Below are 226774 nucleotides of genomic sequence, written 5' to 3' on the forward strand. Positions count from 1 at the left end.
CAGGGCCACCCCGGCCTGGCCGGCATGCTGGCCGTGGACGCCGGCTCCACCCAGTCGATCGGGCAGGTGGTCAAGAAGTACGCGCTGCGCTCGAAAGGGCTCAAGGTGGCCGGCGGCTTCGACCTGGTGCCCGAGACCCTGGCGGCGGTCAAGGCCGGCGACCTCGACTACACCATCGACCAGCAGCCCTACCTGCAGGGCTTCCTGCCGGTGCTCTACCTCTACCTGTACAAACTGTCCGGCGGCCTGCTCTTCCCCTCCGAGACCAACACTGGCCTGCTGTTCGTGACCAAGGACAACGTGGATCCGTACCAGACGACCAAGACCCGCTTCGAGGGCTCCGACACCGCGCAGAAGCTGGTGAACCGCTCCGGCCCCATCGCCCATGCGTAGCCTTCGGGAGGGGTTCCTCCGGCACCGTGAGGCCGGGGTGCTGGTGGTCGCGGTGGCGCTCGGGATCTACTTCATGTCCGTGACCGAGGTGTTCCTGACCGGCGACAACCTGGTCAACATCACCCAGGCCGCCGCGCCGGCCGCCATCGTGGCGTGCGGGACGGTGCTGCTGCTGGTCAGCGGGGAGATCGACCTGTCGGTCGGGGTGGTGGCGGCGCTGGCGCCGTTCATGATGCACTACGCGATCGACTTCTGGGGGTTTCCGGCGATTCCGGCGATCCTGCTGGCGCTGGCGACCGGGACCGCGATCGGGTTCGGGAACGGGTTCGTGACCGTGGTGCTGCGGGTGCCGTCGTTCGTGACGACGCTGGGGACGTTCTACGTCGTGACGGGGATCGTGCTGACGACCTCGCACGCGTACCCGGCCGAGATTCCACAGGCTGTGGACGGCGCGATCGGATCGTGGCTGGGGGCCGCGCCGTGGGCGCATCTTTGGTGGGCGCTGGGGATCGTGGCCGTGCTGCACGTGGTGCTGACGCGTACGCGGTGGGGGTTGCACACGATCGCCGCCGGGGGCAACCCGCTGGGGGCGTCGGAGGCGGGCGTACGTACCGGCAGGATCAAAATTGGAAATTTCATGATTGGTGGGACGCTCGGGGCGTTCGCCGGGCTGATCGAGGCGTTCCGGATCCACACCATCGACCCCAACATCGGCGGCGGCACCGGGCTCATGTTCACCGCCGTGTCCGCGGCGGTGATCGGCGGCACGGCGCTGGCAGGCGGCTCCGGCACGATCGTCGGCGGCGCGCTCGGCGCGCTCGTGCTGGCCCTGCTGCAGAACGGCATGAACCTCATCGGCATCTCCGCCAACCCCTACTTCCTCATCCTCGGTGGCGCGATCCTGCTCTCCATGATCGCGAACGTCACCCTCACCCGGCTGCGAAGGGCGGGACGGACATGAGCGAGGTGCTGCGCACGGAGTCGCTGGCCAAGCGGTTCGGCGCGGTGACCGCGCTGCGGGACGTCAGCCTGACCCTGCGGCGCGGCGAGGTGCTCGGGCTCATCGGCGACAACGGCGCGGGCAAGTCCACGCTGGTCAAGCTGCTGTGCGGGTTCCACCAGCCGGACGCGGGGCGCATCCTGCTGGACGGCGAGGAGGTGACGCTCAGGTCCGTACGGCAGGCCCGCGCCCTCGGCATCGACATCGTCTACCAGGACCTGGCGCTGATCAACGAGCTCAGCGTCTACCACAACATGTTCCTGGGCCGCGAGCACGTCGGGTTCGCCCGGCTGCTCAGCAACCGGCGCATGCGCAAACTGGCCACCGAACATCTCGACGCCATGGGCGTACGCATCCCGTCGGTGGACGTCGAGGTGGCCAAGCTGTCCGGCGGGCAGCGGCAGGCCATCGCCGTGGCCCGCTCGGTCTACTCGCGCTCGCGGATCCTGCTGCTCGACGAGCCGCTGGCCGCGATGGGCGCCAAGGAGGGCGCGCTGATCCTCGACCTGGTCAGCGACCTGAAGACGCGCGGCGAGATGTCCATCGTGATCATCGCCCACAACTACGCCCAGATCCTGGAGGTGTGCGACCGGGTGAACCTGCTGCAACACGGCACGATCACCTACGACAAGCCCACAGCGGACACCTCGCTGCGGGAGCTGACCGATCTGGTGGTGGAGGAGTATCGCAGGGCCCGGATCAGAGGCGATTCTCAGTGACACGGTAATCGGCGTGCGTTCGGAGGGACTACTGGGTGTGGACGATCCCGAAGAACGATTCACCGACCTGTACGACCGGCACTACCGCAGCGTCCTCGGCTACGCCCTGCTGCGGGCCGAGCGTGACGCGGCCGAGGACGTTTCGAGCGAGACCTTCCTCGTGGCGTGGCGGCGGCTGGACGACCTGCCGGAGCCGCCGCTGCCCTGGCTGCTCGGAGTGGCGCGGAACCTGCTGGCCAAACAGCGCGACTCGCGCCACCGGCGGCAGGCCCTGGTCGATCGGATAGCCGCGCTGACCACCTCTCGCGGGCGCGACCGGCCGCACGGTGCGCGGCCGGGACGTGGCGGTCACCTTCGGCTCCGCGCGGGACGAGGCCGCCTGGCGCGCCGCCGGCTCCCCCGAGCTGACGACCGACCGGCCCACCGAATCCACGGAGCCCGGCCCCGAGCGGATCCTGTCGATCGACAACCCGAGCCTGACCCTCCAGAACATCTCCGAACTGCCCACCGGCAAGGACGCGCTCAAGCGCCGCCTGGAGGAGTTGTGGCGGCGCAGCCCCAACTCGGCCGGCGCGGACCGGGCCGGCTACCTGTGGCAGACCGCCGTGGACCTGATGACCGCGCCGATCAGGCCGGACACCCGCGCCGCCCTCTACCGGGTCCTGGCCGACCAGCCGGGCATCGAGGCGGAGGGCGAGGCCACGGACGCGCTGGGGCGCACGGGGGTCGCCCTGTCCTCCTCGGCCGAGGGGGCCGTCTTCCGGCTGATCATCGATCCGGAGACGGCCGAGTTGCTGGAGTACGACGTGATGGACAAGGGCGTGACCCAGTTGCGGGTGGCGCTGGCGGACATGGGCTTCACCGACGGACTCCGCGAACGGCCCTGATCTCCTCAGCCGAGCCGCACGGTGACCGTCACCGAGCCGCCCTCCTGACCGGCCAGTCCCTCGAAGAGCAGCGCCCCGCTCCCGGTCAGGAGGGCGTCCCCGGCCGGCAGCCCGGTCACCGGCCTCGCCAAGGTCACGACCAGTTCGTCCAGGTCGCACCGGGGGTCCGCGACGGTAACCTCGGCCGTCCCGCCGGGCCTCTCACGCACCAGCACCGCGCACGGAGCGGACGCCGTCAGCCCGCCCACGCTCCCCGCGTTCCAGAAGCAGGCCGCCGTGATGCCCAGCGAGGGCACCCGGACGGCCTGCAGCCGCGCGCTGTTGGCCGCCACCCGCACGACCCGCGACCCGGCGGCCCGGGTCTCCTCCAGACCCGCGCCCGGCAGCAGCAGGTAGGCGTAGGAGGCGGCGCGCGGATCGAGGCCGTGCTCCAGCCAGAGCGTCACATAGTCGCGGCGCACCCCGCCGCCGTCCCTGCTCTCCCGCAGCGTGCGCAGGACCTGGCCATCGGGCACGACGTAACCGCCGTGGCCGTCGAGGTGCGCCCATCCCTTCCCCACGGTGAGCCGGGCGTCGGTCCTGCGGTTGTCCACGATCGTCTCGACGGCCGAGCCGTCCCGCGCGGTGATCCCCGCGCCCAGGCACACGACCAGGTCATCGAGGAAGAACCACGACTTGAACGCCTCCAGAGAGCTCTCAAGCCCGCTCAGATGCTGCCCGACGGCCGCGTACGTGCCGTCCGTCGCCCCGCCCACCCAGCGCCACGGCGTGCGGGTGTCCCCCCACCCGGCCCCCGCCCCGTCGGGCAGCCGCCGGGTGGAGACGGTCGTGCCGGGCAGCCGGTAGGGGTCCACGGTCGGCCAGAACGAGTCGGAGTACTGGTCGCCGTGCCCCTCGGCCCACCAGTACAACATCCCCGAGCCGGTGTGCCAGCCACGCAGGTTCTCGCCGTTGCCGTGCTCGTAGTGACCGATCCGGTGCGAGGCCATGCTGAGCGCCGCGCACCAGCCGGGACGCCGGTGCACCGCCCTGGCGCTCATCGGCAGCAGCCGGTGCCCGACCGGCTCGGGCGCCGCGGGCACGGCGGCGTCGTTCATGACCGCGGTCAGGCGGGCGTGGAAGGCGGGCTCGGCGTGTTCGAGCATGGGCCGGTACGTGCCGCGCTCCGCCCAGCCCTTGACCATGGCCTGCCAGCGCGCCCGCTGATCGGCGGAGGCGCTCTCCCCGAGCAGCAGCACCGCGGCGGCGATCTCCCGCCCGCGCTCGTGGTCGCCGAACGGCCGCCGGCCGGCGCTTCTGCCGCGTACGAGGTCCATGCAGGCGCCGTCGCGCACGAAGGGGGCGTAGGAGCGCTCGACCGTCTCGAACACGTTCCTGTCGGCGATCTCCCAGGGCGAGCCGCGCAACACCGCGTACAGGGTGGCCAGGCCCGACAACAACGTCACCCCGTAGGCGCCCTGGTAGGGCACGTACGAGTGCTGGATGAACGATCCGTCCCGGTAGAACCCGTCACCGTCGGAGACGGTCGCGAACACCGGGGACAGGGCGGAGACGGCCAGCGCCGCCCTGCGGTGGTCGTCGTCGAGCATGGCCCGCAACAACATCACCACGCACAGGTCCACCCGGTTCGCGGCGGTGCTGTTGCCGGAGTAGCGGTGCAGGCGGCTCTCCGGCGAGTAGTGGCCGACCGCCTCGGCCAGCGCCGCGTTACGTGTCCCGACCAGCACGGACGCGTCCAGCAGCGCCCTCGGCACGCCGATCTCCCAGTGCCACCAGTTGCCCGGGGCGGCGCCGCCGGCCGCGTACACGTGCCGCCGGTAGTGCTCCACCCCGTCGGCGACCGCCGCCGCGAGGCCCGCGTCGCCGAGACCGAGCGCGTACGCCTGCGCCATGGTCCGCAACCGCCGCGGCGTGGCCACGAACGACGGGAACGCCTGGTCGGGCCAGAGCGAGGAGCCTTCGGGCGCCATCGTCCCGCGATAACGGGCGGCGGCCCTGCCCAGCGCCCCGTACGGCCCCGCCCCCGAACCTACGGTCACCTCCCGCCAGCGGCGGCGCAGTCGCACGAACATGTCATCGGGCGTGTACGCGACCCGCGCCGACGCCAGCGCCCCCGCCGTCCCCGCCGCGGCCACACCGCCGAGCCGGAGGAATAATCGCCTGGATGGCCATGCCACCCCCAGATCATCGCCGCAGACCGGTGAACCAGTCGAGCACCTCGGGCAGGGACCGCAGCGCCGAGGTCGTGTGATCGACGTCGCCCACGTCCGTCAGCGACGCCTTCACCCCGCCGGCCCGCAGGTCACGCAGGCAGTAGCGGGAGTTCGCGAACGCCACGTCCTTGTCACCGCGAGCCGCGTACAACCGCACGGGCACCCCCGCCCGCCAGCCCGCGCAGGTGCCGTCGTTGGCCTCCAGCGCCCGCAGGACCGCCCCCGACGGCTCGGCGATGCGCTTGAAGTATGAGTCGGTGACGAGGTCGCGCGGGGTGGCGGGCAGCCCGGCCGCGATCTGCTCGAAGTTGTGGTGCCCGTCGAACAACTTCTCCACTCCGGGGTCGCGGAACACCTCGGACGGCGAGTCGTAGAAGTGGTGCAGCCGGTTCATCGAGACGGTCCAGTAGGCCAGGTACATGCTCGCGCTGAACGGATCGAGCCGCCCCGCGAGCAGCGCGGGCAGTTCGGCCTTGCGCACGTGGTACGGCCCCGCGATCGGCGCGACCCCGCGCAGGCGGTAACCATCCTGGCCGCGCAGTTCCTTGCCCAGCGCCATGGCCGCGTGCCCGCCCTGGGAGAACCCGGTGACCAGCACGTCTCCGCTCAGCGTCCGCCCCTGCCGCCCGGCCAGCTCCCCGGCCGCCCGCAGCAGGTCGGCGGAGGCGGACGCCTCGGTCGCCGCGTCCATGTATGGATGGAAGCCGGGCCCGGTGCCCAGCCCCAGATAGTCGGGCGCGACCCCGGCGAACCCGGCGGCGGCGAACATCAGCGGCGCCGCCCGCCCGTCACCGTCCGCGACCGACCCGGCGTCGGCCTTGGTGGGCAGGGTGCCGTGCGCGTAGCTGACCGTCCACAGGCCCTTCCTGGACCTGGCGGGCAGTGCGACGACGCCGCTGGCCGTGGTGGGCCTCCCGTCGGCGGCGACGGTGCGGTAGGTGACCGCGTACAGGTCGGCGCCCTGCGGCCGGTCGGGCACGGGGAACTTGAACCTGGTGAGGTAGTCGGAGACCTGTCCTGCCGACATGCGCGCCAGCAGTTCGGCCCCGACGAGAGAGCCCCTGTCATCGATCGTCACGGTCCGCGCTGCGGCCGGAGCGGTGGCAGTGGCCGCCAGTGCCGCCGGGGCGGTCGCGGTAGCCAGGACGAGCCCGGCACAGGCCAGGGCGAGGAACCGGGTCTTCATGGGCGTTCTCATGTCACGAAACGCTACGAACCCGGGCGATCCCCTCCCAGCCTGCGCGCCTCCGAACCGGCGGTAGGGCCCGCATTACCGTCATAGGGGTAGTAACTCCCCTGCCCGTTCGATGATCCTGATGGTAGGCACGGTCACTCAGAGAAGGCGGCGGATGTCCCCATAAGCCCGGTAGAACCCGCCGCGCCCGGCCGCGCGCACCCCGTCCACCAGGTAGCGGGCGCCCGCCTCGCGGATCTCCTTGGGGAACTGCACGTTCCACGTCTCGTAGCCGGGGCTGACCACGCGCACGCGCAGCCGCTCGCCCTCGCTGACGCACTCCACCACGACGCCGTCGCCCGTCTCGCTCGTCGTCTCCAGCACGATCGAGGGCTCGACCACCTCCAGCGAGGCCGCCGCCTTGACGTCCACCGGCTGCGGCACGCTGCCGGAGCGGGCCGCGGCGATGGCCGCCTCGCTGGCGTCGATGCAGGCCAGGGTGCCGTCGGTGGTGACGATGTAGAGCCGGTCGTCCAGGAACTGCATGGAGAAGGCCGACCCGCAGCCGGTGCCGAGCTTCCACAACCGTTCGCCGGAGGCGTCGAAGCAGTAGACGGAGGAGTGGCTGTCGCCGGCGAAGACGTGCCGGCCGCCCGGGGAGGTGGCGCAGGAGTAGACCGCGCCGTCGCACCGGTAGACGGCCTCGACGCGACCGTCGCCCTTGGCCAGGCGGTGCACGGTCTGGCGGCCGGTGCCCGCGTAGACCGAGTGCTCCTCCTGCCAGCCGAACAACACGGCGTCGGCGGCCTTGGTCTCCCAGACGGGCGCGCCGCCCGCGATGTCGTAGCGGGCCACGCCGCCCGAGTGGCCGAAGTAGACCGAGTCCTGGTCGCACCGGACCATCCAGGCGGAGTCGCCGGCCGCGCTGCGCGCCCACTGGAACTCATCCTCGTAGTCGATCGCGGTGACCCGCCCGGCCCGGTCGGAGACGCCGAGCACGCCGTCGTGGATGTCGAGCCAGTAGATGTCCACGTCGGGCGCGATCTCGTACGCGGCCCTCGGGACCTTGCCGCTCAGGTCGTACACGCGGCCGTCGTCACACCCGGCGTAGATCCAGAAGTCGTCGGCCACGATGCACTTCACGCCGTCCGGCAGCCGGAAACGGCCTGTCACGGTGCCGGAGTGGCTGACGGTGTAGACGTCGCCGCGCTGGTTGCCGACCCAGCAGCGCTCGCCGTCCACGAAGATGCCGAACGCCGATGCCCCGCTGTCGAAGCGCCACAACACCGGCGCCTGCTGGGCGGTGGAGCGGGTACTGGTGATGGCCCTGCGGGTGATGGCCCGGCGCTGGCGCACGCCGCGCACGGCGGGGGCGTAACCCTTGCGTGCCTTCTCGGCGATCTTCTTGGCCGCCGCGGCCCGGGCCTTCGCCTCCGTGGGGAAGGAGGTGACCTTGCTCTGACCGCTCTCGCCGATGCGTCCGTAGGTGATGGCGACCTGGGTGCCCGTCACGGTCACCTCGTAGAACTTGTGCGCTCCGCCGCCGTCCTCAGACAGCTCCAGATAGGTCATGTCCGCGCTTCTCCAGAATTGGCCGGGCTTGATCAATTGCTGGGGAGCGTAGAGGACAGCGGCGACAAAACATCAGACCCCTGCTCTGATCGGCACCACGTTGCCCGCCGTGCCCTGGCGCGGGAGGGCGAACCAGGTGGCCTTGCCGACCAGGTCGGGGGCGGTGACGTAACGCTGGGGGTGGCAACCGTAGAAGCCGTCGGAAAGCCTGGCGACGATGCGCAGCCCGCGTCCGTGCTCGGCGCTCAGGTCGGGCGGGGCGGGCGCGGGCAGCACCGGGCTGCTGTCCACGACGACGCACATGATCTCCTTGGCGTCCACCTGGAGCACGAGTTCGTACGGGCCGTCGCCGTACATGAAGGCATTGGTGATCAATTCGCTCACCATGAGAACGGCGTCGTCAACGAGATCGGCGGAAAGGGATAGTTTCGACAATTCTGTGCGAATGAGAACACGGGCCTGACTCACCGTCCGTGCGTCCTCGCTCAGCGGCCACGCGTACTGCTGCCGGCTCCGGTGAGTCGATCGCAGCCTGGTCATGCCGTCTCTTTCCTGTGCTGAAGGGCAGCGGATGCGCATTTCACTTAACAAGAGGACCTGCCTATGGTTTGACGTACACGTCTGTCGAAACGTGTACGTACGAGGAAGCCTTTTGGGTCGAAATTTCCGGGAAAAATCATCATGATTTTTGACCGGCGAGGCGCGCGCGGGCACTCCACCGGAACCGACGTGCGCGGACCGGCGTGATGGACGAGTCCGGTGATCAGCCGGCGGACAGGAGGGACCAGAGGGCGGCGGGGGTCAGTGGCACCGCGGTGACCTTGTCCGCGATCTCCGGCACGGCGGCGGCGACCGCGTTGGCGATGGCGGCGGGCGGGCCGATCGTGCCGGACTCGCCGACGCCCTTCATGCCGCCGGGTGTCAGTGGCGAGGGCGTCCGCAACATCACGACCTCGATGTCCGGCACCTCCCGCGTGGTCGGCAGCAGGTAGTCGATGACCGGCTGGCCTTCGTCGGTGTAGACGATCTCCTCGGTCAGCGCCTCGCCGATACCCTGCGCCACGCCGCCCATGATCTGGCCCTCCACCACGGCGGGATTGACCAGCACGCCGGCGTCGTTGACCACCCAGTAGCCCTCCAGCTCGACCGCCCCCGTCTCCGGGTCCACGGCCACGGCCGCCGCGTGCGCCCCGTACGCGTACGTGTAGCCGGTCGGGTCGTAGCTGGCGCGCTCCTCCAGGCCGGGCGCGAACCCCTCGGGCAGGTCCCAGCCGCGCCACGCCGAGGTGGCCAGGTCCCGCAGCGTCAGCGCCGAGTGCGGGTCGCCCTTCACGCGAACCGCGCCCCCGGCCAGCTCCAGGTCCTCCACCGCCACCTCCAGCCGGTGCGCGGCCAGGGCCAGCAGCTTGTCGCGCAGCCCGGCGGCGGCCCGCACGAGCGCCCCGCCGCCCAGAGCCATCGAACGGCTCGCGATCGACCCGATCGACGAGTACGGCGTGGCCGCCGTGTCCCCCAGCACCACCCGCACCCGCTCGATGGGCACCCCCACCCGGTCGGCCGCGAGCTGGGCCAGCGCCGTCTCGATGCCCTGCCCGATCGCGACCACGCCCGCGTACACCACCACGGACGCGTCCTGCTCCATCCGCAGCACCACCGTCTCGTAGCCGCCCGCCACCGCCCCCATGGCCTTGAGGTCCATCGAGGGGCCCATGCCGGTGTTCTCGACGTGGCAGGAGTAACCCACGCCGCGCCTGCGCCCGTCGTCCTTCGCGATCGGCCGTACGAGGTCGCGCAGCGTGCGCAGGGCGAGCGGGTAGTCGCCGGAGTCGTAGGTCTGGCCCACCGCCGTGGTGTACGGCAGCTCCTCCGGCCGCAACATGTTGGCCAGCCGCAGCTCGATGCGGTCGATCCCGAGCCTGCGCGCCGCCTCGTCGATCAGCCGCTCCCTGGTCAGCGTGGCCTCGGGCTGGCCGAAGCCACGGTAGGAGCCGGTCGGAGTGGTCGTGGTGGCGACGCCGCGCACGCGTACGGCGAACCGGTCGAACCGGTACGGCCCCGGCAGCAGCGTGGCCGTCACCGCGTACGTCGAGGCGCCGGTGTTCGACGGATGGGCGCCCATGTCGCCGATCACGTCCACGTGCATCGCCACGAACCGCCCGGCGCCGTCCAGCGCCAGCCGCGCCCGGTGCACGGCCTGCCGCGCGGGCATGGTGGCCACCAGCCGGTCGCCCGGCGACTCCGACCAGCTCACCGGGCGGCCCTTGCGCATCGCGGCCAGGCAGACGAGCGTCTCGTCGGGGTAGACATGCTCCTTGCCGCCGAACCCGCCGCCGGTGTCGCGGCTGATGACGCGTACCCGGTCGTGGGACAGCCCGAGCGCGTCCGCCAGGTGCTCGCGCACGTGGTGCGGCGCCTGCGAGGAGATGTGCACGGTCAGCTCGTCGTCGGCGTAGACGGCGGCCACGCCGCGCGGCTCCAGCGGGTACGGCGAGACCCGGCCCATCACGAACGTCATCTCCACCACGTGCTCGGCCCCGTCGATGGCGGCCGCGCAGTCGTCGTCCCCCATCGCGAAGTCGGTGAGCACGTTGGTGCCCAGCTCCGGGTAGAGCAGCGGGGCGCCGTCCGCCATCGACCGCTCGGCCCCCACCGTGGCGGGCAGCTCCTCCAGGTCCAGTTCGAGGAGGTCGGCGGCGTCCCTGGCGGCCTGCGGGGTGCGGGCGACGACGACGGCGAGCGGCTGGCCCGCGTACCTGACGGTGTCGTCCAGCACCGGGTAGTCGGTGAGCCGCTGGCCGGGCAGCACGTTCACGCAGGGCAGGCGGAGGCCGGGCGCGTCCGCCGGGGTGATGACGTCGACCACGCCCTCGACGGCCCAGGCCGCCTTGGCCTCGCAGCCGCGCAGCCGGCCGTGGGCCATGGGGCTGCGCAGCACGTACGCGTGCAGGGTGCCCGGCAGGCGCACACCGTCCACGTACCTGCTCTTTCCGGTCAGCAGCCTGGCGTCTTCCCTGCGCGGCGTCCGTGCGCCGACATACGCGTCTCCCATGCCCCGATTCTGAGCGCCGTCCGACCGGCGGTCTATAACATCCGGCGAGAAAGAGCACGTCAGCCGGGGGACCGATGCAAACATTCCTGCCATATCCGGACTTCGCCGCATCGGCGGCGGTCCTCGACCCGCTGCGCCTGGGCAAGCAGCGCGTCGAGGCCCTCCAGGTCCTGCGCGCCCTCACCGTCCCCGGCTACGGCTGGCGGCACCATCCCGCCGTGAAGATGTGGACGGGCTACGAGGAGGCGCTCGTCCGGTACGGCCTGGAGATCTGCCTGCACTGGTGCTCGATGGGCAGGGCCGACACGTGCGCGAACACGATGACGACCGAACTGACCCAGCACCGGGGCACCCTGGTCGTACGCCCGCAACCCGACCTGGCGGCGGCCGGCGAGCTGCCGCCCTGGCTCGGCGACGAGGAGCTGCACCGCAGCCACCGCTCGGCGCTCCTGCGCAAGGCCCCCGACTTCTACCGTCCGGTCTTCGGCGACGACGACCCGGACGACCTGGACTACGTCTGGCCCCGCTCCGACCGGCTACCGGCCTGATCAGACCGTGGTCAGACCACCTCGAAGGCGGCCATCATCGCCATGTCCTCGTGTTCGAGGTTGTGGCAGTGCAGGACGTAGCGGCCCCGGTAGTCGGTGAAGCGGGTGACGATCTCGACGGTCTGCGCGTCACGCAGCTCGACCGTGTCCTTCCACTCCGGCGGCCCCTGCGGGCGCTCCCCGTTGACCGACAACACCTGGAACTGGTCAAGGTGCACGTGTACGGGATGCGCGACGTCGCTGGTCAGCCGCCAGACCTCGATGTCGCCCAGCCTGGGCCTGGCCTCCATCCGCCCGGCGTCGAACGGCCGGCCGTTGATCAGCCAGCCGACGCCCCCGTGCATGTTGCCGCTGCTGAACTCGAAGTCCCGCGTCACCGTCGCCCTGGCCGGGTCGAGCGCCTCCACGGTGGACAGCCGCCCCGGCACGGCCGAGTCGTCGGCCGCGTCACGCTCCACCGCGAACCGCATCACCCTGGCCTGCGCGCCCTCCCCCGCCAGGTTCCGCAGCTCGACGTGCTGCCCCACCCGGTGGGCCGCGAAGTCCACCACCACCTCGGCCCGCTCGCCGGGCGCCAGCCTGATCCGCCTGACCGTGCGCGGCGCGACCAACAGCCCTCCGTCACTGGCGATCTGGATCATCGGCCCGCCGGTGGCCAGCTCGTACGCCCGCGCGTTCGAGGCGTTGCACAACCGCAGCCGGTACCGCGCCCTGGCCACCCGCAACTCCGGCCACGGCGCCCCGTTGACCAGGATCACGTCCCCGAGCACGCCTCCCATGTACGCCTCGCGCACCCCCGGCCGGCCCTCCAGCGCCGGGTACATCATCGTGCCGTCGGCCGCGAAGGACCGGTCGCAGATCAGCAGCGGCAGGTCGCGTTCCCCTGCGGGCAGCGGCAGCGCCGCCTCCTCCGCGTCGCCGACCAGGAACATTCCCGCCAGCCCCCGCCAGACCTGCGGTCCGGTGTAGTCCATGCGGTGGTCGTGGTACCAGAGCGTGGCGGCCCGCTGCTCCAGCGGGAACACGTACTCGCGCGAGGCGCCCGGGGCCACCAAGTCGGTCGGGTAACCGTCGGACTCGGGCGGCGTGTGCCCGCCGTGCAAATGCAGGACGGTCGGCTCGCCGAGCTGGTTGATCAGCTTGACGGCCGTGCGCCGGCCGCTGCGCGCCCTGATGGTCGGGCCGGGGAACGTGCCGCCGTACCCCCAGATGGGCGTGCGCAGGCCCGGCAGCAGCTCGGCGTGCGCCGCCCGCTCGGTCAGCTCGTAGTAGTCCACGCCGCCCGCGCTGCGGACGGGCTTGGCGACCTCCGGCACCGGCAGCGGCACCGCGTACGGCGTGGGCAGCGCCGCCGCGCTGGTCAGGAGCTGGGGTTGCGGCGTGCCCGTGAGCAACGAGCAGCCCTGCGCCCCGGCGACGCCCACGACCCCGATCCCCGCCAGCCGCAGCACATCGCGCCTGGTCGGGGCGGAACCCGCATCGTGCCTGGACAGGGTCATGCCTGTTCCGGACGGGCCATGACCCGCACGAGTTGGAGCACGCCGCCGCCGAACAGCAGCACGCCGAGCGGCAGGTGCACGGTCTTCACGTGCGCCACGCCGAGCGCGAACGCCACGAGCGTGAACAGCAGCAGGAAGACGGCCGGCGCGACGAACCGGGCGGAACCGCCGCCCGGCCGCCACACCAGGATCGCGACGACGAGATGGGCCAGCCCGATGATGGCCAGCGCCATCCCCGAGGTCGCGTGCAGCTCCCGGCCGCCGGGCGAGGACAGCAACATCCCCGCCGTCACGGCCTGGAACAGCAGCGCGGCCACGTGCAGGACCACCACGGCCCGCAGCGTCTGCATGGGCCACCCGACCCGCAAGGGCCGGGTGGCGAGGGTCTGTTGCGCACTCATGTGGATCTCCCGAGGCTCGGCGAAAACGCTTCCGCCATGCTCGTCGCGCAAGCGCGGCCGGTCGTCGTGCACGGGAAGACTCCTGCCGCTACGACCGCGACAGTAGGAGCGCCCCCGGTACCACTCCCGGAGTAGTACGGAGATCCGCCCTGCCGCCGAAGACCCCGTGCCGGAGCAGGCCCTAATGTGCAGACATGAGCTCATCGCACGGATGGCGTCCCCTCGCCATGGACGCCGGCCTGGCCGCCGTGGTGGCCGCCATGCTGGCGGTCACCGTGGCCGTCACCCCGGCGGCGGGACCTCTGGACCTGGTCGCGGCCGTGATCGGCGGGCTCGCGCTGGTCGCCTGGCGCCGTGCGCCCCTGGTGGCGCTGGTGATCAGCACGCTCTGCATGCTCGTGTACGCCGTGCACGCCCAGCCGGGCCCGCCCGCCGCCTTCGCCGTGCTGGTGTCGGTGTACGGCACCACCAGGGCCGGTCACCGGCTGCCCGCCTTCCTGGCCGGGCTGGTGTTCCTGGGCGCGAGCCTGGCGACGAACCTGTCCACCGCCGCCGCGCAGGACGACCAGGAGGTCGTCCAGCAGACGGTTCTGCTGCTGGGCTGGTTCCTGGCCGCCGGGGTGGCGGGCACGGTGGCCAAGCACCACCGGGCCTACCTCGACCAGGCCGAACAGCGCGCCGCCGAGGCCGAGCGGACCCGCGAGGAGGCCGCCCGCCGCCGCGCGGGAGAGGAGCGGCTGCGCATCGCCAGGGAGCTGCACGACTCGCTCACCCACAGCATCTCGGTCATCAAGGTGCAGGCCGGGGTGGCCGTGCACCTGGCGCGCAAGCGCGGCGACGAGGTGCCCGCCTCGCTGCTGGCCATCCAGGAGGCCAGTGGGGACGCCATGCGGGAGCTGCGCGCCACACTGGAGGTGCTGCGCGAGGAAGGGGCGGACGCTGGAGACACATCGGCCAGCGGCCTCGATCGGCTGGACGACCTGGTGGACCGGGCCCGCTCGACCGGCCTGCCCGCCACGGTGACCGTCTCGGGGCGGCGCAGGGAGTTGCCCGCCGAGGTGGACCGGGCCGCGTACCGGATCGTTCAGGAGGCGCTCACCAACGTCTCCAGGCACGCGGGCGGGGCCGCCGCCAGCGTGCGCATCGACTACGGCGGCGAGGAGCTGGTCGTGCAGGTGGACGACGACGGCACGGCCGCCCGGGACACGCCGCCCGTGCCCGGGGTGGGCCTGCTCGGCATGCGCGAGCGCGTCACGGCCCTGGGTGGCCGGCTGCGCGCCGAACCCCGCCCCGAGGGCGGCTTCACCGTACGTGCGGAGCTTCCGCTGGAGGGTGCGTCGTGATCAGGGTGTTGCTCGTGGACGACCAGGCGCTCATCCGCGGCGGCTTCCGCGCCCTGCTGGAGGCCGAGGACGACATCGAGGTGGTGGCCGAGGCCGTCAACGGCGAGCAGGCCGTCGAGCTCGCCCTCGAACACCTGCCGGACGTGGCGCTCGTGGACGTGCAGATGCCCGTGATGGACGGCATCGAGGCGACCCGCCGCATCGCCGCCGACGAGCGGCTGAGCGGCGTGCACGTGGTGATCCTCACCAACTACGGCCTCGACGAGTACGTCTTCAACGCCCTGCGCGCCGGGGCGGGCGGCTTCCTGGTCAAGGACACCGAGCCCGCCGACCTGCTGCAGGGCGTCAGGGTCGCGGCCCGCGGCGACGCCCTGCTGTCACCCTCGATCACCCGCCGCCTGATCGGCGAGTACGTCGCCCGCCGCCCCGAGCCGGAGCCGGAGGGGCTGGACGTGCTGACCAACCGCGAGCGCGAGGTGACCGCCCTGGTGGCCCGCGGCCTGTCCAACGACGAGATCGCCGCGCACATGGTGATCAGCCCGACCACCGCCAAGACCCACGTCAGCAGGGCGATGACCAAGCTGCACGCCCGCGACCGCGCGCAACTCGTGGTCTTCGCCTACGAGTCCGGCCTCGTCACTCCACGCGCGAGCCACTGACCCGCCCGGCCCCGTCACTCCGCGCGCGGAGTGCTGACCCCGTCCGGCCTGTTCGCTCCGCGCGCGGGCCGCTGATCCTGTAGCGGGGACGCGAGGTCGTGCCCGAATGAGTACACTCAGGCACGATCAACGGCCGAGATCTGTACGGCAAGGCTCTTGGCCAAGGGCGGCGGCCCTCGGCCCCGTCCCTGTTGGAGTCACGTGAGCAGCGGGCTTGTCGATGTGCCGCCTTCCGATCCCGGAACGCCACCACGGCGGGGACGCCGCTGGCTGCGCTGGGTGATCGCGGTCTCGGTGACCGTCGTCCTCCTGGTCGCCGGCCTGGCCGTGGGTGTCTACGCGCGCCTGACCGGCAACGTCAAACACCAGGACGTCACCGCCGACGACCTCGGCGCCACCCGCCCGCCCAAGGTCGCCGGCACCGCCATGAACATCCTGGTCGTCGGCTCCGACCAGCGCGACGGCAAGAACGCCAGGTACGGCAGGGTCGCGGGCGAGCGCACCGACACGATCATGCTGGCCCACGTGTCGTCCAAGCGCGACAACGCGATGGTGGTCAGCTTCCCGCGCGACTCGGTCGTCCAGTTGCCCGCCTGCCGCGCCACCGCCGGCCTGCCGGGCCAGCAGGCCCACCTTGGCATGATCAACGAGTCGTTCAACTCCGGCGGCATCGGCTGCACCTGGAAGACGATCGAGTCGCTCACCGGCATCCACATCGACCACTTCGTGAAGGTGGACTTCACCGGCTTCAAGGGCATCGTGGACGCCGTCGGCGGCGTCGAGGTGTGCCTGCCGGAGCCGGTCAACGACAAGAAGGCGCTGCTGCACCTGCCCGCGGGCCGCCAGACGCTGGCCGGCGAGCAGGCGCTCGGCTACGTGCGCGCCCGCTACTCGCTCGGCGACGGCTCCGACATCGGGCGCATCCAGCGGCAGCAGATGTTCATCGCCTCGATGGTCAAGAAGGCGATGAGCGGCGAGACGCTCACCGACCCCGCCAAGCTCCTGTCGCTGCTGGACGCGGCCACCAAGGCCATCACCACCGACCGCGGCCTGACCACCGGCATCATGCGGGACCTCGCGTCGAGCCTGCAGGGCCTCGACATCGGCAAGCTGCGCTTCATCACCACCCCGTGGCATTACTCGCTCACCCAGCCCGGCCGGGTGGAGTGGGTGGAGCCGCAGGCCAAGCGGCTGTTCCAGATCGTGGCCCGCGATCAGAGCGTGGACGGCGTCAAGGGCGGCCAGGCCAAGGTGGGCCGCTCCAAGATCCAGATCGAGCTGCGCAACGGCACCTGGCGCAGCGGCCTGGCCACCGAGGTGGCGGCCTTCCTCGAACAGCGCGGCTACCACATCGCCAAGGTCGGCGACACGGCACGCAAGCCGCAGGCGAAGACCACGGTCTTCTACGGCCCGAACGGCGAGACCCGGGTGCCCACGCTCACCGGCGACCTCCAGAACGCCGCCACGCGGGCCGTGGCGGGCGCGCGTACCAGCCGGCTGATCCTGGTGCTCGGGGACGACTGGAAGGGCCTCAAGCCGTTGCGTACGGACGACACGGAGGCGATCAAGGGCTTCGACGCCACCCACGACTCCTGCGCGACGTGATCACAGGGCTTCCTCTGCGCAACGTGATCACAGGGCTTCCGACAGTCCGCCCCCGTCGATGGCGGTGAAGCCGGCGTCCTCGATGAGCGGCACCACGACCTTCTTGGCCTCGTCGTCGTCGCCCCAGTAGGGCATGTCGGCCCGGGTGCCGCCGCGCTGGCCCGCGATGCCCAGCTCCAGCAGCTCGTTGGGGTACTTGGTGTTGAACGTGCGCACCAGGCGTACCCCGTCGCCGAGCACGTGCTGCTGGTACTGGGGGCTGGTCAGCCCGCCGGGCACGGCCACCACCACGGCCGCGCCGTCGCGCTCGCCGATCGGGTTGCTCGGATCCACCACGATCTTGCCCGCCAGCATGCCACCCAGCTCGGCCACGACCGTGGGGAAGACCTCCCACCCGACCGCCAGGATGACGACCTCGCCGAATCTGATGGCCTCGATCGGCTCACCGCCCCTGGCCTGGCCGTCGGCGGCTTTCGCGGCGGCCGCCGCGCGGGCGGGGTCGGCGTCGCTGAAGAACACGTCGTGGCCCGCCGCCGCGAGCAGCCGGCCGAGCGGCGAGCCCAGCCTTCCGGAACCCACGATACCTACGCGCATATCCGGGGATTCTGCCCAGCGCCGCCGATGACATTCCCTTCCCGGGCAGATCCCCGCAGATTTCGACCGGACTCTTTGCCCGCGAATGGACCGGTTCGCCCGCGGATGGACCAGATCGTCAAACCAGAAAGGTGCCCAGGGTGGCGAGGGTGTCCACGACCTGGCGGGCGTCCGGGGTCGCGTCCGGGTCGAGCAGCCACTGCAACATCAGCCCGTCGGTGATCGCCACGAGCACCGACACCAGCACGGCGGGGTCCAGGGGCAGTTCGACCCCGAGCCCTTCCGCCGCCCGCCGCAACATGTCGGTCCCGGCCGTCCGCGCGCGGGCGTACTGCTCGGCCATCTTCTCGCGCAACACGGGCTCGCGCACCGCCGCGGGATAGCCCTCGATACAGAGCACGATCAGCGGCCGAAGCTCCTCGAACACGTCGATCAGCTCGGTCATCGCCCGTTCGAGCATCTGTCTCGGACTGCCCATCTCGGTGCCGAACAGCGACCGCTCCACCCGCTCGGTCCACTGCTCGAAGACGACCGCGATGGCCTCGTTGAGCAGCGCGTCCTTGCCACCGAAGTGATAGCCGATGGAGGCCAGGTTGGTGCCCGACGCGGCCACCAGGTCTCGCGCGGTCGTGTGGGCGTAGCCCTTCTCCTGCAGAAGGCTCACCGCCGCCGTCAGCAGCCGTTCGCGGTATCCGCCCACCTCTGTGCGTGTCACGGAATCTATGCTACAGATGTATACGGGCGTGTATGACAATGTTTATGACGTACGTACCTATAGAAAGGAGATCCGATGCTTCCTCCGGGGTCGAAACTTCCGCCGATCGTGCAGACAGCGTGGTTCATGGCGGACGCTCCGGGCGTGTTCGAGCGTTTCCACCGCGAATACGGCCCGATCTTCACCGTCCGCTACGCCGGCTTCCCGCCGGAGGTCTACGTGACCACCGCGGAACTGGCCGAGCAGGTGTACAGAACCGACCACAACGGCCACGGCCACGCCGGCGCGGCGCGGCGGGACTTCATGGAGCACCTCGTGGGCGCGCACTCCGTGCTCACGCTGGACGGCGAGCCGTGGGAGCGGCACCGCAAGAAGCTGAACCCGCCGCTGCGCGCCAAACAGGTCGCGGGCTACCGGGACGACATCGCCGCCATCGCGGCCGAGAAGATCGAGAGCTGGCCCCTGGACAGGCCGTTCGCGCTGCGTGACCGCATGCAGGAGATCACGCTGGAGATCATCATCCGGCTGATTTTCGGCATCGGGGACGCCGGGCGTGTCCGCCGGCTGCACGAGCTGCTGCCCGCGCTGATCGAGACCGGCGGGGCCATGCAGGTGGCGATGTTGCCCGAGCGGCTGCACGGGATCGCGGCGCGCGTGCCGTTCTCGCCTTACGGGCGCTTCCTGCGGCTGCGCGCCGAGGTGGACGCCATGTTGTTCGAGGAGATCCGCCGCCGCCGCGCCGCACCGGGCGGCACCGACGTGCTCGGCCGGCTCCTGGAGGCCGGGCTGGGCGACCAGGAGGTCCGCGACGAGCTGATCACCATGCTCATCGCCGGGCACGAGACGACCGCGACCGGCCTGGCCTGGGCGTTCGAGCGGCTGCTCCGCATGCCCGAGATCCTGCGCCGGCTGCCGGACGACGAGCCCTACCTGGACGCGGTGGTCAAGGAGGTGCTACGGGTACGGCCGGTCGTCTACGAGGCGCCGAGACTGCTCAGCGCCCCGCTGCGGCTGGGCGAGTACGAGATCCCGGCCGGATGGTACGCAGGACCGTACATCCCGCTGGTGCACCGTGATCCCGCCGCCTTCCCCACGCCCGGACAGTTCCGTCCTGAACGCTTCCTGGAAGGGCATCCGAGCAGGGGCTGGATGCCGTTCGGCGGCGGGCGGCGCTTCTGCGTAGGAGCGCAACTGGCGCTCCTGGAGATGCGCGTGATCCTTCGCGAGGTGCTGCACCGCCTGGAGCTCACGGCGCCCGATCAGGCACCGGAGGCCAGGCGGCTGAAGAACGTCACCCTGGCACCCGCGAAGCAGACCCGCGTCATTGCCCGCGCTCGGACTCCTGCTCGGGCGACGTAGGCGGGTACATCTCCTCGCGTCGCTCGTCTGCGCCCAACTCCTCGCGGAGCCGGTCGTAGTCGATGTTGTGATTGGTGTACTTCAGCTGGCGAGCGACCTTCGTCTGCTTCGCCTTGGCTCTTCCTCGGCCCATGGCTACTCCCTAGTCCCCGCTGTCATGCTATCCAACAACGTTACGACTTGAAGAATTATGCAACTGCGCTGGATTAGTCTGGGTCATATGCACGTGGAGGTCCACCAGGCCAAGGCCGACTTCTTCCGTACGCTCGGCCACCCCGCTCGCATCCGAGTGTTGGAGCTACTCCAGGAAGGGCCACTGCCCGTCAGGGAGCTTCTCGCCCAGATCGACATCGAGGCTTCCAGCCTCTCACAGCAGCTCGCCGTCCTGCGCAGGGCGGGGATCGTCAGCGCGATCCGCGAGGGCAGCACCGTGGTCTACACCCTGGCCACACCCGAACTGGCCGATCTGCTGGGCGCCGCCCGGCGCATTCTCAGCGACATGCTGGCCGACCAGGGCGAGCTGCTCGCCGAGCTGCGGGCAGAGGTGACATAAGTCTCCCGATCGGCACCACCTGACGGGCCGGGCGGCAGATGCGTTGGTTAGGCTCTCGGCCATGGTCTCCGAGCTGTTCGATCCCAAGGCGTGGCAGCAGGTGGAGGGATTCGACTTCACCGACATCACCTACCACCGTGCGGTGGACCAGGGCACCGTACGCGTGGCCTTCAACCGCCCCGAAGTCCGCAACGCCTTCCGTCCGCAGACGGTGGACGAGCTCTACCGCGCGCTCGACCACGCCCGTCAAACCACCGACGTCGGCTGCGTGCTGCTGACCGGCAACGGCCCCTCGCCGAAGGACGGCGGCTGGGCCTTCTGCTCCGGCGGAGACCAGCGCATCAGGGGCAAGGACGGCTACCAGTACGCCGACGGCACCCCCTCCACCGGCCGCCTGCACATCCTGGAGGTGCAGCGCCTGATCCGCTTCATGCCCAAGGTCGTGATCTGCGTGGTCCCCGGCTGGTCGGCGGGCGGCGGGCACAGCCTGCACGTGGTGGCCGATCTCACCCTGGCCAGTGCGGAGCACGCCCGCTTCAAGCAGACCGACGCCGACGTGGCCAGCTTCGACGGCGGGTTCGGCTCGGCGTACCTGGCCAAGCAGGTGGGGCAGAAGTTCGCCCGGGAGATCTTCTTCCTCGGCGAGACCTACAGCGCGGCCGACGCCCACCGCATGGGCATGGTCAACGCCGTGGTCCCGCACGAGGAGCTGGAGGCGACGGCGCTGGAGTGGGCGCGCAAGGTCAACGGCAAGTCGCCGACCGCGCAGCGGATGCTCAAGTTCGCCTTCAACGCCATCGACGACGGGCTGGTCGGGCAGCAGGTGTTCGCGGGTGAGGCGACGCGGCTGGCGTACATGACGGACGAGGCCGCCGAGGGGCGTGACTCCTTCCTGCAGAAGCGCGAGCCGGACTGGTCGCCCTTCCCCTGGCACTACTGACCTGAGAGCGAGCCCTCATCTGACCTGAGAGCGAGCCCTCAGCTGACGTGAGCAGGCCCCCATCTGACCTGAGAGCGGGCCCTCAGTCGACCTGAGGGCGGGCCCTCAGCGGCACGCCTGGCCGATCGGGCCAGCGACCGTGCGGTGGCGCAGGTAGCGGTCGATGTCGTGCGGCTCGTCGTGGTTCTCCACCTCGATCTGGCTCAGCGGGGTACCCCAGGCCCGGTCGAGTGGGTGGCCGAGCGCGACGATGTCGTTCACGTCGTACGTGGTCAGCCACCGCACGCCCGGATGCCGGGTGCCCCTGGCCAGCAGGTTGCGCTGGATCGTGGGCATGCCCAGCGGCGAGCCCGCCGTCACCCAGAGCGCCACCCGCCTGCGGATGGCCTCGTCCACGAGCAGGTCCCTGGCGACCACGGTGCCCAGGCTGTGCGAGACCACCACGAGGGCGCCGGTGGCGGGCACGAAGCGGCGGACCTCGTCCAGCACCGGCTGCCTGCCCCGGCTGAGGTACACGGCGACGTCCTGCAGGAAGATCTTGATGATCTCCTTGTCCACGCTGGTGTTCCTGGAGACCCACGTGAGCATGCGCCTGGCCAGCGTCCACGACAGCAGGTCCGACAGGCCCAGCATCTCCTGCGGCACGCCGGTGTTGGTGGCCATGTCCGCGAGCAGCCGGCGTTCGAGCTCCCCGACGTCTTCCGGCAGGAACGGGTGGAACGGCATCTCCTCCTCGCCGTCCACCGGCAGGCTCGCCAGGAGGTCGGCCTCCTTGGCGGCCTGGGCGGTGATCCTGGCCAGCACGTTGCCGTAGTAGGGCAGCACCGCCGGCATGGCCAGCGTCGCGGTGCCCAGCCCCGCCGCCAGCGCGACGCGCCAGCGTTCCAGCAGCACCTTGGGATCCTGGCCTTCCTGGCCCCGCCCGTGGATGAACACGATCGTCGTCATGGCCATCCCCTCCACTCCATCGGGGCTGTCAGCGTAGGCACGGCCTCTCCGCCGCCGCCCCAGGGTCCGTATAAGGGGAAGCCCTAGACCTGCGGCCCTTGGCAGACTGGGGGCCATGAGGATCAAGGTTCCCGAGGCTCTGGCCGCATCGCACCTGGAGTACGCCGACGACGCGGGGGCCGCCTGGACCGACGCGCTGCCCGCGCTGGCGGAGCGTTATCTCGACGAGTGGGATTTGCGCCCCGACGGCGAGCCGCGCCACGGGATCGTCGCCCTCGTGCTGCCCGTCGTGCGCGCCGACGGCACCAGGGCCGCGCTCAAGCTCCAGCCGGTGACAGAGGAGACCGCCGATGAGGCGCTCGGCCTGCGCACGTGGGCGGGCGACGGCTCGGTGCTGCTGCTCGAAGCCGACCCCGCGACCGGCACGATGTTGCTCGAACGACTCGACGGCGGCCGGTCGTTGTCCGCCGTGCCCGACGTCATCGAGGCCCTGGAGATCCTGACCGGCCTGCTGCGCCGCCTGACCGCGCACCCCGCGCCCGAGGGCATGCGCCACCTGGGCGACATCGCGCGGGGCATGCTGGACGGCGTGGACGCGGCCCTGGCGGGCCTGCCGCGCGAACGGGACCGCCACTGGCTGCGTCACTGCGCCTCGGCGGTCGCCGAACTGGCGGACGAGCCCGGTGACCGGCTGCTGCACTGGGACCTGCACTACGACAACGTGCTGGCCGCCGGCCGGGAGCCGTGGCTGGCCATCGACCCCAAGCCGCTGGCGGGCGACCCGGGGTTCGACCTGATGCCCGCGTTGTGGAACCGGTGGGAGGAGGCGGTCGCGACCGGCGACGTGCCGCGCGCGGTGCTGCTGCGCTTCGACTGCATGGTGGACGGCCTGGGCCTGGACCGGCGGCGGGCGGCCGGCTGGACGCTCGGCCGGGTGCTGCAGAACTTCCTGTGGGCGACGGAGGACGGCGAGGAGGAGCTGAGCGAGATCCTCCTCGCCATCGCCGAAGCCCTCCGGGCCCGCTGGTGACGCCCGCCGACCGTGCGGCGAACGCCGTCGCCCGCAGGCGAAGGCGTGTGGTTGTGGTCAGATGGTGAGGACGATCTTGCCCTGGCCGTGGCCGGTCTCCATCTCGCGGTGCGCGTCCGCGGCCTCCTCCAGCCGGTACGCCCTGCGCACCTTCCAGGCGAAGGCGCCCTCCGCGTACAGGTTGGCGTAACGCGCGAGCCGCTCCGCCGAGCGCTGCCCCTGGACCAGACGGACGCCGAGCTCTTCCGCCCTGTCGTGCTCGACCAGCGTGAAGATCCGCCCCCGGTCGCGTACCAGCTCGATCGCGACCTCCAGCGCGTGCCCGCCCGCCCCGTCCAGGGAGGCGTCGATCCCGTCAGGGGCCAGCGCGCGCACCCGGTCGGCCAGCCCTTCGCCGTACACGACCGGAATGGCCCCGAGGCCGCGCAGGTAGTCGTGGTTGGCCTCGCGGGCGGTGCCGATCACGGTGGCCCCGCGCCTCCTGGCGATCTGCACGGCCGCCGTGCCCGTCGAACCGGCCGCGCCGTGCACGAGCAGCGTCTCGCCCTCCTTCAACCCCATCCCGTCAATGGCCAGCTCGGACGTCTGCACGCCCGCGGTCAGCCCGCCGGCCACCTCCCACGGCACGCCCGCGGGCTTGACCGCCACGTTCCCGGCCGGCACCACGACGTACTCGGCGTAGGCGAACAGCGCCGTGAAGCCGAGCACCTCCGCCCCCAGGGCCACCCCGGTCACGCCCTCGCCCACCTGGTCCACCACGCCCGCGAACTCGTTGCCGGGGACGCGCGGGTAGCCCACGTCCTGGAAGTAGGCCGGCAACCACCCCGCCCGCACGGCCGTGTCGAAAGGCTGCACGCCGGCCGCCCGGACGCGTACCCGCACCTGGCCGGGGCCCGCCTGGGGCGCGCGCAGTTCCATCACTTTCAGCACTTCGGGGCCGCCGGGCTCGGCGAAGGCCGCCGCTCTCATCAGTTCGGTCATGGGACGAGCCTGCTCCCTCAACCACACTTGAGGTCAAGCACCAGACCGTTTCGGGAACTTTCTTCTTTACCTGTGCTTTATATGGATATAGTCCGGAAGGACATCACAGGGGGAACTGGTATCACCGAGGCGGGATGACTGCGTTCTTAGACGTTGCACTGAGCTTTCCGACGGTCATTTTCACTTTCCTGCTCGTGGTGGTGGTCGCCTATTGGCTGACCGTCATCACCGGGCTGTTCGAGCTGGAGGACGACGCCGCCTGGCTGGGTCTCGGGGGAGTCCCCGCCGGGGTCGCGCTGTCGCTGCTCATCGCACTGACCTGGCTGCTCTGCCTGATCGGCAGCGTGGTGGCGAGTGACGGCCCACTGATCGCCGTCCCCTTCGTCGCACTGGGTCTGGCCTGGGCGGTCACGCGCGCGCTGCTGAAGCCGCTGCGCAGGCTGTTCCCCCAAGGGGACACCCGCTCGCGCGGCGACTTCGTCAACCAGATGTGCGTGATCCGCACGGGCACGGCCACGCCCGACTTCGGTCAGGCCGAGGTCACCTCCGCCGACGGCTCGTCCGCGATCGTGCAGGTACGCACGACCGGCCAGGACCGCCTTGCCCGCGGCGACCGCGCCCTCATCTTCGACTACGACAAAGACGGCGAATTCTTCTGGGTCATGCCGTACGAAAGTGAGCTTTGATGGACGTCATTTCGACTGGATTCGTAGTATTCATCGCCGTCATCGTGGTCATCGTGATCGGCCTTCTCATCCTCGTCGGCCGCCTTTTCCGCAAGGTCGAACAGGGCAAGGCGCTCATCGTCTCGAAGGTCAACAAGGTCGATGTGACGTTCACCGGCGCCGTGGTCCTGCCCGTCGTCCACAAGGCCGAGATCATGGACATCTCGGTCAAGACCATCGAGATCGAGCGGACCGGCCGCGAGGGGCTGATCTGCCGGGACAACATCAGGGCCGACATCAAGATCACGTTCTTCGTCCGCGTGAACAAGACCGCCGAGGACGTCATCAAGGTCGCCCAGGCCATCGGCACCGCCCGCGCCAGCGACGAGATCACGTTGCAGGAGCTGTTCAACGCCAAGTTCTCCGAGGCGCTCAAGACGGCGGGCAAGCACCTGGACTTCGTCGACCTCTACACCAAGCGGGACGAGTTCCGCGACGAGATCGTCCGGATCATCGGCACCGACCTCAACGGCTACAGCCTTGAGGACGCCGCCATCGATTACCTGGAGCAGACCTCGCTGGTCCAGCTGGACAAGAGCAACATCCTCGACGCGCAGGGCATCCGCAAGATCACCGAGCTGACGGCCCTGGAGCACGTGCGGACGAACGAGTTCCGGCGCAACGAGGAGAAGGAGATCACCCGCCAGAACGTGGACGCCCGCGAGGCCATACTCGAACTGGAGCGCCGTCAGGCCGACGCCGAGCTCAAGCAGCGCCGCGAGATCGAGACCGTCAAGGCCCGCGAGGAGGCGGAGATCGCCCGCGTGCAGGCCGAGGAGCGGCTGCGCGCCCATGCCGCGAACCTCAAGGCCGACGAGCAACTCGGCGTGCAGAACGAGAACCGGGCCCGCGAGATCGCCGTCGCCGAGAAGAACCGCGAGCGCGTGATCGCCATCGAGAGCGAGCGCATCGAGAAGGACCGCATGCTGGAGGTCATCTCCCGCGAACGGGAGACCGAGCTGTCGCGCATCGCCAAGGACAAGGAGGTCGAGACCGAGAAGCGGTCGATCGCCGAGGTCATCCGCGAGCGCATCGCGGTCGACAAGACCGTGGCCGAGCAGGAGGAGTCCATCAAGCGGCTGCGCGTGGTCGAGGAGGCCGAGCGCACCCGCCAGCAGGTGATCATCGCCGCCGAGGCCGAGGCCCAGGAGAACCTGGTCAAGGACATCAAGGCCGCCGAGGCCGCGGAGGCCGCCTCCAAGTTCAGGGCCCGCGAGGAGCTCGTGCTGGCCGAGGCCAAGCAGCAGGCCGCCGAACTGGAGGCCAGGGCCAAGATCCGGCTGGCCGAGGGCGTGCAGGCCGAGTCCGCCGCGAGCGGGCTGGCGCAGGTGCAGGTCAAGGAGCGCGACGCAGAGGCCATCGAGAAGGTGGGCCGCGCCGAGGCGCTGGTGCTGAAGGACAAGCTGGCCGCCGAGGCCGACGGCGCCAGGGCCATGGCGCTGGTCGAGGGCGACCGGCTCAAGGCCAAGGCCGAGGGCGAGCAGGCCATGGCGCTTGCCGCGGCCGCCGCGGTGGGCGAGAAGCTCAAGGCCGAGGCCGAGGGTCTGACGGAGAAGGCGGCCGCGATGGCGGCGCTGGACGAGGCCAGCAGGGCGCACGAGGAGTACCGCCTGCGACTGGAGGCCGACAAGGAGATCAGGCTCAAGCACATCGACGTCACCAGGCACGTGGCCGAGTCGCAGGCGAGCGTGCTGGCCGCCGGCCTGGCCAAGGCCAACATCGACATCGTCGGCGGCGACACGATGTTCTTCGACAAGGTGGTCGGCTCGATCACCGCGGGCAAGGCGGTGGACGGCTTCGTGGGGCACTCGGAGATCGCCGGGGCGATCGTGTCGCCGTACGTCAACGGTGAGGCCAGCCTGGCGGCCGACCTGGCGAACGTGGTCGGCGGCGTCAGCACCGAGGACCTCAAGAACGTGACCGTGGCCGCCCTGCTCATGCGGCTCATCCAGGACGGCGGCCCGCAGTCGTCGGCGCTCGGCGAACTGCTGGACACGGCCCGCCGGCTCGGCGTGGCCGACTCCCCGGTGGCGGCGCTGGCCGGGGCCAAGTGACCGCGGTCGAAACCGGGCTGGAGGCGGGGACCTACGAGGTTCTCAGGAACCGCCTCCAGGCCCAGTCCAAGGCGCTCGCGGCGGCGGCCGAGTCGCTCAACGGCGAGCGGCTGAAGGTCTTCGGCGGGGCGGAGTTGCGCCTGCTGGGCACCGAGCGGATCCGTACCGAGAACAACTGCGTGCCCAGGGACATCGTCTCCCTGGGTGACGTGATGCTCTTCGGCTACAACGTCTTCATCGGGCTCAAGCCGGAGACGACGGTCGCGGACGTGTTCGCGGTGCACCGCTTCTCCAGGGACGGCGACGCCTTCAGGTTCGACGCCGACCGGCTGGCGGCGCTGGACGACCCGGCGTTCGGCAAGGACTTCGCCGAGTTGTACCGCTACTACAAGGAGACGAGTCTCCACCAGTTGCGGCGGGTCGAAGGCAAGCTGCTGGCCGTCTTCCGTACGGGTCCGGCGGACACGCGGGTGCTGCGCTGGACGGTGAGCAACGGCGGAGTCCCGAAATATGTGGACAACAGGGGGGAGCGGGACCACACGTTCCCCCCGTCCCACGACTTCGAGTGGACGCCCACCACCCGCGACGACCACGTGCTCGGCCGCCATCCACACATCTCCATCGGCGGCGAGGTGTTCGTCGAGACCGTCGGCGGCGACCTGACCATCAAGGTCGAGGACAACACCGAGAGCGGGGCCGGCATCTACGCCGAGCCCGTCGAGCAGCCGCTGCAGAGCCTGGCCGACGCCGACGTCGAGTACGCGCGGGTGGGGCCGCTCATCCTGATGCGGATCAGGCCGTACAAGGAGACGGACTGGCGGCACCTGGTGTTCAACACGCGCACCAAGGCCGTCGTGCGGCTCGACGGGATCGGGCAGGCGTGCCAGCGCCTGCCCGAGGACCAGGGGCTCATCTTCCCGGGCGGCTACTACCTGGCCACCGGGGTCAGCAAGACGTTCGACACGGACGTGACGGACCTGGAGTTCGAGCGCATGGTCCGCTCGCCCAACGGTGAGGACGTGTTGTACGTCTTCCATGCCAGGGGCGACGGGCGCTCGCTGCTGCTGCCGTACAACGTGATCAGGAAGGAGGTGGCCAACCCCATCGTCTGTCACGGGTACTCGTTGTTCGACGACGGCACGATGGTGGTCTTCCGCGCCACCTCCGAGGAGCCGACGCGGGTGCATCCGATGCAGGTGTGGCAGACGCCGTACGTGTCGGACACCTACGCCGCCGCCCAGCCCGCCGGCACGGGACCGCTGGAGCGCATCGGCAACGCCGAACTCGTCCGCGGCATCTCCGACGCCCTGTCCGTCGCGCGCATGGTCGAGGAGATGGCGCCGTCGGCCGGCACCTTCGAGGGCCTGATCGCCGCCTGCACGCGCACGTTCGACTCCTACCACTGGCTCGGCGAGCACGGCCTGCGCGGGCCGCTGGCCGACGTGCGCGCCACCGCCGAGCAGGTGCTCGACGAGTACGAGAACGTCGAGCAGCTCACCCGGCAGGCGTCACAGACGCTCGCCACGGCCACCGAGGAGACCACCGAGCTCCTGCGCCGCTCCGGGGCCGAGGACCCGGCCACCGCGGACGCCTGGGTCACCCTGCTGGCCACGCTGCGCCGCGCCCAGGGCCACCTGGTGACGCTGCGCGAGGTCCGCCACATCGACCTGGCCGCCCTGGACGCGCTGTCGGAGTCCGTGCTCGAAGAGCTGGGCTCGGCCGGCCGGCGGGCGGTCACCTTCCTGTCCGGCCAGGACGCCTTCACCGCCTACCACGCCGCCGTCGAGGCGCTGGCCGCCGACGCCGCCGCCATCGGCACGGTGGCCGAGGCCGCGCCCGTCGCCGACCGGCTGGCGGAGCAGGCCGAGGGCCTGGAGGTGGTCACGGAGGTCGTCGGGTCGCTGGACATCGGCGACGCGACCGTGCGCACCTCGATCCTGGGCCGCATCGCCGAGGTGCTCGGCGGCGTGAACCGGGCCAGGGCGCTGCTGGACGGGCGCAGGCGCGAACTGCTCGGCACCGAGGGCCGGGCCGCGTTCGCCGCCGAGTTCGCCCTGCTCGGACAGGCCGTCACGGGCGCGCTGGCGATGGCCGACAACCCCGCCAAGTGCGACGAGCAACTCGGGCGGCTGATGCTCCAGGTCGAGAACCTGGAGTCGCGCTTCGGCGAGTCCGAGGACTTCGCCGCGCAACTCTCGGCCAAGCGGGACGAGGTCTACGAGGCGTTCTCGGCCCGTAAGCAGACCCAGCTCGACGACCTGGCCCGGCGCGCCGACCGCGTCTTCGCCTCGGCGGAGCGCATCCTGGGCAGCATCACCAGGCGGCTGGCCGCGCTGCCGTCGCTGGATGAGGTCAACACCTACTTCGCCACCGACCCGATGGTGGCCAAGGTGCGCTCGGCGGCCGGGGAGCTGCGGGGGCTCGGGGACGCCGTACGGGCCGAGGAGCTGGACGGGCGGATCAAGGCGGCCCAGCAGGAGGCCGGCCGGGCGCTGCGGGACCGCCTGGACCTGTTCTCCGACGGGGGCGAGACCCTACGCCTGGGCAGCCACCGCTTCGCCGTCAACACCCAGCCGATCGACCTGACGCTGGTGCCGCACGACGGGGCCATGAACTTCGCGATCACCGGCACCGACTACCGCTCGCCCGTCCCCGACTCCTTCGCCGACACCCGGCCCTTCTGGGACCAGGTGCTGGTGTCGGAGTCCGCGCAGGTCTACCGGGCCGAGTACCTGGCCGCCTCGCTCCTGGACTCGGCCACGCCCGGGGCTCCGCTCGCCGACCTGGTACGGCAGGCCGCCGAATCCCGCTACGACGAGGGCTACGAGCGCGGCGTGCACGACCACGACGCCACCACCATCCTGGACACGCTGCTGCGGCTGCGCGAAGGCGCGGGGCTGCTGCGCTATCCGGCCGAGGTACGGGCCGCCGCGCAGCTCTTCTGGACGTTCGGGACCGACGAGGTTTCACGTAAAACATTCGCCACCCGGGCCGTGTCGCTGGTGCGCGCCAGGACCGTCTTCGGCGCGGGACCCGCGCTGGGGGCGCTGGCCGCCGAGCTGGAAGCCCTGATCACCAGGTTCTCGGCCGAGCTGGGCATGGGCGTCCCCGTCGCCGGTCTCGCGGGTGAATACCTGGTCGAGGAGCTGGGCACCACGCCCACCGGTTTCGTCACCGGCAAGGCCGCCCGCGAAGTCCTCGACGGTTTCCGGCACGCCCTGGGCCCGGCCAAGACCCGCGAGTTCGAGGAAGACCTCAAGGCGCTCCCGCTCGCCGAACGGCTCCAGCTCGCCCACGCCTGGCTGAGCGCCTACCACCAGGGCACCGAGGTGGCCGAGTCCATCGCCGTACAGCTCTGCGACCTGCCCAGGCACGACTCCGGCGCCGCCACCGTGGAGACCGTGGACGGCCTGCTCGGCGCCCATCCGCGGATCAAGGACCGCAAGCTGGAGCTGCGCCTGGAGGAGGTACTGACCAGGACCCGCCGCTTCGCCCGGGAGCAGGTCCCCGCCTACCGCGGCTACCAGCGCCGCAGGAGCGAACTGGTCGAGGCCGAGCGCCGCCGCCTGCGCCTGGAGGAGTACAAGCCCAAGGTCATGAGCGCCTTCGTACGCAACCGCCTGCTGGATGAGGTGTACCTGCCGCTGATCGGCGACAACCTGGCCAAGCAGCTCGGCGCGGCGGGCGCGGGCAAACGCACCGACCAGATGGGCCTGCTGCTGCTCATCTCGCCGCCCGGCTACGGCAAGACCACCCTGATGGAGTACGTGGCCAGCCGCCTCGGCCTGGTCTTCGTCAAGGTCAACGGCCCCGCCCTGGGCCACGGGGTCACCTCGCTGGACCCGGCGGACGCGCCCGACGCGACGGCCAGGCAGGAGGTGGAGAAGATCTCGTTCGCGCTGGAGACGGGCAACAACACCCTGCTCTACCTGGACGACATCCAGCACACCTCGCCGGAGCTGCTGCAGAAGTTCATCTCGTTGTGCGACGCCCAGCGCCGCATCGAGGGCGTCTGGAACGGGCGCACCAGGACCTACGACCTGCGCGGCAAGCGGTTCGCGGTGTGCATGGCGGGCAACCCGTACACCGAGTCGGGCAAACGTTTCCGCATCCCCGACATGCTGGCCAACCGGGCCGACGTGTGGAACCTCGGTGATGTGTTGTCGGGCAGGGAGGAGTTGTTCGCGCTGAGCTACATCGACAACGCGCTGACCTCCAACCCGGTGCTCGCGCCGCTGTCCGGGCGGGACCGGTCGGACGTGGAGCTGCTCATCCGGCTGGCCAGGGGCGACACGACGGTTCGGCCGGACCAGCTCAGGCATCCCTACACCAAGCCGGAGCTGGATCCGATCCTCAGCGTGCTGGCCAAGCTGGTCCGCGTGCAGGAGGTGGTGCTGGCCAACAACCGGGCCTACATCGCCTCGGCCGGGCAGTCGGAGGCGGCGCGTACCGAGCCTCCGTACCGGCTGCAGGGCTCCTACCGCAACATGAACAAGCTGGCCGAGCGCATCGTGCCCGCCATGAACGACGCCGAGTTGGAGGCGGTGATCGACGACCACTACCTGGGCGAGGCGCAGACCCTGACCTCCGACGCCGAGGCCAACCTGCTCAAGCTGGCCGAGTTGCGCGGCCGGCTGACCCCTGTCCAGGCGCAGCGCTGGGCGGAGGTGAAAGCCGCCTACCTCAAGGCCAAGGCCCTGGGCGGGGCGGAGGACGACCCGGTGGTGCGCACGGTCGGCGCGATCGGCCTGCTCGCCGACCGGGTGGGCGAGGTCGGCACCGCGATCAGGGAATCCGGCCGTCCATAGACCTCATTACTACCCGGCCAGCGCCGTGGTGGCCTCTCGTTGCAGGGCCGCGGAGCGGTTGAGCCAGTCGAGTATCAGCTCCAGCTCGTCGTCGGTGTAGCGCTCGTACAGTTGCGCCAGCGCCGCCACGAACGGCTCGAACAGCTCCGCGAACCCGGCCAGCTGCTCGTAGTTGATCTCGACGATGACCCGCCGCCGGTCCTTGGTGTCGCGTACGCGCCGTACGAGCCGCTTGGCCTCCAGCCGGTCGATCAGGCCGCTGACCGTGGCGGGCGCCAGGCCGGCGTGCTGGCCGAGCTCCCCCGCCGTCAGCGGCCCGTGCCGTTGCAGCAGGTCGAGCGTCTTCTCCTCGGTCATGCCCAGGCCCAGCCGCTCGCCCATCGCGCTGTGGTACATCACGGCGGCGTTGCTGTGCGCCCGTCCCGCGACTGTGAGGTCCTCCAGCAATTTCTTTCGCTTTTCCGAAATATCTCTGGACATCGTCACCCGCCTCTGCCTAATATTTCGTTCGACCGAACGAAAGGTTATCACCATGAAGGCTCTGATCATAGGTTGCGGCATCGGCGGCCCCGCCACCGCGATGGCACTGCGTGAAGTCGGCATCGAAGCGGAGATCTTCGAGGCGTACGGGCAGGGCGCGGAGGACGTGGGCTCGTTCCTCAACGTGGCCTCCAACGGCCTGTCCGCCCTGGGCGTGCTCGGCGCGCACCGCCAGGTTCTGGCCGCGGGCATCCCGACGCCGCGCATGGTCATGTGGAGCGGCTCGGGCAAGCGGCTCGGCGAGGTGGCCAACGGCCTGCGGCTCGACGACGGCACCGTGAGCCACACCATCCTGCGCTCCGACCTCTACAGGATCGTGCGCGACGAGGCCGAGCAGCACGGCATCAGCGTCTCCTTCGGCAAGCGCATGGTCTCCTACGAGGACGACGGCACGCAGGTCACGGCCACGTTCGAGGACGGCACGACGGCCGTCGGCGACCTGCTCATCGCCTGCGACGGCGTGCACTCGCGCACCCGCTCGCTGCTCGACGCGCAGGCTCCGAAGCCTCGCTACAGCGGTCTGTACAGCTTCGGCGGCATCGTCAAGGACGCCGGGGTCCCGGGCGAGCCCGGCGTGTACAACATGGTCTTCGGCAAGCGCGCGTTCTTCGGCTACACGGTGACCGAGTCGGGCGACACCTGGTGGTTCGCGAACCTGCCCAGGGAGCTCGGGGACGTGCCGGAGGACTGGAAGCCCGTGCTGGTGCGGGCGTTCGAGAACGACGCGAACTTCTCCGCCGACCTGATCCGGCGCAGCTCCGTCGATCTGGCCCTGCCGATCCACGACCTGCCCCCGGTGCCCGTGTGGCACCGCGGCCGGGTGCTGCTGACCGGCGACGCCGCGCACGCCACCTCACCCAGCTCCGGCCAGGGCGCCTCGCTGGCCATCGAGGACGCGGTCGTGCTGGCCAGGTGCCTGCGCGACAGCGACGGGCACGAGGAGGCGTTCCGGAAGTTCGAGGCCGAGCGGCGGCCCAGGGCGGAGCGGGTCGTGGCCTACTCCAGGACCATCAGCAACAGCAAGGCCGCGGGCCCGGTCGCCCGGGTGTTCCGCGACCTGATGATGCCGATCTTCCTGAAGAAGAGCGCGAGCCAGGAGTCACTCGCCTGGATGTACCGCTACCAGGCCGGCCTGTGACACGGCTTCGGTCACCTGGACGGCTCGTGTCACCGTCTCCGCGCCGGCGGGCAGCAGCGGAAGGCGCACGTCCGGAGTCGGGATGAGGCCCCGGGCGTGCAGCACCCCCTTGGTCACCGTCGGGTTGGGCTCGGCGAACAACGCCGCAGACAGCCGGGCCAACCGGCTCCCCAACCCTCTCGCCCGCTCGACGTCCCCCGCGTGCCAAGCCGCCACCAGGTCGGCGAAGCTCCTGGTCGCCAGGTGCGCGGAGGCGAGGATGCCGCCGGCGGCCCCCAGCGCGAGCAGCGGGGAGATGACGACATCGTCCCCGCCCAGCACCTCGAACCCCTCGGGCAGATCCCCGAGCAGGTCCACCGCGTCCTGGTCGATCCCGCCGGCGGAGTACTTGACCCCGGCGATCATGGGATGGGCGCCGAGCCTGCGCAACGTGGCGGCGCCGACGGCCTGCCCGGTCCGATAGGGAATGTGGTAGATGACCAGCGGCACCGGCGTCTGCTCCGCCAGCGCCTCGAAGTGCGCGACGACCCCGCGCTCACCCGGCCGCAGGAAGTACGGGACCGTCACCAGCGCCGCCCCGACGCCGGACGGCAGGTCCCGCAGCGCCTGGGCCGTGGACCGGGTGTCGTTGCCCGTCAGCCCCACCGTCAGCAGCGCCTGCCGCTCGGCGCAGACCCGCGCGCACACCTCGATCACCCGCGCCCGCTCGGCGGGATCGAGCGCGGCCACCTCACCGGTGGTGCCCAGCGCCACCAGCCCGGCGGCGCCCTCGTCGAGCGCCCGGCGCCCGAGCTTCTCAAGCGCGTCCTCGTCCACTCTGCCCGCGGTGTCGAACGGCGTGATCAGCGGTACGTGAAGTCCTCTCAACATGCTTTGAGCGTGACCTGTCGCCATACGTAAGGTCCAGCGACGATTCCTACGCCCGACATTAAGCTGACCTTATGCTCGACCCACGCAAGCTCCACCTCCTGCGCGAACTCGCCAGACGCGGCACCATCGCCGCCGTCGCGCAGGCGGTGACGTTCACCCCGTCGGCCGTCTCCCAGCAACTCAGCGCGCTGGAACGGGAGGCGGGCGTGCAACTGCTGAAGCGCACGGGCCGCACGGTGACGCTGACACCCGCCGGGCAACTCCTGGTCGAGCACGCGCAGGCCGTACTGGAGCAACTCGAACGCGCCTCCGCGGCCCTCGCCGCGACGCGGGGCGGCCCCTCGGGACCGCTGCGGATCGGCGCGTTCCCCACCGCCGCCCGCGTGCTCCTCCCACCCGCCCTCGCCGACCTGACCGGCGCCCACCCCGGCCTTGAGCCCATGATCTCCGAGATCGACCCGGCGGACGTCTCGGCCGCGCTGCGGGCGGGTGAACTCGACGTGGCGCTCGTCCACGAGTACGACTTCGTCCCACCCGTCACCGACGCCTCCATCGAGACCGAGCCCCTGTTCACCGAGCCGATGTACCTGACCGGCCGCCCCTCGGTCGAAGCCGCCCGCGCCGACGCCTGGATCACCAACAAACCGGGCACTCTCTGCCACGCCATGGCGATCAGAGCCTGCCAAGCGGCCGGCTTCGAGCCGTTGGTACGCCACCACATCGACGACTTCGACACCGTCCTGGCCTTCGCCGCCGCCGGCCTGGGCGTCGCCCTCGTACCCCGCCTCGCGGTGGCCGCCCCACCCCCCGGCGTCCGCCTCACCCGCCTCCCCCTGAGCCGCCGCACCCTGGCCGCCTTCAGAAAGGGCAACGGCGAACACCCCGCGATCGAAGCAGCCGTAACAGCCTTCCGCACCGCCGTCCCCCACCTGCCGCTCTAAAGTAAGATCGGATCTAAGTAAGATACAGTCTTACTTAGATTCAGCCTTACTTGGAGGCCGTCCCATGGTGCTGGAGTTCTCCGGTCGGGCACCCGATCTTCGGCTCCTCGACGAGCAACTCGCCCTGGTCCAGCAGCAGAAGCTGACGACCAGAGGCCGAGCGCTGATCATGACCGGCCGGCGGCGAGTCGGGAAGTCCCGCCTGGTGCAGGAGTTCTGTGACCGCTCAGGGCTGCCGTACGTCATCTTCCAGGCGTCCCGCGGCCGTGCTCCCGCCGCGGAGCGCCACGATCTCATCCGGGCCGCCGCCTGCGCCGCTCTTCCCCATGCCGAACTGGTCCGGGGCGCCCATCCGCAGGACTGGAACGAGACCCTGAGGGCGCTGGCCACGGCGGTCGGTGACAGCCCGTGCATCGTGGTGCTCGACGAGGTGCCCTGGCTGGTGGAGCAGGACCAGGAGTTCGAAGGCGCTCTTCAGACGGTCTGGGACAGGTTCCTGTCGGCCAGGCCGGTCCTGCTCATCCTGGTCGGCAGCGACCTCACGATGATGGAGGCGCTCCAGGAGTACGGCAGGCCGTTCTTCGGACGGGCGGCGCGCATGACCATCAGGCCGCTGCACCTGGCCGACGTGGCCGGGATGGCCCGGCTCCCGGCCGCGGAGGCGATCGACGCGCTGCTCATCACCGGCGGCTTTCCCGAGATCGTCCGCTCCTGGGAGCCGGGCATGTCACGCGGTGACTTCCTCGGCCGGAGCCTCGACTCCCCGCTGTCGCCCCTCCTCGCCGCCGGTGAGCTCACGCTGCTCGGCGAGTTCCCCGCCGGAGGCCACGCCAGAAGAGCGCTGGAGGCCATCGGCACGGGCGAGCGCACCTTCGCCAACATCGCCGCCAGGACCGGAGGCGACGCACCGCTGCCGTCAGGAACCCTCGCCCCCGTCCTATCCGCCCTGACCACGAAGCAGGTCATCACCGCCGACCTCCCGCTGTCCACGAAACCGGACACCAAGAACAAGCGCTACCGCGTCGCCGACCACTACCTGCGTTTCTGGCTGGCGTTCCTGCAGCGTGCGATCGCCGACAGCGAGCGGGGCCGCCCCGACCTCGCCCTGCAGCGCATCGAGAAGTCCTGGACGACCTGGCGCGGGCGCGCGGTCGAGCCCGTCATCCGCCAGGCCCTGGCCAGAGCGCTGCCGGACGAGAACTGGCCCGACACCGAGGAGATCGGCGGCTGGTGGAACCGCCAGAACAATCCGGAGATCGATCTGATCGGCGCGGACAGAGGGCCGGTGGCCGGGCAGATCCAGTTCGTGGGGTCGATCAAGTGGCTGGATAACCGGCCGTTCGATCGTCATGACTACGACGAACTCGTCCGCGGCTCCGCCTTCGTTCCCGGGGCCGGCACCGGCACGCCCAGGATCGCCGTGTCGAGAGCGGGCGCGGAGCCCGGCCTGCCGCTGGACGGGCTATGGGGCCCGGAGGATCTCATCGGTTGAACACGGCGTCCAGTACGGCCTGGGAGCTGGCCAGGGAGACGTCGTACTCGCCGGCCGTCACCACCACGACCAGTTCCTCCTCCGGCACCACGACCAGCCGCTGCCCGCCGTTGCCGACGCCCTCGTACGTCCCCGGGTTCAGGTACCACTGGTAGCCGTACCCGGACCCGCTCCCGGTCACGGCCCTGTGCCGCAACATCTCCGTGAGCCACGGACCGGGCACCACGTCCCGGCCGCCGTCCAGCACGGTCTGGCCGAGCAGGGCCAGGTCGATCGGGCGCAGGCGCAGGCCGGAGGCGGCTCTGGTCGCGCCGTCGTCGCCCCTGGACCAGGCGTGGGCGGAGATGCCGAGCGGCTCGAAGAGCCTGGCGGCGGCGTACTCGTCCAGCGGCCGGCCGGCGCCCCGGGTGATGATCTCTCCGATCAGCGCGGTGGCGCCGCCGCAGTACTGCCAGCGCAGGCCCGCCTCCTCCACGATGGGCCGCTCCAGGACGTAGCGGTGCCGGTCGGGCGCCAGTTCCATGGCGATCTCGCCGTTGGCCGGATCGGTGTAGGGAAGGTCTTCCTTCCACTCGATCCCGAGCGTCATGGTCAGGGCGTGCTCAATGGTCAGGCTCGCCCGGCGCGGATCGGCGGCCAGGTCCTCGTGCTCGGGGAACTGGCGCAGCAGCGGCTCGCCCGGCTCCGGCACCAGACCTTCGCGCAGCGCGATGCCGTACACGAGCCCGACCACGCTCTTGGACACGGACCTGAGGTCGTGCAGCGTGTCCCGGTCGAACTCCACGTGCCCCAGAGGCTCGTTCAGCGCGTAGTCGTGGCCGGCGGCGTAGCGCTCGATCTCGACCTGCCCGCCGCGCAGCACCACCAGCCCGTGCGCGTAGGGCGCCTTGCCCGAGGCGAGCACCTCGTCGACCCGCTGCGCCATTCCCACGATGTTCCTCCCTGAAGTCGGCACATCCTGGCATAAATCTTCAGGAAAATGCCACGCCCAGTTCCGCCAGCGCCCGTTCCCAGGGGGAGTCGCCGGCGTCGAGCACCACCCGTACGCCGTCGGCCCGCAACTCCTCGACGCTGCGGCGGAACGCCGTACGGGCGGACAGGGCCTCGTTGACGAACGGCAGCACCACCACCGGGATGCCCAGCCCCGGAGCCTCGGCCAGCACCCCGAGCGCGTAGGTGTCGGCGATGCCCAGGGCGAACTTGTTGATCGTGTTGTACGTGGCCGGCGCCACGATGACGGCGTCGGCCCTGGGCGGCTTCGGCTCCGACGGCTTGCGGTAGCGGCTGCGCACGGGCCGCCCGGTCTGCCGTTCCAGCTCGGCCACGTCGATGAAGTCCAGCGCGGACGGCGTGGCCACGATCTGCACGATCCACCCCTCGTCCTGGGCCAGGGCGACCAGGCGGCCGACGTCGGCCGCCGCTCCCGCTGCGCAGACGACGAGGTAGAGGACCTCATCCGATGATCGGTTCACGGCATCCAGCATCCCGGAGTGGTGGGCTGAGAGGCTCCTCAGGGTCTCTCAGGCGTGCCACAGCGACCGGGAAGCAGTCTGGGAGGCATGGATCAACTTCTGCGCAGCCCCGCGATCACGGCCGGGTTGACCAAGGTCGAGGCCAGGATCCGCCGGCTGAGCGGTTCATCGGCGCTGCCCGCCATCAACGCGGGCGCCGGGCGCATCGTCTCGGCGGGCGGCAAGCGCCTGCGTCCCGCCATGACGCTGGCCGCCTCGCTCGCGCTCGGCAAGGCTCTCGACCGCCGCGTGATCACCGCCGCCGCGTGCGTCGAGCTCATCCACGCCGGCTCGCTCGTGCACGACGACCTCATGGACCGCGCCACGGAACGCCGTGGCGCGCGGACGCTCAACGCCGAGCTGGGCGACGGCAAGGCGCTGGTCATCGGGGACTTCATGCTGGCCAGGGCCGGGCTGGCGGCGATCGTGAACGTGTCAAGGCCGGTCGCGGAGGTGCTGGCGGCGGTCGTGGTGGAGCTGGCGGAGGGGCAGTACCTGGAGACGGCCGACCTGTTCAACACCGCCCGCACCAGGCAGAACGCGTTGAGGTCCATCACCGGTAAGACCGCCGCCCTGTTCAGGGCCGGGTGCCTGGTGGCGGCGGTGTGCGCGCACGCCTCGGCCGAGGACAGGGCGCGGATGGCGGCGTACGGGGAGAAGTTCGGCCTCATCTTCCAGGTGCTCGACGACCTGCTGGACCTGACCGCCACCAGCGAGCAGCTCGGCAAGCCCGCCGGGAACGACCTGCGGCAGGGCGTCTACAGCCTGCCGCTGCTCATGTCGGGGGCCGACCTGGACGGGCTGCTGGGCCGCGACATGAGCGACGAGCAGGTGGCGGAGGCGCTGCGCAGGTTGCGGGCGAGCCGGATGACCGAGGAGACGATCGCGTACTGCCGCGGGCTGGCCGCCGACGCGCTGGCCGCCCTGCCGGTGATCCATGACCATGAGATGGCGGGCCTGCTGTACGGCCTCCCCGCGGCTTATATAGATCAAGTGGAGCGTATGACACACCTGACCCCAGTAAGTTGAGATTTGTTGGAACAATTGGTATTAATCATCGCCACTTCCGGGAAAAAGTGCTCATACTGGAATTACCCCCTACCAGGAGCACGCACATGCGAAAGATCCCCCATCGCATGGCCCAAAAGGATGACCTGACACCAAGTCAGTTCCTCCAGTTCGCCGCCGTGGACTTCTCCGGCATCTACGCGGTCCACCTCGCCGCGAAGGAGGAACGGCTGAAGATGACCAGGCTCGCGATGAGCCTGTTGTCCGGCCCGTTCCTCGCGGCCATCGCCCTGGCCAGCGCGAAAGTGGTGGACCCGCAGAGCCTGACGCGGTGGCAGGACGTGCCGTGGTACCTGTTCGCCGTGGTCACCGCGTTCGGCGTGCTCAGCTCCCTGCCGTTCCTGCGGCTCATCGAAGCCGTCAACGCGCACGCCAGAACGGCGCGCGCGATCAACAACTTCCGCCTGCTGTACGCCACGAAGCTCAGGGACGACCTCGGCTGGAGCCCGAACCTGCCGACCGACCCGCGCTTCCCCGAGACGTACGCGCCCCTCGCCTGGCCCGGCGTCAACGTCACCGTGCTCGCCATGGCCAACTCGACCTACCTGGCCGTCGGCGTCACGGGGCTCAGCGGACAGGAGCCGAACCTGCTCCTGCTCGTGGCCGCCATCCTGCTCGTCGCCTTGGTCCACTACGCCGTTTACTACATCCGCTGCAATGTCACCCGACGGCGGCACCCTCGCAGCTCTCCTGGATATTCGCAATTGGAGGGATAAATGCCCTGCCCAGAACTTTGGGCGTCGTGTGGGGAGGCGTGGATTAAATTGATGCGTCATGTCTGGTCGGCGGGCGCGCTCGCCGACGACGATCGTGGGCCGGTCATCGAGGGACCGTCCCTGCTGTTCGAGATCGAGCGCGTCAGCGACGACGATCCGATCATCGCGCGGTACGGCGACGCCGACCGGCTCACGTTGTACCGCAGGAAGTTCAGCGAGGTCGCGGTGGTGCCGCCGTTCAAGTACAGCTACGGGGCCAGGATCGGCGGGCAGCTCACCTGGGCGGCCGACCTGCTGCGGGCCAAGCCGTACAGCAAGAGCGCGTGGATCTCGCTGACCGCGCCCGGCGAGGCGTACGACTCGGTGCCGTGCCTGATCGGGATGGCGTTCCGGATCAGGGAGGGCTCGCTGGTCATGACCGTCGCCTTCCGCTCCCAGAACGCCTTCACCAGCTACCTCAACTATCTGCCGCTCGCCGACGTGCACGCGGCGATGGCCTCGAAGCTGAGCGTCGAACGCGGCCCGATGCGGGTGTTCGTGGACGTGCCGCACCTCTACCTGTCCGACAGCCCCCGGGTCTTACCCGTCATGTGGCGCCCGCTCTCATGAACGCGCCGGTCAGGTGGCGCCCGCTCTCATGAACGCGCCGGTCAGGTGGCGTCCGCTCTCGTAGCGCGCCGGTCAGGTGGCGTCCGCCTTGCTGAGCGGCGGTGCGATGGCCTCCAGGCCCTTGCGCTCGGCCTTGACCCCGAGGAACAACTCGACCAGGCCGCCGGCGATCATCACCACCGCGCCGACGCAGAACGCCAGCGCCGTGTCCCCCGGCACCCCGGTCTCCACCAGCGTGGCGAACACCAGCGGCCCCGCGATGCCGCCCGCCGCCGTGCCCACCGCGAAGAAGAACGCGATGGCCATCGCCCTGGTCTCCATGGGGAAGATCTCGCTCACGGTCAGGTACGCCGAACTGGCCCCCGCCGAGGCCACGAACAACACGGCGCACCAGCACGCGGTCAGCGTGACCGCGGTCAGCATGCCCTGGCTGAACAGCCACGCCGTGCCGAGCAGCAACAACCCGGAGCCGATGTAGGTGGCCGAGATCATCGGCACCCTGCCCACCGTGTCGAAGAGGTGGCCGAGCAGCAGCGGGCCGAGGAAGTTGCCGATCGCGATGACCGCGAAGTAGTAGCCCGTGTGCGTGTCGATCTGGAAGAACGTGGACAGGATCTGCGCGTACCCGAACGTGATCGCGTTGTACAGGAACGCCTGCCCGATGAACAACGACAGCCCCAGCACCGTCCGCTTCGGATAGAGGGCCACCATCGTGTGCGCGATCCTGATGAAACCGATCGACTTACGCTGGTGGATGGTCATCGACTGCTCGGGCTCCGGCAGTTCGTCCCTGCCGATCCGGTGCTCGACGTCATCGACGATGCGCTCGGCCTCGTCCCCTCTGCCGTGGATGAACAACCAGCGCGGGCTCTCCGGCACGTTGCGGCGTACGAGGAGGATGGCCAGGCCCAGCACCACGCCCAGCCCGAACGCCACCCGCCAGCCGATGTTGACCGGCAGGTTGTTCAGCAGCGGCACGGTCAGCAGCGCCCCGCCGGCGGCGCCGAGCCAGTAGCTGCCGTTGATGATGATGTCGATGCGTCCGCGGTGCCGGCTCGGGATCAACTCGTCGATGGCGGAGTTGATGGCCGCGTACTCGCCGCCGATGCCGAAGCCCGTCAGGAACCTGAACAGGAAGAACCACCAGACGCTGAAGGAGAACGCGGTCAGCAGGGTCGCCGCCAGGTACACGACCAGCGTGATGATGAACAACTTCTTCCTGCCGAACCTGTCGGTCAGCCAGCCGAAGAACAGCGCCCCCGAGCAGGCTCCCGCCACGTAGAGCGCGGCGGCCATGCCCGCGACCTGCGCCTGGGTGATGTCCAGGCCGCTGCCCGGCTTGGCGAGCTGCGCGGACAGGTTTCCGACGATGGTGACTTCGAGTCCGTCGAGGATCCAGACGGTGCCGAGCCCGATGACGATCATCCAGTGCCACCGTGACCACGGCAGCCGGTCCAGCCGCGCGGGCACCTTGGTGGTGACGGTGCCTGTTTCCACCTCGCTCATAAACTCAACGCGATACCCAGGCAAACGCTTTCTACGCGGCCGGTTTCCTGGCCTCCACGATGCCGGTGGCGGACCAGGGGCCGCCGTACCAGAACCGCCAGCCCGCGTCGCGCCGCCGCACGTCCACCACGCCCAGCTCGCGCAGCGTCTCCTCGTAGTCCTGGGTGTGCCGGAAGTCGGCGATCAGCAACAACCCGCCGGGCCGCAACACCCGGTGCGCCTCGCGGACGGCCCGCGCCCGCCCGTCGGCTCCGGGGATGTCGTGCACGGCCTGACTCGACACCACCACGTCGAACGCGTCGTCGCCGAACGGCAGGTCGCGCAGGTCGCCCGTGACCAGCTCCACCCGGTCGGCGACGCCTTCCGCCTCGGCGTTCGCCCTGGTCACCTGCTCGTGGTTGCCCGACCGGCCCTTGGCGCGCCACAGGTCCACGCCGGTCGCCCCGCCGCTCTCCAGCCGCTGGGCGGCGAGCAGCAGCACCGCTCCCCGGCCGCAGCCCAGGTCGAGCAGCCGCTCGTCGCCGCGCAGCCGTTCCAGTTGCCCGGCCCAGACGGCGAACTTGCCGCGCCGGGTCGTGTAGAGGTGGCTGATCGCGCTGGCCAGCGTGTAGAGCCCGCCGAGCAGGAAGGCGATGCCCGCGGCGAGGATGTCCAGCGATAACGACAGGCCCGCCAGGCCGAGCAGCACGATCGCGCCGAACAGCAGTCCGGCCACTGCCCACGGCGCGTCGAACCCATAACTACCGTGTCGCTTGCTCACGTTCACGTTGTATCTCAAGCTGGTCTTGGTAGGCATTTGACCGAACCATTCCCTTCGTACCGCCGCTGACGCACAACGCATCACTAAGGTGGCTTGGATGAGCACGCGTTGGGGGTTCGACCAGGCATGACGGGAGAAGATCGGCGATTCGGCCTGGGCGCGAGCATCGCACTGACACTGGCATCGACGGTGTTGTGGGGGGTCGCGCACCTCGCCACGGAACGCCGCAAGACCGGCCTGGCGCTCATGGCGGCCTATGTGCTGACACTGGCCGGCGTGCTGACCGTCTTCACCGCGTTCAGCGCCAACCTCCTGTCGCTGGCCGTCCAGCCCCGCTGGCTCACCTGGCTCACGGTCGCGCTGGTGGTGATCGCGCTGGCCTGGACCGGCGTGATCCTCTGGTCCTTCCTCCTGGTACGCCCCGCCCGCTCCGACAGCGTCGGCCGCTTCCTGACCGCCACCCTGGCCGTCGCCCTGTGCGCGCTCGTGCTCGCGCCGACGGCCTACGCCACCCGGCTGGCGTACGTGTCGCGCGACGTCGTGAACAGCCTGTTCGCCACCGGCGACACCCCCAACGCGCCCGTACTGGCCCAGGACCCGTGGAACGGCGCCCAGCGGGTGAACTTCCTGCTGCTCGGCGGCGACTCGGCGCCCAGCAGGCCGGGCGTACGGACCGACAGCATGACCGTGGCCAGCGTGGACGTCGAAACGGGAGAGAGCGTCCTGTTCGGCCTGCCCCGCAACCTCCAGAACGTCCCGCTCCCGGAGGGCCCCGCCAGGGCGCGCTTCCCCTCGGGCTTCAGCGGCGCGGGCCCCGGCACCCCCGGCCTGCTCAACGAGGTCTTCCAGTACGCCGAGGACAACCCGGACGTGGTGCCGGGCGTGGAAAAGGGCAAGCGCGGCCCCACCCTGCTCAAGCAGACCATCGGCGACCTGCTCGGCCTGCGCGTGGACCACTACGCCATGGTGGACATGAAGGGCTTCGCGGAGATCGTGGACGCCATGGGCGGCGTACAGGTCACCATCAAGGAGCCCATCGTGTACGGCAGGCGCCGCGAGGGCCTGCTGCCCGCCGGCACCCGCAGACTGTCCGGCGAGGAGGCCCTCTGGTACGGCCGCTCCCGCACCGACAGCGACGACTACGTGCGTATGGGCCGCCAGAAGTGCCTGCTCAACGCGGTCGCCAGGCAGGCGGACCCGATGACCGTGCTCAACAGCTTCGAAAGCCTCGCCGCGGCCACGAAGCGGGCCATCTCCACCGACCTGCCCCAGCATCTCCTGCCCGCGGTCGTGGACCTGTCGCAGAAGGTGAAGGACGCCAGGATCCGCAGCCTGAACTTCGTACCGCCGCTGATCTCGACCGCCGACCCCGACTGGTACGAGATCCGCCGCAAGGTCGAGGACACCCTGAACGAGCGCCCAGCCCCCAGGACCGCCCCCGCCCGCACCACGCCCTCCCCCACGCCGGAAGCCGACACGCCGACCAGCCTCGACACCGCCTGCGGCTGACCACCTCCGACCACCTCGCCCCACCACTTCTCGCTTTGGCGCGCCCTCATTCGGGCCCCTGTGGCATGATGGTGATCGTCCCGTTCGGAAACGATTTTCATACCCACCTGGAGCACACCGTGAGAGTGGCGTTCGTCGGAAAGGGCGGCAGCGGCAAGACGACGATGTCGGCCCTGTTCGCGAGGCACCTGGCGAGCCACGGCGGTCCCGTGGTCGCCATCGACGCCGACATCAACCAGCACCTGGCCCTCGTGCTCGGCCTGGACCGGCAGCCCGAACCCCTGGGCGCCCACCTCACCGAGATCAAGGACCGGCTGCGCGGCACGAACCCGCGCATCGCCTCCGCCGAGGCCATGCTCAAGACCACCCCGCCCGGCCGCGGCTCCACGCTGCTGAGCTTCCAGGACCTGGCCACCGACCCCTACGGCCTGACCACCCCCGAGGGCCTGCGCCTGCTGGCCACCGGCCCGTTCAGCGAGGACGACCTCGGCGTGGCCTGCTACCACTCCAAGGTGGGCGCGGTGGAACTGCTGCTCAACCACCTCGTCGACCTGCCCGGCGAGTACGTCGTGACGGACATGACGGCCGGCGCCGACTCCTTCGCCTCCGGCCTGTTCACCCGCTTCGACCTGACGTTCCTGGTCGCCGAGCCGACCAGGCAGGGCGTCAGCGTCTACCGGCAGTACCGCGACTACGCCGCCAAGTACGACGTCACCCTCGCCGTGATCGGCAACAAGGTGCACGGCCAGGGTGACGTGGACTTCCTGCGCGAGCACGTGGGCGACGACCTGCTGACCTGGATGGAGCACTCGGCAGCCGTGCGCGCGATGGAACAGGGCCGCCACTTCACGCTGGACGACCTGGAGCCGGCCAACGCCGACGCGCTGTCCCTGCTCCGCAAGACCCTCGACGAGCAGGACAAGGACTGGGCCATGTTCGGCCGCCAGACGGTGGAGTTCCACCTGCGCAACGCCGAGGCGTGGGGCAACGACAGGACCGGCTCCGACCTCGCCGAGCAGGTGGACCCGGACTTCGTCTATGGCCCATGACCCACACGACTGTCCCCACGGGGCTGCTGGAGCGTTTCCGATTAGAGACCTAGCGTGAGATCAATCCCCCTTCGAGAGGAGACAGCATGTCGCTGACCGTTCCGAACGATCTGCTCGACCAGGCCAGAGCCGGTGAGGTGGACGACGCGGCGTTCATCGCCTGCGTCCGCGACTCACTCCCCTACGCGTGGTCGCTGATCAGCGAGCTGGTCAAGCAGCGTGAGCACAGCGGAGCCGAGTTCGCCGACAACCAGGTGCCGCCGCCGTCCGAGGAGGCCCGCGGCCAGCTCCTGCGCTGCCTGGCGAGCGACTCGATGCGTGGCGCTCTGGAGCGTCACTACGGAGTGCGCCTGGCCTTCCAGAACTGCCACCGGGTGGCCGTCTTCGACCCGGCGGCGACGCGGGCCCTGTCCGACTTCGTCACCCCGCGCGCGCAGATCCTCAACCAGAAACCGGAGCTCGTGGACTGCTGAGCCCCCTCCGGCGAGCCGGCAACGATGCCCGGCTCGCCGGGTTCATCCCCGTAGCAGCGGCAACACCTCGGCGCCGAACCTCCTGATGTTCTCCAGCGTGCGCCCGTGCTCCCCCAGCCCCTCCATGAGCAGGATGAAGCGCTCGACACCGGTGACCTCCGCGGTACGCCGCAACGTCTCGGCGCAGTGCTCCGCCGATCCCACCGGATGGATCCCGGTCAGCAGGTCCACGTACGCGCCGGCGTCCCTGGACGGCCTCGTCCGCCCGTCCACCGGCACGTAACCGGCCAGCCCCGGCCCCAGCCAGGCCAGCATCGCGGCCTTGAGCTCACGCACCGCCTCGGCCGTGGAATCGGCCACACACGCCACCCCCGCCGCGACGTGCCCGACAGTCGAGTCCCCGTACCGCTTGATCATGGCGGCCTTGTCCTCGTCCCCGATGTGCATGCCCAGCAACATCGGCAGCCCGCGCCGGGCGGCCACCTCCACGGTCCCGGCGGAGGTGCACGCGACGACCGGCCGCATCGAGGCCGACGGCACCATCGGCACCTCCCTGAACCGGAAGAACTCCCCGTCGGCGGCCACGGAAGGCCCCGACAGGGCATCCAGCAGCAGGTCGAGCGATTCGGCGAACCCCCGCTCGTACCGTTCGAGCCCCGTCCCGAACACCTCCAGGTCCACCCACGGCCCGCCCCTGCCGACCCCCAGCGTGAACCGCCCGCCGGACAGGTGGTGCAACATGGCGGCCTGCTCGGCCAGCGCCACGGGATGCTGGCTGGACAACACGCTCACGGCCGTGCCGAGCCCGATGCGAGAGGTCCTGCCGATCGCGACCGCCGCCAGCGTCGCCGGGGACGGGCAGACGCCGTAGGTCATGAAGTGGTGCTCGGCGACCCACGCGTCGTCGAACCCGGCCTCCTCGGCCGCGACGATCCACTCGACCGCGTCGGCGAGCACCCGCCCGGACTCCTGCCCGGGAAACAGCCCCGCGACCACAAAGATCCCGATCCGCATGCCCCGAATGATGGCCGATCGCGACGTCAGGCGAACAGGCTGGCCTGCCCCTCCATGGCCAGAGGGTCCCGGTGCCGCTTGAGATGCCGCCATTGGGGCAGGTCGTCAAGGTATGACCAGGAGAGCCGATGGTGGGAGGTGGGCCCGAGCCGGGCCAGCGCCTCCTGGTGCCCGGGTGAGGGGTAGCCCGCGTTCTCGGCGAAGCCGTACTCCTCGCAGCCGATCGTGCCCATGTAGGCGTCGCGCCGCACCTTGGCCAGCACGGAGGCGGCGGCCACCGAGATGCTCGCCGAGTCTCCCTTGACCTCCAGGCGCACCGGCCAGGGCGCGCCGATGTAGTCGTGCTTGCCGTCCAGGATCACCGCGTCAGGACGGACCGGCAGCGACTCCAGCGCCCGGCGGGCGGCCCTGCGCAGCGCCTCGGTCATGCCGAGCGTGTCGATCTCGTGGTGCGTGGCCTCGCCGAAGCCGACGCCCGCCGCCCAGACGGCCAGCTCGGCGGCCAGCGGCCCGCGCTTGGCCTCGGAGACCTGCTTGGAGTCCGTCAGCCCGGCGGGCGGCTCCGACAGGTCGGTGACGACCGCGCACACCGTCACGGGCCCCGCCCAGGCGCCCCTGCCGACCTCGTCCACGCCGGCGACCGTGCGCGTGCTGGGCTGCGCGAGCAGGAGCTGCTCGATCTCGTACGTCGGCGCCATGAGCGAAGACGCTATCGCCTCTGGCGGGTGCACGGGGTTCACTCCCTGTCCTTGGGCCGCTCCGCCGGGCGTACCGGATCCAGGTCCCCGGCGATGTAACGCGCCGCCACGTGGATGGCCCGCAGCGTCACCGACACCGACGGCCGGTGCACGCTGGAGCCGCGCGCCACCGCGTGCACCTCCCGCCCCACCGGGTTGCCGGGGAACTGCCGCACGGCCAGCCCGCGCACCCCGGCGGCCAGCGCCAGCGCGGGTACGGCGGCGATGCCGAGGCCCTTGGCGACCAGCGACAGGATGGTCCCCAGCCCCTCGAACTCCCACGGCGTCGGCCGGGTGCCGCCCACGTCCACCAGCAGCCGGTCCACCGCCAGCCGCGACGGCTCGCCGTCGGGCGTGGCCATCCACGGCTCGTCGCGCAGTTCGCGCAGGTCCAGCGGCACCTCGGGGTCGGCCAGCCGGTGCTTGCGCGGCACGACCAGCACGAGGGGGTCCCGCAGCAGCGGGAAGACCCGCAGGCTGTCGCTGTCGCGCGCCTGGCCGTACCAGTCGTCCACGAGCGCGATGTCCACCTCCCCCGACTGCACCTCGCGCATGCCCCGCCCCGATCTGCTCTGCCCCAGCCGGAGCGTGAGCTGGGTGTGGCGGCGCAACGATCGGGCGAGCGCCGGCGCGAATGCTACGGCCGCCGTGGGGAAGGCGGTGACGACGACCCGCCCTGACGGCGTCCCTTCGTGCGCGGACAGGTCGGATTCCGCCTCCTCCACCATCGAAAGGATCCGCTCCGCGTGCATGACCAGCCGTCGGCCGGCGTCGGTGAGTTCGGCGCTGCGCGCCGTCCTGTCGATCAGGGCCGTTCCGGTCTCACGTTCGAGCGCGACCAGCTGTTGCGACACGGCCGAAGGACTGTAGCCGAGCGCTTCGGCGGTCGCCGCGATGCTGCCCTTTCTGGCGAACTCGCAGATCAGGACCAATCGCCGCAATTCGAGCATCAGACTTCCTTATGCCTACCCACACTAAGCCTCGCTTGTGCTGATGCCTTCATCCAACCACGCTGGGAACGTGACAACCATGACCGTTACTTTGTCCGCCACTCTGGCGGCTAACGAGGACATCGAACGAAGACGACGCGCCGGGGAACGCGTGCTGCACCTGGCCTTCGGAGAGGCAGGGCTGCCCGTCCACCCGGCGCTGCGCGACAGGCTGGCCGCCGCCTCGGAACGCAACGGCTACGGGCCGGTCGCGGGGGCGTCAGAACTTCGGGCCGCGGCGGCGGGCTATTGGACTCGACGGGGGCTCACCACCGACCCCGAACTGGTCGTCTGCGGACCGGGCAGCAAATCCCTGCTGTACGGCCTGCTGCTGGCGATCGGCGGGGACGTCGTCTTGCCCATGCCCAGCTGGGTCAGCTACGCCGCGCAGGCCGATCTGGTCGGCTCACGTCCGATCCTGGTGCCCGCACCACCAGGGCAGGGCGGAGTGCCGGACCCGGATCTGGTGGCCGCCGCGGTACGCCGCGCAAGGGCGGAGGGCAGGACGGTCAGCTCGGTGCTGGTCACCCTGCCGGACAACCCGACGGGACGGCTGGCTCCACCGGCCACCGTCGCCCACCTGGTCGCGGTCGCCCGTGAGCTCGATTTGACGATCATTTCCGACGAGATCTACCGCGACCTCGTACACGACCCGGCCCTGCCCTACACCTCGCCCGCCGATCTGGCGCCGGAGCGCACGATCATCACCACCGGGCTGAGCAAGAGCCTGGCCCTGGGCGGCTGGCGGATCGGCGTGGCCAGGCTGCCGGAGAACGGTCATGCGTTGCGCAGGCAACTGCTCGCGGTGGCCAGCGAGATCTGGTCGGCGCCCGCGGCGCCCGTCCAGGAGGCCGCCGCCTACGCCTTCGGCGACCATCCCGAGCTGATCGAGCGCATCGACCGCAGCCGCCGGCTGCACGGCCTGGTCGCCCATGAGGTACGCGAACGGTTCATCGAGATCGGCGCCGACGTGCCCATGCCGCAGGGCGGCTTCTACCTCTATCCCGACCTGAGCCACCTCAGACTCGGCGGCTCCGCCGAGATCACCAAGATCCTGCTGGAGAACCACGGCATCGGGGTGCTGCCGGGCCACGCCTTCGGCGACGACCCGTCGGCCGCCCGCGTGCGCGTGGCCGTCAGCCTGCTCTACGGCGACTCGCCCGAGGAGCGCCTGACCGCTCTGAACAGCTCGGACCCGCTCCGGCTCCCGTGGATCGCGGACAATCTCGACTACCTCTCGCTGGGGCTGGGCGCGCTGTCGCCGCTGCGCCGCGAAACGGTGGCGGAACGGCGACCGGCGCTCGTCCCCGCGCCCTGTCACGGATAGGGTCGCGGATAGGGTCACGGCCAGGCTCGCGGCCAGGGTCACGGTTAGGCGAATCTTTCCCCAAGAGCGGGTGCACCACCCCCTAAAAGAGCACTCTGACCTGCGAAAACGTACCGTCTGCAAAAGCGGTGGAAAGTTGGTTGGCACAGCCTGGTTACGTGCACGTGGCGTAGCCCCCATCATGTGCTCATGCCCGCTCTTGTCACCCTGTCCGGGCGCCTCGTGCGCCTGGAACCTCTCAGCCTCGCGGCGGTCGATGATCTGACCGCCGCGGCGAGTGAAGACCGCTCCACCTACACCTTCACTCGCGTCCCGAATGGCCGGGACGAGGTGGTCTCCTACGTGGAGGCCGCCCTGGCTGAGCAGGCGGAGGGCCGCACGATGCCCTTCGCCATCCGGTGGCTGAACACCGACCGCGTGGTCGGTGCCACCCGTCTCATGCACCTGGAGTACTGGCAGGGGCCGATGCCCTGGCCGCCGGGTACCCGAGGTGCGGTGGGCGACATCCCGTCCGTGGCCGACATCGGTTACACCTGGCTGGGCGCCGGCGCCCAGGGCACGGGTGCCAACCGGGAGAGCAAGTACCTGCTGCTCTCGCACGCCTTCGAGACCTGGGACGTCCACCGCATCTCCCTCAAGGCAGACGTACGCAACACCAGATCCCGGGCCGCCATCGAGGCACTCGGCGCACACTTCGACGGGGTGCGGCGAGCGGACAGCCGAGGCGCCGACGACACGGTCCGAGATACCGCGCTCTACTCGATCCTGAACTCCGAATGGCCGGCCGTACGCGAACGGCTGGTCAGGCGGCTCGGACTGGTCGAGGCAGCCTAGGAACCACACCCGCCGACGGCCCCGCCCTTTTCCACTGGGCGGGGCCTGTATTTTTCCCGCCTGCATTCGCTCTATATGACACACGCCCCCGCGGATGCGTGTCACACCAGCGGCCTTCAGCATCCAGGGACGTGCTCAACACCGGATCAAAGGCGGATCAACGCTGAGATGAACGATCAGTCTGCCTCTAGGGCACGAACATCAACCGATCTATCATTTGGTAACAAATCGTTCCATTGGCTTGGAGACATACGGCATGGCTGGTCAGAGCGTTGAGAGCGGGCTGCGGTTCGCGGTGCTCGGTCCTGTCCGCGCGTGGCGTGATGGCCAGGAACTCGACCTGGGCACCCCGCTGCAGCGTTCCATTCTGGGCATGTTGCTGCTGCGCGAGGGCCACGCGGTCACACCCGCCGAGATGATCGACGCCGTCTGGGGCGAGGACGCGCCGCCGCGGGCCCTGGGCGCGCTGCGCACGTACGTCTCCAGGCTGCGCACGGTGCTCGAACCGGGCAGGCCCGCCCGATCGCGCCCCGAACTGCTCACCTCCATCGGCAAGGGCTACGCGCTGCGGCTGCCGCAGGACGCGCTCGACCTGACCCGCTTCGAACGCGGCATCACGCAGGCCGAGACCGCGCGCAAGGCCGGCCGGCTGGCCGAGGCCGCCAGGGCGCTGCGGGCCGCGCTGAACCTCTTCGAGGGCGAGCCGCTGGCCGGCACCGTCGGCCCCTACTCCGAGCACCAGCGCGACCGGCTGGTCGAGCGGCGCATCAGCGTCATCGAGACGCTCATGGACGTGGACCTGGAGCTGGGCAACCACGCCAAGATCGTGTCCGAGCTGATCGCGCTGACCGCCGACCACCCGCTGCGCGAGAGGTTGCGCGCCCAGCTCATGCTGGCCCTGTACCGCTGCGGCCGGCAGGGCGACGCGCTCAACGTCTTCACCGAGACGCGCGAGGCGCTCATCGACGAGCTGGGCATCGAGCCCGGCCCCGAGCTGTCCGCCCTGCACCAGCGCATCCTGGCCGCCGACCCCACGCTCGCCGCCGCCGAGGTGCCCCACGAGGAGGAGCCCCCCGCGGCGGAGGAGCCACAGCCGGCGCTCGAACTGCCGCGCCCCGCCCAGCTGCCCGCCGCCGTCAGCGACTTCACCGGCCGCAAGGAGATCGCCGGACGGCTGCGCACGCTGCTGTCGGCCAAGTCCCAGACCGAGGGCGTGCCCCTGGTGGCCATCTCCGGCATCGGCGGCGTCGGCAAGACCACGCTGGCCGTGCACGTGGCGCACCTGGTGGACGACGTCTTCCCCGACGGCCAGCTCTACGCCGACCTGCGCGGCTACACCGACGAGGCGACGGCACCCGAGTCGGCGCTCGGCGGCTTCCTGCGCGCGCTCGGCATCCCGCCCGACGTCATCCCGGAAGGGACGGCGGAGCGCTCGGCCCTCTACCGCTCCATCCTGGCCGAACGCCGCATCCTCGTGCTGCTCGACAACGCCCGCGACGCCGAGCAGGTCAGCCCGCTGCTGCCGGGCACGCCCGGTTGCGCGGCCATCGTCACCAGCCGGGGCAAGCTGGCCGACCTGCCCTCGGCCAAGCTCGTGGACCTGGACGTGCTGGAGCCGGGCGAGGCGCTGCGGCTGTTCGCCGCGGTCGCCGGGGCCGAGCGCGTCGCGGCCGAGCACGGCGCGGCCATGGACGTGGTGGCGGCGTGCGGGTTCCTGCCGCTGGCCGTGCGGATCGTGGCCGCCAGGCTGGCCGCGCGGCCCTCCTGGACGGTCGCCTCGCTGGTGCCCAGGCTGGCCGACGAGCAGCGCCGCCTCGACGAGCTGCGGGTGGGCAACCTGGCCGTCGAGGCCACCTTCGCGCTCGGGTACGGGCAGCTCACCCCCGCCCAGGCGCACGCGTTCCGGCTGCTCTCGCTGCCCAACGGCCCCGACATCTCCGCGGGCGCGGCGGCGGCCGTGCTGGCCAAGAACGCGTTCGAGGCGGAGGAGGTGCTGGAGTCGCTGGTCGACGCCAGCCTGCTGGAGGCGCCCGCGCCCGGCCGCTACCGCTTCCACGACCTGCTCAAGTTGTTCGCCAGGCGCGAGCTGGAAAAGAGCGAGGAGCCCGCGGCCCGTACGATGGCGCTGCGCCGGCTGCTCGGCTTCTACCTGGCCTCTGCCGGGTCCGCGCACACGCTGGCCTACGAGGGCAGCATGATTCCGGTCAGCCTCGTCACGATCGGCACCGGACAGACCCTCACCAGCGCGGACGAGGCCGTGGCCTGGCTCATCGCCGAGGGCGACTCACTGTTCGCGGCCATCAACCAGGCCGCCGCGGCGGCGCGTACCGGCGAGCAGCTCCTGCCCGCCGCAGACCTGCTGGTGGCGATGGAGCCGCTGCTGGAGTCGGGCACGCACACGCGCGAGTTCGGCCAGGGCACCAGGGCCGTGCTGGCCGGCGCGCGGAACATTGGCGACGAGGCGTGCGAGCTGCGCGCCCGCTACGTGCTGGGCCGGGTGTTGTTCGCCGGCAACCGGCTCAAGGAGGCCGAGGAGCACTTCAGGCGCGTGCACGAGTTGTCGCACGCCCGCGGCGAGAAGATCGTCACCGGCGAGGTGCTGAACGCCCTGGCCGTCGTCGTCGGCCGCCAGCGCCGCCACACCGAGGCGCTGGAGCTGTTCGAGGCGGCGATGCGCTTCTACCGCGAGAACGGCGTGCCGGCCGGCGAGGCGCTGGTCCTCAGCTACTCCGCCCGCGACCATCTGGGGCTGGGTCACCCCGAGGACGCGATCGCGGCGGCCGAGAAGGGCCTGGCCATCTTCACCGAGATCGGCAGCGGCGCCGGCACCGCCCGTGCCCGCTACCACCTCGGCGTCGTGCTCTCCCGGGTCGGCCGGCTCAACGAGGCCGTCCACCACCACGCCGAGTGCCTGGCCTTCTTCCGCGCCGGCAAGCAGCGCGTCTGGGAGCAGCGGGTGTGCTCGCGGCTGGCCGAGACGTTCATCGCCGCCGAGCGCCATTCCGACGCCGTACGGCACGCCGAGCAGGCACTGACGGTCTCCCGCGAGATCGGCCACCCATACGGCGAGGCGCTCTCGCTCACCGTGCTCGGCAGGGCGCTGCGCGGTCTCGGCGACACGACGAGGAGCCTGCACTGTCTACGGCAGGCCTTCGAGATCTTTTCCAGGCTCGGGGCTCCCGAGGCCGGCGATCTGAAGGTCCTGCTCGACGCCGTCACCGTCGCTGAATCCGTCGCTGAATCCGTTACCGATTCCGTTGCCGAATCCTTCGGCGGGCCCGTCGTCGAGTCCTGAGTACAGCTCGTCGTCCAGCCGTGTCATCCACACATGGTTGATCAAGACTGTCCTTAGGCTGTCACGAATATGTTGTAGCCCGACCGGCCGCCCTTGCCACCACGCGTCGCTAGGGGGCCCGGTTATCCGGATGCTCCGCGTAGCGGCTAGCCGCCTCACATAGGCGACCGGCCGGACCTGACACGGCCCTCGAACCCCCCAGGTCCGTGTCTTGCCCCTGAGCCTTCACCACGGGTGTCAACGTCCAATCAACGGCGAATCAAAGCAGGAAGTAACCCTCGGCGATGAGGGGCCTGACCGCGTCGGCGTTGGGGATCTCACCGTCGCCGACCAGCTCGGCGATCACGTTGAGCAGCGGCCCGAGCGCCAGCTCGCCGTCGCACACGCCGGCCAGCGCGGCCTCCACCGTGCCGACCTCCCTGCTGCGCCGCAGCCCCTGCGTCTGGCGCAGGACGATGCGGATCGGGTCCTCCGCGCCCGGCAGGCCGACGCGCTCGTCGAGCAGCCCTTCCGCGGTACGCAGCAGCGCGCCGTCCAGCCCGCCGGCCCGGTGCGCGGCGGCGATGGAGTCGATGACGTCATCGACGTAGTCACCGACCGGGAGCGCGACCTGGTGCGCCAGATGCTCGACGCGGACGACGGGATCGAAGGCGCCGGAGTTGCGCATCGTGATCCAGCCGAACCCGATGCCCTCGACCCCGCGCTCGTCGAACCACTCCAGCCAGCGGTCGTAGTGCTCGGCGTAGCCCTTGGTGCCGTGCTCGGCCGCGTCCCTGAGCCACAGCTCGACGTACTCGGCCGGATCCTGCACGTCACGCTGGACCACCCAGCCGTCGCAGCCGGTCCCGCGCAACCAGCCGCCCACGCGGTCGTGCCAGTCCTCGCCCTCGACGTGCAGCCAGTTGGCCAGGAAATGGGCCTGGCCGCCGGGGCTGAGGTGATGGGGCGCCTGCAGCACGAGGTCGCGGCAGAAGTCGTCACCCTCCCCGCCCGACTCGCGATAGGTCAGCTTCCCTTCGCGCGCCGGGGCGATGACGAACGGCGGATTGCTCACGATCAGGTCGAACAACTCGTCCCCGACCGGCTCGAACAACGATCCCGCCCGCGCGTCCACGCCCTCGACCCCGGACAACTCCCAGCTCAGCCGCGCCAGCTCCAGGGCACGCGGGTTGAGGTCGGTGGCCACGACCCGCTCGGCCCGCCCGGCCAGGTGCAGCACCTGCACCCCACACCCGGTGCCCAGGTCGAGCGCGCGCTCCACCGGGCGGCGGGTGACGAGCTGGGCCAGGTTGGCCGAGGCGCCGCCCGCGCCCACCACGTGGTCGGGGCGCAGCGCGGGGTCTCCCGGGCGTACCTTCCTGTCGGAGACCAGGTAGCCGCCGGTCTCCCAGGGCTGCAGGTGCACGGTGGCGGCGACCTGATCCCCGTCGGCCGTGACCAGCCCCGACTCCAGCACCTCCGGGGCCACGCTCTTGGCCGGGACGGGAACGCCGAGCCACCACAGCCGGATCAGCGTGCCCAGCGGATCGCCGTCCGCGGTCGCGCGCAGGGCCGGTATCAGCTCCTCGCGGGCCAGCGCCGAGGCCGCCATGCTGCCCAGGCGCTCGCGTACGCCGTCGATCGTGTAGCCGGTTTCGAGGAGATGATGGCGCAGTCGTTCCACAAGACCATCCTTTCACCGCCTGGCCCTCCGCATGATCCGATACCGACAGTGCCCATACTGTTACGTAGTTACCCAAGCGTTCTGCAAGCGGCGGACAACCGGCACGCGATATCTCTGGGACTGCCGACACATCGTCCCGAGGAGCGGGCCCATGCTGATCCCCTGCTTGGCTTGTGAGTCCCGGTTCCGGCCCGACGAGTACTTCAGCGCCTGCTCCGACTACCACCGCGGCATGGATCTGGTCTCCTGGACCTGCCCGCGCTGCGGCAACCGCGACGACCTGCGGGTGCTGCCGGGTGAGCTGGGGTTCGGCTATCCGCATGGGGGCAGGTTCGACGTGCACCACAGGGTACGGGTGCCCGGGCTGCGCAGGCACCGTGGCGATCTGCGGCTGGACATCTCGCTCGACCGGGCGAGCTGGCGCGTGCCAACCCGGATCCGCCAGCCCGCCCTCCACTGAGCGGGCAGGTAGGCGCTCGTCTAGGCCGGTACGTGCGCGTGGGCAGGCCGCTCGCCGCGCAACAGCCGGGCGATGTCGTCCACCAGCTTCTCCGCCAGTTCCTCCCGGCTCTCTCCGGTGGCCTCGCCCAGCCGGGGGGTCAGCACCACGTTCGGCAGCCGGGTCAGCGGATGGGCCCGGTCGAGCCACTCCCCCTCGAAGTGATCGAGCCCGGCGCCGCCCACCTGACCCCAGCGCAGCGCCTCGACCAGCGCCTTGAGGTCGTGCAGCGCACCGCGTGAAGTGTTGAGGTAGATCGATCCCGGCCGCATCGCGCCGAACTCGGTGTAGCCGAAGAATCCCCGCGTCTCTTCGGTCAGCGGCACGTGCAGGGAGACCGCGTCGGCCTCGGCCAGCAGCGCGGGCAGCGAGTGGGTGGCCTCGGCCACGAACGGGTCGCAGACGATCACCCGCATGCCCAGCCCCTCGCAGCGCCAGCGCAGTGCCCTGCCGACGCGGCCGAGCCCCACGATGCCGAACGTCCTGCCGGTAAGACGCCGGCCGCGGTGGCGCTGCGCCGGCGGGACCCCGTCGCGGTAGACGGGCCCCCTGCGCACCTCGCGGTCGGCGCTGACGATGTTCCTGCTGACGGCGAACAGCAGCGCGAGCGTCAGTTCGGCGACCGCCTCCGGGTCCCGGTCGGCGGCGTGCAGGATGGTCACCCCGCGCTCGGCGGCCAGCGCCAGGTCCACGCTGCCGGGCGGGCCCATGCTGGCCACGACGTCCAGGTGCAGCCCCAGCACCGAGGTGCGCACCTGGTCGCCGTCGGTGATCAGCACGGTCGCGCCGGTCTCGATGACCAGGTCGGCCAGTTGCTCGTCGGTGAAGCCGAGGGTCGGTCGTGCGGAAGCCTCGGTCAGGTCGGCGATCTCGCGCAGGCGAGCGAGTGCGCTCTCCGGCAGTGTGGGCAGTATCAGCGCCCGAGGTCGTCTCACATTTGGACAATAACACCACAGACGGTGCTCAGATCATTGCTCCCCGCAGGGGAACCGCACGTCGACGGCCTTATTCGGGACGTCGCACAGAGTTGTTCGAGCCGCCGGCGCAGGCTCTCCGGCCGGGGCATCCGGGTCGCCGGCGCAGGCTCTCCGGCGGGGTTATTCGGGTCGCCGGCGCAGGCTCTCCGGCGGGGTTATTCGGGTCGCTGGCGGAGGCTCTGCCAGGCGGCCTCTCCCAGTCCCCTGATCTCCTCCTCCGTGGGCGTGTGGGCCCCCGCGAACCACAGCCGGCACATCTCCTGCGCCGGGCCCAGCCACAACACGTAACACATGGTCGCGTGGACGGGCTGGAGCATGCCGTTCTTCATGTGCGGCTTCCACCAGTCGGTGACCTGCCGGAAGAAGGCGCGCCGCGCCTCGGCCACCTCGGCGCCGCCCGGCTCGTGCTTGCGCGGCGGGCGCTCGCTGATCAGCAGCCGCGCCCGCTCGGGGTGTTCGCCCGCCCAGCGCATGTGGAAGCCGACGATGGCCTCGATGCCGTCGCGGGCCTCCTGGTGGCTGCCCAGCTCGGCGAGGAAGGCGCTCTGGTAGGCGTCGAGGATCTCGCCGTACAGCACGCCGAAGACGTGCTCTTTGCTGGCGAAGTGGTGGTAGAAGCTGCCGACGCTGACGCCGCTTTCCTCACGGAGGCTGGCCAGGGTGGTGGCGGAGACGCCGTCCTGACTGAATCGGCGCAGGGCACCCTCGATGATGCGGGTCCGGCCGTCGCGTCCGTTCTTGACACTCTTCACAATGTCAATGGTGTGGCAACAGAACCTTGTTCCGCAAATAGGCCAGCCTGGTTGATTTTAGCGGTCACCTCGACCGAGCCGGAAGCGACCTTCATCCTGGCCTCCGGCCAGAGCCGCCGGACGAGCCGCAACACGCGCCGGTTCTCGCCCAGGACGTCCATGCCCACGGTCCTGGCACCGCGCAGACAAGCCCGCAGCAGCAGCGCGTTGACCAGCTCGGGACCCAGCCCACGCCCCTGCCACTCGTCGGTCACGACCACGGCGATCTCCACGTCGGTGTGCTCGCCCTGGAAGCTCATGGCGTGGCCGACGATCTCGCCGCACTCCGTGGTGGCCACCAGCGCGTCGCGGCGCTCGTCCACGCACAGCAGCGCGCGGACGAGGGAGGAGGCAGGGCTGGACATGCCGGTGAAGAACCGCAGCGTCTGCGTGTGCAGCGACAGGCCGACCAGGAAACGCCTGATGCGCTCGGCGTCGTCCTGCCGGGCCTGGCGGATCTGAGTTCCCTCCATAGACTCAGCGTGCTCCGCGAACCTGAGTCTGTCAACTGAACTCAGGTATAATGCAAAAATGAACGTTCCCTTCCGGGTGAACAACTGCTCCATCGAGCGCACCCTGGACATCGTTGGGGAGAAGTGGACCTTCCTGGTGCTGCGTGAGGCGTTCAGCGGCGTGCGGCGGTTCGCCGACATGCAGGCGCACACCGGAGCCCCCCGCCAGGTGCTCAGCGCGCGACTGGCCCGGCTGGTCGACGAGGGCCTGCTGCGCAAGGAGCCCTACCGCGAGCCGGGGCAGCGGCAGCGCGACGAATACCGGCTCACGGAGAAGGGCCGCGACCTCTATCCCCTGCTGGTCGCGCTGATGCACTGGGGCGACAGGTACCTGTCTGGCGACGAGGGACCGCCGGTGCTGCTCACCCACCGCGACTGCGGCGCCCTCATCGAGCAGCACTTCCGCTGCGCCGACGGTCACGAGGTGGGCGGGCCGCGCGAGGTCACCGCCGTGCCCGGCGAAGGATCCGACCTGCGCAGCGCCTGACCTCATGGGCGGCTCCGGGGGCAGCTTCGGGGGCGGCTTCGGAGGCACCGCGCCCGGCGGAGGGACCGGCCTGCGCAGCGCCTAACCTTGGAGGCGTGTACCGGTTCCTGTTCACGCCCAGATGGATCGCGCTCCACGTGGTGGTGCTGCTGGTCATCCCTGCCTTCGTCTTTCTCGGGCAGTGGCAGTTCGGGCGGTTCGAGGAGCGCTCGGCCAACAGCGAGCGGGTGACCGCCAACATCGAGGCCGCGCCCGTGCCGCTGGACCGGCTGGCGGCGGTGGACCGGCCGGCCAAGGAGGAGGACCGGTTCAGGAGGGTCACGGTCGCCGGCACGTACGACCCGGCCCACGCCCTCGTCGTACGCCGCCGCCCCCAGGAGGGCCGCAACGGCTATTACGTCCTGACCCCTCTGGTCACCGCGGGCGGCACGGCCGTGCTCGTGAACCGGGGCTGGGTGCCCGCCGGCGCGACCGCCGACACTCCACCCGAGGTGCCGGCCCCGCCCACCGGCCAGGTAACTGTAACGGGGCGGCTACGGCCCAGCGAGACCGAGGAGTCCAGCGGGCTCAGGAACGTCTCCGGCCTGCCGCCCGGCCAGGTGCTGCTGATCAACGCCGACGCGATCGGCGACGGCCTGCCGTACCGGCTCGTGGGCGGCTATGTCGAGCTGACCGAGCAGCAGCCCGCGCCTGCTACGGCGCCCGCGCCGGTGCCCGAGCCGGACGTCGGGGCAGGGGGCGGGCTCAACCTGGCCTACGGCGTGCAGTGGTGGCTGTTCATCGGGATCGCGGTCGTCGGGTGGGGCCTGCTGATCCGGCGCGAGGTGGCCGAGCGGAAGGCGCAGGAGACGCACGAGACGGCTGCGGCTGCCGAGGCGGAGACCGCCAACAATTAGGGTATTGAGGTGTGATCCGCCACATAGAGTTCACCAACCTCTGCAACTTCCGTGACGTAGGTGGATATGCCGCCAAAGACGGGCGCACCGTCAGGTGGCAGCGGCTCTACCGGGCCGACTCCCTGGGCTGGCTGGCCGGAGACGATCTGACGACCTTCCGGGCGCTGCGGGTGCGCAGTGTCATCGATCTGCGGCACCCGTACGAGGTGGACAAGGCAGGAAGGGTCCCCGAGAGCGAGGGGCAGCACTACCAGAACCTGCCGATCGAGGGGCGTCGCTGGAACACCGACGTACGGAAGGAAGGGCTCGACGTCGCGCGCTACCTCGCCGACCGCTACCTGGAGATGACCGAGGACCGCATCGAGAACCTCAGGGCCGCCCTGGAGACGATCGCGGGGGCGGGCAACGCGCCCGTGGTCGTGCACTGCGCCGCGGGCAAGGACCGTACCGGCGTGCTCACCGCGCTCGTCCTGTCGCTGGCGGGAGTGAGCGATGACGACATCGTGGCGGACTACGCGCTGACCGGGCTGGCCACCGAGCGCTTCGTCGCGGACTGGACCAGGAGGCACCCGGGCGCGGCCCTGTGGCCGGGGTTCGGGCTGGCGCCCGCGCAGGCCATGCGGTTCCTGCTGGACGACCTGTGCGCCCGGCACGGCTCCGTGGAGGGATATGTCACTCAGGAGATCGGACTCTCTGCCGACGCGATCGCCGAACTGCGCGAGCATCTGCTGACTGGATCGATCGCGGAGGGGTAGTGGGCCTGCGGGCCCGTCCCTGCGCGAGACGGGCCTGTCATTCCCGGGATCGCCAGCCATCCCCCTCCCGGCGGTCCCGGGCCAATGACCGAATCTCCGGCCGTGCTCCCGGCGACGATGACCGTATCCCCGGGCCGTCCTTCCGGTGATAACGACCGCATCCCCGGGCCGTCCTTGCGGCGATAAGGACCGGATCGTCGGCCGTCCCCCACCCGGCGATCATCTTTCGGAGACCCAACGGATACGTCGCAGCTTGTTCGACGTTATCCCCTCGTCGTACGGTTACGTGCGTGACTACGCCGCTGCTCCCCGACCCTGACCCGAGGCGGCGCGACTACGTGATCATCTCCGCTGACGATCACCTGATCGAGCCGCCCGATCTCTTCGAAGACCGGTTGCCTGAGAAATACGCCGAGGTCGCGCCCAAGGTCGTGGAGACGGATTCCGGTCACCAGGTCTGGCGCTACGGCGGCGCGACCTACCCGTGCGCCGGCATCGACGTGGGCGCCGGGCTGCCCAGAGAGCAGTGGACGCTCGACCCGGTCAGGTTCGAGCACATGCGCCCCGGCTGCCACGACATCGAGGCCCGCATCCAGGACATGGACGTGGCCGGCATCTGGGCCGCGCTCTGCTTCCCCGGCATGCTGGCCAGCCAGTCGGGCATGCCGTTCGCCAGGACCCGCGACCAGGAGCTGGGCCTGGCCCTGGTCAGGGCGTGGAACGACTGGCACATCGACGTCTGGGCGGGCACCTACCCCGAGCGGATCATCGGCCTGCAACTCCCGTGGTTGCCCGACCCCGACGTGGCGGCCAAGGAGATCCGCGCCAACGCCGCCAGGGGCTTCAAGGCGGTCGTCTTCCCCGAGTTCCCCACGCGGCTGCGGCTGCCCTCGATCCACTCCGGCCACTGGGACCCGTTCTTCGCCGCCTGCGAGGAGACCGGCACCGTGGTCTGCCTGCACACCGGCGACTCCTCCTGGTCGCCCGTGCCCTCGCCCGACACGCCCATCGAGGCGATCACCACGCTGATGCCGACCAGCGCCATGTTCGCGTGCGCCGACTGGCTCTGGTCCGGGGTGCCGCTGCGCTTCCCCAACCTGCGCCTGCTCATCGTGGAGGGCGGCGTGGGCTGGTTGCCGATGCTGGCCGAGCGCGCCGACTACGCCCTGGACCACCCCGTCGCCGGCGAGGCGCAGTGGGAGGGCGGGCTCAAGCCCAGCGAGGTGCTGCGCCGCAACTTCTTCTTCGGCACGCTCGACGACCACGCCCTGTCAGGGGTACGGCTGGCCGTCGGCCTCGACCACGTGTTGCAGGAGAGCGGCTATCCGCACTCCGACTCGACCTGGCCGGACACGCAGAAGTCGGTGGCCCGCAACCTCGGCACCCTGCCGCCCGCCGACATCGCCAGGGTCGCCTATGGCAACGCGGCCCGCCTGTTCGGGCATCCGCTGCCGTCGCGGGCCTGGTTGCGCATGGAGGAGATCTAGCCCGTCACGACCGCCTACCCTCCGATCTGGCCTTCCTCGGCCTCGGCCAGGCGGCCTTCGATCACGGTGCGCTCGTGCTGCACGTAACGTCCGCTCTCACCGAGCAGCGAGCCCATCAGCCACAGGAAGACGCCGAAGTCGTCGGCGACCCCGATCACCATGAGGAACTCGGGCACCAGGTCGATCGGCGACACGAGGTAGACCACGCCGAGGCCGAGCATGGCGAGTTTGCTCTTGCCCATGCCCTCGTACTGCCCGCGCATCACCGCGCCCACCATGCGGGGGATCGCCCTGACCCTGGTCATTAACTTGGGCGACCCGGGCTTGGTCACCTCCTGGTAGGTGCGCCAAGCCGCCGCCGCCCGTGCTGCCTTCGCCATCATGTACTTCCCCCTACCCCCGGGTTTTCACGACATAACGCGTCACCGGGGGTAGGAGTTCCCGTCGATCAGGGCATGGCCGTGTGCTCGAACGGCGAGGCCGCCTCGACCTGCGCCGCCACCCGCACCAGCAGATCCTCCCGACCGGCCGCGGCGACGAGCTGCACGCCCACCGGCAACCCGGCGGCGTTCCTGTGCAGCGGCAGCGACACCGCGGGCTGCCCGGTCGCGTTGATCGGCGAGGTGTAGGCCACGACGTGCGCGGTCCTGCCGAAGGCGATGCTGAGATCGTCGGGCGGGATCCAGCCCAGCGGGAACGGGGCGACGCCCAGCGACGGCATCAGCAGCAGGTCATGCCCCTCGCTCCACCAGGCGGCCATCCGGCGGCGGAAGCCGTCCACCCACTGCGTGGCCAGGATGTGGTCGGCCGCGCTGTGTTCGCGCGCGGAGTTCACCATGGCGGCGTTGCGCGGCTCCAGCTCCTCCATCTCCACGGGCTTGCCGCGCAGCGCGCCCAGGCTCGCCACCTGGGCGGCGAGGTTGTTGGCCACGATGGCGCCGAAGTGGCGGGGGAAGTCGCCGTCGCCCAGCGCGGGCGGCCCGCCGGGGGCCACGTCGTGGCCGAGCGACTCCAGCAGCGCGGCGGCCCCGGTGACGGCCTCGACCAGTTCGGGCACCGGCGGCACGTCGTCCCTGGGATGCGTGGTCAGGAACCCGATCCGCAACCTTCCCGGGTCCCGGCCCACCTCGTCGGCGAGCCTGCCCGGCAACCGGGGCGCCTCGTACGGGTCGCCGGGGCAGGGGGCGGAGACGAGGTCGAGCGCCGCCGCCGAGTCGCGTACGGTCCTGCTGACGAACCCGGGGCAGGAGAACCCGCTCCACCCCTCGCCCTGGGCGGGACCCAGGCTCACCCGCCCCCGCGCCGGCTTGAGCCCCACCAGGCCGCACAGGGACGCGGGGACCCGGATCGAGCCGCCGCCGTCGCTGGCGGTGGCCAGGGCGACCATCCCCGCCGCGACCGCCGCCGCGGAGCCGCCGCTGGAACCGCCCGCCGAGTACGCCGGGTCGTAGGGGTTGCGGGTCGGCCCGAACGCCACCGGCTCCGTGGTGATCGTGCTGCCGAACTCGGGTGTGTTCGTCCGTCCGAGCAGGACGAAGCCGGCCTCGCGCAGCCGTACGACGCCGTATCCGTCCACACCCTGGGCCTCGTCGCGCACGTTCGAGCCCGCGCTGTACGGCTCCCCCGCCTCCCGCCAGCCCAGGTCCTTGAGCAGGATCGGCACCCCGCGGAAGGGCGCTTCGGCGGGGATCGTGTCGATCTCGGCCAGTGCGCGCTCGAAGCGGCGGTGGACGACCGCGTTCAGCTCGCCGTCGGCGGCCTCGATGCGCGCGATCGCCGCCTCGGCCAGCTCCCGCGCCGAGACCTGCCCTTCCCTGACCGCCCGCGCCTGCCCGACCGCGTCGAGTCTCAGCAGTTCGTGCATGGTCACCCCTTCGGAGCCAGATCGCGTACCGCCTGGTCGATGGGCACGTCCCCGCCCGGGATGGGCGCGAGGACCGGGGTGTCGAGGCCGTTGGCCACGTACTCCTCGATCCTGGCCCGGCAGGTGGCGGCGTCGCCGTGCACGATCAGGGCGTCCACCACCTCGTCGGGGATGGCCTTGAGCGCGGCCTGCCGGTCGCCGGCCGCCCACGCCTCGTGCATCGGGCGCAACACCTCGCCGCGGCCCAGCCAGTCGTGGAAGGCCGCGTACACCGGGACGGTGAGATAGGCGGCCAGCATCCATCTGGCCTTCTCGCGTACGCGCTCGACGTCCTCGTCCACGCAGACGAACAGGCGGGCGATCAGCTCGGTGCCCTGGCCGATCTCGGCGCGGACCCGGCGTACGTCATCGGGCGAGAGCCAGTTCGTGATGGCGCCGTCGGCCTCCTCGGCGGCCAGGCGGAGCATCCTGGGGCGCAGCGCGGCCAGCACGATCTTCGGCGGCGTCTTCGGGGCCCGTTCCAGCTTGAAGCCCTTGATCTCGAACGTCTCGTACGCGTGCGTGACCTTCTCCCCCGCCAGCGCCTGCTTCAGGAACCGCAGCGTGTCGCGCGTCCTGGCGTAGGGCTTGCCGAACGTGCCCGCGTTCCACCGCTCGACGATCGCCGGCGAGGAGGCGCCGATGCCCAGCACGAACCGGCCCGGCATCAGGTCCGCCAGCGTGGCCGCCGACATGGCCAGCAGGCCGGGGCCGCGCGTCGAGACGGGCACGATGGCGCTGCCCAGCCGCACGTCCGGCGCCCACTGCCCGGCCATCGCCAGCGGCACGAACCCGTCAACCCCGTTGACCTCCGCCGACCACACGTCGGTGTAGCCGAGCCCCGGCAGCTCCGCGATGAGGTCCTGCGACTTGGACAGCGAGCGGTCGTAGAAGGGGATCGTCATGCCCCAGTTCTGCGTCATACACGGCCTCCCTGGCGTCTAAGGGAGAACATACCGAACGGTATGCTACGCGCGCAGCTCGTGCACCGCCGCGATGAAATCTTTGGTGATGCCCCGCAACCCCGGCAGATGCGACAGGCCGACCAGCCGATCCACCAGCGGCACCGTGACCTCGATCAGCCGGTACGTACGCGCGCACCCCGGCGACGTGTCATGCACCCAGAACAGCACCATGCCCATGGACAACAACCACAGCAGCTCGGGCAGCTCCTCACGCAACTCGGCGTTCATCCGGTCGCGCGCCCCCTCCACGACCTCCCGATAAAGGCCGATCGACGCCTCGCGGGCGGGTGAGGACTGCTCGCTGAAAGGGCTCAGCGGATTGGTGGGCTCGGCCGCGTGCTTGAAGAACTTGACGGCGAACTCGTGGTAGGGCTCGGAAACGCGGACCCATTCGCGCAGAACCCCGCTCAACCTGCCCGCGAACGATTCCTCAGTGGCCAGGAACCGTCTGCACGCCTCTTCGTGCTCGGCCTGGGCGCGATCGTAATACGCCTGGATCAACGCCTCTTTGCTGTCGAAGTAGTAGTAGGCGTTGCCCACGGAAACACCCGCCTCGGCGGCGATGGCCCGCATGGTGGTCGCGTCGAAGCCGCGCTCCCTGAATAGTCGCAAGGCCGTCTCGACGATGACCTCTCGGGTGCTCTCCGATCCTCGGTTCCGGGCTTCGGACACGTTCGTCACTCTACGTCGTGAAGCGCGGTTAGGTCATGGAGCCGCACGGTGATCACCGCCACAAGGCAAAGTTGCACTCGCGGCATGAGTTATCTCCTGTGAAAGGTGGGATTGTCGATTCAGGCGGAAGGGCTATTTCCGCGAAAAGGCATCGACATGTGGATACGTGGAACAGTGCGGCTCATCGTAGTCGCGCTCCTCGGCATTGAGATCACCATACTCGCGCTGGCCTCGGCCGCTTCCGCCGCAACCCACCCCGAAGGGTCACCGGCACAGAGCGGCCTGTACGAGGCCGAGCCGGGCAGCTGGGGCGGCGCCCTGGCCCGCTCGGCCGTGGCTGCGGTAATCGCGGACGCCTACGAGGCGGGACCGCCGAACCTGGCGGCTTCCTGGGCCCATGAGCGGCTCATGCGGGCCCACGAGCGGCTGGAGGAGATGCGGGACTGGCCGGCCGCCGAGCTCCGGTGGCCGCTGGCCGCCGTGCAGCGGGCGCGCGCGGTCCGCGAACGTACCCCCCACGTACGGGAGAACGAACAGGCCGCTTCCCGGCCCACCGAGATCGCCAGGGCCGCCGTCGAGCAGGCCGCCGAGGCCCGAGCGGACCGGGCTCAGCAGTCCAGGTCGCGGGAAACGGCCACAGCAGCGCAGGAGGGCCCCGTACGTCTCGGGGTGATCCGGATGCCGCAGGCGCGTCCACACGTCGCTCACAGGCGCGCTCAGGTCGATCTGACGCGCGCCCTGCCCAGAGCCGCCGTACGCATGTCCCACGCCACCGCCAACGGCTGGCTGAAGAGCGCGGGGCTGCGCACGCAGTCCACCGGCAACTGCGTCAGCAAACACATGCACCACTGCACGTCACTGGACAAGGTGCGGACCGGCACGGTCGCCAAGGCCATCGAGCTCAAGCGCAAGAGCGGCTGCCCGATCATGGTGACCGGCGGCACCGAGCGGGGCCACGCGCCGGGCCAGTTCAGCCACGGCAACGGCTACAAGCTGGACATCTCCCACAACGCGTGCATCGACCGGCACATCGCCAAGCACTCCGACAAGGCCGGGGTACGCAGCGACGGGGCCAGGATCTACAAGTCAAGCTCCGGAACGACGTTCTTCGACGAGAGCGACCACTGGGACATCCTGTTCCGGTGACAGAGCCACGGCGCGCGCCCATGAAAAAGGTGTGACGCCGCGCTAGAACACACGACGCCACACCCAGGTCGGTACTAGAACTCGGCAGCGACCAGCTCGGCGATCTCCGCCGCGTTGAGCGCCGCACCCTTGCGCAGGTTGTCACCGCACACGAACAGGTCGAGCGTGTTCGGGAAGTCGATCGCCTGGCGGACGCGGCCCACGTACGTCGGGTCGTTGCCCACCACGTCCAGGGGCGTCGGCCAGATCCCGTTGTCCGGGTCGTCCATCAGGACCACCGTCGGTGCCGCCTCCAGGACGCGGTGCGCGTCGGCGACCGTGACCTCGCGCTCGAAGCGCGCGTGCACGGCCAGCGAGTGCGTCGTGACCACCGGCACGCGGACACAGGTCGCGGAGACCTTCAGTTCCGGGATGCCGAGGATCTTGCGGGACTCGTTGCGGAGCTTGAGCTCCTCCGAGGCCCAGCCGTCGGCCTTCTTGGAGCCCGCCCATGGCACCACGTTGAACGCGATGGGCGCGGGGAACGGCGACTCCTCCGGCAGCTTGTCGGCCAGCACCTTGCGTACGTCACCGGCGGCCTGCCCGACCGCGCGGTCACCGGCCAGCGCCTCGACCTCGTCGTACAGCCGCGCGGAACCGGCCACGCCGGCCCCGGACACCGCCTGGTAGGACGCGACGACCAGTTCGGTGAGCGTGTACTCGGCGTGCAGCGCCCCCATGGCCGCCATCATCGACAACGTCGTGCAGTTGGGGGTCGAGATGATGCCGCGCGGGCGCTGACGCGCGTCGAGCGGGTTGACCTCGGGCACCACCAGCGGCACGTCGGGCTCCATGCGGAACGTGCCCGACTTGTCGATGACGATCGCGCCACGCCCGGCCGCGATCGGCACCCACTCGGCCGACACCTCGTCGGGCACGTCGAAGATGGCCACGTCGATGCCGTCGAACACCTCGGGCGCCAGGGCCTGGACGACGACGTCCTCGCCGCGTACCCGCAACACCTTGCCCGCGGAGCGCGCGGAGGCGACCAGGCGGATCTCGCCCCAGACGTCCGCACGCGACGACACGATGTCGCGCATGACGGTGCCCACGGCCCCGGTCGCGCCGATCAGAGCCAGACTCGGCTTCCTGCTCATCGTCCAGAACCTCCATACACCACGGCTTCGACCTGGTCGGCGTCGAGATTGAACGCGCGGTGCGCGGCGGTCACGGCCGCGTCCACGCCGTCCTGCTCGACGACCACTGAGATGCGGATCTCCGAGGTGGAGATCATCTCGATGTTGATCCCCGCGTCGGCGAGCGCCGCGAAGAACGTCGCGGTGACGCCGGGGTGCGAGCGCATGCCCGCGCCGACCAGCGACACCTTCCCGATCTGGTCGTCGAACAGCAGCGACTCGAAACCGATCGTGGGCTGGATCTTCTTCAGCGTCGTCAGCGCCGTCTGGCTGTCGGCCGTGGGCAGCGTGAAGGAGATGTCCGTACGACCCGTCGCGGCGGCCGAGACGTTCTGCACGATCATGTCGATGTTGATCTCGGCGTCGGCCAGCGTTTTGAAGATCGAGGCAGCCTCGCCGACCTTGTCGGGGACCCCGACAACAGTGATCTTGGCCTCGCTCCGGTCGTGTGCGACGCCGGAGATGATCGGCTGCTCCATCTCGGTTCCTTCGGTGTAAGGGTCGGAGACGACCCACGTGCCTTCCTTGGTACTGAAAGAGCTGCGTACGTGGATCGGCAGGTTGAACCGCCGAGCGTATTCGACGCAGCGCAGATGCAGGATCTTCGAGCCGCAGGCGGCCATCTCCATCATCTCGTCATAGGAGATCCTGGGGATCTTGCGCGCCGTGGACACGATGCGCGGGTCGGCGGTGAAGATGCCGTCCACGTCGGTGTAGATCTCGCACACGTCGGCTTCGAGCGCCGCGGCCAGCGCCACGGCGGTGGTGTCGGAGCCGCCGCGGCCGAGCGTGGTGATGTCCTTGGTGTCCTGCGAGACGCCCTGGAACCCGGCCACGATCGCGATGTGGCCCTGGTCGATCGCCTCCTGGATGCGGCTGGGCGTCACGTCGATGATGCGCGCCTTGCCGTGCGTGGAGTTGGTGATCACACCTGCCTGCGAGCCGGTGAACGAGCGGGCCTCGTGGCCCAGGTTGGCGATCGCCATCGCCAGCAGGGCCATCGAGATGCGCTCGCCCGAGGTCAGCAGCATGTCGAGCTCGCGGCCCGGAGGCAGCGGCGACACCTGCTCGGCCAGGTCGAGCAGTTCGTCGGTCGTGTCGCCCATCGCGGAGACGATCACGACCACGCTGTTGCCGGCTTTTTTCGTCGCGACGATCCGCTGCGCGACCCGCTTGATGCAGGACGCGTCGGCGACGGACGAACCACCGTACTTTTGCACAACGAGCGCCACGAGAGTCTCCCGGTCTGGACTGTGAGCTGCCAGTCTACTGGCGGCCTCTCATGGGCTGGTTGCTATGTACCACTATGTGAACACTCACACAGCGGTCGTCTCCTCCGCCACATCGAGGCGCGAGTGCGCCGCCAGGGCCTGGAGCGCCCGCATCGCGGCACCCGCGTGGTTGCCCCAGGTGTTGAAGTAGGAGTACTGCCACCACCACAGCGCCTCGTGCGGACGCCCCGCGTGATAGTGGCGCAGCCCGTGGATGAGGTCGGCCGCGACCGCGGTCAGGTCGTCCGACAGCCGGTACGGGGTGACGCTGGTGTCCTTGTACGGATCGAACACCTCGGCGTAGTCGTCCACCGCCTCCAGCCGCTCGGCCAGCGCCGTGCGAACCCCGTCGATGTCGGGATCCTCACTCATCGGCGGCTCGTAGTTGCCCGCGAGGATGACGTCGCGGTTGGCGCCCAGCTTGGCGCCCGCCAGGCTCATCTGGGCGACCTCCACCAGCAGGATCGACCAGATGGCGTCGCCGCCCTCGCCGCCCGCCATCCTGGTCAGGCCGTCCACGTAGTTCTGCGCGTGCCCGGAGATCTCTTCCGCCAGGGCGCTCCACTGGTCAGACATCCAGCAGCCTCCGTCCTTCGAACGCGCGGCCCAAGGTGACCTCATCGGCGTACTCGAGGTCACCGCCCACAGGCAGACCGCTGGCCAGTCGTGTCACTTTCATGCCCATCGGCTTGACCAGACGGGCGAGGTAGGTAGCCGTCGCCTCACCCTCAAGATTGGGGTCGGTGGCAAGGATGAGCTCGGTGACGCGGCCGTCGGCCAGCCGCGTCATGAGTTCGCGGATGCGCAGGTCGTCGGGGCCGATGCCGTCGATCGGGCTGATCGCGCCGCCCAGCACGTGGTAGGTGCCGCGGAACTCGCGCGTCTTCTCGATCGCCACGACGTCCTTCGACTCCTCGACCACGCAGATGACATGCGTGTCGCGGCGGGTGTCGCGGCAGATGCGGCACTCCTCCTCGGCCGCCACGTTGCCGCAGACCCGGCAGAAGCGGACCTTCTCCTTGACCTCGAGCAGCGCGTGCGCCAGCCGTTTGACGTCGGCTGGATCGGCCGCCAGGAGGTGGAACGCGATCCGCTGCGCGCTCTTGGGACCGACGCCGGGCAACATGCCCAGCTCGTCGATCAGGTTCTGGACGACCCCTTCGTACATGCCTAGAACCCTGGCAACTGTCCGAGGCCGCCGCCACCCAGCCCCTGGGCCAGCGGGCCGAGCTTCTCCTGCTGCAGGTCGGCCGCCGCGCGCACGGCGTCTCGCACGGCCGCGATCACCAGGTCGGCGATCGTGTCCGCGGTGTCCTGCGCGTCTCCCGAGTCGATCACGCTCGGGTTGATCTTGAGTTCGAGCAGCTCGCCGGAGCCGTTGACGACGGCCGTGACCAGGCCGCCGCCCGCCGAGCCCTCGATCTGCGCGTCGTTGAGCTCCTGCTGGGCGCTCACAAGCTGCTGCTGCATGAGCTGTGCCTGCTCCAGCAGCTGCTGCAGGTTGACATCCCCTGGGTTCACCGTCGTGCGCTCCTCGTGGCTCCGCGTTCTTGACTGCCACGAGCCTACGGTGTTTGGGGGGCGTCATGTACTGCGGTGTCCCCCAGTTTCGCACCGAACCCCATACCTTCGCCGACGCTCTGCCCCTTCGACCCACTCTCGTGTGCATCCTGGGGCGGCCGTTTCCCACGGTCCTCATTTTTGCGATCTTGGCGGCGTTCGGCGTATTTGGCCGGGTCTCGGCCCCCCTCCAGCGTCCGAGACCCGGCCACCACGCCGGCGGAGCGGCCGCACCACGCCGACGCGCTGTCAAGGAAGCTAGCCCCGGCAACGTTGCACACACGTTGCGTTCATTCAATCACCCTCTGCAATCCCCCCGAACGGCTTGCGCGGAACGGGCATTCGACGGATGCTCTAATTGACTACTTGGAGTGACCAATGAGTTACCCCCAATCCGACGCATACTCCCGCCTTCTACGCGGGGCACAGGCGGCTGCGGCGACCGCCCGCGCCTGGTCAGGGCCGCCCCGCGACCCCTCGCGGGGCCCGCGGGATGCCGGAATCGAGCCGGAAGGCAGGAGTGCCCCCCTTATCTCGGACCCGTCCTCCATCAGGGACATCCGCAAGACCCACCCGCTCCGGCCGCTTCTGCCCCTGCTCGCGGGGACACTCTCCGGTTTGGCCGAAGAGACCGGGCACGCCATGGTCGTCACGGACCGTGATGGCCGGGTGTTGTGGCGCGAAGGTAATGGGATTGGGGCTCCGCTGCACATCTGGTCGTCCAGCGCCGCCCCGATCACCGACTCCGACTCCGGCCGGGTCATCGGCTGCGTGGACGTCATCGGCTGCGTCGGCGTCAGCGGCCGCGCCGATGTCAGCGGCCGCGCCGACGCCAGCGGCCGCGCCGACGCCAGCGGCACCTGCGCCGACTTCGGCGGCACCGCCCGCACCCCGCACCCCGCCACGGTGGCCCTGGCCGCCGCCGCGGCCAAGCTCGCCGAGACCCAGCTCGCGCTGCGCACGCACGAGCGCGACGAACGCCTGCGCCGCCGGTACGAGGCCCTGCGCGGCCACCCCGGCGTCCTGCTGTCCGCCACCGGCCGCGTCATCTCCGGCGACCCGGGAGGCGGCCTGGGCGAGCGCGTCCACCTCGGAGAACGGCCCGCGCACCACCCCGGCCGCCACGTGATCCTCAGGGACGGCACCGCCGCCGTGCTCGAACCCTTCTCCGACGGCTACCTGCTACGCCCCGCCGCGTCCGCCGGCCCACCGGTGCTGACCCTGTCGGTCCTCGGCGAAGGCACACCCTCGGCCACGTACGACGACCGCGCCCGTCCCCTGTCACTCCGGCACGCCGAGATCCTCACCCTCCTGGCCCTGCACCCCCACGGTCTGACGGCCGAGCAGCTCTCCTTCCACCTGTACGGCGACCTCGGCAACCCGGTCACGATCCGGGCCGAGATCCACCGGCTGCGGGGCCAGCTCGGCAAGGCCATCGCGGCCAAGCCGTACCGGCTGACCTGCACTGTGGAGGCCGACTTCCTGACGCTGCGCCACCTGCTGTCCGAGAGCGAGCCGCAGACGTCGGCGCGGGCCTATCCCGGGCCGCTGCTGCCGCGCTCGGAGTCGCCGGAGATCCGGCGGGAACGGGACGAACTGGAGGCTCAGGTACGTGCGTGCGTGTTGCGGCACGGGGAGCCTGACGGGTTGTGGGCGTACGCGCAGACGTGCAACGGCCGCGACGACTTCGAGGTCCTGGAACGCCTCGCCGCCCTCCCCTCAACCGACCTGCGCTCCGCCGCCGCCCGCACCCGCCTCCTGACCTGACTCGCGGGCACCGCCCGCACCCGCCTCCCGACCTGACTCCCGGGCGCCGCCCGCACCTGACCCGACACCCCTCCGCCGCCCGCACCCGTCTCCTGACCTAACGCCCCGGCACCGCCTGAACTCACCTCCCGACCTGACGCGAATACGTCGGTCAGCAGGCAGGGCGGCGGCCCGGGGCGTCGGCGGCTTTCACGCGTCAGGCGTGATCGATCTCGCCGATCACCTGGGCACCGAGCTCCCGCTGCAACAGGGCCATCCCCGAGAGGGCGTCCACATCGGCGTCCGCGTCGTTGAGCGGGTCCACGTCGTCGTTCTCTGGCCCCCTGCCACGTCCCGGGATCGCGGCGGGCCACCCGGCGGCCGCCCCGCCACGGGCGGGCTGGGCACGCGGTCCCGCCGGCGCGCCACCCGCGGAGGCACCGTTCGCCGGCGCGCCGCCCGGCTGCTGGGCGGCCATGCTGACGGTACGCGTGGGATCAGGACTGGGCGGGGCACCAGGACCGGGATCGTCAGGTGCGCTCGGCCAGGACTCGTCCGTGGCCAGAGGTCCCGGTGCTTCTCCCGGGGAATCGGCCGAAGGCTGGCCCGAGTCCTTCTCCTGCGAGGCCCCGTGCGAGGCCGTACGCCCCTGGGATCCATAGCCGCCCTGGCCCCCCGGATTCCCCTGGGCCGCCACCTGAGGCCCAGAAACGCCATGCCCCCCGGTCTGCTGAGGACCGCCCTGCTGAGGACCGGCCGGCCCGTGACCGCCACCGGGAGCAGCGCCGTGGGACGGAGAGCGGGTCGGACCACGGGAGGCGGACGGCATCGGTGAGCCGCCGACAACCGCCTCGACCCGCCAGGTCCCCCCGAGCACCTCGCCGAGCACGCCGGCCACCACAACGTCCTTGCCGCCACCCATGAAGTTCTTCATCGCGCCGACCTGGCTGAACCCGAGGGTGACCAGGTTGCCCTCAACGCCCACCACCTGAGCGTTGGTGCTCACGTTGGCCCAGACCACGATGCTGCGCTGCTTGAGCGCGGCCAGCACGGCGGCCCACTGCGCCTGTACGGCCCCCGTCCCACCGGCCACCGTTCCGCCGGCCACCGGGGCGCTCGGAGCGACGGCCTGCGGCGCCTGCTGCCCACCGGCCGCCGCACCCGGCGACGGGGCCGACGCCGCCGGGGCGGATGCCGCAGCGGTGCCAGGACGCGTGGCCTCCGGCCAGTCGTCCCCACCGCTGCCACCCGAAGAAGCCGCATGAGACGGTGCCCCAGCCGAGCCCGATCCCCCGGCAGACACGTCACCAGCGACGACGACCGACGGCACACCATGATCGTCAGCAACCGTACCCGTACCCGTACCGGCAGGAGGAGCCACAGAAGGGGCCGCAGGAGGAGGCACGCTCGGGACGGAGGCGGAAGCATGGGCAGCACGGGCGGCAGGGGCAGTACGGGAGGAGGCGGCGGCCATCTGCGCCACGGCGCCACCACGCTCAAGACGCTCAAGACGAGCCAGCAGCGCTTCCTCACCCTGCGCCGCCCCAGGCAGCAACACCCGGGCACACATCAGCTCAAGCAGCAGCCGCGGCGAGGTGGCGCCACGCATCTCGGTGAGCCCCGCGTTGAAGACCTCGGCGGCGCGGGTCAGCTCGGCGGGCCCCATCGAGGCGGCCTGCTGCACCAGACGCTCCAGCTCGTCGGCGGGCCGGTCGAGCAGCCCACTGGAGGCCGCCTCGGGCACGTTGGCCAGGATCACCAGGTCGCGGAAGCGTTCGAGCAGGTCGGAGGCGAACCGGCGCGGATCGTGGCCGCCCTCGATCACCCGGTTGACCGCGTGGAAGACCTGCCCGCCGTCCCGGGCCGCGAAGGAGTTGACCACCTCGTCGAGCAGGTCGCCGTCGGTGTAGCCGAGCAGCGAGACGGCCTTGGCGTAGGTGATGCCGTCCTCCTCGGCTCCGGCGAGGAGCTGGTCGAGGATGGACAGCGAGTCACGGGCCGAGCCGGCGCCGGCGCGTACGACCAGGGGCAGCGCGTTCGGCTCGAAGGGCACGGTCTCGGAGGTGAGGATCTCCTCCAGCAGCCCCTTGAGCGTCGCGGGCGGCATCAGCCTGAACGGATAGTGGTGCGTACGCGACTTGATGGTGCCGATGACCTTTTCCGGCTCCGTCGTCGCGAAGATGAACTTCAGGTGCGGCGGGGGCTCCTCGACGAGCTTGAGCAGCGCGTTGAAACCCTCGCGGGTCACCATGTGCGCCTCGTCGATGATGTAGATCTTGTACCGTGCGGAGACGGGCGCGAAGAAGGCGCGCTCACGCAGGTCGCGCGCGTCGTCCACACCACCGTGGGAAGCCGCGTCGATCTCGATGACGTCGAGGTGCCCGGGACCGGTCGGCGCCAGCGCGACACACGACTCGCACTCGCCACAGGGGTCGGGCGTGGGGCCTTGCTCGCAGTTGAGAGAACGCGCCAGGATGCGGGCGCTGGAGGTCTTGCCACACCCGCGGGGGCCGCTGAACAGGTAGGCGTGATTGATACGTCCCGTACGCAGCGCCTGCCGCAGCGGATCCGTAACGTGTTCCTGACCCTTGACCTCGGCGAAGGTCCCGGGCCGGTACTTGCGGTAAAGCGCAAGACTCATACGACCATCCCGCCTGCGAGGGGGCTCTCAACGAAGAGACCCCCCGCACACCCGCCAGAGCCCGCTTATCCTTGCTGCCTTCCGGCCCTGGGGAGGTTCACAGGATGACGCCGCGCGAGGGGTCCCGTAACAGTCTAGCCCGCTGCCGCAGTGCTCGCTCCACCCTGACGAGCCCCTTCGTGTCCGACTCGCAACCTCGGCAAAACATGGTCTGCGCAACCTCAGAAGTCCGGTAAGCTCGACGACGGAGGATTCGCCTAGTGGCCGAGGGCGCACGCTTGGAAAGCGTGTAAAGGGCAACCTTTCGGGGGTTCAAATCCCCCATCCTCCGCCAGCTCAGAAGGGGTGCGCCGTAATCACGGCACACCCCTTCCGGCTTTCCAGTCGCAGTTTCCGTCTCAGTCGGCCTCGTCCGATGGCTCGCCACCCTCCTCCCCCGGCGCTCAACGGTCGGGCAGTGACCCAGGCCGCTTCGCCACAAAGATGCACGAGGTCGGGCTGGATCCCGACCATGACATCGATGGATCGAGGATCGACCACCCGATGGAGAGTTCGTTCGCCTTGGCGAGCGGCATCACCGGTCTCTCCTTCGCTACGGACCTGCGGAGCCTGCGGTTCCTCGGCGCGGAACCCCTTGGAGGGTTGAGCGGCAGTTCGACGCAGAACCGGAACGGCGCTTCGCAAACTCTTTACAGCGTGCTACGCGCGCAGGGTCTGCTGTAACACTGGGCGGTTTCGTCAAGCTTCTGAGCCAGATTCCTGCTCGAACTCGGCCTTGCGTCGAGCGAGGTAGGCAGGCCAGTCGGTGCGCGCGGCGATGACGTCGTCGATGGAAAGCTTGATCACTCCGCAGAAGCCGACGGAGCAGGCGCGCGGCATGGAGGCGTCGATCAGGGAAATCCCCTCGATCTGGTCGCCGTCGTTGAAGGTGCAGAGTACGGGGTGGAAAGAGCAGTCTTCGTAGATATCGCCGGGGCTGATACTTCCGGGCCGGTCTCTGGTCACAGAGAAAGTGTGGCGGGTCGTTGCTACAACCCTTGTCTTCAGCGGCCCCACCAGGCCCGGTGATCCCAGCCCATGCGGCCGGTGAACCGATGGCGGGCTGGCGACGTCCTTAGCGGTGTGGGACGCCTCCGTTGGATCGTGGTGGCCGCGACGGCGGTCATGCTTGTCGTGGTGGTCGGGCCTGTCCGGGAGACGGCTGGTGAGCCGGTGTCGCCGGTGCCGGCCTCGTGTCCGGAGCGGTGGGACAGTGGCGAGATCGGTGGGTGGGTGCCGGAGGCCGCCGGTCTCGACGGGGTCGAGAAGTCGCTCGTGCCCGGTACGCCGGTCAGCGCGTTGATCTGCGCCTACCCGGGACAGAACTGGCACCCGGGCGGGAAGGCGCTCGCCGGGTCGCGGACCTTGACCGACCAGGCCAGGTCGATGGCCTATGACCTGAACTACCTGCCGATCACCACCGATCGCGTCGAAAGAGCGTGCACGGCGGTGGGCGGGGCGATGACGAACTACCTCATCCGGTTCGCCTACCCCGATGGCCGGGCGCTGTGGGTGGGTAGCGCCGAGGAGGTCAATTCGTGCGTCACGACCACCAACGGCACGGTCGTCAGCAAGTCCTACGTCGGGCCCGGCATCACCTCCGCCTACCGCACCGGGAGCTGGAAGCTCCGCTCGCCGAAGAATCCTTGCGATCCGGCGACCGGACGGCGGGGGCAGAATGAGCGGATGGTGCCCGATGGGGTGATCAAGGTGCTGGTCTGCAGGAACGAGCCAGGCGGGAACTCCACGCCGCGCCCGTCCCATGGGCCGGAGCATGGGGAGCGGCAGGCTCGTGAGCTGGCGGCGATGCTGATCTCGCTGGATGCGGAACCGGGCGGGAACACCTGCAAGGAGGTCGGTGGTCGTGGGCCCAGGGAGACCTTTCACCTGAACTTCGGGTATGCGGAGGGGCCGCCGGCCTGGGTGCGGATCGATCCCCATTGCCGGCCTTCGGTGAACAACGGGGTGCTGGCGGGGGATCTGGACAATGCGCTTGTTGATCGGATAGACCGCCTGGTGCCTTGACCGGATAGTAGACGATGACCTTGCCGGGGATCGTGCGTTCGCTCACCGCAGCGAGGTCGTCCATTCCGCTGACTGCTGCAGCAGGCGGCCCAGGCGGCGGCTCAGCGACGGCAGCAGGCGGCGTTCCGCGGCGGTCAGGTCGCGCACGGTGCGGTAGTGGACCGACACCATGCCCAGCAGCGCGCCATGGTCGTCGAGCAGGGGCGAGGAGTGCACCGTGCGCGACCCGGCCTCCAGCAGCGCCCGGCCCGCCGGCGTACCGGCGAGGGATGGATCGCGTTCGACGTTGCGCACCACGACCGGTGCTCTGGCGGCCATGGCCCGGCCGCACACCGAGGTCTCCTCCTTGACGACGGCGAAGAAGTCCAGGAAGGGGGCGTAGAACCCGTAATGGGCGGCGATCCTCAACCCGCCCGCGCCGTCGATCAACTGGAAGTTGCCCATGTCGGCGCCGGTGAGCTCCAGTGCCGCCAGCAGGCCCAGCGTCAGGACGTCACCGTCGTCCGCGTGGTCGAGGCACGGCAGCATGAAGCGCCCCACGGCCCCGGGAGCATGATCGTCGGCCCGCAGGTGTTCCAGGAGCTCGCGGGCGGCGGCTTCCCGGCCCGCCAGACGTTGCCAGCTCGCCGCGGCGTTCAACTGCCGTTCCCTGGAGCGCCGGAGCGCCTGCCTGGATCTGTCGAGCAGAAGCGCGGTCTGCTTCTGGAGATCGCCATCACCGATGTCCATGTCTTCGAGTGTCGGCCTGTCCGCGCGCTCAGGCCATCCCCTGGCTCCCGTCTGGCTCCCGTCGCACAAATTTCTGCCCGTAAGGTCCTCTCCGTACAGGATCGGGGGACCGCGAGCCACCGATTTCACGAATTCACATGGCATGGCCGTTTCCAGACATGACCATGTGGGGCGGTCCTAGGCTCGGCGCGTCAATCGTCCCTGAAGCTCCTGAAGCTCCTGAAGCCCCTGAAGCTCCTGAAGAGGGAGGCTCGCATGTACGAGCCTTACGGCATCCAGACGATGCCGCAGTCCGTGTCCGTCGCCAGGCTCTGCATGTGGATCCAGACGGCCCTGGGACTGTTCGGCCTGTTGCTGCTGTTCGTGCTGCTGGCGAACGCGCCGGCGGGCGCCGTGGGCGTGGCCGTGCTGGTCGCGCTCGCGGTTCCGCTGCTGGCGATCGTGATGATCGGCTTCCTGGCCTCGCAGGTCCGCTCGCGCCGGAGCTGGGTACGGATCACCGGGCTCATCGTCGAGTTCCTGATCGTCCTGCTGGGCGTGTGGGAGCTCATGAGCGGCGGCACCTTCGGAACCGTGCTCGGCATGTTGCTGGCCGCCGTCGTGTTCGCGCAGTTGTGCAGGTCGTCGTCGGCGATGTGGTTCGACCGTTGAGCCGGGCGGGCCCCTGCGCGGCCCGCCCCGCGCTCAGGCGCTGACCAGGGCCTTGGAACGGTCGGTCGCCATGCTGACGGCGAAGAAGCCGAGCACCGTACCGGTGACGTAGCGCTGGACGCGCAGCCAGATCGGCTTGCGGGCCAGGAAGTCGGCCAGGCCGGCCGCCGTGAGCACGAACACCGCGTTGACCAGGGTGCCGACGAGGATCTGCGTCGAACCGAGCGCGAGACTCTGCAGCAGCACGTGACCCATCGCCGGGTCGATGAACTGCGGGAGCAGCGACAGGTACAGGATCGCGATCTTGGGGTTCAGCAGGCAGGTCAGCAGGCCCATCGTGAACAACTTGCGCGGGCGCTCCACCGCGAGGTCACGCGGCTGGAACGCCGAGATCCCACCCGGCTTGACCGTGTTCCAGGCCATCCAGAGCAGGTACGCGGCGCCGGCCAGCTTGAGTGCCGTGTACGCGGCCGGCACGTACGCGAAGACGGCCGTCAGCCCGAGGCACGTCGCGGTCAGATAAACGGTGAAGCCCAGGAAGACGCCGGAGAGCGAGATCAGCCCCGACCGGCGGCCCTGGGTGATCGAGCGCGACACCAGGTAGATCATGTTCGGGCCGGGCGTCAACACCATGCCCAGCGAAACGAGTGCAATTCCAATCAAACCAGCCGTCATAGGCGGAGATTAGCGGACTAATCCCCAAATATCACTCCGCTTTCCGTCGCTGTGCGTATTCACTCCGCTACGGGGGAGAACTGCTTCGGGAGGAGCGATGCAGTTCGACGAGGACAAGCCACTGGATCCGTCGCAGGTGGAGGACGTACGCGCCTCGGGCCCGCGGCCGGGCCGGGGCGGCGGTGGCGGGTTCGGCGGGCTGCCGGGCGGGGGCTGCATGTTGCCCATCGGTGGCCGCGGCGGCGGCTGCCTGCTGCTGGTCCTGGCGGTGGCGGGGATGTTCCTGTTCGGGGTCGTCCCTTCACCCTTCTCCGGCGACGAGGGCGGGCAGCAGGGCGGTGGACAACAACCGCAGGCCCCTCCCTCGCCGGACACGAGCGGCAACCTGGCCGAACGCTGCAAGACCGGCGCCGACGCCGACCAGTCCGAGGACTGCCGCATCGTCGGTACGGTCAACAGCATCCAGTCCTACTGGCGGCAGGCGTTCCAGGAGCGCGGGCGCAAGGCGTACACACCGGCCAAGACCGTGCTGTTCTCCCAGGCGGTCAACACCGGGTGCGGCGCGGCCGACTCCGCCGTGGGACCGTTCTACTGCCCGCCCGACCGCAAGGTCTACCTGGACCTGACGTTCTTCGACACGCTCCAGCGCGATTTCGGGGCCGATGGCGGGCCGTTCGCACAGGCTTATGTGGTCGCCCACGAGTACGGCCACCACGTGCAGAACCTCCTCGGCACCATGAACAGGGTCGGCCGCGGCAACCGTCCGGGCGCCGACAGCCCGTCCGTACGCCTCGAACTCCAGGCCGACTGCTACGCCGGGGTCTGGGCGCACAACGCGGTCAAGACCGGCTTCTACGACCAGCCGTTCTCGCAGACCGACATCGACCAGGCGCTCAGCGCGGCCGCGGCGGTCGGGGACGACAGCATCCAGCGACGCACGCAGGGCCGCGTCACGCCCGACGCCTTCACGCACGGCACCTCGCGGCAGCGGGAGAAGTGGTTCAGCACCGGGTACGACAGCGGCGATCCCGAGCGGTGCGACACGTTCTCCGGCGGGATATAGCAAGCGCGGTTTCCGGGGGAGGGTTTGGAAACCGGCCGGTTGACTTGATCCATAGCGCGAGGAATCGGATTCTCTCCTAAAATCGGTGGGGTGATCTTCAAGCTAGTCGGCGACGGACGCCCTTATCCCGACCACAATCTGACGAGCCGAGAGTGGGCGCAGATTCCTCCAAGGCAGGTCCGGCTCGACTCGTTGATCACCACGAAGGCCATGCTGGACCTGCACTCGCTGCTCGCCGCCGACTCCACCTTCTACGGGGATCTTTTCCCGCACGTGGTGCAGTGGGAGGGCGAGCTCTATCTGGAGGACGGGCTGCACCGCGCGCTGCGCGCGGCACTACACCAACGATCGATCCTGCACGCCAGGGTCCTGGAACTGCCCAACTGAGAAAGGAAAAAGGGAGTCGCGAATCGCGGCTCCCTTTTCTCGTGCCAGGTTGTCGCGGCCGGAGCTTTCCAACATCGTTTCCCGGAATGCTCCGACGACGACGGTTACGGTTATCAAACGCGCAGGCTTCTCCGCGGCTCGGGCTGGTGCGTGAACGACTGAAGGGGCCTCCGAACCGGTCGGAGGCCCCCTCAGGGTGGCGGTGGTGGTGGGATTTGAACCCACGGATGAGTTGCCCCATCACACGCTTTCGAGGCGTGCGCCCTCGGCCACTAGGCGACACCACCGCGGACGAGCTTACCGGATTCTGCGAGTGGCGAAGAACCGCTTTAGTACGGCACCGCACTCCGCGCCCAGCACACCCATGATGACCTCGGGTCGATGGTTGAGGCGGCGGTCGCGTACGACGTCCCAGAGCGAGCCCACGGCCCCGCCCTTCTCGTCCGTGGCGCCGTACACGATGCGATCCACCCTGGCCAGCACGGCGGCTCCCGCGCACATCGTGCAGGGCTCCAGCGTCACCACGAGCGTGCAGCCGCTCAGGCGCCACTCCCCGCAGGCGGCGGCCGCCTCGCGCAGTGCGAGGATCTCGGCGTGGGCGGTGGGGTCGGCGGCGGACTCGCGGTCGTTGCCGGCCGCGGACAACACCTCGCCCTCCGGGCCGAGCACCACTGCCCCCACGGGGATCTCGCCCCTGTCGCCGGCCGCGACGGCCTCCTCCAGAGCCACCCGCATGGCCCCTTCGTGAGTCACCGCCGGGCCACCGTTTCGTAAGTCACAGCCGGGTCAGCGCAGCCGGTCGAGTTCGTCGGCGAACGACAGGCGCTCGGCGATCACCGAGAGGATGTCGGCGGGCAGCATGCCCTCCTCCATGCTCAGCTCGATCAGCTCGTCCGAGCTCACGCCCAGGTCGTTGAGCAGCTCGAAATCGCCGGCCGGGCGCACGCCGAGACCGTTGTTCTCCTTGTCGGGCGCCACGCCGGCGAACTCGGCGAACAACTCGCCCAGATTGTCGGAAGCAACCGCGTGCACATCGGAGAGGAACACGCGCGGCTCGTCCTCGCCCCGGTATCGGGCGATGGCGAACCATTCGTCCTCGACCTCGACGCACAGCAGGGCCAGCTCATCACCGGACAGGCCCAGTGTCTCCATGACCGTGTCACCAAGGTCGTCGACGATCTCGGCGTGTCCGAGATCGACTTCGGCGCCGCTCCAGCCGTCGGAAGTCCTGACAAAGGCCGCAGAAAAGGTGTTGGACGCCATGTCCGCGCTCCAGGGGGGTCAGCCGAAGACCGATTCGATGGCACGCTCGAACGGCTCGGAGAAGCCGAGTCGTGCGGCGACGCTGGACAGTACGTCTTCGGGCAGCAGATCTATGTCGCCGGAGAGGATGCCCAGCTCCATCTCGTCCAACCCGAGATCAGCGAAGATCGACAGATCTCCGGCGGGGAGCACGGTCTCCTCGTCCTGGAGGATCTCGTCGAGCTCCTCCTCGTCCGGCACGGGCACGTCGAGATATTGCAGGACCTGACGCGCCAGCGGAAAGTCCCACGAGGCGGCGATGTCCGACAGGAAGACGTCGACCCGGTCCGCCAGGACCCGCAGCGCCACGAAGAACTCATCGCCGACGGCGACCAGCCCGATCGTGCCGCTCTCGCTCGGCTGCTGCTTCAGGGCATGGATGAGCCCGTGCAGGTCCTTCGTCAGGGTCACCGGCAGTAGCTCGGCGTCCCAGCGGTCGTCCTCGCGATACACCACGATGGCGAAGTCAAGAGCGTCCTCGTCTGTCATCGCCATCCCCACCCGACTTCTGACACGACAGATATCACCAGCACCCAATCGTTCCAGAAGCGACCACTAGCTGTGTGCCCCTCCGACCAAATTGTGATCAAAACCAAAGATCTGAGGGGCGGGGGTCGGCTGTCACGTTCCATGATCGCGAGTGATCGCTGGGGTCCGTCCCGATATCCAGCCCCATGTCCGCCCCGGAGCCCACGTCCGTCCAGGCGGGCGCGCGTCTGTCTTGGAGTCCCAGCCCGTACGGGAGTCCGTCCCGCAGTCCAGCCTGTACGGAAGTCCGTCCCGCAGTCCAGCCTGTACGGAAGTCCGTCCCGAAGCCGGTGTCCGTGCGGGAGTCGGTGTCCGTGCGGAAGGCCGTCCCGGGGTCCGTGTCCGTACGGGAGTTCGTTCTGAGGTTCGCCAAGGGTGAACGTCCCAGGTGAGGGGTGTTCAGCGGTATGTGCGGGCAGTCCCGGATCGGGAGTCCTCAGCAGCATGTGTCAGGAGATAGCGTGGTGTCCCATGGAGACCCTCGTCGTCGATCATCCGCTCGTGGCGCACAAGCTCACCACGCTGCGCGATGTCCGCACCGACTCGCCGACCTTCCGCCGGCTCGCCGACGAGCTGGTGACGCTGCTCGCGTACGAGGCCACCCGCGACGTGCGCGTCACCGGGGTCACCGTGGAGACGCCGGTGTCCACGGCCACCGGTGTCCGGCTCGCCAAGCCGTACCCGCTGGTCGTGCCCATTCTGCGGGCCGGGCTGGGCATGCTCGACGGCATGACCAGGCTGCTGCCCACGGCCGAGGTCGGATTCCTCGGCATGATCCGCAACGAGTCGACGCTGCAGGCGGAGACCTACGCCACGCGGCTGCCCGACGACCTGTCGGGGCGGCAGTGTTATGTGGTGGACCCGATGCTGGCCACCGGCGGCACGCTGGCCGCGGCCGTGCAGTTCCTGTTCGACAGGGGCGCGGTGGACGTCACGGCCCTGTGCCTGCTGGCCGCGCCCGAGGGCCTGGCCCACATGGACAAGGTGTTCGCCAACTCCGGCAAGCCGATCCGCGTGGTCACGGCTGCGCTGGACGAGCGGCTCAACGAGCACGGCTACATCGTGCCGGGCCTCGGCGACGCAGGCGACCGCCTCTACGGCGTCGTCTGACCGCGCCATCTCAAGTCGTCCGCACCGCGCCATCTCAAGTCGTCCGAACCGCGCCGTCTCAGTCGTCCGAACCGCGCCGTCTCAGTCGTCTGAACACGTCTTCTGAAAGCGCGTGGACGCCTCATCCGGCTTAACGGTGCCGCATGTGCGCCCCGTCTCGCCCTGCGGCGCCATCCGAGCGCCTCGTGGAAGCCCGCGCCCACGAGCGCCGCCTCAGTGGCCCCTCTCTCTGTGGCGCGCCAGAGTGCTCCGTCCGAAATTCGTTTCCCGGTGCCAGTCTGAAAAGCCCATTTCTCGTCACACCCAGTCACTGCTTAGTTACATACTGTGGTTGAGTGGGTACGAAGAGATAGGAAGGCAACTTCCGCATGCGCGTGGGGGAGCACGATGAGCGATCACACCGAGGCGGACCCGGCTCCGTACGCGGACGTCGAGACGGTGCTGTGCGACGAGTTCGCCGGCGTCCACTCCGCGACCACCGTAACGCGCTGCGTCGAAGCGGCGCACTACGGCGCGCTGGAGGTCACCGGCTACGCCCATCCGAGCCTGGTCGAACGCATCGCGCGCAAGCATCTTCACGTGCTGGCCCTGGTGGCCAGCGAGCGTGGGTAAGCAAGATCCGAACTATCCTGCCAAGTTACCTTTACCCCGGCAGCCAGGTGGGTAATGTATACGGCGGGTGGAGTGGGTAAGTGGCACGGAGGCGACGGTGCAGGTCAAAAAGGTCCTCACATACGGTGGTATCGCATTTGTTGCGTACTACCTGTTCGCGCGACCAGCTGACGCCGCGGACGCGGTGAGAGGGGCGTTCGACACAGTGTTCAACGCGGCCGACTCGCTGGCTCAGTTTGTGAACAACCTCTCATGAGACTTGTGACCCACGGGGACTCCGCTCCATCGTCGGTCAACCGCTACCTCCTCCCCCACGAGCAACAGGTCATCATGGTGCGGCGGCATCCCGCCATTCTGCTGCGCCCGGTCGCCGAGGTTCTCGGCGGCTTGATCATCGCCGGACTTCTCAGCAGGTTCTTCGGCGGCGGTGAGGCGGGCGGCACGGCGCTGGTAGTCGTGTGGTGGTTGTGGCTCCTGCTTCTGATCCGTTTTGTATGGAAAGTCGCGGAGTGGTCGGTCGATTACTTTGTGGTGACTTCAAAGCGGATGTTGCTGACCACGGGTCTCATCACCCGCAAGGTCGCGATGATGCCATTGGGCAAGGTCACCGACATGAGTTTCCAAAGATCTCTGCTTGGGCGCATGCTCGGTTACGGTGAGTTCATCCTCGAGTCAGCCGGTCAGGATCAGGCTCTGTCAACAGTCGAGTACATTCCGTATCCGGAAACCCTGTACCTCGAGGTCTGTCAGATGCTTTTCCCCGGCAAGGACGACAGCGACGATTAATCTCGGCGTGGTTAATATTTCACGCGGGGATACCAGATTCGGCTACTTCATGCAATCATTGCGTGTTGTTGACCCTTCCCCGCCTTGAGAGATGAGATGCCGAGTCAGGGAACCATCGGTGACCGCGTCCGAGGACTGCGGCTGAACAGGCGGATGTCCCAGGCCCAACTGGCCGGACCCGACCTGTCTGACAGTTATGTCTCGCTCATTGAGTCGGGTAAGCGCACGCCGACTCCTGTGGTGGCGCGGCTTCTGGCCGAACGCCTGGGATGCACGACCGAGTTCCTCCTTCACGGGATCGAGCCTCGGCAGCGCATCGACACCGAGCTAGGGCTGCGTCACGCCGAGCTCGAACTGCAGCACGGTGACCCGTCCATCGCGGCCGACCGCTTCACGGAGATCGTGAAGGCGGCCGACGAGGAGAACGCCATGCTGACCGCGCAGGCGCGGTTCGGCAGGGCACGCGCGCTTGAGGCCCAGGGCAGGCTGGGTCAGGCGGTGGAGGCGTTCGAACGCCTGCGCAGGGAGGCCGCGGCTCACCCCGAGCGGCTGGCCGACCTTCCGCTCACCATCGCGCTGAGCCGCTGCTACCAGCGGGCGGGCGACCGGCTGCGGGCCCGTGACCTGGCCGCCTCCGCGCTGGGGCAGGCGCAGCGGCTGTCCATCACGCAGGGCGAGCTCGCCACCGATCTGGCCGCCGCGCTGATCGAGGCGCGTGGCGAGCGGGAGAGCGATTCCCCCGGGCTGGCTTACGTCAGGCGTGTGCTGGACACGAATGGCGTGCCTGAAGTTGTGGACCGTTCCGGAGAGATCCAGGCCCTGTGGCACGCGAGTGCGGCGGCCGCCGCGGGCGAGGACTCGGCGCTGGCCGTGCGCCTGGCCGACGACGCGATCATGGCGGGCCGCCCGGCCCGGCTCGCGTTGCAGCTTGCCAGGACCGCCATGCACTGGTCCAGGATGAGCACGGCCCCGCTCGAAGAGGCCGAGCGGCTCGTCTCCGGCGCGGTCAAGGCGTTCTCGGCGTTCTCCGGCACGCTGCGGGAGCACGGCGAGAGCCTGATCGTGCACGCGCGGGTCAAGCTGCGCGCCGGCGACCGCGCAGGCGCGGGTGAGCTGGCCGTGACGGCGCTGGGGCTCTCGCACGACCGTTCCGGCACGACCGCGGCCGAGGGGCACCTCGTGCTGGCCACGGTCGCGCTCGACCGGGCGGACGACGCCTCCGCGCACCTGCGCAACGCGCACGAACTGCTGGACACGCTCGACCGTCCGGTGTTCGGCACCGACCGCCAGGCCGCCCGCTGCTGGCGTGAGTTGGGCGACCTGTACGGAAGGGTCGGGTCCAAAGCACAACAGACCGCCGCATATCGTAAGGCCCTCGAAGCTGCCGGAGTTCGCTCCGCCATGGCGGGGGTGACGATTGACGCCACAGTTACTCGCTGAACCTCCGGGAGCTCCAGATTTGGCCTTTTGAGTCTGGAATAATTAGGGTCTACCAGTCATTGACTCATGGGATGACTGGTTTCCCCGGAGGAGGCGGACTGTGAGTCTGCGTACGGCGCAGCGGGCTTCGCTCGTCGACCAGGTGATCGATCAGCTCAAGGAGCAGATCACATCAGGGTCGTGGCCGATGAACGGCAAGATCCCGACCGAGACCGTGCTCGCCGAGCAACTCGGGGTGGGTCGCAACACCGTTCGAGAGGCCGTACGCGCGCTCACGCACGCCGGGCTGCTGGAGTGCCGTCAGGGGGACGGCACTTACGTCCGGGCCACCAGCGAGCTGTCCGGCGCGATGTTGCGACGGCTGCGCCAGGCCGAGCAGCTCGAAATCCTTGAAGTACGCCGTGCGCTGGAGGTCGAGTCGGCCCGCCTGGCCGCCACCCGGCGTACCGACGAGGACATCAGGCACATCGAGGCGGCGCTGGCCGAGCGGGAGCGGGCCTGGGAGCTGGACGACCCCGACTTCTTCGTCGAGGCCGACCTGGCCTTCCACATGGCGGTCGCGCACGCCACGCACAACCTGGTGCTCATCGACCTGTACGAGGACTTCTCCGCGGCACTGCGGGCCAGCATCACCGCCGCGGGAACCTCGCTCAACAAGAGCTACATCCCGCACGACGCGATCGCCCGGGCCATCGCGGCCGGCGACGCGGCGGCGGCCGAGCGGGCGGGACACGCCTGCATGGAGCACATCCTCATCGCGCTCACCGACTCCTGAGCCCCGGGCAAGCGTGCGCAGCAGCGGCCGCGAGCGGGAGGATCCGGATCTCGGCGTCCTGTCCGGCAGGACGTTGTTCAGCCTCCAGCGGGAGCTGTTCACCAGGCTCGCCGAGCAGGGGCATCCCGCCCTGCGTCCGCGGCACGGCGCGGTGCTGGCCTACCTGGACGAAAACGGCAGCAGGGCCACCGACCTGGCCACGCGGTCGGGGCGGCACAAGCAGGTCATCGGCACGCTGATCGATGAGCTGGTCGAGCTCGGGTACGTGCGGCGGCAGCCCGATCCGGCCGACCGCCGGGCCAAGCTGATCGTGCCCACCGAGAAGGGGCGCGATCAGATGGCCAAGTCGGACGCCATACTCGCCGACCTGGAGGCGGGGCACGCGCAGGTCGTGGGCGAGCAGGCGTACGCGGAGTTCAAGAGGGTCTTCCGGCTGGTCGCCGAGCACCAGGTGGCGCGCGGCGACAACACCAGATAAAGCGCACGCCGCCGCCAGTCCGGCGCGGCGACAACCCCAGGTGAACGCCCAGGCGTCAGGTCTGGCGCAGCGACATCACCAGGTAGCGGAACACCGGATTGGCGTCGCCCGGCACGTCCTGGATGAGGGCGGGCCTGGTGGGCGACTCCATGTTGATGCGGGCCGTCTCGCTCTCGATGCCCGTCAGCCCGTCGAGCAGGAACTGCGACTGGAAGGCGATCTGGATGTCCTCGCCGCGCAACTCGCACGGGACCACCTCGGTGCCCCGCCCGATGTCGCCCCCGCCGGCCTGGATCAGCACCTGCCCCTGGCTGAAGGAGAGCCGGATCGCGGTGTTGCGCTCGGCCACCAGGGCCACCCGCTTGATGGCGTTCACGAACGGCGCCACCCCCACGTCGGCCCTGATCGACCAGTCCGAGGTCAGCCGGGCCCGGTAGTCGATGAACTGCTCGTCGAGCAGCCGCACGGTCGTGCTGCGCCCCACGCTCTCGAACCCGGCCACCCCGTCGCCCATCGCGACCGAGACCTCGCCCCCACGCAGCGACTTGGCCACCTCGACCAGCACCCGCGCCGGAACCATCGCGGAGACGGCGACGTCGGGGCTGACCGGGCGCCAGGTGAAGTCGCGGGCGGCGATGCGGTAGCGGTCGGTCGCCGCCATGGCCACCGCCTCGCCCTCGATGTCGACCCTGATGCCGGTGAGCATCGGCAGCGTCTCGTCGCGGCTGGCGGCCGGCGCCGCCTGGGCGACGGCCGAGGCGAACACGCCACCGCCGACGGCGCCGATGATCGGTGGCATCGCGGGCATGGTCGGGAAGTCCTCGACCGGCATTGTGATCAGCCCGAACTCGGCGCTCCCGCAGGTCAGCACCGCTTCCTGTCCCTCGGTGACGATCTCGACGTCATCGGCGGGCAGGCTCCTGCTGATCTCGGCCAGCACCCGGCCGGGAATCAGCACCCGGCCCTCCTCCGCCACCTCGGCGTCGATCGCGGCCCGCGCGGAGACGTCGTAGTCGAACGCGGACAGCGTGACCTCTTCACCCGCCTCCAGCAGCAGCCCGGACAAGACGGGCACCACGGGGCGGCTGGGCAGGATTCGGGCAGCCCATGCCACCGCGTCTGCCAGAACATCGCGGTTAACCCGGATTTTCACCTGATACCACCTCTTCGTCGCACCGTGCCTCTATGAAAAATAGCCGGTGCCACCGACAACTCACCCCCGTTCGCGAGGTCAGCGGTTGTTGAGGTAGGCGAGCACGGCCAGGACGCGGCGATTGTCGTCGTCGGAAGGGGCCAAGCCGAGTTTGCTGAAGATGGAGGCCGTGTGCTTGGCCACCGCGCTCTCGCTCAGGAAGAGGCGCTGTGAGATCGCGTTGTTGGAACGGCCCTCCGCCATGGCCTCCAGCACCTCCCGCTCGCGCGGCGTCAGCCGGGCCAGCGGCTCGTCGCGGGCGTTCTTGGCCAGCAGCTTGGCGATGACCTCCGGGTCCATGGCGGTGCCGCCGGCGGCCACCCTGCGTACGGCGTCCACGAACTGCTCGGCGTTGAGCACCCGGTCCTTGAGCAGGTAGCCGATCCCGCCCGAGCCGTCGGCCAGCAGTTCGCGGGCGTAGAGCTGCTCGACGTGCTGGGACAGGACGAGGATGGGCAGCCCGGACAGCTTCTTCCTGGCCGCGAGCGCGGCCTGAAGGCCCTCGTCGGTGAAGGTGGGCGGCAGCCGCACGTCCACGATCGAGACGTCGGGACGCAGCTCCAGCAGCCCCTTGAGCAGCTCGGGGCCGCTCTCCACGGCCGCGACCACCGTGAAGCCGTGCGCCTGGAGCAGGTGGACCAGGCCGTCTCTGAGCAGGTAGAGGTCTTCGGCGATCAGTACGCGGCTCATGGGCACCAGTATCTCGTCGGGGCGACCTTGTCCACGAAGGGCCCCGGGTCATGGTTGGCCCGGATCTGGTGGGCCATGACGTACATGGCGACCCCCAGTGCGATCATGGCCCCGATCACCGGCCACTGCCAGGCCTGCGGCAGGTGCAGGGCCAGGAACCAGGCCCTCTCCTCCACCCCGAAGACCTTGAAGATCGCGGGCACGACTCCCTGCGGGAACGTGGGGCACCAGGCCGTGGCCCACAGGAGCGCGATCGTGATCGTCTTCCAGCGGGGCAGCTTGCCCGCCGGGTCGTGGGGCAGCGCGCTGGGCAGGTCCATGGTGATGGTCGTCGGGCCGCCCGGCGGGCTGTGCACCACGAGCACCCCGTCGAAGGCGGCCAGCCGCCGCTCGATGCCCGTCAGGCCGCTGCCCTTGGCCGGGTCGGCGCCGCCGAGGCCGTCGTCGGTGACCGTGATGCGCAGGTTGGGGCCGTGGTGGCTGATGTCCACCGTCGCGGTGCCCGCGTCGCTGTGCCGGGCGGCGTTGGACAGCAGTTCGCTGACCGCGAAGTACACCGCCGCCTCCACCGGCGACTCGGCCCGCTCCCGCAGGTCCACGGTGACCGTGACCTGCAGCGGGCTGTCCATGGCCAGCGCTCGTACGGCGTCGGTGAGCCCGCGCTCGGCCAGCACGGGCGGATGGATGCCCCGGATGACCCTGCGCAGCTCCGTGAGCGTCTCGGCGGAGGCGTCCCTGGCCTTGGTCAGCAGCGCCCTGGCCGCCTTGGGGTCGGTCTCGACGAGCTGATCGACCGCGCCGAGCGTCATGCCGATCGCCACGAGCCTGGCCTGCGTGCCGTCGTGCAGGTCGCGCTCGATCCTGCGCATCTCGGCCGCCTGGGAGTCTGCGGCCAGGTTGCGGGTCCGCCGCAGGTGGCTGACCTGGCCGGCCAGGCGGCTGGCGGCGGTCGAGCCGAGCAGCAGGTCGCTCCAGTGGGCGTACACGCGCAGGGTCCGCCCGGGCACCACGACGAACCCCGGCAGCAGCGCCACCTTCACCGCCGGGTCGAGCAGCAGCCAGAGGTCGTCACGCCAGGTCGCGGGGTCCCCGACCATCCACCTCCACCGGTTGTTCCAGGCCGGTACGCGGGGCGTCTTGTACAGCGTGCGCTCCGAGCGGTACATCCCGTTGGCCTCCGGCACCGGAGGCGGGGGCGCGGGCAGGTACGGCCGCTCGACCTCGATCCCCGTCCACTCCCCCATCAGCCGCCGGTTCAGCTCGGCGAGCCTCCTGACCATCCGCACCTTCGGCGGGAACAGGAAGATCAGGCCCAGCACGAAGGACAGGGCGAGCATGGCCGCCGACGCGACGATCACGGGGATCTGCGCGAGGAGCAGCGCCAGCAGCAGCGCGACCTGTCCATACCTTTGCAGCATGTCCCCAGTTTGCGCCACGGGGACGGCGCCGGTCACTGCACCTAAGTACACCCTTGCCCGGCATCCAGCCCGATTTCGCGACAGATCAGGAATCTTTAGCGTCGTTGGCATGAAAATGATCGAGGTCAGGAATCTGCGCAAGCAGTACCCGAACCACCTGGCGGTCGAGGACGTCTCGTTCGAGGTGGCCGAGGGGGAGATCTTCGGCATCCTCGGCCCGAACGGCGCCGGCAAGACCACCACCGTGGAGTGCGTGGCCGGGCTGCGCAAGCACGACGGCGGCACCGTACGGGTGGCCGGGCTGGATCCGCGGGCACAGCGGGATGAGCTGCGCGAGGTGCTCGGCATGCAGCTGCAGAGCGCGGAGCTGCCGGAGAAGATCAAGGTCTGGGAGGCCATGGACCTGTACGCCTCCTTCTACCCCGACCCCGCGAACTGGCAGGAGCTGCTGGAGCGCGTCGGCCTGGCCGGCAAGCACGACACCCTGTTCAAGAACTTGTCCGGCGGCCAGCGCCAGCGGCTGTCCGTGGCGCTGGCCCTGGTGGGCCGGCCGCGCGTGGCGGTGCTGGACGAGCTGACCACCGGCCTGGACCCGCAGGCCCGCAGGGACACCTGGGCGCTGGTCGAGCAGGTACGCGACTCCGGCGTGACGATCGTGCTGGTCACCCACTTCATGGAGGAGGCCGAGCGGCTCTGCGACCGGCTCGCGCTCATCGACGCGGGCAAGGTGGTCGCCACCGACACGCCCGCCGGGCTGATCGCCCAGGTGGGCGGGGACCAGCGGCTGCGGTTCCGGCCGACCGCGCCCGTGGCCGACGACGTGCTGCTGGCCCTGCCCGAAGTGCGGGAGGTCAGCAGGAACGGCGACCAGATCGTGGTGACCGGCACGGGCAACCTGGCCCCCGCCGTCACCCTCGCCCTGGCCGATCGCCAGATCGTGCCCACTGACCTGCGCATCGAGCAGGCCACCCTCGACGACGCGTTCCTCGCGCTCACCGGAAGGAAGTTGTCATGAAGTTGCTGCTGTTGGAGACCAAGCTGCACCTGCGTGACTGGCCCAGCATGTTGTTCACCATCGGGCTGCCGGTGGGGCTGCTGGTCGTGCTGGGGTTCAGCATTCCCGGGTTCACCGAGCAGCAGGAATCCGGTGAGCGGATCGTGGACACGCACATGCCGAGCAGCATGGCGCTGCTCGCGCTGCTGACGCTGTCGTGCAGCGTGTTGCCCGCGGTGATGGCCACGTACCGGCAGCAAGGGGTGTTGCGGCGGATGTCGACCACTCCCGTGCATCCCTCGCGGCTGCTGGGCGTGCAACTCCTGATCAACCTGGCGGTCGGGGCCGTGTCCACGGCGCTGCTGATCGTGGTCGCCTGGCTGGCGTTCGGCAGCGCGCCGCCGCGGCAGTGGGCGGGGTTCGTCCTGGTCTTCCTGCTCGGCAGCGCCGCGCTGATGGCGCTCGGGCTGGTGATCGCCGCCCTGGCGCCGAACGCCAAGTCCGCGCCCGGGATCGGGTCCGCGGTGATGTTCCCGCTGATGTTCCTGGGTGGGATCTGGGTGCCGCGCGAGATCATGCCGGACGCGCTGCGGACGGTCAGCGACTATTCCGTGGCGGGGCCGTTCGCCCAGGCGCTCAAGGACACATGGGCGGGGCACCCGCCGCAGCTCATGCACCTGGTGGTGGTGGCCGCCGGGCTGGTCATCTTCGGTGGGCTGGCCGTGCGGCTGTTCCGCTGGGAATGAGGGGCGGACTACCGCGCGGCCCAGACCGGGGGCGCGCCGGTGACGTTGGTCAGCAGGGAGTAGAGGGACGTCGTGGCGGTGATGAACATGCGGTTGCGCTTGAGCCCGCCGAACACCAGGTTCGCCGTGGACTCGGGCAGTTTGAGCCGGCCGATGAGGGTGCCGTCGGGGTCGTAGCAGAGCACTCCCTTGCCGGCCGCCGTCCAGATCCGGCCGGTGTCATCGAGCCGCAGGCCGTCGTAGTGGTCCTGGTCACGGCCCTCGGCGAAGGTCTTGCCGCCGCCCAGCGTGCCGTCGTCGCCCACCTCGAAGACCCGCAGCAGGCCGGCCTGCGTGTCGGCGACGTAGAGCAGCCGCTCGTCCAGCGAGAAGGCCAGGCCGTTGGGCCGGACGAAGTCGTCGGCCACGATCCGCACCTCGCCCGTCACCGGGTCGGCCCGGTAGACGTGACAACCGTCGATCTCCTGCTCGGCGGCGTAGCCCTCGTAGTCGCTGAGCAGCCCGTACGGCGGATCGGTGAACCAGATGGAGCCGTCGGAGCGTACGACCACGTCGTTGGGACTGTTGAACCGCTTGCCCTGCCACCGGTCGGCGATCACCGTGATCGAGCCGTCGTGCTCGGTCCTGGTCACCCGGCGGTTGCCGTGCTCGCAGGAGATCAGCCGGCCCTCGCGGTCGAGCGTGTTGCCGTTGGTGTAGCCGGACGGCTGCCGGAACGGGCCCACCGCGCCGGTCATCTCGTCCCAGCGCAACATCCGCTCGTTGGGGATGTCGCTCCAGACCAGGAACCTGCCGGCCGGGAAGTACACGGGGCCCTCCGCCCAGCGCGTACCGGTGTGCAGGATCTCGACCCGTTTGTCTCCGCCGATCCCGGCGAACCGCTCGTCCAGCACCTCGAACTCAGTGGGGATCGTGTCCGTCATACCGACCACCATAGAACGATCAGGCCCCTCCGTACGGATCCTCAAGTAAGCTCCAGGTATGACCACGGTCGCCTGGAACTCCAAAGAACTGACGGTCGGCCAGCTCGCCGAGCGAAGCGGCGTCGCCGTCTCCGCCCTGCACTTCTACGAGGCCAAGGGCCTGATCACCAGCCGGCGCACGGCCGGCAACCAGCGCCGCTACCCGCGTGACAGCCTGCGCAGGGTGGCCTTCATCAGGCTGGCGCAGCGCATCGGCATCCCGCTGAAGATCATCAAGGACGCCCTGGCCGAGCTGCCGAACGAACGCACCCCGACGCGGGACGACTGGGCCAAGCTGTCGGCGGCCTGGCAGAGCGAGCTGGACGACCGGATCGAGCAGCTCCAGCGGCTGCGCGACGACCTGACAGAATGCATCGGCTGCGGCTGCCTGTCGCTGGACCGGTGCCCCGTGGCCAACCCGCACGACCGGCTGGGCGAGGAGGGGCCGGGCGCGCGGCGCATCGACACCCGGATCTGCCCGCCTCAGAAGGGTTGCGTCAGTTGTGCGCAGCCGGAGGGTTCTTCGCCGGCGGCACGATGAGGGTGGGCCGGTGGGCGTGGTGCAACACGTGGTTGGAGACGCTGCCGAGCAGCACCGACCTCACCCCCGCCAGGCCGCGCGAACCCGTGACGATCAGCGAGGCGTCGATCTCGTCGGCCACGTCCACGATCGTCCGCCAGATCGACTCATTGTCGGCCACCGCCCGGTAGGTCACGTCCGCCAGCCCCGCGGCCACCGCCAGCTCCGCCCCCTCGCGGGCGTGCTGCTCGGCCTGGGCCTGCGCCTCGTCCTCGGTGTTCGGGTCGATCGCACCGGCGGCCAGCGGGTACTTCTTGAGCTGGACGAGCAGCGGCTCCCACACCGTCACGACGACCGTGGGCTCGGCGGTGAGGTGCTTGGCGGCGAACTCGATGGCGGCGCGCGAGTCGGCCGAGCCGTCATAGGCGATGAGGATGGTCATGGCGTTCTTCCCTTCGCTTCTGTCACTCGTTAGAGCACCGAATCGATCAGATGCCATCCCCGGGGCCGGTGTCTGGTTTGTCACATGTGCTGCAAAGATCAGGGATGCTCCGAACGGCAAAAGCAGTACTCGCAAGGCTGCCAGAACCGCTGTACACGCTCGCCCTCAAGCACCGTGAGCTGCTGAAGTTCGCGGTGGTGGGCGGAACAACGTTCCTGGTGGACAACGTGGTGTTCTACGGGCTGAAGCTGACCTTCCTGGAACCGAAACCGGTGACCGCGAAGATCATCGCGGTGCTGGTGGCCACGATCGTGTCCTACGTGTTGAACCGCGAATGGTCGTTCCGTGCCAGGGGCGGCCGCGAGCGCCGCCACGAGGCGGCACTGTTCTTCCTGGTCAGTGGCATCGGCCTGGTGCTCAGCTCCGCACCACTATGGATCTCCAGGTACGTGTTCGGCCTGGAGACCCCGGACGTGAGCCTGGTGACCCAGGAGATCGCCGACTTCGTGAGCGCGCAGATCATCGGCACGCTCGTCGCCATGGTCTTCCGCTTCTGGGCGTTCAGGAAGTGGGTGTTCCCCGACGAGAAAGCCCAGCCCGGCAGCCTGCGACCGGCTCCCGAGCCCGCTTCCCGTCGATGACCCGCTCAGTGCTGGGCCATGTCCACGAACCGGCTGTAGTGGCCCTGGAACGCCACCGTCACGGTCGCGGTGGGGCCGTTACGGTGCTTGGCCACGATCAGGTCGGCCTCGCCGGCTCTGGGTGACTCGGGCTCGTACGCGTCCTCCCGGTGCAGAAGGATGACCATGTCCGCGTCCTGCTCGATCGAGTTGTGCAGGCTGATGCCGTTCGCGATGAAATTGTGCGTTCCCAGCACGGTCGCGTCGTAGACTGCCTGCTCTCCCATTGATTCGATGGCGACGATCTCATCCCAGAAGACGTCATTCGTCGCGAGCAACTCCAGATCGGAGTCGTCGAGGACAGCCGCCACCCTGCCCAGCCGCTCTCGGCTGGGCGCATGCTTCCAGAGAGTGGTGCCGCAGTACTGCGTCTCCATGGCAGCGGCGTATGCGCGCTGGCTCATGCTCCGTTCGGCCAGCACCGCCTTGACGCGCGACCACACCTCCTTCGGCACGGTGTCGATGTTGGTGTTTCCGGTGAGGTCACGCAGCCGTCCGGCGCATTCCTCCGCGGACGTCTCGCGGTTGCCGTGCACACCGATCTCATCGAGGAAGCGCAACTGGTTCTCCGCGCCATAGATGTGCAACTGATAGCAGACGCGATGGGTGCCCTTACGGTTCTCGGTGACCTTGGTCATGATGTTGAACCTCAACAGCAGCCGAGCCACGTCGTCCACCAGGCGCCGACTCGTGGATGAGTAGTAGACCCGTGCCTGGTTGCCTGAACGATCCCACCAGACACATCCATCCGTCGCCCATAGGTGCCGCAGGAACAGCGCTGCCTGTCCTTTCGGCAGCGAAGACAGCCCGGCCGGCAGGAATTTCTCATGACTCCTCAGCCCGAACAGGCCAAGCCCATCAAGCCAAGCCGCGATCGGATTCCGCCTTCCGTGAGTGAGACGGTAGGGAGCGGGCAGCCGCAGGGAAGTGCATCTGGCGGCTTCGTGCTCGTCACGGACCGCCGTGACGCCGAACCGGCGGGCGGCGGCCCGCGTGACCGCGGTGAGATTCGCCTCATCGGTGCTGCTGTAGCGGATGGGCTGTCGGCGCACGAAGGATCCGTCGCCGATCAGATGCGCCAGCAGAACCAGCTCATCTTCGTCCCATTCGGCGAGATCGAGCGGCGCGGGCACATGCCTGGGCACGGCGACCCTGCTGCCCACATGCAGATCCTCCAGCGCCTGCCAGCCATCGTAGGTGAGGAACGGGTGATTGGCCGTCGCCTCGACTTCGCGTCCCGAACGCAGCCGTACGCGGTGAACCTGCCGCACGCCGCTCGGAAAAACGTGTGTCATCGTACGCGGGACCAGTTTGAGCCGGTCGTCCAGCGACCACACGGGGATGTCGCGCGCCCCGGACTCCAGCAACTCTCCCAGGGTGACCTCCGCCCCCGTGTCGGCTCGCATGATGCGGGTGGCAGCCGTCAAACATCCGGATTCGCGAAGGTCGCTGACCGCGGGGCGCTTGTCCGTACGTTGCTCGGGGCCACGGTTGAGCTGTGAGATCGCGATGACCGGCACCTCGAGCTCCTTGGCCAGCAGCTTGATGGCACGGGAGATCTCCGAGACCTCGTTCTGGCGGCTCTCGGTCTTCTTCGGCGAGCTCATCAGCTGGAGGTAGTCGATGACCACGAACCTGAGGTCGTTGCGTTGTTTGAGCCGCCGGCACTTGGCCCTGATCTCCATCATCGACATGTTGGGCGAGTCGTCGATGAACAGCGGTGCCTCGGCCACCTCGCTCATCCGGCGGGCCAGGCGGGTCCAGTCGTCGTCGGTCATCGAGCCCGAGCGCATGTGGTGCAGCGCCACCCTGGCCTCGGCGGAGAGCAGTCGCATGGTGATCTCGTTGCGCGACATTTCCAGGGAGAAGATGACGGTGGTCATCTGGTGCCTGATCGCCGCAGAGCGGGCGAAGTCCAGCCCCAGTGTGCTGTTGTGGGTGGGGACGCAAGATCTGCCGGCGAGATACATGTGGTCGTCGTTGTCGACCTCGACACAGCGAACCGGGCGTGACTCGATTGGCCGGACATCGACGATGTAGCGGACGCGGGTAGCCGGATGAGCCGTGCCGGACTGCCCGGACGTCTTGCGCGAGAGCCGGAAGACCGGGTCCGGAGTGGTGAAGTCGATCATGTAACAGATGGACGAATCCAGGGTGCGACCTTCGACCTGTTCGGTGCGCATGGTGGCCTTGTAGCCCAGGCTCAGGATGAGTTCCAGGGCGTCATGCGCGAGCCGCCGATTGGTGACGGCGAGCTGGATCTGTCCCCCGGTGTGGATGTATCCGTCGGTGTCGAGCAAACCCGCCAGCAGGTCGCGCCGCTGACTCTCCGATGCCCGCAGGTAAGGCGCCGGGATGTGCTTATCGTCCAGGACGCCCAAGCCACGCAGGATGGCCTGCAACGTGCCGTGATCGCGATGACCGGCCCGACAGCGCCGCGGTCCGCTTGAAGGCATCCCACCATATGTGGGCACAGGCTCCGCCCCGGGAAGGGCGAGATGGTAGGTGATGCCGGAACCCACCCTGGTGACGCGGAGCCCTTCGGACCTCAGGTTGTCGATGATCTCCGGATCGACCGTGGTGAACCGGGCTGTCGCACTGTGGCCATCGCCGAGCCAGACACCGAGCGCATAGGGAGACAACGGCAACTGTTTCTCGGCGAGTTGGAAGGGCGCGGCCACGGGCACCGCATGGTTCGGCCGCCCATCGGTTGCGCAACGCAGCGAGTCCGCGATCTGCTCGGTGGTGAACACGTCCTGGTGAACAGCCGTGGTGGCCGCATTGTCCGGCGTGACGGCACGCGCGTAGAGGGCTCCAAGGAGGGCCGCCGCCGGATATGCCGGCACATGTCGCGCCTGTCTGGCGGTGCGGGTCGTCGTACGCCACTGATGTTGAGCGTCGGCGACCAGCACCGTGCCGTCACTGAATTCCACCTCGTAGCACGGCCTTCCGCGCATCACCTCGGTCGCGGCGACCACCCTGGTCGGCTTGCCATCCGACCCGATGAGCTGATCACCGGCCTGCACCGCGCCCATCGTCGTCCAACCGGTGGGCGTGGGCAGTGGCGTGTCGAGGGCCAGCGCCTTGCCGATCGCGGGACGGGCGGCGACGACGATCATCTGGCCCGGGTGCAGGCCGTTGGTGAGCTGGTCGAGGTCCACGAAGCCGGTCGGCACGCCGACCATCTGGCCGCTGCGGCTGCCGATCGCCTCCAGTTCGTCGAGGGCGCCGGGCATGATGTCGGCCAGGGGCGCGTAGTCCTCGGACGTACGGCGCTCGGTGACCTGGTAGATCTCCGCCTGGGCGCGGTCCACGAGCTCGTCGACCTCTTCGTTCTGGCCGCCGTAGCCGAACGAGACGATGCGGGTGCCGGCCTCGATGAGGCGGCGCAGGATGGCCTGCTCGCGGACGATCTTGGCGTAGTAGCCCGCGTTGGCTGCGGTGGGCACGACGGCGGTGAGGGTGTGCAGATAGGCCGCGCCGCCCACCCTGGCCATCTCGCCGCGCTTCTGCAGTTCGTCGAAGACGGTGACCGCGTCGGCGGGCTCGCCCCGGCCGTAGAGGTCGGTGATGACGTCGTAGACCATCTGGTGCGCCGGGCGGTAGAAGTCGTCGGAGCGCAGGATCTCCACGACGTCGGCGATGGCGTCCTTGGACAGGATCATGCCGCCGAGGACCGACTGCTCCGCCTCGATGTTGTTGGGGGGCGTGCGTTCGAAACCTGGGCCTCCGCCGGCCTCTTCGTCAATGCTCACCGCGCCCCCTCGAACTCTTGCAAGCGGTCGCACCACCCCCACTTGTAGTCGACCGGTCTGACAGTTTCTCGGAGTCTCCGGCAGTCGGCAACGTGGCCTGTGGACAACCCTGTGGTCAAGCTGTGCACGATCGCGCCAAGGGTGTGAACGACCTGTGGACGGGGCTGGGGATAACTCTTGCGGATATCCACCGAAGGGCCTCCGACCAGGGCGAATAGTATCCACCGACTGTGGAGGAAAGAAAGTTGGCGCGACACGCCGTGTAAGTTCCATAATGGACGAATGCCCATTACCACCAGGGATAGGGAGATTCTGCGGCTCGCCGTGCCCGCTTTCGGGGCGCTGGTGGCCGAGCCGCTCTTCCTGCTCGCCGACTACGCCATCGTGGGGCACGCCCTCGGCACCACGGCGGTGGGCTCCCTGGGGCTGGCCGGCACGGTGCTGACGACCCTGATGAGCCTGTGCGTCTTCCTCGCCTACGGAACCACCGCCTCCGTCGCGCGCCAGTCAGGGGCGGGCGAACACGCGCGGGCCATGCGCAGCGGCGTGGACGGCATCTGGCTGGCGCTGGCACTCGGCGTCGCCCTGATCGTGGCGTGCTGGCCGCTGGCGCCGGCGATCGTGGACTGGTTCGGCGCGACGGGCACGCAGGCCGATCAGGCCGTCACGTACCTGCGCATCAGCCTGATCGGCGCGCCCGGCATGCTGGTCGTGCTGGCGGGGACCGGCGTGTTGCGCGGGCTGCAGGACACGGTGACGCCGCTGGTGGTGGCCGTGGGGTCGTTCGCGCTGAACGCCGGCCTGAACGCCTGGTTCGTGATGGGGCTGGGCTGGGGCATCGCCGGGTCGGCGTGGGGGACGGTGCTGGCCCAGACCGCGGGGGGCGCGGTCTACCTCGTGGTGGTGGCGCGGGGGGCGCGGCGGCTGGGGACGTCGCTGGCTCCGGAACTGGCCGGGATCAGGCAGGCCGGCACGGCGGGGTTCGCGTTGTTCGTACGTACGGCCTGCCTGCGGATCGTGTTGCTGGCCGCCACCGTCATCGCCACCAGGATGGGCGAGGCGGAACTGGCCGCGTACGCGCTGGCCACCCAGGTGTGGACGCTGCTCGCCTTCGCGCTGGACGCCATCGCCATCGCGGGACAGGCCATCACCGGGCGCGCGCTCGGCGCCGGGGACATCGCCGCCACCAAGGACGCCACCAGGCGGATGGTGCAGTGGGGCGTCTGGTCGGGGATCGTGCTGGGGTTGCTCGTCGTGGCGGCCCGGCCGGTGCTGCCCGGGCTGTTCGACGCCGATCCGCGGGTCGCCGGGCTGCTGCTGGACCTGTTGTGGCCCGTCGCGTTGTTCCAGCCCATCTGCGGGGTGGTGTTCGTGCTGGACGGCGTGCTGATCGGGGCAGGGGATCAGCGGTATCTGGCCTGGGCCGGGGTGTGGACGACGCTGGCGTACCTGCCCGCCGCCCTGCTCGCGTCGGGGTACGGCGTGGTCGCGCTCTGGTGCGCGCTGGGGGTGTGGATGGCGGCGCGCCTGATCACCCTGGCACGCCGGGCGGCAGGCACCGCCTGGCTGATCACCGGCACATAGTAACCGTCCTGTGCTTGCTGTTGTCCAAGGGGTGAGACATGGTGGGCGGGTTCCCTGAGCGGGGGGTTCCTTGTCCACGAGTACGCGAAGTCAGATCCTGCGGAAACTGCCGCCTACCGAGGCGACCGGCCTGCGTACGGGCGCGCGGCACAGCCTGGCCGAGCTCTACCGTCCTGCCGACCTGGTCGTGCTCGGACTCGGCGTGATGATCGGCGCGGGCATCTTCAGCATCGCCGGCGAGCAGGCGGCCACCACGGCCGGCTCGGGAGTGATTCTCTCCTTCATGATCGCGGGCATCGCGTGCCTGCTCGCCTGCCTGTGCTACGCCGAGCTGTCCTCCACGATGCCGACCTCCGGCAGCGCCTACACCTTCACCTACGTCATCTTCGGCGAGGTCTGGGCGTGGATCATCGGCTGGGCGCTGATCCTGGAGCTGCAGTTCGCCGCCGCGGTGGTGGCCAGGGCCTGGGGTGCGATCGCGGTCGGGGCGATCGCCAACTTCGGCGTCACCCTGCCTGCCGCGGACCTCGTGCAGGACCTGCTGGTGCTGGTGATCCTGGTGCTGCTCACGGGCATCGTGGCGATGGGCGGGCGGATCGGGCTGCGGGCGTTGTGGATCATGGTGGCGGCCAAGCTGCTGGCCATCGGGGCGGTCATCGTCGTCGGCGTGACGCACATCGACGCGGCCAACTTCGGTGACTTCGTCGTGCCGCCGAAGACGCTGGACACCGCACCCGCCACCGTACTGGAGATCTTCCTCGGGGAGAGCCAGGCGTTCGGCTGGTTCGGGATCTTCGCGGCGGCCTCGGCCATCGCGTTCGCCTACATCGGGTTCGACATCGTGGCGACCTCCGCCGAGGAGACCGTGAACGCGCCCAAGGCCGTGCCGAAGGGCATGATCCGCAGCCTGGTGGTCGCCACCGTCATCTACCTCTCGGTGGCGCTGGTCATGGTGGGCATGGTGTCGTACACGCGGATCTCCGTCTCGGCGCCGCTGGCCAGCGCGTTCCGTGCGGTGGGCGTGGACTGGATGGTGCACGTGATCGACGCGGGCGCGGTGCTCGGGCTGACCACGGTGATCCTGGTGCTGATCGTGGGGCAGACGCGGGTGTTGTTCTCCATGGCCCGCGACGGGCTCATTCCCCGCGGCCTGGCCAAGGTCAGCCGCCGCTACCACACGCCGACGCGGGTGACGCTGGTGATCGGGCTGGTGGCGATCGTGCTGGCCGAGTTCGTGCCGGTGCTGACGATGCAGCAGCTCGTGGTGATCGGGACGCTGTTCGCCTTCGCGTTCGTGGCGGCGGGGGTGATCGTGATGCGGCGGCGCATGCCGTACCTGGAGCGCGGCTTCCGCGTGCCGCTCTCACCGCTGCTGCCAGCGCTGTCGCTGCTGGCCACGCTCTGGCTGATGGTGAACCTGCGCGTGCTGACCTGGGCGTGGTTCGCCCTGTGGATGGCCTTCGGCCTGGTCGTCTACCTCCTGTACGGCCGCCGCCACAGCCTCCTGGCCCGCCCTGTCACCCCGCCCCCCAGACATCCCCACGGACGGCACCGACGCTGAATCCGTTCAGAACCGCCCGGACTCCAGCACGCTGCTCAGGAACTCCCGGGTTCGCGGGTGCTCCGGCGCGGAGAAGATCTGCTCGGGCGGTCCCTGCTCCAGGAGCACGCCGCCGTCGAGGAAGCACACCGTGTCCGAGATGTCCCGGCAGAAGCCCATCTCGTGTGTCGTCAGGATCATCGTCATGCCCGACTCCTTGAGCTCCCTGATGATCCCCAGCACCTCCACCACCAGCTCGGGGTCGAGCGCCGAGGTGACCTCGTCGAGCAACATCAGGGCCGGTTGCGTGGCCAGCGCCCTGATGATGGCCACCCGCTGCTGCTGGCCGCCGGAGAGCTGGTCGGGGTAGGCCCGCGCCTTCTCCGCCAGCCCGAACTTGCCCAGCAGCCCGCGCGCCTGCTCCTCGGCCTCCCCCTTGGCCACTTTGTGCACCTGGCGGGGCGCCAGCGTGATGTTGTCCAGCACGGTCATGTGCGGGAACAGGTTGAACTGCTGGAACACGATGCCGAGCCGCCTGCGCACCTGGTCCACGTTCACCCGGGGGTCGGTGATCTCCTCGCCGTCGAGGTAGATGGCGCCGTCGTCCACGGTCTCCAGCAGGTTGACGCAGCGCAGCAGCGTGGACTTGCCCGACCCCGACGCTCCGATCAGGCTCACCACCTCATGCGGCCGCACCTCCAGATCGACACCGCGCAGCACACTGTGCCCGTGGAAGTTCTTCCACACCCCCTCGACGGTCAGCACACTCATGCTCCACGCCTCCTGCGCGTACGTGCGGCCAGATGGTCGGTGAGCCTGGCCATGGGAATCGTGAGCAGGATGAACAGCAGCGCGGAGGCCAGGTAAGGGGTGTAGTTGAAGGTGTCGTACGCGTGGATCTGCGCCTGCCTGAGCGCCTCCAGCGGCCCGATCGTGGCCACCAGTGCCGTGTCCTTCTGCAACGAGACGAAGTCGTTCAGCAGCGGCGGCACGACCCGGCGGGTGGCCTGCGGCAGCACCACGAACCGCATGGTCTTGAGGTGGCTGAGCCCGAGCGAGCGCGCCGCCGCCACCTGGCTCGGATGCACCGACTCGATGCCTGCCCTGAACACCTCCGCCACGTACGCGCCGTAGGACAGCGTCAGCGCGATGATGCCCAGCGTCGCCAGGTCGGTCGGGATGCCCTGCAACCGCAGCGCCGGCAGCCCGAACCCGACCACGTAGATCACCAGGATCGTCGGCACACCGCGGAAGACGTCGGTGTACACCGTGGCCAGGGCCCTGATCGGGAAGAACGCCGGCGTCCTGATCCCCCTGGCCAGCGCCACCAGCAGCCCGACGGCGAGGATCAGCACCTCCGCGATCAGGAAGATCTTGATGTTGAGCAGGAACCCGCTCAGCACGTCCGGCAGCGCCGCGACGAACTGCTCACCGTCGAGAAACTTCTCCCGTACCCGCTCCCAGCCCGGCGAGTTCGTGACCCCCCAGACGACCAGCACACCGAAGACGATCGTGGAGGCCGTGGCGATGGAGGCCGAGCGGCGGGCGCGCGACCTGCGCACCCGCTCCCGCTGGACCTGCCGCTCCGACTTGACCCACTCGCTCGTCACAGCTCGTCCAGCCCGGTCCACTGGTGCAGCCTGGTCCACTCGCCCAGCTTGACCCGATCGGTCAGCTTGGTCAGCTTGGTCCGATCGGTCAGCTCGGTCCGATCGGTCAGCTCGGTCAGCTTGGTCAGCTTGGTCAGCTTGGTCCGCTCGGTCATCGCAGTTCGGGTGCGCCCGCCGCCGAGCCGAGCCACTGCTGCTCGATCTTGGTCAGCTCGCCCTTGCTCTTGAGCGCCTCGACGGCCTTGTCCACACAGGGCTTGATCGTGCTGCCCTTCTCCATGACCAGCCCGAACTCCTCGGGCGCGCCGCCCGTCGAGCTGAACTGGCCCACGATCGTGGAGTTCTCCACCTGCGCGGCCGTCACGTAGAACGCCGTCGGCAGGTCCACGACCACCGCTTCCACCTGCTTGTTCTTCAACGCGTTCACGACGTCGAGCTGGTCGTTGTAGACGTTGGGGTCGTCGGCGGGCTTGATGACCTCCTTGACCGCGCTCAGCGAGGTCGTCCCGACCTGTACGCCGATCTTCGCGTCCTTCAGCTCGGCCAGGCTCTTGGCCTTGGCGTACTTCCCGCCCTCGGCGGCGACGACGGCCTGCTTGACGGTGTAGTACCCCTTGCTGAAGTCGACCGCCTCGGCCCGCTTGTCCGTGATCGAGACCTGGTTGATGTCGAAGTCGAACTGCTTGTCCCCCGGCGCGAACGCGGAGTCGAACTTGACGGTGCTCCACTGCACCTCAGTGCGGTCGAAGCCCAGCTCCCCCGCCACGGCGAAGGCCACCGCACCCTCGAACCCCTGCCCATTACTCGGGTCGTCGTCCTTGAACCAGGGCTCGAAGGCGGGCTTGTCGGTGCCGATGGTCAGCTTGCCCTGGCTGACGAGCTGGAGCTGATCCTTGGTGCAGGCCGTCGTGGGTGCGGCGACCGTGTCATCCACAGGCGCACAGCCGACCACGGCCACAGCCAACGCGAACAGCATCAAAGGGCGAGCGGCCATGGCCTTGCCTCCAGGGGGAACGCGCAAAGAACGAACGTATTCTACGCCGCCCGTGTCGGGAATCCCGTGGCCAGGGTGCCCCCAACCACGGCAATCGGCCCACTTTGGGCTCGCGTAACGGCGCTCAGCCGGTGAAGGGTTCAGCGGCCGTTTCCTGGAGGGCCATCAGCCGAAGTGCGGCGGGTGGCGAGCCGCCGCCGGCCGTAAAGGAAAGCAAAGAAGTCCAAGTACGGCGGGTGGCGAGCCGCCGCCGGCCGTAAAGGAAAGCAAAGACGTCCAAGTACGGCGGGTGGCGAGCCACCGCCGGCCGTAAAGGAAAGCGAAGAAGTCCGAGTGCGGCGGGTGGCGAGCCGCCGGCCGTAAATACAAGGGCGCCGCAAAGGGCCGTGAGCACAGAAGCCCTGAACACGTAGCCATCAGCACAGGCTGTGGAAACGCGAAGACCCCCGCGTGGAGCGGGGGCCTTCGAGGAGCAACTAGCCCGCCACGACTTCCACGTCGATGGAGGCGGATACCTCCGGGTGGAGCTTGACGGTCACCTTGTGGCTGCCGACGCTCTTGATCGGGTTGACGATCTCGATGCGGCGGCGGTCCAGCAGCGGCCCGCCGGCGGCCTTGACCGCGTCGGCGATGTCGCCCGTGGTGATCGAGCCGAACAGGCGGCCCGAGTCGCCCGCGCGGGTGGTCAGGCGCACGCGCAGCGCGCCGAGCTGACCGGCGACCTCCTTGGCGGTGCCCAGGTCGCGGATCTCGCGGGCGTCGCGAGCCTTGCGGATCGTCTCGATCTGCTTCTCGGCGCCCCGGGTCCAGCGCATGGCGTAGCCGCGCGGGATGAGGTAGTTACGGCCGTAGCCGTCCTTGACCTCGACGACGTCGCCAGGGGTGCCGAGGCCGGAGACCTCGTTGGTGAGGATGAGCTTCATATCGACAGTCCTCCTTAGCGCGCGGTGCTCGTGTAAGGCAGCAGAGCCACCTCACGGGCGTTCTTGATCGCGGTCGCCACGTCGCGCTGGTGCTGGGTGCAGTTGCCCGTCACCCGGCGCGCACGGATCTTGCCACGGTCGGAGATGAACTTCCGCAGCAGGGCCGTGTCCTTGTAGTCGACGTAGGAGATCTTGTCGTGGCAGAACAGGCAAACCTTCTTCTTGGGCTTGCGCAGTGCCGGCTTTGCCATCGTGGTGCTCCTTTCAGAGCCCCGCCTTCAGGGCGGGAATGGACTCGGGCTTTCAGTACTGGATTTAGAAAGGCGGTTCGTCGCTGAAGTCGTTGCCCCCACCGCCGCCGAAGCCGCCGCCGCCCTGCTGGCCGCCGCCGCCGCCTCCGCCGAAGCCGCCGCCACCGCCGCCGCCCTGGTAGCCGCCGCCCTGAGGCGGGGCGGGCGACGCGGAGGCCCACGGGTCATCGGCCGGGCCGCCGCCGAAGCCGCCACCGCCGCCACCCTGACGGGAGGTGCGGTTGACCTTGGCGGTGGCGTTGCGCAGAGACGGGCCGACCTCGTCGACCTCGACCTCGTAGACCGTGCGCTTCTCGCCTTCCTTGGTCTCGTAAGACCGCTGCTTGAGCCGCCCCTGAACGATGACCCGCATGCCGCGCTGGAGGCTCTCGGCGGCGTTCTCCGCCGCCTGCCGCCAGACGTTGCAGGTCAGAAAGAGGCTCTCGCCATCCTTCCACTCGTTGGTCTGTCGATCCATGAACCGCGGAGTGGACGCGATGCGGAATCGAGCCACCGCTTGCCCCGTCGGGGTGAAGCGCAGCTCCGGGTCGTCGACCAGGTTGCCGACGATGGTGATTACGGTGTCGCCTGCTGCCATGGCTAGCGCTCGCCTTCCTGCACGCCTTCGCTTGGGTTACGGCTCAGAGTACGGGGCTGGTCCGACAAAAAGTCGGAGGTCAGTGCGCGTCAGGACGCAGGACCTTGGTACGCAGGATCCCCTCGTTGAGGTTCATCTGCCGGTCGAGCTCCTTGACCGTCGCGGGCTCCGCGGACAGGTCGATGACGGCGTAGATGCCTTCCGACTTCTTGTCGATGTCGTAGGCGAGACGGCGACGGCCCCAGACGTCGACCTTCTCCACGGTGCCGCCGTCGTTGCGGACCACGGTGAGGAACTGGTCGAGGGACGGGGTGACCGTGCGCTCATCGAGCGAAGGGTCCAGAATGACCATTACTTCGTAACGACGCATGCGGGACTCCAACCTCCTCTGGACTCTTGCGGTCACGACACTCTGCCGTGACAGGAGGACGCTGACGTCTGAACCCGGGTGGCCCCTTTCGGCACCCCGGGATGATGGATCAACCATCACAACGCAGCGTGCCCAGGTTACCAGCCGCGGATAGGTGGGAAGGCATGTAGGAAACCTGAGGGAGTGGTGACTGTGCCACATGTGCTGCAGCCTTCCGAGAGCGGGCGCTTCAGGCTCACGCTCAATCCGGACGGGCGTCCACACCCGGTCGAGAACGTTCTGGCCGTGCTCACGCTCGTCTGCGGCGTGGTGGCCTTCGTGTCCACGTTCTGGACCTCCGCCCACATGATCGCATCCTGGGTCGGCACGCTGGGCTTCGGCGTCGGCCTCTATTCGCAGTACATCTCGGCGACGACGCCGCAGCGCTCGCTGAACATCGTCGGGCTGGTGGGCTCGTTCGTGGGGGCCGCGCTCGGCATCGCCCACGGCGGCTTCCTGCCGCACGCGTAACGCCGCCTCCGTAACGCCGCCCCCGTACAGGGAAACGGCCCCGGGGAAGCGCATTCCGGGGCCGTTCGATATGGGGCTCACCCGATGTGCAGATCGATCCCGAGCAGGACCAGGAACCACAGGCCCACGGCGAGCAACGCCTCCGCGAGATCCCTGAGCAGTCCCGGCGTGATGTAGTCGTACACCCAGGCGACGTAGATTCCTACGATGACGTAGATCAGGACGATCAGCGCTCGTAAGCGCCAGCGGCTCATATGAGTTCTCTCCTCAGCGGGTAGGCATTCCCTCCCGACTGCCCTGAGCTGGGTAGGGGGTCACTCCCGACTGCCCCGGCCGGCTCCCGTCAAACGCGTCGCAGGCAGTACGCGCGGAGCTGCGGATAAGCTCGGTCACATGGTGCGCATCGGAGCTCATGTCGATCAGGACGACCCCGCCGCCCACGCCGCGGAGGTGGGGGCCGAGGTGGTGCAGTTCTTCCTCGGCGACCCGCAGGGCTACGACAAGCCCGTGCTGCCCGCCAAGCCGGTCGAGGGTGTGGACATCTACATCCACGCCCCGTACCTGATCAATGTGGCGACCACCAACAACCGCATCAGGATCCCCAGCCGCAAGCTGCTGGAGCAGCACCTGAAGGCGGCCGCGGGGCTCGGCGCCAAGGGTCTGATCGTGCACGGCGGCCACGTCAACAAGAACGACGATCCACAGGTCGGCTTCGACAACTGGCGCAAGGTGTTCGAGCGCATGGAGTGCCCGATCCCCGTGCTGATCGAGAACACCGCGGGCGGCGGCAACGCGATGGCACGCAAGCTGGAGCGCATCGCCCGGCTCTGGGAGTCGCTCGACGGGTTCGACGTGGGCTTCTGCCTCGACACCTGCCACGCCCACGCCGGCGGCGAGGAGCTGGTCGGCGTGGTCGACCGGGTCAAGGCCATCACCGGCCGCATCGACCTGGTCCACTGCAACGACTCGCGCGACGACTTCGACTCCGGCGCCGACCGGCACGCCAATCTGGGCAGCGGGAAGATCGACCCGGAGCTGATCCTGGCGGTGTGCCGCGCGGCCGGCGCCCCGGTCGTGGTCGAGACGCCCGCCGAGGGCCAGGCGGCCGACATTGCCTTCCTGAGGAAGAACCTCTAGTTCCCCAGGAAGTTACACACAGCCTGTGGATAACTTATCTGGATTACCGAGACGAAAAAGTGGGTACAGCGCGCCGCCAGGCCCTTCCCCGGCGTCATCCCGCCCACCCGCCGTCCAGGAAACGACCGGCGTTGACCAGCATGAGAGGGCCGGAGATCAGCGCGTACAGCACGATCACCCACGTCCGCCTGGTCGCGACCTTGGCGATCAGTATCCACAGCGGAAACCACAGCAGCAGCGAGCGCGGGATGGACAGGTAGTACGCCGACGTCATCAGCGCCAGCGCCTGTGTGCCCCCGTAGACGGCCTCGCTCCACCGGCGCAGCACCAGCAGCCAGACCAGCGCCACCACGACCACCACGGCTCCGGCGATCTCCATCCGGAAGGCCACCGCGAAGTCGTCGGTGCCCATGGCCGAGCGCCAGGTCGTCAGCCACGCCTCCCACGGCCAGGCGAAGTCACGCCCCCAGCCGGCCTCCTGGGCGTGCTTCCAGGCCAGCCAGTCACCGGTCCTGCCGTAGTGGTAGGAGGAGTAGGCCGCCAGCGGCACGAACGGCACGACCAGCCACCCCGCCCGCCGCGCGGGCCCCCTCTGCATGACGAACTCCACCACCAGCGCCACCGCGAGGAACAGCCCGGTGATCCGCACGCACGAGGCCCCGGCGGCCAGCAGCACCGCCGTCGGCCAGTTGCCCTTCCTGGCGGCCAGCCACGCCGGAATGGCGAAGGCCAGGAAGAGCGACTCGCTGTATCCCGCGGCCAGGAACACCGCCATCGGGAAGAGCAGCAGCGCCAGCACGGCCTGCCAGCCGGAGGCGCCCTCGGCCTCGGCCAGCCGGGCCAGCGCCACCATGGCCACCGCTCCCGAGACGAGCGAGACCAGCAGCCCGGCCGCCGCCCAGTCCGGTACCACCAGGTGCACCAGCCGCAGCGCCGCAGGAAGTCCGGGGAAGAACGCCGGCAGGCCCTCGTCCGCGGGCTGGCCGGGTTCGCCGTCATAGCCGTAGCGGGCGATCGTGATGAACAGCGTGGCATCCCACTTGCGCCACTTGTCCGCGTACTCGCCGAGCGAGACGCCGAGCAGCGTCGCGATCAGCAGCCCGGTCCGCGAGCCGCACCACAACAGCAGCGCGTCGCGCGTGACCGAGCGGGTGATCATTTCAGCACGGAGCGCAGCGCCGTCTGCAGGGTGAACCGGTCGCGGGCGTCGTCGAACACGCCGCCCGCCTGGTCGTCGATGTCGGCTTGGCGCACCACGTCCCGGTCGGGCCGCAGGATGTCGTACACCACCATCGCCATCATGATGGCGATCGTGATGACCCGCCCCCACACGGCGGTGAAGTAGGTGTCGTCACCGATGCCCAGGTCGTCCCGGTCGAGCGGCGACTGGGAGAGCAGGTACAGCCAGATCGAGACGAAATACCAGACCTCGGCCAGCTGCCACAACGCCAGCGGCTTCCAGTTGGGCCTGGCCAGCACCGCGAAGGGCACCAGCCAGAGCACGAACTGCGGCGACCACACCTTGTTCGTCATCATGAACGCGGCCAGCGCCAGGAAGCAGATCTGCGCCAGCCGCGGCCTGCGCGGCGCGGCCAGCGTGAGCACGGCGATGCCCAGGCACATGAGGGCCAGCGTGGCCATGCCCAGCGTGCTCACGTCGACCTCGCCCAGTACCGGCCACTCCTTCTTCTGGAAGAACAGCCAGGGCGAGCCCCAGTCCACCCCGCGTTCCTGGGAGAAGACGTAGAACCTGCGCCAGCCGTCCCACGCGAAGATCATGAACGGCACGTTGACCACGAGCCACGTGCCCACGGCCGTACCCGCCGTGATCAGGAACGCCCGCCATCGCCCGGTACGCCAGGCGAGCAGGAACAACGCGCCCACGAACATCAGCGGATAGAACTTGGTCGCGATCGCCAGGCCCAGCAACACCCCGGCCAGCCCCAGCCGGCGCTGCTTCCAGGCCAGCAGCATGCCCATGGACAGCGCGCCGGCCACCAGGTCCCAGTTGATGTAGGCGGCCAGCACCACGGCGGGCGAGATGGCGTACCAGAGCGCGTCCCAGCGCCGCGTCGGGCCGGCCACCGCGGCCATCAGCAGCACGCCGGCCACGAGGCAGATGCCGAGCAGCAGCACCGTCAGGTCGTAGAAGCGGGTGGCCTGCGCGATCCTGTCAGGCTCGAACGCCCGCACGATCCAGCTGATCACCTGCATGACCTCGCCGAGCACCACCGGGTACTCGACCTGCTTGTCGAACGGCACCTGGGCGAAGTAGGGGTTCTCGGTCGCCAGCGCCCGGTCGAAGTAGAGCGGGTAGATGTCGCTGTAGCAGAAGTTCGTGTAGACGGTGACCTGGTCGTTCCAGCCGCCGGTGCGGCACGGCAGCCGCACGATGTACGCAAGGGTCGCCCCCAGGGCGGCGATGAGCCCCAGGGGCAGGTACGGAACGGCACGCGCCACCCAGGGGGCGCGTGCATCCGTGCTCGTCACTGGCCCTCTGGTCTGCTGTACATGGGGGCCGTACCCTGCCCGGAGAGCCCGTTCTGGTTGGGATCGCCGCCCTCGGGCACGCCGCTGTCGTCACTGCCGGTGTCACCGAGGCCGTCGCTGCTGGCGCCGTCGTCGACGTCGGGCTGCCCCTCTGGCAGGCCGGTGTCGGGGGTGTCGGTGCTCTCACAGTCGATGAGGCAGTCCTCGGTGGTCCCGTCGTCGAACGGGTTCTCCTCGTCGAACGGGTTCTCCGTGTCCTCCGGCGACTCCGTCGGCTTGGGCTCCGGGCTCGGCACGATGTTGTCGGCGTCACCGACGTCGGCCCGGTCGGGGAACTGCTCGACGGGCAGGTTCTCGTGGGCGAGCTGCATGAACTTCTGCCACACGATCGTGGGCGGGCCGGCGCCCTCGAAGCCCAGCGAGACCTCGTCCGGCCGGGTGTAGGGGTTGTTCATGTTGAACTTCTTGCTGCCCTTGCGCTCGTACGGGCAGTTGGAGTGCTCCGGCGGGACGATCTTGCCGGTCTTGGTCTTGCACTGCTCGCGGTAGAAGCCGACCGCGGTGGAGATCTGCGGCGTGTAGCCGACGAACCAGGCTTCCTTCTCGTCGTTGTTCGTGCCGGTCTTGCCGGCGGCCGGCCTGCTGCCCAGGCCCTTGCCCGCCGCGGTGCCGCCCGCCGCGAGCACCGACTGCATGGCGGTCGTGGAGTCGGCGGCGACCCCCGGGTCGATGACCTGCTTGGGGGTGGCCTGCTCGTCGTAGACCTTCTTGCCCTTCTGCTCGACCTTGAGCACCACGTGCGGGCGGATGTACTTGCCGCCGTTGGCGAACATCTGGTAACCGGCGGCCTGCTCCAGCGGCGTCACCAGCGCGCTGCCGATGGCGAACTGGTAGTGGTGCTCGGCGACGTCGTCGTCCATGCGCTTGGCGTTGAAGCCGGCCGCCTTGGTCAGGTTCTTGAGGTCGTCGAGCTGGTTGGGCAGCGCGTACGCCATCGACACGTACGCCGTGTTGACCGACGCGGCGGTGGCCTTGACCACGTCCACGGAGGCGCCGACGTTGTGGCTGTTGGTGATGCCGCCCTTCTGCTGGCCGGGCAGTTCCTTGGGCACCGTCTGGTTGCCGGGGACGTAGCTCTTGAGCGACTTCCCGGCCTGCAGCCAGGCGGCCAGCACGTACGGCTTGAACGCGGAGGCCGCCTGCTTCGTGGACTGGAAGGGCTCGTTCCACGGGTCGGTGAGGAAGTCGTCGCCTCCGTAGAAGGCCAGGACGCGTCCGTGCTTGGGATCCACCGCGGCCAGGCCGCCGTGGTACTCCGTGGACAGGTTGTAGGCCTTCATCGTGCTCTTGACCGCGGTCTGCGCGGCCTTCATGAGCTTCCTGTCGAAGGTCGAGACGATCTTGTAGCCGCCGCTCTTGACGGCGTCGTTGGTCAGGCCACGCGTCTCGAGCTCGTCCAGCACTTCCTTGACCATGTAGCCCCGAAGGCCGCCCAGGTCGTCGTTGCCGGCGGACTTCTTGGTCACGGGGAACTTGGCGGTCTGCGGGAGGTTGCCGTACTTCTCCGGCCACAGCTCGGCCATGTTCCTGATGACGTCTTTGAAGCGGTTCTGCAGCTCGGGTGAGTTGTGGTCCCAGTTCGGCTGCTGGATCCGCGCGGCGAGATAGGCGCCCTGCTCGGGGGTCAGCTTCGCGGCGGTGACGTTCTTGCCGGGGAAGTACGCCTTCGCCGCGGCCTGGACGCCGTAGGCACGGCCGAAGTTGATGGTGTTGAGGTAGTTCCTGAGGATGTCGTCCTTGGAGAGGGTCTCGTCGAGCTTGACCGCGACGAAGATCTCCATGACCTTCCGCTTGATCGACACTTCCTGGCTGAGGCCGTCGTAGTAGTTACGGGCCATCTGCTGGGTGATCGTCGAGGCGCCCTGGAGCTGCTGCCCGGTCGCGGTCATGTAGACGGAGCGGAACATGCCGGAGATGGAGATGCCGGAGTCCTCGTAGAACGTCTTGTTCTCGATGGCCACGGCGGCGTTCTTGACGTCCTCGTCCATCTGGGAGAGTTCGACGCTCTCGCGCTTGAAGCCGAGCCTGGCGATCGGGGTCTTGCCGTCGCGGTAGTAGATGGTGCTCTGCTCGGCGGTCGCCTCTTCCTGGGCGTTGGTCGGCACGGGCGTGTTGGCGTAGGCGACCATGACCATGCCGAACAGGCCCGCCGCGAGCACCACGGTGCCGGCCACGACGATCTTCCAGCTCGGGACGAACCTGCGCCAGCCGCCCCGGCCCTCGCCGCCCTTCTTCGTCGGCGGTCCGGGAGGCTCGGGCGGTTCACCGGAGCCGCGCCGGCGCGAACGGCGCGGCGCGTCGCTGACCATCGTCTCCTGGTTACTCACCGTGCGCGGGTTCTGACGCGCCCGCGAGCGTGGCGGCATCTCCTCCTGGTACTGCTCGGCACGCGGCGGGCGTTGCTGCGCACGCGTGGGAGGCGCCTCGTCGTACGGCTGCGCCGCCATGGCACCGGTCTGCTCGTACGCCGCTTCGGCACGGCGTGGCGGTGCCGCTCCCCAACTCGGGTCACCGGTTTGAGGTGGAGAACTCTGGGGCACAGAACGGGATGAGCTGGAGCGACGGCGCCTACCGGGGCGGGCCGATCCCTCATTCATGCTGTTACTCACACGTCCTCGCAACGTCGTCGGAACAGAAACGGCGGTTGGGCGTGAGGCTACTCGCCGCCCTCGGTGTTCACGCTTGTCCAGCGAGGTCAGGCGGTCCGTTCCCCAGGACGTACGAAACCGTCAGGTGATTCCAGGAACAACCTTGGCAGACCTCGACAACGTACACCCGGAACTCATCGTAATCATGAGCCATGGCGACGAGTTCTGATGTGACCTTTGCCTGACCGGCATGGCGGCCCAGAGAGTCTCCGTAGACATAGGTCACGTTGGTGACGTTCTCCTTTTCGCACACCGGGCAGGAGCGTTCGGTCGGCTCGCCGAAGTGGCGCGCCGCGCGAAGGAGGTAGGGCTGTGCGTCACAGACTTCGCCGCGCGAGGATCGCCCCGCGCGGATGGAGCGGACCACCGCCCGTTTCGCGAGGCCGTAATCCACCACCCTTCTCTGTGACCACATGAGCGCCAGACTACGGCGTTTTACCGATTCATCCCAACGCCTTGGCAGATTCATAGATTGCGGCCATATAGCGAGCCGACGTATCCTCAAGATGTATCGGCTCGATACATCGACGCGAGAGGGGGTCGGTTCCAGTGGTCAGCGGACAGGGCAGGGTGTTGGAGCTGGCCGTGCTCGGGTCGCTGCACGAGACGCCGCTACACGGCTATGAGCTGCGCAAACGGCTCAACGCCCTGCTGGGGATGTTCCGTGCGTTCTCCTATGGGTCGCTGTACCCCTGTCTGCGATCACTTCTGGCTCAGGGCCTCATCGCGGAGGAGCAGCCCGCTCCGTCCACGATCGTCGGCGGCCGGTCGAAAATCGTCTACAAACTGACCGCCGAGGGCAAGGAACGGCTGCAGGACATGCTCACGCAGGCCGGTCCCTCCGCCTGGGAGGACGAGAGCTTCGGCGTGCACTTCGCCTTCTTCCGTCACACCGAGGCCGAAGTGCGCCTGCGCATTCTCGAAGGCCGCCGCAGCCGGCTGGAGGAGCGGCTCGACTCGGTACGCACGGCACTGGCGCGCACGCGGGAGCGTCTCGACAGTTACACGCTCGAACTTCAACGTCACGGGCTGGAGTCCGTCGAACGCGAGGTGCGCTGGTTGAACGAGCTGATCGCAACGGAGCGTCGGGCCTCCTCAGAGGAGAGGCCCGAAAGAGATACCACGTCAACTGATGAGTAAGGGAGCGAGTGCGATGGGTTCGGTTCGCGTGGCCATTGTCGGTGTCGGCAACTGCGCGTCGTCGCTGGTCCAGGGCGTTCACTACTACAAGGACGCCGACCCGGAGATACGGGTGCCGGGCCTGATGCACGTGAGGTTCGGCGAATACCACGTGGGTGACGTCGAGTTCGTCGCCGCGTTCGACGTGGACGCCAAGAAGGTCGGCCGCGACCTTTCCGAGGCGATCGTCGCCAGCGAGAACAACACCATCAAGATCTGTGATGTGCCCCCCACGGGGGTGACGGTCCAGCGGGGCCACACCTTCGACGGTCTTGGCGAGTACTACCGGGAGATCATCGAGGAGTCCGACGAGGCGCCCGTCGATGTGGTCCGGGTGCTGAAGGACAACCGGGTCGATGTCTTGGTGTCGTACCTGCCCGTGGGCTCGGAGGAGGCCGACCGCTTCTACGCGCAGTGCGCGATCGACGCCAAGGTGGCGTTCGTGAACGCGCTGCCGGTCTTCATCGCCTCCGACCCGGTGTGGGCGCGGAAGTTCACCGAGGCCGGCGTGCCGATCGTGGGTGACGACATCAAGTCGCAGGTCGGCGCCACGATCACGCACCGCGTGATGGCCAAGCTGTTCGAGGACCGCGGGGTGGAGCTGCTGCGCACGTACCAGCTCAACGTCGGCGGCAACATGGACTTCATGAACATGCTGGAGCGCACCCGCCTCCAGTCCAAGAAGATCTCCAAGACGCAGTCGGTCACCTCGCAGATCCCGCACGAGATGGGCAAGGCCGACGTGCACATCGGGCCGTCGGACCACGTGCCGTGGCTGGACGACCGCAAGCTGGCGTTCGTGCGGCTGGAGGGCCGCTCGTTCGGTGACACGCCGCTGAGCCTTGAGTACAAGCTGGAGGTGTGGGACTCGCCGAACTCGGCGGGGATCATCATCGACGCGGTACGGGCGGCCAAGATCGCGCTCGACCGCGGGATCGGCGGGCCGGTCCTGTCGGCGTCCTCGTACTTCATGAAGTCGCCGCCCGAGCAGTACTCGGACGACGAGGCTCGTGAGTACGTCGAGAAGTTCATCCGGGGTGAGGTCGAGCGCTGACCTCAAGCCTGTCGCCCGCGGCGCCGCCGCCTTTTCAGGCGCGGGCCGCGGGAGGGAGGTCGTCCGGGGAGGCCGGTTCCCAGGTGAGGGGGTCGGAGCCGAGCTCCGTCAACATCGGCACCTGCTCCCTGCACCACGGCGAGATCGCCAGCAGCCCGTTCTGGGCCCCCTCGGCGAACTCCTTCCACGGCATCCACCACGTCTCCCCCACCTCCTCCGGGTTGGGCGCCACGGGCGAGTCGACGATGACCCGGTAGACGGGGCACAACTCGTGCTCGACGATGCCGTTGGCCATCACCGCGCGGTAGGAGAAGGTGGGCAGCAGGAGATCGGCGCGCTCGGCCGGCAGCCCCAGCTCGAAGGAGAGCCGGCGCAGGACCGCGCGGTCCACCGGCTCGCCGGGCAGCGGGTGGCCGCAGCAGCTGTTGGTCCAGACGCTCGGCCACGTGATCTTGTGATCCGCCCTCCTGGTGAGCAGCACGCGGCCCTCGCCGTCGAAGACGTAGCTGGAGAACGCCAGATGAAGGGGCGTCTCGCGGCCGTGCACCGACGACTTAGGTGCGGTGCCGAGTGCGTGGCCGTCAAGGTCGACCAGCACCACGTGTTCCTCAGTGGTCACGCTTTGAAGCGTACGAGATCATGACCACCTGTCGGAACCCCTTGGCCGTCCGGCCGGGAGGCCGTATGCGGCGGCTAGGCTGATCGTGTGTCATTTGTCGCCGATCTCCGCGTGGTGCTGCGGGGCAAAGACTTCAGGCGGCTGTTCGGCACCCGGCTGGTGTCCCAGTTCTCCGACGGGATCTTCCAGTTCGCCGTGACCGGATTCGCCTTCTTCAGCCCCGAGAGCCAGACGACCGCGCTCGCCGTGGCCGCCGGAATGGCCGTGCTGTTCCTGCCGTACAGCGTGCTCGGGCCCTTCGTCGGTGTCTTCATCGACCGCTGGCCGCGGCGGCAGATCCTCGTCGTGGCCCCCTTCGTGCGCGGCGCGCTGCTGCTGGTGGCCGCCGGGCTGGTCGCGGCCGACGTGCCCGACGCGTGGTTCTACGGGGCGGCGCTGGCCGTGCTCGGAGTCAACCGCTTCTTCCTGGCCGCGCTCGGCGCCTCGTTGCCGCACGTGGTGCCCGCCGATCGGCTGATCTCGGCCAACGCGGTCGTGCCCACCTCGGGGACGGTGGCCACGTTCTTCGGCGCGGGCCTGGGGTTCCTGCTGCGGGAGGTGTACGGCGGCGACGACCTGGGCGTGGCGCTGCTGCTGGCCTCCTCCGGCGTGGTGTTCACGCTGAGCGCACTCGTGGCGCGGACCATGGACCGCCAGTTGCTCGGCCCGTGGTCCGACCCCGACCGGCCACAGGCCAGCCAGGCCCTGCGCAACGTGGTCACCGGTCTTGCCGACGGCGCCAAGCACATCGCGCGGCACCGGGTGGCCGCCGCGACGATGGGCGCGATGGCCGCGCACCGCTTCCTGTTCGGCATGTGCACCGCCCTGGGCATCATCCTGTACCGCTACTACTTCACCGACGGCGACGCCGACGCGGCACTGCGCGGGGTCAGCCTGGTGGTGGTCGCCGCGGGCATCGGCACCGCGCTGGCCGTGGTCATCACCCCGTACACGACCGAGTGGTTCGGGATCGAGCGCTGGGTGCAGATCGCGCTGGTCTCGGCCGGAGTGCTGACGGCGGTGCTGGCGCTGCCCTTCCAGGAGTGGGGGCTGCCGGTGGCCGGGTTCGTGCTGGGGCTGGCCGGGCAGAGCGTCAAGATCTGCGCCGACACGACCGTCCAGCGCGACGTGGAGGACATCTACCGGGGCCGCGCGTTCTCGATCTACGACATGCTGTTCAACGGCATGTACGTGCTCGCCGCCGGCCTGTCGGCGATCATCCTCCCGGCCGACGGCAAGTCCTACCTCGCGGTGGCGATCATCTCGCTTGGCTACCCCTTGGCGGCGCTCGCCTACCGGATGATCACCGCGCGCTCACGAGCCGGCGTTGTTTGACCTGGCCCACTCCAGCAGCGCCTGGGTGACGGCCTCCTTGCCGAGCAGGCCCTTGTCGAGCCTGAGGTCGAGCAGGAACTTGTAGGCCCGCCCCACCACCGGCCCCGGCCCGATCCCGAGCACCTGCTGGATCTCGTTCCCATCGAGCTCGGGACGGATCTTGGCCAGCTCCTCCTCCTCGGCGAGCCTGCTGATGCGCTCCTCAAGGTGGTCGTAGGTGCGCGACAGCGCCGTGGCCTTGCGCTTGTTGCGGGTGGTGCAGTCGGCCCTGGTCAGCTTGTGCAGCCGGACCAGCAGGTGGCCGGCGTCGCGCACGTAGCGGCGCACGGCGCTGTCGGTCCACTCCCCCGTGCCGTAACCGTGGAAGCGCAGGTGCAGCTCCACCAGCCGGGCCACGTCGGACACCACGTCCTTGGGGAACTTCAGCTCGCTCATGCGCTTCTTGGTCATCTGGGCGCCCACCACCTCGTGGTGGTGGAACGACACCCGCCCGCCCGGCTCGTGCCTGCGCGTCTTGGGCTTGCCGATGTCGTGCAGGATCGCCGCCCAGCGCAGGATGCGGTCCGGCTTGCCGTCCTCCTCCTGTGCGATGGCCTGGTCGAGCACGGTCAGCGAGTGCTCGTAGACGTCTTTGTGCCGGTGGTGCTCGTCGATCTCCAGGCGCAGCTTGGGCAGCTCGGGCAGCACGTACGCGGCCAGGCCCGTGTCGACCAGCAGCCGCAGCCCCTCGCGCGGGTCGGCGCCGCAGAGCAGCTTGTCCAGCTCGTCGCGGATGCGCTCGGCCGAGACGATCTCGATGCGCTCGGCCATCGCGGTCATCGCCGCCACCGCCCGCTCGTCCACCGCGAACCCGAGCTGCGAAGCGAACCTGGCGGCCCGCAACATGCGCAGCGGGTCGTCGCCGAAGGACTGCTCGGGCGTGCCCGGGGTGCGCAGCAGCCGCGCCCGCAGGTCCTCCCTGCCGCCGTACGGGTCCACGAACTCGTGGCTGGGCAGGCGTACCGCCATCGCGTTGACCGCGAAGTCGCGCCGCTCCAGGTCGGCGTCGAGCGTCTCGCCGTACATGACCTCGGGCTTGCGCGACTTCGGATCGTAGGACTCGCTCCGGTACGTGGTGATCTCGATCAGCCAGCTCCCCTTGCGCAGCCCGACCGTGCCGAAGTCGATGCCGATCGTCCATACGGAGTCGGCCCAGTCCCTGACCATCTCCAGCACCCTCTCGGGCCGGGCGTCGGTGGTCAGGTCGAGGTCGTTGCCCATGCGGCCGAGCAGCAGGTCGCGTACGGGCCCGCCGACAAGGGCCAGCTCATGGCCCTGCGCGGCGAACAGGCGGCCGAGCTCGTCGGCCACCGGGGCGATCTTGCGGAACAGGTCGTTCATGGCCCGCTGCTGGCTTTCGGTCAAAGTTGAGTCGGACAAACTGAGTCGGCCTTCTTGTGTGCTTCCGGAACATATCCCCCGAGCCACATCAGGTCCGGGTTACCGTCGGTCAAGGGACCGTCGGGGGCCATGGAATCAGGCAAGGAGGACTATATGAAGGACGCCCTCGCGATCCACCGCTGGCTCCTCGCACACCAGGTCCATCATGAGATCGTACGCCTTCCGCGTCCCATGACATGCGCGGCGGAGTTGCCGGAGACCGTCTCCGCGCCGCCCGGGCGTTGCCTGATGGTCTCGGTGCTCGAAGTCACGACCTGGGTCGGCCGCGAGGTCGTCGTCGGGGTCACCTCCCCCGTCTCGTCCCCGCCCGCCCTCGGAGCCGTCGGTGCGTTGCTCGGTGCGCGCCGGATCCATCCCGCGCCCGCTCACCTGGTCAACTCGGTCACCGACTACGCCGACGGGCTGGTGTGCCCGCTGCTGCTGCCCGAGTCGTTGCCGATGTTCATCGACGACCGGCTGTTCGCCGACACCGAACCGATCTTCACCGCCACCGGTGAACGCCACACGGCCCTGTCAGTACGTGCTCTCGACCTGCTGGCCCTTATGCCGGGCAAGGTCGTCGACCTACGCGGCGCGCACCCGAGAGGATCACGTGGGGCGGTCGCGCGACGGCACTGAGCCCGTACCATTGCGGGCGTGCGTCGTCGAAGTCCAGCCCGGGCATCCGCGTGATCCGTAAGGCCGCGCTGCTCGCCGCGCTTTCCGCCGCGTTGCTCGCCCCCCTGGTGGCGGTGACGCCGAGCACGGCTGCCGCCAGGACGAGTGTGCCGAACGCGGCCGCCGCCAATGTGTCGAGGACGGTTGCCGCAGAGACGAGTGTGCCGAGCACGGCTGTCGCCAAGACGAGTGTGACGGCAACGAGGCAGAACCTCTCCGTGTCGATCGGGTCGATCACGCCGGAGGTGCCCAAGAACGTCACCGATGTGATCAAGTTCACCGGCACGGTCCGCAACGACACCGGCACGACGCAGTACAACGTCGCCGTCCGGCTGCTCTACGACTCGCGGCCGTTCACCGGCCGCGCCGCCATGGCCGCCTGGGACGCCGACCCGGCGGCCCGGCCGCCCAACGTCTCCCGCAGTTCCAGGATGCCGTTCACGACGCTGGAGCCCGGCGCCGAGCAGCGCTGGGAGTTCACCGCGACGCCCGCGCAACTCGGCTACCGCTCGTTCGGCGTCTATCCGATCGGCGTCGACGTGGCGGTCAACGAGGTGAGCCAGCAGGCGCAGCGCACCTACCTGACGTACGCGCCGGCCACCACGCCGAGGAAGCCGCGCAACAAGCTGGCCATCGCGCTGCCCGTCATCGACCAGCCGCGCAGGGGCACCGACGACTCGCTGTTCATCGACGACAAGCTGAGCCAGGCGCTGACCGGCCGGGGCCGCCTGGCCGACCTGGCCAAGATCGCGCAGAGCGCGCCGAGCACCGTCACCTGGTTCGTCGAGCCCGGACTGCTCGACGACGTCAACGCGATGTCCAAGGGCTACCGCGTCAAGGTCAAGGACGGCGCCCCGCAGACCAAGCCGGCCAGCACCACGGCGGCGCAGTGGCTGACGACCATGCGCAGCTCGCTGGCGGCCTCTCCGGTGGTCGCGGTGCCGTACGCGGATCCCGACGTGGCGGCGCTGGCCCACCAGGGGCTGGACACGCAGACGAACCGGGCGATCGAGCTGGGCGGCCAGACGGCCAAGGCGCTGATCAACCCCAACGCGAAGACCAACCTCAACTGGCCGGCGGTCGGCGTGCTCGACCCCGACGCGCTCGACCTGCTCTCGATCAGCGGCGTCAACACCGTCCTGCTCAACGCCACCAACCTGCCCACGGAGCAGCAACGGCTGCAGCAACAGCAGCAGCAGGACCAGTCCGCCACCACCACGCCCACCGTCACCACCGCCACCGAGGCCGTCACGCCCGACGCCGCCGCGACCCTCGACTCGGTCAACGGCCCCGTCACCGCGCTGGTGGCCGACGCCGGGCTGAGCCGCCTGTTCGAGCCGGAGTCCGGCACGTCCACGCTGCTGAGCACGCAGCGCTTCATCGCCGAGACCGCGATGATCTCCGCCGAGCCCGGCCAGACGGCGCCGAGGTCGCTGGTCGTCGCTCCCTCGCGGCGCTGGGACCCCAATCCGACGCTCGTCACCACCCTGATCAAGGCCGCGGGGCGGCTGCCGTGGCTGGAGTTGTCCACGCTGGAGTCGCTCAAGCCGAGCAAGGCGTCCGTCCCGCGCACCGGGCTGGTCTACACCGAGCAGGACCGCAAGGAGGAGCTGACCGGCAAGTACCTGGCGCCCGTCCGGGACGCCTGGTCCAAGGCCCAGCTCACCTCGCTGATCACGGAGGACAAGACGGCCTCCGGCTTCGACGCGGCGGTGTTGCGGCTGACCTCCTCCGCCTGGCGCAACAACACGCGGGTGGGCCGCTCGGTGACCAAGCTGGTCAGCGCGGCCGTGGACGCCAGGACCGGCGACATCCAGATCACCGGGGCCCAGCCCGACATGACCCGTACGCTCGCGGGCAGCAACGGCGTGGTCCCGATCAGCGTGAAGAACGAGCGCAACGTCAAGATCCAGCTCTACATCGACGTCAAGTCCGACAACCCCGAGTTGCTGCAGGTCAACTTCTCGCAGCTGGAGCCGCTGGCGATCGGCGGCGGGCAGAGCGGCACGGTCCAGGTGCCGATGAACGCCGCCCCTGACACCAACGGCAACGCGACGGTGACGGTGCAACTGCGGACCGCCGACGGTCAGGCGTACGGCAAGCCGCAGCGGCTGACGATCCGCACCACCGGCTACACCGGGATCGCCCTGGTGATCGTGGGCGCCGCGCTGACCGTGATGCTCGCCGCCGTGGTCACGCGGTTGCTGCGGCGCAGGTCGGAGCGCAGGCTCGCGCGGGCCGCCAAGAACCGGGAGAGTGAGACCGTATGAGCCGCATGTTGCGGGCCGGCGCCATCATGGCGGCGGGCACCATGGTGTCCAGGGTCACGGGGTTCGTGCGGACGATGGTGCTGGCCTCCGCCATCGGCACCGCGGCGCTGGGCGACGCCTACAACGCGGCGTACGCGATCCCCTACAGCATCCTCGACCTGCTGCTCCTGGGCGTGCTGAGCAGCGTCATCGTGCCGATGATCGTCCGGGCACAGCAGCACGACCCGGACGGCGGCCGGGCCTACGAGCAACGACTGCTGACGATCTCCACGGTCGCGCTGGTCATGGTCGCGGCCCTCAGCGTGCTGGCGGCGCCGCTGCTGATCAACCTCTACACCGACTGGGCTCCCGGCAGCCACAAGTACGAGGTCGCGGTCATGCTGGCCCGCTTCATCCTGCCGCAGCTAGCCTTCTTCGGCGTGGGCGCGGTGGCCGGGGCCATCCTGAACACCCGCGACCGCTACGGCGCCCCCATGTGGGCCCCGGTCGTCAACAACCTGGTCGTCATCTGCGTGTTCCTGCTCTACGCCGTGGTCGGCTCGGGCAAGGACATCGAGCGGATCACCACGACCGACATGGCGCTGCTCGGCCTGGGCACCACGGCCGGCATCGTGGCCCAGGCGCTGGTGCTGATCGTGGCGTTGCGGCGGGCCGGGTTCCAGTTCGTGCCCCGCTTCGACCTGCGTAACGCGCGGCTGGGCGAGATGGCCAAGACCGGGGTCTGGACCATCGGCTACGTGGTGGTCACTCAGCTCGGCTTCATGCTGACGGTCAACCTGGCCAGCGCGGCCGGCAACCTGGTGTCCGGGCACGGGATCAGCCCGTACACGTTGGCGTTCCAGCTTTTCCAGCTTCCGTACGGCATCATCGGCGTATCGGTGATCACCGCCATGTTGCCGCGCATGAGCCGGGCCGTGGCCGACGGGCGGCTGACGGACGTGCGCACCGAGTTCGGGTCGAGCGTGCGGCTGATCTCCTCGCTGATGGTGCCGGTGTCGATGCTGCTCATGGTGCTCGGCCCGGCGATCACCGTGCCGCTCTACGGCCACGGCGCCAACACCATCCCCGACGCCGTCTACATCGGCAACGTGTTGCAGGTCTACGGGCTGGCGCTGGTGCCGTTCGCGATCTTCCAGCTGCTGCTGCGGGTCTTCTACAGCTTCGGCGACACGCGTACGCCGGTGTTCATCGGCGCGGGCACGACGGCGGTCAACGCGCTGCTCATGTGGCTGCTCTACCAGGCGCTGCCGGCGCGTTACGCGGTGATGGGGCTGGCTCTGGCGTACGCGATCGCGTACGGGCTCGGCGCGGTCCTGGCCTGGTGGCTGGCCGGTCGCCGGGTCCAGGGGCTGGACGGCTGGGCCGTCGGCATGGCGCTGACCAGGATGTACCTCTCGGCCCTGCCCACGGCCGTGCTGGCGCTGGCCTCGGTCTGGATGGTCACGGCGGTGTTCGGCGGCCTGGACTTCCTCAACTCGGTGATCGTGCTGGCCATCGGCGGCGGGCTGGGCATGTTGCTCTATCTCGGCGTGGCCCACAGAATGCGCATCCCGGAGGTCAACTCGCTCGTTGGGATGGTCGCGAGGCGGGTAGGTCGGTAAAGAACACGGACAGAATCTTCTCGGCACTACCATGGAGCCCTACTAGCGCGAATGGAAGCAGGAGGGGCGTGGGCGGATTTACCCGGCATAGCGTGCCTTCTTTGGACATCACCGCGCAGGTGAGTCGAGTCATGAGCACGCCCGATCGGCCATACGGAGTGAGCCAGTGAGCAGCACGTCGGCCGTCGAACCCGGCACCCGCCTCGCGGAGCGCTTCCGGCTGGAAGACCGCGTCAGCGAGTCCGATGGCGCCACGCTGTGGAAGGCCATCGATGAGATCCTCGCCCGCCCTGTGGCGGTGCACACCTTCGCCCCCGACTTTCCCCGGGTTCACGAGGTCGTCACGGCCGCCCGCGCCGCGAGCCGGCTGACCGACCCGCGCCTGACGCAGGTCTTCGACGCCGCGGAGGACGACAAGAGCGCCTACGTCGTCAGCGAGTGGGTCACCGGCGAGACGCTGACCGACCTGCTGGCGGGCGGGCCGCTGGAGCCCGACCGGGCCGCCGGGCTGGTCGCCGAGGCCGCCGAGGCCCTGGCGCACGCCCACGAGGCGCAGCTCTACCACCTGTGCCTGCGCCCTTCCCACCTGATGTGGACGACCGGAAACACGGTCAAGGTGCTCGGCGTGGCCGTGGACGCGGCGATGTGGGGGCTGACCACCGACCAGCCGGCGCTCGACGACGCCGAGGGCCTGGGCCGCCTGCTGTACGCCGGGCTGACCGGCCACTGGCCGGGCGACGAGGAGGAGGGCGGCCTGCCGGCCGCTCCCATGATCGACGGCCACTTCTGCACGCCCCGGCAGGTCACCGCCGGCGTGCCCGGCTACCTCGACACGGTCACCGTGCGGGCGTGCCTGCCCGAGTCGCGCAGGGGGCAGGGCGCGCTGGCCAGCCCGTCGCAGGTCGCCGAGGCGCTGGCCGAGGTCGCCAGGCCCATGCCGATCCCGATCTCCTACCCCTCGACCCCGGCGGTGGCCTCCGCCTCCCACACCGAGGGCCTGGAGCTGGCCCACCACCGGCCGAAGCCCGCCATGCCCCCGCTGCCGCCTCCTCCGCAGCCGCGGCGCCCGCAGGGCGGCGGCAGCCCGGTCAACCGGGTGCTTATGACGGTGGTGGTGCTGCTCGTTATCGCCGCCGTGGGCGTCGGCGCCTGGACGATCGGCCGCAGCCTGGGCAGCCCGACCGATACCCCGGCCGCCAGTGCGGCCCCTTCCAGCCCCGCGTCGGCCTCGGCCGAGGCGGAGGCGGTCAAGCCGGAGAAGGCTCAGGGCTTCGACCCGCTCGGCGACGGCGACGAGAAGTCCAGCGTGGCCAAGCTGGCCATCGACGGCAAGCCCAGCACGTTGTGGAAGACCGAGACCTACGGCAGCGCCGACCTGGGCCGGCTCAAGGACGGCGTGGGCCTGCTGCTCGATATGGGCAAGTCCATGCAGATCAGTGACGTGGTGGCTACGTTGTCGGATGCGCCGGGCGCGAGCATCGAGCTGAAGGTGGGCGACTCCGCCGAACTCGACTCGCTGAAGACCGTGGCGACAGAGAAGAACGCCGCAGGTAAAACCACTCTTACGCCCGAGAAGCCGGCGACCGGGCGGTACGTTTTGATCTGGTTTACGCGTGTTCCGACGGATGCAGGCACTTTTCATGGCACCATCTATGAGGTAGTGGTGCACTCTCCCGGATCGGCATAATCAGGAATCTCTCTTGTGAACTCCCCACCCGAGACACCCTCAGCAGCGGAGCGGCCGGCGGTCACAGACGCCGAGCTGCTCACCGCGCACATCAACGGGGATCCACACGCCTTCAGCGAAATCGTCAAGAGGCACCGCGACCGCATGTGGGCGGTCGCCCTGCGTACGCTCGGTGACCCCGACGAGGCCGCCGACGCCGTGCAGGACGCCTTCGTCTCCGCATATCGCAAGGCCGCCACGTTCCGAGGCGAGGCGGCCGTCACCACGTGGCTGCATCGCATCGTGGTCAACGCCTGCCTCGACAGGATGCGCCGTAAATCCGTCAGACCGGTCGCCGACGACGAGCTGATCGAGGCCGCGGAACGCGAGACCCCGCTGCCCGACCAGACCCTCGAGCGTGAGGTCTCGATGGAGGTTTCGGCCGCTCTGAAACTGCTGCCCGCGGACCAGCGGGCAGCGCTGGTGCTGGTGGACATGATGGGTTACTCCGTTGAAGACGCAGCTCAGGTGCTGCAGGTGCCCAGCGGCACGGTGAAGAGCCGGTGTGCGCGAGGGCGCGCGAAACTTGCCCCAATTCTTTCGCATCTGCGGAACCGAACAGACCTCAATCGCGTCTCATCCGCGAAGGGAGCAGAACTTCGTGACGGGTGATACGCACTACGATCTGGAAACCCTGGCCGAGCTGGCCGAGGGTCTCCTGGACGTCGCCATGGCGCGCCAGGTCCGCGAGCATCTCGCGGTCTGCGACCCCTGCGGGGAGTCACTGGCCGACCTGGCGGCGGTTCGCGAGGTGCTGGCCGCGACCCCCACACCGGCCATGCCGATGGGTGTCGCACTGCGCATCGACAAAGCCTTGGCCGCCGAGGCGGATTCCCGGCGGGGAGGAGGTGTCGGCCTCGCGGAAGCACCGGACTGGGATGAGCTCATGCGGGATGCCCCATGGGAGCGTCCTGCCACGGTCCGGGAGCCTGCGCGTCTCGACGCCTCAGACTCCTCTGAGGTGGAAGACGCCGGCGAGCCGGTACGCCTCGGCGTGGTCTCCGACGACGGCACGATCGTCCCGGTCAGGAGCCGCACCCAGCGGCGACGGCGCTGGGCGATGCCCGCGGTCGCCGCCGCGGCGGCCGCCGTCGTGGTCGGCACGGCCGTGACCTCCGCCAACCTGCTGGCCGTCGGGGATGACAGCGGAGCGGGCGTGGCGCCGCCACCGGTCGCCCTGCCGAGCCAGACGTCCGCGCCATCTAAGGAGTACCCCAGGGCCAGGCCGTACGCGCTGACAGCCAGCAACCACAACTACAGCGACCAGAACCTGCGGCTGCCGTTGCAGAGCCTCCTGGCTCCCGCTCCCGCCCTGATCCTGCGCGGCGACTCCAGTGACGCCGACAAGGTCACCAAGTGCGTCACCGCGGTCTCCAACCGTTCCAAGCTCAATGTGTTCGCGGTGGACCAGGGGCAGTACAACGGGCAGGAGGCGCTCATCGTGGCCTCCTGGAAGCAGCGGGCCGCCAAGAAGGTCCGCATCGACGTCGTCGATCCGTTCAGCTGCAAGAACCTGCGTAAGCCCACCCTGGGCCGCTGGTAACTCATCTACCGGCGAAAAACCTGCGTCAGAGCCCGCTTCGGCGGGCTCTTTCGTTTCTGGCATCGTTGTACTGGCGTTGCCGGGCGGCGCTGGGAATCAGCGCGCCCTAGGATCTGTTGACGCCGGTGGTAGCCAGCAGACGAGGAAGGCGTGAAGCGTTGAGCGACGTCCGTAACGTGATCATCATTGGTTCCGGCCCGGCCGGTTACACGGCGGCCGTCTACTCCGCGCGCGCCGAACTCAAGCCCCTCATCTTCGAGGGGTCCGTGACCGCGGGCGGCGCGCTCATGAACACCACCGACGTGGAGAACTTCCCCGGGTTCCCCGACGGCATCATGGGCCCCGACCTCATGGACAACCTGCGCAAGCAGGCCGAGCGCTTCGGCGCGGAGCTGGTGGCGGACGACGTCGTCGAGGTCGACCTGAACGCCAACCCCAAGGTCGTCAAGACCCACACCGACACCTACTACGCCAAGTCGGTCATCCTGGCCATGGGCTCGGGCTACCGCGAGCTGGGCCTGGACAACGAGAAGCGGCTGTCCGGGCACGGCGTGTCCTGGTGCGCCACCTGTGACGGGTTCTTCTTCCGCAACAAGGACATCGTGGTCGTCGGCGGCGGCGACACCGCGATGGAGGAGGCCACGTTCCTGACCAGGTTCGGGCGCATGGTGACGGTGGTGCACCGCCGCGACTCGCTGCGGGCCAGCAAGATCATGCAGGACCGGGCGCTCGCGAACGACAAGATCCGCTTCGTGTGGGACTCCGAGGTCACCGACGTGCTCGGCGACAACAAGGTCGAGGCCGTGAAGCTGCGCAACGTCAAGAGCGGCGAGGAATGCGAGCTGGCGACGGACGCGTTGTTCCTGGCCATCGGGCACGACCCGCGTACCGAGCTCGTCAAGGGTCAGATCGACCTCGACGAGAACGGCTACATCAAGGTGGCCGCGCCGTCCACCGCGACCAACATCGAGGGTGTGTTCGCCGCCGGCGACGTCGTCGACCACACCTACCGCCAGGCCATCACCGCGGCGGGCACCGGCTGTGCGGCCTCGCTCGACTCCGAGCGCTGGCTCGCCAACAACGAGAAGTAAGGAGCGCACCGTGAAGGCTGTCACCGACGCCACTTTTGAAGCTGAGGTCCTCAAGAACGACAAGCCCGTGCTGGTCGACTTCTGGGCGGAGTGGTGCGGCCCGTGCCGTCAGGTCGCGCCCATCCTGCAGGAGATCGCCAAGGAGTACGGCGACAAGCTTGAGATCGTCAAGCTGAACATCGACGAGAACCCGGACGTGCCGCGCCAGTACGGTGTGCTCCAGATCCCGACGCTGAACGTGTACCAGGGCGGCGAGGTCGTCAAGCAGATCATCGGCGCCAAGCCGAAGGCCATGCTGCTGCGTGAGCTCGAAGGCATCATCTAACGGCACCCTGTGCGCGTCCCGGCCCCGGCCGCCCTTCGTGGGTGGCCGGGGTTTTTCGGTTGCGTGGCGTGTACCGGGTCGTCATGATCCAGTCGTGCTCATCGACCTGTGGCCCCAGTACGGCCTGATCATCCGCACGCCGCGCCTGGAGCTGCGCCTGCCGCACGAGGAGGAGCTGGCGGCACTCGCCGACCTCGCGGGCGAAGGTGTGCACCGGGCGGACGAGCGTCCCTTCCTGACCCCGTGGACCGACGGAGGTCCGCAGGATCGGGCCCGGTCCGTACTCCAGGGGCACTGGGGGGATCTCGCGGGATGGAGTGTGGCGGCGTGGCAACTCGGGCTCGGGGTCTTCCACCACGGGCGGCCGCTCGGCATGGTCGCGCTGCGGGCACACGACTTTCCCGTCGTCCGTGAGGTCGCCACGTCCTCGTGGCTGGGTCTGGCACACCAGGGAAACGGCTACGGGACCGAGGCTCGGGTCGGGCTGCTCACGCTGGCCTTCGATCATCTCGGCGCACGGGCCGCGCGTACCGAGGTGTTCCAGGACAACCACGCCTCCCAGGGGGTGTCCCGCAAGCTCGGCTACGAGCACGACGGCATCTCGGTGGACGCCCGCGGCGATGAGGCCCTCGTGTCCGATCGGCTGCGGCTCACCAGGCAGAGGTGGGCTCAGCAGGACCGGCCTGCGGTGAGGGTGGACGGCATCACGGCCTGCCGCCCGATGTTCGGCCTCTGACACCGGTGTTGCGGGCTCGTCGGCCGGTGTTGCGTGCTCGTCGGGACGGACGGGGACCATGAGGGGAGCCCTTGCCCTGAGTTCTGGGCACTGGAGGGCCTGGGCACTGGAGGGCCTGGGCACTGGAGGGCCTGGGCGCTGGAGGGCCGTCAGAGGGGACGTAGGGCCATGCGAGGGGCCTGAAGGACCGTCAGACGGGACGTAGGGCGCGTTCCGGGCTCATGGAGCCGAGGAGCCGCTCCAAGGCCACCTCGACGTCCTCACGCCACGACACGGCGCTCTTCAGCTCCAACCGCAACCGAGGGAATCTCAAATGCGGACGAACCGTCTTGAACCCCACAGAAAGCAAGTATTCGGCCGGAACTACGCAACTAGGCTCTTCCCACTTGAGATCCCCGAAAGCTTCAATGGCTTTCACCCCACGCCGCGTGAGGTCCTTGGCCACGCCCTGGATCAACATCCGCCCCAGCCCGCCACCCGAGAACTCGGGAATGATGTGCGCCGTCATCAGCAGCACCGCATCGGCGCTCACCGGCGAGGTGGGAAAGGCCACGGAACGCGGGCTGTAGAGTGGCGGACTGTAGATCACGAACCCCGCGGGAACCCCGTCCACATAGGCGATCTTCCCGCAACTCCCCCATTCGAGCAGAGTGCCGGAGATCCAGGCCTCCTTCTCCAGCCCGGGGTCGCCCGCCTCCCCCGCACGCTCCCCATTGACGGGGTCGAGCTCCCAGAACACACACCGGCGGCAGCGGCGTGGTAGATCTTCCACATTGTCCAGGGTTATGTTGACCAGCCGGCGCGACAACTACGGCCCCTATCGTTGACCACGAAAAGCGCGCGAAAACCGCGTCTACAGGTGGCATCGTAGCCCAGTGAAGATGTCGCCAGCCGACACCACGACGGTCGAGCCCGGCGACGGGCGACATGTCCGTCTGGCGTAATCTGGTATTTCAGTCCCATCTGACACCTAGGAGGTGGACCGTGACGGAAGAGCAGGATCACGGTCAGACGCCCGCGACCCAAGGGTCGCGCATCGATGCCTACGTCGATCGGTATGCCGCACGAGCTACCGGGATGGTCGCCTCCGAGATCCGAGCTCTTTTCGCCGTCGCGTCGAGGCCCGAGGTGGTCTCGCTCGCGGGCGGCATGCCGTACGTCACGGCCCTCCCCCTCGACATGGTCGGCGAGCTGGTCTCCGACCTTGTCACCCGGCGCGGCCCCGTCGCGCTGCAGTACGGTTCCGGCCAGGGTGACCCGCATCTGCGTGAGCAGATCTGCGAGGTCATGCGGCTGGAGGGGATCAACGCCGGGGCGAACGACGTCGTCGTCACCGTGGGATCGCAGCAGGCCCTCGACCTGATCACCCGGATCTTCATCGACCCGGGTGACGTGGTCCTGGCCGAGGGGCCCTCGTACGTGGGAGCCCTCGGAACGTTCGCCGCGTACCAGGCCAAAGTGGTTCACATTGCCATGGACGATCAGGGCATCGTGCCCGAATCGCTGGCTCAGACCATCTATGCCCTGGAGACCGCGGGCGCGCCCATCAAGTTCCTCTACACGATCCCGACCTTCCACAACCCCGGCGGCGTCACGCTGAACATCGCCCGCCGGCAGCAGGTCCTCGACATCTGCCAGCGAGCCGGGATCCTGATCATCGAGGACAACCCGTACGGGCTGCTCGGCTTCGACGGGGAGCCCATGCGCGCGCTGCGGGCCGACAACCCGGACGGCGTGGTCTACCTGGGCTCCTTCTCCAAGACGCTCGCCCCGGGCTTCCGCGTCGGCTGGGCGCTGGCACCGCACGCCATCCGCGAGAAGCTGGTGCTGGCCATGGAGTCGGCCGTGTTGTCCCACTCCACGTTCACGCAACTCGCCGTGGGCCAGTACCTGACCACGCAGCCGTGGCAGGAGCAGATCAAGACGTTCAGGGAGCTCTACCGCGAGCGCCGCGACGCGTTGCTGGACGCGCTCGGATCGCTGATGCCGCCCGAGGTCACCTGGACCCGACCCGCGGGCGGCTTCTTCGTCTGGGCGACCTTGCCGGAGGGGCTCGACTCGAAGGCGATCCTGCCGCGGGCCGTGGCCGAGCGGGTGGCGTTCGTACCGGGGACCGGGTTCTTCTCCGACGGCAGTGGCGCCCGGCACATGCGGCTGTCGTACTGCTATCCCGAGCCCGACCGCATCAGGGAAGGGGTGCGCCGGCTGGCCGGCGTGATCGAGCAGGAGATCCAGATCAGGGACACCTTCGGCACGGCCTCCGCCCGCGACCACCAGGGCGTCGTCACCCCGGCCCCTGACCTCGCCTGACCGTTCAAAGGGCCGGCGTTCACGCTTCCGCGTGACACCGGCCCTTTCTCATGCTCCTCATGCTTCTCATGTCAAGAAACCCCCTGCCGGATGGCCGAGATGGGATGGGATCGCCGCAGAACGCACCTCCCGTACACCATTCACCCACGACGCCGGTACGGTTGGACAGCGTGCCGTCAGCGGAGGAGAAGTGATGAGCGATCTGGGCCATGTGATCGTGCTGGCCGGGGGCCTCTCCTATGAGCGAGAGGTGTCTCTGCGCTCGGGTCGCAGGGTCAGCGAGGTGCTGCGCGCGACGGGCATCGACGTGGAGACCCGCGACACGGACGCCTCCCTCGTCCCCTCGATCCTGGCGGATTCCCCGGACGCCGTGTTCGTCACCCTGCACGGCGGCGCGGGCGAGGACGGCGCGATCCGTTCCGTGCTGGAGCTCCTCAACGTCCCCTACGTCGGCGCCGACCCGGACGCCTGCCGCGTGGCCTTCGACAAGCCCACCGCCAAGGCCGTCGTACGCTCCGTCGGACTGCGTACCCCCAAGTCGGTCACCCTGCCGAAGGAGACCTTCCACGACCTCGGCGCCACGGTGGTGCTCGGCCGCATCGTCGAACGCCTCGGCCTCCCCCTGTTCGTCAAGCCGGCCCGCGGCGGCTCGGCCCTGGGCGCCTCCTTCGTCCCCACCGCCGAAGAACTGCCCGCCGCGATGGTCGGCTGCTTCGCCTACGGCGACACCGCGCTGATCGAGCAGTACGTGGACGGCGTGGAGGTGGCCGTCTCCGTAGTGGACCTCGGCGACGGCCCCATCGCCCTGCCCGCCGTGGAAATCGTCCCTGACGAAGGCGTCTACGACTACGCGGCCCGCTACACCGCCGGCCACACCGAGTTCTTCGCCCCCGCCCGCCTCTCCGCCCAGGCGGCCGCGGCCTGCGCGGAGACCGCCGTTACTGCCCATACGGCTTTGGGGTTGCGGGACATCTCGCGTACGGACCTGATCGTCGACGCCGACGGAACACCGCACTTCCTTGAGGTCAATGTGGCGCCCGGCATGACGGAAACGTCACTCCTGCCGATGGCCGCAGAGGCAGCCGGCCAAGACCTCGGCGACCTCTGCCGCACCCTCCTCCAAAACGCCGCCACCCGCTCCTCCCACACCCCCTAACCCCACCCACTCACTCCCCCACCCCCTCCTAATTTCACTCACTCACGGCGCCCCGCCCCCCAAACACTCCACCCAAACGCCCGCCCGTAACGCTCCACCCAAACGCTCCACCCGAACGGGTCGCCCACCACACGCGCCCGCTTCCGCGGTGACGCCAGCCTCAGGACCTCAGGGCCGCCGGACGGGGCTGATGATCCCACTCACCGGCGTCTCCCCATGCTTTCTCCGACCCTGCCACCCGCAGCGGCTAACCATGTGCGACTTACCAGCCAACGCTCCCCCGCTCCCCCGCACCCCCGCACCCCCGCACCCCCGCACCCCCGCACCCCCGCACCCCCGCACCCCCGCACCCCCGCACCAGCATCGCCGACGTTGCCGGCACCACCTCATGAGTCCGATCACCACGTGCACCGCCAGCACCGGCAACACGGCAACATCATCGACACGACGGCACTACCTCACAGCTTCTGCGCACTTCTACACCACCACCGCAGCATCTGCACCCGTCATCCAACGCTCTTCACGTAACGCCGCCAGCCGAACCCACGGCGCACACCGCCGCCAGCCAAACCCCGAAGGTGCCCTCCTTCACGAGCGCGCCCCTACACCAACGCCACCGCCACCAGCACCGCCACCAGCACCAGCACCAGCACCAGCACCACGACCACCTCATCACCTGCCACATGCACTACGGCGACCAACGCTGACTACCGCGACCTCCACCCGCCACGGGTCGACCGCTTCCGCGCGCCAAGCCTCACCGCCACACCCCTCCACCACCGAGCGTTCCTCACCGGACCTTGCACGATCGGACGTCGCATACGCCCGCGGTACCCCAAGGTGCTGCACCGTGCTGAGCTGTGCTGTGCCGTCACAGAAGGGGCGCCACGGTGCGGTCACGGACAGGACAGCTCGGTGCGGGCAACCCGGTGCGGTCACAGAGAGGCCGCCACATCGTTATAAGTAGCCTTACCGGTGTGCTGATCGATTCGATGTACCCCAAGAGCTTCGCCAGCGACAACCACGCCGGCGTGCACCCGACCATCCTCGAAGCCATGGCAGCGGCGAACCACGGAGACGCACCCGCCTACGGCGGCGACACCTGGACATCGACATTCGAGGAAAAGATCAAGGCGGCATTCGGCCCGGACGCTGAGGGCTTCGCGGTACTCAACGGGGCAGGCGCGAACATGGTCGGCCTCGCCCTCATGCTCGGCCGTTACGACGCCATCATCTGTGCCGACAGCGCCCACATCGCCACGCACGAAGCAGGAGCAGCAGAACGCCTGCTCGGCGTGAAACTCATGACGGTACCAACCGAGGACGGCAAACTCCGCCCCGCCGACATCAAGTCACGCCTGGGCGGAATCGGCAACACTCACGAATCCCAGCCCTCGGTAGTCTCCATCTCCCAGACAACAGAACTCGGCACCACCTACTCCCCCACCGAGATCGCCGCCTTGGCCAAGACAGCACACGAGTCGGGACTACGCCTACACATGGACGGCGCCCGACTCGCCAACGCCGCCGCGTACCTCGACTGCGACCTGAAGGCCATCACAGCAGATGCCGGAGTGGACGTGTTCAGCTTCGGCGGCACCAAGAACGGCGCCCTCGCCGCGGAAGCCGTAGTAGTCCTCGATCAATCACTGGCACACGCCGTACCATTCCTGCGCCGCCAGTCCCTCCAACTCGCCTCGAAGATGCGCTTCATCTCAGCACAACTCTCTGCCCTCCTGACGAACGACCTATGGCGCCAGAACGCCTCCCACGCAAACCAGATGGCCACCCGCCTGGCCGACGGCCTCAAGAACATCCCGCACGTGTCACTCGCCCACCCCGTCCAAAGCAACGCCATCTTCGCCACCCTCCCACCCACCACCGTCGCGATCCTCCAACAGCGCTACCTCTTCCACTACTGGAACGAGACCACCGGCACCGTCCGCCTAATGACCGCCTTCGACACGACCCCAGAACACGTAGACGACTTCCTCAACGACCTAGCCAAGGCCACCGCCCACTAACCATCACCCACCACCAATCCCGCCCCAACGAGCCCGCTCCCCTTGTTTCACGTGAAACACCCCCACCCGCACCCCCGCCCTCCACCACCACTTCACCCAAACCAAGGAGGCGAGCACCCCCATCCAAGCCACCCCCACTCCCAGACCCCACAGCACCACTCCAGACTCTCGACACCACACCGACGCCGCCACAGCCAGTTCCTCGACACCCAGGCGCAACCGCATCGGATAGGGCATCCTCCTCCCCCACAGCGCCCAACTCCCATGTTTCACGTGAAACACATCCCAACGAGCCCGCTTCCTCCAACGCTGCCTGTTTTACGTGAAACAAGTGCCCCCACAGCGGTAGGAGTGCGCGACTTAGCAGTCAGCGCTCGACACCCAGCATTCAAGCGCCAAAACCCAAGCGCCAAGCATCACCCCGACGACCCGACGGTCGAGTGGCGCGACGGCAGCGAGGCGCGAGCCGAACGCCGCCATCCCCGCTGAGCGCCCGGCGCTCGGCGCCCGCTGCCCAGTTCCGACGTCCGACTCCCCACCGCTCGCCACGCGGCCCCGACACCTCAGCGGCAGTCACTCGGTGGTGGTCCCGCTCAACGCCTAGAACTCGGCAGCCACGCGCAGGAGAAGCATCCAGTGGCCGACGCGCAGGGATCGACACTCAAGCATTCGAGACGGGGCACCCACCCAGCCGAACACCGCTCGCCACTCCGCCACTCTGCGCCCGCCCGGCACACAACCGCCGTGCATTGGCCCTCGCCACTCGCCACCCGACACCAGATGCCCGGAGCCCCGATGCCCGATGCCTGGAGCCCGGAGCCCGGCAGTCGATCGCCGGCGCTTCGCGGTTCGCCACCCGACCCACCACTTGGCGTTCTCCACTCGGCGTTCTCCACTCGGCGCACGCTGCTCGGTGCCAAGCGCGCGGCGGCGGTGCTGGTGCCCGCGCTCGGTGTCTGCTGTGCCGGGCGTCAAGCAGCTCGCCGCTCGGCTAACGCCGCTCGCCACTCAGCCCCGATACCGGGCATCCCACGCAGCGCCCGACACCGGGCATCCCACGCCCCACCCCCGCTGCCCGGTGTTCCGCAGCTGGCGGTTGGCGTCCAGTACGTGGCACTCGGCGGCAGACAGTCGGTGCCCGTGCGTCGGTGGTCAAGGGGCTGGTTCCTCATCCTCCGGAACTTTCCGTTCAGTCACCCCGCCATGCCGGTCCGCACCCGCCAGCTGAGGCTCAAGTGGCGGTCTCTAAACCTCCGGACGCGGCCCGAGCGAGATCGTGTGCCGTTTCACCGATCGATGGCCGATGGCTAGCGCGCCGATGCCGGGCCAGTGCCGGGCCGGGCCGGGGGCAGTGGCCGGGGCCGGGGCAGTGGCGGCGAGGGAGGGGTTGGTCGTGATGCTGGGGGTGGCGGTGTCGCGAGTAGCGGCAGGACGGATCGCTGTGACGGCGCACAGCGGTGCAGTGAGGTTAGCCGTCCCCTATGGCCGCGCGGCAGGTTAGCTGAGCGCCACAAAGCCGTGCGGCAGGTCGGTGGTGTGTCGCACGGCGGTGGGGTGGGGGTGGGTGTGCGGCGCGTTGGATGGGTGGCGGGGGACAGTGGTACGGCGGGAGATGTTTCACGTGAAACAGTGGGCAGGCCGGTAAACGGGCAGTCCTCTGCTTCAAACGGTGGGTAGGTCGGTAGGTGGTCAGTCTTCTGCTTCTCGCATTGCACGTACGGCTTCCGGTGCCATGGTTCCGATGATGCGCTCAAGGTCGTCGATCGTGGCGAACTCCACCACGATGCGTCCCTTCCGGCGTCCAAGGTCAACCTTGACCTTCGTCTCGAAGTGATCCGAGAGGCGGTCTGCGAGATGGGTGAGGCCGGGGGCGCTCGGCTTGGCCGCTCTGCGCTCTCGAGGCGGCTTCGTGGCGCCGTTGGCGCTCCCCGAGGCGACGATCTCCTCCACTGCCCGAACTGACAGGAGCTCGGCCACGATGCGCTTGGCGAGCTTTATCTGCTCCTCGACACTGTCGAGCCCGAGGAGGGCCCGCGCATGGCCGGCACTGATCACGCCAGCCGCCACCGTACGCTGGATTTCGGGAGGGCAACCGAGCAGACGCAAGGTATTGGTGATGTGGGAGCGAGACCGGCCGACCTTCTGGGCGAGCTGCTCGTGCGTCGCCTGGAAGTCGTCGAGGAGTTGCTGGTACGCCGCCGCCTCTTCAAGCGCGTTCAGCTGCTCGCGCTGAAGGTTCTCAATCAGAGCGTCCCGCAGGAGATCGGTGTCCTGCGTGTTGCGGACTATCGCGGGAACCGGGTCCAGGCCGGCCCGCTTACATGCCCGCCAGCGCCGCTCCCCCATGATCAGCTCGTACTGGCCACCGCCGACCGACCGGACCACGATCGGCTGCAGCAGGCCGACCTCCCGGATGGACGCCGCCAATTCGTCGAGGCGCTCCTCGTCGAAGATGTCACGTGGCTGACGCGGGTTGGGGACGATCGCGGAAAGAGCGACCTCCTTGAAGTACGCCCCGGCGATCGGCTTGGGGCCCGTCTCCGTCGTTGACCCATTCGACGAGGTCGGCGCCGCCCCCGTACCGTCAACGATGGGACCGGTCGGGATGAGTGCCCCGAGCCCCTTGCCCAATCCCCGCCGCTGCTGACTCACTGCGTCTCCTCATCCACCCGGTCGATTCCGGTCACTCCAGGAGAGGTTACCGTCGCCAACCCTGCTGGGTGCCCGCTCGCCACACACCGCCCCGTTGGATTTACACCGACACGGGCACAAATCTGCCCAACTCGTGACTGAACTCCGAGATACACCCCTGTCGTCCCACCAAGGGAACATCACAACATCCCTTCCCACCAAACCCCACCGCTTCTCCCCACACAATCCCCTCAAGGACGTGACTCGCGCAGGCGGGGTCTCACGGACGCTTCCTCACAACCTGATTACGTGGCGATGCCGGCAATCAGCGCCGTCGTCTCCTCCTCGGTGTCGAGGGTCCACTGCACCAGTCGCCGGACAACCCCCGGCCCCATTCCCTCCACCGCTGTACACCCTTCCCTCCCCCAAGCAGCGAGCCCCCGTCCGTGGAGGCAGGGCGACGATGCGGTTGGGCTCCGCTGTGGAGCGTTTCCCGTGTCCTCATGAGCTCGTCCTCACGAGCTCATGAGACGGTGATCGGAAGCAGGGGCATGCTCACGCAGCTGGCCGGTCCAGCGATAGGCGTGGCGTAGTGGTCGAGCGACAAGCATGGCGTGGTCGTCGAGCGGCAAGCGTGGTGCGGTGCGGTGCGTGCAACTGAAGATTGGGATACGCCTCCCAGGTGCCGAGCCTGAGGCCGGAGGCGGCTGATGCTCTGCTTCCGGGCCTCTGAGTGTCAACCGAGCGGGCGCGAGACGCAGCGAGCGAGCCGCACAGGCCAAACGCACATGTGGGCCAGGCTCACCGAATCCTCGAGCCCTGCAGACGAACTGGGCGACCACGCGGAAGTCGACGGGTTGGGCAGCGGCCTTGAGTACTCGCGTATGCCGACCGCACCGAAGCGGCACAAAAGGTGCCGCCTCACAGAGCAGCCACGCTGAGCGAACGCGACGCGCAAGTAGGGCGGGAGCACAGGCAGAGCGAGGCACGCCGTAGAGCGGGCACGTCGGTGGGAGCGAGCGGACGCGCGCTGAGCGGACGCGCGCTGAGCGGGCGGAGCGGATGCTGGGCGGAGCGGACGCCCCGCCAGCGCGGAATGGGCGGGCGCAGGCAGGGCGGGCAGGTCACGTCGCCCTGGACGCTGGTGGGCTGTGGCCAAACAACGGCTCCGACGGTGTTGCGTGCACAGTCGGACACAAGCTCGGTTGGGTGTAGCCACAGTTGGCCGTGGGCCTCGTTGATGGCGGGCTTGGTTTAGGTGTGGCGGTTCATGCTGCTGTCGCGGTGGTCGCAGCCGTAGCGCTGGCGGCCGGCTCTGGTTGATGGCGGGCTTGGTTTGGGTGCGGGAGTTGATGCAGCTGTCGTGGTTGTCGCGCCGTAGCGCTGCGGCCGGCCATGGTGCTTACCGCTGCCGTCGCAGTTGCTGCAGCGGTCGCGACGGCAGCGGTAGCCCGCGGCGGTGGCCGTGCCGGTAGCGGTAGCGGTGGCCGCTGCAGTTGCGGCAGTCGCGGTGGGCGAGGCACTAGCCGGTGGGCGCGGCGGTAGCGGTGGGTGCGGCAGTGGCGGTCGGTGGTTACAGAGGATGGGATGAGGCGGTGCGGAGTCGGGTTAGGAGACGGTTGCGCGGTGGGCTATTTCGCGGGCGGCGTCCATGTAGGCCATCGCCCCGCTGGACCCGGGATCGTACGTCATCACCGACTGCCCGTAGCTCGGCGCCTCCGACAACCGCACGCTGCGCGGGATCACCGTGTTCAGCACCGTGTCGCCAAAATGGGCCCGCACTTCGTCCGCCACCTGTGAAGCCAGCCGCGTACGCCCGTCGTACATAGTCAGCACGATCGTCGAGAGCCGCAGCGTCGGGTTCAGATGGGCCTTGATCAAGTCGACGTTCCTGAGGAGCTGCCCGAGACCTTCCAGCGCGTAGTACTCACACTGGATCGGAATCATGACCTCCTCCGCCGCCACCAACGCGTTCACCGTCAGCAGCCCGAGGGACGGCGGGCAGTCGATCACGATGTAGTCGAGCTCCATCCCCTCATAAGCCGCCAGCGCGCGCCGCAGCCGGGCCTCCCGAGCCACCAACGAGACCAGCTCGATCTCCGCGCCCGCCAAGTCGATGGTGGCGGGAGCGCAATAGAGGTTCGGCATGTCCGGCACCTGCTTGACGATGTCCGCCATGGGGAGATCGTCCACGAGGACCTGGTACACGTCCGGGACATCCCCGCGATGCTCCGTGGCCAAGGCGGTGGAGGCGTTGCCCTGCGGGTCGAGGTCCACCACGAGGACACGCTGGCCGTGCATGGACAGGGCGGCGGCGATGTTGACCGAGGTGGTCGTCTTGCCTACGCCGCCCTTCTGGTTGGCCACCGCGATCACTCGGGTCTTGGCCGGGCGCGGCCAGGTGCCGTTGCCGTCGCCGGAGGGCTCACCGGTCTGAGTGGCCGTCGGGGTTGCAGATGTTTCACGTGAAACCACTGAGCTGAGCGCCTCTCGTACCAACGGTGATTCACCGGGGTTCAGGGGGGTCTGGGTCACGATTGCCATCCTTTCAACCGATGGTGTGCCGGTGCCGGGGATTTGCTGTTGCGACACGCCCTTTTCGGGCCAGCCCACCCCGGTTGGACTCTGGGACGGACGGCTGTCCGGCCAGCCAAGCCCGCTTGACGCGACTGGCACAACCGTCACCTCCTTCGTCGCCGCCTAGCTTGCTCCGGCGCGCGACCCGCTACCACCCGAACCAATGTTGCAGGCGGCTCGACCTTACCGTGCCCGACGGTCACAAGCTCGGCCGTTCGGGCTCCGCTGGCCCGCAATTGGGACTCGGCCTCCGCGAGCTCACCGGCCGCCCGCTCCCCCTTCATGGCTATCAGCTCGCCGCCCTCGCGCAGCAGAGGCATGGCCCATTTCAGGAGGCGGTCGAGCGGCGCCACCGCGCGGGCGCTGGCGACGTCGAACTCATGCTTGCCCGCCAGCTCTTCCGCCCGGCCGCGCAGCACCTTGACGTTGTCCAGCTTGAGCGCCTCGACACACTCCTCCAGGAACACGGTACGGCGCAGCAACGGCTCAAGCAGCGTAACCGAGATGTCCTGCCGCACGATCGCCAGCACCAGACCCGGCAGCCCGGCCCCCGAGCCGATGTCCACCAGCCGCACCTCGGCCGGCACCGCCTCGGCCACGACCGCGCAGTTGAGCAGGTGGCGATCCCAGATCCTGGGCACCTCCCGCGGGCCCAGCAGCCCTCGGACGACGCCGGGGCCCGCGAGCAACTCGGCGAAGGCGTTGGCACGATCCCAAGCCTCCCCGGAGAAGACGTCCCGCGCTATGTCCGGCGGCTCCGGAAGCTCATCGCTCACTGGTCGGTGGCCCTTTCTCCGGGCCTGATGGCCCTTGATCGGTAGGTCAGCACGGGATCTGTCGTCCGTACGCCGGCGACAGGATTCGAGTCCGGTCTCTACCCAAGGCTAAGGGTGAGATCACAAGGGAAGACTAGCGGGCCGGGGTGAATGTGGCCTGTGAGCACGCCGTCGGCCACTCACCGCGCGATAGCGTTAACACCGAAAAAACGCCTCTTACAGGGATATAAGGCAGTAAATGCGAAAGGCCGCCTACCACGCGCGAGGGCGGGCAGACGGCCGATCCGGATGGCGTGCGAAGGGCCTCAGGCGGGCAGGACCACCACGTACCGCTGCGGCTCCTCCCCCTCGGACTCGCTACGGAGCCCGGCGGCCGCGACCGCGTCATGAACGATCTTGCGCTCGAACGGGGTCATCGGCTGCAGCGACTTCGGCTCGCCGACGTCCTTGACCTGGTTGGCGATCTCGGTGCCCAGCTTGGTCAGCTCGGCCCGGCGGCGCTCGCGGTATCCCGCGACGTCGAGCATCAGCCTCGAGCGCTCTCCCGTCTGCCGATGCACGGCCAGACGGGTCAGCTCCTGCAGCGCCTCCAGGACCTCACCCGCGGGCCCCACCAGCTCCGTGCTCTTGAGCCCGACGACGGAGACCATGGCGCGATCACCCTCGACGTCCATGTCGATGTCGCCGTCGATGTCGGCGATATCGAGAAGGCCCTCGACGTAGTCGGCAGCGATCTCGCCTTCCTGCTCCAACGCGCTGATATCAGGAGCCTTCTCCTGCTCGGCCTCGGTCATGGCCGGCCTCTCCTTCGTGTTCAAGACTTCTTGCTGCCGGTGCGCTTGCTGCGAGACTGCCTGCTCGGCTGCTGCCTAATGATCTTAGGCTCCGGAGGGGGCGGAGGGGCCTCTTCTTCAGGAGTGGTCTTGCGCAGTTTGGCGATCAGCCCGGGCTTGGGCTGGACCGGGATCGGCTTGCCCTTGTCATCGAACTGCGGCATCGGGTGCCGGCTGTAGAACCAGTGCTGCTGGCCGAGCGTCCACACGTTCGTGGTGACCCAGTACATGATCAGACCGAGCGGGAAGTTCAGGCTGAAGAAGGCGAACAGCGGAGAGATGTACATGAGGATCTTCTGCTGCTGCGCCATGGGGTTGTCCGGCATCTGCTGGATGGAGCGGGTGACGCTCTGCCGGACGGTGAGGAACGTGGTCAGCGAGCTGACCGCGACGAAGATCGCAAGCACGATCTTGGTCTGTACGACACCGGCGTCGAAACCGGCGATGTCCTCGGAGGACATGAAGAAGTTGGCGGGCAGCGGCGCACCGAAGATGTGCGCGGACCGGGCGCTGTCGACCAGCTCCTTGGTCATGCCGTACTTGGCGTGACCGTTGGCCATGTTCTGCAGCACAGTGAACATGGAGATGAAGATCGGGAACTGGGCCAGCACAGGGAGGCAACCGCCGAGCGGGTTGGCGCCCGCCCCCTGATAGAGCTGCATGACTTCCTGGTTCATGCGCTGCTTGTCGTTCTTATAACGCTTGCGCAGCTCTTGAACCTTGGGGGCGAGCTCCTGCATCTTCTTCGACGAGCGCATCTGCTTGAGGAAGAGAGGGAAGATCAAAACCCGCATGAACACGGTCAGCGTGATGATCGTCAACGCCCATGTCAGGCCGCTGTCCGGGTCGAGGACCGTGCTGTATGCAGTGTGGATCCAAATGATGACTTGGGCTACGGCTTGATACAGCCAGCTCAGCCAGGACAGCTCCACCGAGCTATCTCCCTTGCGTTTCGTGGGACCGGACCGGGCGTGGGGGCACCGGGTCTATACCTCCGGGATGGAATGGGTGGCACCGCCCGATGCGCCGGACAGTCAGCCAGATGCCGCGCAATGCCCCATGTACGGCAATCGCTTCGAGCCCGTATGCACTGCACGACGGATAGAACCGGCAACGCGGACCGAGCAGCGGGCTGATGAACGCCCGATAGAACCGAATGGGGACGATGAGCACACGGGCGGCAAGGCCCGGCACCACCCCTTGCGGTTGCTCCGTCATCTTTGTCCACCCGTCGAGGACTCTCGCCGCCTTAGCAAACGATCCAGCGCGAGATCGAGTTCGGCGGCCAGATGCTCGAATCGCGCGGACGCAGCCGGTGGATTGGCGCGTACCACAAGCAGGCTACCTCGCGGCAGCCGATCGAGACGGTCCCGCATCAGGTGTCGGAGCCGTCGTTTGACCTTGTTTCGGGTCACGGCATCACCAACAGCCTTGCTCACCACGAAACCCACCAGAGGTGGCTCTTCCCCCGAAATGGTGAAATGCACCACTAGGGTCGGGCGACCGGCGCGCTTGCCGCGCCTGACCGCCGCCTCGAACTCCTCCCCGCGTCGCATGCGGGATTCACGGGACAGCACCGTATACGTCTAACGCCCGCCGGTGACGAGCACCGGCGGGCTGCAATCGCACAGGACGGTCAGGCCGACAGCTTCTCGCGACCCTTGCTGCGGCGAGCGGCGAGGATCGCGCGACCGGCCCGGGTGCGCATCCGCAGCCGGAAGCCGTGGGTCTTCGCGCGGCGACGGTTGTTCGGCTGGAAAGTACGCTTGCTCACGGGTGGGCTCCAAGCTGATGATGCGCCGCGATGGCGCCGAACACACAGGATGGCCTGCCAGGGAAGCGAGGGCACGCGAAATAGCCGTCGCGTGACAAGCCGACCGTCGTACGTTACGGGCCAGAGGGCACCCAGGTCAAACCGGACCGGTTATCCACTAATCCACAGGCCACTTTTCCACCGCCCGCCCCGCGTCCACAAGTGTGCACTCTGGTGCCACTAGGCTGTGGACAACGTCTTGAACACAGCTGTGCACAAAGATACTGTCGGGCCTTTCGAGCCCGCTCAGACCCTGTGGACATCCTGTGAATCTCCTGTGGAGGGCGCGGGCGGGACGCCCGGCCTCCACCTGTGGACGAAGGGGCCGCTGAGCATCGTGAACGGCCTCGGCATGTGGACAAACGATCGCGGGGGGCCGCGAGGGGAAGGAGGGGGAACCGCATCATGAACGGTGTCGACCTCGGCACGGTATGGACGAGGGCCCTGGGTAACTTCCTCAACGAAAACGTCCCGATTCAGCAGCGTACGTGGCTTTCGATGGTGCGCCCGATCGCACTGGCCGGCGACACGATCGTGCTCGGCGTCCCCAACGACTTCCTCAAGGACCTCATCGAGAGCAACAAGTTGCGCCCGCTCGTGACGCACGCGCTCTCCCAGGAGCTCGGCAGGACCATGCGGGTGGCCGTGATGATCGACACAACGGCCCCCGAGCAGTCGGCCGTTGAGCCTCATCAACAGCCTGTGACTCCCAGTTATCCCCAGGGTGTGGAGAGTCAGCTGCGTTATGCACAGCCCACGCAACCGCAGCACAACCAGGCTTCGGAGCCTCCACAGTTCTATTCTCCACAGCCGGAGCAGCCCCAGATATCCACCGAATATCCACAGCCGGGCTTCTCTTTTGAACAGGCGCAGCCGTACACGGCACCGGTGGAAAAGACGCCGGAGCCGGCGGCGAACCGGTGGGAGGCAAAGAGCAACAAGCCCAGCGAACCGGCCAGGCTCAACCAGAAGTACACATTCGAGACATTCGTCATCGGTGCCAGCAATCGCTTCGCCCACGCGGCGGCCGTGGCGGTCGCCGAATCGCCGGCGAAGGCGTACAACCCGCTCTTCATCTATGGGGACTCGGGGCTGGGGAAGACACACCTGCTGCACGCGATCGGGCATTACGCCCAGAGCCTGTACGACGGCGCGCGGGTCAGATACGTGAGCTCCGAGGAGTTCACCAACGACTTCATCAACAGCATCCGCGACCACAAGGCCGACGGGTTCCGCGGCCGCTACCGGGCGATCGACATCCTGCTCGTGGACGACATCCAGTTCCTGGAGGGCAAGGAGCAGACGCAGGAGGAGTTCTTCCACACCTTCAACACCCTCCACAACGCCAACAAGCAGATCGTCATCTCCAGCGACCGGGCGCCCAAGCAGCTCATCACGCTGGAGGACCGGCTGCGCAACCGGTTCGAGTGGGGCCTGATCACCGACGTCCAGCCGCCCGAGCTGGAGACCCGGATCGCCATCCTCAGGAAGAAGGCCATCCAGGAGGGCCTGGCCGCGCCACCCGAGGTGCTCGAATACATCGCCAGCCGCATCTCCACCAACATCCGTGAGCTGGAGGGCGCGCTGATCAGGGTCACCGCGTTCGCCAGTCTCAACAGACAGGGTGTGGACCTGCAGCTCGCCGAGGTGGTGCTGAAGGACCTGATCACCTCGGAGTCCGACACCGAGATCACCATCGCGGCCATCATGAGCGAGACCGCCCAGTACTTCGGCATCAGCATCGACGACCTGTGCGGAACCTCACGCAGCAGGGCGCTCGTCAACGCCCGGCAGATCGCCATGTATCTGGCGCGCGAGCTGACCGAGCTGTCGCTGCCGAAGATCGGCCAGCAGTTCGGCGGCCGTGACCACACCACCGTCATGCACGCCGAGCGCAAGATCCGGTCGCTGATCGCGGAGCGCAAGTCGATGTACAACCAGGTCAACGAGCTAACAATCCGGATCAAACAGACACAGCGCGGAGCCTGAGTTTGTGCACAGCCTGTGGAAAACACTGTGGACCAGCGGAAACGCAAAAATTCACCAGCAGTTCGCCCGACAATGCTGGGAAAAATCCGTCCACATCGGTTGGGGACAGAGCTGGGGACATCCTGGGGAGAACCTCGGGACTACCAGTGGATAACGTGTGGACAGACTGTGAACAACCGATCTGGGGCTCCAGAAGGGGCCTTTCTACCCGGTGGATAACCTGTGGAAACCTCGTGGATAACCCCGCTCCAGCCGTGGATGAAGGCACCATGATCTGGGGACGGCTTGTGGGTGAAGTTTCGTCATCCCCAGGCGCGCGAGTTCTCCCCAGGCTTCGTACACAGGACAAGTGGATGAAAATAGCGGCGCTGACCAGCCAAGACTCTGGTTGTCCACAGTTTCCACAGCCCCTAGTGTGATGACTTCACTTATCTCTAACTAGAAACTCAAAGACCCATAGAGGGGTTCTGCCTGAGCGCGAGTCCGCGAGGGTGGATCCTTGAGGTCCCGAAGCAACGACAAAGCAGCGACGAACCCAGGAGGCTGATCCCGGTGATGTTCCGAATCGAGCGAGACGTCCTCGCTGAGGCGGTGGCATGGACTGCACGCAGCCTCCCTGCGCGTCCCTCGGTGCCCGTACTCGCCGGCATGCGGCTTGAGGTCACCGAGGAGCAGCGGCTCAAGCTCTCCGGTTTCGACTACGAGGTCTCCGCCGAGGTGACGCTCGAACTGCACACGGGCGAGCCGGGCGTCGTGCTGGTCTCGGGCAAGCTGCTCGCCGAGATCACGCGCGCGCTTCCCGCACAGCCTGTGGACTTCGTGGTGGACGGCGCCAAGGCGGTCGTCACGTGCGGCAGCGCCCGGTTCACCCTGCTGACCATGCCTGTGGAGGACTACCCGATGCTCCCGGCCATGCCGCCGGCCGCGGGCCGGGTGGGCAGCGACGTGTTCGCCTCGGCCGTCGGCCAGGTCGCCGTCGCCGCCGGGCGCGACGACACGCTGCCGATGCTCACGGGCGTACGGATGGAGATCGAGGGCGACACGGTGACCCTCGCCGCCACCGACCGCTACCGGCTGGCCGTGCGCGAGCTGAAGTGGCAGCCGGGACAGCCCGACTTCTCCGCCATCGCGATGATCCCGGGCAAGACGCTCGCCGACACGGCCAAGGCACTCGGCACCACCGGCGCCGAGGTCGAGGTCGCGCTCAGCTCGGCCGGGGGCACCGGCGAGGGCATGATCGGCTTCTCCAGCGCCGGGCGGCGTACGACGACCCGCCTGCTCGACCCCGAGTTCCCGAAGTACCGCTCACTGCTGCCCACCGAGTTCTCGGCCCGCGCGGATCTGTCCACAGGCACGTTCGTCGAAGCAGTCAAGCGCGTGGCCCTGGTCGCCGAGCGCAACACGCCGGTACGGCTGGCGTTCAAGAGCGGCGAGGTCGTGCTGGAGGCCGGCAGCGGCGACGAGGCGCAGGCCGTCGAGGCGCTCCCGGTGGACTACGAGGGCGAGGAGATGAACATCGCCTTCAACCACCAGTTCCTTCTCGAGGGCCTCGGGGCGATCGACTCCGATGTGGCCAGGTTGCAGATGACCACATCGACGAAGCCCGCTATCCTCACCGGGGGCAAGCCTGTGGAGGAGAACATCCACACCGACTACCGGTACCTGATCATGCCCATCCGACTGTCAGGCTGAACCTGTCATCGGAGATGATGGAAGTCTGACTGAGGGGTGGACAACGTGCAGATCGGCATGGTCGGACTGGGCAAGATGGGCGGCAACATGGCCGAGCGGCTGCGCCGCGGCGGCCATGAGGTCCTCGGCTATGACCGTGACCCCGCGCTCAGCGACGCGGCCAGCCTCAAGGAGCTCGTCGAACGCCTGCGGGCGCCGCGTGCGATCTGGGTCATGGTCCCCGCGGGCAAGGCCACCCAGACCACCATCGACGAGCTCGGTGAGCTGCTCGACGAGGGCGACGTCCTCGTCGACGGCGGAAACTCCCACTATGTGGACGACCAGAAGCACGCCGCCGAACTGGCCACGAAGGGCATCGGCTTCGTCGACTGCGGCGTGAGCGGCGGCGTGTGGGGCTTGCAGAACGGCTACGCGCTCATGTGCGGCGGCGAGCAGCCGCATGTGGACAGGCTCATGCCGATCTTCGAGACGCTCAAGCCCGAGGGCGAGGACGGCTTCGTGCACGCGGGCGACGTCGGCGCCGGGCACTTCGCGAAGATGGTCCACAACGGCATCGAGTACGGCATGATGCAGGCCTTCGCGGAGGGCTGGGAGCTGCTCGAGGCCTCCGACGTCGTCAAGGACGTCAAGGGCTCCTTCAGCAGCTGGCGTACCGGCACCGTGATCCGCTCCTGGCTGCTCGACCTGATGGTGCGGGCACTCGACGACGACGAGCACCTCGACCAGCTGCGCGGTTATGCACAGGACTCCGGCGAGGGCCGGTGGACGGTGCAGGCGGCCGTGGACCACGCGGTGCCGCTGCCGGTCATCACCGCCGCGCTCTACGCCAGGTTCGCCTCCCGCCAGGACGACTCCCCCGCGATGAAGGTGGTCGCGGCGCTGCGCAACCAGTTCGGCGGCCACGCCACCACCTCGGCGGAGGGCAGCGTTGGCAAGGGCGCAGACTCGCCGGGCGCGGACGTGTCGCTGCCGCGCGAGAACGACCGCTAGTTTTCCACAGGGGGCCAGTTTTTCCACAGAAGCGCATGCCGGTTGCCACGGTGACCGGCGAGGCCCACTAATCTTCGTGGGGTGCATGTCGCCCACCTCTCGCTGACCGACTTCCGGTCCTACGCCTCCGTGGAGCTCGGCCTGGAGCCGGGCGTCACGGCGTTCGTGGGGCCCAACGGCCAGGGCAAGACCAACCTGGTCGAGGCCCTCGGCTACGTCGCGACGCACTCCAGCCACCGGGTGGCGAGCGACGCGCCGCTCGTACGGCAGGGGGCGGCCCGGGCGATCGTGCGCTGCGCCGTCCAGAGGGACGACCGGCGGGCGCTGGTCGAGCTGGAGATCAACCCGGGGCGGGCCAACCGCGCCAGGCTCAACCGCTCCCCCGTGTCCAGGGCCCGCGACGCCATCGGCCTGCTGCGCACGGTGTTGTTCGCCCCCGAGGACCTGGCGCTGTCCAAGGGCGATCCGGCCGAGCGCCGCCGCTTCCTCGACGACCTGCTGGTGGCCAGGACCCCCCGGTTCGCCGGGGTGCGCGCCGACTACGACCGGGCGCTGAAACAACGCGGCGCGCTGCTGCGTACGGCGGCGCAGGCCCGCAGGGGCGGCAGGAGCGCCAGACGGCAGGAGCGCGACAGCGGCTTCGCCGCGGCGGGCGCCGGCGACGTGCTGAGCACCCTGGAGGTCTGGGACGCCCACCTCGCCAGGCACGGTGCGGAGCTGCTGAGCGGGCGGCTGGAGCTGATCGACGCGCTGCGCCCGCTGGTCTCGGGGGCCTATGCCGCGCTCGCCCCGTCGAGCGGCGCGGCGACGCTCGCCTACCGCAGCACGTTGTCCACAGGTGGGGATAACGCTGAGGGTGGACAGGAGGGCGAAGTCCCCGGTGAGAGGGGATCTTTCGATACACAGACGTTATCCACAGACTTGGGGAAAACCCTTGAAGAACGTCTGCGGGAGCGGCTATTGGAGGTCCGATCCTCGGAGCTGGAGCGGGGCGTCACGCTCGTCGGACCGCACCGCGACGACCTGGTGCTGGGGCTCGGCGACCTGCCCGCGCGGGGGTATGCCAGCCACGGCGAGTCGTGGTCGTTCGCGCTGGCGCTGCGGCTGGCGGCCTACGACCTGCTGCGGGCCGACGGCGGGGACCCCGTACTGATCCTCGACGACGTCTTCGCCGAGCTCGACAGCCAGCGCAGGCGGCGGCTGGCCGAGATCGTCGCTCCGGCCGAGCAGGTGCTGATCACCGCCGCCGTGCCCGATGACGTGCCCCAGGAGTTGGTGGGGGGCAGGTTCGACGTCGCCGAGGGGAGTGTGACCCGTGTCCGCTGAGGACCCGCCCGCGGCACCGAAAGGTGAGAACACCACGGCCAGGGGTGTGGCGATGGCCAGGGAGAAGCTCGCCCAGGCCAAGGCCGACGCCGCCAAGCGCGGTCAGCTCCCCCGGCGCGCGCCCAGGCGCAAGGCCAGGGGGCCGGGCAGGGAGGGCGGGGATCCGCAACTTTTCGGACGCGCGATCGCCGACCTGCTGGCCGATCGCGGCTGGGAGCGGTCGGCGGCGGTCGGCGCGGTGTTCGGGCGCTGGATCGAGATCGTGGGCCCTGACCTGGCGGCGCACACCAAACCCGAGTCGTTCGACGATGGCGAGGTGCTGGTCGTGGCCGATTCGACGGCGTGGGCGACGCAGGTCCGGCTGCTCGCGCGCACCCTCGTACGCAGGCTGAATGAGGAGCTGGGCGACGGCACCGTGACGAAGGTCAAGGTCAGGGGGCCGCAGAACGCACCGCGTTCATCGGGGGGATTGCGGGTGACCGGAAGTCGGGGCCCCGGCGACACCTACGGGTAGTCGCGGCCGTTTGCCGACCTGAGTGGGCACTCACCGTCGCCGTTGGGCGTCGAGGGCGATCAGACAGCCACAGACGCGATAAGCCCCCTTTCCGGAGGGGGAGTGCTTGCCGGGGGGCAAAACGAGCTAGAGGGCATCACAGGCGCGTTCATTGCCCCCTTGACCCTCCGGAGGCGGTAGAATGAAAAAGGATTCCGGACACGTCCGCTTGCGTGTCACCCCGGCAGCAAGCCGACTCCCCTGGGTGACCGCGCATCGGGGCACTCACGACGGTGACGGGCACGGCAGGGGCAGCTTCGCTAGTTGATCGCCTCCCCCGCCGCGTGTCCGCGGCAGGAGGATTTCGCAGTTGTCCTACGACGCTAGCTCAATCACCGTACTCGAGGGGCTTGAGGCGGTTCGCAAGCGCCCGGGTATGTATATCGGGTCGACCGGCGAGCGCGGTCTGCACCACCTTGTCACCGAGATCGTGGACAACGCGGTGGACGAGGCGCTGGCCGGTTTCGCCGACAGGATCGACGTCACGCTGCTCGCCGACAACGGCGTGCGGGTGGTCGACAACGGCCGCGGCATCCCCACCGGCATTCACCCGGTGGAGAAGCGCTCGGCCGTCGAGGTCGTGCTGACCACGCTGCACGCGGGCGGCAAGTTCGACAGCCAGTCGTACGCGGTCTCCGGCGGCCTGCACGGCGTCGGCTCGGCCGTCGTCAACGCGCTGTCGACCGCGATGGAGATCGAGGTCAAGCAGAACGGCTACTACTGGCGCCAGGACTACGTCAACTCCAAGCCCCTCGCGCCGCTGGCCCAGGGTGAGGAGACCGACGAGACCGGCACCACGGTCGCGTTCTGGCCCGACCCCGAGGTCTTCGAGACCACCACCTGGAACTACGAGACGCTCTCGCGGCGCTTCCAGGAGATGGCCTTCCTCAACAAGGGCCTGAAGATCACGCTCACCGACGAGCGTCCCGATCACATCAACGGTGAGGTCCGCCAGGACGAGTACCACTACGAGGGCGGCCTGGCCGACTTCGTCAAGCACCTCAACTCCAAGAAGGAGCCGGCGCACGCGTCGATCATCGCCTTCGAGGAAGAGGGCGACGGCATCGCGGTCGAGATCTCGATGCAGTGGAACAACTCCTACTCGGAGTCGGTCTACACCTTCGCCAACACGATCAACACCGCCGAGGGCGGCACCCACGAGGAGGGCTTCCGCGCGGCGCTGACGACGATCGTCAACCGTTACGCCCGCGAGCAGAAGTTCCTCAAGGAGGGCAAGGACGACAACCTCTCCGGTGAGGACGTTCGCGAGGGGCTGACCGCGATCATCTCGGTCAAGCTCTCCGACCCGCAGTTCGAGGGCCAGACGAAGACCAAACTGGGCAACACCGAGGCGAAGTCGTTCGTGCAGAAGGCCTGCAACGACCACCTGCGCGACTGGTTCGAGCGCAACCCGGGCGAGGCCAAGGACATCATCAACAAGTCCCTGCAGGCTTCCCGCGCCCGCCTGGCCGCGCGTCAGGCGCGCGACCTGACCAGGCGTAAGTCGCTGCTGGAGTCGGGCAGCGGGCTGCCGGGCAAGCTGGCCGACTGCCAGTGGAACGACCCGGAGAAGTGTGAGCTGTTCATCGTCGAGGGCGACTCGGCCGGCGGCTCCGCCAAGGGCGGCCGCGACTCGCGCTTCCAGGCGATCCTGCCCATCCGCGGCAAGATTCTCAACGTCGAGAAGGCGCGGATCGACAAGGTCCTGAAGAACAACGAGGTCCAGGCGCTGATCACCGCGCTGGGCACCGGCGTGCACGACGAGTTCGACATCACCAGGCTGCGGTACCACAAGGTCATCCTCATGGCCGACGCCGACGTCGACGGCCAGCACATCAACACGCTGCTGCTGACGCTGCTGTTCAGGTTCATGAGACCGCTGATCGAGGCCGGCCACGTCTACCTGTCGTGCCCGCCGCTCTACAAGATCAAGTGGGACCGCAAGGGTGAGGACGCCTCCTACGCCTACTCCGACGCCGAGCGGGACGCCGTGATCGCCGACGGCATCGCCAACGGCAAGCCCGACCCGCGGCCGCGTGACAACGTACAGCGCTTCAAGGGTCTGGGCGAGATGAACGCCGGCCAGCTCTGGGAGACCACGATGAACCCGGCCACCCGCCTGCTGCGCCTGGTCACGCTCGACGACGCGGCGCAGGCGGACGACCTGTTCAGCGTACTGATGGGCGAGGACGTGGAGGCGCGCCGCGACTTCATCATCCGCAACGCGCGCGACGTGCGCTTCCTCGACGTTTAGCCACAAGAAGGACCTTTACCTGTGACGGACGTGAACACCACTCCCCCGGCTGAGCGCATCGAGCCTGTGGACATCCAGTCCGAGATGCAGCGCAGTTACATGGACTACGCGATGTCGGTCATCGTGTCCAGAGCGCTGCCGGACGTGCGCGACGGCCTCAAGCCGGTGCACCGGCGGGTGCTCTACGCGATGTACGACGGTGGCTACCGTCCTGACCGCGGCTACTTCAAGTGCGCCCGCGTCGTCGGTGACGTGATGGGCACCTACCACCCGCACGGAGACACCTCGATCTACGACGCGCTGGTACGCCTGGCGCAGAGCTGGTCGCTGCGGTACCCGCTGGTCGACGGGCAGGGCAACTTCGGCTCCCCGGGCAACGACCCGGCGGCGGCGATGCGGTACACCGAGTGCAAGCTCGCGCCCATCGCCATGGAGATGTTGCGCGACATCGACAAGGACACCGTCGACTTCCGTCCCAACTACGACGGCAAGTCGCAGGAGCCCGACGTCCTGCCGGCGCGCATCCCGCAACTGCTGGTCAACGGCTCGGGCGGCATCGCGGTCGGCATGGCCACCAACATCCCGCCGCACAACCTGCGCGAGGTCGCCGCGGCGGTCAGGTGGGCGCTGGAGCACCCCGAGTCCGAGGACGAGGAGCTGCTCGAAGCCGCGATCAAGCTGGTCAAGGGCCCCGACTTCCCCACCAAGGCGCTCATCGTGGGCCGCCGGGGCATCGAGGACGCCTACCGCACCGGCCGGGGCTCGATCACCATGCGGGCCGTGGTCGAGGTGGAGGAGGAGAAGGGGCGCCAGGCTCTGGTCGTCACCGAGCTTCCGTACCAGGTCAATCCCGACAACCTGGCCCTGAAGATCGCCGAGCTGGTGCGTGAGGGCAAGCTCACCGGCATCGCCGACGTACGTGACGAGAGCTCCTCGCGGGTGGGGCAGCGCCTGGTCATCGTGCTCAAGCGGGACGCGGTCGCCAAGGTCGTGCTGAACAACCTGTACAAGCACACCCAGCTCCAGGACACCTTCGGCGCCAACATGCTGGCGCTGGTCGACGGCGTGCCGCGCACGCTGCGGCTCGACCAGTTCATCCGGCACTACGTGGCCCACCAGATCGAGGTCATCGTCCGCCGGACGCGCTACCTGCTGCGCAAGGCCGAGGAGCGCGCCCATATCCTGCGCGCGCTGCTGAAGGCGCTGGAGCGGCTCGACGAGGTCATCGCGCTGATCAGGGCCTCCGACTCCGCCTCGGCCGCTCAGCAGGGCCTGATGGCGCTGCTGGAGATCGACGAGGTGCAGGCGCAGGCCATCCTCGACATGCAGCTGCGCAAGCTGGCCGCCCTGGAGCGGCAGTCCATCCAGGACGAGTACGACTCGCTGATGACGCAGATCGCCGAGTACAACGCGATCCTGGCCAGCGAGAGCCGGCAGCGCGAGATCATCAACGATGAGCTGACCGAGATCGTCAACCGTTACGGTGACGAGCGGAAGACCGAGATCATCGCCTACGACGGCGACATGTCGATCGAGGACCTCATCGCCGAGGAAGAGATCGTCGTCACGATCACCCGCGGTGGCTACGCCAAGCGCACCAGGACCGACCTGTACCGGGCCCAGAAGCGCGGCGGCAAGGGCGTACGCGGTGCTCAGCTGCGTCAGGACGACATCGTCGATCACTTCTTCGTCACCACGACCCACCACTGGTTGTTGTTCTTCACGAACAAGGGCCGGGTCTACCGGGTCAAGGCGTACGAGCTGCCGGACGCCGGCCGCGACGCAAGAGGCATGCATTTGGCGAACCTTCTTGCCATGCAGCCCGACGAAACAGTCATGGAGGTTCTCGACCTACGCGACTACAACGTCGCCCCCTACCTCGTCCTGGCCACGCGCAGCGGCCTGGTCAAGAAGACCCGCCTGTCGGAGTACGACTCCCCCAGGTCCGGTGGTCTGATCGCGATCAACCTGCGGGATGACGACGAGGTCATCGGAGCCCGTCTGGTCTCCGAAGAAGATGATCTGCTGCTCGTCTCCCGGGGCGCGCAGTCGATCCGGTTCACCGCCTCCGACGAGGCGCTGCGTCCCATGGGGCGGGCGACCAGCGGTGTTATCGGCATGAGGTTCCTCGAAGGTGACGAACTTCTTGCCATGAATCGGATCGCGGACGGTCAAGATGTGCTTATCGCGACGAAGGCTGGGTACGCAAAACGGACGCCAGTGGAGCAGTATCCAGTTCAAGGACGTGGCGGTAGAGGCGTGCTGACTGCGAAGATCGTATCTTCTCGTGGCAAGCTGGTCGGAGCCGTCATGGTCAACCCAGAGGACGAGGTCTTCGCGATCACGTCAGCCGGCGGGGTGATCCGGACGAGTGCCGGTGAGATCAAGCAGTCCGGCCGCCAGACCATGGGAGTGCGATTGATGAATCTCGCTGAAGGCGACAGCGTGGTGGCCCTCGCCCGGAACGCTGAGTCGCTGGAGACTTCGGTGGAGATAGAGGAAGACGGGGGAGGAGAGTAGTCCATGAGCGCCCAGGGTGGCTCCGCCAGGACAAAGGCGACTTCTGGTAACGGCCAGCAGCCGAAGAAGCAGCCCGCACAAACCGAGATGTTCGACGCGATCGACGAAGGCCAGGACACCTCACCCGCGCAGGGCAGGCCCATGCCTGCCCCGGACGACAACAAGCCGGGGCCGCCGCAGCAGCAGCCCGGCCCACCTCCGCGCGGCGCGTCCGCCCCGCCCATGCCCCCCGGCCCGCCGCCGCAGACCGGGCCACCACCGGGCGAGGGCAACGAGACGGTACGCCTGCGCCCGTCCCTGGCCTCGGAGGCGCCACCGGCCATCGAACTGCCGGGCGGCGGCACCAACAAGAAGAAGAAGTCGTCGGGTGGTGGCGGCGGGGGCCGGCTCCCCCGCAAGGCCCACCTGGTCCTGCGCCGCGTCGAGCCGTGGTCGGCCATGAAGTTCAGCTTCGTGGTGTCCCTGGTCTGCTTCGTGGTGCTGTTCGTGGCGGTGGCCGTCCTGTACGGCGTGCTGTCGGCCCTGGGCGTCTTCGACTCGATCGTGGACCTGGTCAACCAGCTCGGCCAGGGCGAGCAGGGACAGAACGCGATCTCGATCGACATCGCCTCGTGGTTCGAGCCGGTGCGGATCCTCGGGTACACGGCTCTGATCGGGGCTGTGAACGTCGTGCTGATCACTGCCCTGTCCACGTTGGGGGCGGTCATCTACAACATCGCCTCTGACCTTGTGGGCGGCGTCGAGGTGACGTTCAGCGAGGCCGAGTAGGAACGAACGGATGCTCGCGCCGGCCGAGGTCTTTGGATCGCGGGACGGCGCGAGCAGCCTGTCGGAGGCGGTAAGCTTTTTCTCGTCCCGAACAACTGGTTCGCCTCTGCAGGGTGAATGCGATAGCGTTCGGGATGCGAGCGGGGCTATAGCTCAGACGGTTAGAGCGCTTCCCTGATAAGGAAGAGGTCCCAGGTTCAAGTCCTGGTAGCCCCACAGACTAACACCAGTTCAGAGGCTAGATCCCATCATCGCGGATCTGGCCTCTTGATCGTTTGACCGTCATTTGACCGTGGGCGGGAGCCTCGCGACCGGGCGAGGGTGTGTTCAAGTAAGTTCTTCCAGTCCTTGAGGGCGTTGGCTGCGTCCTGGAACGGGAGAAGTATCGCTACGGGCGTGCCATCCAGTCGTGTGGGATCACTGAGGTGGTGGTATGGCCCATGCTGTGAAGCATTGAGTCTGAGCTTCGATCAGTGTTTCTCTCAGGACGCTGCGGACGGGAGCGACATGGTTGACTCTGGTCATGTTTGCTTCTGCACCCTGGGCGGTCATCAACGGTTGATGTGGTGATGAATCGAGGTCTTCCACGTATCCAAGTTGCGGGTGCTTGATCATGGTTTTTGCAGCGAACCTCCAGGGTTTCTGCACAACCGGAGGTTCGCTGCAAAACGGCTCCTCCGAACGCGCCTCTTGCCACGTTCAACCTGCGGCTTTACGGTGGGGTCCTCATCGCCCCTACGAGGGTCTTAAGAACCGCCCCAGCCGGTGACGTACCAGCGGGCGCCTGGCGCTGGCCTTCTACGCGCTGCCGCAGACCGACGGGATGGCGTGGTTCTGGTGGCGGGCCTTCGGTGGATTGCTGGTCATCCAGGTCGCGCAGTCGCTCACCCTGGTACTCGCGGTACGGATCTTCTTCTGCCAGGACGGCCGGTTCCTCATCGGCGTCGCCCCGTCCGGGCAACTGGTCAACCTGATCCTGGCGCTCTGCCTGCTGATCATCCTGGTACGCATCCCCTCCTGGATCTCCCGCAGGATCTTCATCCAGGGCGGTCAAGGCTCGACGCTCACCCGGATCGTGAAGTACGCCGTGATCTCCAAGCTGACCACGCCCGTACGCCGCGCCATGCACCTTAGAGGCGGCGGCGGAAGCGGCGGCAGAGGTCGCGGCAGGGGCGGCGTCGGCAGGACGGCAACCCGGGCCGTGGCCGGCAGGGTCGTTGCCACCGCGGTCGGTGGCCCGGCCGGCACTGCCACGGCAACGGCGCTGACTGCCGGCTCCTCTGCCCGTGGTGCCGGGCAGGCTGCCACCGCGGCAGGCGCCCAGAGCAGGCCTCGACCCGCTTCCGCCACCGCGGCGCCGCAGCCGGACGAGTCCACCTTCGTGTACTTCTCGTCCTACAGCTACCGCGGCCCGTACTCGGGCTACGCCGATGCGTTCTGCCGCGGCGGCCGCCACCACTGCCTCGGCGGCGGTGGCGGCCGCGACCCGCGCGGCCAGCCCCGCCATCACTCCCGGCTGGTGGCAGGATTACGCGATCGCCGTGATGACCGACGCGGCCCGGCAGGCGGCCCCGGTGAACGATGGCAGGCTTGAGGACGACCTGGCCGGCTTGAACCGCACGTTCACCCCGGCGCTGACCGCCAGCGTGCTCGCCACCTTCCAGACCGGGTACCGGCCCGTGGCCGACGCGCTCGGCGCGCTCACGACCGCGAAACAACTACCGCAGACGTGTGCGGCGCTGGTGGCGGCGGTGGCCGCGGAGGCGTTCACCACCAACATCAACATCGCGATGGCGGCAGGCGGCGACTCCACGCAGGCGGCCACCTGGTTCCTCCACAGTCTGTGGATCACGCTGAAGGCGCTCGGCAGCCCCGACGTGGACGGTGAGATCACCGCCCGGCAGGATGCCGGGCTCACCGTGCCGTCGCAGATCGGGCCGCAGCACTGGTGGCAGGGCGGCTACGCGACCTGGCACGCCCCGCTGGCCGGTCCCCGACATCGCCCCGTCGATCGGGGGGATGCTCACCGCCGGTATGCCCGAGCAGAAGACGACGGTGTATTCCGGCGACTCGATCCCAGAATATGACAATGTCACGGCCGCCAGCGGATACTCCCAGAGCCTGTGCAACTGGGGGTCTCTGGCCAGATACAAGAACTGAGTCGCTCCACCCCGGAAGCGGAGGGCCGCTCGGCCCCGGATGACGCACTTGCCTCGGAGACCCGGCAAGGCGGCCACCGGCACCCCGAGCGGTTCTCGCGTGGCTTCCAAGGCCGGCTCGGACGCCGCGCGAGGGCTTTCGAGAAGGCCGGTCGCGCGGCGCTGCCCCGGAAATGAACCGGCCCTGAGCCTGTGACCTGCTCAGGAGACCCTGAACTACGTCGCCGGGGTGATCCGGCGCCACCGTAAGTCCATGAGGTCGGTCTGGCGCCGGCTGAACCTCGGTCAGCAGGCGCTACTGGTGCTGGTCTACCTGCGTAAGAGCGAGACGTTCACTGAGCTTGGAGCGGGGTTTGGCGTGTCGACGGCGACCGCGTGGCGGTATGTGGAGGAGACGGTCGCGCTGCTGTCGGCCCGCTCGCCCAAGCTCACCGTGGTGTTGCGCAAGGCGAAGCAGGACGGGCTGTACTACCTGGTCCTGGACGGCACGCTGATCCACACCGACCGGGTCGGCCTACCGGCTCTACTTCTCCGGCAAGCACCGCTTGCACGGCGTGAACGCGCAGGTCAGCGCCTCGCCGGATGGGACGATTCTGTGGACGTCCGGAGCGTTGCCGGGCAAGGCTCACGACCTGAGGTCAGCGGGTTGCATTGAGATGCCGCATCCCCGAGGTGACGCCTGTCACATCAACCGTTTAGCTCCCCGTCACCGGACAGCTTCGCGGACCACCTATGTGAGGCGACGTCGCCGCAGGTCGCGTCGCCACCGACCGACGATGAGACGTGTTTCGTTGAGGGATCCCCCAACGGACACTTCAGAAGATCGCCATGGGTGATCGTCGTGCAGACGAGTACCGCGTGCTGGTTAGTCCATCCTGGTGGCCAGCTCAAGCCGTTCGTGTCCGGTCGGCTGGGTCACCTGTGGGAAGTCGAAGGTGACCTCGTGGATCGTGCCGGTGAAGGGGAACAGGCCCTTGCCGGCGTAGTCGTCGCAGACGGGTGAGACGCAGTCCATGCCGACGTCCATGCATTCGGTGCCGCATCTTTGGGGGATCTGCTCGGGCAGATGCACTTCGCCCGCGGGTGTTCCGTCGATGGACATGGTGACGTTCGCGGGGCCGCCGGGCCGGGCGGTCTGTGGCGTGATCGTCACCGCGATCGTGTGGCGGCCGGGCCGGAGGGTGTCGGGCGAGAGCAGGTCGTGGCGGCGGATGCCGAAGAAGTTGTAGTGGAAGCGTGCCTTGCCCTGCCAGCCGAACAGCGACCATCCGGCGGCGTCGCCGCCGACGGCGAAGATCACGCCCTCGGGGCCGGACTCTGGGATGTCGACCGTGGCGGTGAGGGTGAGCGGGACGCTGACGAGCTTGGGTCCGCTGCCTTCCGGCAGGCGGGTCATGCCCTCGTGGAAGGTGACGCGATGGCGGCCGGCGAAGTGGCTGGGGCGCAGGGTCACGTCGAGTCGTTCGGCGAAGCGGTCATCCAGTGGCAGGACGTTGTAGCGGGCGGCCTCGGCCATGAACAGGTCCTGCAGCGCCCGCAGCCGTTCGGGCTCCTGCCGGGCGAGGTCGACGGCCTGACTGAAGTCGTCGGCGAGGTTGTACAGCTCCCATACGTCGTCGTCCCAGTTGTGGGTGCCCGTGGTTTCCCAGGGCAGGCGGCCGTGCCGGCAGGAGGCGATCCAGCCATCGGCGTACATCGCCCGGTTGCCCATCATCTCGAAGTACTGCCGTGTGCGGCGGCTGGGCGCGTCGGCGTTCGCGGCGTCGAAGGTGTAGGCGAAGCTGGTGCCCTCGATCGGTTTCTGGATGTAGCCGTTCACTTCTGTCGGGTGGGTCATACCGACGATTTCGAGCAGCGTCGGCGTCACGTCGATGACGTGGTGGAACTGCGAGCGCACCGTGCCGACCTCGGCGATGCGGGCCGGCCATGACACGATCATGCTGTTGCGGGTGCCGCCGAAGTGCGAGGCCACCTGCTTGGTCCACTGGAACGGCGTGTCACCGGCATGAGCCCAGCCGACGGCGTAGTGCGGCGAGGTGCCCGGCAGCCCCCAGGAGTCGAGGAAGCTGATCGCCTCCTCGATCGTGGGCTGGCGGCCGTTGAGGCTCATGACCTCGTTGGGAGTGCCGATCAAGGAGCCTTCACCGCTGGAGCCGTTGTCACCGATGATGTAGATCACCAGCGTGTTGTCCAGCTCGCCCAGCTGCTCGATCGCCTCCACGACCCGGCCCACCTCGTGATCGGTGTGCTCCAGGAAGTCGGCGAAGTTCTCCGCCTGACGCGCGAACAACCGGCGATGCTCTTCAGGCTGGCTGTCCCAGGACGGGATCTGCTCCGGCCGCTCGGTCAGCCGGGTGCCTGCCGGGATGATGCCGCGATCGAGCTGCTGCTGGTGCACGATCCGGCGGTACTCATCCCAGCCCATGTCGAAGCGGCCCGCATTACGGCCGCGCCAGTCCAGCGGCGGCTGGTGCGGGGCATGCGCCGCACCAGGCGAGAAATAGGCCAGGAACGGGCGGCCGGGCGCGATCGTCTTCTGCCTGGCGATCCAGCCGACGCATTCGTCGGCCAGGTCGCGGGTGAGCTGGTAGCCGTCCTGCGGCTGGGCCGGCGGCTCCACCGGCTGGGTGTCGCGGTACAGCGACGGGAAGAACTGGTCGGTCTCGCCCGCGATGAACCCGTAGAAGTAGTCGAAGCCCTGGTGGGTGGGCCAGTTGTCGAACGGGCCCGCCGGGCTGGTCTGGTTGTCGGGCACGTTGTGGTTCTTGCCGAACCAGGCCGAGGTGTAGCCGGCGTGCTTGAGCAGTTCGGCGAAGGTCGCGGTGCCTTTGGGGATGAGGCCGCTGTAGCCGGGGTAGCCGGTGGCCATCTCCTGGATCACGCCGGTCGCCACGGTGTGGTGGTTGCGCCCGGTCAGCAGCGCCGCGCGGGTCGGCGAGCACAGCGCGGTGGTGTGGAACTGGTTGTAGAACAGGCCGTTGCCGGCCAGCCGCTCGGCGGTCGGCATCCTGACCAGGCCGCCATTCACGCTCGGCCAGCCGAAGCCCACGTCGTCGAGCAGCACCAGCAGGATGTTCGGCGCGCCTTCCGGCGCCTGATGCGGTATCGGGAAGTCGGGGGTCGACTCGGTCGCGTACATGCCGATCTTCGCGCCTGCGTAGTCCCACTCGGGCTCGGGCAGGTGGTTCCTGTCCAGATGGATCGGGAATCGCGGTGAACTGTCGCGCATCAACCAAGCTCCGATCGGCCGGCCGCATCGGCGGCAGTTTGCCCCCGGGATCAGCATTCCCGTGAGCACCGCGTCCCGAAAACCGGCAGATGACGTATTTGACCAGGTCAGCAGGCAGGCTTTGGCATGCAGACAAGGCTTGCCGGGCTCCCATCGGGGACAGCCAGTCCCTGATCTGGGACCCGCATCGCGCTTCGCCCTGTCTCGGCAGCCAGACGGGGCACAGCCACGCGTGCCGCTGACCGCGCAGCGCCCCCACCGACACTCTCGTGACGGTCTGCGCCAACGCCGTCCACGTCGCGACCGGTGAGCCGCTGTTCCGCACGGTCCGCATCGAACGCATCGGCAACCGCCGCGTGAGTTCTGGTGCCAGCTGCGAGTGAGTTTGGGTGCCGCTGTGCAGCCGGATGAGTGACGGTTCAGCGAGTTCTGGTGCCAGTCACAGCGGCGTGGTGGGAGGCTTGATGCGCTTGGCGTCGCGAGGGGGCGCTGATGGCCCGGATGACCAAGGCGGAGAAGGACGCCCACGTCACCGAGCACGGCACCATCACCCGCGGAGAGGCCCGCCGCGACGACGAGATCGCCGACCTGAAACGAAAGCTGGCCGACAAGACCCGCGAATGCGGCACCCTCCAGCGTTCCCTGGACGCGGCCGCCACCGCCATCGCAGCCCTTCACCACGACAACACCCTGCTGCGGCAGGATTTGGCAGCCCGCAGCGGCACGGTCACCTCCCTCCATCGGTCCCGCGGCCAAGAACACGACCGGCCTTGATCGGCCCGAATCGCCCGCCGGACATAGTCGGACGAAAGGAACCTGTGGCTACGAATCCATCACTACAGTCGCACTCGCCGTGATCAACAAGCCAGGATAGGAGGGTGAGGAGCCCCCCTGCCCGCCGGCCAGTTCTCATGGCGGCGCTGGCCATCATCGCGTTGCTCGGACTGGTGGGCATGTCGCTGCGCTGGGTGAACTGGTCAGGTGACGACAGCAAGGGTCATCCTCTTGACTTCTTCGCCATTCTCCTAGGTGCAATAGGCGTTGTCAGCGCGGCGGCCGGGATATGGGTCACATTCCGAACGTCGTCAGGACGCTCGGATATCACCAACGTGAAAGCTGCCGCTCAAACCCTTGCCGAACGCGTCAAAGAACAGTGGCGCGAGGAAGCCCGGCACCGCCTGGTGCACGACCCGCGTCCCATGCCAGTGCGCTGGCGGCGCACCACCAACCAGGCGCTGATGAGCCCACCCCACCTGATCGCCCCAGGCGGCGACATCTTCGCCGGCCACAGCAACGACATCGCTGCCCTGGCCCGGCAATTCCGTGCCTGTCATCGCCTGGTGATCACCGGCGGTGCCGGAACGGGCAAAACCACCCTGGCCGTCCAACTCCTGCTGCAGCTGCTGGCTACCCGCGACGCCGACCAGGACACCGCGGCAGGAGACAAGACCGAGCCGGTGCCGGTGCTGCTGACCATCAGCGGCTGGAACACCGCCACCCACCCCACCCTGCAAGATTGGCTGGCAGACCGCCTCGAACAGGACTACCCGGCGCTGAAGACCCCCCAGCTCGGCCCCGGCGCCGCCGGCGCGCTGGCCCGCGGCGGCCACATCCTGCCCATCCTCGACGGACTGGACGAGATCAGCCCGGATCAGCGTGTCCGCATCATGGCCGCTCTCAACAAGTCCCTGGGCGAGCGGGACTACCTCATTCTCACCAGCCGCACCGCCGAGTTCCGCGCCACCGTCGACAAGGCCGGCAGACCCCTGGTCGCCGCCGAGGTCATCGCACCTCGCGCACTCAGCCGACAAGACGCCGCCGACTACCTGCGCGACTGTCTGTCCGGCTCCCCATCCCCCGCCTGGAAGCACGTGCTCAACGCACTCGTCCAGCACACGGCCCCCGGGCTTGCTGAACTGGCCGCCACGCCCCTTGGGCTATGGCTCATCCGCACCGTTTACGTCGATTCCCGTGCCGACCCCCGCCCCCTGGCCGGCCCCCTGGGCAACGACGCCGCCGCCCTGCGCACCCATCTGCTCAACCACGTCATCCCCGCCGTCGTCGAAGCCCACCCACCCAGCAGCGATCCGGCTGATCATTTCCGCCCACGCCACCCATGGACCCCCGAAGAAACCTGCCGATACCTGACCTATCTCGCTCACACCTTTCACCCGGCCACCACCCGCGACATCGCCTGGTGGCGGATCGCTCGCACCACACCGCACATCAGGCGCCTGATCGGCATCGTGGTCGGGCTCGTGGTCGGGCTCGTGTCCGGGCTCGTGTCCGGGCTCGTGTCCGGCTTCGTGCTTGACCTCCCGGTCGATCTCACAGTCGGGCTCAGCCTCATGGTTGGGCTCGCGGTCGGGCCCGCAGTCGGGCTCACAGCCGGGCTCACAGCCGGGTTCTTGGGCAGGTCATGGGTTGACCAAACACCCGGCTATGCCAGCCTCCATGGCCAACGCCTCTCTCTCCGAACCATTAGGCCCGGCATCGTGGTCGGATTCGTGGTCGGGCTCGTGTTCGGGCTCGTGGTCAGCTTCATGCTTGGGCTCGTGTTCGCGTTCGGGCTCACCATCAAAATCATGCTCGAGGACGGCGGGTTTAACGCGTACAACGACTTCAAGATCCTATTCCAACTCGGGCTCGAGCTTGGGCTGCCGGCCGCGATCGTGTTCGGGCTGAACACCGGGCCTGCGGCCGGGCTCGCGGGCGGGCTCGCGGGAGGGCTGATCAAATGGGCAGAACAGCCCACCCTCACATCAACCAGTTCCCCCCACTCCACCTGGCGATCCGACAGAACACTCACCCTCCTTCGAACGCTCGTGTTCGGGCTCATGAGCGGCCTCGTGTTCGGGCTCTCGTTGGGGCTCGAGAGCACGCTCGCGTGGGCGCTCGTGCTCGGGCTCCCGTTGGGGCTCGTATTCGGGCTCGTGGGCGGGCTCATGAACGGGAACCATCATGCGTGGCTGGTCTGCACCATCGCGGTGGCCCGACTGGCCCTCCGACATCGGCTTCCCTGGCGAGTCATGGAGTTTCTCCGAGACGCCCACCGGCTTGGACTGCTGCGTGAGGTCGGCCCGATCTACCAGTTCCGCCACGCGGATCTGCATGACCACCTGGCCTCCGCGTCCGCCTGGACCGCGCGCTTCGCTGTCCAACAGACGCCGAAGTAGGACCCATGCGGTCGGCTACACGTCCCATCAAGACGATGTCTCATGAGACAAGCGGATCGTGGAGAACAACGCCACACCGACCTGAAGAACGAGTTCTACGAACGGGTCAAGGCACACGGCGCGACCCCAGACGCCGAGGTCCGGCTCCGCGCCGAGGTCACGAAGCTGAAGAAGGCGATCACGAACAAGAACAAGGAACTCAGACCTTGATCGCCCACTAGGGTGTCAGCGCATGAACACGGATAACTGGTTGGAGAATACTCGAGCCTCGTATGACACGGTCGCAGTCAGCTACGCCGACCAGATGCGCGAGGCGCTGGATGAGCACCCCTACCTCCGGGCAACTCTGGCGTTGTTCGCGGAGTTGGTTCGCACCGCAGGAGACGGTCCGGTGGCTGACGTTGGTTGCGGACCGGGGCACGTCACGGCTTACCTGCAGGAGTTGGGCCTCGACGCGTTCGGCATCGACCTTTCTCCCACGATGATCGAAGTGGCCCGACGTGACCACCCTCATCTGCGGTTCGAGGTTGGGTCGATGACCGATCTCGACCTCCCGGACGCTTCAGTCGCCGGCCTGCTCGGTTTCTGGTCGCTGATTCATGTCCCCGACGATGCGGTTCCCAGGGCCTTCGGCCACTTCAAGCGAGTGCTACGGCCCGGCGGGACTCTACTGCTCGGGTTTCACGTCGGTGACGAGTCACGGCTGAAGACCCGAGGTTACGGCGGGCATCCCATGAAAGTTCACGTTCACCTGCGCCAGCCCACTCAAGTGGCGGGATGGTTGCGCGATGCCGGGTTCACGGTCAAGGCCCAGATGCTGCTCGATCTGGACGGAAGTGCTCCAGGGGCAGTCCTCTTCGCACGCGTTCAAGAGCAATGAAGAAGACGCCAAGATCTTCAACATGCTGACTTGACAGGGAACATCATCGAGACCGGTACCGACTCCTACCGGCTCGCTCAAAGTCGAGCCCGCGCCGAAGCCTGACCGCCAGATATCGTGCATACGGCACGATGACCACATGGAATCTCCAGGCGCAGCAGGACGCTCCGCTGTCTTCGTTCGCCAGCTTCCACTGCCTCCGCCGCTCATCACATTGCTGGCAGACCACCGCTGGAAGCATCCAGGTGACGACGCGCTCAAAAGCACCATGCCTTGGTTCGAGAGTCCCCTGGACTTCCTCGAAAGCACCCAGGCCATGACACGAGAGTCACAAGCGCTAGACCGTTTCGCCGATGACCCCCCATCCCGAGACCTGTTCCGCGTCCACCGGAGCAGCACCCTGCCTCACCCCTCGGACCTCCCCTGGCTCGACGCCGAAGCCGCCGTCCTCATCGCGGTCAACAGAAACCCCGGCGACGACGTCGCCATCGCACTGGACTACCGGACAGACCGCCACAACCCCCGGGTCATCGCCAGCGACTTCTGGACCGACCCACACCAATGCTCCTGGCGGACCGTCACCACCACGTTCTCGGGTTTCCTCATCGCACTCAATCTCCAGTCGACCTGAGCACCACGCGAGTCGATCTCGCATTTACCAGCGTGCAGATGAGGGAACCTTCGAGCGAACCGGGCTACAGAGTGCTATCAAATTTCGTTCTCCGACCAAGATTGAGCGATTTAGGGCGCTGGGCGATCGCGGACATCGGTGTCGGTCGGGACGGCATCGTTCCCGCCCGGTGAATCTGGGGAGGGCGTGCCCCGCTCATGCCTCCGGTCCGGTCGTGGCTGTAGTAAGTCGTCCTTCGATTCGGGGCTTGCGGGCAGCGATGGCAACCTGTAGGTTGCCAATTAATAGCAACCTACAGGTTGCGAAGGAGGGTTGGGCATGGATTCGGACGCGATCGAACGCGTGGTCGTGCTGCGGCACCCCATCGAGCGGGTGTGGGCGGCGCTGACCACCGCGGAAGGGCTCTCGCGATGGTTCGGCTCGGTGGCGGAGGTAGATCTGCGGCCCGGCGGGCGAGCGTTCTTCCGCTGGGACGACCTCGGGGAGGAATCCGTCGCCACGATCGCGGTGGTCGACCCACCACACCGTTTCGCGTTCAGGTGGGGAATCGAGGGCCTGCCGGAGGATGACGCACCCCAGACGCTTGTTGACTTCACCCTGGAGCCGGTACAGGACGGCACCCGGCTGCGCCTCGTGGAGAGCGGATTCGCCCAAGCTGCCGACGACCTGGCCCGATCCGCCCACAAGGCCAACAGTCAGGGATGGGACATGGAGCTCGTCGACCTGGAGACCTACCTTGATGCGGCCGCCTGATGCGGAAGGGCAGGCCGTTGCGGTGTTCGCGGCGCTCACCGATCCGACGCGGCGGGCGCTGCTGGAGGAGCTCGCCCGCGCGGGTCCCGCAACCGTCACCGATCTGGCGCGGCGGTTGCCGATCAGCCGCCAGGCGGTCGCCAAGCACCTCGGCCAGCTCGCCGAAGCGGGCCTGATCAGCACCGGCGAACCGGTCGGCCGCCGCCACCCCTACCGGTTGGAGCCGGCCGCCATTCGCACGGCCCAGGTCTGGCTGGCCAGGCTCGCCAACAGGTGGGATGACCGGCTGGCCGCGCTGGAACACGCACTGGACGCCACTGACACGAACCAAGGAGTCACGCACCGATGAGCAAGCCTGAATTCACGGCCGGCCTGAACATCGCCATGAAGATCCCCAAGGCACAGTACGAGGCCACCGTGGCCTTCTACCGCGACACTCTGGGTTTCGACGTCAAGGAGGACGACGTCTCCTACGCTCCGACCGTCTCGAGAACTCATTCGGTGCGGTTCGGTCCCAATACGCTGTGGCTCGACTGCGTCGACAACTACAGCCGGCCCGACCTGTGGCTGCAACTCCACACCGACGACCTGGACGCGGCGACGAGCAAACTGGCCGGCATCGGTATCCACCCGTGTGACGAGGTGGAGCCCCTGCAGAACCTCGATTCCAGAACCCACTGGATCAAGAATCCGGCCGGTGTCGTACATCTGCTCGCGGAGTCCGGCTGATCCTGATCTCCCGGTGAGACATCTCAGTGAGGTGAGCAGCCACCCCCGGCGTAGCGCGGAGCCAAACGCCCGGCCTCTCTCAACGTCCTTGAAGGCGTCGTTTCTTGCGGCGTTCCCAGTTGTTGAGGTGCCGGATGACCACCCCGCCCGCGCCGCCGGTGCCGGTGAGGCGGATCAGCGGCGTCCTGGGGAGCCGCTGCGGCGTGGTCTTGTCCGTGAAACCTCCGAGGCCACCGTCCATCCGGAAGGTGTCCGCGGCCCACCCGTCGGGGATGATGATCGTGATGCCACCCAACTGGCCGTCCGCTTCGATCTGGATCTCGGGCAGCCGGCACTCGGTCTGGGTGAAGTCGAGCTTGGCGGAACCCATCCCGCCGTACACGGTGATGCGCCCAGGCACCTCCCAGCGCCCAGAACGTGTCACACCGTTCATACCTCCCTTGAGGAGCAGTGGCTCCTGATCCGCCGGGACATCCGGCGGCAGATCGGCAGTGAGGCGCGCCAGATCGGCGTAGGTCTTGGCGTTCAACGCCAGGCCCAGCCGCACGTCCAGCTCGCTGAGGTCGATCCGGCCCTCGGCCGCCGCCATGTTCAGCCGTTCTACCACCGCTTCGCGCTCGTCATGCGAGACGCGCCACTCATCACGGCGGACGGGTTCCGGATGCCCAGCAGTCATATCCCAATAGTACGGAGATGTAGGCGAAGCGGGTCGACGGCTTGGGAGACCAGTTCGGGCTCAGGAACGTCTGGATGACCTTCCGCGCGGAGGTGCGCGAGAGGCCTGGCGGGTTGACCGGCCGGGCCATCACGCGCAAGGCCGGTGTCTCCACTGGGGCTGCTCAACAATCATCTCGGAGACCTCGACGGCTTCCTGCCCGAGTTCATCGCCGAGGGCGCCCGGCAGGCGGTGGAGGCCGTGGGCCGGCTGCGGACCCAACGAGGTGCTGCAGCCCGGCAGGCGGTGGAGGCCGTGGGCCGGCTGCGGACCCAACGAGGTGCTGCTGGACAACGAACGGTGGCCCGATGGTGAGGCGGTGGTCGCGGGCGGCCGGGCACCACTGACCAACCTCGAGTATTCGGCCGAGGGAGCCGGCTCTGCCTGAAACATGAGAAAAGGTGCCCCTGACCTGCAAGGATTTTGGGTGTCTACGCCTATCCAGTGCAGAAGCAGGTGCACCTTTCTGGTGAATGAGCGTACCGGGTGGGACCGCCGGTTGTCTGTCACAGCCGACGGAAAAGGGGCTGGTGGGCCATGCGGGAGCGGTGCTGCCGCACAAGCTCGCCGACCGGGTCGGGCTGACCGAGGCGCTCGGCAGGCTGTGGCCGCATCGGCAGCGCGTCACCTGGCGGGACCGCGCGCACGTCCTGGCCGCGGCGATCGCGTGCGGCGCGCGCAGCCTGCTGGAGGCCCAACGGCTGCAAGCCCACCAGGCGGCGTTGTTCGGAGCGACTCCGGGAGCACGGTACTCCCGGCCCCTTCTGGCTACCTAAGCGGTCACTCCGAGCACGGCCGTGTTCGCGATGGAGTCGGCGTCACAGCCGAGTCCGGAGAACATGTCGTTGGACAGCTTCTTGGGGAAGCCGCTGGGCATGCTCGGCAGCAGGTCGTGTGGCATCTCGCTGGATCGGTCGCCCGGCTTGGGCAGTTTGTCGCCGAAGTTCTCGGCCATTTCGCTGGGCGGCGAGGGTGCCGCGCCGTTGGTGAGCGTGTTCTGCTGGATCGTGGTGGCGATCAGGGTGCCGTCATCCTGCAGAGTGCCTACCGCGACGGTGTACTTGCCCTTCACCAGCCCGCTCGTGTCTGTGGTTTCCTGCTTGGTGACTGAGGTCGAGTCCGACGTGGCCACCTGGATCGCGGTGCCGTCACGGCCTTTGATCGTGAAGCCTGCGGCGGAGTTGCCGGATACCGTACCCATGGCGGTTCCCCGAGTGGCCATCATCTTGGTGATGTTGAGCCGGCCACCCCAATTGGGCATCTGTGGCATTTTCATGGTGTGGGGCAGGACCGCCACCTGCTGAGCCGTCACCTTGTCGCCCGACTCGACGCCCTCGCCGCGCACCATCACCGTGGTGCCGTCAGTGATATCCGCGAGGGTGCCGGCCACCTGGCGGGTGACCTTGGCGTCGTTGCCCGCGACCTTGATTTCCTTTCCGTTCGTGGTGCGGAGCATCAGGCTGCCGCCGTCCGCTGACTCCAGCGTTCCCGCGGCCACCTTGAGGTCGGCGCACTCGGTGGCCACGACGGCGGAGGCCGCCACGGCCCTGGCGCTGGCCTGGATGGACACCTGCGGTTGTGCGGACGGCCAGACATAGAGGGTGCCGGCCACGATCGCGGCGGCGGCAGCGAGTAGCCCGGCTCGGCTGCCGGTCAGAAGCCGGCGTCTGCCTGAGGCCGGTGTCTTTTTGTCGATCGCCGCGAGCGCATCGTAGAGGGGTCCGGGCGGGGGTGGCGAGAGGGGTGCGGCCTGGCGGACGCCGCCGGCGACGGAACTCCATGCCCGCATCTGGGCCTGACAGTGGTCGCAGTGCGACAGGTGGGCCCAGAATGCCTCGTCCCCGTTCGTACCGTTGAAGTAGGTGACGAATTCCTCAAGGGTCACGTGTGCTGATGCCACGCTCATCACTCGAATCCATTCTTGGTCAGGGCGTTGGCGAGGGCCGCTCTTGCCGCGGACAGGCGGCTCTTCACTGTTCCGATGGGGACGTCCAGCACCGCGGCCGTCTCGGCCAGGGACAACCCGGTGCCGAACGTCAGGTTGAGCACTTCTCTGTGAACGACGCTGAGCCGCTTGATCTCCCTGGCCACCATCGCCGCCTTGGCGCGGTCGAACACGATGTCCTCGGGTCCGGGCTCGGCGGCGGGGTGCTCGGAGAGCAGTTCCTGGCTCACGACCTTGGGCCGGCGGCGTCTGAGCCGGTCCCTGGCCTGGCGACGGGCGATCGAGAAGATCCACGAGCGTACCGACGACTGATTCTTGAAGGACCCGGCGTTACGCCAGATGGCGAGCATCGTGTCCTGCAGAACCTCCTCGGCCAGGCCGCGGTCTCCGGTGACCAGCGTCAGATGGGCGAGCAACGCGGGCGCATGCCGGTTGTACAGAGTGACAAGGGCACTGCGATCGCCCTGCTCGGTCCCGCGCAGCGCCTGCTCGTCGTCCGCCTCGTGAGTTCCTAAGCGGGACGATTCAAAGGTCACGACCGCTTGTCGCATGCCGTCCGGTCTGCCGAAGTTCACTGTGCGTCGCCTCCAACTGATACCTCCCGGGAACCCGGCGCTTCACCGACTAGGTAGCAGCGAGGAGCCCGGAGGTTCGGCCAAGACTGCTCCGCTTTTTGCGGCCTCCTCCGAGAGTTGTCGAGTCGGCGTATGGAACGAGTGAGGAAGCCAGGACAAAGGGCGGACAGCGGCAGGTGCTCCGGCACGCACGCTCATCCGCAACGGCGCGCGCAGGGATGTCGGGCGTGAAACCGCGTGCCTCTCCACACCCGTTGAGGCGGTCACCCCTGGCCTGCGCCGTGGCGATGAGCCGGGGATCGGCGCAGATCAAGGGCTTGCTGGCGACGATGTTCTTGATGGTGCGCACTTGGGCGGTGGCCAGGGCGCGCGGCTGCGGGGACCCCCTCCGGAACGGCATGCCAGGACGGCCCGAACATCTTTCGCGTCCCTGGGCTGCCGGAGGCAGGGCCGAGCCGGGGTGCGGGGGTTGCATACTGTCAGGCCAGTTCAGGTCCTGAAGAGGAATGGCCGGATGCGGACGGCGGTGACACGCTGACGGGTCTGCGCTGGAGGCGGATGCTGCAGGGAGGACGGTAGGGGGCCTGGGCTAGCGAGGCTCGCGTACACGCTGGCAAGGGGGTTGGCGTACGGTGCGGATGCCGGCAGAGGCGAGGGGCGCGCGCGGCGGGGTGCTGGTGAGCGATGACGGGTTTGCCCGGGTCCTGGCGCGGGAGGTGTCGGGGCGCGGGGGGAACGTGCTGCCGGACAGGAGTCTCGCCGGTGGCGTGACGCCGGTGCCGGGAGTGCGGCCGGGGTGGGTGGCGCGGCCGCGTCTGGTGGAGCGACTGCTGGCGGCCGCCGGGGTGCGGCTGGTGGTGATCGCGGCGCCGGGTGGGTACGGCAAGTCGACGTTGCTGGCGCAGTGGCGGGCCGACGCGCGGGAGCGGCGGGCGCTGGCGTGGCTGTCGCTGGACGGGCTGGACAACGATCCGGTCCGGCTGTGGACGCGGATCCTGGCAGCGGTGGGCCAGGCGGGGGCCGGTGTGGCCGTCGATGATCTGTGCGCCATGACGCGAGTGCAGAGCCCGGACCTCGCCGGGGTGGTGCTACCACGGCTGCTGGAGCGGCTGGGCCGGGTGAGCAGGCCGGTGGTGCTGGTGCTGGACGACGTCCACCTGCTGACCGCCACCGTGGGCTGGGCGCAGGTGGAGGCGTTGCTGGACGGGCTGAGGCCGGGGCATCAGCTGGTGCTCAGCTCCCGGCACCGCCCGATGCTGCCGCTGGCCCGGCTGCGGGCCGGCGGCGATCTGGTGGAGCTCGGGCCCGACGAACTGCGGTTCTCGGCGGCGCAGGTACGGGCGCTGCCGGACGTCGCCGCCGTCGCTCTGACCGATGAGCAGGTGGAGGATCTGACAGTACGAACCGAAGGCTGGCCGGCTGCGGTGTACCTGGCCGCGCTGTCCTTACGCGGGCACATCGGCGACCCGGCGGCCTTCCTGGCCTCCTTCGCCGGGGACAACCGGCACATCAGCGACTACCTGGCCGAAGAGGTGCTGGCCGGTTGCTCTCCGCAGGTGCGCCGGTTCCTGCTGCGCACCTGCGGGCTGGACGCCTTCACCGCCGCGCTGGCGGCGCACATGTGCGGCGTTGAGGTGAGCGAGGCCGAGGAGATGCTGGCCGAGCTGGCCGCCGGCAACCTGTTCGTGATCGCGTTGGACGAGCGGCGGCAGTGGTATCGCTATCACCACTTGTTCGGCCAGTGCCTGCGCGCCCTGCTGACCAGGACCGATCCCGATCTGCCCGTCCGCCTGCACCGGCGGGCGGAAGCTTGGCTGGCCGGGCACGGCCACGTCGAGGCGGCCATCGGCCACGCGGTGGCCGCCGGCGACTCGCCCACGGCGGCCGCGCTGCTGGCGCGGTCCTGGCTCGGGTACGTCACCACGGGCCGTACGGCCACGCTGACATCGCTGATCGAGACGATCGGCGACGAGGCGATCGGCCGGGACACCCCTGCCGCGGTCAGCGCCGCCTGGGCGGGCGCGGTCACCGGCGACCTGCCCGGCGCGATCGCCTGGCTGGACGTGGCCGAGAACCTCGGCTGGGACGGGCCGCTGCCGGACGGCACCCGGTCACTGAAGTCGGCGGCGGCGCTGCTGCGCGGCACGTTCCTGACCGACGACCTGGCGCAGCGGCTGGCCGAGTCCCGCCTGGCCGCCGAGTTGGAGGACGACCCGTCCTCGCCGTGGTACGTGATGGCGCGTTTCAGCCACGGGGTGAATCTGTACCTGACCAGGCGCCATGATCAGGCGCTCAGGGTGCTGGAGCAGGCGAGCCGGAGCCGGGCCGGCACCTCGCTGTTTCAGATCATCGCGATGGCGATGCAGTCGCTGGCCTGTACCGCGCTCGGCCGCCACGATCAGGCCGCGGCGCTGGCGGCGGTGTGCCGGAGCCAGGTGGAAGAGCATCACCTGGCCGGGTCGGCGCAGGCGAGCTTCGCCTACACCGCCCACGCCACCTGCCTGACGCAACGTGGTGAGCTGGCCGCCGCCCGCCACGAGCTCGATCACGCCGCCGCGCTGCGGACCCGCGCGCCCGGCCTGTCGCGCTGGCCCGCGCTGATGAACGTGGCCGCGCTCGCGCGCTGGCACCTGGCCACCGGTGACCACGCCGCCGCCCGAGCCGCCTGTGATCAGGCCGATGACCTGCTGGCAGGCCTCGCCGACGGCGGCTATCTGAGCGAACAGGTGCACGACCTGCGCCAGGCCATCCGCGCTACAGGCGCCACGCCGGCGCCCGCGGGCCCGCCTCCGGCGCCGCGGCCGTACGCGCTGACGAGGCAGGAACGGGTGGTGCTCGGCCTGCTGGCGACTTCGTTGAGCATCTCGCAGATCGCCGCCGAGCTGCAGCTGTCGGTCAACACGGTCCGTACGCACGTGCGTACCGTCTACCGAAAGCTGGCCGTCTCCTCCCGGCAGGCCGCGGTCGAGCGGGCCCGCGACCACAAGCTCCTGCCGGATCGTGCGGTACGGCCGGTGGGCGGCCCTCAAGGGCCGGACCGCAGCCGAGGTAGCGGCCGGTGAAGGGTTGATCAGGACGTAGGGCTCTGGAGCGCCGCTCAGGAGGTGATGGTCAGGGTGACCAGGGAGGTGAGGTTGGAGACGGTGCCCAGCCCGAGGGTGCACAGCAAAATCTGCGCTGAGGGGGCGGTGTTGACCTGGGTTACGGCGGCCCCGGCGAACAAGCCCGCGGTGACGGTCCCGGTGATGGCGACCACGATGAGCGCGCCGGCGGTGCTGGTGTTGCTGGTGCCGGAGATCGTCGAGGACTGGCCGGTGTTCCAGTTGATCGTGAAGGTGGCGGGGGCGCTGGCGAGCAGATCCGGGCAACTGCGCGTGGAGACGATGACGTTGGCGCGGGTGCCGGAGGTCAGGGTCGGCTGGGTGAGGGACACGCACGGGTTGTAGGTGACGGAGCTGGACACCGTCACGGTCTGCGGTGACTGCGTCAGCGGCGGGTTGTAGGTGACGTTGTTGCTGCTGGGAGGCGTGCAGGTGACCTCCAATCCGCCGGCGGAGGCCGCAGCGGGGGGCGCGAGCAGGGCGGCGCCGAGAACGACGCCGAGCAGCAGGGCGAGCGCGCGCAGCTGGTACGTCATGACAGGTCACTCCGTTTGAAGAGGCGCGGCGGCGCCCGGCCGGCAACGTAAACCCCGATCCTTCGATCCGCTGCCGGTCAGGCGCGCGCCCGCTGGCCTTGGGGGTCCTTGGGGGTCAGCAGCTGGTGGCGGTGTCGCCCGCGTCGGTGGCGCAGGTGTCGTTGCCGAGGCCGCCGTTGGCGGTGTCACCGGCCACGCCGTCTTGGACGTCGATGGTGTCGCTGCCGAGGTTGCCGCTCATGGTGTCGGTGCCGTCGTGGTCGAGGAGGGTGTCGTTGCCGTTCTGGCCGTCGAGGTCGTCGTTGCCGGGGCCGCCGTAGATGTGGTCGGCGCCGTTGTCGAACAATCCGAGGAGGGCTTCGATGAGGGTTTCGCCCTTGCTGTCGTCGTTGCCGGCTTCGCCGTAGAGGGTGTCGTCGCCGTTGCCGCCGGCCAGCGTGTCGTCCCCGGGCCCGGCGTAGACGGTGTCGTTGCTGTTGTCGCCGACGAGGGTGTCGGCTCCGGGCCCGCCGTACAGGGTGTCGCCCGCGTTGCCGCCGGTGATGATGTCGTTGCCGGCCAGCCCGCAGATCACGTCGGCGCTGTTGCCGCCGCCCAGGGTGTCGTTGCCGTTGGTGCCGGTGATGGTGCAGCCCAGCCCGTTGGCCACGGTGGTGTTCTCCACGTCGCTGTCATTGCCCGGGGTGGGGTCGTCTTCGGTGGCGTCCACGCCGGCGGTCGCGGTCACCGTCCCGGTCGCCGCCGGCGACAACGTCACGGTGACGGTCGCGTTCGCGCTGGCCGCCAAATTCCCCAGGCTGCAGGACACCGAACTGGTCACGGTGCACGAGCCCTGGGAGGCGGTGGCGGAGACGATCCCGGCCGAGGCGCCGGAGAGGGCGAGCGTCGCGGTCACGCCGGTCGCGTCGTCGGGGCCGTTGTTGGTCACGGTCAGGGTGTCGGTGAAGGTGGCGCCGAGGTTGACCGGGTCGGCCGAATCGGCGACCGACACGCTCAGGTCTGCGGCGGGTGGCAGGATCGGTGTGATCGCGATCCCGATCGGGTTGCTGCCTACGGCGATGGGGGTGCCGGCGGTGTTCGTGGCTATGGTGATCGGCGTCACCGTGCTGTTGGCGCGGTTGACGACGTAGGCGGTGGCTCCGTCAGGGGTGATCGCGATCCCGTCCGGGTTCGGGCCGACGCCAATGCTGGTACCCACGGTGTTGGTGGCCACGGTGATCGGCGACACGTTGTTGCTGCCCTGGTTGGTGACGTAGGCCGTGGCTCCGTCAGGAGTGATCGCGATATCGATCGGGTTGGCGTTGCCGCTGAGGATGGCGCTGCCGACGGTGTTGGTGGCTAGGGTGATCGGTCTCACCGCGTGGCCGCTGAGGTTGGCGACATAGGCGGTGGCGCCGTCAGGGGTGATCGCGATCCCGATCAGAACGCCGACGATGGTGATGGCGGTGCCGGCGGTGTTGGTGGCCACGTCGATTGGCGTCACGTTGTTGCTGTTCTGGTTGGTGACGTAGGCGGTGGCGCCGTCAGGGGTGATCGCGATATCGGTTGGATTGGTGCCCACGCTGATGGCGGTGCCGGCGGTGTTGGTGGCCACGTCGATTGGCGTCACGTTGTTGCTGCCCTGGTTGGCCACGTAGGCGGTGGCGCCGTCGGGTGTGATCGCGATATTGGTCGGGTTGGTGCCGACAGCGATGGGGGTGCCGGCGGTGTTGGTGGCCACGTCGATCGGCGTCACGTTGTTGCTGCCCTGGTTGGCCACGTAGGCGGTGGCGCCGTCGGGTGTGATCGCGACGCCGGTCGGGGCGTCGCCGACGCTGATGGCGGTGCCGGCGGTGTTGGTGGCCACGTCGATCGGCGTCACCGTGTCGGCAGCCTGATTGGTGACGTAGGCCGTGAGGGCGGCCGCGTGGGCGGGAGAGGCCGGCAGAGTGACCAGGGTGAGAACGGTCAGCAGCAGTCCGCACAGGGCTGCCAGGGTGCGTCGCCATAAGGCCGGGCGCAGCCGCCGGGGCCGCGGTGAGCGTTGGAGAACTGACGTGGTTGAGTGCATGGCCATTTGACCCTTCGTCATGAGGTGATGCCGTCCCGGCCCGCGCTCCGCGGCGGACGCGTGTGCCGCGGCGCGGAATGGGCAACGGACGCCGAGCCGGATCCGCACCTCCGGGAAGGCACGGACGAGACCTCGGCAAGCCCGCGCCACCTGCACGGCCGCAGCCCGAAAGCATGCGACCACGCCGGTCGCGCAGGTATGGAGCCCCCGAGCGCCGACTCCGGGCGACCTGGCCGGCCAAGCCGCCCATCGGCGAACCAACTGGGTGGCGCGCCGGAGCGGCGATACCGCTCGCCGGACACGCCCGCTCTCAAGCGATGGGGGTAGTGGTTGGGTCGCTCTCCTTCACGATCCGGCCAATGGGGATATGGAGGGGTGCGGAGCCGTCTGCCAGGGCCCGCCGGCAGCGGCCTGCTTCAGGTGTCTCACACCGGACGGCAATTTGCAGCAGGACGAGCCGAACCTCACCTAGGTGAAATCCGGCGATATATCGCGATTTCCACATGGGATGAGAAACCACCTCGGTCCGCGACAGCCCAGCAGTGTGATGCAGAAAGCCCGGGTCCGCTTGCCCTACGGGTGGACGAGGCAGACGGGAAGATCAGGCAAGGGAGGAACATGCGGGAGGTCGATGGCTAATCTGGCACTTCCATGATCTCGTGCTGCTTCCCTGTCGGAGAGATGCCCCGTGACTGATCGCGATCTGTTTACCTATGCGTTAGTGGCCGGCGTTGTCGCCCTCGCTATCGCCATCCTCGGTGTGCTCTTCGGGAACGTGGGGAGAGAGCCAGGATTCGCGATCTCATGTGCTCTGATAGGCATCGGGTTCATGGTCGGTGCCGTCGCACTTGCCATCTTCGACCAGCGCGATAAGGGAGACGCCTGACGGCAACGGCCCCGAACGACATCAATGTCCCGGCCATGGTCTTCACCATGGATCGCAACAAGTCTGAATCTGCTGCGCCGGCGACTGCTCGGGCGTCACGCTGTGTCTGCGGCCATCACGCGGTGAACTGCGCCTTGCAGGATGCGGCCATCACGCGGTGAACTGCGCCTTGCAGGATCACGCGATGGCCGTCGTCATGTGCCGACGCCCCGGCGGTGGGATATCTCGGTGTTGGACAGTCTCACGGGCGGGAGAAGATCAGGGTGGCGTTGTGGCCGCCGAAGCCGAATGAATTGGACAGCACCGCGTCCGGCGGCAGGGGGCGCGCGGTACTGGCCGACAGCCGCCAGGTCGTGGGACAGCGGCTGGGCTGGATGCTCGCCATCGCGGCCCTGGCCACCATGATCGTGGTGACGCTGATGACCGGCGCTCCCGTGCTGGGCGTCAAGGCGCTGCTGCTCAACGCCCTGAGCATGGGCGCCGCTTTCGGCTTCCTCGTGTACGTGTTCCAGGACGGCAATCTGAAGGCCCTGGTCGGCGACTTCACCGCCACCGGAACGCTCGACACCATCATGCCGATCCTGGTGTTCGGGGTCGCCTTCGGCCTGTCGATGGACTACGAGATGTTCCTGCTGTCGCGGGTCACCGAGGAATATCGGCGCCACGGCGACACCCGCGCGGCCGTGACCGCCGGCCTGCGCCGTACCGGTGGGCTGTTCACCAGCGCCGCACTGATCTTCGCCGTCGTGATGGCCGCCCTGGCCACCTCTTCCCTGGTGCTGCTCAAGATGATGGGGCTGGGGGTGCTGGTGGCGGTGATGCTGGACGCCACGCTGGTACGCGCCCTGCTCGCGCCCGCGATCATGCAACTGATGAGCGGCGCCAACTGGTGGTCACCCCGGACCGGCGCGGGAAAAGCCCGGCGAAAGAAGATTTGCGGCGGACATAAACCGGTAATGGTGTCCGAGCGGCCGACAACAGAATGAGGAATAGTGACTTTCGCCACCCCGTTCACCGGCCGAATGTGCCTGCTGAAAACCCCGTGGCACATTGCGGACACCAGTCTTGTCAGGCCAGGTGCGCCGACGCACAGTCAAGGCAAACCAACCGGCTCTGGAGGACGTATGAACGAAAAGGGCACACCAAATCCCCGCCCAAGAAACACGGTGCGACGTCTCTTATCCGCTGGCCTCGCGATATTCGCCGCCGTCTTCCTCGTCGCGCCGCCCGCGTCGGCTCTGGCCCTGCCGACGCCAAGGGAGTTCGTGTCGAACCTCGACCTCGAGTGCTTCAAGACCACCCCGTACCAACCGCCGGCCGTCACACTGGCGCTGCGCCACCTCAACCCCGTGTTCGGCAATCTGCCGCCCGTGCAGGTCACGCTCGGCCAGCGCGAGCAGCTCTGCGTCCCGGTGGCCAAGAACAACGTCTTCCCACCGCCGAACGTCCTGGACTACCTCAGGTTCGTCGACCTGTCGTGCTACCGGGTGGCCGGGCCCGCGATCAACCAGAATCTCGGCCTGCGTCACCTCAACCCGGTCCTGCAGAACGTGCCTGGCATCAGCGTCACGCTGAACGTGCCGCAGCACCTGTGCGTGCCGGTCGCCAAGAACAACCTGCTACCCGCCCCGGACATCCTTCGGGTCATCTCGCACATCGACCTGCTGTGTTACGGGCACCTGCCGAACCCGTCCATGAACAGGAACCTGGCTCTCACCCAGCTCAACCCCGTGTTGACCAGCCAGATCCCCACCCGGACCGTCCTGGTCACCGCCGCCCGCCAGCTCTGCGTGCCGGTGCAGAAGGCCCGTGACGAGATCCCGCCGGACGTGCTCAACGTCGTACGCTGGATCGACCTGGAGAAGTTCGACCTCAGCGGCCCGACCATCTCACCGGTGCCGCTGACCCTGAGACATCTGAACCCGGTGCTGGGGAACCTGCCTCCCGAGGAGCTCCGGCTCACCAGCTCCGCCCAGTTGGCCGTCCCTGTCGCCAAGAACGGAATGGTGCCGCCCGGCTGACGCACACCCGCGCCGCCCCGGGCCTCAGCTCGTGGCGGCGCGGCTCGTTCGTTCGCAGCCGTGTCACCACAGCGGAGAGTCAGAGGCGATTGAGGAGTTCGGTCTTCTTGGACGTGAACTCCTCGTCCGTGAGCAGCCCCTCCTCGTGCAGCCGTCCGAGCTCGCGGATGCGGTCGTAGACGGAACGGGTGTCGGCGGTGAGCTGTGCCGCGTTCGCCGGCTGCGGGCTTCCGGAGTGCTCCGCCGCCCACAAATGCGCGGTGACGGTCGCGGCCATCACCAGGGTCCAGGCGTCCTGCTTGGCGCTGTCCTCGGTGAGCAGGCAGGCGAAGTCCTTGCGCGGCTTGGCGGACTTCGCGTCGTCGTCCTCCTGCCAGGTCACCACGCGCAGGTACCCCTCGTCCAACGACCTCTGCGGGAACCACTCGACGCGCTGGATGTCGGCCAGCGCGTAGTCCATCCGGCGTTTCTTGCTCTTGCGGGAACTCGCGTCGTCGGACCACTCCAGGCGGAACATCTGCCCGTCGAACATCGCCCTGCCCTCCGAGGTCTGGATGTGCAGCGGTACGGGCGGGACGATCGCGAGCGCGTACTCGTGCGGCGGACGCGGACCGTCGCCGAGCCGGGCGGCGTCGGCCCCGATCCGGAGCTGGTCGGCGTAATACTCGGCGAGCAGTTCCGTGTCGGGGCCGCCGGCGAGCAGGAACGGCTGGCCCTTCTCGGGCAGCAGCGGCCCGACGACGGCGTAGGGGTCGGTACGCTCGCGCAGCCGGAGCTGGAGTTGCCAGCCCTTCTTCGCCACGGAGTTGAACTCGACCGCCGCGATGGCCGGCAGGGGGACCTCACAACGGGCGAGGGCCTTCAGCAGCGCGTGGTTGCGCCACCTGGAGCTGTACTGGATGACGACCTTCTCCTCGTCGAATCGCCATGTCGCCGTTTTGCCCTGCAACTCGTCCATGCGTGGAAGTTTAGGAGCAGTGACCGCGATGGGTTATCCGTCCGGGGCGCATGATGCGGCCCCGGACGGATGACCGTCACCGGCCGCGGGTCAGCCGAGCTGCGTCGGGTCGTGCACCGGGACGCAGGGCTTGACGGAGCCCTCGATCACCGACGCCTTGAGCTGCGACTTGAACGGCCGCGATGCGTGAGCTGCGACTCCCGCAGCGCGCGCCGCCGCTCGGACGACAGCGTGTTGCGCGCGACGCCGTACAGCCACGCGATCTCGCTGCCCTTGCCCGGGCGGTACGTGTGCGCCGAGTCGAACACCGCGAGGAACACGTCGGCCGTCAGATCGGCGACCGTGTGCGGGTCGTCGACCCGGCGTGACAGAAAACGCGTGACAGCGTCGATGTGCCGCCGGTAGAAGGCTTCGAACGCCACGGGGTCGGTGGCGAGCTTCCCCCGTCTGAGACGCACCGGCCTTGCTCCCTTCGTCGATCTACACCTGTACTTGGTGAGAACCGGCTGAAGGCTTACAAACCAATGGGCTGGGACCTAGGTTGAGTACTCTTCCGGACTTCGGGCGGTAGTGAGGATGGCAGCACAGGCGATTCCCCGGGCGCGCCGGCTGGTGGCGCTGGGATGGGACTACCTGCTGATCGTCGGCTGGCTGGTGTTGCTGGCCGGGTTGTATCTGCTGGGGCTCAGACCGCTGTACGGGCTGATCGACGCGCCCCTGGTCGTGGCGGACCTGGCGATCACCGGGGTCAGCGTGTTGCCCGTGTGGATCTATCTGGTGGTGACCGAGGCGGGCACGGCGCGGGCCACGTGGGGCAAGCGGCGCGCGGGGCTGGTGGTGACCGCCGTCGGCGGCGGCAGGCCGGGGCCGGTCCGGATCATGGTCCGCAATGCCGTGAAACTGCTGCCCTGGCAACTCGCCCACATCGCCGTGCTGCGATTGTGGACGGGGCAGGGCGACTCGGTGGTCGTGGTGCCCGCGCTGGTGCTCTGCTACGGGCTGGTCGGTGCCACCGTGGCGCTGATGTTGTTGCGCGGCGATCGGGCGGCGCTGCACGACCTGGTCGCCGGTACGCGCGTGCTCGGAAATCCGATCGACCGGTGATCAAGATCCTTGCCATCATGTGCGCCATGACGATCGAGGCGCGGCAGCAGGTGGCCAGGTACTACGACGCGTACGGGGACGCCGAGTGGCACCGGCTCACCGGTGACGTCGCGGGACGCGTCAGCCTTGAGGTGCACCGCCGTTTCCTCGCCCGGTTCGTCCGGCCGGGCCATCGGGTCCTGGAGGTGGGCGCGGGCCCCGGGCGGTTCACCGCCGAACTGGCCGCCTTGGGGGCGAGCGTCGTGGTCACGGACTTCTCGCCCGTGCAACTGGCGCTCAACGAGGAACGCCTGCGCGGCGGCGCGGCCGAGTCGTCGGTGGAGCGCCGGGAGGTCGTGGACGTCTGCGACACCAGCCGGTACGCCGACGGCGAGTTCGACCTGGTCCTCGTTTACGGCGGCCCGCTGTCGTACGCCTTCGAGCAGGCACGGGACGCGCTGAGCGGGCTGCTGCGCATCACCCGTCCCGGTGGTCAGGTCGTCGGCTCGGTCATGTCCCTGCTGGGGACGTGGCGGCACTTCCTGCCCGGCGCGGTCAAGGTGGCGGAGGCGATCGGCGAGGACGCCAACGACCTGATCCTGCGCACCGGGGACCTGCGCCACAAGGGGGACCAGGACGGGCATGTGTGCCGGATGTTCCGCCATCGCGAGCTGGCCGAACTCGTCCAGGACGCCGGTGGGGAGATCGTGGCGGCCTCCGCCAGCAACTGGGCCACGCTGGGGGATCGTGAGGCGCTCGCGGCGCTCGAATCCGATCCCGGCCGGTGGGCGCGCTTCCTGGAGCACGAGATCGCCGCCTGCCAGGAGCCCGGCGCCGTGGACGGTGGCACCCACATCCTGTTCGCCTGCGTTGCCATGAGCAAAGCGGCCCGCGTTGCCACGAGCACCGCAGCCCGCGCTGCCACGAGCACCGGCGGGGGTGTCACGAGTACAGCCGCGGGGGTCAAGCGGTCGGGATAGTCGTTCTGGTCAGTTGCTCGGACAGGTCCCAGATGCGGGCGGCGTCGTTCGTGCTGCGTAGCGGGGAGTACAGCCGTTGCTCGGCGGGTGGGCCGCCGAGGTGGCCTGGGCCGCTGGGGCCGTAGAGGGCGCCGGCCTTGGCATCGGGGCTGGTCGCGGCCATGAGGGCGGGCAGTTGTGCCGTCTCGACCGTGCCGAGCAGGATGCCGCGGGCCGAGAGCGCGCGGATCAGGCGTACCTGGGGAGTGTCCTGGCCGCGGCCGAGCTCGGGACGGGCGGCCAGGAGGCTGGTGGGGGCCACGCCGGGGTGGGCGAGGTTGCTGGTGATGCCCCAGCCGTGGGCCTTGCTGCGGCGGTCCAGTTCGAGGCCGAACAGCCCGAACGCGATCTTGGACTGGCTGTAGGCGCGCTGCCCGCGGTAGCCGCGTTCCCAGTTGGGGTCGTCCCAGTTGATGGCGCCCCGGCGGGCGGCGATGCTGACCTGTGAGGTCACGCGTGCCCGTCCGGCGCGGAGCAGGGGCAGCAGGTGCCCGACGAGGGCGAAGTGGCCGAGATGGTTGGTGCCGAACTGCAGCTCGAACCCGTCGGCGGTGGTCTGGCGGTCGGGCGGGGTCATCACGCCGGCGTTGTTGATGAGGAGATGGATCGGGTGGCCCTCCCCTCGCAGGTTCGCGCCGAGGGTCGCGACGGAGTCGAGCGAGGACAGGTCCAGGCTGCGCAGCGAGACGTTCGCCCGTGGGACGGTCTGCCTGATCGTGGTGATCGCACTCTCGCCCTTGCGCAGGTTGCGTACGGGAAGAATCACTTCCGCGCCGGCGGCGGCGAGCCGAGTGGCCATCGCCAGGCCCATCCCGTCGCTCGCCCCGGTGATGACGGCGCGCCTGCCCGACAGGTCGGGAACGGTGAGGTCGATTCGTGTGCGTGACATTGGTGCTGCTCCTTCCGCTGACGCCGATCCTCGGCGGACGGTGCGGACCTATCCAGGGCCTCCCGATCCCCGGCTCGCCGGGTCACCGTTCAGCGAGTTCAGACCGGGATGGGCGGATCGGCAGTCCGTGGTTACCGCCGGGGGCGGGTGGTAGGAAGGCCGTACCGAGAAGAGGGAGTGTCGTGATCGATCGCACCGGGCTGGTGGAGTTCCTCCGCAGTCGCCGGGAGGCGCTGCAACCCGAGGACGTCGGCCTCCCGCGCGGGCAGCGTCGCAGGACCAGCGGGTTGCGGCGCGAGGAGGTCGCGGTGCTGTGCAACATGTCGACCGACTACTACGCCCGGCTGGAGCGGGAGCGCGGGCCGCAGCCGTCGAACCAGATGCTCGCCTCGATCGCGCAGGGGCTGCATCTGTCGCTCGACGAGCGGGACCACCTGTTCCGGCTCGCCGGGCACAACCCGCCGGCGAGGGGGGCGTTCGGCGACCACATCAGCCCCGGCCTGCTGCGCGTTCTCGATCGGCTGAACGACACGCCCGCGGAGATCGTCACCGAACTCGGCGAGACCCTGCGGCAGACTCCGATGGGGGTCGCGCTCACCGGCGACCTGACCCAATTCACCGGGCCGGAGCGCAGCTTGGGGTACCGGTGGTTCACCGACCTCGCCTCCCGGCAGCTCTACGCGCCGGAGGAACATGAGTTTCTCACCCGGATGTTCGCCTCCGGGCTGCGCGAGATCGTCACCCTTCGTGGCCCGGGGTCCCGGGCGGCGCACCTCGCCGACCTGCTCCTCGCCGGCAGCGAGGAGTTCCGGCGGGTGTGGGGCGACCACGAGATCGGCATCCGGCCGCGCGACGTCAAGCACTTCGTTCATCCCGAGGTGGGTGCACTGGAGCTCACCTGCCAGCGGCTGGTCGACCCCGGTCAGGCTCACGCGCTGCTCGTCTACACCGCCGTTCCCGGCAGTGAGAGCTACGAGAAGCTGCAGGTGTTGTCCGTCATCGGCACGCAGGCGCTGCGCTAATAGGAGGCCCAGGTCAGGCGGGTTCGCCGACTGTCAGGACCACGTTTCCGATCTTCTGCTCGGTCTCGACGTATCGGGACGCCTCGGCCGCCTCCTCCAGCCGATAACGGCGATCGACGACCGCCCGGTACTCGCCCGCCTCGATGAGCCGCTTGAGCAGCAGCACGTCCTGCCGGTCATAGCGCGGCGGAACGGGGAAGATCACCTTCCGGGCCCCGAATCGCGCCGTCCACCTGGCCAGCAGCACGTTCCGCAGGCCGTCGGTGGCCAGATAGGCCCCTCCGGGCTTGATGGAGCCCTTGCAGCGGCGGAAGGAGTGCTTGCCGACCGCGTCGAAGACGACGTCGTAGTGGTGGCCGTTGCGGGTGAAGTCCTCCCGGGCGCGGTCGATGACCTCACCGGCGCCCAGCGAGGCGACCAGGTCCACGGCCGCGGCGCCGCACACGGCGGTGACCTCGGCGCCGAAGTGCCGGGCAAGCTGAACGGCCGCCGTCCCGATCGAGCCCGAGGCGCCGTACACGAGGATCTCCTGGCCCTTGCGCGGGTTGACCGGCTTGAGCGCCATCAGGGCCAGCGTCGCCCCGTCGCAGACCGCCGCCGCCTCCTCGAAGTCCAGGCCGTCCGGCATGCGGGCCATCGGCGCGGTCTCCGGTACGACGACGTACTCGGCGTGCGCGCCGAACCGCCACGGATTGACGCCGAAGACCCGGTCCCCGGCCTCGTACCAGCCGACCCCCCGGCCCGCCTGCGTGATCTCACCGGCGAACTCCACCCCGAGTACCGGCCACTTCGGCCTGCGCAGCCCGGTGACGAAACGCCCCGCGAACGGCCTGCCGCTGCGGAAGGCGCAGTCGGTCCTGGTGACCGTCGTGGCCGCGACGGCGACGAGCACCTCGCCGTCCTTGGGAGCGGGCCTGGGCATCTCCGCGAACCGCAGGACGTCCGGCGGCCCGTAACGATCGTGGACCACGGCTTTCATCGACGCCTCCCTCGATCGGAACGCCTTCTGCCGCGAAGCTACTCCGCTCCACCCGGCCCGCCCAGGGCCCTGCCCACCCGCCTCTGGACGGCGGGCACGTCCGGGCGGACGATGGCCATCGGCCAGGGAGGCGGAAGGAGTGCCCACCGTGAAAAGTCTCCTCGGACAGACGGTCGTCGTGATAGGCGGCAGCTCCGGCATCGGCCTGGAGACGGCCCGCCGCGCCAGGGACGAGGGCGCCGAGGTCGTCATCACCGGCCGCGACCCCGACCGGCTCAAACAGGCGGCGATGGACGTCGGCGCGCAGCACATGGAAGCCTTCGACGCCGGCGACACCACTGCACTGGCGAGCTTCTTCCATGACCTGCCCGGCCCGATCGACCATGTCATGGTCACGGCGGGCCGGCCCCACTACGGGCCGCTGCTCGACATGGACGCGGCCGCGGCCCGCCAGGCGATCAGCGCGCACATGGTGCTGGCGCTGGAGGTGGCGCGGCACGCCGTGGGCAAGATGCGGTCGGCCGGCACGCTGCTGCTCATGGGCGGCACCGGTGGCCGGCGGGTCGGGCACGGGATCGGGGCCGCCGTCACCGCCGCGCTGCCCCCGTTCACGGCGGCCCTCGCGCTGGAACTGGCGCCGGTGCGGGTCAACCTCATCGCCGCCGGCTTCGTCGACACCCCGCTGTCGGCGTCGCTGCTCGGCGACAGGCTGGAGGAGCGCCGCGCCGAGCTGCGGGCGATGTTGCCGATCGGCCGCGTCGTCGGGCCGGACGACGTCGCCGCGCTGGCCGTGCACCTCATGAGCAACACGGCGCTGACCGGCGCGACGTACGACATCGACGGCGGGCAGCAGTTCGTGTGGTGAGCCCGATGGCCCGAACGTGTCCCGAGGAAAGGATGTTGTCATGTCCGTGCTGTCCACCAGGCTTACGGCGAGGTACGCCATGCCGTACCCGTTCGTCTGCGCCGGAATGGCCTTCGTGGCCGAGACGCCGGAGTTCGCGGCGGCGGTCACCAACGCGGGCGGCATCGGCGCGATCGGCGCCGCGCTCATGCCCCCGGACCGGCTGCGCGAGGTCATCCGCGAGGTCAGGGACCGCACCGGCGGAAGGCCGTTCCACGTCAACCTCATCACCTTCTTCCCCACCGGCGAACTGGTCGAGGTGTGCGCGGAGGAGCGGGTGCCGATCGTCTCCTTCCACTGGGGGCATCCGCCGGCGGACCAGCTGAAGCTGCTGCGCGAGGCGGGGGTCTCGGTGTGGGAGCAGGTCGGCTCCGCCGGCGCGGCCCGGCTCGCGGTGGACGACGGGGTCGAGGTCGTCGTCGCACAGGGCTGGGAGGCCGGGGGGCACAACTACGGCGGCCTGCCGACCATGGTGAACGTGCCCGCCGTCGTGGACGCGGTGGGCGGGCGCGCGATGGTCCTGGCCGCGGGCGGGATCACCGACGGCCGGAAGGTCGCGGCCGCCCTGTGCCTGGGCGCGGACGGGGTCTGGGTCGGCACCCGGATGGTCGCCTCGCGCGAGGCCCGCGTACATCCCGAGCACCACCGGCGGCTGGTCGCCGCCGCGGGTGACAGCTCGGTGTTCACCTCGATCTTCGGGCCGGAGTTCCCGCGGTTCAACCCGATGCGCCTGCAGCGCAACCGGGTGGTGGCCGAGTGGGACGACCGGCTGTCGGAGATCCCGGACGATCTGGACTCCCTGGAACGGGTCGGCACCACGGTCGTGCAGGGCGAGGAGACCGCGGTACGCAAGTTCGGCCTGCTGCTGCCGGTCCCGGAGACGGAGGGCGACTGGGAGGAGATGCCCTGGCTCATGGGGCAGGGCGTCGGCCTGATCCAGGACGTCAAGCCCGCCGCGCAGATCGTCAGGGACATGATGGAGCGGGCCGAGGGGGTGCTGACCGGGTTCGATCGCGGCTGATGGGTTCTTTGGGAACCCATCGCCGCGGAGGTGTCAGGCGCCGCTGATCGCCTTGTCGGAGCCCAGCGTCTCGGTCCTGGTCCGCAGGAACGTGCGCAGGGTCTTCGCCTCGGCGTCTACTTTGGCGGTGTCGGCCCTCTCGTTCAGCCGGTAGGCGGCGACAAGGTCGTCCAGCAGGCCGGAGGCGGTGCCGTTGGCCAGTAGTTTGGTGTACAGGGCGCGGTACTGCTCCTCGTAGAGCTGCTTGAAGGTGGCGTTCTTGAGGAACTTCTCCTTCAGGGGATGGCCCATGCGCATCATGCCACCTGCCGTGCCCTGCTGCCGGGTACGTCCCCGGCCCATTCCGACGGTGTCGTTCACGCCGCTCTTGGCGTCGCCGTTGAAGGCGAGGTTCAGGTCCCAGGTGATGACCTTGAACTTCTTGGTGCCGGAGTCGTACCACAGGTAGTAGTTCTTCCCAGGCCCGGCCATGTCGTCGAAGTTGACCATGATGTTCTGCAGGGCCAGGTAGCGGGCGAACGACGCCACGTCCAGGCGGTCGGCCAGGCCCTCGGCGAACTCGGCGTCGGACGCTTCGCCGACCCATTTGACCAGGTCGATGACCGGCTGCAGGTCCTTGCCGCCGACCTTGTTGATCTGCTTGAAGTCGGTCGTGTACCCGGTCTGGTCCTCGCCCTTGTAGGTGAAGGAGCCGGTGGCCAGCGACTTGTACAAGACGCCGTCGCCGAGGTTCTCCGCGTAGCCCTCGTCCAGGTACTCGACCACGAGACGCGGCGTCGAGGTGCGGCCGTTGACGGTGAAGGAACTGTAGGCGGAGCGCTGGGTCGGCTCGCCCGCGGCGCCGACCACCGCGATGCCCAGCGCCTCGTTCAGCATCGTCGTCGAGCCCATCGCGGCCGGTCGTACGGCCACCTGGCTGTGGTTCTGGTAGCGGCGGCCCGACACGAACTCGTCGAAGCTGATCAGCCAGGGCAGGTTCTCCGGCTCCTCGGCCTTCAGCGTCGCCATCATGCCGCCTCCGGGTGGCCGCCCTTCCCGGCCGTTGCCGGGCGGCTGGAAGCCCTCGGGCATGCCTTCCGGCCGCTGCCCGCCAGGTCGTTGCTCGCCGCCGGGCATGACCCGCCGCTTGGACTGGCCCTTCCAGGTCAGTCCGCCCAGGGTGGAGTTGCCCTTGAGCCGGACGCCCACGCTGGGAATCCTCGTCCCGTCGATGGTCAGGTCGGCCTCGACGTACTTCTTCTCGCCTTCCTTGAAGTACTCGGTCAGCATGTCCTCGTACGCCTGGTCGGTGAAGGTGAGCCGCACCTCGTGCGCCACGGAGGAGTCGAACAGGTTCTTGGCGCCGGTCAGGTTGGTCGTGACGGTCCTGGCCTCGGCGGTCTGGGCGGTGGTGACGTACGGGCGGATCGTTCCGCTGCCGAACACGCCCCAGCACGCCGCGAGGAACGCCGTGCACAGCGCGACCAGTTTCCAGTTGTGCCGGAGTTTGACCGGGATGCGATGCCTGAGCTTCATGTGCTGGCCCTACAGGTCGGTCTGGTCGTACCCGGTCAGGACGGTGACCGACTGGCCGTGGTTGCGCTCGCGCAGCGCGCCGATGAGGTCCGCGGGCTCGCTGCCCTTCTTGATCTTGACCGTGTACATGAGCTCCATCAGCGCACCCGCCCGGATCGATTCCATGCTGACCAGCTCGAACTCGTCGGTGTGCCGGATCAGCACGTCCTGGATGGAGGGGGTGAAGTCCTCGTCCGACGGGACCTGGACCTTCACGACCTGGCGCCGCACGTTGAGCTGGAACCAGTTGAACCGGTGCATGATCATGATGATCAGCGAGATCGCCACGCCGGCGACGACCGCCAGCAGGTAGAAGCGGGTGCCGACGGCCATGCCGATGCCCATCACCAGGAAGATGAACCCGACGTCGCGGGTCTCCTTGATGGCGTTGCGGAACCTGACCACCGACAGGGCGCCGACGAGGGCGAAGGCGCGGGCGATGTTCGAGCCGACGACCAGCATGATGAGCGAGATCAGCATGCCGAGGATGACCAGCGTCTGCACGTACGACTGGCTGTAGGAGACGTTGCGGTGCGTGGCCCGGTAGACCCAGCCGATCATCGCGCTGAGCACGAACGACAGGGACATGGCGATCGCGATGTCGGCCACGCTGAACGTGCCGGACAGGTCCTGGAAGGAGAAGTCCATGGGGGGTCAGGCCTCCGAGGCGACGGTCGGCCGGGAGCGGTCGAGGTCGAGATCGTGGTCGGGGATGTGGAAGATCGAGCGCGGGGCCAGCCCGTGGGCCTCGACGCTCTGGCAGTACTTGGAGACCCGCACCACCTGCAGGTTCCGCTTGGCGGTCAGGTCGGTGAGCCAGTACGGGACGCGCTCGTTGGCCTTGACCTCGACGATCGACTTGCGGGCCGGGACGATGAGCCGGTTCTGGCTGTCGGCGCCGAGGTGGAAGTCCCGGTCCCGGCCGCGGATGCGGTGGTCGAAGGTGACGCGCAAGCCCACGTCGGCGTCGCGGCCCAGGTAGGCGTGCCGCTAGTAGCCGGTCATCGCGACGGCCCGCAGGTCCAGGCGCAGGACCAGGTCGAGCACCTCCTCCAGGAAGGCCCGCTGGGAGGGCTCGTGCTCGACCATCCGCCGTCCGTCGCACAGGCGCAGCGCGTCCCGGTACGGCAGGCGTACCCGGCGCTTCTGCGTGACCCGGTTGACCCGCTGCTTGATCTCGATGAACACCGGCGTGTCGTCGGCCACGGAGAACCGGTCGCCGTAGTGCCGCACCCGGAGCTTCCTGCGGAACTTCAGGCCCTCGATCTTCTCCCAGTAGAAGCGCAGCTGACGCGTGTCGTAGTAGGTGCTCCAGATGCCGTATCCGGCGTCCCCGCTGTGACGGTCACGATCCAGCCGCTGCTCGATCTCCTCCCTGAGAGCCTCCGCCGCCGCCACGTCCACGAGGTACTTGATCTCGTACCGGTTGAAGGCGTGCATCTTGCTCGGGGCCCGCAGCCGGTGACCTTGGTCACCGGCCGGTTCCACGCCCGGCACCGGCTGAGCGCCGTTGCCGGCTGCGGGAACGACTGGTTTGCGGAACCTTTTCAGCATGTCCCCCCCTTCGTCAGCACACATCTGACAGCACGAAGCTGGGAATAATGTGTGAATCGTTGCTGACGTAGAGATGAACGATGCGTGCGCGGCCTCCCTTTACGGGCCGCACCTGTAGAGCGTCTGGGCGCCGCCGAAAGGCGACCTGTCCGAGGTGGTGTCGCCGCTCTGCTCGGTGCCGCCGTACTCCGCGGCGGGCACGGCCGTGCAGGTGCGGTCGATCCAGGTCGTACGGGCCTGCGAGGTCCCTCGCCCGCCGCCCATCATCCGGTCCTGGCCGGAGCCGCTCAGGACGTACCGCAACTCGCCGGCCTTGACCCAGCGGTCGAGTTGCCCGGCGGTCGGCGCGGGATCGGACCCCATGAAACCGCCCATGCCGATCACCGTCTCGTCACTGCTCATGATGTACGCGGAGGTGCCCATGGCGGGGGCGTTGACCGCGAGCTTGATGCGGGCCCCGCCGGAGTTGGCGACGGCGTAGTCGAGGATCCTGCGCTGGTCGGCGGTAAGTTCGGCGCCGCCGCCCATGGGGCCGCCTCTTCCCGGACGGGGGCCGGAGGTATTGCGCCTGTCCATGGGGGGCATTCCGCCGCCGCCGAAGGTGGTGGGCGGGCCGGCGGTGGGGTTGACGCTGTTGGCGTCGGCCGGTCCGAAGGCGTAGGCGATCGACCACGTCGCCGGTGCCAGGAGTGCGGGGATGAGCACGGCCGCCGCGACGGCGGGGCCCGTACGCGTACCGCGCAGTCTGATCAGGAGGAAGGCGATCGCCGCGACGGCGGTGGCGAGCACGGCGTAGCGCAACCAGCCGTTCCATGACATGTCACGCGAGATCAGGACCCAGGCCCAGACGGCGGTGACGGCCACCGCTCCCATGGCAGCCACGGCGCCCCGGGGATGGCGGGTCAGCCACATCGTTCCCGCGCCGATCAGCGCGGCCATGGCGGGGGCCAGCATCGTGGTGTAGTAGGAGTGGAAGATGCCGGAGGCGAAGCTGAAGACGACGGCGTTGACCAGCAGCCAGCCGCCCCACAACAGCCACCCGCCACGGTCGGCCGGCACGATGACCGCCCCTCGGCGCCTGGCCGTCACGGCGAACGCGACGGCGGCCACGACGATCAGCAGCGCGAGCGGCAGCAGCCAGCTGATCTGTCCCCCTATGACCTCGTTGAACATGCGCAACGGCCCCGAGGAACCGCCGAAACCGCCGCCGCCACCACCGCCGCGCGGCATGGGAATATCACCGCCGTAAGGCACGGGCTGTCCGGACGAGCCGGGAAACTGGAACCCACCTGGCGGCATCTCGGGCATCCCGCCCCCACCCGGCATCTGCCCGCCCGGTCCGTCCCCACCCGGCCCACCTCCGCCCGGTCCGCCACCGAAGCCTCCGCCGAAGATCCGTCCGAGGCCGTTGTAGCCGAGCACCAGATCCAGCGCGGTCCCGTCCGTGCTGCCACCGATGTACGGCTTGTCCCCCGGCCACAGATCCACCAGCGCCACCCACCACAACGAGCTGACCAGCAGCACCCCTCCCGCGGCTGCCAGGTCACCGATCCGCCGCCGCCAGGGCGCGGAGGTCCCGAACGAATAGGCCAGCAGGAAGGCGGGCAGGCACACCCACGCCGCCAGCATCTTGGTGGTGAACCCGCACCCGATCAGGAAGGCGGCCAGCATCAGCCATCCGGTGGCCCGGCGCGCCGCGATGCCCGTCCGCAGGGCGCGGGTGAGCGCGTACGCGGCGGCCACCAGCATCAGCACCAGCAGCGTGTCCGGGTTGTTGTCCCGGTTGATCGCGACGGTCACGGGGGTCAGCGCGAGCACGAGGGCGGCGATCAGACCGGCGCCCTCACCGGCCCAGCGGCGTACGGCGCGGTGCAGCAGGAAGACCGCCGCCACACCCTCGATGATCTGTGGCAGCAGCAGCGCCCACCCGTGATAGCCGAAGATCCACGTCGAGAAGACCTGCGGCCACAGCGCCATCGGCGGCTTGTCCACCGTGAAGACGCCCGCCGGGTCGAAGGAGCCGAACAGGAACGTGGTGAGGCTCGCCGACATGGATTTGACCGCGGCGCTGTAGTACGTGTTGCCCCAGCCCCAGGTCCACCAGGACCACCCGTAGAGCACGGCGGCGAGCAGGCAGATCGCGGTCAGCGCGTACCGTCGGGGGGTGGCCGCGCGCAGGGAGATGACGGTCATCGGATGATCAGCTTTCAGGAGTGGCGGCCCGGCGGAAGACCCAGCCGCGCAGCAGGAGGAACCGCCCGGCCGTGCCCAGCACGCAGGCGCAGACCAGTACCGTCAACTCAAGGGCGCGCGACGGATCAGGTGCCACGGCGTGCAGGGCCAGCAGCGCGCCGGAGGTCAACGCGTAGTACAGGCCGAAGACCACCAGCCCGAGCAGGTGTGTACGCGTGGCGGAACGGCGCGAGTGGGCGAAGGTGAAACGGCGGTTGGCCTCGGTGTTGAGCACGGTGGTGAGGGTCAGGGCCAGCAGGTTCGCCGGCAGCACCGGCAACCACATGCGCAGCAGCGCGTACAGGCCCAGATGCGCCACTGTCGACAACACCCCGATGGCGCCGAACGACACCACCTGCCACAACAGCCCGCCGCTGCTCCGCTCGGCCAGCACGGCGTCCGGGTGGGCGGCGCGCGGCTCGGGCCGCCGAGGCAGATCCGGTACACGCGCCGCGCCGGACGCCTTGGCCCTGGCCACTCTGACCAGGCCCTTGATGTCGTCGACGGCGGTGGAGAGTACCTGCACGCGGCTGTCGACGTCCTCCACCCAGTCCACCGGGACCTCCTGCACTCGTAGCCCGTTGTGCTCGGCCAGCAGCAACAGTTCGGTGTCGAAGAACCAGCCGTCGTCCTCCACCTTCGCCAGCAGCGGACGGATCACCTCCGTACGGGCGGCCTTGAACCCGCACTGCGCGTCGGTGAACCCGACTCCGTGCGTCCACCGGATCAACGCGTTGTAGGCCCGCGAGATGATCTCCCGGCGCGGCCCGCGCAACGTGCGCGCCCCGCGCGCCAGCCGGGAGCCGATCGCCACGTCGGAATGCCCGTTGACCAGCGACGCCGTCAAGGGCAGCAGCGCGTCGAGTCCGGTCGACAGATCGACGTCCATGTAAACCACGACATCGGCGCTGCTGCGCGTCCACGCCGTCCGCAGCGCCAGCCCGCGTCCCTTGCGCTCCAACCGCAGCGACCGCACCTCGCCGCGATACCGCTCGGCCAACTCGGCGGCCACGGCGGAGGTCCGGTCGGTGCTGGCGTTGTCCACCACGGTGATGGTCCACTCGAAGGGGAAGTGCCGCTCCAGATAGTCGCGCAGAACGTCGATACAACCGGGCAGAGCCCGTTCCTCGTTGTAGACGGGAACCACGATCTCCACCGTCGCGGTCAGCCTGGGAGGCGAGTAGGCGTCGCCTCGCGCGGTCACGGCAGCGTCGGACATGCCGTCGGTCATGCGCATCACCACTTGCCCGCTCGCGGATCTGTCATGAGCTCAGTCATCGCATGCGACTGTGTGAGTAATGTGAGAGCCCGACAGCGACCAAGATCGTGATGGCCGTGGGGTTCCGCTGGTAAGCCGGTCAAGAAGGCGTGAATTGCCTAATGCGCCGCCTGCGGAGTTAGCGCAAGGTACACCTGCCGGTCAGCGTTTCGACATATTCGCAGCGATGGAAAGAACGAGCAGGGCCGGCCCGGCCGCCGGGGCCAACACGAGGGCGGCGGAGACCCCCACACGTCGGCGGCGCGCCCCGCGAGGACACCTCCGAGCCAGATCGCGGACGGCGCGGGGGGAAGCAGCGACGCCGCGCCCGTCCGATAGGCGGTGACGACGATGAGTTGGCGGCGTGCCGGGGTGCGGTGCGGCCGCAGCCCGTAGAGCCAGCCGGAGAGAACAGGTGGTCAGGCGTCACCGCCGGCAGTCCGGTCCGTGCCACCGCCCCGGCCACGGAAGGGCGCCCGGCCATCCGGACCCGCGATGCATTGAGCGACGTCACGTACCCAGGTTCCGGTCGTTGAAGACCTCCTCGTACAGGCCCTCCAACTCGGTCGTCTCCACGATCTCCGCGAGCCGCTCCAGCGCGTCAGGGCGGGTCAGCGCCCCGCGCTTGCCCTCGAACTCGGCCAGGGACATGTCCAGCTCAAGGACCGTGATCACCTGCCGGTCGTCGGCGAGGCTGCGGGAGACGCTGACCTTCGCGGGATAACCGTCCAGTTCCTCCGGCACCCAAGCCTGCTTGAACCGCTCATATGTAACGCCCGCCTTCAGTGTCCGGACGAACACGGCACGCAGCATGGTTGACCCCCTCGATAGAAACCGACCGCCGAACGCACCCGACACTAACCACGACCACCGACACAAACCACGGAGCGCGGGTTCAACGTTTCCTGGCGAGGGTGACGCCGTCGCGGACGGGCAGCATCACGCAGTCCAGCCGTTCGTCGCCGGCGACGGTCTCGTTGAGGCGGCGCATCGCCTGGTGGTCGTCCCCTTGGAAGGCGGGGTCGAGCACCCTGCCGCCGAGGAACACGTTGTCCAGGACGAGCAGGCCGCCAGGATTGAGCCGCGGGACGATCTCGTCGTAGTAGGCGGGATAGTTGACCTTGTCCGCGTCGATGAAGGCGAAGTCGAAGGACGGTTCCCCGGGCAACGCGCGCAGCGTTTCGAGGGCCGGGCCGATCTTGAGGTCGATGCGGTCGGCGACGCCCGCGCGTTCCCAGAAGGGCCGGGCGATGTCGGTCCATTCGCTGCTCACGTCGCACGCGAGCAGCCGCCCGCCGGCGGGTAGCGCGCGAGCGATGCACAACGCCGAGTAACCGGTGAACACGCCGATCTCGATGGCGGTACGGGCACCCGAAAGCCGTACCAGCATCTCCAGCAGCGCACCCTCATCGGCGGAGACCTGCATGCCGGCGGCGCGGCCGGTGGCCTCCCGGGTCGTGTCGGCCAGTTCCGTCAGCACCTGGCCGGCCGGGGTGCAGTGGGCGAGCAGGTAGTCGTCCACGGCCGGAGCGACGATTTCGAGGGCGTCACCGGCGATCGGCTCGCGCCAGCCGATGCGGAGCTCCTCCTGGGTGCCGAGGGGCTGCAGGTGCCGGGTGACGGCGTCCTGTACGCCGGCCAGGGCGTCGAGGTCCGCCGCGGCGGCGATCAGGACCAGTTCCCGTGGGGAGGAGGTCAGCGAGCAGGTGCCGTGGGGGAAGGTGATCGTCGCTCTGCCGGCGCCGGTGAGCTCCGCGGTGACCTCGTGGCCCAGGTGCGAGATCAGTTGCTTGACGTAACGGGCGGGGTGATCCGTAGCTATGTGTGCGGTGGAGAGGGGCATTCGAGGTGGTCCTTCAAAGCGTCGGAGATTCTCGCTTGCCGGGCAGTTTGCCGAGGCTTCGGCGGGTTTGTCAAAGCGTCGAAGTTCCTAGACACTTAAGGCATGGAAGCCGAGCCGGACCTTGTGTTGCGCTCGCCCGCGCAGTTCAAGGCGCTCGGGCATCCGTTGCGCCACCGCCTGGTCAACCTGCTGCGCCAACGCCCCGCCACGCTGGGCGAGCTGACGGCGGCGCTCGGCTCGACCAAGGGCACGGTCGGCTACCACGTACGCATCCTGCGCGAGGCCGGGCTCGTCCGGCTCGCGGGCACGCGGCAGGTGCGTGGCGGCACCGAGCAGCGGTTCGAGCTCCTCAGCAGGGGATTCAGGCTTGACGAGGGCAGCGGCGTCGGCGCGGAGTTCCTCCATGACGCCGCCCTGGCGGAGATGTTGCCCACCCGCCCCGGCGACCCTGGGCATACCGTGTTGCGCCATCTCTGGCTCACGGCTGATGAAGCGCGTGCGCTGGCCGAGCGACTCGAAACGCTGACCCCCGATCGGCTGGCCCCCGACCGGTCGGACCGCGATCGGTCGGACCGCGATCGGCCGGACTCCGATCGGCCGGACGTCGCAGATCGCGAGAGCGAGCCCTACGGACTGCTTCTCAGCCTCTACCGGGCCGACATCCCTCGTCTGCCTTCTAACGAGTAGCGAAGTCCGTACGGATCGGGGATGATGGCTTTGGGTAATCGTTCGGCTGCGCCAAGTGTCGGTAGGTTATGAATCATTCCTGGTTGATCTCCTCGCGGGCATTTCTGAGCACGCGCGTCCGGTATGCCCGCACCGCGCCGAGCCGAGGAGCGTCGGCCGTGGAGTGGGTGATCATCACGGCTGTCATCGCCGGAGTGGCGCTCGGGCTGGCGGCCGTGATCAGTTCGGCCGTGGAGAGCAGGCAGAACGACATCGAGACCCTGGTGGACGGAAAGTAGTGAGCGGGGCGGCAGGGCTCAGGGCTTCCCCTGGTCGCCCTCGGCGGCGTACTGGTTCGGTGTGATTTCGAAGAACTCGATGTCGAGAGCGTCCTCGGGGCGGCCGAGCGCGCGAGCCAGCGCGGCGCGTACCCGGTCGGCCGCGCTCTCGTAGGACGGCGACGGCGGGATCGTCAGCGCGGTCGGCAGGTCCTCCTGCGCGGGGAACTGGGTGTGCCACTGATCGCCGTCGAAGACGGCGGCTCCGGCGTAGGTCGGAGCTTCGCCCTTCCCGTCGTGTCCGAAAAGGTGCACATCTATGTGTTCGGGGGTGGTGTCGAGGAGTTCGGCGAGCTTCCTGGCGACCTCGTCATGCATCAGGTCCATGTCCGACTGCGTGACCACCACCACGTCCGGCCGGTCCGGGACTTCGACTCTGGCGCGGTAGCGGGTGTCGTCCCGGGTGATGATCCCGAAGTAGGTGTTGGCGACGATGTTCATGCTCTCCAAGGTACGGCGGGTCACGGCGACAGCGGCTTGGCGTAACAGCGGCTGAGCGGGTCGTACGCGTAGGGCGGGTAGACGGGGATGGGGGTATAGCCGGCGCGGGTGTACAGGGCGATGGCCTCGGGCTGGTGTACGCCGGTCTCCAGGCGGATCTCGGTGTGGCCGAGTGCGATGGCGAGGGCCTCGGCCTCGGCCAGCAGCCGCCTGGCCACGCCGCGGCCACGGGCCTGCGGGGTCACGTACATGCGCTTGAGTTCGGCGCCGCCGAGGAGGGGCTGGACGGCGCAGCAGCCGGCCGGCTGGCCGTCAAGCTCGGCGAGCAGGAAACGGCTGGCCGGGTCGAGCCGGGCGACGATTTCGTCGAGGGCGGTGGGGTAGCGGGCGGCGAGGTCGGCGTCGAGGTCGCGGACGAGCCGCCGGATTCTGGGGTCGTCGCCGGAGACGTGGGTGATGGTGAGGTCGGCCGTGGTCACGGGGTCGGGGTTCCTTCCGTGGTGGTGCGGGTCGTGAGCCGGACGCTACTACGCGGACCAGAAAGACCAACCGGTCTGTCCGGTACGCTCTGAGCATGGGTGAAAGGCCCCTGAGCTCGCGCGGAGCCGCGACGTACCAGCGCATCCTCGACGTGGCGACCCAGGAGTTCGCCCAGTACGGCATCGCCGGAGCGCGCGTCGAGCGGATCGTGGCCGCGGCGCGCACCAACAAGGCGCAGCTCTACGCCTACTTCGGCAACAAGGACGGGCTGTTCGACGCCATCTTCTTCGCCTCCCTGGAGCGGATCGTCAACGTCGTCCCGATCGACGCCGGCGACCTCGCGGACTGGGCCGTACGGCTCTACGACGAGTACCTCCGCCGCCCCGACCTCATCCGGCTGGCCACCTGGGCACGCCTTGAACGCCGCCCGGCCGGTCACCTGGTCGAGGAATCCGACCGGCTGGACGACCGGAAACTGCGGGCCATCGCCGAGGCGCAGGCCGCGGGGCTGGTGCGCGAGGGAGACCCGTTCGACCTGATGGCCATGGTCATCGCCATGTCCATGGCGTGGTCGCCGGTCAGCAACGTGTACGCGGCGACCAGCCAGGAGCCGGCGGAACTGCACGACCAGCGACGCGCCCTGCTCAGGGAGAGCGTCCGGAGCGCGATGACCGCCGGCGTCAGGAACTCGTGAGGATGACGATGGCCGCCGACGTCAAAACCTCGTGAGGATGACGATGGCCGTCGGCGTCAGGAATCCGTGCGGATGACGATGGCCGCCGGTGTCAGGGACTCGTGAAGATGACGACGGCCGCCGATGTCAGGAGCTCGTGAGGATGACGAGTTGCCGGGTGGCCCGGGTCATCGCGACATAACGGTCCACCGCTCCTTCGATGCCCTGCCCGAACGCCTCCGGATCGATGAGGACGACGAGGTCGAACTCCAGCCCCTTCGACAACTCCGGGCTCAGCGACCGGACGCGCGACGTCGTACGGAACGAAGGGTCGCCGATGACGCAGGCGGTTCCGTCGGCGTGCTCGGCCAGCCAGGCGTCGAGAATCGAGTCCAGTTCCGAGACCGACCCGTGCACGACGGGGATGTCGCCGCCACGTACGGAGGTCGGCACGTTGGCGTCGGGGATGACGGCCCGGATGACCGGCTCGGCCTCGGCCATGATCTCTTCCGGCGTTCGGTAGTTGATGCTCAGCGAGGCCAGGTTGATCCGGTCGAGCCCGACCCGCTCCAGCCGTTCCTGCCACGACTCCGTGAACCCGTGCCTGGCCTGCGCGCGGTCCCCGACGATGGTGAAGCTCCTGGACGGGCAGCGCAGCAACAACATCTGCCACTCCGCGTCGGTCAGCTCCTGTGCCTCGTCCACGACGATGTGCGCGAACGGGCCGGCCAGCACGTCGGGCTCGATGCGGGGATGGGCGTCCGCGTCGAGCAGGGCGTCCTTGACGTCCTTGCCGTGCAGCATCGTGATCACGCCCTCGCCGTCGTCGTCGGCTTCGAGCATGTTGTCGATCACGCCCTCCATGCGCGTGCGTTCGGCGGCGATGGAGGCGTCCTGCTGCCGCTTGCGCCGCACCGCCTCCGGATCGCCGAGTCGTTGCCGGGCCGCGTCCAGCAGCGGCAGGTCGGACAACGTCCAGTCCTGGGCCTGTTCGCGCTGGAGCAGCCGGATCTCCTCGCGGCTGAGCCAGGGGGCGCACATCCGCAGGTAGGCGGGCACCGACCAGAGGTCACCCACCAGGTCGGACGCCTCGATCAGCGGCCACGCGCGGTTGAAGGTCGTGAGCAGTTCCCTGTTGCGCAGCAGCGACTTGCGCAGCAGGTCGGCCGAGACCTCGACGTCGTGCTTGTCCTCCAGGATCGTGAGCAGTTCCGCCCAGATCTGGTCGCGCGCCTCGTTGTGCGGGGTGCCGGGCTCCGGCGCGTCGAACGCCTCGGCCCAGTCGCCGGCGCTCAGCCAGACGTTCGACCAGGGGGTCGTGACCTTCATGCCCTCGGTGGGCGGGTTCTCGTAGAACCGGACGGCCGGTTCGATCGCCTTGACCATGTTCGCGGACGACTTCAGCCGGGCCACGTCCGGATCGTCCTCGGCCTTCGCCGCGGCCCCCTCGGCGACGAGGTCCCGCAGGGTGCAGGTCTGTACGCCCTCCTCGCCGAGACTGGGCAGGACGTCGGCGACGTAGGCCAGGTAGGGCTGGTGCGGGCCGACGAACAACACGCCGCCCCTGCGCTGGTTGAGCCGGGGGTCGGCGTAGAGGAGGTAGGCGGAGCGGTGCAGGGCGACGACGGTCTTGCCCGTACCGGGACCGCCGTCCACGACGAGGGCGCCACGCGAGCCCGCGCGGATGATGGCGTCCTGGTCGGCCTGGATGGTGCCCAGGACGTCCCGCATCCGTGGCGAGCGGCTGCTGCCCAGGCTGGCGATGAAGGCGGACTGGTCGTCGAGCGCGGCGTGCCCGGCCAGCCCTTCGGAGGTGAACACCTCGTCCCAGTAGTCGCTGATCCGGCCCCGGGTCCAGCGGTACCTGCGGCGGCTGGCCAGGCCCATCGGGTTGGCGTGGGTGGCGCCGAAGAACGGCTCGGCCGCGGGGGAGCGCCAGTCGAGCAGCAGCCGGCGGCCCGTGTCGTCGGTCAGGCCGAGCCGCCCGATGTACATGGGCTCGCCATCGTCGGCGCTGATCATGTGGCCGAGGCACAGGTCCAGGCCGAAGCGGCGCAGCGCGCGCAGGCGGGCGGTCAGCCGGTGGATCTCCAGGTCCCGGTCCAGCGCCTGCCGGCCGGCACCGCCCGGAGCCTTGCGTTCGCGTTCGAGACGGTCGGACAGGTCGGCGATCGATCGCTCAAGGCTCTCCGCGATGGCCGCGAAGTGCTGGTCGTCGGCGTCGATCAGCGCCGGGTCGGCCTTGGGGGCGAGGTGCTCGGGCAGGTCGAACGCGCTGGTGTTCAGACGGTTCACTACATCGGCTCCGATCGGTTGGGCGAACGATCTCCGAGTGATCCGTACGTTGACGGCAACACACGCACTTAGCGACTCCCGTTTCCACAGCTACTGGCTTCGACCAGCGATTCTGCGGCATGCCCCGGGGCTTGTGGCAAGCCCCCCGGTGCGCTATACGTTAGGAGTGGAAAGGTGCGGATGATCCCCTTTCCTAATCGGCGCGGGCGACCGGCAGCGGGATGGTGGCCTTGGTGGCCCAACGATAGAGATGTTCGTCGCGTTCCAGCACGATGAGCTGCATGGCGCGGACCGTGACGGTCACGGGATCGGGATCGACGCCGCGCAGCGCCGCCTCGTACGGCTCAGCGGGACCGTCGGAGTTGCTGTAGGCGATGCTCATGTGCGGGACCCACTCCTCCTCGGTACCGGTCACGCCCTCGCACCCGCGCACCTCGGCGATCGCCTCCCGCAGGGCGTGCCGCACCGCCCGCATCGGCTCGGCGGGCCGGACCTGGAACTGCAGTGACTCCGGATCGGTGACCGGCCGGGTGAAGGTGAGCCGGAGCCGGCTGTGGGCGGCCAGCCGGAGGGCGGCGGCGTGCGTGATGGCGGTGAGTTCGGCGTCGCCGACCTCGTCGGTGAAGCCGATGTCCTGGGTGGTCAGGTGCAACCAGCGGTAGGGCACCAGATCCAGGCCGTCCAGGGCCGAGAGGGGCGCCTGGTAGGCGGCGACCAGGCGGTGGAGTGCGGGCTGGTCCTGGAAGGTGGCGTGGAAGGTGTACTTGCGGCGGTCGGCGCGCCAGCCGGGACGCCACCACCAGTGATCACGCATCCGGGACTCGGTCACGCCGTCCGCCCTCCGATCGTCCGTCCTGCCGGACGGTACCTGGGCGGGCGTGGCCGACGGGCCGGGGCCGTCGTTCTCAGGTCGTGCGCGGCCATGCGGCGCACGAGGAGATGTCGGAGGGGTGACATCGCGCGTCCTTTTTCTCGCCTGCGAAGGCGGACAAAGCGCGTCCGCGTGTGCCACTCATTGTCCCCTTGAACACTCTCCGTCGCAGGATATCGACCGATAGTCATGAGAAGTTCACGGCAGCAGGCCGCGGCTGTAGGCGGCGGCCACGGCCGAGGCGCGGTCGGAGACGCCCAGCTTCGTGTAGATGTGCGCCAGGTGTGTCTTCACGGTCGTCTCGCTGATGAACAGTGCCGCCGCCGCGTCCTTGTTGGTGCAGCCCTTCGCGACCAGGCCGAGCACGGTGCGTTCGCGTTCGCTCAGCTCGGCGGGCGGGGGCGTGGGCGTACGGACCTGGTTGAGCACGCGGGCGGCCACCGCGGGGGACAACACCGACTCCCCTGACGCCGCCGCCCGCACCGCGCGGAAGACCTCCTCCCGGGGTGAGTCCTTGAGCAGGTAGCCGATCGCGCCGGCGGTCAGCGCGGGCAGCACGTCCTCGTCGCCGTCGTACGTGGTCAGCACCAGCACGCGGACCGACGGCAGCCGCTCGGCCAGCAGCCGGATGAACCGCGCGCCGCTGAGACCGGGCATGCGCAGGTCGGTCAGCACCACGTCGGGACGCTGCGTGACGGCCACGGCCAGCCCTTGTTCCCCGTCGCCCGCCTCGCCGACGACCTCCAGGTCGGGCTGCTCGGCGAACATGCCACGCAGCCCGTCGCGTACCACGGGATGGTCGTCCACGATCACGAGCCGCACGCTCACGTCGCCTCCTGCTCGGTCGCGCTGGGTGTGGCGGGCACGGTCACGCTCATGTCGCCTCCTGCTCGGCCGCGCTGGGTGTGGCGGGCACGGTCACGCTCATGTCGCCTCCTGCCCGGTCGCGCTGGGTATGGCGGGCACGGTCACGCTGACCGCGGTGCCCTGGCCGGGCGCGGACTCCACCTCGACGTTCCCGGCCAGCCTGACCACCCGCTGCCGCATCGCGGTGAGCCCGAAGCCCGCCCCGCCCTCGGAAGGGGTGAATCCCACCCCGTCGTCCCGGATGTCGGCCACCACCACATCCTCCATGTACGACAGGGTCACCGCGGTCCGGCCGGCCGCCGCGTGCCGGGCCACGTTGGCCAGCGCCTCCTGCACCGCCCTGAACAGCGTCAGCTCCACCTCGGGATGCAGCAGCCTGGCCTGGCCCGTCACGGTCAGCGTGACGGGCGCCTCATGGGTGTCGCCCCAGCCGGACACCAGCGACGACAGGGCCTCGGGCAGCCCCGATTCCACCAGCGGTCCCGGCCGCAGGTCGTCCAGGGAGCGGCGCACCTCGGTCAGGCTCTCCCTGGCCAGGTTGCGTGCCGTGGACAGGCGCCGCCGCACCACCTCGGGGTCGTGCGCCGCCTCCTCGGCGGCCTCCAATTGGGTGACGACGCCTGCCAGACCCTGGGCGACGGTGTCGTGGATCTCCCTGGCCATCCGGTCGCGCTCCCCGGCGACCCCGGTCTGCCTGGCCGCGGCCAGCAGCTTGCCCTGGAGTTCGGCGTTCTCCTCACCCAGCCTGGCCAGCCGCGCGTTGGCGCTCTCCAGTGCCTGGTTGGCCGCGCGGCGGCGCTCCACCTCGGTCCGGCGGAGCTCGACCTCCTTCTCCATGGCCCTGATCACCCACCCGAGGAAGGAGGCGAACGCCGCTCCCGCGAGGGCGGGGGCCAGCCTGCCCCAGAGCGGGCCGTCGCCCAGGAGGCCGGTCGGATCTCCCAGCGTGACGAGCGCCGCCGCGGCCACCCCGGCGTAGGCCCACCAGCCGGGCAGCGCCACGAACGCCATCGGGAAGCACGCGACCACGACCAGCGCGAACACCGGGTGGCGGGCCGACAACACCCCGGCCAGCGCCAGCAGCCCCGCGAAGTACACCACCATCGGCGCGAGCACCCGCTCCGGCCACTGCGGATGCGCCATCACCAGCAACCAGTGCCAGCCGGCCAGGGCGGCGGCCAGCGCGGCCGTGACGGCCCGCTCCCGTGGTGCCGCCGCCGAGTCGAACATCGCCACGAGGGTCGCCAGGGCCAGCAGGCCGAGCGGGAGGGCGCGCCAGGTGCCGTCCCAGTCGCGCACCACGCCCTCCTCTCAGCTTCGCGGATAGCTCAGCCGCCGCAGCAGCCTCTCGGCGGGCCCACGCGCTCCCCGCCTGCGCATCACGTCGGCGAGCACGACCGTCGCCGCCCACGTGGCCAGCGCCAGCACGAGCGTCGCGGCGGATCCCAGCGTGCCGCCGAGCCCGGCCGTGTAGGGGGCCAGCAGCGCCACGAACACCACCGATTGTAGGAGGTAACAGGTCAGCGAGCGCTGGCCGCAGGCCGACAGCGCGGTGACGATCGCGCCGCGGCGCCGGCCGATCCGCTGGGCGATCAGGCCGATCAGCGCCGCGTATCCCAGCCCGCCCGCGATGCCCGTCACCACGTGCAGGGCGTTGAGCGCCAGCATCGTCCCCTGGCCGTCCAGGATGAGGAAGTGCCCGGCGGCCAGGCCCACGGGCAGCCCGCCGAGTATCGCGGTCAGCGGCCCCCAGACCGCGGCCCGCCGTACGACGCGGTCCGGCGCCGACATGAGCTCTTTGCGTCCCGCCCACACGCCGACCAGCGCGGCCGTGACCACGCCCATCATGCCGAACGGGTTCATCAGCCATTCCACGGCGCGCAGGCCCATCGCGGCCAGGGGGTCCGCCACCGCGAACGACCAGAAGAACGACCGCTCGGCCGAGCCGTACGGCGTGCTGAACGCCAGCGCGGAACTCACCGCCACCGGGATCAGCCAGACGCCGGCGATGATCAGCAGGGTCCGGTCGCGCACCCGCAGCAACCGGACGAGCAGCAGCCCGAGCAGGCCGTACACGCCGAGCACGTCGCCCGAGAAGAGCAGTACGGCGTGCACCAGGCCGAAGGCCAGCAACCACAGGCTGCGCCGCTTCAGCACGCGCCGCCCCTCGTCGTCCGAGCGGCGGCGGTTCCAGATCTGCACCATGCCGTAGCCGAACAGCGCGGCGAACATCGGGTACGCCCGCGCGTCCACCAGCGTCATCGACAGCGCCGACGTCACGCGGTCGAGCAAGCCCTGCTCGATCACGTGCTGACGGATGCCGTACGGGCGGCCGTACAGGTAGACGGCCGAGTTGGCCACGGCGATCAGCGCCAGCATGACGCCTCTGGCGAGGTCGGGGGCGAGCAGCCGCTCACGTTCTCCGACCGGTTTCAACCCCACGGCGGACACCACATTTCCTCCTCGACTCGATGGGCTCCCACCGAGTGTGCGAGGGAGGACAGGTCCGGCGAATCGTGCGTCGGGGCGCGATCGGGTCAGCCATCGGAGGATGCGGCCCATCCTCCGATCGGAGGATGGGACTGGTGTGTTCATCCACAGGCTGTGGGTTTCCGCTCCCGATGCCCCAGAACGGCTTGTTCGGTACGGACGACCAGGCAATGGCGAGGTGTTGTCCGCTTACGGGACGGTGGGCTCCAAGAGTGTGGTAAGAGCTCATCGTTGTGCTGCCGGGGCATCTGGGCGAGCTCGGGCGTCATGGCGTTGAGCTGGGGAAACGTCCGTCCTGCGGCGCGGTGAGGGGTCCGGGGCAGGGGCGCGCCGACCGGGCCATGAGAGGTGGGTCGCGGACCCCCTGGCGGCGTCCGCGCGGTGGTGCCGCCGGGGGTGGCAGCGACACCGCTCCTCCGCTGCGGTGTTGCGGAGTTATCCACAGGAATTTGGAGTTGTCCACAGCTTGTGAAAACACCTCATCCGCCGGCCGCGGCCTCCCTCCTGCGCTGCTGAACCAGGGCGCCGGCGTCGCCGGGCGAGTTCCGCTCCGCCAGCCCCGCCGCGACGCGTTCACGCAACTCGGCCGGCCGGTGGGCGTCGTACTTGAACTTGGCCCGCACCTCCACCACCCGCAGCCGCAGCCCTCTGATCGCCGACAACATTTTGTGGTACGGCCCCGCGTCGGCGGCCATCTCGCCATGGTCGCCGGCGGGCTGGTGGTGGGCGAGCTGGCGGCGCAGGATCTCGGCCTTGCCCTCCCTGCCGTCCACGACCTCGGCCGCGCAGACGAGCTGAACGGCGGCGTAGTAGCTGGTCGGCACGCCGGTCTCGGGGGAGTCGGAACGCCAGGGGCCGGGGATGTAGGCGTAGTCGTCGTGCACGCTCACCACCGCCACGGGATTGGCCGCGAGCGCCTCCCAGATCGGGTTGGGCCTGGCGAGGTGGAGCACCACCTCGGACGCGCCGTCGTACAGGAAGTGCGTCGGCACCACCACGGGCGCCGTGCCGTCCACGCCGTTGACCGCGATCTGGCCGAAGTCGCGCGTACGCAGCCAGTTCCGCCACTCGTCGTCGTCATGGGCGGCGTCCCAGGGATGAATGAGCATGTGCGCGAACCTCTTTGTGTTAGTACATAATATCTTTTGTGCTAGAAAAATATACGGTCACCGGCGAGACGGCCAGCGAGATAGCGTCGGGCGTCGAGGTCGCCGTGTCCGAAGGGCGGCTGCCACCTGGGGCGATGTTGCCGCCGGTGCGGGAGCTGGCGGAGCGGGCCGGGGTCAGCCCCGGTACGGCGGCGGCCGCGTACCGGCTGCTGCGTGAGCGTGGCGTCGTGGAGACCGCCGGGCGGCGGGGGACCAGGGTCAGGCCGCGGCCGGCCAGCACGTTCCGCGAGGAGATCAGGATCGACGTGCCGCCCGGCGTGCGGGACCTGTCCAAGGGCAATCCGGACCCCAGGCTGCTGCCGCCGCTGCACGCGGCGCTGGCCGCCGCCGCCAGGGCGCACGAGGAGCGGCCCGCCATGTACGGCACCGGCGACGACGAAGAGTTGCTGGCGCTGGCGGGGGAGCGGCTGCGGGCCGACGGCGTGCCCGGCGCGCCGCTGGCGATCACCTCCGGCACCCTCGACGCGGTCGAGCGCGTGCTCACCGCCCACCTGCGCCCCGGCGACGCGATCGCCGTCGAGGACCCCGGCTGGACGGCCCTGCTCGACCTGGTCACCGTCCTCGGCCTGCGCCCGGTGCCGATGCGGCACGACGGCGAAGGGCCGCTGCCCGACGAGCTGGCGCGGGCGCTGCGGGCGGGGGCACGCGCGGTCGTGCTCACCGCCCGCGCCCAGAACCCGACCGGCGCCGCCATCACCGCCGCGCGGGCCGCTGAGCTGCGGGAGTCGCTGGCGGGCTGCCCCGAGGTGCTGCTGATCGAGGACGACCACGGCTCCGGGTTCGTGGACCTGCCCCTGCATCCGCTGGCCGGAACCACGGCGCGGTGGATACTCGTCCGCTCCACCGCCAAAGCCTTCGGGCCCGACCTGCGGCTGGCCCTGGTCACCGGCGATCCCGTCACGCTCGACCGGCTGCGCGGGCGGCAGCGGCTGGCCGCCGGATGGGTCAGCCTCCTGCTGCAACGCGCCGTCGCCCATTTGTGGCGGACGGGGGCGGTGGACACGGAGGCGGTGGCGGCGTCGTACGGTCTGCGCAGGGACGGCCTGGTCAGGGCGTTGGCCGTACGCGGGGTGCCCGCGTACGGCCGCAGCGGCCTGAACGTGTGGATTCCCGTCGCCGACGAATCCACCGCGATCACCCGGCTGCTGGCGCGCGGCTGGGCCTGCGCCCCCGGCGCCCGTAACCGGATCGGCACACCGCCGGGACTGCGTCTGACCGTCTCCACGCTCGACCTGGCGGACATCGAGCCCCTCGCCGACGACCTGACCACCGCCCTGCGCCCCGCTTCGGGAGGAAGGTACGGCTGAGCGGCTTCGGGAGGATCGTACGGCTGAGCGCCGTACGATCCCCCCGAATGATCAGGACAGCAGGCTCTCCCCGATCCAGCCGCCGGGTGCGCAACCGGGCGGGATCGCGAAGACGGCCGACCCGACCGCGGTGACCCACTCGTTGAGCAGGTCGCCCTCGGCCAGCATGCGCTGCACGGGGACGAACTGCCGGGCGATGTCCGCCTGGAAGGAGGCGAACAGCAGCCCCGAGTCCGACTCGCCCTCCGGGGTGAGACCCTCGTCGTAGTTGTAGGGCCGCCGCAGCAGGCGCAGCGCCGGATCGGCCACGTGAGCCCGCCGGATGTGCGCGAACTCGGAGATGACCGGGAAACCGAGTCGGTTCTCGCGGGCGTAGTCCGGCGCGTCGGTTTCGGCCGTACCCGTGAGCGGAGCCCCGCTGCCGAGCCGCCGCCCGATCGTGAACTCCCTGGCCACCCGGTCGGCGGCGTCCCAGGTCTCCAGCAACATCCGCATCCTGCGCAGCACCAGCGTGGTCCCGCCGCGCAGCGGGCCCTGACCGATCCACACGGCCCTGTCCAGGTCGGTGGCGTTGACCGTGCCCTCGATCTGGCCCATCAGGTTGCGCCGGTTGGCGCTGCGGAAACCACGCTGCGTCCACCGCACGCGGGCGAACGACCGCGCGTCCTTCACGATCATCCGTACGGCGTGCGCGACCGTCACGGCGTCGTCCGCGCGCACCTGGACGAGCAGGTCACCCCCGCTCCACTGCTTCCGCAGCCGGTCCGTGGCGAACGCGGGCAACTCCTGCACCGGCGAATCCACCCCGGCCCGCTCGAACAACCCCTGCCCGAAACCGAACGTGAACGTGAGCCTGGCCGGGTTCGCGGCCAGTTCCGGCTCGGTGTCGGCCAGCGCGGGCCGCCCCTGGCTGAGGCGGGCCGCGTCGTCGGTGAGCAACTGCAGCAGCCGGACGATCGCCTCCCTGTCGAGGTCCTTACGCAGGTCGAAGCCGAGGAACGCCGCGTTGGCCTGCGGCGCCGTGGCCACGCCCGCCTGGTGCACACCGTAGAACGGCTCCACCTGTGCACTCGCCTGGGCGCCCACCTGTGCGCTCGCCTGGGCGTCTACCTGCGCGCCTACCTCTGCGTTTTGCTGGGAGTCGATGCGCGCGAGGGCGCCGGCCGCGGTGGCGGCGCCCCCGGTGATCAGCCCTCGGCGGCTGATCACTTGTGCCCCGGCTGGTAGTCCTCCTTGCCGCCGGCGAAGTCCTTGCCGATGGCGGTGAACTCCAGCGGCTGCCCGCCCTGGACCTGGAGCGTGAACGAGATCTTGGCACCCGGCTCCACCGCTTCGGTGACGTCCATCAGCATGATGTGATCACCGCCGGGCTGGAGCTGGTGGGTGCCGCGAGCGGGCACGACGAACCCGCCCTCCTTGGCCCGCATGACCATCTTGCCGCCGGACTCGACCACCTCGTGCAGCTCGATGGCCTTGGACAGGGGCGAGGTGCCGGACACGATCGTGATCGGCGCGTCGCCGTTGTTGACCAGCGTTCCGAACGCGGCGGTCATCCCCGACTTGGTGGTCTTCACCCAGGGATCGGTGATGGTCAGTTTCGCCACGGACGCGGTGGCCGCCGCGGGGGCGGCGCTGGGTGCGGCGGGGGCCGGCGCGGGGGAGCCGCAGGCGGTCAGGAGCGCCACCCCGGTGGCGGCGAGCATGAGGGCATGACGAGAGAACATGGTGAGGCCTTTCTCCACCCGGCATGCCGAAGCAGACCCTGCCGGGCGGCGGGGGTCGTCTGAAGAGGGAAAACGTCGTGCCTGACCCGAGAGGGGCTCAGGCGGTGACGGCCCGCGGCGGACCCCTCCCGCTGACGACGTGCCGCAGCACGGCCGAGCGCAGTACGCGCGGCCCGGTCGTGCACAGGGGTGTGGAGAAAGGCGTGGTGTGCAGCGGCAGCCAGATGACCAGCAGCCGCACGGCCAGCCGGCGCAGCAGCGCCCACAACGCGGCCTCGCCCCGCGCCAGCCACAGCGCGGTCAGCCCGACCGCCCAGCCATGGGCGACCAGCATGCCCAGGCCCGGCACCAGCCCCGAGTGCAGGTGGATGGCCAGCGCCTGTGGCGAGGCGGTGTGCGAGAGCGAGAACAGCAGGTGCAGGACCACCTGCAGCCCGGCCAGCAGCGGCAGGATCACCGCGAGCGACCGCTCGCGTCCCGCCAGCGGGTACGCCCCCGCGAACGCCAGCCCCAACGCCGCCACCATGGCCGGAGCCGGGACCGACGCCCCGCCGACCAGGTGCGCCGCAACGCCCAGCCCCAGGCACACCACGGCGAACACCGCGGTGCGAGCGAGACGGAACGGCAGCGCCATGCGCCTAGCATTCCACGCCACCCGCCCGCTCCGGACGCCAATCCCGGCATTCCCGCTTCACGTGAAACCGTGCCAAGACGGGAGCGTGAAACCCCATAATCAACGCTGATGCCGAAATTCCATGACTTGTCGGAGTATGCGGCGGCGATCGCCCCCGTCATCGGCGCGGCCACCGTCAACGTGCACGCCTCGGCCGCCAGAGACGTGGCCGAGCTGACCACCACCTCGGGCCTGACCCCCGGCCTCCTGTCCGACCTGCGCGGCACCCTCCCGCTGCGCCCCCTGACCCGCCGGAACCTGGCCGTCATCCACCGGTACGGCGACGCCGCCGACCACGAGCCCGACCTCCGGGATCACCTGAGCCAAGGCACCCTGACCGAGGACGCCGACGGAACGCTGCGCCTGTCGGCCAAGGGCCTGACCTTCGTCCACCGGCTGTACGACCTGCACGCCACCGCGACCGACCGCGTCTGGGCGGGCGACGACCTGCCGGTCCTGGCCGAGCTGACGGGCCGGGTGCTCGACGCGGCCGAGCGGCTGCCGGGCGGGGCGCTGGAGCTGGTCGCGCCGCCGTACGAGCCGGAGTGGGCGGGTCCCGGGCTGCTGCTGTTCAACCGCCTGGCCGCCGTCCGCTACCACCGCGCCGACGCCCACGCCGCGGCCTGGCAGGCGGCGGGCCTGTCGGCGGCCGGCATCGTCGGCCTGACCGACGGGCCCCTGCGCGCCGCCATCGAGGCGGAGACGAACCTGCGGGCCGCCGCGCCGTACCGCACCCTGACCGCCCAGGAGCGGGAGACCCTGTACGACGGCCTGCTCAAACGCGTCTGACCCTGCGCGATTGGTGCTGTAGGTGTACTGGTACGCCTACAACACCGCGAGCAGGCGGCCCACCTGGGTGCGGTCGTTCACGCCGAGCTTGTCGTAGGCGGCCTGCAAATGGTTGGCCGCCGTCCGCCTGGACAGCGCCAGCCGGTCGGCGATCTCCCTGTTCGTCAACCCGGCGGCGGCGAGCTGCAGAATCTCCCGCTGCCGCGGCGTGAGCTCAGGCGTGACCAACTCGACCAGCGCGGGCGTGGACAGCCCGGGGCAGAGCTTGGCCAGCACGCACGCCCGCGTCCCCGCCCCCCTGGCCAGGCTCCCCCGCCCGGCGTCGCGGTACGCGGCGGCCTCCTGTGCGGTGGCCTCGGCCGCGTACAACAACATGCCGAGCCGCTCGAACTCGCCCGCCACCGCCCGCAACTCCTCCGGATCCCCCAGCGCCCCGGCGTGCCGGGCCAGCAGCGCCACCAGCGGGCCCTCCATCTGCCCGGCCAGCGCGCACAGCCGCCCCGCGTCGGGCGCGCCGAGCCGTACCAGATCATGCAGTGCGACCATCAGGCCGCCGCGGAGCTCGTGCCGCTCCGCGTGCTCGGCCGCCAGCAGGCACAACCGCACGGCCTCGCCCAGGTCGCCCCCGGTCGCCGCGACCCAGACCGCCGCGTGCAGCACGTGCTGCCTGGTGAAGGCCCACCTGCCCGCCAACGACTCGGCCTCGGCCAGCGACTCCCCGGCCTCCTCCAGCCGCCCCAGCAGCGCCAGCGCGTGCGCGTGCTCGGCCACCACCCGCCCCAGGTACGGCTCGCCCGCGGGCAGCCTGGCCATGTCCTCCCTGCACCAGCGCACGGCTTGCACGGCGTCGCCCCGCAACCTGGCCACCATCGCCCGGTAGGCCCCGAACCCGGCCACCGACAACTCGGCGGCGGGCAGCTCCATGCCGAGCTCGGCGGTCCGCGCCGCCTCCGTCAGCCGCCCGGAGTACGCCTGCGCGGCGCAGAGCGCGTCCAGGAACGTGGGCAGCGCGTGCGGAGCCTCCTCCCGCCAGTCCCCGACGGTCGTCATCGTCCGCTCGGCCAGCGCCAGGGCCTGTTCCGTACGGCCCGAGTACGCCGCCACCCACGCCTCCAGCGACGCCCCGTGCACCAGGCCCCGCTCGGTACCCGGCTCGCACGCCCTGGCCATCGCCAGCGCCCGAGCCGCCCCGCTCAGCCGTCCGGCGAAACAGTCGGTCACCGCGCGGTAGACGTGGGCCTCCTGCCGCCAGGCCGGATCGGTCAGCGTCGCGACCGCCTCGTCGAGCACATGGCACGCCTCGGCGTCCGCGCCCGCCCAGGCCAGGTTCACCCCCAGGCTGTAGGCGTGCTGCGCCCGCTCGCTCTCGGTCACCGCGTCCCCGGCCGCGCGCCGCAGTTCGGTCACCGCGGAGCCGGCGTCGCCCAGCACCATGAGCACCTCGCCGAGCACCGCCACCGCCGCCACGCCCGCCCCGGCGTCGATGGCGGCCCTGGCCAGCCGCGCGGCCAGCCGGGGATCCTGCCGGCCCCAGGCCAGCTTGGCCGCGGAGGTCAGCATCGCGGGATCGGTGACCGAGCCGCTGTCCAGCCGCCACACGGCCGCGCGCAGCTCGTCCTCGCGCCGCCGCAGTCCGGTGGCCTCCAGCGCCTCGGCCAGCGTGCGCAGCCGCCGCCGTCCGCGCAGCGTGCCGCAGTCGCCGCGGACCACCTCGCCGTAGAGCGGATGTCCGAGCCGCAGCTCGTCGCGCCTGCCCTCGCCCGCCGTCACGACCAGGCCGCGCGACTCGACGCGCTCGACCGCCTGCGGTGAGGTCAGCGCCGCCAGCAGGTCAGCGCCCAGCGGCTCGCCGAACGCCACCAGCTCAAGCACCTCGCGTTCCGCCTGGTCGAGATGGCCGATCCGGTCGCCCACCAGCTCGCGCAGCCGGGTCGTCACCGACAGCTCGCCGCGCCAGCGCCACACGCCGTCCCGCTCGGTCAGGCAGCCGGAGGCGCGTCCCGCGTGCACGACCTCGCGCAGGTACAACACGTTCCCCTCGCTGACCCCCGCCAGATGCCGTACGGTCTCCGCCGCCACCTCCCCGCCCAGCGCCCCCGCGAGCACCTGCCCGACCTCCGCCACGGTCAGCGGCGGCAGCTCGATCCGCCGCAACAACTCGTCCTTCCATAACGCGATCACCGGCTCCGGCTGCGGCTCCCCCGACCTGACCGTCACCAGCAGCCGCGCCTGCCCGCTCTCGGCCAGGTAGTGCGCCAGCGCCGCCGAGGCGGGGTCGAGCCGGTGCGCGTCGTCCACGCTCACCAGCAGCCCGCGGTCGCGCGCCCTGGCCAGGAGGTGGCGCGCGGCCCAGCGCAACAGGTTCTCGCCGCTGCGCGGCGGCCCCGTCAGCACGTGCGCGAACGCGCCGAACGGGATCATCGAGGAGGTGGCCGTGCCCTGCGCGCGCACCACCGCGTACCCCGTCGATCCGGTCAGCGCCTGCGCCGCCAGCCTGCTCTTGCCGACCCCTGCCGCACCGGCGATCATCATGCCGGCCCCCGACCGCAGTGACTCCCGCACCGCGGCGAGCGGCCCCCCTCGCCCGACGAACGGCCAACAGCTCCCCTGCTCGCTCATCGTGCCTCCCCTCTCGTCACCCATCGTGCGCGGCGAGGTTCGCGGCAGGTTCAGGCCGGGTCGCGCTTCAGCCCGGCGGCGGTCAGCAGCAGATCCACGACGGCGTCCGTGCCGCTGAACGGCACCGGCTCGCCCCCCACCTCTTCGAGCAGCCCGCGGAGCTGGCCGCCGGACTGCTCGGGCTCGACCAGCCGGACGATGACCGTTCTCATCCGAGCACGATCTCTCCGCAGGGTTCAGGTCTGGTTCAGGTCGGGCCCTCAGGTCGGATACGGCGCGGGCTCGACGGACAGTTCGCGCATCAGCTCCGCGTAGAGCCGGTAGCGCCTGCGGGCATCGCCCCTGCGCCCCGCCAGGTCCAGAACCCGTACCAGGCCCAGATGGGCGCGCTCGTCGTAACGGTCGCGCTCCAGCAGCCGCAACCAGTACCGGGCGGCCTCGTCGTGGCGGCGCTCGGCCTCGCGTGCGGTGGCGAGCCTGGCCGCCGCCTGCACGTACGCCAGCCTGGCCTGCTCGCGCAGCCCGACCGCCCAGTCCGCGTACGGGTCCTCCTCGCAGAACTCGCCGCCGTAGGCGTTCTCGGCCGCCGCCCACCGCGTCAGCGCCTCCGCGTGCCTGCCGGCCTGATCGAGCCGTACGGCCAGCGCCACCAGATCGAGGAACCGTTCCACGTCGACCTCGACATTGGCCGGCTCCAGCCGCAACGCGCCCTCGTCGGAGACCACGAACTCGCCAGGCGGCCACTCGTGCTCCGGGTCGAGCACGGCGCGCAGCGTGGAGACCATGACGTTCAGCCGCCGCAGCCCGACCGCCCCGTCCTCCTGCTCCGGCCAGAGGATCTCGACCAGCCGTTCCCTGCCGATCGTGCTCCCCCGGCGGCTGATGAGGATCTTCAGCAGGTCGCGGGCCTTGCGCGACTGCCAGGCCGTACGCGGGACGGGCACGGAGCCGCGCAACACCCGGAAGGTGCCCAGGGTCTCGACGGTCACCTTCGCCGCGCGCGGGGGAGCGGCCCTGGCCACCAGCGCGTCGATCCGGTCGTCGAGCGCCCGGCAGCCGATCGCGTGCATGCGCCCGCCCACCGCCGTGGCCAGGTCCGCGCCGGTCGCCGGGTCGGCCAGGGCGGCCCTGACCAGCTCGGCCCTGGCCCGCCCGATCGGGTCGCCGAGCGCCTCCCACCTGCGCACCGCCTCGTCGGCGAGGGCGGCGTCGTCGCGCGACCAGGCCCGCAGCTCGAAGACGGCGGCGTGCGCGGCGTGGTCCCTGCGCTCCACCGCGGCGGGCTCGGCCTGCTCCAGCAGGGCCTCCGCGTCCCGCGGCCGTCCCGAGGCCAGCGCCACGCGGGCGGCCACGACCATGGCGCTCACCCCGGCGATGCCCTTCGCGTACGCCATCGCCCTGGCCGCCACCCGGGTGGCCTCCTCGGGGTCGTCGTCGGCGAGCAGTTCCGCGAGCCCGTTGAGCGCCTGGGACAGCGCCTGCACCTCGCCCGACGGCTCCGACTCCGCGATCACCCGCCGGTACAGCGCGGCGGCCGTGACCCGGTCGCCGCGCAACGCGTGCACGGCGGCCAGCCGGTTGCGTCCCGCGCCGGTCAGCCTGGAGCCCATCGCCTCCCACCTGGCCGCCGCGTCGGCCGCCTCGGCGGCGGCCTCCTCCAGGCGGCCCAGGCCGATCAGGGCCCTGGCGCGGTTGGCCACGTTCAGGGCGGCGAAGGGGGCGAAGGACACCAGGTCCGACAGCCGGCCGGCGATCTCCGTCTCGGCCAGGGCCTCGGCGTAGGCGGCCTCGTCCAGGTGGCGGGAGGCGCGGTTGGCGTGGATGCGGATGAGCTGCACCAGGTCGCCGGACCGCTCGGCGTAGGCCAGGGCGCGCCCGTAGTACGCGTCGTTGGCGCGGCGGTCGCCGTCGAGGGCGGCCAGCATGGCCAGCACCGTGTTCGCCATGGCCAGGGCCGCCGGGTCGCCCAGGCTCCTGGCCAGCTCCAGTGCCCGGTCCGCCAGGTCGGCGCAGGCCGTCCTGTCGCCCTTCAGCCAGTGGACCGAGGCCATGGAGGCGGCGCACATCGAGGCGTCGGCGGGCGGCAGGCCGTGGGCGTGGCCCCGCTCGTACATGGCCAGGGCCTGGTCGAGGTCGCCGCGCATGTGGTCGATGAAGGCCAGCCGCCTGGCCACGTGGGCGTCGAACGCGGGGCTCTCGGCGGCCTGCGCGAGCAGTTCGCGGGCCCTGGTCCAGCGGCCGCGGTTCTGCTCGGCGATGCCGGCCAGCCTGAGCATCGGGGGAGCGCGCCTGGCTGGTTCCGGGAGCAGTTCCAGCGCGGCCGGTACGTCGCCGCGCTCCGCCAGGCGCGGGCCGTGGGCGTCGAGGAGCGCAGCGGCCAGGGCGGCGTGGCCGGTGGCGACGGCCGCGCGCAGGGCCAGCTCGGGGCGGTCGTGCTCGACGTACCAGCGGGCGGCCACGGCGGCCACGTCGTGGGCTTCGTGGCGGTCCAGGGGCGCGTGCCTGGCCAGCATGTGCCCGGCCGCCGAGGTCAGCCGGTGACCGCCATCAGCTTTCTGAGCCCGCCCTTTGCGGGCCGGTCCTTCGTGAGCCGGTCCTCTGCGGGCCAGTTCGTCGCGGGCCGGTTCTTCGTGGGTTGCTTCGAGGAACACGCCGCGGCCGGTCAGCGCGGTCAGCGTGTCGGGGGAGGCGCCCAGCGCGGCGGCCAGGCCGGAGTTCAGCACCGGCAGGACGGTGGCGGCACGCAACAACTCGCGCATGGCGGCGGGCAGGTCCTCGAACGCGGCCAGCGTGAGGCGTTCCAGCGTGGCCGAGTTCGCGGTCAGACCCGCCACGGTGCCGCGCCAGGCCGCCGGGCTCTCGCGGGCCAGCGCGTCCAGCGCCGCCTGCACCGCCGCCGGCCACCCGCCGCAGGCCCGGTGCAGCTCGGTGGCGATGGCCGCGCCCGGCTCGCCCAGCAGGGCGCGCGCCCAGGCGGCGGTCTCGCCGGGGCTGAGCGCGAGGTCGGTGGCGTCGAGTTCGAGCACGTCGTGGTCCTGACGCAGCCGCGCGGTCGGGAACGGCAGCGGCGCGCGCGAGGCCGTCACCAGGTGCAGATGCCGGGGCGCGGCACGGACCAGCGTCTCCACATACCGTACGGGCCCCGGCGCGCCCGCGATGGCGTCGATGCCGTCGAGGATCAGGACCAGCCCACGCCGCAGCCGTACGGCCAGCGCCTCGGCCAGCGCGCCCGCCAGCGCCGCGGCCCTGGACGGCTCGTCGGCGTCCGGTCCGAGCGGCGCGCCCGCCGCCGCCACCAGATCGGCCGGCAGTTCGCTGGTCAGAGCCGCGTTCACCGCCGCGGCCACCGCTCCCGCGAATGTGGGCAGGTCGCGGTCGGCGGGTCCGAGCCGGTGCAGCGCCGCGCCCACCTCGCGGCCCCAGCCGGCCAGCGCGAGGGACTTGCCGTAGCCCGCGGTGGCGACGAGACAGGTGAGCCTGTGCGCCAGCGCCCCGTCGAGTCGCCGGTCGAGGGCGGGACGGGGTCGTACCCACCCTCGTTCCACTCCCGCATGCTACGCCCGGCTCGGGAAGGGACTCCAGAGTTCGCAAATTGCCACCTCCCGGTAACCAGCCGGTGGGCGCACTATGGTCGTACTTCGACAGGAGGCACCGTGGATCAGGAACTGCCCGGCGGTGCGCGGCTGATCGTGGGAGTGGACGAGTCTCCGGCCGCGCGCTGGGCGCTGGCCTGGGCCATCGGGGCGGCCAGGCTGCACCGGATGGCACTCGTGGCCGTACATGTGAGCCGCGCGCCCGTCCACCCCTTTCCCGAGGCGCTGCCCGTGCAGCACGCGGTGAGGCTGGGCGAGGAGGCGCGCTGCGCCGAGGTGATCGCGAGCGTGTTCGAGGACGTGGCGGGCGGCGTGCCCGAGGACCTGCGGACCTTCGTGGTCGGCCGGGTCGGCGATCCCGGCTACCACCTCGTGGACCTGGCGCGCGAAGGCGACCTGCTCGTGCTCGGACGGGGGCGGCGCGGCCTGATCAGCCGCATCTTCCTGCCCTCGACCAGCATGTACTGCGCGCGGCACGCTCGTACGACGGTCGTCATCGTGCAGCAGCCGTCGCCGCCCGACGACCCGGAGTTGTCAGGTGAGCGAAGTCGCCGCTTCTGGACCCGCCGACATCCGTGAGCGCAGCAGGCGCAGCCCCTCGGGGATGGCGTCCGTGCCGATCGCGCCGTAGCCCAGGACCAGGCCGTGCTGGGCAGGGGCCTGGCCGCAGTACGCCTCCAGGGCTTCGACCGCCAGGCCGGGCGTGGGACGTACCGACACGCCGGGGGCCAGGCGGGCGCACAGGTGCAGGCCCGCCGTGGACGGGACCGGGCGCAGGCGTTCGTCGCCGGCCAGCGCCTCGGCGATCATCGCGTGCCTGGCGGCGTACTCGCGGGTCGCCTTTCTGATGTGCCTGGCCAGCAGGCCCTCGTCGATGAAGCGGGCCAGCGCGGCCTGGGTGGGCACCTCGCCGTGCCAGTCGGACAGTTGCCTGGCCGCGCGCAGCGCGGGCGCGAGCGAGGCCGGGGCGACCAGGAAGCCGAGCCTGAGCATGGGGAGCAGCGTCTTGGAGAAGGAGCCGACGTAGATGACGCGGCCGGCGCGGTCGAGGCTCTGCAGGGGTTCGAGCGGGCGCTCGCCGAAGCGGAACTCGCTGTCGTAGTCGTCCTCGATCACCACGGCCCTGCGGCGTTCGGCCCAGGCCAGCAGGGCGGTGCGGCGGGTCAGCGACATGGGCGTGCCCAGGGGGAACTGGTGCGACGGGGTGACGTACACGATGCGGGCCTCGCCGGGCAGGGCGCTGACGTCGATGCCCTCGCCGTCCACCGGCACGCCGACGACCCGGGCGCCGAGCGTGCGGAACAGCAGGCGGGCCGGCGGGTAGCCGGGCTCCTCGACTGCAACGACGGCGTTCGGCTCGATCAGCACGCGGCCGATGAGGTCGAGCGCCTGCTGGGCGCCGCCGGTGATCAACACGTCGCCGGCGCCCGCCTGGACCGAACGGCTCAGGCCGATATGCCGGGAGATGGCCTCGCGCAGGGGTTCGTGCCCGGCCGGGTCGCCGTAGCCGGCCACGTTCGCGCGCAGTTCGCGGGCCACCAGGCGGCGCCAGGTCTGCATGGGGAACAGGCGGGCGTCGGGGACGCCGACGCGGAAGTCGTACCGGGTGGGTTGCAGCCTTTCCGGGGTTTTCATGTCCTCCCAGACGGCGCGCGGGCGAATGACGCCCTTTGGTGCGGTCCTGCCCCTGACCGGTTCGGCGGAGACGAACGTGCCCGCGCCCGCCCGGCCCGTGAGGAACCCGTCGGCGACCAGGCGGTCGTAGGCGAGCGCGACCGTGTTCCTGGAGATCTCCAGCCGGCGGGCCAGCTCTCTGGTCGGCGGCAGACGTTCGCCCGATCTGAGCCGGCCGTCGAGCACCGCGTCGAGCAGTTGCCGGTAGACCTGTGCGGCCAGGTCACGGCGGCCGTCGAGGCTGATGTGCACGTCCATCTTGGCCCAATCATCTTGCCGGAAATTGGAGCTTATCTCGGGACAAGTACGGCTCCAAGATGTGCCTATGAGCACTCATCGGCGCACCCTGGCACAAGCGCAACTGGCCGGTTCTCTGGGGGACGGCGTCTACCTCGTCACGTCCGTGTTCTACTTCTCCGGGATCGTCGGCCTGTCGGCCACCGAGATCGGTTTCGGCCTCACCCTGGGCTGGGCGGTCGGCTCGGTGGCCGGCGTGCCGCTCGGTCACCTGGCCGACCGTCGCGGGCCGCGCGGCGTGGCCGTCCTGCTCGCGCTCACCACCGCCACGGCGGTCGCCGCGTTCCTGTTCGTGTCGTCGTTCGCGATGTTCGCCCTGGCCGCCTGCCTGTACGGCACCGCGCAGACCGGGCTGTCGGCCGCCCGCCAGGCGCTGCTCGCCGCCCTGGTGCCGCCCGCCGAGCGGACGGTCGTACGTGCCCATCTGCAGGCCACGCTCAACGGCGGCCTGGCGGGCGGGGCCGCGCTGGGCGGGCTCGCGCTGCACGTCGGGACCCGCGAGGGGTATCTGGCGGTGTTCGCGCTCGACGTCTTGGCCTTCCTGATCGCCGCCGCGCTGCTGCTCAGGCTGCCTGCCGTACGGCCCGTGCCGGCGCCGTCGGGACCCCGGCTCGTCGTGCTGCGGGACCGGCCCTACGCGCTCGTCGCGCTGCTCAACGCCGTGATGTTGTTCTACATGCCGCTGCTCAGCGTGGTGGTGCCGTTGTGGATCGCCTCCCGTACCAGCGCGCCCACCTGGATGGTCTCGGTGCTGCTGCTGATCAACACCGGTGCCGTGGTGCTCTTCCAGGTGCGGGTGGCCAGGCCGGTCAAGGGGATGCGGGACGCCTCCGCCGCCGTGCGCAGGGCGGGGCTGCTGATGCTCGCGGCGTGCGCGGTGTTCGCGCTCAGTCCGTACGGGTGGGCGTTCCTGCTCGTGGCGGCGGTGCTGCAGGTGGTCGGGGAGATGTTGCTGGCGGCGGGGGCCTGGGAGATCGGGTTCGGGCTCGCTCCCGATGATCGGCAGGGGCAGTACCAGGCGTTCTTCGGCACCGGTGTCGCCGTGGCCAGGATGGTCGGGCCGGTCGTGCTGACCACGGTGGTGCTCGGTGGGGGGACGGCGGGGTGGTTGCTGGTGGGGGCGGCGTTCGTGGTGGCCGGCGCGGCGATGGCCCCGGCCGTCCGGTGGGCTGCTGCCACGCGCGAGAACGGCCGGCGCTTTGATCGCGCCGACCGTCCTCGGTCCGTTCCGGTTACTTGAAGCGACGCAGTCGCAGGCTGTTGCTCACCACGAAGACGCTGGAGAACGCCATTGCCGCGCCCGCGATCATCGGGTTGAGCAGGCCCATCGCGGCCAGCGGCAGCGCGGCCACGTTGTAGGCGAAGGCCCAGAACAGGTTCCCCTTGATCGTCTTCAGCGTGCGGCGGGACAACCGGATCGCGTCGGCCGCCACCCGCAGGTCACCCCGGGTCAGGGTCAGGTCGCTGGCCTGGATCGCCGCGTCGGTGCCGGTGCCCATGGCCAGCCCCAGGTCGGCCTGGGCGAGTGCGGCGGCGTCGTTGACCCCGTCGCCCACCATCGCCACCACCTTGCCCTCGGACTGCAGCCGCCTGACCACCTCCACCTTCCCGGCCGGCAACACCTCCGCGATCACCTCATCGATGCCCACCTCGGCCGCCACCGTCCCGGCCACGGCCTCGTTGTCACCGGTCAGCAGCACCGGGGTCAGCCCCTGCGCCCTGAGGCGTGCGATGGCCTCCCTGCTGGTGGGCTTGACCACGTCGGCCACCACCAGCACCGCGCGGGCCTGCCCGTCCCAGCCCACCGCCACCGCGGTACGGCCCCTGGCCTGCTCCTCCGCCAGTTCCCGCGCAAGATCGGCGGGCAGCTGCTGCGACCACTCCGCCAGCAGCCGGGGACGGCCGACCAGCACCGCGTGCCCGTCCACGACGCCCTGCACACCGAGCCCCTCGACGTTCGCGAAGTCCTCCACCACGGCCTCGCTCCCGACCGCCTCGCTTCTGGCTGCCTCGGCGATGGCCCGGGCGATCGGATGCTCCGAGGCGTGCTCCAGCGCGCCCGCCAGCCGCAACACCTCCGCACGGCGCTCCCCCTCGGCCAGGTGCACCGCCGTGAGCGTCATCCTGCCCTCGGTCACCGTGCCGGTCTTGTCCAGCACCACCGTGTCGATCCTGCGGGTCGACTCCAGCACCTCGGGACCCTTGATCAAGATGCCGAGCTGCGCGCCGCGACCGGTGCCGACCAGCAACGCGGTCGGCGTGGCCAGGCCCAGCGCGCACGGGCAGGCGATGATCAGCACCGCCACCGCCGCCGTGAACACCGCCCCCGCCCCCTCACCCGTCCCCAGCCAGTAGCCCAGCGTGCCCACCGCCAACGCGATCACCATCGGCACGAAAACCCCGGAGATACGATCGGCCAGCCGCTGCACCCGCGCCTTACCGGTCTGCGCCTCCTCCACCAGCCGGGCCATCTGGGCCAGCTGTGTGTCCGCGCCGACCCGGGTGGCCCGGACCACCAGCCGGCCGCCCGCGTTCACCGTCGCCCCGGTCACCGCATCGCCCGGCCGCACCTCCACCGGCACCAACTCACCCGTCAGCATCGAGGCATCCACCGCCGAGGAACCCTCCTCGACCACCCCATCGGTGGCGATCTTCTCCCCGGGCCGCACGACGAACCGGTCGCCGCTCTTGAGCCGCTCGACCGGGACGCGCCGGCCATCGGCCAGCTCCACGTCCTTGGCGCCCAGCTCCAGCAACGCCCGCAGCGCCGCCCCGGCGCGCCGCTTGGAACGCCCCTCGAAATACCGGCCGGCCAGGATGAACGCGGTCACCGCGGCCGCCGTCTCCAGGTAGATGTTGCCGGAGCCGTCACTGCGCTCGATGGTGAACGCGAACGGATGCGTCATCCCCGGCGTACCGGCCGTACCGAAGAACAACGCCCACACCGACCAGCCCAGCGCGGCCAGCGTGCCCACCGAGATCAGCGTGTCCATGGTCGCCGCACCGTGCCGCAGGTTCGTCCAGGCGGCCTTGTGGAACGGCCAGCCGGCGTAGGCCACCACCGGGGCGGCCAGCGTGAGCGACAACCACTGCCAATTCGCAAACTGCAACGCCGGGATCATCGCCATCGCCACCACCGGCGCCGACAACACCACCGAAGCGATCAACCGCTGCCGCAACGGCTGCAACTCATCCCGCTCCTCCTCCTGCGGTTGGGTCGCAGCTGCGGGTAGCTCGGCCGTGTACCCGGCCTTCTCCACCTCACTGACCAACCGCTGCGGGTCCACGCCTTCGGGAAAGGTGACCTTCGCCTTCTCCGTCGCGTAATTGACCGTGGCCGTCACGCCGTCCAGCTTGTTCAGCTTGCGTTCGATGCGGTTCGCGCAGGATGCGCAGGTCATGCCGCCGATCGAGAGTTCGACGGCTCTGTCATCTGTGGCTCCGGTTGTGGGAGACATCACCTCTCCTTTCTACGCGTTCCGGTTCAGTGGCTGTGGTCGTGGGTGGCGGAGGGGGCGTGCCCGTCCGACAGGGTGGCCGTGGCGGTGAAGCTCGCCGTACGGACCTTGCCCTCGTGCTTGAAGTCGAGGAACAGGCGGTAGTCGCCGCGGCTGGGCGCCTGCGCGTAGAACGTGACCTCGGGGCCCGCCTGCTCGCTCTCCTCCGGGTGCACGTGCAGGTAGGCGAGGTCGCCGGCGCGGAGGGCGACGAGGTGGCCGTACGCGCCGAGGTACGGCTCCAGGTCGGTGACCGGCTCGCCGTCCTTGCTGACCGTGAGCGTGAGCTTGCCGGCTCTGCCGGGCACCAGGTCGCCGGCGAGGTTGACCGTGTAGTCGTCGACCGCCGCCGTACGGCTGACGTGGGGCAGCGGCTCGGGGCGGTAGTCGCCCGCGGCCTGCAGGTCCGCGCCGAGCGTGATCTTCTCGCCGTCCGTCGGGACGAAGTCGGCGAATCCCCGGTACGCGCCCGCCTTTGGCAGCGTCAGCTTGACCGACCAGGTGCCATCTTGCGTCAGCTCGGGGTGGACGTGCTGGAAGCTGGTCAAATCGCGGGAGGCCACGATGAAGTGCATCTTCTTGTCGTGTTCGACCTGGTAGTTGGTGACCGGCTTGCCGTCGGGGCCTATTACGGTGAACTTGAAGTCGGTGGGTACGCCGGTCGTGATCGAGGTGATCGGGTTCAGCGTGTAGCCATTCTGGGACACTTGGAGCCCCCCGGGGGTATCGCTCTGCGTTGGCTGCTCTGACTCGGCGGCATGCCCTTCGTCACCTGCATGGCCCTCGTCGCCGGCATTGCCTTTGGCGTGGCCTTTGCCGGCGGCCGTCGTCGCGGTGCCGGCCGCCGGTTCCGGTCCCACAAGGTTGCCCACGCCCAGGGCGCCGCCGAAGACGACGGCCAGGCCCAGGGCGTACGAGCCGAGTTTGGCGGCTGTGTTCACGACTTATCCGCCATTTCATATCCGGCCTCTTCGACCGCGGCGGCGATCTCCGCGCGGTCAACGGGGCCCTCACTGTTCACGGTCAGCAGGCCGGTACCCAGGTCAACCTCGACGTTCGTGACACCGGCGACCTCGCTGACCTCCTCCTTGACCGAGCTCACGCAGTGGCCGCAGGTCATACCGTGCACGGTGAAAGTGGTGGTGCTCATCGCTGTCTCCTCATACATCTGTGTCCGTAGTCTTAGTTCCGAGTCTAACACCGTACCCCCCTAGGGTATTAAGAGGTTCGCCGACATTCAGACGACCCTTTCCCCTTCAGATACGGATGGTTCGGGCACGGCGGCGTGTGCGACGAGCCGCGTGTGCCGTCCCCCACGGAAACGGCACCAACATCCCCATCTCACGAACCCCGACCTGACGTGCGGCACTTGCCAGCCGGCACCCAGCCGTCAGCCCTTCAGCGCCGCCCTTTAGTTGCCCTGCCTTGGCTGCCGAGCCCTCCAGCGGCGTGTCTCCGGGTGTACTTCACAGTAGGCGCGCCGTCGCCGTGCGTGAGGCGCTCTCACGCACGCCGCAGACCTACACCCAGCTGTACTGCTGCACCACTGCATCGCAACCTCGCACTCACCTACGCCGCATCCGCAACCCTCACTCGCTACTACCCCCAGGGGGTATGTGGCGATGAGGGGGAAGTTAATATACCCCTTAGGGGTATGTCAAGACCTTGGCCGATCACTGCCATCCAAAAGGCTCTCCCAACGCTCTTCCAATCCACTTGATCCGCGCACCCAGGCTGGATATTTGGCATGATCGAGCTGTTGTCCCAGATGGGGCGCCCGGAACAGTTGTTGTCGGGATGTTGTTGGGATGTTGTCCAAGAAGGGACGGGCATAGCGCCCCCACCAGGGGCTGAACGCCTGTCCCTCGCACATTCCACACATCTGGTCCGTGCGCAACACAGGGGCCGCAGCCATCCCTTGCTAGGCTGCTGTCCAACCGTTGGGTCTCACCCCGGCAGGTGAGACCGTCGAAGAAGTGGGGTCACACCGTGAAGAAGCTGCTCGTTCTGGCGCTGATCGCCCTTGGGGGGTTGCTGATCTGGCGTAAGGTGCAGGCCGACCGCGCAGAGCTCGATCTTTGGACCGAGGCGACCGGCAGCGAGAACTAACCGACCGGCGAGGCGATGAGTGACGTCGTCCCCATCAAGCTGGCGTGCCTGGACCTGGCAGGCACCACAGTCGGTGACATCGCCATGGTCGAGCGCGCCTTCGCCGAGGCGATCGCGACCCAGGGCATAGTGCCCGGGACCGGAGCGTACGCGCGAGCCATGGTTCACGTACACCGGTCCCGGGGCTGTCCCAAGATCGATGTCTTCCGTGGGATCTTCCCCGGCAACGAGGCCCAGGCCCAGGCGGCGAACCTGACGTTCGAACGCTCCTACGAGGGCGCGTTGGACCGGGCAGGTCTCACACCCGTGCCCGGAGTCCTGGAAGTCCTCGACAAACTCCGCGGCACCGGCATCAAGCTGGCCTTGATCACCGGCTTCAGCCGCGCCACCCTGGGCCGCATCCTGAGCGTCCTGGGCTGGCACGACAAGATCGACCTGGCCATCTCCCCCGAAGACGCCGGCGGCCGCGGCCGCCCCTGGCCCGACATGGTCCTGCACGCCGTACTCCGATCGGGCGTGTCCGACGTACGCCAGGTAGCCGTCATCGGCGACTCGGAAAGCGACATGCTCTGCGGCAGACGAGCAGGCGCGTCGATCGTCGCAGGCGTGATGACAGGAGTCCACAGCCGAGAACGCCTCCTGAAGGGCGGCGCAACCCACATCCTGGACTCGATCGCCGACTTCCCGAACCTGATCCTGAGCGACGACCTCGGCACGACGCAGGTAGCTTCCTCCGCCCGGTAAGCTATCTTCGTCGAAGGGGCCTTAGCTCAGTTGGCAGAGCGCCTGCTTTGCAAGCAGGAAGTCAGGAGTTCGAATCTCCTAGGCTCCACCATCGAAAGCACCGGGTAGGTGGGCATGAGCTCACCCACCCGTTGCCCAATGACACGGTGGGCTGGCTGATGCCCACCCCGAAGGGTCCTCCCCTCCGGCTCGGGCTGTTCTTCTATGGGCACGCCTTCGGCGCGCGAAAAGGTCTTCCCATGGGGCGCTTCGCGCAAGGAGAGCTCAGGCGCCCCCCGTCAGGCGCCTTCGGCGCACCCCCGCGCGCCTACGGCGCCCCGGTCTCCCACCCCATCCCCTGTTACCGAGCGGACTGGCGAATGCCACCCAGACTCCCGCTGCGCCTCGGACAGGGCGCCGTTTCATAGGCGTCGGCAATATCGTCACGGCCAGCGACCGGGCGGTGACATGCGAAGGCCGTCTCAAGAGACGCATTCCTGGTGTACGACTGCCGTGTCTGTGGATGCCCTGGGCTGAGAAGCAAGCATCTCGCGAGCCCAATTGCGTGGCCTCGACCGCGTTGCCGGAGCGCCCATGCCGACTGGCACATCGGGAAAGGCATGTAGCCCCGGTAAGGCGGTGAGTGACATCATCGGCGCCATCGATCACCGTCCCGCGTCGATCTAGTGAACTGTCAGGTGGCGGCGGGTGGTGCTGGCTGTGACGGGGTGCGCGAGGCTTGGAGCGTGGGGGCGAACCATGTTCTTGCTGGAGGAAGCAGGAGCAGAGCCACGATGAGCGCGGCCCAGGGTGCTGTGAGTACCCAACTAAGGGTGCCTTCGATCAGAAAGTGGGTGAGTCGAGCAAGGGGATGGCGAGCTGGACGGCGATGGTCGCGTGACGGACCCGCGGGCGACGGGCGTGCCACTGGTTCGCTAACCAAGCGGTGGCGAGTGATGGGAGTAGAGGCTGCCTTTGCCCAGCCCGCTCACACGCAGCAGGTCGTCCATCGATGTCGCCGCGTAACCCTTGTCCCAGAACTCGTCACGGATGGCGAGAATCACGCGATCTTCATCGAACTCACGAGGTCGGGGCACGCCCGCACAATACAAGTTTCTGGACCGTATGGGCCGCAATGGACTCGGGGGCCTCGCACCAGGAGAAACCAACGCGCCAGTTCCCGACCCGGTCTGAGCCGCAATCCGCGGCGCTGTGGCCGGCACTCACTGTCGCGGATCCCGGTCGAGGTCAAGGGCTGTCGAGAAACGGTGACATCACGCGCGCGGGCCGGTGACATTCGTGACGAACTATCGCAGCCATGACCAACAGCGCGCGGGACCATCGCGTTCCGCAACGAACGCTCGCCTCCTGCCTCGCGCGGGGAGGGCGTTGACATGGAGTCGGATTCCGTACGTGGTGTCGAGCGGCGGCGGTTGTTGCTCGGGTGGGGCGGGCTGGCCGCCGGTGTGATGGCGGTCGGCACGCCGCTGCCAGGCACCGGGCTCGCCTCCGCCGCCGCGTCCGAGCCGAAGTCTGAGCCGTCCGGGCTGGAGTCTGAGCCGTCCGGGCCGGATCGGATACCGCCGGACACCCTGCCTGGCGGGGCCTACGACCGGTTCGTGGCGGAGCTGGCCGCACAGGACAAGTTCTCCGGAGTGGTGCTGCTGTCGTACCGGGGCCGGACGGTGCTGTCGCGCAGCTACGGCATGGCCGACAAGGAGAAGGGGATCCGTAACCACGAAGATGTCGCGTTCAACCTCTACGGCGGGCCGTTCGTCAGCCTGTCCATCGTGCAGTTGGCGCAGCGGGGCAAGGTGAAGCTGTGGGACACGGTGGGCACCTACCTGACCGGTTTCGCCAAGGAGATCGCTGAGCAGGTACGCATCCATCACCTGCTCATGGGC

211 protein-coding genes, 4 tRNA genes, 1 other RNA gene and 4 pseudogenes (1 of these 220 cut by a window edge) are annotated in these 226774 nt (G+C 69.4%); 111 read left to right on the forward strand and 109 right to left on the reverse strand.

Annotated elements, in window-relative coordinates:
- The 5 genes and pseudogenes from AB0I81_RS08320 to AB0I81_RS08340 all read left to right on the forward strand — a co-directional run.
- Positions 1 to 393, forward strand: a 393-nt coding sequence (locus AB0I81_RS08320; protein WP_360652077.1) for a substrate-binding domain-containing protein, incomplete at its 5' end; no start/stop codon positions are given.
- Complete coding sequence (locus AB0I81_RS08325; protein ID WP_360652080.1) at positions 386 to 1354, forward strand: ABC transporter permease; 969 nt, start codon at positions 386 to 388, stop codon at positions 1352 to 1354. The genes AB0I81_RS08320 and AB0I81_RS08325, both read left to right, overlap by 8 nt.
- On the forward strand, positions 1351 to 2112 hold the full coding sequence (locus AB0I81_RS08330; RefSeq protein WP_360652083.1) for an ATP-binding cassette domain-containing protein: 762 nt from the start codon (positions 1351 to 1353) through the stop codon (positions 2110 to 2112). The genes AB0I81_RS08325 and AB0I81_RS08330 overlap by 4 nt, the downstream gene beginning before the upstream one ends.
- A gap of 37 nt (positions 2113 to 2149) precedes the next feature.
- Positions 2150 to 2308: pseudogene (locus AB0I81_RS08335) on the forward strand (RNA polymerase); the annotation flags it as partial.
- A gap of 145 nt (positions 2309 to 2453) precedes the next feature.
- The gene (locus tag AB0I81_RS08340) at positions 2454 to 2999 is read left to right on the forward strand and encodes a hypothetical protein (RefSeq protein ID WP_360652086.1); all 546 of its coding nucleotides are present in this window, start codon (positions 2454 to 2456) and stop codon (positions 2997 to 2999) included.
- Positions 3000 to 3004: 5 nt separating this feature from the next.
- On the opposite strand, the gene AB0I81_RS08345 is transcribed toward AB0I81_RS08340, so the two are convergent.
- The 5 genes from AB0I81_RS08345 to AB0I81_RS08365 form a co-directional block, all read right to left on the reverse strand.
- Entirely contained in the window at positions 3005 to 5176 is a 2172-nt protein-coding gene (locus AB0I81_RS08345) for a polysaccharide lyase 8 family protein (RefSeq protein ID WP_360652089.1), read from the reverse strand.
- Positions 5177 to 5183: 7 nt separating this feature from the next.
- Positions 5184 to 6410, reverse strand: coding sequence for a hypothetical protein (locus AB0I81_RS08350; protein WP_360652092.1), 1227 nt, complete (start codon positions 6408 to 6410; stop codon positions 5184 to 5186).
- Positions 6411 to 6545: 135 nt separating this feature from the next.
- The gene (locus tag AB0I81_RS08355; RefSeq protein ID WP_360652095.1) at positions 6546 to 7958 is read right to left on the reverse strand and encodes a WGR domain-containing protein; all 1413 of its coding nucleotides are present in this window, start codon (positions 7956 to 7958) and stop codon (positions 6546 to 6548) included.
- A gap of 72 nt (positions 7959 to 8030) precedes the next feature.
- Entirely contained in the window at positions 8031 to 8537 is a 507-nt protein-coding gene (locus AB0I81_RS08360) for an ATP-binding protein (RefSeq protein ID WP_360652098.1), read from the reverse strand.
- Positions 8538 to 8721: 184 nt separating this feature from the next.
- Positions 8722 to 11007: a xanthine dehydrogenase family protein molybdopterin-binding subunit gene (locus tag AB0I81_RS08365; protein WP_360652101.1), complete on the reverse strand. Its 2286-nt coding sequence runs from the start codon at positions 11005 to 11007 to the stop codon at positions 8722 to 8724.
- A gap of 74 nt (positions 11008 to 11081) precedes the next feature.
- Between AB0I81_RS08365 and AB0I81_RS08370 the strand changes: the two genes are divergently transcribed.
- On the forward strand, positions 11082 to 11555 hold the full coding sequence (locus AB0I81_RS08370) for an MSMEG_6728 family protein (protein WP_360652104.1): 474 nt from the start codon (positions 11082 to 11084) through the stop codon (positions 11553 to 11555).
- 11 nt (positions 11556 to 11566) lie between these two features.
- On the opposite strand, the gene AB0I81_RS08375 is transcribed toward AB0I81_RS08370, so the two are convergent.
- Together AB0I81_RS08375 and AB0I81_RS08380 are read right to left on the reverse strand one after the other, a co-directional pair.
- On the reverse strand, positions 11567 to 13054 hold the full coding sequence (locus AB0I81_RS08375) for a multicopper oxidase family protein (protein WP_360652107.1): 1488 nt from the start codon (positions 13052 to 13054) through the stop codon (positions 11567 to 11569).
- Entirely contained in the window at positions 13051 to 13455 is a 405-nt protein-coding gene (locus tag AB0I81_RS08380; protein ID WP_360652110.1) for a hypothetical protein, read from the reverse strand. Before AB0I81_RS08380 ends, AB0I81_RS08375 begins: the two co-directional genes overlap by 4 nt.
- A gap of 194 nt (positions 13456 to 13649) precedes the next feature.
- Here AB0I81_RS08380 and AB0I81_RS08385 point away from each other — a divergent pair, with 194 nt between their 5' ends.
- The 3 genes from AB0I81_RS08385 to AB0I81_RS08395 all read left to right on the forward strand — a co-directional run bounded on the left by AB0I81_RS08385 (position 13650) and on the right by AB0I81_RS08395 (position 17062).
- Positions 13650 to 14798, forward strand: a complete 1149-nt coding sequence (locus tag AB0I81_RS08385; protein WP_360652113.1) for a sensor histidine kinase — start codon at positions 13650 to 13652, stop codon at positions 14796 to 14798.
- A complete protein-coding gene (locus AB0I81_RS08390) occupies positions 14795 to 15457 on the forward strand; it encodes a response regulator transcription factor (protein ID WP_360652116.1) in 663 nt (220 codons plus the stop codon). Before AB0I81_RS08385 ends, AB0I81_RS08390 begins: the two co-directional genes overlap by 4 nt.
- Positions 15458 to 15658: 201 nt before the next feature.
- On the forward strand, positions 15659 to 17062 hold the full coding sequence (locus tag AB0I81_RS08395) for an LCP family protein (protein WP_360652119.1): 1404 nt from the start codon (positions 15659 to 15661) through the stop codon (positions 17060 to 17062).
- A 27-nt stretch (positions 17063 to 17089) separates the two neighbouring features.
- Here AB0I81_RS08395 and AB0I81_RS08400 read toward each other — a convergent pair whose 3' ends face one another.
- Together AB0I81_RS08400 and AB0I81_RS08405 are read right to left on the reverse strand one after the other, a co-directional pair.
- Positions 17090 to 17656, reverse strand: a complete 567-nt coding sequence (locus tag AB0I81_RS08400) for an NAD(P)-binding domain-containing protein (protein ID WP_360652122.1) — start codon at positions 17654 to 17656, stop codon at positions 17090 to 17092.
- A gap of 118 nt (positions 17657 to 17774) precedes the next feature.
- Positions 17775 to 18371: a TetR family transcriptional regulator C-terminal domain-containing protein gene (locus AB0I81_RS08405; protein WP_360652125.1), complete on the reverse strand. Its 597-nt coding sequence runs from the start codon at positions 18369 to 18371 to the stop codon at positions 17775 to 17777.
- Positions 18372 to 18446: 75 nt separating this feature from the next.
- Between AB0I81_RS08405 and AB0I81_RS08410 the strand changes: the two genes are divergently transcribed.
- Positions 18447 to 19730: a cytochrome P450 gene (locus AB0I81_RS08410; protein ID WP_360652128.1), complete on the forward strand. Its 1284-nt coding sequence runs from the start codon at positions 18447 to 18449 to the stop codon at positions 19728 to 19730.
- A 31-nt stretch (positions 19731 to 19761) separates the two neighbouring features.
- On the opposite strand, the pseudogene AB0I81_RS08415 reads toward AB0I81_RS08410, so the two are convergent.
- A pseudogene (locus AB0I81_RS08415) lies at positions 19762 to 19863 on the reverse strand (DUF3073 domain-containing protein); the annotation flags it as partial.
- A gap of 87 nt (positions 19864 to 19950) precedes the next feature.
- Between AB0I81_RS08415 and AB0I81_RS08420 the strand changes: the two are divergent.
- A complete protein-coding gene (locus tag AB0I81_RS08420) occupies positions 19951 to 20283 on the forward strand; it encodes a metalloregulator ArsR/SmtB family transcription factor (RefSeq protein WP_360652131.1) in 333 nt (110 codons plus the stop codon).
- Between the two features lie 61 nt (positions 20284 to 20344).
- The gene (locus AB0I81_RS08425) at positions 20345 to 21223 is read left to right on the forward strand and encodes a 1,4-dihydroxy-2-naphthoyl-CoA synthase (protein ID WP_360652134.1); all 879 of its coding nucleotides are present in this window, start codon (positions 20345 to 20347) and stop codon (positions 21221 to 21223) included.
- Between the two features lie 105 nt (positions 21224 to 21328).
- Here the strand turns inward: AB0I81_RS08425 and AB0I81_RS08430 are convergent, their stop codons facing one another.
- The gene (locus AB0I81_RS08430; protein ID WP_360652137.1) at positions 21329 to 22171 is read right to left on the reverse strand and encodes a hypothetical protein; all 843 of its coding nucleotides are present in this window, start codon (positions 22169 to 22171) and stop codon (positions 21329 to 21331) included.
- A gap of 115 nt (positions 22172 to 22286) precedes the next feature.
- Between AB0I81_RS08430 and AB0I81_RS08435 the strand changes: the two genes are divergently transcribed.
- Positions 22287 to 23201: an aminoglycoside phosphotransferase family protein gene (locus AB0I81_RS08435; protein ID WP_360652140.1), complete on the forward strand. Its 915-nt coding sequence runs from the start codon at positions 22287 to 22289 to the stop codon at positions 23199 to 23201.
- Positions 23202 to 23258: 57 nt separating this feature from the next.
- On the opposite strand, the gene AB0I81_RS08440 is transcribed toward AB0I81_RS08435, so the two are convergent.
- Positions 23259 to 24182, reverse strand: coding sequence for an NADP-dependent oxidoreductase (locus AB0I81_RS08440; RefSeq protein WP_360652143.1), 924 nt, complete (start codon positions 24180 to 24182; stop codon positions 23259 to 23261).
- 197 nt (positions 24183 to 24379) lie between these two features.
- On the opposite strand from AB0I81_RS08440, the gene AB0I81_RS08445 reads away from it, so the two are divergent.
- From AB0I81_RS08445 to AB0I81_RS08455, 3 genes are read left to right on the forward strand one after another with little or no spacing between them, the layout of a single operon-like run.
- The gene (locus AB0I81_RS08445) at positions 24380 to 24868 is read left to right on the forward strand and encodes a hypothetical protein (protein ID WP_360652146.1); all 489 of its coding nucleotides are present in this window, start codon (positions 24380 to 24382) and stop codon (positions 24866 to 24868) included.
- On the forward strand, positions 24868 to 26961 hold the full coding sequence (locus AB0I81_RS08450; protein WP_360652149.1) for a flotillin family protein: 2094 nt from the start codon (positions 24868 to 24870) through the stop codon (positions 26959 to 26961). The genes AB0I81_RS08445 and AB0I81_RS08450 overlap by 1 nt, the downstream gene beginning before the upstream one ends.
- Positions 26958 to 31769 carry a DNA repair ATPase gene (locus AB0I81_RS08455; RefSeq protein WP_360652152.1) on the forward strand — a complete coding sequence of 1604 codons (4812 nt, stop codon included), beginning with the start codon at positions 26958 to 26960 and terminating at the stop codon, positions 31767 to 31769. The genes AB0I81_RS08450 and AB0I81_RS08455 overlap by 4 nt, the downstream gene beginning before the upstream one ends.
- A gap of 9 nt (positions 31770 to 31778) precedes the next feature.
- Here the strand turns inward: AB0I81_RS08455 and AB0I81_RS08460 are convergent, their stop codons facing one another.
- Complete coding sequence (locus AB0I81_RS08460) at positions 31779 to 32249, reverse strand: MarR family transcriptional regulator (protein ID WP_360652155.1); 471 nt, start codon at positions 32247 to 32249, stop codon at positions 31779 to 31781.
- 52 nt (positions 32250 to 32301) lie between these two features.
- On the opposite strand from AB0I81_RS08460, the gene AB0I81_RS08465 reads away from it, so the two are divergent.
- A complete protein-coding gene (locus tag AB0I81_RS08465; protein ID WP_360652158.1) occupies positions 32302 to 33447 on the forward strand; it encodes an FAD-dependent monooxygenase in 1146 nt (381 codons plus the stop codon).
- On the opposite strand, the gene AB0I81_RS08470 is transcribed toward AB0I81_RS08465, so the two are convergent.
- Complete coding sequence (locus tag AB0I81_RS08470) at positions 33409 to 34317, reverse strand: 4-hydroxy-tetrahydrodipicolinate synthase (RefSeq protein WP_360652161.1); 909 nt, start codon at positions 34315 to 34317, stop codon at positions 33409 to 33411. The two genes, AB0I81_RS08465 and AB0I81_RS08470, sit on opposite strands and share 39 nt — an antisense overlap.
- Positions 34318 to 34388: 71 nt before the next feature.
- Here AB0I81_RS08470 and AB0I81_RS08475 point away from each other — a divergent pair, with 71 nt between their 5' ends.
- The gene (locus AB0I81_RS08475) at positions 34389 to 35258 is read left to right on the forward strand and encodes a LysR substrate-binding domain-containing protein (RefSeq protein ID WP_360652164.1); all 870 of its coding nucleotides are present in this window, start codon (positions 34389 to 34391) and stop codon (positions 35256 to 35258) included.
- Between the two features lie 64 nt (positions 35259 to 35322).
- A complete protein-coding gene (locus tag AB0I81_RS08480) occupies positions 35323 to 36750 on the forward strand; it encodes a DUF234 domain-containing protein (RefSeq protein WP_360652167.1) in 1428 nt (475 codons plus the stop codon).
- Here the strand turns inward: AB0I81_RS08480 and AB0I81_RS08485 are convergent.
- Positions 36740 to 37675 (reverse strand): serine hydrolase, encoded by a 936-nt coding sequence (locus AB0I81_RS08485; protein ID WP_360653895.1) that lies wholly within the window; start codon positions 37673 to 37675, stop codon positions 36740 to 36742. The two genes, AB0I81_RS08480 and AB0I81_RS08485, sit on opposite strands and share 11 nt — an antisense overlap.
- Positions 37676 to 37721: 46 nt before the next feature.
- On the reverse strand, positions 37722 to 38222 hold the full coding sequence (locus AB0I81_RS08490; protein ID WP_360652170.1) for a flavoprotein: 501 nt from the start codon (positions 38220 to 38222) through the stop codon (positions 37722 to 37724).
- 87 nt (positions 38223 to 38309) lie between these two features.
- On the opposite strand from AB0I81_RS08490, the gene AB0I81_RS08495 reads away from it, so the two are divergent.
- The 3 genes from AB0I81_RS08495 (at position 38310) to AB0I81_RS08505 (ending at position 40654) form a co-directional block, all read left to right on the forward strand.
- Positions 38310 to 39290, forward strand: a complete 981-nt coding sequence (locus AB0I81_RS08495; RefSeq protein ID WP_360652173.1) for a polyprenyl synthetase family protein — start codon at positions 38310 to 38312, stop codon at positions 39288 to 39290.
- A 107-nt stretch (positions 39291 to 39397) separates the two neighbouring features.
- Positions 39398 to 40045, forward strand: coding sequence for a hypothetical protein (locus AB0I81_RS08500; RefSeq protein WP_360652176.1), 648 nt, complete (start codon positions 39398 to 39400; stop codon positions 40043 to 40045).
- 51 nt (positions 40046 to 40096) lie between these two features.
- Positions 40097 to 40654, forward strand: coding sequence for a hypothetical protein (locus AB0I81_RS08505; RefSeq protein WP_360652179.1), 558 nt, complete (start codon positions 40097 to 40099; stop codon positions 40652 to 40654).
- A 72-nt stretch (positions 40655 to 40726) separates the two neighbouring features.
- Here AB0I81_RS08505 and AB0I81_RS08510 read toward each other — a convergent pair whose 3' ends face one another.
- Positions 40727 to 42160, reverse strand: a complete 1434-nt coding sequence (locus AB0I81_RS08510; RefSeq protein WP_360652182.1) for an MFS transporter — start codon at positions 42158 to 42160, stop codon at positions 40727 to 40729.
- 31 nt (positions 42161 to 42191) lie between these two features.
- The gene (locus tag AB0I81_RS08515) at positions 42192 to 42920 is read right to left on the reverse strand and encodes a class I SAM-dependent methyltransferase (protein ID WP_360652185.1); all 729 of its coding nucleotides are present in this window, start codon (positions 42918 to 42920) and stop codon (positions 42192 to 42194) included.
- A 126-nt stretch (positions 42921 to 43046) separates the two neighbouring features.
- On the opposite strand from AB0I81_RS08515, the gene AB0I81_RS08520 reads away from it, so the two are divergent.
- The 3 genes from AB0I81_RS08520 to AB0I81_RS08530 all read left to right on the forward strand — a co-directional run bounded on the left by AB0I81_RS08520 (position 43047) and on the right by AB0I81_RS08530 (position 45951).
- Positions 43047 to 44429 (forward strand): LCP family protein, encoded by a 1383-nt coding sequence (locus AB0I81_RS08520; protein ID WP_360652188.1) that lies wholly within the window; start codon positions 43047 to 43049, stop codon positions 44427 to 44429.
- A gap of 119 nt (positions 44430 to 44548) precedes the next feature.
- Positions 44549 to 45478 carry an ATP-binding protein gene (locus tag AB0I81_RS08525; protein WP_360652191.1) on the forward strand — a complete coding sequence of 310 codons (930 nt, stop codon included), beginning with the start codon at positions 44549 to 44551 and terminating at the stop codon, positions 45476 to 45478.
- Between the two features lie 86 nt (positions 45479 to 45564).
- Positions 45565 to 45951 (forward strand): SCO5389 family protein, encoded by a 387-nt coding sequence (locus AB0I81_RS08530; RefSeq protein ID WP_360652194.1) that lies wholly within the window; start codon positions 45565 to 45567, stop codon positions 45949 to 45951.
- Positions 45952 to 45993: 42 nt separating this feature from the next.
- Here the strand turns inward: AB0I81_RS08530 and AB0I81_RS08535 are convergent, their stop codons facing one another.
- From AB0I81_RS08535 to AB0I81_RS08545, 3 genes are read right to left on the reverse strand one after another with little or no spacing between them, the layout of a single operon-like run.
- Positions 45994 to 46965, reverse strand: a complete 972-nt coding sequence (locus tag AB0I81_RS08535) for an LLM class flavin-dependent oxidoreductase (RefSeq protein WP_360652197.1) — start codon at positions 46963 to 46965, stop codon at positions 45994 to 45996.
- 26 nt (positions 46966 to 46991) lie between these two features.
- On the reverse strand, positions 46992 to 47663 hold the full coding sequence (locus tag AB0I81_RS08540; RefSeq protein WP_360652200.1) for a ribonuclease HII: 672 nt from the start codon (positions 47661 to 47663) through the stop codon (positions 46992 to 46994).
- Positions 47664 to 47701: 38 nt separating this feature from the next.
- Positions 47702 to 48652: a LysR family transcriptional regulator gene (locus AB0I81_RS08545; RefSeq protein ID WP_360652203.1), complete on the reverse strand. Its 951-nt coding sequence runs from the start codon at positions 48650 to 48652 to the stop codon at positions 47702 to 47704.
- 79 nt (positions 48653 to 48731) lie between these two features.
- On the opposite strand from AB0I81_RS08545, the gene AB0I81_RS08550 reads away from it, so the two are divergent.
- The 3 genes from AB0I81_RS08550 to AB0I81_RS08560 all read left to right on the forward strand — a co-directional run bounded on the left by AB0I81_RS08550 (position 48732) and on the right by AB0I81_RS08560 (position 54147).
- Positions 48732 to 50018, forward strand: coding sequence for a pyridoxal phosphate-dependent aminotransferase (locus tag AB0I81_RS08550; RefSeq protein WP_360652207.1), 1287 nt, complete (start codon positions 48732 to 48734; stop codon positions 50016 to 50018).
- Positions 50019 to 50207: 189 nt separating this feature from the next.
- A complete protein-coding gene (locus tag AB0I81_RS08555) occupies positions 50208 to 50852 on the forward strand; it encodes a GNAT family protein (RefSeq protein ID WP_360652210.1) in 645 nt (214 codons plus the stop codon).
- Between the two features lie 256 nt (positions 50853 to 51108).
- On the forward strand, positions 51109 to 54147 hold the full coding sequence (locus AB0I81_RS08560) for a BTAD domain-containing putative transcriptional regulator (RefSeq protein WP_360652213.1): 3039 nt from the start codon (positions 51109 to 51111) through the stop codon (positions 54145 to 54147).
- A 259-nt stretch (positions 54148 to 54406) separates the two neighbouring features.
- Here AB0I81_RS08560 and AB0I81_RS08565 read toward each other — a convergent pair whose 3' ends face one another.
- Positions 54407 to 55810 carry a methyltransferase gene (locus AB0I81_RS08565; protein WP_360652216.1) on the reverse strand — a complete coding sequence of 468 codons (1404 nt, stop codon included), beginning with the start codon at positions 55808 to 55810 and terminating at the stop codon, positions 54407 to 54409.
- 151 nt (positions 55811 to 55961) lie between these two features.
- Here AB0I81_RS08565 and AB0I81_RS08570 point away from each other — a divergent pair, with 151 nt between their 5' ends.
- On the forward strand, positions 55962 to 56270 hold the full coding sequence (locus AB0I81_RS08570) for a hypothetical protein (RefSeq protein ID WP_360652219.1): 309 nt from the start codon (positions 55962 to 55964) through the stop codon (positions 56268 to 56270).
- A gap of 20 nt (positions 56271 to 56290) precedes the next feature.
- Here the strand turns inward: AB0I81_RS08570 and AB0I81_RS08575 are convergent, their stop codons facing one another.
- The 3 genes from AB0I81_RS08575 to AB0I81_RS08585 form a co-directional block, all read right to left on the reverse strand.
- Positions 56291 to 57244 (reverse strand): NAD(P)-dependent oxidoreductase, encoded by a 954-nt coding sequence (locus tag AB0I81_RS08575; protein WP_360652223.1) that lies wholly within the window; start codon positions 57242 to 57244, stop codon positions 56291 to 56293.
- A gap of 197 nt (positions 57245 to 57441) precedes the next feature.
- A complete protein-coding gene (locus AB0I81_RS08580; RefSeq protein WP_360652226.1) occupies positions 57442 to 58038 on the reverse strand; it encodes a TetR/AcrR family transcriptional regulator in 597 nt (198 codons plus the stop codon).
- Positions 58035 to 58550 (reverse strand): GNAT family N-acetyltransferase, encoded by a 516-nt coding sequence (locus tag AB0I81_RS08585; RefSeq protein ID WP_360652229.1) that lies wholly within the window; start codon positions 58548 to 58550, stop codon positions 58035 to 58037. The genes AB0I81_RS08580 and AB0I81_RS08585 overlap by 4 nt, the downstream gene beginning before the upstream one ends.
- 58 nt (positions 58551 to 58608) lie before the next feature.
- Between AB0I81_RS08585 and AB0I81_RS08590 the strand changes: the two genes are divergently transcribed.
- The 4 genes from AB0I81_RS08590 to AB0I81_RS08605 all read left to right on the forward strand — a co-directional run bounded on the left by AB0I81_RS08590 (position 58609) and on the right by AB0I81_RS08605 (position 62214).
- A complete protein-coding gene (locus tag AB0I81_RS08590; protein WP_360652232.1) occupies positions 58609 to 59076 on the forward strand; it encodes a helix-turn-helix domain-containing protein in 468 nt (155 codons plus the stop codon).
- Positions 59077 to 59171: 95 nt separating this feature from the next.
- The gene (locus tag AB0I81_RS08595; RefSeq protein WP_360652235.1) at positions 59172 to 59972 is read left to right on the forward strand and encodes an SURF1 family protein; all 801 of its coding nucleotides are present in this window, start codon (positions 59172 to 59174) and stop codon (positions 59970 to 59972) included.
- An 11-nt stretch (positions 59973 to 59983) separates the two neighbouring features.
- The gene (locus AB0I81_RS08600) at positions 59984 to 60727 is read left to right on the forward strand and encodes a tyrosine-protein phosphatase (RefSeq protein ID WP_360652238.1); all 744 of its coding nucleotides are present in this window, start codon (positions 59984 to 59986) and stop codon (positions 60725 to 60727) included.
- 290 nt (positions 60728 to 61017) lie between these two features.
- Entirely contained in the window at positions 61018 to 62214 is a 1197-nt protein-coding gene (locus AB0I81_RS08605; protein ID WP_360652241.1) for an amidohydrolase family protein, read from the forward strand.
- 14 nt (positions 62215 to 62228) lie between these two features.
- Here the strand turns inward: AB0I81_RS08605 and AB0I81_RS08610 are convergent, their stop codons facing one another.
- The 4 genes from AB0I81_RS08610 to AB0I81_RS08625 all read right to left on the reverse strand — a co-directional run bounded on the left by AB0I81_RS08610 (position 62229) and on the right by AB0I81_RS08625 (position 65754).
- Positions 62229 to 62597 (reverse strand): YkvA family protein, encoded by a 369-nt coding sequence (locus AB0I81_RS08610; protein WP_360652244.1) that lies wholly within the window; start codon positions 62595 to 62597, stop codon positions 62229 to 62231.
- A gap of 65 nt (positions 62598 to 62662) precedes the next feature.
- The gene (locus AB0I81_RS08615) at positions 62663 to 64078 is read right to left on the reverse strand and encodes an amidase family protein (protein ID WP_360652247.1); all 1416 of its coding nucleotides are present in this window, start codon (positions 64076 to 64078) and stop codon (positions 62663 to 62665) included.
- A gap of 2 nt (positions 64079 to 64080) precedes the next feature.
- Positions 64081 to 65040: an LLM class F420-dependent oxidoreductase gene (locus AB0I81_RS08620; protein ID WP_360652250.1), complete on the reverse strand. Its 960-nt coding sequence runs from the start codon at positions 65038 to 65040 to the stop codon at positions 64081 to 64083.
- A 45-nt stretch (positions 65041 to 65085) separates the two neighbouring features.
- The gene (locus AB0I81_RS08625; RefSeq protein WP_360652253.1) at positions 65086 to 65754 is read right to left on the reverse strand and encodes a TetR family transcriptional regulator; all 669 of its coding nucleotides are present in this window, start codon (positions 65752 to 65754) and stop codon (positions 65086 to 65088) included.
- A 174-nt stretch (positions 65755 to 65928) separates the two neighbouring features.
- Between AB0I81_RS08625 and AB0I81_RS08630 the strand changes: the two genes are divergently transcribed.
- A complete protein-coding gene (locus AB0I81_RS08630; protein ID WP_360652256.1) occupies positions 65929 to 66900 on the forward strand; it encodes a hypothetical protein in 972 nt (323 codons plus the stop codon).
- A 74-nt stretch (positions 66901 to 66974) separates the two neighbouring features.
- Here AB0I81_RS08630 and AB0I81_RS08635 read toward each other — a convergent pair whose 3' ends face one another.
- From AB0I81_RS08635 to AB0I81_RS08655, 5 genes are all read right to left on the reverse strand, one after another.
- A complete protein-coding gene (locus AB0I81_RS08635; RefSeq protein ID WP_360652259.1) occupies positions 66975 to 68036 on the reverse strand; it encodes an aspartate-semialdehyde dehydrogenase in 1062 nt (353 codons plus the stop codon).
- Complete coding sequence (locus AB0I81_RS08640) at positions 68033 to 69307, reverse strand: aspartate kinase (RefSeq protein ID WP_360652262.1); 1275 nt, start codon at positions 69305 to 69307, stop codon at positions 68033 to 68035. The genes AB0I81_RS08635 and AB0I81_RS08640 overlap by 4 nt, the downstream gene beginning before the upstream one ends.
- Before the next feature lie 84 nt (positions 69308 to 69391).
- Positions 69392 to 69922, reverse strand: a complete 531-nt coding sequence (locus AB0I81_RS08645; RefSeq protein WP_360652265.1) for a DUF5063 domain-containing protein — start codon at positions 69920 to 69922, stop codon at positions 69392 to 69394.
- Positions 69915 to 70514 carry a recombination mediator RecR gene (gene recR / locus AB0I81_RS08650; RefSeq protein ID WP_360652268.1) on the reverse strand — a complete coding sequence of 200 codons (600 nt, stop codon included), beginning with the start codon at positions 70512 to 70514 and terminating at the stop codon, positions 69915 to 69917. Before recR ends, AB0I81_RS08645 begins: the two co-directional genes overlap by 8 nt.
- Positions 70515 to 70516: 2 nt before the next feature.
- Positions 70517 to 70867 (reverse strand): YbaB/EbfC family nucleoid-associated protein, encoded by a 351-nt coding sequence (locus AB0I81_RS08655; protein WP_360652271.1) that lies wholly within the window; start codon positions 70865 to 70867, stop codon positions 70517 to 70519.
- Between the two features lie 657 nt (positions 70868 to 71524).
- Between AB0I81_RS08655 and AB0I81_RS08660 the strand changes: the two genes are divergently transcribed.
- Entirely contained in the window at positions 71525 to 72673 is a 1149-nt protein-coding gene (locus AB0I81_RS08660; RefSeq protein WP_360652274.1) for a helix-turn-helix domain-containing protein, read from the forward strand.
- Between the two features lie 196 nt (positions 72674 to 72869).
- Here the strand turns inward: AB0I81_RS08660 and AB0I81_RS08665 are convergent, their stop codons facing one another.
- Positions 72870 to 75293 carry a DNA polymerase III subunit gamma and tau gene (locus AB0I81_RS08665; protein ID WP_360652277.1) on the reverse strand — a complete coding sequence of 808 codons (2424 nt, stop codon included), beginning with the start codon at positions 75291 to 75293 and terminating at the stop codon, positions 72870 to 72872.
- Positions 75294 to 75324: 31 nt separating this feature from the next.
- Positions 75325 to 75420: signal recognition particle sRNA small type (gene ffs, locus AB0I81_RS08670), an RNA gene on the reverse strand.
- Between the two features lie 119 nt (positions 75421 to 75539).
- Between ffs and AB0I81_RS08675 the strand changes: the two genes are divergently transcribed.
- Together AB0I81_RS08675 and AB0I81_RS08680 are read left to right on the forward strand one after the other, a co-directional pair.
- Positions 75540 to 75627 (forward strand) — tRNA-Ser (locus tag AB0I81_RS08675).
- An 11-nt stretch (positions 75628 to 75638) separates the two neighbouring features.
- The gene (locus AB0I81_RS08680; RefSeq protein WP_360652280.1) at positions 75639 to 76016 is read left to right on the forward strand and encodes a DUF6461 domain-containing protein; all 378 of its coding nucleotides are present in this window, start codon (positions 75639 to 75641) and stop codon (positions 76014 to 76016) included.
- 15 nt (positions 76017 to 76031) lie between these two features.
- Here AB0I81_RS08680 and AB0I81_RS08685 read toward each other — a convergent pair whose 3' ends face one another.
- A complete protein-coding gene (locus AB0I81_RS08685; RefSeq protein ID WP_360652283.1) occupies positions 76032 to 76298 on the reverse strand; it encodes a hypothetical protein in 267 nt (88 codons plus the stop codon).
- Between the two features lie 117 nt (positions 76299 to 76415).
- Between AB0I81_RS08685 and AB0I81_RS08690 the strand changes: the two genes are divergently transcribed.
- On the forward strand, positions 76416 to 77357 hold the full coding sequence (locus AB0I81_RS08690; RefSeq protein WP_360652286.1) for a hypothetical protein: 942 nt from the start codon (positions 76416 to 76418) through the stop codon (positions 77355 to 77357).
- Between the two features lie 42 nt (positions 77358 to 77399).
- Here AB0I81_RS08690 and AB0I81_RS08695 read toward each other — a convergent pair whose 3' ends face one another.
- The gene (locus tag AB0I81_RS08695; protein ID WP_360652288.1) at positions 77400 to 78086 is read right to left on the reverse strand and encodes a GAF domain-containing protein; all 687 of its coding nucleotides are present in this window, start codon (positions 78084 to 78086) and stop codon (positions 77400 to 77402) included.
- Positions 78087 to 78341: 255 nt separating this feature from the next.
- Here AB0I81_RS08695 and AB0I81_RS08700 point away from each other — a divergent pair, with 255 nt between their 5' ends.
- Positions 78342 to 78737, forward strand: coding sequence for a hypothetical protein (locus AB0I81_RS08700; protein WP_360652291.1), 396 nt, complete (start codon positions 78342 to 78344; stop codon positions 78735 to 78737).
- A 33-nt stretch (positions 78738 to 78770) separates the two neighbouring features.
- Here the strand turns inward: AB0I81_RS08700 and AB0I81_RS08705 are convergent, their stop codons facing one another.
- The gene (locus AB0I81_RS08705; protein WP_360652294.1) at positions 78771 to 79400 is read right to left on the reverse strand and encodes a LysE family translocator; all 630 of its coding nucleotides are present in this window, start codon (positions 79398 to 79400) and stop codon (positions 78771 to 78773) included.
- Positions 79401 to 79509: 109 nt separating this feature from the next.
- Here AB0I81_RS08705 and AB0I81_RS08710 point away from each other — a divergent pair, with 109 nt between their 5' ends.
- Entirely contained in the window at positions 79510 to 80475 is a 966-nt protein-coding gene (locus AB0I81_RS08710; protein ID WP_360652297.1) for a neutral zinc metallopeptidase, read from the forward strand.
- Positions 80476 to 80565: 90 nt separating this feature from the next.
- Positions 80566 to 80862 (forward strand): type II toxin-antitoxin system VapB family antitoxin, encoded by a 297-nt coding sequence (locus tag AB0I81_RS08715; RefSeq protein WP_360652300.1) that lies wholly within the window; start codon positions 80566 to 80568, stop codon positions 80860 to 80862.
- 197 nt (positions 80863 to 81059) lie between these two features.
- On the opposite strand, the gene AB0I81_RS08720 is transcribed toward AB0I81_RS08715, so the two are convergent.
- The 4 genes from AB0I81_RS08720 to AB0I81_RS08735 form a co-directional block, all read right to left on the reverse strand.
- Positions 81060 to 81149, reverse strand: a tRNA-Ser gene (locus AB0I81_RS08720).
- Positions 81150 to 81159: 10 nt separating this feature from the next.
- On the reverse strand, positions 81160 to 81615 hold the full coding sequence (gene tadA, locus AB0I81_RS08725) for a tRNA adenosine(34) deaminase TadA (protein WP_360652303.1): 456 nt from the start codon (positions 81613 to 81615) through the stop codon (positions 81160 to 81162).
- Between the two features lie 33 nt (positions 81616 to 81648).
- Entirely contained in the window at positions 81649 to 82125 is a 477-nt protein-coding gene (locus AB0I81_RS08730) for a tRNA adenosine deaminase-associated protein (protein WP_360652306.1), read from the reverse strand.
- 18 nt (positions 82126 to 82143) lie between these two features.
- The gene (locus AB0I81_RS08735) at positions 82144 to 82653 is read right to left on the reverse strand and encodes a tRNA adenosine deaminase-associated protein (RefSeq protein ID WP_360652309.1); all 510 of its coding nucleotides are present in this window, start codon (positions 82651 to 82653) and stop codon (positions 82144 to 82146) included.
- A gap of 510 nt (positions 82654 to 83163) precedes the next feature.
- On the opposite strand from AB0I81_RS08735, the gene upp reads away from it, so the two are divergent.
- From upp to AB0I81_RS08765, 6 genes are all read left to right on the forward strand, one after another.
- Positions 83164 to 83802: a uracil phosphoribosyltransferase gene (gene upp, locus AB0I81_RS08740; RefSeq protein WP_360652312.1), complete on the forward strand. Its 639-nt coding sequence runs from the start codon at positions 83164 to 83166 to the stop codon at positions 83800 to 83802.
- 387 nt (positions 83803 to 84189) lie between these two features.
- On the forward strand, positions 84190 to 84414 hold the full coding sequence (locus AB0I81_RS08745) for a hypothetical protein (protein WP_360652315.1): 225 nt from the start codon (positions 84190 to 84192) through the stop codon (positions 84412 to 84414).
- A gap of 252 nt (positions 84415 to 84666) precedes the next feature.
- Positions 84667 to 85200 (forward strand): PH domain-containing protein, encoded by a 534-nt coding sequence (locus AB0I81_RS08750; RefSeq protein ID WP_360652319.1) that lies wholly within the window; start codon positions 84667 to 84669, stop codon positions 85198 to 85200.
- A 96-nt stretch (positions 85201 to 85296) separates the two neighbouring features.
- The gene (locus AB0I81_RS08755) at positions 85297 to 86640 is read left to right on the forward strand and encodes a helix-turn-helix transcriptional regulator (RefSeq protein ID WP_360652322.1); all 1344 of its coding nucleotides are present in this window, start codon (positions 85297 to 85299) and stop codon (positions 86638 to 86640) included.
- 100 nt (positions 86641 to 86740) lie between these two features.
- Positions 86741 to 87415 (forward strand): FadR/GntR family transcriptional regulator, encoded by a 675-nt coding sequence (locus AB0I81_RS08760; RefSeq protein WP_360652325.1) that lies wholly within the window; start codon positions 86741 to 86743, stop codon positions 87413 to 87415.
- A gap of 13 nt (positions 87416 to 87428) precedes the next feature.
- On the forward strand, positions 87429 to 87893 hold the full coding sequence (locus AB0I81_RS08765; RefSeq protein ID WP_360652328.1) for a MarR family transcriptional regulator: 465 nt from the start codon (positions 87429 to 87431) through the stop codon (positions 87891 to 87893).
- 55 nt (positions 87894 to 87948) lie between these two features.
- On the opposite strand, the gene dnaN (AB0I81_RS08770) is transcribed toward AB0I81_RS08765, so the two are convergent.
- From dnaN (AB0I81_RS08770) to AB0I81_RS08780, 3 genes are all read right to left on the reverse strand, one after another.
- Positions 87949 to 89046 (reverse strand): DNA polymerase III subunit beta, encoded by a 1098-nt coding sequence (dnaN, locus tag AB0I81_RS08770; RefSeq protein WP_360652331.1) that lies wholly within the window; start codon positions 89044 to 89046, stop codon positions 87949 to 87951.
- 78 nt (positions 89047 to 89124) lie between these two features.
- Positions 89125 to 89775: a response regulator transcription factor gene (locus AB0I81_RS08775; RefSeq protein WP_360652334.1), complete on the reverse strand. Its 651-nt coding sequence runs from the start codon at positions 89773 to 89775 to the stop codon at positions 89125 to 89127.
- The gene (locus AB0I81_RS08780) at positions 89772 to 91193 is read right to left on the reverse strand and encodes a histidine kinase (RefSeq protein WP_360652337.1); all 1422 of its coding nucleotides are present in this window, start codon (positions 91191 to 91193) and stop codon (positions 89772 to 89774) included. The genes AB0I81_RS08775 and AB0I81_RS08780 overlap by 4 nt, the downstream gene beginning before the upstream one ends.
- A gap of 109 nt (positions 91194 to 91302) precedes the next feature.
- Between AB0I81_RS08780 and AB0I81_RS08785 the strand changes: the two genes are divergently transcribed.
- Positions 91303 to 92208, forward strand: a complete 906-nt coding sequence (locus AB0I81_RS08785; protein WP_360652340.1) for an ABC transporter ATP-binding protein — start codon at positions 91303 to 91305, stop codon at positions 92206 to 92208.
- Positions 92205 to 92933: an ABC transporter permease gene (locus AB0I81_RS08790; protein ID WP_360652343.1), complete on the forward strand. Its 729-nt coding sequence runs from the start codon at positions 92205 to 92207 to the stop codon at positions 92931 to 92933. Before AB0I81_RS08785 ends, AB0I81_RS08790 begins: the two co-directional genes overlap by 4 nt.
- Before the next feature lie 8 nt (positions 92934 to 92941).
- Here AB0I81_RS08790 and AB0I81_RS08795 read toward each other — a convergent pair whose 3' ends face one another.
- On the reverse strand, positions 92942 to 93856 hold the full coding sequence (locus AB0I81_RS08795) for an SMP-30/gluconolactonase/LRE family protein (protein WP_360652346.1): 915 nt from the start codon (positions 93854 to 93856) through the stop codon (positions 92942 to 92944).
- Between the two features lie 58 nt (positions 93857 to 93914).
- Between AB0I81_RS08795 and soxR the strand changes: the two genes are divergently transcribed.
- Positions 93915 to 94436 (forward strand): redox-sensitive transcriptional activator SoxR, encoded by a 522-nt coding sequence (gene soxR / locus AB0I81_RS08800; protein WP_360652349.1) that lies wholly within the window; start codon positions 93915 to 93917, stop codon positions 94434 to 94436.
- Here soxR and AB0I81_RS08805 read toward each other — a convergent pair.
- Positions 94393 to 94857, reverse strand: coding sequence for a universal stress protein (locus AB0I81_RS08805; RefSeq protein ID WP_360652352.1), 465 nt, complete (start codon positions 94855 to 94857; stop codon positions 94393 to 94395). The genes soxR and AB0I81_RS08805 overlap by 44 nt on opposite strands.
- A gap of 104 nt (positions 94858 to 94961) precedes the next feature.
- Here AB0I81_RS08805 and AB0I81_RS08810 point away from each other — a divergent pair, with 104 nt between their 5' ends.
- Entirely contained in the window at positions 94962 to 95498 is a 537-nt protein-coding gene (locus AB0I81_RS08810; RefSeq protein ID WP_360652355.1) for a GtrA family protein, read from the forward strand.
- A gap of 5 nt (positions 95499 to 95503) precedes the next feature.
- Here AB0I81_RS08810 and AB0I81_RS08815 read toward each other — a convergent pair whose 3' ends face one another.
- Entirely contained in the window at positions 95504 to 99565 is a 4062-nt protein-coding gene (locus AB0I81_RS08815) for a replicative DNA helicase (protein ID WP_360652358.1), read from the reverse strand.
- A 9-nt stretch (positions 99566 to 99574) separates the two neighbouring features.
- Here AB0I81_RS08815 and AB0I81_RS08820 point away from each other — a divergent pair, with 9 nt between their 5' ends.
- The gene (locus tag AB0I81_RS08820; protein ID WP_360652361.1) at positions 99575 to 100876 is read left to right on the forward strand and encodes an MATE family efflux transporter; all 1302 of its coding nucleotides are present in this window, start codon (positions 99575 to 99577) and stop codon (positions 100874 to 100876) included.
- Between the two features lie 70 nt (positions 100877 to 100946).
- Positions 100947 to 102437, forward strand: coding sequence for an amino acid permease (locus AB0I81_RS08825; protein WP_360652364.1), 1491 nt, complete (start codon positions 100947 to 100949; stop codon positions 102435 to 102437).
- Positions 102438 to 102443: 6 nt separating this feature from the next.
- Here the strand turns inward: AB0I81_RS08825 and AB0I81_RS08830 are convergent, their stop codons facing one another.
- From AB0I81_RS08830 to rpsF, 8 genes are all read right to left on the reverse strand, one after another.
- Positions 102444 to 103187 carry an amino acid ABC transporter ATP-binding protein gene (locus AB0I81_RS08830; protein ID WP_360652367.1) on the reverse strand — a complete coding sequence of 248 codons (744 nt, stop codon included), beginning with the start codon at positions 103185 to 103187 and terminating at the stop codon, positions 102444 to 102446.
- Positions 103184 to 104026 (reverse strand): amino acid ABC transporter permease, encoded by an 843-nt coding sequence (locus AB0I81_RS08835; protein ID WP_360652370.1) that lies wholly within the window; start codon positions 104024 to 104026, stop codon positions 103184 to 103186. Before AB0I81_RS08835 ends, AB0I81_RS08830 begins: the two co-directional genes overlap by 4 nt.
- Complete coding sequence (locus AB0I81_RS08840) at positions 104023 to 104181, reverse strand: hypothetical protein (protein ID WP_360652373.1); 159 nt, start codon at positions 104179 to 104181, stop codon at positions 104023 to 104025. Before AB0I81_RS08840 ends, AB0I81_RS08835 begins: the two co-directional genes overlap by 4 nt.
- Positions 104178 to 104960, reverse strand: coding sequence for an ABC transporter substrate-binding protein (locus AB0I81_RS08845; protein ID WP_360652375.1), 783 nt, complete (start codon positions 104958 to 104960; stop codon positions 104178 to 104180). The genes AB0I81_RS08840 and AB0I81_RS08845 overlap by 4 nt, the downstream gene beginning before the upstream one ends.
- Positions 104961 to 105496: 536 nt before the next feature.
- Positions 105497 to 105943, reverse strand: a complete 447-nt coding sequence (gene rplI, locus AB0I81_RS08850) for a 50S ribosomal protein L9 (RefSeq protein ID WP_360652378.1) — start codon at positions 105941 to 105943, stop codon at positions 105497 to 105499.
- Between the two features lie 14 nt (positions 105944 to 105957).
- Entirely contained in the window at positions 105958 to 106194 is a 237-nt protein-coding gene (gene rpsR / locus AB0I81_RS08855) for a 30S ribosomal protein S18 (protein ID WP_020543048.1), read from the reverse strand.
- A 64-nt stretch (positions 106195 to 106258) separates the two neighbouring features.
- Entirely contained in the window at positions 106259 to 106831 is a 573-nt protein-coding gene (locus AB0I81_RS08860; protein WP_360652383.1) for a single-stranded DNA-binding protein, read from the reverse strand.
- A gap of 79 nt (positions 106832 to 106910) precedes the next feature.
- A complete protein-coding gene (gene rpsF / locus AB0I81_RS08865) occupies positions 106911 to 107201 on the reverse strand; it encodes a 30S ribosomal protein S6 (RefSeq protein WP_360652386.1) in 291 nt (96 codons plus the stop codon).
- 186 nt (positions 107202 to 107387) lie between these two features.
- Between rpsF and AB0I81_RS08870 the strand changes: the two genes are divergently transcribed.
- A complete protein-coding gene (locus AB0I81_RS08870; protein WP_360652389.1) occupies positions 107388 to 107711 on the forward strand; it encodes a hypothetical protein in 324 nt (107 codons plus the stop codon).
- A gap of 77 nt (positions 107712 to 107788) precedes the next feature.
- Here AB0I81_RS08870 and AB0I81_RS08875 read toward each other — a convergent pair whose 3' ends face one another.
- Entirely contained in the window at positions 107789 to 107965 is a 177-nt protein-coding gene (locus tag AB0I81_RS08875; RefSeq protein ID WP_360652392.1) for a hypothetical protein, read from the reverse strand.
- 139 nt (positions 107966 to 108104) lie between these two features.
- On the opposite strand from AB0I81_RS08875, the gene AB0I81_RS08880 reads away from it, so the two are divergent.
- Entirely contained in the window at positions 108105 to 108848 is a 744-nt protein-coding gene (locus AB0I81_RS08880) for a deoxyribonuclease IV (RefSeq protein ID WP_360652396.1), read from the forward strand.
- Between the two features lie 94 nt (positions 108849 to 108942).
- Here AB0I81_RS08880 and AB0I81_RS08885 read toward each other — a convergent pair whose 3' ends face one another.
- From AB0I81_RS08885 to AB0I81_RS08900, 4 genes are all read right to left on the reverse strand, one after another.
- The gene (locus AB0I81_RS08885; RefSeq protein WP_360652400.1) at positions 108943 to 110007 is read right to left on the reverse strand and encodes a mannosyltransferase family protein; all 1065 of its coding nucleotides are present in this window, start codon (positions 110005 to 110007) and stop codon (positions 108943 to 108945) included.
- Entirely contained in the window at positions 110004 to 111338 is a 1335-nt protein-coding gene (locus AB0I81_RS08890; protein WP_360652404.1) for a glycosyltransferase 87 family protein, read from the reverse strand. The genes AB0I81_RS08885 and AB0I81_RS08890 overlap by 4 nt, the downstream gene beginning before the upstream one ends.
- Positions 111335 to 113845 carry a transglycosylase domain-containing protein gene (locus AB0I81_RS08895; protein ID WP_360652407.1) on the reverse strand — a complete coding sequence of 837 codons (2511 nt, stop codon included), beginning with the start codon at positions 113843 to 113845 and terminating at the stop codon, positions 111335 to 111337. Before AB0I81_RS08895 ends, AB0I81_RS08890 begins: the two co-directional genes overlap by 4 nt.
- A 229-nt stretch (positions 113846 to 114074) precedes the next feature.
- Positions 114075 to 114515, reverse strand: coding sequence for a DUF5318 family protein (locus AB0I81_RS08900; RefSeq protein ID WP_360652410.1), 441 nt, complete (start codon positions 114513 to 114515; stop codon positions 114075 to 114077).
- 80 nt (positions 114516 to 114595) lie between these two features.
- On the opposite strand from AB0I81_RS08900, the gene AB0I81_RS08905 reads away from it, so the two are divergent.
- Together AB0I81_RS08905 and AB0I81_RS08910 are read left to right on the forward strand one after the other, a co-directional pair.
- Positions 114596 to 115186, forward strand: coding sequence for a PadR family transcriptional regulator (locus tag AB0I81_RS08905; protein WP_360652413.1), 591 nt, complete (start codon positions 114596 to 114598; stop codon positions 115184 to 115186).
- A 13-nt stretch (positions 115187 to 115199) separates the two neighbouring features.
- A complete protein-coding gene (locus AB0I81_RS08910) occupies positions 115200 to 116279 on the forward strand; it encodes an inositol-3-phosphate synthase (RefSeq protein WP_360652416.1) in 1080 nt (359 codons plus the stop codon).
- 34 nt (positions 116280 to 116313) lie between these two features.
- On the opposite strand, the gene idi is transcribed toward AB0I81_RS08910, so the two are convergent.
- Complete coding sequence (gene idi, locus AB0I81_RS08915) at positions 116314 to 116898, reverse strand: isopentenyl-diphosphate Delta-isomerase (protein ID WP_360652419.1); 585 nt, start codon at positions 116896 to 116898, stop codon at positions 116314 to 116316.
- Between the two features lie 87 nt (positions 116899 to 116985).
- Here idi and AB0I81_RS08920 point away from each other — a divergent pair, with 87 nt between their 5' ends.
- Positions 116986 to 118272 carry an MFS transporter gene (locus AB0I81_RS08920; protein ID WP_360652422.1) on the forward strand — a complete coding sequence of 429 codons (1287 nt, stop codon included), beginning with the start codon at positions 116986 to 116988 and terminating at the stop codon, positions 118270 to 118272.
- On the opposite strand, the gene AB0I81_RS08925 is transcribed toward AB0I81_RS08920, so the two are convergent.
- Positions 118252 to 119652, reverse strand: coding sequence for a CCA tRNA nucleotidyltransferase (locus AB0I81_RS08925; RefSeq protein ID WP_360652425.1), 1401 nt, complete (start codon positions 119650 to 119652; stop codon positions 118252 to 118254). The two genes, AB0I81_RS08920 and AB0I81_RS08925, sit on opposite strands and share 21 nt — an antisense overlap.
- A 153-nt stretch (positions 119653 to 119805) precedes the next feature.
- Here AB0I81_RS08925 and AB0I81_RS08930 point away from each other — a divergent pair, with 153 nt between their 5' ends.
- From AB0I81_RS08930 to AB0I81_RS08970, 9 genes are all read left to right on the forward strand, one after another.
- Positions 119806 to 120330, forward strand: coding sequence for a YbaK/EbsC family protein (locus tag AB0I81_RS08930; RefSeq protein ID WP_360652428.1), 525 nt, complete (start codon positions 119806 to 119808; stop codon positions 120328 to 120330).
- A gap of 50 nt (positions 120331 to 120380) precedes the next feature.
- On the forward strand, positions 120381 to 122639 hold the full coding sequence (locus tag AB0I81_RS08935) for a DUF6049 family protein (protein ID WP_360652431.1): 2259 nt from the start codon (positions 120381 to 120383) through the stop codon (positions 122637 to 122639).
- Entirely contained in the window at positions 122636 to 124240 is a 1605-nt protein-coding gene (gene murJ, locus AB0I81_RS08940; protein WP_360652434.1) for a murein biosynthesis integral membrane protein MurJ, read from the forward strand. Before AB0I81_RS08935 ends, murJ begins: the two co-directional genes overlap by 4 nt.
- A gap of 166 nt (positions 124241 to 124406) precedes the next feature.
- Complete coding sequence (locus AB0I81_RS08945) at positions 124407 to 125927, forward strand: protein kinase family protein (RefSeq protein WP_360652437.1); 1521 nt, start codon at positions 124407 to 124409, stop codon at positions 125925 to 125927.
- A 15-nt stretch (positions 125928 to 125942) separates the two neighbouring features.
- Positions 125943 to 126578: an RNA polymerase sigma factor SigM gene (sigM, locus tag AB0I81_RS08950; RefSeq protein ID WP_360652440.1), complete on the forward strand. Its 636-nt coding sequence runs from the start codon at positions 125943 to 125945 to the stop codon at positions 126576 to 126578.
- A complete protein-coding gene (locus AB0I81_RS08955) occupies positions 126568 to 127509 on the forward strand; it encodes a hypothetical protein (RefSeq protein WP_360652444.1) in 942 nt (313 codons plus the stop codon). Before sigM ends, AB0I81_RS08955 begins: the two co-directional genes overlap by 11 nt.
- 158 nt (positions 127510 to 127667) lie before the next feature.
- Complete coding sequence (gene trxB, locus AB0I81_RS08960) at positions 127668 to 128600, forward strand: thioredoxin-disulfide reductase (RefSeq protein WP_360652447.1); 933 nt, start codon at positions 127668 to 127670, stop codon at positions 128598 to 128600.
- Between the two features lie 10 nt (positions 128601 to 128610).
- On the forward strand, positions 128611 to 128925 hold the full coding sequence (gene trxA / locus AB0I81_RS08965) for a thioredoxin (RefSeq protein WP_360652451.1): 315 nt from the start codon (positions 128611 to 128613) through the stop codon (positions 128923 to 128925).
- 94 nt (positions 128926 to 129019) lie between these two features.
- Positions 129020 to 129661 carry a GNAT family protein gene (locus AB0I81_RS08970; protein WP_360652454.1) on the forward strand — a complete coding sequence of 214 codons (642 nt, stop codon included), beginning with the start codon at positions 129020 to 129022 and terminating at the stop codon, positions 129659 to 129661.
- Positions 129662 to 129851: 190 nt separating this feature from the next.
- On the opposite strand, the gene AB0I81_RS08975 is transcribed toward AB0I81_RS08970, so the two are convergent.
- Positions 129852 to 130469, reverse strand: coding sequence for a GNAT family N-acetyltransferase (locus AB0I81_RS08975; protein WP_360652457.1), 618 nt, complete (start codon positions 130467 to 130469; stop codon positions 129852 to 129854).
- A 269-nt stretch (positions 130470 to 130738) separates the two neighbouring features.
- On the opposite strand from AB0I81_RS08975, the gene AB0I81_RS08980 reads away from it, so the two are divergent.
- From AB0I81_RS08980 to AB0I81_RS08990, 3 genes are all read left to right on the forward strand, one after another.
- Positions 130739 to 131971: a PLP-dependent aminotransferase family protein gene (locus AB0I81_RS08980; protein ID WP_360653898.1), complete on the forward strand. Its 1233-nt coding sequence runs from the start codon at positions 130739 to 130741 to the stop codon at positions 131969 to 131971.
- A 193-nt stretch (positions 131972 to 132164) separates the two neighbouring features.
- Positions 132165 to 133127 (forward strand): D-alanine--D-alanine ligase, encoded by a 963-nt coding sequence (locus tag AB0I81_RS08985; protein ID WP_360652460.1) that lies wholly within the window; start codon positions 132165 to 132167, stop codon positions 133125 to 133127.
- A gap of 977 nt (positions 133128 to 134104) precedes the next feature.
- Positions 134105 to 135151, forward strand: coding sequence for a low specificity L-threonine aldolase (locus AB0I81_RS08990; RefSeq protein WP_360652463.1), 1047 nt, complete (start codon positions 134105 to 134107; stop codon positions 135149 to 135151).
- A 1689-nt stretch (positions 135152 to 136840) separates the two neighbouring features.
- Here the strand turns inward: AB0I81_RS08990 and AB0I81_RS08995 are convergent.
- The 8 genes from AB0I81_RS08995 to rpmH form a co-directional block, all read right to left on the reverse strand.
- On the reverse strand, positions 136841 to 137803 hold the full coding sequence (locus AB0I81_RS08995; RefSeq protein WP_360652466.1) for a ParB/RepB/Spo0J family partition protein: 963 nt from the start codon (positions 137801 to 137803) through the stop codon (positions 136841 to 136843).
- 1587 nt (positions 137804 to 139390) lie between these two features.
- A complete protein-coding gene (locus tag AB0I81_RS09000) occupies positions 139391 to 140395 on the reverse strand; it encodes a ParA family protein (RefSeq protein WP_360652469.1) in 1005 nt (334 codons plus the stop codon).
- Positions 140396 to 140463: 68 nt separating this feature from the next.
- Positions 140464 to 141135: a 16S rRNA (guanine(527)-N(7))-methyltransferase RsmG gene (gene rsmG, locus AB0I81_RS09005; RefSeq protein ID WP_360652470.1), complete on the reverse strand. Its 672-nt coding sequence runs from the start codon at positions 141133 to 141135 to the stop codon at positions 140464 to 140466.
- A gap of 305 nt (positions 141136 to 141440) precedes the next feature.
- Entirely contained in the window at positions 141441 to 141929 is a 489-nt protein-coding gene (locus tag AB0I81_RS09010) for a R3H domain-containing nucleic acid-binding protein (protein ID WP_360652473.1), read from the reverse strand.
- Positions 141930 to 141949: 20 nt separating this feature from the next.
- Positions 141950 to 142900, reverse strand: coding sequence for a membrane protein insertase YidC (gene yidC / locus AB0I81_RS09015; RefSeq protein WP_360652476.1), 951 nt, complete (start codon positions 142898 to 142900; stop codon positions 141950 to 141952).
- A 4-nt stretch (positions 142901 to 142904) separates the two neighbouring features.
- The gene (gene yidD, locus AB0I81_RS09020) at positions 142905 to 143186 is read right to left on the reverse strand and encodes a membrane protein insertion efficiency factor YidD (protein ID WP_360652479.1); all 282 of its coding nucleotides are present in this window, start codon (positions 143184 to 143186) and stop codon (positions 142905 to 142907) included.
- The gene (rnpA, locus tag AB0I81_RS09025; RefSeq protein ID WP_360652482.1) at positions 143183 to 143545 is read right to left on the reverse strand and encodes a ribonuclease P protein component; all 363 of its coding nucleotides are present in this window, start codon (positions 143543 to 143545) and stop codon (positions 143183 to 143185) included. The genes yidD and rnpA overlap by 4 nt, the downstream gene beginning before the upstream one ends.
- 59 nt (positions 143546 to 143604) lie before the next feature.
- Entirely contained in the window at positions 143605 to 143742 is a 138-nt protein-coding gene (gene rpmH, locus AB0I81_RS09030) for a 50S ribosomal protein L34 (RefSeq protein WP_360652485.1), read from the reverse strand.
- 441 nt (positions 143743 to 144183) lie between these two features.
- On the opposite strand from rpmH, the gene dnaA reads away from it, so the two are divergent.
- From dnaA to AB0I81_RS09090, 12 genes and pseudogenes are all read left to right on the forward strand, one after another.
- Positions 144184 to 145770: a chromosomal replication initiator protein DnaA gene (dnaA, locus tag AB0I81_RS09035; protein ID WP_360653900.1), complete on the forward strand. Its 1587-nt coding sequence runs from the start codon at positions 144184 to 144186 to the stop codon at positions 145768 to 145770.
- Between the two features lie 552 nt (positions 145771 to 146322).
- A complete protein-coding gene (dnaN, locus tag AB0I81_RS09040; RefSeq protein ID WP_360652488.1) occupies positions 146323 to 147462 on the forward strand; it encodes a DNA polymerase III subunit beta in 1140 nt (379 codons plus the stop codon).
- Positions 147463 to 147507: 45 nt separating this feature from the next.
- Positions 147508 to 148452, forward strand: a complete 945-nt coding sequence (gnd, locus tag AB0I81_RS09045) for a phosphogluconate dehydrogenase (NAD(+)-dependent, decarboxylating) (RefSeq protein ID WP_360653903.1) — start codon at positions 147508 to 147510, stop codon at positions 148450 to 148452.
- Between the two features lie 81 nt (positions 148453 to 148533).
- A complete protein-coding gene (gene recF, locus AB0I81_RS09050) occupies positions 148534 to 149778 on the forward strand; it encodes a DNA replication/repair protein RecF (RefSeq protein ID WP_360652491.1) in 1245 nt (414 codons plus the stop codon).
- A complete protein-coding gene (locus AB0I81_RS09055; protein ID WP_360652494.1) occupies positions 149768 to 150292 on the forward strand; it encodes a DciA family protein in 525 nt (174 codons plus the stop codon). Before recF ends, AB0I81_RS09055 begins: the two co-directional genes overlap by 11 nt.
- Before the next feature lie 349 nt (positions 150293 to 150641).
- Entirely contained in the window at positions 150642 to 152585 is a 1944-nt protein-coding gene (gyrB, locus tag AB0I81_RS09060; protein ID WP_360652497.1) for a DNA topoisomerase (ATP-hydrolyzing) subunit B, read from the forward strand.
- A 21-nt stretch (positions 152586 to 152606) separates the two neighbouring features.
- On the forward strand, positions 152607 to 155105 hold the full coding sequence (gyrA, locus tag AB0I81_RS09065; protein WP_360652500.1) for a DNA gyrase subunit A: 2499 nt from the start codon (positions 152607 to 152609) through the stop codon (positions 155103 to 155105).
- Positions 155106 to 155108: 3 nt separating this feature from the next.
- Positions 155109 to 155873, forward strand: a complete 765-nt coding sequence (locus tag AB0I81_RS09070; RefSeq protein ID WP_360652503.1) for a DUF3566 domain-containing protein — start codon at positions 155109 to 155111, stop codon at positions 155871 to 155873.
- A gap of 142 nt (positions 155874 to 156015) precedes the next feature.
- Positions 156016 to 156089: transfer RNA gene (locus AB0I81_RS09075), tRNA-Ile, on the forward strand.
- 607 nt (positions 156090 to 156696) lie between these two features.
- Positions 156697 to 157467, forward strand: coding sequence for a hypothetical protein (locus tag AB0I81_RS09080; protein ID WP_360652506.1), 771 nt, complete (start codon positions 156697 to 156699; stop codon positions 157465 to 157467).
- On the forward strand, positions 157448 to 157960 hold the full coding sequence (locus AB0I81_RS09085) for a hypothetical protein (RefSeq protein ID WP_360652509.1): 513 nt from the start codon (positions 157448 to 157450) through the stop codon (positions 157958 to 157960). Before AB0I81_RS09080 ends, AB0I81_RS09085 begins: the two co-directional genes overlap by 20 nt.
- A gap of 283 nt (positions 157961 to 158243) precedes the next feature.
- Positions 158244 to 158664: pseudogene (locus AB0I81_RS09090) on the forward strand (transposase family protein); the annotation flags it as partial.
- A 233-nt stretch (positions 158665 to 158897) separates the two neighbouring features.
- On the opposite strand, the gene AB0I81_RS09095 reads toward AB0I81_RS09090, so the two are convergent.
- Positions 158898 to 161261, reverse strand: coding sequence for an arylsulfatase (locus AB0I81_RS09095; RefSeq protein WP_360652512.1), 2364 nt, complete (start codon positions 161259 to 161261; stop codon positions 158898 to 158900).
- Between the two features lie 501 nt (positions 161262 to 161762).
- Between AB0I81_RS09095 and AB0I81_RS09100 the strand changes: the two genes are divergently transcribed.
- From AB0I81_RS09100 to AB0I81_RS09135, 8 genes are all read left to right on the forward strand, one after another.
- The gene (locus AB0I81_RS09100) at positions 161763 to 162035 is read left to right on the forward strand and encodes a hypothetical protein (protein ID WP_360652514.1); all 273 of its coding nucleotides are present in this window, start codon (positions 161763 to 161765) and stop codon (positions 162033 to 162035) included.
- 137 nt (positions 162036 to 162172) lie between these two features.
- Positions 162173 to 164437, forward strand: a complete 2265-nt coding sequence (locus tag AB0I81_RS09105; RefSeq protein WP_360652517.1) for an NACHT domain-containing protein — start codon at positions 162173 to 162175, stop codon at positions 164435 to 164437.
- Positions 164438 to 164479: 42 nt separating this feature from the next.
- Positions 164480 to 164647: a hypothetical protein gene (locus AB0I81_RS09110; RefSeq protein WP_360652520.1), complete on the forward strand. Its 168-nt coding sequence runs from the start codon at positions 164480 to 164482 to the stop codon at positions 164645 to 164647.
- Between the two features lie 22 nt (positions 164648 to 164669).
- Positions 164670 to 165317: a class I SAM-dependent methyltransferase gene (locus tag AB0I81_RS09115; protein ID WP_360652522.1), complete on the forward strand. Its 648-nt coding sequence runs from the start codon at positions 164670 to 164672 to the stop codon at positions 165315 to 165317.
- Positions 165318 to 165456: 139 nt separating this feature from the next.
- On the forward strand, positions 165457 to 165948 hold the full coding sequence (locus AB0I81_RS09120) for a hypothetical protein (RefSeq protein WP_360652525.1): 492 nt from the start codon (positions 165457 to 165459) through the stop codon (positions 165946 to 165948).
- 318 nt (positions 165949 to 166266) lie between these two features.
- The gene (locus AB0I81_RS09125) at positions 166267 to 166701 is read left to right on the forward strand and encodes an SRPBCC domain-containing protein (protein WP_360652528.1); all 435 of its coding nucleotides are present in this window, start codon (positions 166267 to 166269) and stop codon (positions 166699 to 166701) included.
- Positions 166688 to 167050, forward strand: coding sequence for a metalloregulator ArsR/SmtB family transcription factor (locus AB0I81_RS09130; RefSeq protein WP_360652531.1), 363 nt, complete (start codon positions 166688 to 166690; stop codon positions 167048 to 167050). Before AB0I81_RS09125 ends, AB0I81_RS09130 begins: the two co-directional genes overlap by 14 nt.
- A complete protein-coding gene (locus AB0I81_RS09135) occupies positions 167047 to 167430 on the forward strand; it encodes a VOC family protein (protein ID WP_360652534.1) in 384 nt (127 codons plus the stop codon). The genes AB0I81_RS09130 and AB0I81_RS09135 overlap by 4 nt, the downstream gene beginning before the upstream one ends.
- Positions 167431 to 167509: 79 nt before the next feature.
- Here AB0I81_RS09135 and AB0I81_RS09140 read toward each other — a convergent pair whose 3' ends face one another.
- A complete protein-coding gene (locus AB0I81_RS09140; protein WP_360652537.1) occupies positions 167510 to 168106 on the reverse strand; it encodes a DUF1707 domain-containing protein in 597 nt (198 codons plus the stop codon).
- A gap of 144 nt (positions 168107 to 168250) precedes the next feature.
- Here AB0I81_RS09140 and AB0I81_RS09145 point away from each other — a divergent pair, with 144 nt between their 5' ends.
- Together AB0I81_RS09145 and AB0I81_RS09150 are read left to right on the forward strand one after the other, a co-directional pair.
- Entirely contained in the window at positions 168251 to 168460 is a 210-nt protein-coding gene (locus tag AB0I81_RS09145; protein ID WP_360652540.1) for a hypothetical protein, read from the forward strand.
- A 158-nt stretch (positions 168461 to 168618) separates the two neighbouring features.
- A complete protein-coding gene (locus AB0I81_RS09150; protein ID WP_360652543.1) occupies positions 168619 to 168921 on the forward strand; it encodes a hypothetical protein in 303 nt (100 codons plus the stop codon).
- Here the strand turns inward: AB0I81_RS09150 and AB0I81_RS09155 are convergent.
- Both AB0I81_RS09155 and AB0I81_RS09160 read right to left on the reverse strand, forming a co-directional pair.
- On the reverse strand, positions 168918 to 170051 hold the full coding sequence (locus AB0I81_RS09155) for a hypothetical protein (protein ID WP_360652546.1): 1134 nt from the start codon (positions 170049 to 170051) through the stop codon (positions 168918 to 168920). The genes AB0I81_RS09150 and AB0I81_RS09155 overlap by 4 nt on opposite strands.
- The gene (locus AB0I81_RS09160) at positions 170051 to 170626 is read right to left on the reverse strand and encodes an RNA polymerase sigma factor (protein ID WP_360652549.1); all 576 of its coding nucleotides are present in this window, start codon (positions 170624 to 170626) and stop codon (positions 170051 to 170053) included. Before AB0I81_RS09160 ends, AB0I81_RS09155 begins: the two co-directional genes overlap by 1 nt.
- A 677-nt stretch (positions 170627 to 171303) precedes the next feature.
- Here AB0I81_RS09160 and AB0I81_RS09165 point away from each other — a divergent pair.
- Positions 171304 to 173727 (forward strand): LuxR C-terminal-related transcriptional regulator, encoded by a 2424-nt coding sequence (locus AB0I81_RS09165; protein WP_360652552.1) that lies wholly within the window; start codon positions 171304 to 171306, stop codon positions 173725 to 173727.
- 35 nt (positions 173728 to 173762) lie between these two features.
- Here the strand turns inward: AB0I81_RS09165 and AB0I81_RS09170 are convergent, their stop codons facing one another.
- Entirely contained in the window at positions 173763 to 174302 is a 540-nt protein-coding gene (locus AB0I81_RS09170) for a hypothetical protein (protein WP_360652555.1), read from the reverse strand.
- 115 nt (positions 174303 to 174417) lie between these two features.
- Complete coding sequence (locus AB0I81_RS09175) at positions 174418 to 176358, reverse strand: beta-propeller fold lactonase family protein (RefSeq protein ID WP_360652558.1); 1941 nt, start codon at positions 176356 to 176358, stop codon at positions 174418 to 174420.
- Between the two features lie 682 nt (positions 176359 to 177040).
- Between AB0I81_RS09175 and AB0I81_RS09180 the strand changes: the two genes are divergently transcribed.
- The 3 genes from AB0I81_RS09180 to AB0I81_RS09190 all read left to right on the forward strand — a co-directional run bounded on the left by AB0I81_RS09180 (position 177041) and on the right by AB0I81_RS09190 (position 179259).
- Entirely contained in the window at positions 177041 to 177238 is a 198-nt protein-coding gene (locus AB0I81_RS09180; protein ID WP_360652561.1) for a hypothetical protein, read from the forward strand.
- Positions 177239 to 177531: 293 nt separating this feature from the next.
- Positions 177532 to 178224 (forward strand): MMPL family transporter, encoded by a 693-nt coding sequence (locus AB0I81_RS09185; protein WP_360652564.1) that lies wholly within the window; start codon positions 177532 to 177534, stop codon positions 178222 to 178224.
- Positions 178225 to 178404: 180 nt separating this feature from the next.
- Positions 178405 to 179259 (forward strand): hypothetical protein, encoded by an 855-nt coding sequence (locus tag AB0I81_RS09190; protein WP_360652567.1) that lies wholly within the window; start codon positions 178405 to 178407, stop codon positions 179257 to 179259.
- Between the two features lie 79 nt (positions 179260 to 179338).
- Here the strand turns inward: AB0I81_RS09190 and AB0I81_RS09195 are convergent, their stop codons facing one another.
- On the reverse strand, positions 179339 to 180217 hold the full coding sequence (locus AB0I81_RS09195; protein ID WP_360652570.1) for a DUF4429 domain-containing protein: 879 nt from the start codon (positions 180215 to 180217) through the stop codon (positions 179339 to 179341).
- Positions 180218 to 180363: 146 nt separating this feature from the next.
- Positions 180364 to 180675, reverse strand: a complete 312-nt coding sequence (locus AB0I81_RS09200) for a sigma factor (RefSeq protein ID WP_360652573.1) — start codon at positions 180673 to 180675, stop codon at positions 180364 to 180366.
- Positions 180676 to 180793: 118 nt separating this feature from the next.
- On the opposite strand from AB0I81_RS09200, the gene AB0I81_RS09205 reads away from it, so the two are divergent.
- Positions 180794 to 181321: an RDD family protein gene (locus tag AB0I81_RS09205; RefSeq protein WP_360652576.1), complete on the forward strand. Its 528-nt coding sequence runs from the start codon at positions 180794 to 180796 to the stop codon at positions 181319 to 181321.
- Positions 181318 to 182280: a class I SAM-dependent methyltransferase gene (locus tag AB0I81_RS09210; protein WP_360652579.1), complete on the forward strand. Its 963-nt coding sequence runs from the start codon at positions 181318 to 181320 to the stop codon at positions 182278 to 182280. The genes AB0I81_RS09205 and AB0I81_RS09210 overlap by 4 nt, the downstream gene beginning before the upstream one ends.
- Here AB0I81_RS09210 and AB0I81_RS09215 read toward each other — a convergent pair.
- Complete coding sequence (locus tag AB0I81_RS09215; RefSeq protein WP_360652582.1) at positions 182264 to 183208, reverse strand: SDR family oxidoreductase; 945 nt, start codon at positions 183206 to 183208, stop codon at positions 182264 to 182266. The two genes, AB0I81_RS09210 and AB0I81_RS09215, sit on opposite strands and share 17 nt — an antisense overlap.
- Before the next feature lie 182 nt (positions 183209 to 183390).
- Here AB0I81_RS09215 and AB0I81_RS09220 point away from each other — a divergent pair, with 182 nt between their 5' ends.
- Entirely contained in the window at positions 183391 to 184230 is an 840-nt protein-coding gene (locus AB0I81_RS09220) for a helix-turn-helix transcriptional regulator (protein ID WP_360652585.1), read from the forward strand.
- 13 nt (positions 184231 to 184243) lie between these two features.
- On the opposite strand, the gene AB0I81_RS09225 is transcribed toward AB0I81_RS09220, so the two are convergent.
- Entirely contained in the window at positions 184244 to 185209 is a 966-nt protein-coding gene (locus AB0I81_RS09225; RefSeq protein ID WP_360652588.1) for an NAD(P)-dependent alcohol dehydrogenase, read from the reverse strand.
- A gap of 148 nt (positions 185210 to 185357) precedes the next feature.
- Between AB0I81_RS09225 and AB0I81_RS09230 the strand changes: the two genes are divergently transcribed.
- Complete coding sequence (locus AB0I81_RS09230) at positions 185358 to 186074, forward strand: SDR family oxidoreductase (RefSeq protein ID WP_360652591.1); 717 nt, start codon at positions 185358 to 185360, stop codon at positions 186072 to 186074.
- A 40-nt stretch (positions 186075 to 186114) separates the two neighbouring features.
- Positions 186115 to 187134 carry a nitronate monooxygenase gene (locus AB0I81_RS09235; RefSeq protein ID WP_360652594.1) on the forward strand — a complete coding sequence of 340 codons (1020 nt, stop codon included), beginning with the start codon at positions 186115 to 186117 and terminating at the stop codon, positions 187132 to 187134.
- A gap of 33 nt (positions 187135 to 187167) precedes the next feature.
- Here the strand turns inward: AB0I81_RS09235 and AB0I81_RS09240 are convergent, their stop codons facing one another.
- The 7 genes and pseudogenes from AB0I81_RS09240 to AB0I81_RS09270 all read right to left on the reverse strand — a co-directional run bounded on the left by AB0I81_RS09240 (position 187168) and on the right by AB0I81_RS09270 (position 195575).
- The gene (locus tag AB0I81_RS09240; RefSeq protein ID WP_360652596.1) at positions 187168 to 188649 is read right to left on the reverse strand and encodes a CotH kinase family protein; all 1482 of its coding nucleotides are present in this window, start codon (positions 188647 to 188649) and stop codon (positions 187168 to 187170) included.
- A gap of 9 nt (positions 188650 to 188658) precedes the next feature.
- Positions 188659 to 189336: a DUF4956 domain-containing protein gene (locus tag AB0I81_RS09245; protein ID WP_360652599.1), complete on the reverse strand. Its 678-nt coding sequence runs from the start codon at positions 189334 to 189336 to the stop codon at positions 188659 to 188661.
- A 6-nt stretch (positions 189337 to 189342) separates the two neighbouring features.
- Positions 189343 to 190266, reverse strand: a pseudogene (locus AB0I81_RS09250) (polyphosphate polymerase domain-containing protein).
- A gap of 75 nt (positions 190267 to 190341) precedes the next feature.
- Positions 190342 to 192435 carry a glycosyltransferase family 39 protein gene (locus tag AB0I81_RS09255; protein ID WP_360652602.1) on the reverse strand — a complete coding sequence of 698 codons (2094 nt, stop codon included), beginning with the start codon at positions 192433 to 192435 and terminating at the stop codon, positions 190342 to 190344.
- Between the two features lie 7 nt (positions 192436 to 192442).
- Positions 192443 to 193705 (reverse strand): bifunctional glycosyltransferase family 2/GtrA family protein, encoded by a 1263-nt coding sequence (locus AB0I81_RS09260; RefSeq protein ID WP_360652605.1) that lies wholly within the window; start codon positions 193703 to 193705, stop codon positions 192443 to 192445.
- A 537-nt stretch (positions 193706 to 194242) separates the two neighbouring features.
- The gene (locus AB0I81_RS09265; protein ID WP_360652608.1) at positions 194243 to 194545 is read right to left on the reverse strand and encodes a hypothetical protein; all 303 of its coding nucleotides are present in this window, start codon (positions 194543 to 194545) and stop codon (positions 194243 to 194245) included.
- 82 nt (positions 194546 to 194627) lie between these two features.
- Entirely contained in the window at positions 194628 to 195575 is a 948-nt protein-coding gene (locus AB0I81_RS09270) for a DUF2218 domain-containing protein (protein ID WP_360652611.1), read from the reverse strand.
- Between the two features lie 102 nt (positions 195576 to 195677).
- On the opposite strand from AB0I81_RS09270, the gene AB0I81_RS09275 reads away from it, so the two are divergent.
- Positions 195678 to 196262, forward strand: a complete 585-nt coding sequence (locus tag AB0I81_RS09275) for an ArsR family transcriptional regulator (RefSeq protein WP_360652614.1) — start codon at positions 195678 to 195680, stop codon at positions 196260 to 196262.
- A 296-nt stretch (positions 196263 to 196558) separates the two neighbouring features.
- On the opposite strand, the gene AB0I81_RS09280 is transcribed toward AB0I81_RS09275, so the two are convergent.
- The gene (locus tag AB0I81_RS09280; protein ID WP_360652617.1) at positions 196559 to 197020 is read right to left on the reverse strand and encodes a hypothetical protein; all 462 of its coding nucleotides are present in this window, start codon (positions 197018 to 197020) and stop codon (positions 196559 to 196561) included.
- A gap of 20 nt (positions 197021 to 197040) precedes the next feature.
- Positions 197041 to 197499, reverse strand: coding sequence for a GNAT family N-acetyltransferase (locus AB0I81_RS09285; protein WP_360652621.1), 459 nt, complete (start codon positions 197497 to 197499; stop codon positions 197041 to 197043).
- A gap of 95 nt (positions 197500 to 197594) precedes the next feature.
- Between AB0I81_RS09285 and AB0I81_RS09290 the strand changes: the two genes are divergently transcribed.
- A complete protein-coding gene (locus AB0I81_RS09290; protein WP_360652624.1) occupies positions 197595 to 198194 on the forward strand; it encodes a TetR family transcriptional regulator in 600 nt (199 codons plus the stop codon).
- A 126-nt stretch (positions 198195 to 198320) separates the two neighbouring features.
- Here the strand turns inward: AB0I81_RS09290 and helR are convergent, their stop codons facing one another.
- The 6 genes from helR to AB0I81_RS09320 all read right to left on the reverse strand — a co-directional run bounded on the left by helR (position 198321) and on the right by AB0I81_RS09320 (position 205805).
- Positions 198321 to 200468 carry an RNA polymerase recycling motor ATPase HelR gene (gene helR / locus AB0I81_RS09295; protein ID WP_360652627.1) on the reverse strand — a complete coding sequence of 716 codons (2148 nt, stop codon included), beginning with the start codon at positions 200466 to 200468 and terminating at the stop codon, positions 198321 to 198323.
- A gap of 193 nt (positions 200469 to 200661) precedes the next feature.
- On the reverse strand, positions 200662 to 201297 hold the full coding sequence (locus AB0I81_RS09300) for a 2'-5' RNA ligase family protein (RefSeq protein ID WP_360652630.1): 636 nt from the start codon (positions 201295 to 201297) through the stop codon (positions 200662 to 200664).
- Between the two features lie 240 nt (positions 201298 to 201537).
- Positions 201538 to 202167, reverse strand: a complete 630-nt coding sequence (locus AB0I81_RS09305; protein WP_360652633.1) for a response regulator transcription factor — start codon at positions 202165 to 202167, stop codon at positions 201538 to 201540.
- Between the two features lie 96 nt (positions 202168 to 202263).
- On the reverse strand, positions 202264 to 203505 hold the full coding sequence (locus AB0I81_RS09310; RefSeq protein WP_360652636.1) for a sensor histidine kinase: 1242 nt from the start codon (positions 203503 to 203505) through the stop codon (positions 202264 to 202266).
- 12 nt (positions 203506 to 203517) lie between these two features.
- A complete protein-coding gene (locus tag AB0I81_RS09315) occupies positions 203518 to 204660 on the reverse strand; it encodes a DUF418 domain-containing protein (protein WP_360652639.1) in 1143 nt (380 codons plus the stop codon).
- 515 nt (positions 204661 to 205175) lie between these two features.
- Positions 205176 to 205805 carry an FMN-binding negative transcriptional regulator gene (locus AB0I81_RS09320; RefSeq protein ID WP_360652642.1) on the reverse strand — a complete coding sequence of 210 codons (630 nt, stop codon included), beginning with the start codon at positions 205803 to 205805 and terminating at the stop codon, positions 205176 to 205178.
- A 38-nt stretch (positions 205806 to 205843) separates the two neighbouring features.
- Here AB0I81_RS09320 and AB0I81_RS09325 point away from each other — a divergent pair, with 38 nt between their 5' ends.
- Positions 205844 to 207172 (forward strand): aminotransferase class I/II-fold pyridoxal phosphate-dependent enzyme, encoded by a 1329-nt coding sequence (locus AB0I81_RS09325; protein ID WP_360652645.1) that lies wholly within the window; start codon positions 205844 to 205846, stop codon positions 207170 to 207172.
- A gap of 51 nt (positions 207173 to 207223) precedes the next feature.
- On the opposite strand, the gene AB0I81_RS09330 is transcribed toward AB0I81_RS09325, so the two are convergent.
- From AB0I81_RS09330 to AB0I81_RS09340, 3 genes are all read right to left on the reverse strand, one after another.
- On the reverse strand, positions 207224 to 208381 hold the full coding sequence (locus AB0I81_RS09330) for a Dyp-type peroxidase (RefSeq protein WP_360652648.1): 1158 nt from the start codon (positions 208379 to 208381) through the stop codon (positions 207224 to 207226).
- The gene (locus AB0I81_RS09335) at positions 208378 to 208896 is read right to left on the reverse strand and encodes a copper chaperone PCu(A)C (RefSeq protein WP_360652651.1); all 519 of its coding nucleotides are present in this window, start codon (positions 208894 to 208896) and stop codon (positions 208378 to 208380) included. The genes AB0I81_RS09330 and AB0I81_RS09335 overlap by 4 nt, the downstream gene beginning before the upstream one ends.
- A 97-nt stretch (positions 208897 to 208993) precedes the next feature.
- Positions 208994 to 209530, reverse strand: coding sequence for an MFS transporter (locus AB0I81_RS09340; protein ID WP_360652654.1), 537 nt, complete (start codon positions 209528 to 209530; stop codon positions 208994 to 208996).
- A gap of 108 nt (positions 209531 to 209638) precedes the next feature.
- On the opposite strand from AB0I81_RS09340, the gene AB0I81_RS09345 reads away from it, so the two are divergent.
- The gene (locus AB0I81_RS09345) at positions 209639 to 210358 is read left to right on the forward strand and encodes a hypothetical protein (RefSeq protein ID WP_360652657.1); all 720 of its coding nucleotides are present in this window, start codon (positions 209639 to 209641) and stop codon (positions 210356 to 210358) included.
- A 36-nt stretch (positions 210359 to 210394) separates the two neighbouring features.
- On the opposite strand, the gene AB0I81_RS09350 is transcribed toward AB0I81_RS09345, so the two are convergent.
- Genes AB0I81_RS09350 through AB0I81_RS09360 form a run of 3 tightly spaced genes read right to left on the reverse strand, consistent with a single transcriptional unit; the run spans position 210395 to position 216522 of the window.
- Positions 210395 to 212977, reverse strand: coding sequence for a LuxR C-terminal-related transcriptional regulator (locus AB0I81_RS09350; protein ID WP_360652660.1), 2583 nt, complete (start codon positions 212975 to 212977; stop codon positions 210395 to 210397).
- A gap of 50 nt (positions 212978 to 213027) precedes the next feature.
- Positions 213028 to 213189, reverse strand: coding sequence for a hypothetical protein (locus AB0I81_RS09355; protein WP_360652663.1), 162 nt, complete (start codon positions 213187 to 213189; stop codon positions 213028 to 213030).
- Positions 213190 to 213237: 48 nt separating this feature from the next.
- A complete protein-coding gene (locus AB0I81_RS09360) occupies positions 213238 to 216522 on the reverse strand; it encodes a BTAD domain-containing putative transcriptional regulator (RefSeq protein ID WP_360652666.1) in 3285 nt (1094 codons plus the stop codon).
- A gap of 108 nt (positions 216523 to 216630) precedes the next feature.
- Here AB0I81_RS09360 and AB0I81_RS09365 point away from each other — a divergent pair, with 108 nt between their 5' ends.
- Positions 216631 to 217149, forward strand: coding sequence for a universal stress protein (locus AB0I81_RS09365; protein ID WP_360652669.1), 519 nt, complete (start codon positions 216631 to 216633; stop codon positions 217147 to 217149).
- Here the strand turns inward: AB0I81_RS09365 and AB0I81_RS09370 are convergent.
- A complete protein-coding gene (locus tag AB0I81_RS09370) occupies positions 217105 to 218502 on the reverse strand; it encodes a PLP-dependent aminotransferase family protein (protein WP_360652672.1) in 1398 nt (465 codons plus the stop codon). The two genes, AB0I81_RS09365 and AB0I81_RS09370, sit on opposite strands and share 45 nt — an antisense overlap.
- A 67-nt stretch (positions 218503 to 218569) precedes the next feature.
- On the opposite strand from AB0I81_RS09370, the gene AB0I81_RS09375 reads away from it, so the two are divergent.
- Positions 218570 to 219781 carry an MFS transporter gene (locus tag AB0I81_RS09375; protein ID WP_360652675.1) on the forward strand — a complete coding sequence of 404 codons (1212 nt, stop codon included), beginning with the start codon at positions 218570 to 218572 and terminating at the stop codon, positions 219779 to 219781.
- Here the strand turns inward: AB0I81_RS09375 and AB0I81_RS09380 are convergent.
- Genes AB0I81_RS09380 through AB0I81_RS09390 form a run of 3 tightly spaced genes read right to left on the reverse strand, consistent with a single transcriptional unit; the run spans position 219774 to position 223188 of the window.
- Positions 219774 to 221999: a heavy metal translocating P-type ATPase gene (locus AB0I81_RS09380; protein WP_360652678.1), complete on the reverse strand. Its 2226-nt coding sequence runs from the start codon at positions 221997 to 221999 to the stop codon at positions 219774 to 219776. The two genes, AB0I81_RS09375 and AB0I81_RS09380, sit on opposite strands and share 8 nt — an antisense overlap.
- Before the next feature lie 26 nt (positions 222000 to 222025).
- Complete coding sequence (locus AB0I81_RS09385; RefSeq protein ID WP_360652681.1) at positions 222026 to 222979, reverse strand: hypothetical protein; 954 nt, start codon at positions 222977 to 222979, stop codon at positions 222026 to 222028.
- Entirely contained in the window at positions 222976 to 223188 is a 213-nt protein-coding gene (locus AB0I81_RS09390) for a cation transporter (RefSeq protein WP_360652684.1), read from the reverse strand. The genes AB0I81_RS09385 and AB0I81_RS09390 overlap by 4 nt, the downstream gene beginning before the upstream one ends.
- A gap of 839 nt (positions 223189 to 224027) precedes the next feature.
- Between AB0I81_RS09390 and AB0I81_RS09395 the strand changes: the two genes are divergently transcribed.
- From AB0I81_RS09395 to AB0I81_RS09405, 3 genes are all read left to right on the forward strand, one after another.
- Positions 224028 to 224147 (forward strand): DLW-39 family protein, encoded by a 120-nt coding sequence (locus AB0I81_RS09395; RefSeq protein WP_020542320.1) that lies wholly within the window; start codon positions 224028 to 224030, stop codon positions 224145 to 224147.
- Positions 224148 to 224162: 15 nt separating this feature from the next.
- Complete coding sequence (locus tag AB0I81_RS09400; protein WP_360652688.1) at positions 224163 to 224891, forward strand: HAD family hydrolase; 729 nt, start codon at positions 224163 to 224165, stop codon at positions 224889 to 224891.
- 15 nt (positions 224892 to 224906) lie between these two features.
- Positions 224907 to 224982, forward strand: a tRNA-Ala gene (locus AB0I81_RS09405).
- 823 nt (positions 224983 to 225805) lie between these two features.
- Here the strand turns inward: AB0I81_RS09405 and AB0I81_RS09410 are convergent.
- Positions 225806 to 225934, reverse strand: coding sequence for a helix-turn-helix domain-containing protein (locus tag AB0I81_RS09410; RefSeq protein WP_360652691.1), 129 nt, complete (start codon positions 225932 to 225934; stop codon positions 225806 to 225808).
- A 330-nt stretch (positions 225935 to 226264) separates the two neighbouring features.
- Here AB0I81_RS09410 and AB0I81_RS09415 point away from each other — a divergent pair, with 330 nt between their 5' ends.
- Positions 226265 to 226774 carry the start of a serine hydrolase domain-containing protein gene (locus AB0I81_RS09415; RefSeq protein ID WP_360652694.1) on the forward strand. The gene runs 750 nt beyond the window's last position, so only the first 510 of its 1260 coding nucleotides appear in the window; the start codon lies at positions 226265 to 226267; its stop codon lies off the right edge, out of view.

Origin of the sequence: Nonomuraea sp. NPDC050404, assembly GCF_040655495.1 — a bacterium.
GTDB lineage: Bacteria > Actinomycetota > Actinomycetes > Streptosporangiales > Streptosporangiaceae > Nonomuraea.

What these genes read in the sequence shown, in the direction of transcription:
- AB0I81_RS08900 (WP_360652410.1), bottom strand. Translation starts at nt 114,515, where the DNA reads ATGAATCTGCCAAGGCGTTGGGATGAATCGGTAAAACGCCGTAGTCTG.
- AB0I81_RS09390 (WP_360652684.1), bottom strand. Translation starts at nt 223,188, where the DNA reads ATGAGCACCACCACTTTCACCGTGCACGGTATGACCTGCGGCCACTGC.
- AB0I81_RS08555 (WP_360652210.1), top strand. Translation starts at nt 50,208, where the DNA reads ATGCCCGCTCTTGTCACCCTGTCCGGGCGCCTCGTGCGCCTGGAACCT.
- AB0I81_RS08880 (WP_360652396.1), top strand. Translation starts at nt 108,105, where the DNA reads ATGGTGCGCATCGGAGCTCATGTCGATCAGGACGACCCCGCCGCCCAC.
- AB0I81_RS08495 (WP_360652173.1), top strand. Translation starts at nt 38,310, where the DNA reads ATGGATCAACTTCTGCGCAGCCCCGCGATCACGGCCGGGTTGACCAAG.
- AB0I81_RS08485 (WP_360653895.1), bottom strand. Translation starts at nt 37,675, where the DNA reads ATGGCGCAGCGGGTCGACGAGGTGCTCGCCTCGGGCAAGGCGCCCTAC.
- AB0I81_RS08745 (WP_360652315.1), top strand. Translation starts at nt 84,190, where the DNA reads ATGAGCGATCACACCGAGGCGGACCCGGCTCCGTACGCGGACGTCGAG.
- AB0I81_RS08375 (WP_360652107.1), bottom strand. Translation starts at nt 13,054, where the DNA reads ATGACCCTGTCCAGGCACGATGCGGGTTCCGCCCCGACCAGGCGCGAT.
- AB0I81_RS08875 (WP_360652392.1), bottom strand. Translation starts at nt 107,965, where the DNA reads ATGAGCCGCTGGCGCTTACGAGCGCTGATCGTCCTGATCTACGTCATC.
- AB0I81_RS08755 (WP_360652322.1), top strand. Translation starts at nt 85,297, where the DNA reads ATGCCGAGTCAGGGAACCATCGGTGACCGCGTCCGAGGACTGCGGCTG.
- AB0I81_RS08570 (WP_360652219.1), top strand. Translation starts at nt 55,962, where the DNA reads ATGCTGATCCCCTGCTTGGCTTGTGAGTCCCGGTTCCGGCCCGACGAG.
- AB0I81_RS08885 (WP_360652400.1), bottom strand. Translation starts at nt 110,007, where the DNA reads ATGATCACCCGCTCGGTCACGCGCGACGCGCTGCTGTTGTGGTGCGGC.
- AB0I81_RS09095 (WP_360652512.1), bottom strand. Translation starts at nt 161,261, where the DNA reads ATGCGCGACAGTTCACCGCGATTCCCGATCCATCTGGACAGGAACCAC.
- AB0I81_RS08620 (WP_360652250.1), bottom strand. Translation starts at nt 65,040, where the DNA reads ATGACGCAGAACTGGGGCATGACGATCCCCTTCTACGACCGCTCGCTG.
- AB0I81_RS08435 (WP_360652140.1), top strand. Translation starts at nt 22,287, where the DNA reads ATGAGGATCAAGGTTCCCGAGGCTCTGGCCGCATCGCACCTGGAGTAC.
- AB0I81_RS09135 (WP_360652534.1), top strand. Translation starts at nt 167,047, where the DNA reads ATGAGCAAGCCTGAATTCACGGCCGGCCTGAACATCGCCATGAAGATC.
- AB0I81_RS09345 (WP_360652657.1), top strand. Translation starts at nt 209,639, where the DNA reads ATGCCGAAATTCCATGACTTGTCGGAGTATGCGGCGGCGATCGCCCCC.
- AB0I81_RS08700 (WP_360652291.1), top strand. Translation starts at nt 78,342, where the DNA reads ATGTACGAGCCTTACGGCATCCAGACGATGCCGCAGTCCGTGTCCGTC.
- upp (WP_360652312.1), top strand. Translation starts at nt 83,164, where the DNA reads ATGGAGACCCTCGTCGTCGATCATCCGCTCGTGGCGCACAAGCTCACC.
- AB0I81_RS09195 (WP_360652570.1), bottom strand. Translation starts at nt 180,217, where the DNA reads ATGGACGAGTTGCAGGGCAAAACGGCGACATGGCGATTCGACGAGGAG.
- AB0I81_RS08860 (WP_360652383.1), bottom strand. Translation starts at nt 106,831, where the DNA reads ATGGCAGCAGGCGACACCGTAATCACCATCGTCGGCAACCTGGTCGAC.
- AB0I81_RS08470 (WP_360652161.1), bottom strand. Translation starts at nt 34,317, where the DNA reads ATGTTGAGAGGACTTCACGTACCGCTGATCACGCCGTTCGACACCGCG.
- AB0I81_RS08380 (WP_360652110.1), bottom strand. Translation starts at nt 13,455, where the DNA reads ATGAGTGCGCAACAGACCCTCGCCACCCGGCCCTTGCGGGTCGGGTGG.
- AB0I81_RS08350 (WP_360652092.1), bottom strand. Translation starts at nt 6,410, where the DNA reads ATGAGAACGCCCATGAAGACCCGGTTCCTCGCCCTGGCCTGTGCCGGG.
- AB0I81_RS08545 (WP_360652203.1), bottom strand. Translation starts at nt 48,652, where the DNA reads ATGCTCGAATTGCGGCGATTGGTCCTGATCTGCGAGTTCGCCAGAAAG.
- AB0I81_RS08735 (WP_360652309.1), bottom strand. Translation starts at nt 82,653, where the DNA reads ATGACAGACGAGGACGCTCTTGACTTCGCCATCGTGGTGTATCGCGAG.
- AB0I81_RS09100 (WP_360652514.1), top strand. Translation starts at nt 161,763, where the DNA reads ATGACCAAGGCGGAGAAGGACGCCCACGTCACCGAGCACGGCACCATC.
- AB0I81_RS08325 (WP_360652080.1), top strand. Translation starts at nt 386, where the DNA reads ATGCGTAGCCTTCGGGAGGGGTTCCTCCGGCACCGTGAGGCCGGGGTG.
- AB0I81_RS08750 (WP_360652319.1), top strand. Translation starts at nt 84,667, where the DNA reads ATGAGACTTGTGACCCACGGGGACTCCGCTCCATCGTCGGTCAACCGC.
- AB0I81_RS08785 (WP_360652340.1), top strand. Translation starts at nt 91,303, where the DNA reads ATGAAAATGATCGAGGTCAGGAATCTGCGCAAGCAGTACCCGAACCAC.
- AB0I81_RS09265 (WP_360652608.1), bottom strand. Translation starts at nt 194,545, where the DNA reads ATGCTGCGTGCCGTGTTCGTCCGGACACTGAAGGCGGGCGTTACATAT.
- AB0I81_RS08710 (WP_360652297.1), top strand. Translation starts at nt 79,510, where the DNA reads ATGCAGTTCGACGAGGACAAGCCACTGGATCCGTCGCAGGTGGAGGAC.
- AB0I81_RS08365 (WP_360652101.1), bottom strand. Translation starts at nt 11,007, where the DNA reads ATGGGAGACGCGTATGTCGGCGCACGGACGCCGCGCAGGGAAGACGCC.
- AB0I81_RS08500 (WP_360652176.1), top strand. Translation starts at nt 39,398, where the DNA reads ATGGCCCAAAAGGATGACCTGACACCAAGTCAGTTCCTCCAGTTCGCC.
- AB0I81_RS09275 (WP_360652614.1), top strand. Translation starts at nt 195,678, where the DNA reads ATGGAAGCCGAGCCGGACCTTGTGTTGCGCTCGCCCGCGCAGTTCAAG.
- AB0I81_RS08560 (WP_360652213.1), top strand. Translation starts at nt 51,109, where the DNA reads ATGGCTGGTCAGAGCGTTGAGAGCGGGCTGCGGTTCGCGGTGCTCGGT.
- AB0I81_RS08810 (WP_360652355.1), top strand. Translation starts at nt 94,962, where the DNA reads ATGCTCCGAACGGCAAAAGCAGTACTCGCAAGGCTGCCAGAACCGCTG.
- AB0I81_RS09070 (WP_360652503.1), top strand. Translation starts at nt 155,109, where the DNA reads ATGAGCGCCCAGGGTGGCTCCGCCAGGACAAAGGCGACTTCTGGTAAC.
- AB0I81_RS08430 (WP_360652137.1), bottom strand. Translation starts at nt 22,171, where the DNA reads ATGACGACGATCGTGTTCATCCACGGGCGGGGCCAGGAAGGCCAGGAT.
- AB0I81_RS08465 (WP_360652158.1), top strand. Translation starts at nt 32,302, where the DNA reads ATGAAGGCTCTGATCATAGGTTGCGGCATCGGCGGCCCCGCCACCGCG.
- AB0I81_RS08505 (WP_360652179.1), top strand. Translation starts at nt 40,097, where the DNA reads ATGCGTCATGTCTGGTCGGCGGGCGCGCTCGCCGACGACGATCGTGGG.
- AB0I81_RS08440 (WP_360652143.1), bottom strand. Translation starts at nt 24,182, where the DNA reads ATGACCGAACTGATGAGAGCGGCGGCCTTCGCCGAGCCCGGCGGCCCC.
- AB0I81_RS09110 (WP_360652520.1), top strand. Translation starts at nt 164,480, where the DNA reads ATGAGACAAGCGGATCGTGGAGAACAACGCCACACCGACCTGAAGAAC.
- AB0I81_RS09380 (WP_360652678.1), bottom strand. Translation starts at nt 221,999, where the DNA reads ATGTCTCCCACAACCGGAGCCACAGATGACAGAGCCGTCGAACTCTCG.
- AB0I81_RS08930 (WP_360652428.1), top strand. Translation starts at nt 119,806, where the DNA reads ATGAAGGACGCCCTCGCGATCCACCGCTGGCTCCTCGCACACCAGGTC.
- AB0I81_RS09280 (WP_360652617.1), bottom strand. Translation starts at nt 197,020, where the DNA reads ATGAACATCGTCGCCAACACCTACTTCGGGATCATCACCCGGGACGAC.
- AB0I81_RS08450 (WP_360652149.1), top strand. Translation starts at nt 24,868, where the DNA reads ATGGACGTCATTTCGACTGGATTCGTAGTATTCATCGCCGTCATCGTG.
- AB0I81_RS09355 (WP_360652663.1), bottom strand. Translation starts at nt 213,189, where the DNA reads ATGAGAACGGTCATCGTCCGGCTGGTCGAGCCCGAGCAGTCCGGCGGC.
- AB0I81_RS09120 (WP_360652525.1), top strand. Translation starts at nt 165,457, where the DNA reads ATGGAATCTCCAGGCGCAGCAGGACGCTCCGCTGTCTTCGTTCGCCAG.
- AB0I81_RS09225 (WP_360652588.1), bottom strand. Translation starts at nt 185,209, where the DNA reads ATGAAAGCCGTGGTCCACGATCGTTACGGGCCGCCGGACGTCCTGCGG.
- AB0I81_RS09335 (WP_360652651.1), bottom strand. Translation starts at nt 208,896, where the DNA reads ATGTTCTCTCGTCATGCCCTCATGCTCGCCGCCACCGGGGTGGCGCTC.
- soxR (WP_360652349.1), top strand. Translation starts at nt 93,915, where the DNA reads ATGACCACGGTCGCCTGGAACTCCAAAGAACTGACGGTCGGCCAGCTC.
- AB0I81_RS08355 (WP_360652095.1), bottom strand. Translation starts at nt 7,958, where the DNA reads ATGACCTATCTGGAGCTGTCTGAGGACGGCGGCGGAGCGCACAAGTTC.
- AB0I81_RS08475 (WP_360652164.1), top strand. Translation starts at nt 34,389, where the DNA reads ATGCTCGACCCACGCAAGCTCCACCTCCTGCGCGAACTCGCCAGACGC.
- AB0I81_RS08635 (WP_360652259.1), bottom strand. Translation starts at nt 68,036, where the DNA reads ATGAGCAGGAAGCCGAGTCTGGCTCTGATCGGCGCGACCGGGGCCGTG.
- AB0I81_RS08550 (WP_360652207.1), top strand. Translation starts at nt 48,732, where the DNA reads ATGACCGTTACTTTGTCCGCCACTCTGGCGGCTAACGAGGACATCGAA.
- AB0I81_RS08820 (WP_360652361.1), top strand. Translation starts at nt 99,575, where the DNA reads ATGCCCATTACCACCAGGGATAGGGAGATTCTGCGGCTCGCCGTGCCC.
- AB0I81_RS09010 (WP_360652473.1), bottom strand. Translation starts at nt 141,929, where the DNA reads ATGACCGAGGCCGAGCAGGAGAAGGCTCCTGATATCAGCGCGTTGGAG.
- AB0I81_RS09105 (WP_360652517.1), top strand. Translation starts at nt 162,173, where the DNA reads ATGGCGGCGCTGGCCATCATCGCGTTGCTCGGACTGGTGGGCATGTCG.
- AB0I81_RS08615 (WP_360652247.1), bottom strand. Translation starts at nt 64,078, where the DNA reads ATGCACGAACTGCTGAGACTCGACGCGGTCGGGCAGGCGCGGGCGGTC.
- AB0I81_RS08895 (WP_360652407.1), bottom strand. Translation starts at nt 113,845, where the DNA reads ATGGCGGCGCAGCCGTACGACGAGGCGCCTCCCACGCGTGCGCAGCAA.
- AB0I81_RS08790 (WP_360652343.1), top strand. Translation starts at nt 92,205, where the DNA reads ATGAAGTTGCTGCTGTTGGAGACCAAGCTGCACCTGCGTGACTGGCCC.
- AB0I81_RS08510 (WP_360652182.1), bottom strand. Translation starts at nt 42,160, where the DNA reads ATGAGCGAGGTGGAAACAGGCACCGTCACCACCAAGGTGCCCGCGCGG.
- AB0I81_RS08420 (WP_360652131.1), top strand. Translation starts at nt 19,951, where the DNA reads ATGCACGTGGAGGTCCACCAGGCCAAGGCCGACTTCTTCCGTACGCTC.
- AB0I81_RS08830 (WP_360652367.1), bottom strand. Translation starts at nt 103,187, where the DNA reads ATGAGTGTGCTGACCGTCGAGGGGGTGTGGAAGAACTTCCACGGGCAC.
- AB0I81_RS09080 (WP_360652506.1), top strand. Translation starts at nt 156,697, where the DNA reads ATGGCGTGGTTCTGGTGGCGGGCCTTCGGTGGATTGCTGGTCATCCAG.
- AB0I81_RS08910 (WP_360652416.1), top strand. Translation starts at nt 115,200, where the DNA reads ATGGGTTCGGTTCGCGTGGCCATTGTCGGTGTCGGCAACTGCGCGTCG.
- AB0I81_RS09165 (WP_360652552.1), top strand. Translation starts at nt 171,304, where the DNA reads ATGCCGGCAGAGGCGAGGGGCGCGCGCGGCGGGGTGCTGGTGAGCGAT.
- AB0I81_RS09370 (WP_360652672.1), bottom strand. Translation starts at nt 218,502, where the DNA reads ATGGACGTGCACATCAGCCTCGACGGCCGCCGTGACCTGGCCGCACAG.
- AB0I81_RS08460 (WP_360652155.1), bottom strand. Translation starts at nt 32,249, where the DNA reads ATGTCCAGAGATATTTCGGAAAAGCGAAAGAAATTGCTGGAGGACCTC.
- AB0I81_RS08805 (WP_360652352.1), bottom strand. Translation starts at nt 94,857, where the DNA reads ATGACCATCCTCATCGCCTATGACGGCTCGGCCGACTCGCGCGCCGCC.
- AB0I81_RS09140 (WP_360652537.1), bottom strand. Translation starts at nt 168,106, where the DNA reads ATGACTGCTGGGCATCCGGAACCCGTCCGCCGTGATGAGTGGCGCGTC.
- AB0I81_RS08985 (WP_360652460.1), top strand. Translation starts at nt 132,165, where the DNA reads ATGAGCGATCTGGGCCATGTGATCGTGCTGGCCGGGGGCCTCTCCTAT.
- AB0I81_RS08730 (WP_360652306.1), bottom strand. Translation starts at nt 82,125, where the DNA reads ATGGCGTCCAACACCTTTTCTGCGGCCTTTGTCAGGACTTCCGACGGC.
- AB0I81_RS08370 (WP_360652104.1), top strand. Translation starts at nt 11,082, where the DNA reads ATGCAAACATTCCTGCCATATCCGGACTTCGCCGCATCGGCGGCGGTC.
- rpsF (WP_360652386.1), bottom strand. Translation starts at nt 107,201, where the DNA reads ATGCGTCGTTACGAAGTAATGGTCATTCTGGACCCTTCGCTCGATGAG.
- AB0I81_RS09400 (WP_360652688.1), top strand. Translation starts at nt 224,163, where the DNA reads ATGAGTGACGTCGTCCCCATCAAGCTGGCGTGCCTGGACCTGGCAGGC.
- murJ (WP_360652434.1), top strand. Translation starts at nt 122,636, where the DNA reads ATGAGCCGCATGTTGCGGGCCGGCGCCATCATGGCGGCGGGCACCATG.
- AB0I81_RS08530 (WP_360652194.1), top strand. Translation starts at nt 45,565, where the DNA reads ATGTCGCTGACCGTTCCGAACGATCTGCTCGACCAGGCCAGAGCCGGT.
- AB0I81_RS08925 (WP_360652425.1), bottom strand. Translation starts at nt 119,652, where the DNA reads ATGAACGACCTGTTCCGCAAGATCGCCCCGGTGGCCGACGAGCTCGGC.
- AB0I81_RS09125 (WP_360652528.1), top strand. Translation starts at nt 166,267, where the DNA reads ATGGATTCGGACGCGATCGAACGCGTGGTCGTGCTGCGGCACCCCATC.
- AB0I81_RS09375 (WP_360652675.1), top strand. Translation starts at nt 218,570, where the DNA reads ATGAGCACTCATCGGCGCACCCTGGCACAAGCGCAACTGGCCGGTTCT.
- AB0I81_RS08480 (WP_360652167.1), top strand. Translation starts at nt 35,323, where the DNA reads ATGGTGCTGGAGTTCTCCGGTCGGGCACCCGATCTTCGGCTCCTCGAC.
- AB0I81_RS08385 (WP_360652113.1), top strand. Translation starts at nt 13,650, where the DNA reads ATGAGCTCATCGCACGGATGGCGTCCCCTCGCCATGGACGCCGGCCTG.
- AB0I81_RS08610 (WP_360652244.1), bottom strand. Translation starts at nt 62,597, where the DNA reads ATGATGGCGAAGGCAGCACGGGCGGCGGCGGCTTGGCGCACCTACCAG.
- AB0I81_RS08520 (WP_360652188.1), top strand. Translation starts at nt 43,047, where the DNA reads ATGACGGGAGAAGATCGGCGATTCGGCCTGGGCGCGAGCATCGCACTG.
- AB0I81_RS08590 (WP_360652232.1), top strand. Translation starts at nt 58,609, where the DNA reads ATGAACGTTCCCTTCCGGGTGAACAACTGCTCCATCGAGCGCACCCTG.
- rpsR (WP_020543048.1), bottom strand. Translation starts at nt 106,194, where the DNA reads ATGGCAAAGCCGGCACTGCGCAAGCCCAAGAAGAAGGTTTGCCTGTTC.
- AB0I81_RS08815 (WP_360652358.1), bottom strand. Translation starts at nt 99,565, where the DNA reads ATGGAACTTACACGGCGTGTCGCGCCAACTTTCTTTCCTCCACAGTCG.
- recR (WP_360652268.1), bottom strand. Translation starts at nt 70,514, where the DNA reads ATGTACGAAGGGGTCGTCCAGAACCTGATCGACGAGCTGGGCATGTTG.
- AB0I81_RS09290 (WP_360652624.1), top strand. Translation starts at nt 197,595, where the DNA reads ATGGGTGAAAGGCCCCTGAGCTCGCGCGGAGCCGCGACGTACCAGCGC.
- AB0I81_RS09350 (WP_360652660.1), bottom strand. Translation starts at nt 212,977, where the DNA reads ATGAGCGAGCAGGGGAGCTGTTGGCCGTTCGTCGGGCGAGGGGGGCCG.
- AB0I81_RS09240 (WP_360652596.1), bottom strand. Translation starts at nt 188,649, where the DNA reads ATGAAGCTCAGGCATCGCATCCCGGTCAAACTCCGGCACAACTGGAAA.
- AB0I81_RS09340 (WP_360652654.1), bottom strand. Translation starts at nt 209,530, where the DNA reads ATGGCGCTGCCGTTCCGTCTCGCTCGCACCGCGGTGTTCGCCGTGGTG.
- AB0I81_RS08840 (WP_360652373.1), bottom strand. Translation starts at nt 104,181, where the DNA reads ATGACCGAGCGGACCAAGCTGACCAAGCTGACCAAGCTGACCGAGCTG.
- AB0I81_RS08795 (WP_360652346.1), bottom strand. Translation starts at nt 93,856, where the DNA reads ATGACGGACACGATCCCCACTGAGTTCGAGGTGCTGGACGAGCGGTTC.
- AB0I81_RS09215 (WP_360652582.1), bottom strand. Translation starts at nt 183,208, where the DNA reads ATGTCACGCACACGAATCGACCTCACCGTTCCCGACCTGTCGGGCAGG.
- AB0I81_RS08540 (WP_360652200.1), bottom strand. Translation starts at nt 47,663, where the DNA reads ATGGCGCCGACGTACGAGATCGAGCAGCTCCTGCTCGCGCAGCCCAGC.
- AB0I81_RS08645 (WP_360652265.1), bottom strand. Translation starts at nt 69,922, where the DNA reads ATGTCTGACCAGTGGAGCGCCCTGGCGGAAGAGATCTCCGGGCACGCG.
- AB0I81_RS08360 (WP_360652098.1), bottom strand. Translation starts at nt 8,537, where the DNA reads ATGCGCATCCGCTGCCCTTCAGCACAGGAAAGAGACGGCATGACCAGG.
- AB0I81_RS09245 (WP_360652599.1), bottom strand. Translation starts at nt 189,336, where the DNA reads ATGGACTTCTCCTTCCAGGACCTGTCCGGCACGTTCAGCGTGGCCGAC.
- AB0I81_RS08410 (WP_360652128.1), top strand. Translation starts at nt 18,447, where the DNA reads ATGCTTCCTCCGGGGTCGAAACTTCCGCCGATCGTGCAGACAGCGTGG.
- AB0I81_RS08775 (WP_360652334.1), bottom strand. Translation starts at nt 89,775, where the DNA reads ATGAGCCGCGTACTGATCGCCGAAGACCTCTACCTGCTCAGAGACGGC.
- AB0I81_RS08980 (WP_360653898.1), top strand. Translation starts at nt 130,739, where the DNA reads ATGGTCGCCTCCGAGATCCGAGCTCTTTTCGCCGTCGCGTCGAGGCCC.
- AB0I81_RS09115 (WP_360652522.1), top strand. Translation starts at nt 164,670, where the DNA reads ATGAACACGGATAACTGGTTGGAGAATACTCGAGCCTCGTATGACACG.
- AB0I81_RS09155 (WP_360652546.1), bottom strand. Translation starts at nt 170,051, where the DNA reads ATGAGCGTGGCATCAGCACACGTGACCCTTGAGGAATTCGTCACCTAC.
- AB0I81_RS09150 (WP_360652543.1), top strand. Translation starts at nt 168,619, where the DNA reads ATGAGCGTACCGGGTGGGACCGCCGGTTGTCTGTCACAGCCGACGGAA.
- AB0I81_RS08535 (WP_360652197.1), bottom strand. Translation starts at nt 46,965, where the DNA reads ATGCGGATCGGGATCTTTGTGGTCGCGGGGCTGTTTCCCGGGCAGGAG.
- AB0I81_RS09255 (WP_360652602.1), bottom strand. Translation starts at nt 192,435, where the DNA reads ATGACCGTCATCTCCCTGCGCGCGGCCACCCCCCGACGGTACGCGCTG.
- AB0I81_RS08425 (WP_360652134.1), top strand. Translation starts at nt 20,345, where the DNA reads ATGGTCTCCGAGCTGTTCGATCCCAAGGCGTGGCAGCAGGTGGAGGGA.
- AB0I81_RS08695 (WP_360652288.1), bottom strand. Translation starts at nt 78,086, where the DNA reads ATGGACATCGGTGATGGCGATCTCCAGAAGCAGACCGCGCTTCTGCTC.
- yidD (WP_360652479.1), bottom strand. Translation starts at nt 143,186, where the DNA reads ATGACGGAGCAACCGCAAGGGGTGGTGCCGGGCCTTGCCGCCCGTGTG.
- AB0I81_RS09170 (WP_360652555.1), bottom strand. Translation starts at nt 174,302, where the DNA reads ATGACGTACCAGCTGCGCGCGCTCGCCCTGCTGCTCGGCGTCGTTCTC.
- AB0I81_RS09270 (WP_360652611.1), bottom strand. Translation starts at nt 195,575, where the DNA reads ATGCCCCTCTCCACCGCACACATAGCTACGGATCACCCCGCCCGTTAC.
- AB0I81_RS09235 (WP_360652594.1), top strand. Translation starts at nt 186,115, where the DNA reads ATGTCCGTGCTGTCCACCAGGCTTACGGCGAGGTACGCCATGCCGTAC.
- AB0I81_RS09320 (WP_360652642.1), bottom strand. Translation starts at nt 205,805, where the DNA reads ATGCTCATTCATCCCTGGGACGCCGCCCATGACGACGACGAGTGGCGG.
- AB0I81_RS09130 (WP_360652531.1), top strand. Translation starts at nt 166,688, where the DNA reads ATGCGGCCGCCTGATGCGGAAGGGCAGGCCGTTGCGGTGTTCGCGGCG.
- AB0I81_RS09260 (WP_360652605.1), bottom strand. Translation starts at nt 193,705, where the DNA reads ATGACCGACGGCATGTCCGACGCTGCCGTGACCGCGCGAGGCGACGCC.
- AB0I81_RS08400 (WP_360652122.1), bottom strand. Translation starts at nt 17,656, where the DNA reads ATGCGCGTAGGTATCGTGGGTTCCGGAAGGCTGGGCTCGCCGCTCGGC.
- AB0I81_RS08585 (WP_360652229.1), bottom strand. Translation starts at nt 58,550, where the DNA reads ATGGAGGGAACTCAGATCCGCCAGGCCCGGCAGGACGACGCCGAGCGC.
- AB0I81_RS08330 (WP_360652083.1), top strand. Translation starts at nt 1,351, where the DNA reads ATGAGCGAGGTGCTGCGCACGGAGTCGCTGGCCAAGCGGTTCGGCGCG.
- AB0I81_RS08780 (WP_360652337.1), bottom strand. Translation starts at nt 91,193, where the DNA reads ATGCTGCAAAGGTATGGACAGGTCGCGCTGCTGCTGGCGCTGCTCCTC.
- AB0I81_RS09175 (WP_360652558.1), bottom strand. Translation starts at nt 176,358, where the DNA reads ATGGCCATGCACTCAACCACGTCAGTTCTCCAACGCTCACCGCGGCCC.
- AB0I81_RS09205 (WP_360652576.1), top strand. Translation starts at nt 180,794, where the DNA reads ATGGCAGCACAGGCGATTCCCCGGGCGCGCCGGCTGGTGGCGCTGGGA.
- AB0I81_RS08665 (WP_360652277.1), bottom strand. Translation starts at nt 75,293, where the DNA reads ATGAGTCTTGCGCTTTACCGCAAGTACCGGCCCGGGACCTTCGCCGAG.
- rplI (WP_360652378.1), bottom strand. Translation starts at nt 105,943, where the DNA reads ATGAAGCTCATCCTCACCAACGAGGTCTCCGGCCTCGGCACCCCTGGC.